Origin of the sequence: Winogradskyella aurantia, assembly GCF_002266855.1 — a bacterium.
Taxonomy (GTDB): domain Bacteria; phylum Bacteroidota; class Bacteroidia; order Flavobacteriales; family Flavobacteriaceae; genus Winogradskyella; species Winogradskyella aurantia.
Window position 1 is genome coordinate 1 of sequence record NZ_NGJN01000007.1, and the last position, 192,952, is coordinate 192,952.

General features: G+C 37.6%; 160 protein-coding genes, 2 tRNA genes and 1 pseudogene. 59 read left to right on the top strand and 104 right to left on the bottom strand.

Features of this window, described 5'->3' with window-relative positions; all coding sequences use genetic code 11:
- Positions 1–306 precede the first annotated feature (306 nt).
- The 5 genes from CA834_RS12350 to CA834_RS12370 form a co-directional block, all read right to left on the bottom strand.
- Positions 307–2,265 (bottom strand): putative porin, encoded by a 1,959-nt coding sequence (locus CA834_RS12350; protein WP_094969031.1) that lies wholly within the window; start codon positions 2,263–2,265, stop codon positions 307–309.
- Positions 2,266–2,375: 110 nt separating this feature from the next.
- Positions 2,376–4,337 (bottom strand): S8 family serine peptidase, encoded by a 1,962-nt coding sequence (locus tag CA834_RS12355; protein ID WP_094969032.1) that lies wholly within the window; start codon positions 4,335–4,337, stop codon positions 2,376–2,378.
- Between the two features lie 85 nt (positions 4,338–4,422).
- Positions 4,423–5,193 (bottom strand): hypothetical protein, encoded by a 771-nt coding sequence (locus CA834_RS12360; protein WP_094969033.1) that lies wholly within the window; start codon positions 5,191–5,193, stop codon positions 4,423–4,425.
- Positions 5,194–5,205: 12 nt separating this feature from the next.
- Positions 5,206–6,696 (bottom strand): RagB/SusD family nutrient uptake outer membrane protein, encoded by a 1,491-nt coding sequence (locus tag CA834_RS12365; RefSeq protein ID WP_094969034.1) that lies wholly within the window; start codon positions 6,694–6,696, stop codon positions 5,206–5,208.
- Between the two features lie 17 nt (positions 6,697–6,713).
- Entirely contained in the window at positions 6,714–9,788 is a 3,075-nt protein-coding gene (locus CA834_RS12370; protein ID WP_094969035.1) for a SusC/RagA family TonB-linked outer membrane protein, read from the bottom strand.
- A 217-nt stretch (positions 9,789–10,005) separates the two neighbouring features.
- Between CA834_RS12370 and CA834_RS12375 the strand changes: the two genes are divergently transcribed.
- The 5 genes from CA834_RS12375 to CA834_RS12395 all read left to right on the top strand — a co-directional run bounded on the left by CA834_RS12375 (position 10,006) and on the right by CA834_RS12395 (position 16,321).
- Entirely contained in the window at positions 10,006–10,602 is a 597-nt protein-coding gene (locus tag CA834_RS12375) for a ribonuclease HII (RefSeq protein ID WP_094969036.1), read from the top strand.
- Between the two features lie 32 nt (positions 10,603–10,634).
- Positions 10,635–13,010, top strand: a complete 2,376-nt coding sequence (locus tag CA834_RS12380) for a ribonuclease HII (protein WP_094969037.1) — start codon at positions 10,635–10,637, stop codon at positions 13,008–13,010.
- A 94-nt stretch (positions 13,011–13,104) separates the two neighbouring features.
- On the top strand, positions 13,105–14,649 hold the full coding sequence (locus CA834_RS12385) for an OmpA family protein (protein WP_094969038.1): 1,545 nt from the start codon (positions 13,105–13,107) through the stop codon (positions 14,647–14,649).
- 154 nt (positions 14,650–14,803) lie between these two features.
- Positions 14,804–15,853 (top strand): nucleoid-associated protein, encoded by a 1,050-nt coding sequence (locus tag CA834_RS12390; RefSeq protein WP_094969039.1) that lies wholly within the window; start codon positions 14,804–14,806, stop codon positions 15,851–15,853.
- A gap of 207 nt (positions 15,854–16,060) precedes the next feature.
- Positions 16,061–16,321, top strand: coding sequence for a heavy-metal-associated domain-containing protein (locus CA834_RS12395; protein ID WP_094969177.1), 261 nt, complete (start codon positions 16,061–16,063; stop codon positions 16,319–16,321).
- Here the strand turns inward: CA834_RS12395 and lipB are convergent.
- Positions 16,307–17,035 carry a lipoyl(octanoyl) transferase LipB gene (lipB, locus tag CA834_RS12400; protein WP_094969040.1) on the bottom strand — a complete coding sequence of 243 codons (729 nt, stop codon included), beginning with the start codon at positions 17,033–17,035 and terminating at the stop codon, positions 16,307–16,309. The genes CA834_RS12395 and lipB overlap by 15 nt on opposite strands.
- Before the next feature lie 17 nt (positions 17,036–17,052).
- Positions 17,053–17,211, bottom strand: a complete 159-nt coding sequence (locus CA834_RS12405; RefSeq protein WP_094969041.1) for a YqaE/Pmp3 family membrane protein — start codon at positions 17,209–17,211, stop codon at positions 17,053–17,055.
- A gap of 96 nt (positions 17,212–17,307) precedes the next feature.
- Here CA834_RS12405 and CA834_RS12410 point away from each other — a divergent pair, with 96 nt between their 5' ends.
- Positions 17,308–18,360, top strand: coding sequence for a response regulator transcription factor (locus CA834_RS12410; RefSeq protein WP_240507597.1), 1,053 nt, complete (start codon positions 17,308–17,310; stop codon positions 18,358–18,360).
- Positions 18,361–18,470: 110 nt separating this feature from the next.
- Positions 18,471–19,361 (top strand): thioredoxin family protein, encoded by an 891-nt coding sequence (locus tag CA834_RS12415; RefSeq protein WP_094969042.1) that lies wholly within the window; start codon positions 18,471–18,473, stop codon positions 19,359–19,361.
- Between the two features lie 91 nt (positions 19,362–19,452).
- Here the strand turns inward: CA834_RS12415 and CA834_RS12420 are convergent, their stop codons facing one another.
- Positions 19,453–20,340 (bottom strand): hypothetical protein, encoded by an 888-nt coding sequence (locus CA834_RS12420; protein WP_094969043.1) that lies wholly within the window; start codon positions 20,338–20,340, stop codon positions 19,453–19,455.
- Between the two features lie 244 nt (positions 20,341–20,584).
- Here CA834_RS12420 and lysS point away from each other — a divergent pair, with 244 nt between their 5' ends.
- The 4 genes from lysS to CA834_RS12440 all read left to right on the top strand — a co-directional run bounded on the left by lysS (position 20,585) and on the right by CA834_RS12440 (position 26,520).
- Complete coding sequence (lysS, locus tag CA834_RS12425; protein WP_094969044.1) at positions 20,585–22,276, top strand: lysine--tRNA ligase; 1,692 nt, start codon at positions 20,585–20,587, stop codon at positions 22,274–22,276.
- A 156-nt stretch (positions 22,277–22,432) separates the two neighbouring features.
- Positions 22,433–23,410 carry a hypothetical protein gene (locus CA834_RS12430; RefSeq protein WP_240507598.1) on the top strand — a complete coding sequence of 326 codons (978 nt, stop codon included), beginning with the start codon at positions 22,433–22,435 and terminating at the stop codon, positions 23,408–23,410.
- Between the two features lie 202 nt (positions 23,411–23,612).
- Positions 23,613–26,000: a zinc-dependent metalloprotease gene (locus CA834_RS12435; RefSeq protein ID WP_094969180.1), complete on the top strand. Its 2,388-nt coding sequence runs from the start codon at positions 23,613–23,615 to the stop codon at positions 25,998–26,000.
- 139 nt (positions 26,001–26,139) lie between these two features.
- Complete coding sequence (locus CA834_RS12440; RefSeq protein ID WP_094969045.1) at positions 26,140–26,520, top strand: hypothetical protein; 381 nt, start codon at positions 26,140–26,142, stop codon at positions 26,518–26,520.
- A gap of 63 nt (positions 26,521–26,583) precedes the next feature.
- On the opposite strand, the gene CA834_RS12445 is transcribed toward CA834_RS12440, so the two are convergent.
- Together CA834_RS12445 and CA834_RS12450 are read right to left on the bottom strand one after the other, a co-directional pair.
- Complete coding sequence (locus tag CA834_RS12445) at positions 26,584–27,288, bottom strand: alpha/beta hydrolase (RefSeq protein ID WP_240507599.1); 705 nt, start codon at positions 27,286–27,288, stop codon at positions 26,584–26,586.
- Between the two features lie 79 nt (positions 27,289–27,367).
- A complete protein-coding gene (locus CA834_RS12450; RefSeq protein ID WP_094969047.1) occupies positions 27,368–28,246 on the bottom strand; it encodes an alpha/beta hydrolase in 879 nt (292 codons plus the stop codon).
- A gap of 345 nt (positions 28,247–28,591) precedes the next feature.
- Between CA834_RS12450 and CA834_RS12455 the strand changes: the two genes are divergently transcribed.
- A complete protein-coding gene (locus CA834_RS12455; RefSeq protein ID WP_133085502.1) occupies positions 28,592–28,921 on the top strand; it encodes a hypothetical protein in 330 nt (109 codons plus the stop codon).
- Positions 28,922–28,969: 48 nt separating this feature from the next.
- On the opposite strand, the gene hemL is transcribed toward CA834_RS12455, so the two are convergent.
- Genes hemL through CA834_RS12470 form a run of 3 tightly spaced genes read right to left on the bottom strand, consistent with a single transcriptional unit; the run spans position 28,970 to position 31,969 of the window.
- A complete protein-coding gene (hemL, locus tag CA834_RS12460) occupies positions 28,970–30,256 on the bottom strand; it encodes a glutamate-1-semialdehyde 2,1-aminomutase (protein ID WP_094969049.1) in 1,287 nt (428 codons plus the stop codon).
- 1 nt (position 30,257) lies between these two features.
- Positions 30,258–31,061, bottom strand: coding sequence for a glucosaminidase domain-containing protein (locus tag CA834_RS12465; protein ID WP_094969050.1), 804 nt, complete (start codon positions 31,059–31,061; stop codon positions 30,258–30,260).
- Positions 31,058–31,969 (bottom strand): 1-aminocyclopropane-1-carboxylate deaminase/D-cysteine desulfhydrase, encoded by a 912-nt coding sequence (locus tag CA834_RS12470; protein WP_094969051.1) that lies wholly within the window; start codon positions 31,967–31,969, stop codon positions 31,058–31,060. The genes CA834_RS12465 and CA834_RS12470 overlap by 4 nt, the downstream gene beginning before the upstream one ends.
- A 224-nt stretch (positions 31,970–32,193) precedes the next feature.
- Between CA834_RS12470 and CA834_RS12475 the strand changes: the two genes are divergently transcribed.
- Complete coding sequence (locus tag CA834_RS12475) at positions 32,194–35,481, top strand: T9SS type A sorting domain-containing protein (protein WP_094969052.1); 3,288 nt, start codon at positions 32,194–32,196, stop codon at positions 35,479–35,481.
- Here the strand turns inward: CA834_RS12475 and CA834_RS12480 are convergent.
- The gene (locus CA834_RS12480) at positions 35,474–35,803 is read right to left on the bottom strand and encodes a hypothetical protein (RefSeq protein WP_094969053.1); all 330 of its coding nucleotides are present in this window, start codon (positions 35,801–35,803) and stop codon (positions 35,474–35,476) included. The two genes, CA834_RS12475 and CA834_RS12480, sit on opposite strands and share 8 nt — an antisense overlap.
- A 49-nt stretch (positions 35,804–35,852) precedes the next feature.
- Between CA834_RS12480 and CA834_RS12485 the strand changes: the two genes are divergently transcribed.
- From CA834_RS12485 to CA834_RS12505, 5 genes are all read left to right on the top strand, one after another.
- Entirely contained in the window at positions 35,853–36,038 is a 186-nt protein-coding gene (locus tag CA834_RS12485; RefSeq protein WP_094969054.1) for a DUF5522 domain-containing protein, read from the top strand.
- A complete protein-coding gene (locus tag CA834_RS12490; RefSeq protein ID WP_094969055.1) occupies positions 36,038–38,038 on the top strand; it encodes a urocanate hydratase in 2,001 nt (666 codons plus the stop codon). The genes CA834_RS12485 and CA834_RS12490 overlap by 1 nt, the downstream gene beginning before the upstream one ends.
- Positions 38,039–38,049: 11 nt before the next feature.
- Complete coding sequence (locus tag CA834_RS12495; protein ID WP_094969056.1) at positions 38,050–38,685, top strand: DUF4136 domain-containing protein; 636 nt, start codon at positions 38,050–38,052, stop codon at positions 38,683–38,685.
- Positions 38,686–38,795: 110 nt separating this feature from the next.
- Complete coding sequence (locus CA834_RS12500; RefSeq protein ID WP_094969057.1) at positions 38,796–40,472, top strand: SulP family inorganic anion transporter; 1,677 nt, start codon at positions 38,796–38,798, stop codon at positions 40,470–40,472.
- 140 nt (positions 40,473–40,612) lie between these two features.
- Positions 40,613–40,804 (top strand): cold-shock protein, encoded by a 192-nt coding sequence (locus CA834_RS12505; protein WP_094969058.1) that lies wholly within the window; start codon positions 40,613–40,615, stop codon positions 40,802–40,804.
- Positions 40,805–40,889: 85 nt separating this feature from the next.
- Here CA834_RS12505 and CA834_RS12510 read toward each other — a convergent pair whose 3' ends face one another.
- The 3 genes from CA834_RS12510 to CA834_RS12520 all read right to left on the bottom strand — a co-directional run bounded on the left by CA834_RS12510 (position 40,890) and on the right by CA834_RS12520 (position 45,569).
- On the bottom strand, positions 40,890–42,965 hold the full coding sequence (locus tag CA834_RS12510; RefSeq protein ID WP_094969059.1) for an alpha-ketoacid dehydrogenase subunit alpha/beta: 2,076 nt from the start codon (positions 42,963–42,965) through the stop codon (positions 40,890–40,892).
- Between the two features lie 201 nt (positions 42,966–43,166).
- A complete protein-coding gene (locus tag CA834_RS12515) occupies positions 43,167–44,234 on the bottom strand; it encodes a branched-chain amino acid aminotransferase (protein ID WP_094969060.1) in 1,068 nt (355 codons plus the stop codon).
- Positions 44,235–44,279: 45 nt separating this feature from the next.
- Positions 44,280–45,569 (bottom strand): dihydrolipoamide acetyltransferase family protein, encoded by a 1,290-nt coding sequence (locus CA834_RS12520; protein ID WP_094969061.1) that lies wholly within the window; start codon positions 45,567–45,569, stop codon positions 44,280–44,282.
- Between the two features lie 189 nt (positions 45,570–45,758).
- On the opposite strand from CA834_RS12520, the gene CA834_RS12525 reads away from it, so the two are divergent.
- A complete protein-coding gene (locus CA834_RS12525; protein WP_094969181.1) occupies positions 45,759–46,232 on the top strand; it encodes an Lrp/AsnC family transcriptional regulator in 474 nt (157 codons plus the stop codon).
- Between the two features lie 22 nt (positions 46,233–46,254).
- Here the strand turns inward: CA834_RS12525 and CA834_RS12530 are convergent, their stop codons facing one another.
- From CA834_RS12530 to CA834_RS12600, 16 genes and pseudogenes are all read right to left on the bottom strand, one after another.
- Entirely contained in the window at positions 46,255–46,851 is a 597-nt protein-coding gene (locus tag CA834_RS12530) for an acyltransferase (protein WP_094969062.1), read from the bottom strand.
- Between the two features lie 2 nt (positions 46,852–46,853).
- Complete coding sequence (locus CA834_RS12535) at positions 46,854–47,612, bottom strand: enoyl-CoA hydratase/isomerase family protein (protein ID WP_094969063.1); 759 nt, start codon at positions 47,610–47,612, stop codon at positions 46,854–46,856.
- 3 nt (positions 47,613–47,615) lie between these two features.
- The gene (paaZ, locus tag CA834_RS12540) at positions 47,616–50,153 is read right to left on the bottom strand and encodes a phenylacetic acid degradation bifunctional protein PaaZ (protein WP_094969064.1); all 2,538 of its coding nucleotides are present in this window, start codon (positions 50,151–50,153) and stop codon (positions 47,616–47,618) included.
- A gap of 150 nt (positions 50,154–50,303) precedes the next feature.
- Positions 50,304–51,518, bottom strand: coding sequence for a 3-oxoadipyl-CoA thiolase (gene pcaF, locus CA834_RS12545; protein ID WP_094969065.1), 1,215 nt, complete (start codon positions 51,516–51,518; stop codon positions 50,304–50,306).
- Positions 51,515–51,922: a PaaI family thioesterase gene (locus CA834_RS12550; RefSeq protein WP_094969066.1), complete on the bottom strand. Its 408-nt coding sequence runs from the start codon at positions 51,920–51,922 to the stop codon at positions 51,515–51,517. Before CA834_RS12550 ends, pcaF begins: the two co-directional genes overlap by 4 nt.
- On the bottom strand, positions 51,923–53,095 hold the full coding sequence (locus CA834_RS12555; RefSeq protein WP_094969067.1) for a 3-hydroxyacyl-CoA dehydrogenase NAD-binding domain-containing protein: 1,173 nt from the start codon (positions 53,093–53,095) through the stop codon (positions 51,923–51,925).
- 126 nt (positions 53,096–53,221) lie between these two features.
- Positions 53,222–54,112, bottom strand: a complete 891-nt coding sequence (locus CA834_RS12560; protein WP_240507606.1) for a pyridoxal-phosphate dependent enzyme — start codon at positions 54,110–54,112, stop codon at positions 53,222–53,224.
- Between the two features lie 117 nt (positions 54,113–54,229).
- Positions 54,230–54,556 (bottom strand): annotated as a pseudogene (locus CA834_RS14765) (endonuclease domain-containing protein); the annotation flags it as partial.
- Between the two features lie 155 nt (positions 54,557–54,711).
- Positions 54,712–55,494: an enoyl-CoA hydratase-related protein gene (locus CA834_RS12565; RefSeq protein ID WP_094969068.1), complete on the bottom strand. Its 783-nt coding sequence runs from the start codon at positions 55,492–55,494 to the stop codon at positions 54,712–54,714.
- Between the two features lies 1 nt (position 55,495).
- Positions 55,496–55,852, bottom strand: a complete 357-nt coding sequence (locus CA834_RS12570; RefSeq protein WP_094969069.1) for a VOC family protein — start codon at positions 55,850–55,852, stop codon at positions 55,496–55,498.
- A gap of 55 nt (positions 55,853–55,907) precedes the next feature.
- Complete coding sequence (gene paaD / locus CA834_RS12575; RefSeq protein WP_094969070.1) at positions 55,908–56,411, bottom strand: 1,2-phenylacetyl-CoA epoxidase subunit PaaD; 504 nt, start codon at positions 56,409–56,411, stop codon at positions 55,908–55,910.
- Position 56,412: 1 nt separating this feature from the next.
- Positions 56,413–57,168 carry a 1,2-phenylacetyl-CoA epoxidase subunit PaaC gene (gene paaC, locus CA834_RS12580; protein WP_094969071.1) on the bottom strand — a complete coding sequence of 252 codons (756 nt, stop codon included), beginning with the start codon at positions 57,166–57,168 and terminating at the stop codon, positions 56,413–56,415.
- Entirely contained in the window at positions 57,168–57,452 is a 285-nt protein-coding gene (gene paaB / locus CA834_RS12585) for a 1,2-phenylacetyl-CoA epoxidase subunit PaaB (RefSeq protein WP_094969072.1), read from the bottom strand. Before paaB ends, paaC begins: the two co-directional genes overlap by 1 nt.
- Positions 57,452–58,408, bottom strand: coding sequence for a 1,2-phenylacetyl-CoA epoxidase subunit PaaA (gene paaA, locus CA834_RS12590; protein ID WP_094969073.1), 957 nt, complete (start codon positions 58,406–58,408; stop codon positions 57,452–57,454). The genes paaB and paaA overlap by 1 nt, the downstream gene beginning before the upstream one ends.
- 62 nt (positions 58,409–58,470) lie before the next feature.
- Positions 58,471–59,544 carry a 2Fe-2S iron-sulfur cluster-binding protein gene (locus CA834_RS12595; RefSeq protein ID WP_094969074.1) on the bottom strand — a complete coding sequence of 358 codons (1,074 nt, stop codon included), beginning with the start codon at positions 59,542–59,544 and terminating at the stop codon, positions 58,471–58,473.
- Positions 59,545–59,664: 120 nt separating this feature from the next.
- Positions 59,665–60,240, bottom strand: a complete 576-nt coding sequence (locus tag CA834_RS12600) for a TetR/AcrR family transcriptional regulator (RefSeq protein WP_094969075.1) — start codon at positions 60,238–60,240, stop codon at positions 59,665–59,667.
- A 101-nt stretch (positions 60,241–60,341) separates the two neighbouring features.
- Here CA834_RS12600 and CA834_RS12605 point away from each other — a divergent pair, with 101 nt between their 5' ends.
- Positions 60,342–60,647 carry a rhodanese-like domain-containing protein gene (locus CA834_RS12605; RefSeq protein ID WP_094969076.1) on the top strand — a complete coding sequence of 102 codons (306 nt, stop codon included), beginning with the start codon at positions 60,342–60,344 and terminating at the stop codon, positions 60,645–60,647.
- Here CA834_RS12605 and CA834_RS12610 read toward each other — a convergent pair.
- From CA834_RS12610 to gldB, 3 genes are all read right to left on the bottom strand, one after another.
- On the bottom strand, positions 60,642–61,256 hold the full coding sequence (locus CA834_RS12610) for a DUF4230 domain-containing protein (RefSeq protein ID WP_094969183.1): 615 nt from the start codon (positions 61,254–61,256) through the stop codon (positions 60,642–60,644). The genes CA834_RS12605 and CA834_RS12610 overlap by 6 nt on opposite strands.
- Positions 61,257–61,390: 134 nt before the next feature.
- Positions 61,391–61,726: a gliding motility protein GldC gene (gene gldC / locus CA834_RS12615; protein WP_094969077.1), complete on the bottom strand. Its 336-nt coding sequence runs from the start codon at positions 61,724–61,726 to the stop codon at positions 61,391–61,393.
- A complete protein-coding gene (gene gldB / locus CA834_RS12620; RefSeq protein WP_165764802.1) occupies positions 61,726–62,691 on the bottom strand; it encodes a gliding motility lipoprotein GldB in 966 nt (321 codons plus the stop codon). Before gldB ends, gldC begins: the two co-directional genes overlap by 1 nt.
- Before the next feature lie 82 nt (positions 62,692–62,773).
- On the opposite strand from gldB, the gene nadE reads away from it, so the two are divergent.
- Together nadE and CA834_RS12630 are read left to right on the top strand one after the other, a co-directional pair.
- Positions 62,774–63,562 carry an NAD(+) synthase gene (nadE, locus tag CA834_RS12625; RefSeq protein WP_094969078.1) on the top strand — a complete coding sequence of 263 codons (789 nt, stop codon included), beginning with the start codon at positions 62,774–62,776 and terminating at the stop codon, positions 63,560–63,562.
- Between the two features lie 133 nt (positions 63,563–63,695).
- Complete coding sequence (locus tag CA834_RS12630) at positions 63,696–64,325, top strand: response regulator transcription factor (RefSeq protein WP_094969079.1); 630 nt, start codon at positions 63,696–63,698, stop codon at positions 64,323–64,325.
- Here the strand turns inward: CA834_RS12630 and dnaG are convergent.
- From dnaG to CA834_RS12655, 5 genes are all read right to left on the bottom strand, one after another.
- Positions 64,318–66,297 (bottom strand): DNA primase, encoded by a 1,980-nt coding sequence (dnaG, locus tag CA834_RS12635; RefSeq protein WP_094969080.1) that lies wholly within the window; start codon positions 66,295–66,297, stop codon positions 64,318–64,320. The two genes, CA834_RS12630 and dnaG, sit on opposite strands and share 8 nt — an antisense overlap.
- Positions 66,298–66,414: 117 nt before the next feature.
- On the bottom strand, positions 66,415–67,518 hold the full coding sequence (locus tag CA834_RS12640; protein ID WP_094969081.1) for a hypothetical protein: 1,104 nt from the start codon (positions 67,516–67,518) through the stop codon (positions 66,415–66,417).
- 84 nt (positions 67,519–67,602) lie between these two features.
- Entirely contained in the window at positions 67,603–68,385 is a 783-nt protein-coding gene (locus CA834_RS12645) for a hypothetical protein (RefSeq protein WP_094969082.1), read from the bottom strand.
- Entirely contained in the window at positions 68,372–68,935 is a 564-nt protein-coding gene (locus tag CA834_RS12650; protein WP_094969083.1) for an RNA polymerase sigma factor, read from the bottom strand. Before CA834_RS12650 ends, CA834_RS12645 begins: the two co-directional genes overlap by 14 nt.
- A 118-nt stretch (positions 68,936–69,053) precedes the next feature.
- A complete protein-coding gene (locus tag CA834_RS12655) occupies positions 69,054–70,031 on the bottom strand; it encodes a polyprenyl synthetase family protein (protein WP_094969084.1) in 978 nt (325 codons plus the stop codon).
- Between the two features lie 184 nt (positions 70,032–70,215).
- On the opposite strand from CA834_RS12655, the gene CA834_RS12660 reads away from it, so the two are divergent.
- A complete protein-coding gene (locus CA834_RS12660) occupies positions 70,216–71,145 on the top strand; it encodes a T9SS type A sorting domain-containing protein (RefSeq protein WP_094969085.1) in 930 nt (309 codons plus the stop codon).
- Positions 71,146–71,181: 36 nt separating this feature from the next.
- Here CA834_RS12660 and rlmN read toward each other — a convergent pair whose 3' ends face one another.
- The 6 genes from rlmN to rsgA form a co-directional block, all read right to left on the bottom strand.
- A complete protein-coding gene (gene rlmN / locus CA834_RS12665) occupies positions 71,182–72,222 on the bottom strand; it encodes a 23S rRNA (adenine(2503)-C(2))-methyltransferase RlmN (RefSeq protein ID WP_094969086.1) in 1,041 nt (346 codons plus the stop codon).
- An 88-nt stretch (positions 72,223–72,310) separates the two neighbouring features.
- On the bottom strand, positions 72,311–73,360 hold the full coding sequence (gene queA, locus CA834_RS12670; RefSeq protein WP_094969087.1) for a tRNA preQ1(34) S-adenosylmethionine ribosyltransferase-isomerase QueA: 1,050 nt from the start codon (positions 73,358–73,360) through the stop codon (positions 72,311–72,313).
- A gap of 92 nt (positions 73,361–73,452) precedes the next feature.
- Positions 73,453–74,685, bottom strand: coding sequence for a 3-phosphoshikimate 1-carboxyvinyltransferase (locus tag CA834_RS12675; RefSeq protein WP_094969088.1), 1,233 nt, complete (start codon positions 74,683–74,685; stop codon positions 73,453–73,455).
- Positions 74,686–74,716: 31 nt separating this feature from the next.
- Positions 74,717–75,043, bottom strand: a complete 327-nt coding sequence (locus CA834_RS12680) for a nucleotide pyrophosphohydrolase (RefSeq protein ID WP_094969089.1) — start codon at positions 75,041–75,043, stop codon at positions 74,717–74,719.
- 1 nt (position 75,044) lies between these two features.
- Positions 75,045–75,497, bottom strand: coding sequence for a D-aminoacyl-tRNA deacylase (gene dtd, locus CA834_RS12685; RefSeq protein ID WP_094969090.1), 453 nt, complete (start codon positions 75,495–75,497; stop codon positions 75,045–75,047).
- Positions 75,494–76,444, bottom strand: coding sequence for a ribosome small subunit-dependent GTPase A (gene rsgA / locus CA834_RS12690; protein ID WP_094969091.1), 951 nt, complete (start codon positions 76,442–76,444; stop codon positions 75,494–75,496). The genes dtd and rsgA overlap by 4 nt, the downstream gene beginning before the upstream one ends.
- An 81-nt stretch (positions 76,445–76,525) precedes the next feature.
- Between rsgA and CA834_RS12695 the strand changes: the two genes are divergently transcribed.
- A complete protein-coding gene (locus CA834_RS12695) occupies positions 76,526–77,011 on the top strand; it encodes a hypothetical protein (RefSeq protein ID WP_094969092.1) in 486 nt (161 codons plus the stop codon).
- Between the two features lie 37 nt (positions 77,012–77,048).
- Here CA834_RS12695 and CA834_RS12700 read toward each other — a convergent pair whose 3' ends face one another.
- The 4 genes from CA834_RS12700 to CA834_RS12715 are packed head-to-tail and all read right to left on the bottom strand — an operon-like array spanning position 77,049 to position 80,984.
- Complete coding sequence (locus CA834_RS12700; RefSeq protein ID WP_094969093.1) at positions 77,049–78,131, bottom strand: bifunctional 3-deoxy-7-phosphoheptulonate synthase/chorismate mutase type II; 1,083 nt, start codon at positions 78,129–78,131, stop codon at positions 77,049–77,051.
- Positions 78,132–78,160: 29 nt separating this feature from the next.
- Complete coding sequence (locus CA834_RS12705; protein ID WP_094969094.1) at positions 78,161–79,012, bottom strand: prephenate dehydrogenase; 852 nt, start codon at positions 79,010–79,012, stop codon at positions 78,161–78,163.
- A gap of 5 nt (positions 79,013–79,017) precedes the next feature.
- Positions 79,018–80,160, bottom strand: coding sequence for a pyridoxal phosphate-dependent aminotransferase (locus tag CA834_RS12710; RefSeq protein WP_094969095.1), 1,143 nt, complete (start codon positions 80,158–80,160; stop codon positions 79,018–79,020).
- Positions 80,157–80,984, bottom strand: a complete 828-nt coding sequence (locus CA834_RS12715) for a prephenate dehydratase (RefSeq protein WP_094969096.1) — start codon at positions 80,982–80,984, stop codon at positions 80,157–80,159. The genes CA834_RS12710 and CA834_RS12715 overlap by 4 nt, the downstream gene beginning before the upstream one ends.
- A 238-nt stretch (positions 80,985–81,222) precedes the next feature.
- Here CA834_RS12715 and gldA point away from each other — a divergent pair, with 238 nt between their 5' ends.
- Positions 81,223–82,116, top strand: a complete 894-nt coding sequence (gene gldA / locus CA834_RS12720) for a gliding motility-associated ABC transporter ATP-binding subunit GldA (protein WP_094969097.1) — start codon at positions 81,223–81,225, stop codon at positions 82,114–82,116.
- Here the strand turns inward: gldA and CA834_RS12725 are convergent.
- Positions 82,109–82,825, bottom strand: coding sequence for a head GIN domain-containing protein (locus CA834_RS12725; RefSeq protein ID WP_094969098.1), 717 nt, complete (start codon positions 82,823–82,825; stop codon positions 82,109–82,111). The genes gldA and CA834_RS12725 overlap by 8 nt on opposite strands.
- Positions 82,826–82,878: 53 nt before the next feature.
- Positions 82,879–83,976: an acyloxyacyl hydrolase gene (locus tag CA834_RS12730; protein ID WP_094969099.1), complete on the bottom strand. Its 1,098-nt coding sequence runs from the start codon at positions 83,974–83,976 to the stop codon at positions 82,879–82,881.
- 270 nt (positions 83,977–84,246) lie between these two features.
- Between CA834_RS12730 and metK the strand changes: the two genes are divergently transcribed.
- Complete coding sequence (gene metK / locus CA834_RS12735) at positions 84,247–85,500, top strand: methionine adenosyltransferase (RefSeq protein WP_094969100.1); 1,254 nt, start codon at positions 84,247–84,249, stop codon at positions 85,498–85,500.
- A gap of 41 nt (positions 85,501–85,541) precedes the next feature.
- Here metK and CA834_RS12740 read toward each other — a convergent pair whose 3' ends face one another.
- The 5 genes from CA834_RS12740 to CA834_RS12760 form a co-directional block, all read right to left on the bottom strand.
- Positions 85,542–87,044, bottom strand: a complete 1,503-nt coding sequence (locus tag CA834_RS12740; RefSeq protein ID WP_394346597.1) for a M20/M25/M40 family metallo-hydrolase — start codon at positions 87,042–87,044, stop codon at positions 85,542–85,544.
- A 149-nt stretch (positions 87,045–87,193) separates the two neighbouring features.
- Positions 87,194–89,893, bottom strand: a complete 2,700-nt coding sequence (locus CA834_RS12745) for a TonB-dependent receptor (RefSeq protein WP_094969102.1) — start codon at positions 89,891–89,893, stop codon at positions 87,194–87,196.
- A gap of 52 nt (positions 89,894–89,945) precedes the next feature.
- A complete protein-coding gene (locus CA834_RS12750) occupies positions 89,946–90,803 on the bottom strand; it encodes a GLPGLI family protein (protein ID WP_094969103.1) in 858 nt (285 codons plus the stop codon).
- Positions 90,804–90,977: 174 nt separating this feature from the next.
- Positions 90,978–91,823 (bottom strand): GLPGLI family protein, encoded by an 846-nt coding sequence (locus CA834_RS12755; RefSeq protein ID WP_094969104.1) that lies wholly within the window; start codon positions 91,821–91,823, stop codon positions 90,978–90,980.
- A gap of 10 nt (positions 91,824–91,833) precedes the next feature.
- Positions 91,834–92,214, bottom strand: a complete 381-nt coding sequence (locus CA834_RS12760; RefSeq protein WP_094969105.1) for a hypothetical protein — start codon at positions 92,212–92,214, stop codon at positions 91,834–91,836.
- A gap of 127 nt (positions 92,215–92,341) precedes the next feature.
- Between CA834_RS12760 and CA834_RS12765 the strand changes: the two genes are divergently transcribed.
- From CA834_RS12765 to CA834_RS12780, 4 genes are all read left to right on the top strand, one after another.
- A complete protein-coding gene (locus tag CA834_RS12765) occupies positions 92,342–93,889 on the top strand; it encodes a sensor histidine kinase (protein WP_094969106.1) in 1,548 nt (515 codons plus the stop codon).
- Positions 93,882–94,565, top strand: coding sequence for a response regulator transcription factor (locus CA834_RS12770; protein WP_094969107.1), 684 nt, complete (start codon positions 93,882–93,884; stop codon positions 94,563–94,565). Before CA834_RS12765 ends, CA834_RS12770 begins: the two co-directional genes overlap by 8 nt.
- Positions 94,566–94,634: 69 nt before the next feature.
- Positions 94,635–95,417: a hypothetical protein gene (locus tag CA834_RS12775; RefSeq protein ID WP_094969108.1), complete on the top strand. Its 783-nt coding sequence runs from the start codon at positions 94,635–94,637 to the stop codon at positions 95,415–95,417.
- A gap of 3 nt (positions 95,418–95,420) precedes the next feature.
- Positions 95,421–96,035, top strand: coding sequence for a deoxynucleoside kinase (locus CA834_RS12780; RefSeq protein WP_094969109.1), 615 nt, complete (start codon positions 95,421–95,423; stop codon positions 96,033–96,035).
- Here the strand turns inward: CA834_RS12780 and CA834_RS12785 are convergent.
- The 5 genes from CA834_RS12785 to CA834_RS12805 all read right to left on the bottom strand — a co-directional run bounded on the left by CA834_RS12785 (position 96,032) and on the right by CA834_RS12805 (position 103,934).
- Positions 96,032–97,030, bottom strand: coding sequence for an App1 family protein (locus CA834_RS12785; protein ID WP_094969110.1), 999 nt, complete (start codon positions 97,028–97,030; stop codon positions 96,032–96,034). The genes CA834_RS12780 and CA834_RS12785 overlap by 4 nt on opposite strands.
- A 74-nt stretch (positions 97,031–97,104) precedes the next feature.
- Positions 97,105–99,504 carry a sodium-translocating pyrophosphatase gene (locus tag CA834_RS12790; protein WP_094969111.1) on the bottom strand — a complete coding sequence of 800 codons (2,400 nt, stop codon included), beginning with the start codon at positions 99,502–99,504 and terminating at the stop codon, positions 97,105–97,107.
- Between the two features lie 121 nt (positions 99,505–99,625).
- Positions 99,626–100,153, bottom strand: coding sequence for an inorganic diphosphatase (locus CA834_RS12795; RefSeq protein WP_094969112.1), 528 nt, complete (start codon positions 100,151–100,153; stop codon positions 99,626–99,628).
- A 200-nt stretch (positions 100,154–100,353) separates the two neighbouring features.
- Entirely contained in the window at positions 100,354–102,864 is a 2,511-nt protein-coding gene (locus tag CA834_RS12800; protein ID WP_094969113.1) for a DUF5686 and carboxypeptidase-like regulatory domain-containing protein, read from the bottom strand.
- A gap of 92 nt (positions 102,865–102,956) precedes the next feature.
- Positions 102,957–103,934, bottom strand: coding sequence for a pyruvate dehydrogenase complex E1 component subunit beta (locus tag CA834_RS12805; protein ID WP_094969114.1), 978 nt, complete (start codon positions 103,932–103,934; stop codon positions 102,957–102,959).
- Positions 103,935–104,246: 312 nt separating this feature from the next.
- Between CA834_RS12805 and CA834_RS12810 the strand changes: the two genes are divergently transcribed.
- From CA834_RS12810 to CA834_RS12830, 5 genes are all read left to right on the top strand, one after another.
- Entirely contained in the window at positions 104,247–104,993 is a 747-nt protein-coding gene (locus CA834_RS12810) for an electron transfer flavoprotein subunit beta/FixA family protein (protein ID WP_094969115.1), read from the top strand.
- 98 nt (positions 104,994–105,091) lie between these two features.
- The gene (locus CA834_RS12815; RefSeq protein ID WP_094969116.1) at positions 105,092–106,054 is read left to right on the top strand and encodes an electron transfer flavoprotein subunit alpha/FixB family protein; all 963 of its coding nucleotides are present in this window, start codon (positions 105,092–105,094) and stop codon (positions 106,052–106,054) included.
- A gap of 150 nt (positions 106,055–106,204) precedes the next feature.
- On the top strand, positions 106,205–106,819 hold the full coding sequence (locus CA834_RS12820) for a bifunctional nuclease family protein (RefSeq protein ID WP_094969117.1): 615 nt from the start codon (positions 106,205–106,207) through the stop codon (positions 106,817–106,819).
- 15 nt (positions 106,820–106,834) lie between these two features.
- A complete protein-coding gene (locus CA834_RS12825) occupies positions 106,835–108,532 on the top strand; it encodes a nucleoside transporter C-terminal domain-containing protein (RefSeq protein WP_094969118.1) in 1,698 nt (565 codons plus the stop codon).
- Between the two features lie 232 nt (positions 108,533–108,764).
- On the top strand, positions 108,765–109,589 hold the full coding sequence (locus CA834_RS12830) for a thymidylate synthase (protein ID WP_094969119.1): 825 nt from the start codon (positions 108,765–108,767) through the stop codon (positions 109,587–109,589).
- A 52-nt stretch (positions 109,590–109,641) separates the two neighbouring features.
- Here CA834_RS12830 and CA834_RS12835 read toward each other — a convergent pair whose 3' ends face one another.
- Complete coding sequence (locus tag CA834_RS12835) at positions 109,642–109,944, bottom strand: isoamylase early set domain-containing protein (RefSeq protein ID WP_094969120.1); 303 nt, start codon at positions 109,942–109,944, stop codon at positions 109,642–109,644.
- Between the two features lie 285 nt (positions 109,945–110,229).
- Between CA834_RS12835 and CA834_RS12840 the strand changes: the two genes are divergently transcribed.
- The 5 genes from CA834_RS12840 to lspA all read left to right on the top strand — a co-directional run bounded on the left by CA834_RS12840 (position 110,230) and on the right by lspA (position 117,359).
- A complete protein-coding gene (locus CA834_RS12840; RefSeq protein WP_094969121.1) occupies positions 110,230–111,162 on the top strand; it encodes a dihydrofolate reductase in 933 nt (310 codons plus the stop codon).
- 169 nt (positions 111,163–111,331) lie between these two features.
- Positions 111,332–112,216: an ABC transporter ATP-binding protein gene (locus CA834_RS12845; protein WP_094969185.1), complete on the top strand. Its 885-nt coding sequence runs from the start codon at positions 111,332–111,334 to the stop codon at positions 112,214–112,216.
- 21 nt (positions 112,217–112,237) lie between these two features.
- Positions 112,238–115,816, top strand: a complete 3,579-nt coding sequence (locus CA834_RS12850; protein ID WP_094969122.1) for a M1 family aminopeptidase — start codon at positions 112,238–112,240, stop codon at positions 115,814–115,816.
- A gap of 128 nt (positions 115,817–115,944) precedes the next feature.
- On the top strand, positions 115,945–116,838 hold the full coding sequence (gene fabD, locus CA834_RS12855) for an ACP S-malonyltransferase (protein WP_094969123.1): 894 nt from the start codon (positions 115,945–115,947) through the stop codon (positions 116,836–116,838).
- Positions 116,839–116,849: 11 nt separating this feature from the next.
- A complete protein-coding gene (gene lspA, locus CA834_RS12860) occupies positions 116,850–117,359 on the top strand; it encodes a signal peptidase II (RefSeq protein WP_094969186.1) in 510 nt (169 codons plus the stop codon).
- On the opposite strand, the gene CA834_RS12865 is transcribed toward lspA, so the two are convergent.
- The 3 genes from CA834_RS12865 to CA834_RS12875 form a co-directional block, all read right to left on the bottom strand.
- Positions 117,356–117,547 (bottom strand): hypothetical protein, encoded by a 192-nt coding sequence (locus tag CA834_RS12865; RefSeq protein ID WP_094969124.1) that lies wholly within the window; start codon positions 117,545–117,547, stop codon positions 117,356–117,358. The genes lspA and CA834_RS12865 overlap by 4 nt on opposite strands.
- 126 nt (positions 117,548–117,673) lie before the next feature.
- Positions 117,674–118,696: a UDP-glucose 4-epimerase GalE gene (gene galE / locus CA834_RS12870; protein WP_094969125.1), complete on the bottom strand. Its 1,023-nt coding sequence runs from the start codon at positions 118,694–118,696 to the stop codon at positions 117,674–117,676.
- Positions 118,697–119,851, bottom strand: a complete 1,155-nt coding sequence (locus tag CA834_RS12875; RefSeq protein ID WP_094969126.1) for a DegT/DnrJ/EryC1/StrS family aminotransferase — start codon at positions 119,849–119,851, stop codon at positions 118,697–118,699. It lies immediately after the preceding gene.
- Between the two features lie 119 nt (positions 119,852–119,970).
- Here CA834_RS12875 and CA834_RS12880 point away from each other — a divergent pair, with 119 nt between their 5' ends.
- Positions 119,971–121,209 (top strand): 3-deoxy-D-manno-octulosonic acid transferase, encoded by a 1,239-nt coding sequence (locus CA834_RS12880; protein WP_094969127.1) that lies wholly within the window; start codon positions 119,971–119,973, stop codon positions 121,207–121,209.
- Positions 121,210–121,299: 90 nt separating this feature from the next.
- Positions 121,300–121,680, top strand: coding sequence for a hypothetical protein (locus CA834_RS12885; RefSeq protein WP_206186879.1), 381 nt, complete (start codon positions 121,300–121,302; stop codon positions 121,678–121,680).
- A gap of 52 nt (positions 121,681–121,732) precedes the next feature.
- On the opposite strand, the gene CA834_RS12890 is transcribed toward CA834_RS12885, so the two are convergent.
- From CA834_RS12890 to mutS, 24 genes are all read right to left on the bottom strand, one after another.
- Entirely contained in the window at positions 121,733–122,734 is a 1,002-nt protein-coding gene (locus CA834_RS12890; RefSeq protein ID WP_094969128.1) for a LacI family DNA-binding transcriptional regulator, read from the bottom strand.
- A gap of 75 nt (positions 122,735–122,809) precedes the next feature.
- On the bottom strand, positions 122,810–124,237 hold the full coding sequence (locus tag CA834_RS12895) for a T9SS type A sorting domain-containing protein (RefSeq protein ID WP_094969129.1): 1,428 nt from the start codon (positions 124,235–124,237) through the stop codon (positions 122,810–122,812).
- Positions 124,238–124,367: 130 nt separating this feature from the next.
- On the bottom strand, positions 124,368–125,285 hold the full coding sequence (locus CA834_RS12900; protein WP_094969130.1) for a glycoside hydrolase family 17 protein: 918 nt from the start codon (positions 125,283–125,285) through the stop codon (positions 124,368–124,370).
- Positions 125,286–125,454: 169 nt separating this feature from the next.
- A complete protein-coding gene (locus tag CA834_RS12905; protein WP_094969131.1) occupies positions 125,455–126,885 on the bottom strand; it encodes an MFS transporter in 1,431 nt (476 codons plus the stop codon).
- Positions 126,886–126,896: 11 nt separating this feature from the next.
- Positions 126,897–128,345: a glycoside hydrolase family 30 protein gene (locus CA834_RS12910; protein WP_394346598.1), complete on the bottom strand. Its 1,449-nt coding sequence runs from the start codon at positions 128,343–128,345 to the stop codon at positions 126,897–126,899.
- 56 nt (positions 128,346–128,401) lie between these two features.
- Positions 128,402–129,700: a glycosyl hydrolase family 17 protein gene (locus CA834_RS12915; protein ID WP_094969133.1), complete on the bottom strand. Its 1,299-nt coding sequence runs from the start codon at positions 129,698–129,700 to the stop codon at positions 128,402–128,404.
- 11 nt (positions 129,701–129,711) lie between these two features.
- Entirely contained in the window at positions 129,712–130,893 is a 1,182-nt protein-coding gene (locus tag CA834_RS12920; RefSeq protein WP_094969134.1) for a glycoside hydrolase family 17 protein, read from the bottom strand.
- A gap of 95 nt (positions 130,894–130,988) precedes the next feature.
- Positions 130,989–134,438 (bottom strand): hypothetical protein, encoded by a 3,450-nt coding sequence (locus tag CA834_RS12925; protein ID WP_206186880.1) that lies wholly within the window; start codon positions 134,436–134,438, stop codon positions 130,989–130,991.
- A gap of 118 nt (positions 134,439–134,556) precedes the next feature.
- Positions 134,557–136,833 (bottom strand): PKD domain-containing protein, encoded by a 2,277-nt coding sequence (locus tag CA834_RS14795; RefSeq protein WP_094969136.1) that lies wholly within the window; start codon positions 136,831–136,833, stop codon positions 134,557–134,559.
- A 77-nt stretch (positions 136,834–136,910) separates the two neighbouring features.
- Complete coding sequence (locus CA834_RS12935) at positions 136,911–137,753, bottom strand: glycoside hydrolase family 16 protein (RefSeq protein WP_240507608.1); 843 nt, start codon at positions 137,751–137,753, stop codon at positions 136,911–136,913.
- Positions 137,754–137,772: 19 nt separating this feature from the next.
- On the bottom strand, positions 137,773–139,197 hold the full coding sequence (locus tag CA834_RS12940; protein ID WP_094969187.1) for a carbohydrate-binding protein: 1,425 nt from the start codon (positions 139,195–139,197) through the stop codon (positions 137,773–137,775).
- 7 nt (positions 139,198–139,204) lie between these two features.
- A complete protein-coding gene (locus tag CA834_RS12945; RefSeq protein WP_094969138.1) occupies positions 139,205–142,378 on the bottom strand; it encodes a glycoside hydrolase 5 family protein in 3,174 nt (1,057 codons plus the stop codon).
- Between the two features lie 92 nt (positions 142,379–142,470).
- Complete coding sequence (locus tag CA834_RS12950; protein WP_094969139.1) at positions 142,471–143,406, bottom strand: glucan endo-1,3-beta-D-glucosidase; 936 nt, start codon at positions 143,404–143,406, stop codon at positions 142,471–142,473.
- A gap of 12 nt (positions 143,407–143,418) precedes the next feature.
- Positions 143,419–145,509: a PKD domain-containing protein gene (locus CA834_RS12955; protein WP_094969140.1), complete on the bottom strand. Its 2,091-nt coding sequence runs from the start codon at positions 145,507–145,509 to the stop codon at positions 143,419–143,421.
- Between the two features lie 10 nt (positions 145,510–145,519).
- Positions 145,520–146,983 carry a RagB/SusD family nutrient uptake outer membrane protein gene (locus CA834_RS12960; protein WP_094969141.1) on the bottom strand — a complete coding sequence of 488 codons (1,464 nt, stop codon included), beginning with the start codon at positions 146,981–146,983 and terminating at the stop codon, positions 145,520–145,522.
- Positions 146,984–146,990: 7 nt separating this feature from the next.
- A complete protein-coding gene (locus CA834_RS12965) occupies positions 146,991–150,023 on the bottom strand; it encodes a SusC/RagA family TonB-linked outer membrane protein (RefSeq protein WP_094969142.1) in 3,033 nt (1,010 codons plus the stop codon).
- A 237-nt stretch (positions 150,024–150,260) separates the two neighbouring features.
- Positions 150,261–153,065: a triple tyrosine motif-containing protein gene (locus CA834_RS12970; RefSeq protein WP_094969143.1), complete on the bottom strand. Its 2,805-nt coding sequence runs from the start codon at positions 153,063–153,065 to the stop codon at positions 150,261–150,263.
- Between the two features lie 284 nt (positions 153,066–153,349).
- The gene (locus CA834_RS12975) at positions 153,350–156,154 is read right to left on the bottom strand and encodes an alpha/beta hydrolase family protein (protein ID WP_094969144.1); all 2,805 of its coding nucleotides are present in this window, start codon (positions 156,152–156,154) and stop codon (positions 153,350–153,352) included.
- A 14-nt stretch (positions 156,155–156,168) separates the two neighbouring features.
- On the bottom strand, positions 156,169–159,459 hold the full coding sequence (locus tag CA834_RS12980; RefSeq protein ID WP_094969145.1) for a glycosyl hydrolase: 3,291 nt from the start codon (positions 159,457–159,459) through the stop codon (positions 156,169–156,171).
- 24 nt (positions 159,460–159,483) lie between these two features.
- Positions 159,484–161,364 carry a CocE/NonD family hydrolase gene (locus tag CA834_RS12985; protein WP_094969146.1) on the bottom strand — a complete coding sequence of 627 codons (1,881 nt, stop codon included), beginning with the start codon at positions 161,362–161,364 and terminating at the stop codon, positions 159,484–159,486.
- A gap of 268 nt (positions 161,365–161,632) precedes the next feature.
- On the bottom strand, positions 161,633–162,148 hold the full coding sequence (locus CA834_RS12990; protein WP_094969147.1) for a hypothetical protein: 516 nt from the start codon (positions 162,146–162,148) through the stop codon (positions 161,633–161,635).
- A 472-nt stretch (positions 162,149–162,620) separates the two neighbouring features.
- A tRNA-Leu gene (locus CA834_RS12995) sits at positions 162,621–162,705 on the bottom strand.
- A 41-nt stretch (positions 162,706–162,746) separates the two neighbouring features.
- A tRNA-Gly gene (locus CA834_RS13000) sits at positions 162,747–162,818 on the bottom strand.
- Between the two features lie 97 nt (positions 162,819–162,915).
- The gene (gene mutS / locus CA834_RS13005) at positions 162,916–165,528 is read right to left on the bottom strand and encodes a DNA mismatch repair protein MutS (RefSeq protein WP_094969148.1); all 2,613 of its coding nucleotides are present in this window, start codon (positions 165,526–165,528) and stop codon (positions 162,916–162,918) included.
- 111 nt (positions 165,529–165,639) lie between these two features.
- Here mutS and CA834_RS13010 point away from each other — a divergent pair, with 111 nt between their 5' ends.
- Genes CA834_RS13010 through CA834_RS13020 form a run of 3 tightly spaced genes read left to right on the top strand, consistent with a single transcriptional unit; the run spans position 165,640 to position 167,294 of the window.
- Positions 165,640–166,179 carry an RNA methyltransferase gene (locus CA834_RS13010; RefSeq protein WP_094969149.1) on the top strand — a complete coding sequence of 180 codons (540 nt, stop codon included), beginning with the start codon at positions 165,640–165,642 and terminating at the stop codon, positions 166,177–166,179.
- Positions 166,176–166,625: a hypothetical protein gene (locus CA834_RS13015; protein ID WP_094969150.1), complete on the top strand. Its 450-nt coding sequence runs from the start codon at positions 166,176–166,178 to the stop codon at positions 166,623–166,625. Before CA834_RS13010 ends, CA834_RS13015 begins: the two co-directional genes overlap by 4 nt.
- Positions 166,626–166,628: 3 nt before the next feature.
- A complete protein-coding gene (locus CA834_RS13020; protein WP_240507601.1) occupies positions 166,629–167,294 on the top strand; it encodes a class I SAM-dependent methyltransferase in 666 nt (221 codons plus the stop codon).
- Between the two features lie 280 nt (positions 167,295–167,574).
- On the opposite strand, the gene CA834_RS13025 is transcribed toward CA834_RS13020, so the two are convergent.
- Both CA834_RS13025 and folK read right to left on the bottom strand, forming a co-directional pair.
- The gene (locus CA834_RS13025; RefSeq protein ID WP_133085503.1) at positions 167,575–168,006 is read right to left on the bottom strand and encodes a hypothetical protein; all 432 of its coding nucleotides are present in this window, start codon (positions 168,004–168,006) and stop codon (positions 167,575–167,577) included.
- 70 nt (positions 168,007–168,076) lie between these two features.
- Positions 168,077–169,204: a 2-amino-4-hydroxy-6-hydroxymethyldihydropteridine diphosphokinase gene (folK, locus tag CA834_RS13030; RefSeq protein ID WP_094969152.1), complete on the bottom strand. Its 1,128-nt coding sequence runs from the start codon at positions 169,202–169,204 to the stop codon at positions 168,077–168,079.
- 69 nt (positions 169,205–169,273) lie between these two features.
- Here folK and CA834_RS13035 point away from each other — a divergent pair, with 69 nt between their 5' ends.
- The 4 genes from CA834_RS13035 (at position 169,274) to rpsU (ending at position 173,992) form a co-directional block, all read left to right on the top strand.
- Positions 169,274–169,978 carry a queuosine precursor transporter gene (locus tag CA834_RS13035; RefSeq protein WP_094969153.1) on the top strand — a complete coding sequence of 235 codons (705 nt, stop codon included), beginning with the start codon at positions 169,274–169,276 and terminating at the stop codon, positions 169,976–169,978.
- Between the two features lie 109 nt (positions 169,979–170,087).
- Entirely contained in the window at positions 170,088–172,748 is a 2,661-nt protein-coding gene (locus CA834_RS13040) for an AsmA family protein (protein ID WP_094969154.1), read from the top strand.
- A gap of 111 nt (positions 172,749–172,859) precedes the next feature.
- Complete coding sequence (locus tag CA834_RS13045) at positions 172,860–173,723, top strand: sigma-70 family RNA polymerase sigma factor (RefSeq protein ID WP_094969155.1); 864 nt, start codon at positions 172,860–172,862, stop codon at positions 173,721–173,723.
- Positions 173,724–173,797: 74 nt separating this feature from the next.
- Positions 173,798–173,992, top strand: a complete 195-nt coding sequence (rpsU, locus tag CA834_RS13050; protein ID WP_094969156.1) for a 30S ribosomal protein S21 — start codon at positions 173,798–173,800, stop codon at positions 173,990–173,992.
- Positions 173,993–174,061: 69 nt separating this feature from the next.
- Here the strand turns inward: rpsU and CA834_RS13055 are convergent, their stop codons facing one another.
- On the bottom strand, positions 174,062–174,313 hold the full coding sequence (locus CA834_RS13055; protein WP_094969157.1) for a hypothetical protein: 252 nt from the start codon (positions 174,311–174,313) through the stop codon (positions 174,062–174,064).
- Between the two features lie 70 nt (positions 174,314–174,383).
- On the bottom strand, positions 174,384–175,178 hold the full coding sequence (locus tag CA834_RS13060; RefSeq protein WP_094969158.1) for a DUF2797 domain-containing protein: 795 nt from the start codon (positions 175,176–175,178) through the stop codon (positions 174,384–174,386).
- 53 nt (positions 175,179–175,231) lie between these two features.
- Between CA834_RS13060 and CA834_RS13065 the strand changes: the two genes are divergently transcribed.
- Positions 175,232–176,749 carry a GH3 auxin-responsive promoter family protein gene (locus CA834_RS13065; protein WP_094969159.1) on the top strand — a complete coding sequence of 506 codons (1,518 nt, stop codon included), beginning with the start codon at positions 175,232–175,234 and terminating at the stop codon, positions 176,747–176,749.
- Positions 176,750–177,067: 318 nt separating this feature from the next.
- On the opposite strand, the gene clpX is transcribed toward CA834_RS13065, so the two are convergent.
- From clpX to CA834_RS13095, 6 genes are all read right to left on the bottom strand, one after another.
- Entirely contained in the window at positions 177,068–178,297 is a 1,230-nt protein-coding gene (gene clpX / locus CA834_RS13070; protein WP_094969160.1) for an ATP-dependent Clp protease ATP-binding subunit ClpX, read from the bottom strand.
- Positions 178,298–178,338: 41 nt separating this feature from the next.
- Entirely contained in the window at positions 178,339–179,013 is a 675-nt protein-coding gene (gene clpP, locus CA834_RS13075; protein WP_094969161.1) for an ATP-dependent Clp endopeptidase proteolytic subunit ClpP, read from the bottom strand.
- A gap of 85 nt (positions 179,014–179,098) precedes the next feature.
- Positions 179,099–180,421, bottom strand: coding sequence for a trigger factor (gene tig, locus CA834_RS13080; RefSeq protein ID WP_094969162.1), 1,323 nt, complete (start codon positions 180,419–180,421; stop codon positions 179,099–179,101).
- 77 nt (positions 180,422–180,498) lie between these two features.
- The gene (locus tag CA834_RS13085; protein ID WP_094969163.1) at positions 180,499–180,846 is read right to left on the bottom strand and encodes a phage holin family protein; all 348 of its coding nucleotides are present in this window, start codon (positions 180,844–180,846) and stop codon (positions 180,499–180,501) included.
- 40 nt (positions 180,847–180,886) lie between these two features.
- A complete protein-coding gene (locus CA834_RS13090) occupies positions 180,887–181,651 on the bottom strand; it encodes an alpha/beta fold hydrolase (RefSeq protein ID WP_094969164.1) in 765 nt (254 codons plus the stop codon).
- Positions 181,648–182,361 carry a pyridoxine 5'-phosphate synthase gene (locus CA834_RS13095; RefSeq protein ID WP_094969165.1) on the bottom strand — a complete coding sequence of 238 codons (714 nt, stop codon included), beginning with the start codon at positions 182,359–182,361 and terminating at the stop codon, positions 181,648–181,650. The genes CA834_RS13090 and CA834_RS13095 overlap by 4 nt, the downstream gene beginning before the upstream one ends.
- 91 nt (positions 182,362–182,452) lie before the next feature.
- Here CA834_RS13095 and CA834_RS13100 point away from each other — a divergent pair, with 91 nt between their 5' ends.
- From CA834_RS13100 to CA834_RS13140, 9 genes are all read left to right on the top strand, one after another.
- Positions 182,453–183,109 (top strand): CBS domain-containing protein, encoded by a 657-nt coding sequence (locus tag CA834_RS13100; protein ID WP_094969166.1) that lies wholly within the window; start codon positions 182,453–182,455, stop codon positions 183,107–183,109.
- 2 nt (positions 183,110–183,111) lie between these two features.
- Positions 183,112–183,990, top strand: a complete 879-nt coding sequence (locus tag CA834_RS13105) for an NAD kinase (protein ID WP_094969167.1) — start codon at positions 183,112–183,114, stop codon at positions 183,988–183,990.
- Positions 183,991–184,089: 99 nt separating this feature from the next.
- Complete coding sequence (gene porG, locus CA834_RS13110) at positions 184,090–184,779, top strand: type IX secretion system protein PorG (RefSeq protein ID WP_094969168.1); 690 nt, start codon at positions 184,090–184,092, stop codon at positions 184,777–184,779.
- A 1-nt stretch (position 184,780) separates the two neighbouring features.
- The gene (locus CA834_RS13115) at positions 184,781–185,521 is read left to right on the top strand and encodes an isoprenyl transferase (RefSeq protein ID WP_094969169.1); all 741 of its coding nucleotides are present in this window, start codon (positions 184,781–184,783) and stop codon (positions 185,519–185,521) included.
- Positions 185,493–188,063, top strand: a complete 2,571-nt coding sequence (locus CA834_RS13120) for a BamA/OMP85 family outer membrane protein (RefSeq protein WP_094969170.1) — start codon at positions 185,493–185,495, stop codon at positions 188,061–188,063. The genes CA834_RS13115 and CA834_RS13120 overlap by 29 nt, the downstream gene beginning before the upstream one ends.
- Before the next feature lie 148 nt (positions 188,064–188,211).
- Positions 188,212–189,378 carry an OmpH family outer membrane protein gene (locus CA834_RS13125; RefSeq protein ID WP_240507602.1) on the top strand — a complete coding sequence of 389 codons (1,167 nt, stop codon included), beginning with the start codon at positions 188,212–188,214 and terminating at the stop codon, positions 189,376–189,378.
- Between the two features lie 29 nt (positions 189,379–189,407).
- Positions 189,408–189,908 (top strand): OmpH family outer membrane protein, encoded by a 501-nt coding sequence (locus tag CA834_RS13130; protein WP_094969172.1) that lies wholly within the window; start codon positions 189,408–189,410, stop codon positions 189,906–189,908.
- A gap of 63 nt (positions 189,909–189,971) precedes the next feature.
- Positions 189,972–190,751: a glutamate racemase gene (gene murI / locus CA834_RS13135; RefSeq protein WP_094969173.1), complete on the top strand. Its 780-nt coding sequence runs from the start codon at positions 189,972–189,974 to the stop codon at positions 190,749–190,751.
- Positions 190,752–190,784: 33 nt separating this feature from the next.
- A complete protein-coding gene (locus CA834_RS13140; protein ID WP_094969174.1) occupies positions 190,785–191,132 on the top strand; it encodes a GTPase in 348 nt (115 codons plus the stop codon).
- On the opposite strand, the gene CA834_RS13145 is transcribed toward CA834_RS13140, so the two are convergent.
- The 3 genes from CA834_RS13145 to CA834_RS13155 all read right to left on the bottom strand — a co-directional run.
- The gene (locus CA834_RS13145) at positions 191,122–191,637 is read right to left on the bottom strand and encodes a gamma carbonic anhydrase family protein (RefSeq protein ID WP_094969175.1); all 516 of its coding nucleotides are present in this window, start codon (positions 191,635–191,637) and stop codon (positions 191,122–191,124) included. The two genes, CA834_RS13140 and CA834_RS13145, sit on opposite strands and share 11 nt — an antisense overlap.
- Before the next feature lie 171 nt (positions 191,638–191,808).
- A complete protein-coding gene (locus CA834_RS13150; protein ID WP_094969176.1) occupies positions 191,809–192,822 on the bottom strand; it encodes a PorP/SprF family type IX secretion system membrane protein in 1,014 nt (337 codons plus the stop codon).
- 6 nt (positions 192,823–192,828) lie between these two features.
- On the bottom strand, positions 192,829–192,952 hold a 124-nt coding region (locus CA834_RS13155; RefSeq protein ID WP_133085504.1), incomplete at its 5' end, for a T9SS type B sorting domain-containing protein.

Here is a 192,952-nt window from a genome sequence, read left to right on the forward strand (position 1 = left end):
CAATATGTTAATGAACTTTTATATTGCTTGCCAAACTCGTTTCCTCGTTAAGCGGGTGCAAATATAAAACCCTTTTTTTATTCCCGCAACATCTTCCAAACTATTTTTTGAAATATTTTATACCTCCCAAAAAATCGCCCCCAAATCAACCCTCAAACGGGGCGCAAATATATAACCTTTTATATGGTACACCATAAAAAATGACTTAATATTTTAATGAAATTTTAAACCTTCTGAACCTCAAATAAATAGACTTAACTACTAGTATAAGCCAACTTCAAATAGTCTACATTTTAGCCCATGTAGCTATAAAAAGAAGTCCCAGACCAAACCAAAACGAATTGTGAAATCCCTGTAGGGTTGATTTGGAGCAGAAAAATAATCGTAACCCGTAAGTGAGGAATTAAAATGTTCGGCGATTAAAAAGATACGGGTTTGTCTAATCTTTGCGTTGATGAAAAAATCCATTCTAGGAAATCCTCCCAGCTCTGTCTGGTTTTGTGTATAAAATTCTGCCAGTAAAGGATCATAACCATTCATGTTGTATTTAGTAAAATAATTAAAGACAACTCCTGTTTGAAATATCATCGCATTCTTAAAAAACTTATCCTTAAAGTAAAGGGTATTTCTTGTTATGAGTTCGGGAACATTTAAAACATCTTCATCCCCGATTACATTTTGGTACATTATAGCATTATCCAATCCAAATTTTCCAACGCGAATATCCTTTCTTATTTTGAATCTTAAATATTGTAATGTGTTTTGATATTGACGTGGCTTAATTATTCTATTGAGGTCATTGACACCTTCAAGATTAAAATAGGTGTAATTATCAATATTGGAAATGTCAAAATCAATATGAGCATACTTGCTCGACTCTAGGTTAAAAGCAATTTGCTGGGTATTTACATTTTCAAATTGGTCAAAATTATACCAATTATAATTAATGTAATCACTTTGGTATAGTAGGTAATTATAATTTGGACGTCTAGAGTTAATACTAAGGCTCCCTTTTAATCTTATGTCCTTATTTAACTTATAACTTACTTCACCCTTTAAAAAATTACCTGCAAAGTCATCGGACAGGTTAATGCCTGCATTCCCTGTTATATTAAATCCATTATAGGTTTTGGAGTATCCAGCATTTATCCCAAGAAAATTTGATTTAATCCTATTTGGAATCGACTGCCCCATAAGTAAAACCACAGTATCATATCCATAATTGACATCAGTGTAGTCTATTCCAAATTGTAAACTTCCAAGGATGTTATTAAAGTAGGATGCCTTTAATCCCGTCTGAAAATTTTCTAAGGTAGCCCTGTCATTAATTAATCCTGTGAAGGCGTCTCCAAAAAAAGTTGTAGACGGCGTCGTCTGGGTATATTCAAAATATTTATCTTCAAAAGCTATGGTATGGGCTATAGACAAACTATTTTTTGGTATAGAGTCGTTAGGTGTTATAAGTTGGTAAGTTTGATCTAAGAAAAAGCGCTTACCCACTAGTATACTTTCTGCATTTTCAAAATTAGGGTCAAACACGGCTCTATCGATAAACTCTTCATTCCCTGACGTAAAATTTATAATATCCTTATCCTGCAAGCCACCATTTTCCTGGTTTAGCAGATCTTGCCAAACGATATGTCCATTAGCACGATATCTACCATTTTTTGATTTGTAATTGGAGGTCAATCTAAGATTACCTGTACTGGTTAGTGCATGACGATAATTTCCTATAGACCGAAGCCCCTTGTAAGCAATAGAAAAGTTAAATTGTTTAGATAGGTTTACCGTAAAAAAAGCATCTAACAACTGGCCCTGTTGAAAAACAGTTTTATAAGTTAGTCTGGTCCATGGGGTTGGCACCTCATAATATGAAATATCCTTGTTCTCTAAATAGTTAAAATGCCTAGCTCTGGCACCAAACAACGGGATGCCGTAAGACTCTGCACTATCAAAAGAAAGTGTATTATAGGTTTGACCTATGTTAGCAAATGAAATTAAATTAAAATTATCGTCTTGTAAATAATTGAATTTATAAAGTTTTTTGACAGATAAAGTCGTATCAACAAAGGAAGAGTCTCCTTGTTTATTAAAAATAAGATAATCACTAATAAGTGCAACTTTGTTATTTACATATTTTTTACCTTTCTCTTTAGCCTTATTTGCCTCTTCATTTCCGTTACTAATATTGACCATTGGTTTTGATTGCGCGAAGGAGACAACACCCAGACCAAACATTAAAACCAAGTAAAAATATCTCAACATTTTTTTTCTACACAAACTTATATAACCACTTTAAAGGTACATTATTATAAAATAAAAGGTCGTCCTGGTAGATTTTTCCGGAACGACCTGCTAAAATTATATAATTAATTTTATTCTATAATCACTTTTTTACTTTCTGTTTTATTCCCCTGGGTTAGGTTTAATATATATAGTCCACTATCTAAGTTGGCCACATCTAGCTGTTCAGTAATTAATGTTGTCATTGGACTTACTTGTTTTTCCAATACTTTTCTCCCATCAATATTGAATAAGACCATTTTTATATCTTCAGAATCATTGGACTTAAAGTTTATATTAAGTACGGAGTCTGCTGGATTGGGCCATAGGGCAAAATTATCAAAGACAGCTTCATTAGCACTTAATGATACAGCGCTACCTGTTACAACTAACGAAAAGTCCTGAGCTCTTGGTGAAAACGGATCATCTCCCTGCAATTGTCCTTTATGTGTCACTGTAAGCGTGTAAGTTCCAGCTGTTGGTGTATCAATATCGATACGCTCTATGTTATCAACAAAATTATCACCCCGTATAGCGGAAAAACCACTGGCAGCACTAAAATCGAGCTTCCAAGGCAAAAAGGTTGTACCGTCCTTCGTTATTCTAATATCCAGATCATTTATTAGACGAGGGGTAGGGTCATTAAGTGCCGCATCACCTGACACAGGTACACCTGGCAAATCTGTCCAGCAAATTGTAGCACTAACATTGGCACGATCATCTGCATTAAAGGTTAAGGTGTAGGTTCCTCCATCATTTAAAGTCAATTCCTCAACAACGGCGGTACCATTAGCATCTCTAGTTAGAGTATTTGCTGCATCGCGCGCATTCAAAAAGCCCCAACCATAGATTGGATCTGGACCAACAAAGATAGGATCATCTGATGCTGTATGACATACCAAAGCCTTCATAGTGGCGGAGTTTGCGAAATCTCCATTAAGTTGATTAAAATACTGTTGTAATAATACTATAGTCCCAGTAACATGGGGAGCGGCCATTGACGTCCCAGAGATACTCCCGTAGGCATCATTTGGAAAAGTAGAAAAAACACTTGTTCCATCACCAGCAATATCAGGTTTTATTCTAAGGTCATCTGTTGGTCCTTGACTACTACTACTACTAATTGGGAAACTCACTTGGCTTGTAAATACGTCTACGGAACTGTTGGCATTCGCTACCACTAAATTATTCTTTGCAGTCTTATCTGTGGTTAGTTTATCGTATCCACCAAAAAGTCCACCAACATATTGGGTATTACCAGAATTACCGGCAGAGGCTACCATTAAATACTTGGGGTTAACTCTGGCGATATCGTCAATTTCTCTAGCTGAATCGCCATAAGCACCCATTATCCAAGTCGGTAAGATTCCATTTCCTTGAGCCACTGACACACCATAGGAGTGATTTGATAAAATTAAGGGGGCGCTAGGGTTAGTTGCTTCAATTACCATTTCTGGTGTATCGTTATTAAAATTGTATGTACGCAAAGCCACGTTGGTTGCCATTCCCTTGGCGTTTGCATTTACCCCTCTTGCCGCTATTGTTCCTGAAACGTGTGTACCATGCGAACTAATGGCTGTACTACCATCCGTATTTAAAAATTCAATGTTAGATACCCTAGCTTGGCTACCTGACGCATCTTGAAATTCTGTATGCGTTGTTTGGATAGGACCACCATCCCAAACGCCAACGGCAATACCTGTTCCATCGAGGTCTAAACCTAAAGTCCCTCCAACTTGCAATTCATTAGTATATGATGCCCTAGCTGAATCGAGATTATCTAAAGTTGTGTATATTGGATTGTTTTCTATAACATCCGTAAGAATATACATTTTATCATCATACACAAACCGTTCCTCAGCTTGCGGGTTCTGTTGTAAATAGTTGCCTATGCGAACCGTTTTAAGAGAGTCCGCTGTTTTTACCCTTTGGTATAAGTCTTTTTGAGCCTGACTCATTTTAGTCAATTGGTCTTGCGTCATAAGCCCCTGTGCTACCACACTATTCAAAGAAAGGAGCAGCGCAAGACAAAATAGAATTGTAATTTTTTTCATAGCATTAATTTTACTGCAATTTAATACATAAAAAAAAAACCACCAAATAAGGTGGTTTTTTCATTTCATAAATTGATACTCTGTTTTACTGACCTAGAGAGAAAGGTACAAATAATTCGCCTCCAGTAAATTCAGAACCAACCGAGGCCAATTCTGTATCACCGTCACAATCATTAGCCGTTACAGTAGCAGAACCATTGCCATAGGCACAACAGAAACCGTCTCCAAAACTATCTAAAAGTCTTAAAAGGTAATTTCCATCAGGAAGACAAAGTGTAGTGCTAAAACCATCTGCACCTGCATAATTTCCAAAGCCTGTATCTCCAGTTATAAAAGCGCCAGTATCTTCGTCGTACAACTGCCAAGCAAATTCTTGTGGGTAGCTGTCAAAAACAAAATCTAAAGTAGCTTCATTTAAAGTACATGCCGATGAAAAGGCTATAGTCGTCGTTCCACGAGTATTAAGCGTACCATCTTGTGGAATAACTAAATCTAATACAACAACACGTGATTCACCAACTGGGATAGCAGCAAAATCAACTGTTATATCAATACTCCCTACAAAATCACCTGCTGATATTACCGCTGAAGTCCCTCCTAAGGTATACTCAGAAGCCAAAGCTGTAGTTAACTCATCATTAACCGATACTTGAACTGTACGTTCTTGGTTGCTAGCAATTGTTGCTTCAACATTAATTGGCACAGTTGGATTACAAACACCAACGGTTTGTGATGTACGAGCAAAGGAATAAGCTGTTGGCTGACCGCCTCTGTACTCTATTAAATCCTCCTCACAACCAACCACGGCAAATAATGAGAATAGCAGTATAAATAATTTTAATTTATTTTCTTTCATAATAATGATTTTTTAGTATCCAGGATTTTGCTGTGCTGCAATTCCAGGGTTAGCATTAATTTCTACAACAGGTATAGGTAAAGTAAACCTGTAGTCACTTGCAGGAAGAGTACATGCCCCACTTTGCAATGTACATGCAATTGGGTCTCTATCTACTCCTCTATTACCATCAACACCAGAACGCTTTAAATCTTTGTAACGATGTCCTTCATATACAAGTTCTATTTTACGTTCATCCAAAATAGCACCGATGGCTTCTTGCTGTGAACCGTAAGCTGGTAATGGTTGTGCAGTACCAAAACGTGCATCTCGCAATTGTTTGATTAAAGTAGCCGCACCAGTAAGGTTACCCTGTCTTGCTCTAGCTTCAGCTGCTATTAACAGCATTTCAGATGCTCTGAACACCTTCAAGTCATTCATTAATGGACGACCCTCTGAACCTGGATATTTTTGTATTACCAATATATCATTGTTTATTGGGTCTGGATCGTTTGGATAGTCAGGACTAATAATTGATGTTGGTGCTACATTTACATCGTAACGTACATCAGCTGGATCTAAAGCGTCAAATACTGAACGATCCATCTCAAAATAAGGAGACCCCGCTAAAGTTGCAGTTACGAAAGCAAAAACAGAGCCTGCCCAGCCTCCACCGGTATTAACAGAACCGGTATTTACCTGACCGTCATAGGAATCATTTAACGTCCGCTCTAATTTTAATATTACCTCAGTATTGTCAATATCTAACCACATATTTTGGTATTGCGTAGTATTGGCCAGACCATAGGTACCTAGTAATTGTGTCGCCAAAGACTCAGCTTGTGGGTTGTTGCCACGAGTCAAAGCCATTCTTGCTCTTAACGCGTTTATAGCGTCAGTTGACACAAATCTCGGATCTGACTGAACAGTACTTAGGTTTAAGGCTGCTGATACATCGCTGTTTATATAGTCCCAAAGTGCACCTGTAGTATCTCTACTCGGCTGAATATCTGTTGGAGCCACAAAATCTATAACTGGTACCGCTAGTGTACTATCGTCTTGTGGGTCTGGACTGAAATATAGTAACATTTCAAAGTTAGCATACGCTCTAATAAAGTGCAGTTGAGCCAAGATGTTGTTGTAACGGTCTTGATCCTCTGAGCCATCTACTAGATTAGCCGCTTCAAGTACAAGCGTAGCCCTATTATTTACTCTAAAGTTTCTTACCCAAAAATCAAATGCAGAAGCGCTTGCAGCGTTCATTACAAAATCATATAAAGCAAATCCCTGACCACCGGAATCAAATCCTACGGCCACTTCATCACAGAAATTTGCAGCAAGTGAAATTTCAGGTGTAAGGTCCCATTGGTTGTAAACCGCTAAGAGACCAAGTTCAAGATCATCAACCGTTTGGAACGCAGCGTCTGCGGTCAAACGACCAGGTTGATCGATATTATAAGCGTCCTCACAGGAAAACATCACTGCGATTAACGCTAATAGATAAACATATTTAATTTTATTCATAGTTGTATATTTTTTTTTTAAAATCCTAGTTCTACACCGAATGAAAAGGTTTTTGGTGTTGGATAACCTCTTAGGGTTGTTCCACCAGCATTAGTAATACTTCTAGTTTCTGGATCGTACCCGCGCCACTCTGTAAATGTAATAGCATTCTCAGCGTTTACAAATACGGACACGTTAGTAAACCCAGTTCCATCAAGAACGCTTTTCGGAAATCTATATCCGAAGGATGCGAAACGCAATCTTAAGAAATCAGCACTTCTCATAAAGCGATCAGAAGCAAATGAGTTTCTATTGGCCGCCGTCGGTGATGGTTGATCTGTAATATCACCTGGTTGACTCCACGCTCTTAAAATATCTCTAGACAAATTAAACTGACCAACATCATCAGGATTAACCAAACTTGCGTAATCATTATCTATTCTATCTACTCCGGTTGCAAACGCCCACTGATTTGTTAAGAAAAATCCTTTAAATTCTAAATCCAATTGGAAAGTTCCTGTCCATTCTGGAATTGCGTTTTTACCTAACCAAACTCTGTCTTCACCTACACTTGGTTGTTCGGTTACATTACCATCAGCCGTTAAATACAACAGTTCACCGTTGGCAGGATTAACCCCTACATAGCGTAATCCGTAATATTCATATAATTGACCTCCATTTCTACCTAAACCAGCAGAAAACTCACCTCCAGAGATAATTTCACCTTCGGCGTTTGGCAAGTCTTGAAGTTCAGTTTCGTTATAGTTACCTAAGAAACCAACGGTCATCAAGAATCCATTCTCTGTTTTGGGCGTGAACACATCATAGAATACTGAATAATCTATACCTCGGTTAAATAAGGTCCCTGTATTAATATCTAAAGACGTTATACCAGCTGTTGCCGATACAGGACCCTCCTGATAAAGGTCAGATGTTTCTTTTACATACCAATCAAAATTACCACGTAACCTATCATTCCATAGACCAAAGTCAATACCAATGTTGGTCTGTGTTATTGTTTCCCATCTTAAGTCAGAAACTCCAATTTGTGCGAGTGCTAAGGAGTTAGCGTTTCCGTAACCACCAGTTGATGTAAAGAAATCTTCAGTATTATCTAGACCACCAAACAATGTCCCCGTAATAAACTGGTTACCTGTTTCACCGTAAGATGCTCTTAACTTTAAATTATTGAATATCGAACCTTGCATAAAGGCTTCGTTAGATATATTCCAACGACCAGATACAGACCAGAAAGTACCCCACTGGTTCTCATCCCTAAAACGACTTGAAGCATCACGTCTTAACGACGCACTAAAACCGTATCGGGTATCAAAATCATAATCGACTGTTCCAAAGACAGAAAATAAACCCGCATTTAAGATTTCGGCATCAGCCTCATCGTTAAATAAACCTCCGGCTTGCTGAACCAAACCGCTACCATCTCCTGGCGAGAATGTACTTGGGTTCAATCCGTTAGCGAAATATCCAAATTGTCTAAAGTGTGCTTTGAAATACTCTGTGTACACGGCTGCACCAACCGTATGCTTTCCAAATGCCTTAGAAGCATTAAGAGAAGTAATTTGGTTGTAGGTAAATGCTCGTGTAGATCGTTGCTCCTGGAAACCTGAAGTAGGATTTTCAGCACCACCAAACAATAAAGCATTAAATGACGTAGGGCCTTCAGCTCTTGTTAGGATGTTATTGTTATAATCACCACCCATGGTTACGTTAGCCGACAACCAATCTGTTATTTCATAACCCATGTTTAAACCACCTACTATTTTCACCTCTTCTTCAAACCTCGTATATGTTCTCAACCTATCTAGCAAAAACAGTGGTGTGTTTGTAAAGGACAACGGTGATAATAAGTCTCCACCAGTTGTATAATCAGCAGCTGTTACGTAAGGCACAGATTCAAATGCACCAATGATAAAGTTTCTGTTAATACCACTAGTACCAATAGCATTTGGCTCATTTGATTTAGAATAGTTTACAGACAAATTAGTGTTATAGGTAAACTTACCATTACTAGACTTACCACTCAAGTTATTACGAACGTTGAAACGCTGCAAATCACTATCTTGTAATATACCCTGTGTGTCATTATAACCGAAAGATGTAAACTGAGAGAAGTTCTTACTACCACTTGATAATTGAATCGTATGGTTTTGGGTAACCCCTGTTCTAAAGAAAAACTCTGACCAATCAAAATTTGGAGCCTCAGCAATCTGAGCGTCCGTCATAGGAGAGCCGTTACCTGGGTTGAAAACACTAGTACTGTTACCAGCACCAGCACCTTGACCTCTAAATCTTTCATATCTCAACAACTCTTGGGAAGACATAACGTTGTAATCATTGTCCTGAAGCGTACTGTAGGCAAGAAATCCATTGTAATTTACTTGAAGGTCTTGCTCAAAGTTTCCACGCTTTGTTGTTAAGACGATTACACCATTAGCACCCCTGTTACCATAGATAGCTGTTGCTCCCGCATCTTTAAGAACTTCTACCGATGCGATTTCCTGTGGGTTAATGGACCTAAAGTTGTCTTGGTCTACCGGTACACCATCAATAACAAATAATGGCTCTGTATCACCGTTGATGGAACCAATACCTCTAATTTGAATAGTGGAGTTAGCACCAGGCTGACCAGTATTTGTTGTAATGTTAACACCAGCAACCTGACCGTTCAACGTTTGAACAACACTAGGGTTTGGTCTGTTCTTAATTGACTTTTCAGACAATTTGACACTTGACACGTTAGATTTTTCTCGTGTTTGGGTAATTCTACCAATAACCACAACTTCTTCAAGAGCATTATCCTCTTTCAATGAGACGTTGTACGTATTAGAAGTACCCACGGTGACTTCTTGAGTTTGCATACCTACGTATGAAACCACTAAAATATCACCTTGATTAACCTTGATGGAAAATTTACCATCAAAATCTGTTTGTTGACCATTGGAGGTCCCTTTTACAATCACGTTTGCACCCGGTAAAGGCAAACCGTCTGAAGCAGTAGTCACTGTTCCTGTAACGGTTTTTTCTTGTGCAAAAGAAAATTGCATCACAAACGCCATAAATAGCGTTAATAACCATGTTAATTTTAATTTCATAAAACAATTATTTGAGTTAGTCTAGTTGCAAACATCTTAATTTAATATTAAATAAACAAGTGTTTTTGCCAAAAATATGTTAAGGTTTGTACCATTTAACCAATGGTTACGACTTTATCTTAAAGCCTTGAAAATGCTAACCCATTCATTAGATGCATAAATGGTAAAATGGTTGCGTGAAAAATCTTATTTTGGTAAAACATTTTAATTTTAGGTTTTGAAAAAACAATTCTCAGATTTTTATTTGGAGTGTGGTACAGATGAAGCCGGGCGAGGTTGCCTGGCAGGTCCTGTTACAGCTGCCGCTGTAATACTGCCTATGGACTTTAAAAGCGATTTGCTGAACGACTCAAAGCTTCTTTCAAAAAATAAAAGGGATTTCTTGAAAACTATTATTGAAGCAGAGGCAGTTTCCTTTGGAGTGTCCAATGTTTTTGAAACGGAGATTGATTCCATAAATATCCTCAACGCATCCATCAAAGCTATGCAAGTTTCCATTTCCAAAATGGCAACGACACCTGAATTTATTATCGTAGACGGAAATAAATTCAAACCTTATAAAGATATACCCCATAAAACCATAGTTAAAGGAGATCGCAAGTATTTGAACATTGCAGCCGCCTCTGTTTTGGCTAAAACCTATCGCGATGCATACATGGAAAAAATACATGACGAATATCCGATGTACAATTGGAAACAAAACAAAGGCTATCCTACAAAAGAGCACAGAAGAGCCATTGCCAAATTTGGTGCTACCAAATATCATAGACAAACCTTTAGATTATTGCCAGAGCAATACAAATTGGATTTATAACTTTCTATATTTGTAAGCAGATATCACCCTCAATGAAACGACATTATATTTTAATTTTTTTATTTGCTGTGGTGCAAGCCTGCACTAACACCTACAACGATTATACGCAGGCCCAAGATCTTATTCCCTCAAATTCTGTTGCCGTATATAAAATAGATGAGCTCAAGGATTTTTTAAATGGTGGCGCAGATAATGAAATATTAAACCTACTTTTTAAGGAAGATATTACGGATGCGAAAGCCTTGATAAAACATCTTAATACAACTGCTCCTATTTACATAGCGCTTTCCAAAGAAAAAGACAGTTCATACAATTATCTCATCATTACGGAGAACAAACCTGAATTATTAGTCTTGGACTCTTTAGTCCAACGGTCATCAGAACCTATTGGCAAAGGGGATATTATTAAAACCGTAATGGATTCAACACGTCAATTTTACAAATCGACGAAACGGTTCTTTGTTGCTTCTAACAATATAGATGTCTTAAACAACCTAAACCCTAGCCCAGAAAACGAAAAACTTAAAAGGGTCATGGCGACCACCAGCGATGATCTCGTTTTATCATTAGGTTTTGAAAACGGCTTAGAGAATTATTCAAAACTTTTTTTATCTGACTTGGACTCCCGAAGTAATTCTGACAATTACAGCGCCTTGGATATTCAATATCTCGATGAAGGTATAATATATAATGGTGTAGTAACGGGCAATGATTCTATCTCATCTTTTATTGATTGCTTTAAGGGTACGGTGCCACAAAAAATCCACGCTCTGGAAATAGCACCCTCAACAACCTCCTCTTTAACTAGCTTAACATTTGATGACTATTCCATTTTTGAGACCAATAGAAAAAAGCTGCTTAACGATTCTACGGAGACGAAGACAGATTCCTTCCTTGATTACACCAACGAAATTGCACTCACGGAAAATGCCGTTTTTATCTATAGTCTTGACCCAAATTTAATTATAGAATCCATCAACGAAAAGGAAATTGTTGACACCTTTAGAGAAATCGATATGTTTAGTTTTCCTCAAACCAACTATTTTACTAATAAGTTTCAACCTTATACAAAAAGTATCGATGTTTCGTTTTTTGCGGCTTACAAGAATTTCGTAGTGTTCACAGAATCTACAGACCATCTTAAAACCATACTATCAAGTGCGCTTAACAATAATACATTAGCAAATTTAGACGCCTTTAAGAACATTAGCCAAAACCTAAGTGATGAAGCCTCCTTGTTTGTTTTTAAAAACACAGAGGCCTTATCACAGATTTTACATGCTGAACTAAAGGGTTACAAAGCCAACGTAGTTCAGTTAAGCTATGAAGATAATTTTGCGTATCTGAATGGCGTTATTAAAAAATATAAAAAGAGAGCCAAAAGCAATACGGTAACTGAAGCCTTCTCTACTGACATAGGTGCGCCCATAATGTCTCTGCCACAAACCGTTAAAAATCATATCACCAAGGGGCATGACATTGCTGTACAAGATATTGAGAATAACCTTTATTTAATTTCGAGTTCGGGTAAGGTTCTTTGGAAGAAAAAATTACAAGGAAGCATAATTGGTACCATAGAGCAAATAGACATGTATAAAAATGGCCGTCTTCAATTAGCGTTTGCCACTGAAAAAAGAGTATACGTGCTAGATCGCAATGGAAAGGATGTGGATCCGTTCCCAATTAAATTTAATGATAAAATTACCCAACCCCTATCTGTATTTGATTATGATAGTACTAAAAATTACAGGTTATTGGTGACACAGGATGATGATCTGTTGATGTACGATGCCAAAGGAAATAGGGTCAAAGGATTTGATTATACAGGGAATAAGAACACGATTACGTCCCAACCAAAACACTTTAGAATAGGCGCTAAGGATTACATCGCCTTCAAATCTGGTAAAACCCTAAGAATTCTTAACAGACAAGGAAACACGAGAATAAGGGTAGACAAAAGCATTAATTTTTCAGATAATGAGGTGTTCCTTTACCAAAGCAAATTCACTTCATCAAATACCTTGGGGCAACTTGTGCAAGTAGACACCAAAGGAAGGGTAAGCACTACAGATCTCAGCTTACCTCCAGAGCATAAGCTAGAAACTACGAGTAAAACCTTGGTGTCAATGACTGAAAACACACTAAATATCAAATCAAGAACTATTGACTTGGATTACGGTGAGTACACTACCCCCAAAATATTTTATTTGAACGATAAAATCTATGTAACGACCACAGACTTACAAGCAAAAAAGGTCTATTTATTTGACAGCCAGGCCGAATCTATTCCAGGTTTTCCTGTCTACGGAACATCGGCTGCAGAACTTCAAAAACTAGACAGAGATGGAGGGTTAGAGCTAATTACCCAAAGTGATGCTAAACATGTTATGGTTTACAAAGTAAATTAAATAGCTATCCATTTTGGCATTTTCTTTTGATTGTCAAAAGTTATTGTTAATTTTATAGAGCTATTAATATAGAGCTATTAATCAAATACTTACAATGAAACCATATCTTTTTCACAAGCGAGAAACCGTATTACTTACTCTATTTTTTAGCCTTTTAATTATCCCGAGACTAGAGGCACAAACCAAGAAACTAAAACGCCCAAGAGGCAAGGTTGGCATCTCTAGTGTAGATAATTTTGTACAAGAGTCGTTTGACCTGTATGACAAAGTCTATAAATACGATGGTTATGCTGCCGCTGGCAAATCCTTAGATGATGAAGATATTGATGTGCTAGAGGACGGCATTGAAGACGTAACGCGACTTACCGAAAGCACACCTGATATTCTGAACGATTTAGATGGGGCAGGAATGATTAAGCAAGGTAAAGCAACCCTACAAATCAATCGTGCGAAAAAAGCACTGGAATACAGTGTCACAACAGCCAAAGCACTGCTATTAGGAGAACGCGAGTCTCAATCTGAAGAGTCTCCAGATGAGGAAGGAGAATTAGATAAGGATTCCGAAGGGGACACCAACGATGACCAAGATCAAGGTGAAAATGAAAAAGGTGATATTTCTGATAACATGGAAGTATATAGCAAATTTGATTTTGTGCCTGGAGACGAGCTTATTTTCTTTGATGACTTTTCACAAGATTTTATTGGGGATTTTCCAAGTAAGTGGAACACCAATGGTTCAGGAGAAGTAGTGAGACTCAGTAAGGTTGAGGGTAATTGGTTTGAACCCAAACCCGGTTATGACATTTACTATATACCGGATGTAAAAAGCCTCCCTGAAGATTATACCATTGAGTTTGATATACTCTCATCAGGTTTGTCCCGCGAGACCAAATCCACTGCAGCCCTACAAATCATACTGAGTGATGCCGATAATTTTGATGAGGGCGAAGACAACTTTGTATACATTACGCTACCCTTTGGCCAGTACTCACCTTTCGATATTCGCACCTACAACTATTTTGATAATGAAAACACCATTAAGTCACGAATTAAAGCCGATATAAGAAATGAAGTTAAAAACCAACCACATGTCGCTATTTCCGTTACCAAACAGCGGTTTAGACTGTGGATAAATCAAGAAAAATATATCGATATCCCACGGTTTATAGAAAAGCCAGAGACGCTTAACTATATTAAAATAAACGTTAATAACCTTAAAATTGGTGAGGAACGTATTTTTATCAAAAATCTAAAGGTAGCGAAGGGTGGTGTAGATTTAAGACGACAACTACTTTCTGAAGGTAAGGTTTCCACCAACGGTATTTTATTTGATTCTGGCTCTGCCAATATACAACCGCAGTCTTTGGGCATAGTACGACAAATCTCCCAAGTTTTAATGCAAGACAACAGCATAAGATTGAATATTATTGGCCATACGGATTCCGATGGTACGGATGAGGCCAATTTGGAGCTATCAAAAGCCCGCGCTGCTGCTGTAAAAGAGGCTTTGGTCAACATTTTTGATATTTCGCCAGATAGACTGACTACGGACGGTAAAGGGGAATCCCAACCTGTTGGTGACAACAGCACGGCGGACGGCAAAGCACAAAACCGACGTGTGGAATTTATAAAGATATAACGATAACCCTATCACAAGACCCTGAATCTGAAAACACCAAATTTATTTTGGTGTTTTCTTTAGTTTAAAGCCTTACCTTTTGTAGTATTGCAAAATATAAGTTTTCTTTTATCCAAAACACCCCTAAAGTCTCCTTAAGGGAACCATTATAAACATGATAAAACGACAAAAAGCATCCCTAAAAAAATGTATTATCCATAAGGTTGGCAACAAGTTTAATGCTACCAAAAACGCCTTTTCAAACGCTACGGTCGATTTTGATGAAGCCACCTATAACCTCATGCTCCCTTATCTTTTAAAGCCTTTCGTAAGTGTTGCTGAGAGCTATCGTTTTCATCACCATAGCGATGTTGGCCTTAATGAAATCAATACCTACAGCGAACAACTCTTTAAAGATGAGGCAGACTTTGTAGAGGTTTCTAAACATATGGTCACCCACCTTTTTGAACAAAGCAATTCGGCACAAATTAAGACTGGTGATGTCCTAGTCTGCCATTTTGAGAACATTCAATACGAGGACTATTTCACCGACGCCATAGGCATCTATAAAATTGAAAATAAAACGGCGTTTTTTCAAACCTATTTAGAAGGGAATAACTACGATATCTTGGTACAAAAAGGTATCCAAGCAAAAAAGGTAGACAAAGGCTGTTTGATCCTGAATACATCGGATATGGAAGGTAAAATTGTGTTTAGTGTAGATAATAATACTTACGACACACAATACTGGATAAAGAGCTTCTTAAACATCAAATATCCAGACGATAGCAACCAACATACTAAGAATTGCATTGAACTTTGCAGAGCGTTTTCTAAAGACATTTTACAACCCAATTTTGGTGGCCAAGGGCAGAGTAATTTCTTAGCGAAAACCGTTGATTTTTTCAAGGAAAATGAAATTGTAAATATTGAAACTTTTAAAGAAGAAGTCTTCGATGAAGAAGATCAAATTCAACTCTTTGAGGATTACAAAAAAAGTTACGAATCAGAACACAAGGTTCTTATCAGAAATCAATTTGATGTTTCAGAAATTGCTCTTAAAAAACAAAAGCAAAAAATAAAGACCGAGATAAAGTTAGATACCAATATTCAGATAAAACTTGATGTAGACGCACCGGATGCCTCCGCAGAATATCTTGAACGTGGATATGATGCTGAAAAGAAGATGCATTTTTATAAGGTGTTTTTTAATGCAGAATCCTAAGATTAGATTGGTATTAACCATAGGGACTTATCTGATATAAAATTTGATCGGATTTGATAAAAAACGCTTCATTTGAAGGTTGAATATCCTGAACCCTTTGAGATTGAACACTCTCCATATACTGATGAAAATCACTTTCTATTTTACTTTTTAACCGTACCTTTAAGGTGTAAGAAGTACGTATTTATAAACTATAAAGTCAAAATCATGAGCCTAATATCAGAAAATGTTATTCCTGGAAAATATGGAAAGGTTTTTGGAACAGATGCCATAGAAAAAACTGATTTGGAACGGATTGAAAAGCTACTATATAGCATCGATGGCATTAAAAAAGTAATTATAAATTTTGATATCTATCCAAGAGAAATAACGGTACATACATCAAAATTAGTGCGTATTGAAGACATTGAAAACAAAATAAAGACCACCGGGAATCACCTTATCCCAAAGGGTCTATTTGAGCTTTGATATCTTTTTACTTCGTTGGTATATTTGAGCCTCGAACAGGTCTTCAAAGTGCTTTAAGATCTTTGTTTTTACTTCAGATTCATCTACACTTTCTCGATCCAGCTCTGTATTTAAAGAGGTTACTCCCTTACCCCTTATACCACATGGAATTATATTGTCAAAATAGCCCAAATCGGCATTGACATTTAAGGCAAAACCATGCATGGTAACCCAGCGGCTTGCCCTTACACCCATGGCGCAAATCTTTCGTGCAAAAGGTGTCCCGACATCTAACCAAACCCCTGTTTCCCCTGGACTGCGCTCTGTTTCTAAGCCATATTCTGCCAAGGTTAAAATGATGACCTCTTCTAAAAACCGAAGGTACTTATGAATGTCCGTAAAAAAGTTGTCTAAATCTAAAATAGGATAGCCCACAATTTGCCCAGGACCGTGATAGGTAATGTCACCGCCCCTATTAATTTTGTAAAAGGTGGCACCTTTTGCCGTCAATTGATCTTCAGACAATAACAAATTAGCCAAATCTCCGCTTTTACCTAAGGTGTAGACGTGCGGATGTTCAACAAATAAAAAATGGTTATTGGTTTCTAAACCAGCATTCTCGCGCCTATTCTTTATTTTGGTATCTAAAATCGCCTTGAATAATTGCTCTTGGTAATCCCAGGTTTCCTTAAAATCCTTAGTCCCTAAATCTTCTAGTTGAACAGTTTTATTCATAGGGCAAAGATAAGGATTTATCGCTCAGGATTATTGAGAATAACCAATGCGGCGATAACTCCCGGAACCCAGCCACAGAGCCATAATAAAAAGGTTATAACAAAAGAACCGCAACCTTTATCGATAACGGCTAAAGGTGGGCAGAAAATAGAAAGTATAACGCGCCAGATACTCATTGATTTGTTTTTTGATTTGATGTAATTGTTGGACGTTGAAGTATTAAATTTGTTACAAGCTTTTTATTCAAAACTAAAATTACTTAGATTCGTATCATGCGATTGAAATTCGTCATACTGATTTTAGTAGTAACCAGTCTTTGCCATGCGCAGTATTCCTTTTCGGGATATATTAATACTGAGGAATGGCAGAATGAAGTTTATCTATCCATCGTTGAAGATTACAGGAAATTGTCCGGTGTCTATTCCGAACAAATCATCTCCAAAACTCTCGCTGATGAAACCGGCTTTTTTGAGTTTAAAGGCAATATTCTAGACGAAAAAAATCGTATTTATCGCATCCATGTCGACAAATGCTCAGAACTGCAACAGGATGTCAATCATTTTAATGGTCATTGCAGCGATAGTGAGGCTTTATTATTTATCGCTAAGAATACGGATACCTTAAAACTTCCTTTTTCATTCGGTAATCAAGTGTTTTGTGCCATAGAGTCTAACAATCCCAAAGCTAACGTTTTCTTAAAAATTGATTCCTTGAAGCAGGATATGCGTTTCTCATATGGTGAATTTAGAAGCGAAGCTAATCGCAAACTCAATAATAAAAAATGGTTTAAAGCATTGCAATCTTATGGCAAAGCGCTATCAGAACCTTTGGCAGAGCTTTATGTCTATGCCTATTTATCAGACAGAGGCAATGATTTTCATAGCTATTACGCACAGGACTTAAAATCCAATCCCTATTATGATAATTTAAAAGATAGACTTAAGGCCATCTATCCTAATGCTAGCTATACAAAGCAATACATAAACGAACTAGAGGCAGACCGTTATATGTTAGGTGACTCCAAAAGTTCAGGAACCAGAATGCGCTTCTATGTACTTTTGCTGCTTGTGGTATCCGTCCTTTTTAATATCTGGCTACTTTATCGTAACTGGAAGCTCAAAACCACTACAACAAAGGATTTAAAATCAAAATTGTCGAAACAAGAATGGGTGGTTTTGGAGCATTTGCTTCAGAACAAATCCAACAAAGCCATTGCCGAAGCGCTTTTTTTAAGTGTAAGTACCGTTAAAACACACATCCATAATATTTTCAAGAAGTTGAATGCACAATCTCGTGAAGATGTTAAATCCTTGTTTAATAGATAGTTGAAAAATTCAACCTAGGTACTAGTACCTAATTCCACCCTCCCAATTTTAGAATTCAATCCTATTACCCTGATGTTTGTTTTCATATTAATCACTCAAAACCAATTATTATGAAAACAAATGTAAGTAGTACAGTATTCGCGCTGATTATCAGCTTTTTTTCACAAGCACAAAGTCTGAATACCCAACTAAGGGATACTGAACAACAGCCCCATTTATTAGGAGAAATAAACAAATCTGATTTGGAAAATGGCAGTTACGGTATTTGGTTCTTAAAGAATTACAAGGCCTATAAACCTGACTCTAAAATTATTGAAACCCTTAAAAGTGATTTAAAAGGTTACACCCTTAAATTGTTTATGGGCACCTGGTGTGGTGACAGCAAACGCGAAGTTCCTATACTTTATAAAGTTCTAGATCAGGCAGAATTTCCGCAAGACCAACTCATTGCAATCGCACTAAGCAATGCAGCTAATATGTATAAACAAAGTCCTCAACACGAAGAGGCAGGTCTTAATATCCATCGTGTGCCGACACTCATTATATATCAAAATGGCAAGGAAATTAACCGTATTGTAGAGGAGCCCGTCGAAAGTTTTGAAAAAGACCTACTTAACATTATTCAAGGCAAAAAATATGTTTCAAATTATAACATTGTCACGGTGGTCAACGACATCCTGAAGTACAACGGCGTTAAAGGATTAAAGCGAAAAGAAAAAACGCTTTTGAAAGATTTCTACGGCAAGGTAAGCAGTATATACGCGCTCAATACCTATGGTCGTATCCTTTACACCACAAAAAGAACGGAAGACGCTTTGGCCGTTTTTGAATTAAACACCAAATTCTTCCCAGAAGAAGCCAGAACCTATATGACTTATGCCAATACATTAAAATCCAATGGCTATGAAAAACAAGCTATTAAAGTCTTAAAAAGTGCCATTGCACGGCATCCCGAAAACCAAACTCTCGTTCAAAATCTGAAAATGATACGATCCAATTAAACCTGTGTGCACTCAGTATCAAGAATATTAAAAAAACCAATGCCCGAAAGATAAAAAATCAACGGGCATTGTAATTACTTTCCTTTTGTACCTATTCGCAAAGGGCTTCCAAGGCGTCTTCTATATCGCCAGGTGTACTCATGATTTTCATAAAGGTGCCCATGGTTAAATCTGGCCAATGTAATGCAATTCTGTATTTACCGTGTAGCATGGAAGCTTGTTTGCCTTGTAAAATAATCTCATAAGGCAGTGCTGCCACATGGGCCTCTCCAATTTTAGGAAGAAAATAAGCTTCACCCTCATCCTTACTGTTTAAACCCACACCAAACACAGCCACTTTTTCGTTGGGATAAACCAATTTATAGACGAATTGTGTTTGGCCTTTTTTTGCCATCAAATTATTTTGAATAGTAGCTAAGCCAGTTTCAAAAGAATCAAATTCCTTTAGCTCTGCAGGATCCGTGAAATAAGGCATCATAATTTTATAATGGTAATTTTTAAGCTTATCCGCTTTAACTGTACCTCCAAAAGGCATAAATTCATTTCCTAAAGGTGCAAAGGTTGTTTTTAATTTTTGGGAAAACTTGGAAAATGTACTTTTATACTTGTCGTAATTATCCATTAGATAAGCACGTAAAATATAATCTGGATTGGTATAAGACATTATAACTTCTCCATCTTTCTGTTCTAGTCCGACTTTAAATATTGCTGCCAATGCACCTCGATCCTCAACCTTAATCACCGTTGATTTTAAATCGTTATCAGTAAAAGCAATTACTTTTAGGGCTGATTTACCTGATGGATTATAAGACCCTAAAACCTGTAAACCATTATCTTTCAGCACACGCTCCACGCTATTGGAGACGCTTTCTATGGACTCTGATGACTTCCCAATTTTAATGTATGGCGATAAGTCTTGTCCAAAACCACAAAACTGAACGATTAGAAGGGCCAGTGCACTCAATACATACTTTTTCATTGTCTTTTAATTTAGTGGGTTATTTATAACCTTTTATTATGAAGAATTGATGTCATCTTAAAAACATATAAAGGAACCCTTTTTATGTCAATAAAAAAATGATTTATATCAGGCCCAACGGTATTGAACACCTTGTCTTAGGGCTAAATTTTAGCTAAAAGCATCCGAAAATCACAAAATATTCGAAAAGGATTCCATCTATCTTTTTAAATAGATTAATTTTGCCCTTTTAAAATTAAGCCGCATGCAGCTTTCAGAACAAGAAATAGTAAGACGTGAAAAGTTAGAGAAGTTACGCACCCTAGGGATTAACCCCTATCCTGCTGATTTATACCCTGTTAACCATACAACCGCTCAGATTAAATCCAACTATGAAGACGGTAAAAAAGTGGTTATCGCAGGACGCTTGATGTCTCGACGTATTCAAGGTAATGCGAGCTTTGCTGAATTACAAGATAGCGTAGGTCGTGTTCAGGTCTATTTTAATCGCGATGAAATCTGTTCTGGAGAAGATAAAACCAAATACAACACCGTCTATAAAAAACTATTGGATATAGGTGATTTTATAGGAATTGAAGGTGAATTGTTTACCACGAAAGTGGGAGAGAAAACCGTGATGGTAAAGGATTTTACTTTGCTAAGCAAAGCCTTGAGACCACTTCCCTTGCCAAAACAAGATGCGGATGGTAATGTCTATGACGAATTTAATGACCCCGAATTACGATACCGCCAGCGTTACGCTGATTTAGCTGTGAACCCTCATGTAAAAGAGGTCTTTGTAAAGCGTACCAAGCTATTTAATGCCATGCGTGAGTTTTTTAATAAGGCTGGTTATTTTGAGGTCGAAACGCCAATTTTACAACCTATCCCAGGTGGGGCTGCAGCACGGCCATTTGTAACCCATCACAATACATTAGATATGCCGCTCTACATGCGTATAGCAAATGAGCTGTATTTAAAACGTCTTATTGTTGGTGGATTTGAAGGGGTTTATGAGTTTTCAAAAAACTTCAGAAATGAAGGTATGGACCGCACCCATAATCCTGAATTTACAGCTATGGAAATCTATGTGGCCTACAAGGATTACAACTGGATGATGGATTTCTGCGAAAGGCTATTGGAGTACTGTGCATTAGCAGTAAATGGAACCACAAAAGCAACTTTTGGTGAACACAAAATAGATTTCAAAGCACCGTATAAACGCATAACCATGCGGGATTCTATATTGGAATTTACTGGTTTTGATATCTACGGAAAATCTGAGGATGACATTAGGACTGCAGCCAAAGAAATGGGTGTGGACGTTGATGATACCATGGGTAAAGGCAAGCTCATCGATGAAATTTTTGGGGAAAAATGTGAAGGGCACTACATCCAACCGACCTTTATTACAGATTACCCTAAAGAAATGAGTCCGCTGTGCAAGGAGCACCGTGAAAATCCTGAGCTGACCGAGCGCTTTGAACTGATGGTTTGTGGTAAGGAAATAGCCAATGCCTATTCTGAGCTTAACGACCCTATTGACCAGCGCGAACGTTTTGAACATCAGTTAAAACTAGCTCAAAAAGGAGACGACGAGGCCACTGAATTTATAGATTTTGACTTTTTAAGGGCTTTGGAATACGGCATGCCACCAACCTCTGGAATGGGTATTGGTATGGACAGATTAGTGATGTTCCTAACCAATAACCAAAGTATACAAGAGGTTCTGTTCTTTCCACAGATGAAACCAGAGAAGAAAATGCCTGCGATGACCGAAGAGGAAAAAGCGGTCTTTAATATTCTGAAATCGGACTCACCGATAGATTTAAGTACATTAAAGTCAGAATCTGGTTTAAGTAACAAAAAATGGGATAAGACCATTAAGGCGCTCACAAAACATGGGTTGGCCAAAGTCAATAAGACTGAAAAAGGTTTATTTGTTGAGGTGCTTTAAATAGCTATAACTCCCATAAGATACTTCACAAGAAATTATCAAAAAGTAATTCCTTTTTTTCCGTTGAATCTAGGTAGCCTAGGACCTATTGGTTGTCATTATAAAGTTTTTTAGTATTTTGCTTTCACTAAATCAATTAATTTACATGTTGAGGTAATGAAGCGTTTTACACTTTTACTGGTCATAGGCCTTATAGTTTCTTGTAGCAAGGATGATTCCGTAAGTCCTGTTCCTGAAGAACCTATTGTTGCGGAATTCAGAACAAAACTCTCAGAGTTAAACTTGTATACTGGCGCTATGAAGGATTTAAACATTTCCTCTAAAGCCTTCAAATACCAATTGAACACTCCCCTCTTTACGGACTACGCACAAAAGGAACGCCTTATCGCCTTACCAGAAGGAGGACGAATGCGCTTTAATGGCGAGGGACTGCCTATTTTTCCTGATAACACGCTTATTGCTAAAACATTTTATTATAATATAGATAACCGTGACGTGTCATTGGGACGACAAATAATCGAAACTCGGATTCTTATTAAAAGCAATGGTGAATGGACGACTGGAAATTATAAATGGAACGAAGAGCAAACAGATGCCCTCTTAGATCTCAATGGAAGTACAGTCCCTGTGACTTGGATTAATGACGATGGCATTAGTAATTCCATTAATTACGTTATTCCTTCGGATGCGGACTGTTTTACCTGCCATAAGTCTTATGATAATATAACGCCAATAGGTCCTAAACTAAGAAGTCTCAACTTTGAAATAGAAGGTGCTAATCAAATACAACGACTTTTGGATAATGACCAACTTTTTGGTCTTGATAATCCTAACAATGTTAATACTATCGTCAATTGGGAAGATACCTCTCAATCACTAGAATCGAGAGCTAGAGCTTATTTTGACGTAAATTGTGCCCATTGTCATATCCCTGGAGGATTTTGCGAGGATCAATCCATTCTGAATCTAGATCACAGTGTCAATTTAAGCAACTCCTTCATCACCGAAAGAAAAGCCAGTATCCTCAGCAGAGTAAGCTCTTATAATCCAGGATTTAGTATGCCTTTAATCGGTACAACCATAGTTCACGATGAGGGATTGGAGCTTATTGAATCTTATCTCAACACCCTTTAATACTTCCGTTAAATAAATACTAAAGTAATTCCAAGACAAAAAGTTTTCTTCTGAAATTATTACTTTCAGCAAAAAATTTTTAAATCCGACTAACGTGAAATACTCTAACTTTAAACTACTTTTTGTAGTCTTCGCATTATTGGCGTTTTCTTGTTCAACAACAAAAAAGGCCAGTAAATCCAAAAAATCCGATGCAGCGGCAATGTCCAAGGCATCCGGTAAAAAACCAGGAAAAGATGATATTCAACCTTACGCAAAGGTCATCACCAAAGATGCAAAAACAGATGAAGGTCTTTTTGCTGTGCACAATCTTGACGATAAATACTTTTATGAAATACCAGATTCGCTTTTTGAGCGTGAAATGCTCATGGTAACTCGAATTTCTAAGACTGCTGCAGGACTTGGTTTTGGTGGTGGAAAACTGAGTGAACAAGTCCTTCGTTGGCAAAAGAAAGATAAAAAGGTTTTATTAAGAATGGTATCTCATCAGGTAGTTGCCGCGGATTCATTACCAGTTCATGAAGCTGTTGTAAATTCTAACTTTGAGCCAGTCATAGCAACGTTTCCTATCAAAGCTTTTGGAAAAGACTCCACAAGCACCGTTATTGATGTAACAGATTTATTTTCTAAGGATGTAAAACCTCTTGGTTTTCCTCAGCGAAGAAGACAGCAGTACAGAATTACCCGATTGGACCCTCAACTGTCCTATATTGAAAGTCTAAAGTCCTATCCCACAAACATTGAGTCCCGTACTGTAAAGACTTATGCTGCTGGCCAGCCACCATCGAATTCTAATACTGGTGCTATTTCTTTAGAAATCAATAATTCAATGATTTTATTGCCTAAAGTGCCGATGCAACGGCGAATTTTTGATCAGCGTGTAGGTTGGTTTACTAGTGGCACGACGGACTATGGTTTACCGGATCAAAAAAGCAAAACCATTACCTATTTAGACCGGTGGAGATTAGAAGTTAAAGATGAAGATATTGAAAAGTTTAAAAGAGGTGAGCTCGTTGTACCTAAAAAACAAATCGTATACTATATTGATAGGGCTACTCCTGAACAATGGAGACCTTATATTAAACAAGGTATAGAAGATTGGCAGGTAGCTTTTGAAGCCGCTGGTTTTAAGGAGGCTATTATCGCGAAAGACCCTCCAACTCCTGAGGAAGACCCCGAGTGGTCACCAGAAGACGCACGTTATTCTGTAGTACGTTATTTAGCCTCTCCAATACCTAACGCCAATGGACCCCACGTAAGTGACCCACGGTCTGGTGAGATTTTAGAAAGTGATATCAACTGGTATCACAACGTAATGACCTTATTAAGAAACTGGTTCTTTGTGCAAACTGCTGCCATCAATCCTGATGCTAGAGGTGTTGCTTTTAAAGACGAAGTGATGGGACGCTTAATTCGTTTTGTGTCTGCTCATGAAGTGGGCCATACCTTGGGCTTACCTCATAATATGGGTAGTAGCGTAGCCTATCCTGTTGAAAAACTTAGAGACCCTGAATTCACTAAAAAATACGGAACTGCACCATCCATTATGGATTATGCGCGTTTCAATTATGTGGCGCAACCAGGGGACGAAGGCGTTGCTTTAATGCCAAATATTGGTCCTTATGATAAATACGCAATAAACTGGGGTTATAGACCTATTCTTGAAGCAAAAACTGCAGCGGATGAAAAGAAAACCTTAGACAGTTGGATATTAGAGAAAGCTGGCGATCCGATGTACCGCTTTGGAAGACAGCAAAGAGGTGTTATTGATCCAAGTTCTCAAACAGAAGATTTAGGAGACGATGCTGTCCTAGCTAGTGAGTACGGTATTAAAAACCTTAAGCGAATTCTTCCAAATTTAATGGAATGGACCGCTGAGGATGGTAAAAATTATGATGATCTTGAAACTATGTATGGCCAAGTCCTAGGACAATTTAACCGTTACATGGGTCACGTGGCTTCTAATATTGGCGGCGTATATGAATACTATAAAACCTACGATCAAGAAGGTGCCGTATATACGCATGTTGATGCAGACCATCAGAAGAAAGCCATGCAGTTCATTCAAGACCAGTTGTTCACGACTCCAGAGTGGATGCTAGATAATGACATCTTCAATAAGTTTGAAAGTGCCGGACATATCGAACGTGTTAGAAGTATACAAACACGTACCTTAAATAACATGATGGACTTTGGACGCATGCAGCGCCTGTTGGAAAATGAATCTATTAATGGTGATGAAGCCTATGGCTTATATGATATGATGAAAGATTTACGTAAAGGCTTATTTAGCGAATTGCGAAATGGGCAAAAAATAGATATCTATAGACGTAATCTACAACGCGCCTATATTGAGCGTATGGAGTACATTATGAAAAATGAGCAACCTGAAATACCAGCGCAATTTAGACGATTTTTTAGCGGCACATCCGTTAATGTAAGCCAATCTGACATTAGAGCTGTTGTAAGAGCAGAATTAAAAACATTGAGAAGTCAATTGAGAAATGCTAGAGGGGCAGATGATATGAGTAGAATCCATATTGCCGATGCATATGAACGCGTAGATGATATACTCGATCCCAATAATTAATAAGATGTAATTATATAAGAAAGGCTCCACTAATTGGGGCCTTTTTTATTTTTAATCCGCAGGCAAAAAGAATTCAGAAAAATCAAATAGCTCATATACTATTAAATTATATATCTTTATAACTTAAAATTTAAAAATCATGAAAAAACTGTTTCTTTTGATGGCCATTGGCTTGACCTTCAGCCTAAATGCACAGGATTTAAAGTCACTTTCCAAGGCTAAGGAAGGTGTTACAAAATCCGTAGATCAAAGCTCTTTTGTAGAAAAATTTGCAGGAGACCAAGTAAAAAAATTAACTGAGAAATTCAACTTGTCCGAAGCACAACAAACACAAGTTAGTGACTTGGTAGTTTCTCAATTAAAGACTGAAAAATTTCAGAAATTAATTGGGAGTTTCTCTCCAGCTCAACTCATGGGGTCGGGAGCACAAGATAAAATTTCCTCTAATTTAATGGAAAGTGATGAATTTAAAGCTGGCATGAACAAGGTGCTAAACGAAGAACAAAAAAAGAAGAACTAATACTTAAAGTTTTTTAGTTTACAGCGATATTAAAAAGGGCAGCAAATTGATTTGCTGCCCTTTTTAGTTTAAAATTTTGTCTATTTGGGCATTATAAGCATCAAAGTGCATCAAATTGTTGTGACCACCTCCAATTAGGGAAATAAAGGTGATCTTATCTGAAGACGCTGTTTCCTTAAGTTTTAAACCCGACGCATACGGCACCACCTTATCGTCGGTGCCATGAAAAATATATATGGGGCAGTTTACGGATTGAATGAATTCGTAAGTTGGAAATTTATATCTGAGTAATTTGGACACAGGAAACATAGGAAAACGCTGTTTAGCAACATCCTCAATACTGTAATAGGGTGTCTCTAAAATCAATGTCCTGGGCTTGTTTTTGTGCGCTACAAATGATGCTATTCCAGTACCTAGGGAGCGTCCATATAAAATAACTGCCTCTTCAGGGTAGTGTTGTAAGAGGTAATTATAGCAATACTGAGCATCATCATAGAAGGCATTCTCGCTGAGTTTCCCCTTACTTTTCCCATAAGTTCTGTAATCCATGACCAAAACATCGTAGTTTTTTTCTACGAAATATTCCGTGATTTTACCCCATCGGCTTAGATCGCCAGCATTACCATGAAAATAAAGAATAACGCCTTTTGGTTGGTCTACCTTAAAATGTATGGCATTGATAGTGGCATCGGCTTCAGGGTGAAGAAAGACCTCTTTAAAGGGATAATTGAACTCAAACTGATGGTCTGTTTGTAGTTCTGTTGGCAAAAACAACAATTTTTCTTGAAATAAATATAAGGAGGCTCCAATCATAACATATATACCAAAGAGGATGGCAAAGACGTACTTAAGCTTGTTTCTTAGACTTTTTTGAACTGTGTTTAACATTAATGCTTGTAGTTTCTAAATCTATGGGTTTGGGCTCATTATTCAATATATCATCCAACATTTTATGGTAGGCTTCAAAATTGTTTAGGTTTTTATGACCACCACCAATTACCGTGTGCATCTTAGTGCGCTCTCCGTTTATTTGAGCCAATTTCACACTAGACTTATAGGGAATCAATTTATCATGAGTCCCGTGGATAATGTGTATAGGACATTCCACGTATTTTAACCATTTATAGGTAGGCAAGGGATACTTTAGTAGTAGCGATAAGGGCATAAAAGGGGCATAGCGGGCCGTAACCTTTGTAAGACTGTAATAGGGCGCATCTAAGATTAGCATTTTAGGGTTGTTCATGGAAGCTAACTTGGTGGCAAAACCAGAGCCCAAAGAACGGCCATAAAGAATAATACGGTCTTCCGTTGTTAGCTCCTTAAGTTTGTTGTAGACTAATTGTAAATCGCGCTTAATGGCTTTTTGAGAGCGTTTCCCGGTACTCTTGCCAAACCCACGATAATCTACCATTAAAACATTATAGCCATGTCTGGTGAAATCAACGGCAAACTTCCCCCAACCTTTAATACTTTTTGAATTTCCCTTGAGATAGAGAACTACACCTCTACTTTCACCTTTTGGAAAAAAGCGCAGGCCATTAATGACAGCGCCATCCCGAGTTTTAAGGTTGTATTCCTTTATATCCTGGTTCTCATAATTGAATTGATAATCCGATGGCAACTTTTCAGGCTTAAAAAGCATATAATCCTGTAAGTAATATAAGACGATACTAATCGCCATATAAATAGCCAGAATTAAAAGTAATGTTGAAAGCCAGTAAGGCATAGGGTCTGTGCAAAGTTTCTAACAAGATAGAAAAAATTAAGCGTATTTTTTTCTATCGTGATTATTTGTCATCCAACCGGCCAAGCTTGTAGGTGTTATTTGATGCATCAAGAGATTAAGAATACCCCCCTTATTTAAGTCATTATTGTTTTGGCCAAGACGCTAATTTTGACATAATCTGTTTTATATATCCTAGGTGTATTTATGGCAAAAAACTAGCCTGCAGTTAGAACATCATACTGTAGAATCCAAAAATCATCATTAAAATCAAACCTCTGAACACCTTTTTCAACGTTTTCTAAAATAAATTACTATTTTAGTCCTGAATTTATTAAATGAAATGAAATGAAAAAACTTATAACATTTTGCGTCTTCACGATTGCAATGGTTTTAGGAACAGCAACCATAGAAGCCCAAACCAAGAAAGTAGATATAAATGCCGTTGCCGCTGAACAGACAGAGGCGCTAAGGCAAAAAATAAAATTTAACGATGAGCAACGCGATGAAGTCTACAAGGTCTTTCAGAGATATACGGAACGTAAGGTAAAAATAAAGGCTAATCCTGAAAATTCTGATCAAGCCTTGGCCAAACTAAATTACTATCGCGATTTCCGATTAAAGGAAATTTTTACGGAAGAGCAATACAGTGCCTATTTGGCGCTTAAAAATCAATAGATACCTAAAAATCAATAGAGAACCCCACCAAAAGCGGGGTTTTTTCGTTTATAATTCCTTAGCAACTTGCTCTACGGCAGCGATGGTCTCGTTCAAGTCTTGATAGCTTAGGGCGTCCGTAATAAACCAAGATTCAAAAGCACTGGGTGCAATGTAAATGCCCTTGTTCAGCATCCCGTGGAAGAAGGTTTTAAAGGTATCGTTATTTCCCTTGGCAGCCGATTTAAAATCCACCACCTTATCTTTACAAAAATGGACGGAAATCATCGACCCTATGCGGTTTATAGTGTAGTCTATATTATTTCTATCCAACACATCAGCCATACCGACGTGCAGGTATTTTGTTTTTTCTTCCAATCTGTTCATTAAGCCTTTGTCCGCATTAATCGCTTTAAGCATGGCAAGTCCTGCGGCCATGGCCAAGGGATTACCGCTTAAGGTCCCTGCCTGATACACGGGTCCGGTTGGTGCCAAATAATCCATAATTTCACTTCTAGCCGCAAACGCACCTACCGGCAACCCACCGCCAATAACCTTCCCGAAACAAACCATATCGGCATAAACACCCTTGAGCTCTTGAACGCCACCTTTGGCCAATCTAAATCCGGTCATGACCTCATCAAAAATCAGAAGAATATCATTGGTGTCGCAAAGGTGCCTTAGGGCTTCAAGAAATCCTTCCTTTGGCGGGATACAGCCCATATTACCGGCCACAGGCTCTATGATAATGGCAGCTATTTCGTTGGGATTAGCAGTAATGAGTTTTTCAACACTCCCTAGGTCGTTGTAGGTGGCCAATAAGGTGTCTTTGGCGGTCCCCTGTGTAACTCCAGGACTATTGGGCGTACCAAATGTTACCGCCCCACTTCCGGCTTCGATCAAAAATGCATCACTATGGCCGTGATAACATCCAGCAAACTTGACAATCTTTTCTTTTTTTGTGAATCCACGCGCAAGTCGTATAGCACTCATGCAGGCTTCCGTACCAGAATTGACAAATCGTATTTTATCGATATTAGGCACCATGGACACGGCTAGTTCGGCGATCTTATTTTCAAGCTCCGTGGGCATTCCAAAGGAGGTTCCTGCCTTGGCCCTTTCAATAACGGCATCTACAACAGGTGGAAAAGCGTGGCCCAATAGCATTGGGCCCCATGAATTAATATAATCTATATAGCGATTACCGTCCTCGTCATACACATAGGCCCCTTTCGCCGATTTAGCAAAAATCGGTGTGCCGCCAACGGCCTTAAAGGCCCTAACAGGAGAATTCACACCACCTGGAATCACAGTCTGTGCTTCTTTAAACAAAGCACTGCTTCTTTTGTACATCATATTATTTTGGAATCATAAGCTCTTGACCAGCAGCAAGATCATTGGATATCATATTATTAAGTTCCTTAATGGCCTCTACCGAGGTGTTGTAACGTTTGGCCAAACTGTAGAGGGTATCACCCTTTTCTACGATATAGCGCTGAACACCACTATTAACTACCACTCTCTTAGGAGAGGTTTTACCTAAGACCTCCTGGTCATATCTATAAAGTTCATAACGTTCAATAAGGCTTATCAATTTTTGCGGATAGCGCCTATCTGTGGCGTAACCGGCAGCTTTCAACCCTCTGGCCCAACCCTTGTAATCATCCTGTCTTAGTTCAAAAAGGGAAGCATAGCGTCGGCGCCCAGTTAAAAACTCTGAGTGGTCTCTATAGGAAGATTCGGCTTTTTTATACTTTCTAAAACATTCTTGGGACCGGTCATCATCGTGGTATATTTTTGAACCATTCCAACCGTGACATTTTATCCCGAAATGATTGTTAGCCTCAACCGCCAATCGGCCACGACCGGAACCAGACTCTAAAATACCTTGCGCTAAAATTATACTGGCTGGTATTTTAGCGGTGCGCATCTGGTTTTTGGCAATACTAGAATATTGCTGGATATAAGCGTCAGTGGAGGTAGGAGGATTTTCAGGTGTGCTAGTTACAGGCTCTGCAGACGGCTCTTCTGTCCTTCTGTCCTCCACCGTTTCAACCTTGGTACTTTCGTTTTTCTTTTTTGTGACTATCCCTTTTTTTGGTCCGCAACCATAAAGAAGGACCATTAAGACAAGTGCTGTATATACTATTCGTAGGTTCATACCTCTATTAATGGCAAATTTTTTCGTTTTAGTTTTACATTCATGCCGGCTAACCCCTGCAAACCACCTGTATGGATAGCTAGTATTTTCGAGTTTTGCGGAAAATACCCCTTTTCGATTAAATCAAAGAGACCATACATCATTTTACCTGTATATATGGGGTCTAAGGGAATGTTACAGGTGTTTTTAAACCTATTAATAAACGCAATTAATTCAGGATTTATTTTAGCATAGCCCCCAAAATGATAGTCAGACATCAGCTCCCAATTATCTTGGGTAGCAAATTTACGAATATCTTTACGTAAAAAATCACCTTTTAACGCTGGAAATCCTATAATCCGTTGATGGGGTTTAGACGCATTGATTAGACCAGCAATGGTGCCACCTGTGCCAACACAGCAACAAATAACATCGAATTGCTCATCGTCCTTAGTTAAAATCTCCTCACAGCCTTGCACGGCGAGTGCATTTGTACCGCCTTCCGGGATGAGATAAAAATCGCCAAATAAATCGTTTAGTCTGTTGTGAAAGTCAGGGCTCATCTTATGTCGGTATTGCACACGAGATATAAAATGCAAATCCATACCACAGGCCCTTGCAAACTTTAAGGTGGGGTTGGATTCTATTTGAGTGTCCAACTCTGCACCGCGTATAACCCCAATTGTATTTAAGCCATAAATGTTGCCCGCATAGGCCGTTGCGGCTATGTGGTTTGAAAAAGCACCCCCAAAGGTTAACAATGTGGTTTTTTTTAATCGCTTTGCCTCACTAATATTATACTTGAGCTTGCGGTATTTATTACCGGAAATAAAGGGATGTATAAGATCTTCACGCTTTAAAAACAATGAGACATTACTATTTTTAATAGCTATTGGGGAATTTATAATAGGTGTTCTTAAGACATCCATATGGCAAAAGTATCAAGAAAATTGTACATCTGCGGGATTGCAAATTCTAATCTCAACATGGTTTTGTCTTAAAATTACACTTTAACGATGTTTTTTAACGTTTTATCGATAAAAAAATTTTTTATTATCGTTTTTTTTCTTACGTTTGTTCCTGTATAATTCGTTATGCACCCCAATCTATAACTAATTTAAATGTGTTTGATCCATTTAATACCAGACCTACTATGAAAAATTATACCAAGTTTTTCAAAAACTTTATCGAAATATTCGCATTGGTTTTACCAAATCATCTAAGTAAACTACTTGTTTTTTTCACTTTATTACTAAGCGCTAATGTAGTTTCTGCCCAATTACCACAATTTTATAATTTTGAATCGGGTGGGCAAGGCTGGACGAGTAATGGAAATGATTCAGGATTTATCGCAAGTCCCTGGTCATGCAACGGTAACCGGGCAATTTATTCTAAAGATGACGACATAAACAGAAATAGAATGACGTCACCTGCAATAAACCTCACCCCTTATACTAGCATTACTATCTCATTTTGTCACAAGAGCTTTTCTCTTGATAACAATGAAGGGTTTATTTTAGAATTCTTTGATGGCGGGTCTTGGATAACTGTCCGTTCGTATCAAAAAAATACAGACTTCTTTGGAAATGGAGCAGGTACGTCAACAAATTTTTCGGAAACACTATCCAATACAGTATTTACATTTGCTGCAAATTCGAGATTTCGATTTTCTGGTACAGCTAATGAAAATGGTGAATGGAATATGTTTGATAATATAGACATTACTGAAAACTGCTCCCCATCCACGGGAAATGGCACGACTACCTTGGCCTGCCCGTCTATTGATGCAGGAGGTATTGGTCAATCAGGTGGAGATGTAACTATTAGTTGCTCGGTAGCTAGTACAAATCTAGAAGCCAATTATTTACAACTCGGTGAAACCACAGACTATTTAGTAGAGTCTATTCCATACGCCCCACCTTTTCAATTTGGGTGTTTGTCCAATCCTGTCAGTGTGAATCAAGATGATGTATGGTCACCAGTAGTCAATTTACCATTTGATTTTTGTTTTTATGGGAATACCTACAATTCCTGTGTCATAGGCTCCAATGGTGTTATATCCTTTGATACGAGTCTGGCCAATGGGCCTTCAGGTTGGCGGATTCTTAGAAATGTTCCTGATGTATTTAATGCCACTGATTATCAAGGTCCGCCTAGTGCTCCGAGACGGGATTTCTTTTTTGGTCCCTCCATTTATGGGGTGCATCATGATGTAGACCCTAGTGTCGGCGGTGAGATTGGCTATCAACTCATTACATTAAATACGGGGTGCCGTGCTTTGGTGGCCGCTTGGAATAATGTACCCATGTATTCCAACAATTCGTTATTATACACAGGAATGATTGTGTTTTATGAAGATACCAACGTCATTGAGGTCTATATCAAAGAGAAACAGGTAGATGGTATTTGGAATGAAGGTAACGGAACAATAGCCATACAGGAAAATAGTAGCAATGGACTAGCAGCACCTGGGAGAAACTCGGCCTCTCCAAATTGGACAGCTACTGATGAGGCCTGGCGTTTTACACCCAATGGGGCTTCTATTACGGAATTAAAATGGTATGAAAATGCCATTGCCCCAGCCAATGAAATTATTGACCCCGACGATGATGGGGTCATTACCGTAACACCTTTAGAAACCACAACCTACTTTGCCGAGGTGACCTACACCCTTTGTAACGGCACCACTATTGTTGAGTCCGATGCTACTACGGTGACCGTTACCGGTAAGAAAACCTGGAACGGTTCCCAAAGTACGGCTTGGGAAAACCCCAACAATTGGACACCTGTTGGCATTCCAGTATCTACAAATTGTATTACTATTCCTAACACTGGTAATGACCCCATTATGGCGAGTACCACAGATGGCAATGGCCTTACATTAGACATTGAAGATGGCGCCTCATTAACCCAATTATCAAACTCAAGCTTAACGATTGGCGAGGGCATAACCATTGAACCTAATGGAGACCTCGAAATCAGGGATGACGCTAGCCTCATCCAAATTACCGATGTCGCCACCAACCAAAATGTGGGTACGGCCCGAGTGCAACGCGAAGTCACCGGCGTGGACTATTTTGATTACGTCTATTGGTCGTCTCCCGTAGATGCCTTTAATGTCGAAGATATTTCGCCAGGCACGCCACCTTTTGGATTATATGAATGGAGTCCTACCACAATCAATGGTACCCCAGGAAGTCATGGAGATTGGATAAGCACCTCTGGTAATATGACCTTAGGAAAGGGCTACATTGTTAGAGGCCTCTTAGGAGGACCACTACCTAATACAGTGGAGTTTCAAGGGGTATTGAACAATGGTCAAATCGCTGTACCGATTTCGCATGGGGGTTACTCTGGGCCTGATTATGGCGGTATAGGAAATACGGCCACCGAAGACGACGATAACTGGAACCTTTTGGGCAACCCTTATCCATCCTCCATTTCATTAACTGATTTTACCGCGGCTAATCCGGATATTGACGGTACCCTCTATTTTTGGAGACATCTAACCGCAGCCAATACTGCTGTAGTGGACCCTTTCTTTGAAGACTATGTCTATAATTATTCTGCTAGTGACTACCTCACGGCTAATAGCTCGGGGTCAACACCACCTGGTTTCAGTGGCTTTATTGCTTCCGGACAAGGCTTCTTTGCCCTGATGCTAGATTCAGCGCCTACGAGTAGCAATGCCATCTTTAGCAATACCATGCGCGGCACCTATGATAATAGTTCGTTTTTCAGACAAGGGACAAGTTCAAATACCACGAAACACAGAATTTGGTTAGACTTTGTCAACGAGCAAAACAACACCGCCAACTCTGTTCTAGTCGGTTATATTGATGGCGCTACGGATGGTATAGACAGATTATACGATGGTTATTCAATAAATAAATCCAGTCAACAATTTTATTCGTGGTTTGCAGATGAGAAATTGGCCATTAACGGTAAAGCACTTCCGTTTAATGACAGTGATTTTATAAATCTTGGATATCAAGCCCCAACACAGGGTCGCTTTTCCATAACCATAAATGCATTGGACGGTTTATTTGAATCCACAACGCAACGCATTTATTTGGAAGACAAGGAGCTCAATATGATTCACGATTTGAGGATTAGCCCGTACACGTTTTCAACCGATGAAGGCATCTTTGATAATAGGTTTGTTCTGCGATTCTCCAATGCCGCATTAAGCACTCCAGATGAAGAACTGGCTGATCGCGTCACTATTAAAAAGATACGAACGACCATCACGGTAGAATCGATTCAAAGTGCGATTACGTCGTTTGAACTAATCGATATCCAAGGCCGCGTAATCCATAAAAATTTAAATATCAATACCATGACATTTAATTTTGATACCCAAAATTTGAGTAGCGGTACTTATATTGTCAAGGTATCACTGGATAACGGTGGTGTGCAAATGAAAAAATTAATTATTTAAATATATAATTTAAGACATTCCAAAAGGGCCTTGTTTTTAAGTAAGCAAGGTCTTTTTCATGGGCATAGGCCTCGCGTTCAAAAGATAAGTGCCTGTAAGCAGCCTCCCAATTTCTATAGCTATGCAGGCGGTATATAAATTCGGCCACATACAGCACATAAAATGGTATTATTAGTAACTCCAGTTGTTGTTTGAGATGAATACTTTCATGGTTAATTAAAACCTTGTCGTCTCTCAATTTCCTATCTTTAATAAGAATTATCGGAAAGATTGTGATGGCGTTATACCCTTTGGGCACAAGGTATTTTGAAACATGTATCATACGATGGATTGAGCAAAAATCAATCCAAATTACATTATCTTTGTAATGAATGAAAAAGATTATACCCATAGAAGACGGTGATTACTACTTAACTCCAGAAGGATATCGTTGTTTTACGGAGCAATATCTATTAAAACGCGGGTATTGTTGTGAAAGTGGCTGTAGGCACTGCCCTTATGGATTTAACAGCGCAACATCATCAAGGGTAGATAAAAATAAAACAAAAGGTAGATAATGGAGCTAACAAGACAATCATTCAAGGCAGAAATTCTGGAAGGTATACCTGACATCCTTCCAGATGTAAAACCCTATGACGGGTCTATAAATCACGCTCCTAAGCGCAAATCTATTTTAACTGCCGAAGAGACGAAATTAGCCCTTAAGAACGCCTTGCGTTATTTTGATGAGATACATCATAAAACCCTATTGCCAGAATTTAAGCACGAACTAGACACCTATGGTCGTATCTACATGTATCGGTTCAGACCCAGTTATAAAATGTACGCCAGGCCAATTTCTGAATATCCAGCAAAGACCAAACAAGCCGCGGCCATTATGCTAATGATTCAAAATAATTTAGACCACGCGGTGGCACAACACCCCCATGAACTCATCACATATGGCGGAAATGGTGCTGTTTTTCAGAATTGGGCCCAATACAGATTAACCATGAAGTACTTGGCAGAGATGACTGATGAACAAACCTTAGTCATGTACTCAGGTCATCCCATGGGACTATTCCCATCCCACAAGGATGCACCAAGGGCCGTAGTTACCAATGGCATGATGATTCCAAATTATTCCCAACCGGACGATTGGGAAAAATTCAATGCGCTTGGTGTGACGCAGTATGGGCAAATGACAGCTGGGAGCTATATGTATATCGGTCCACAAGGTATCGTTCACGGTACCACCATTACGGTACTCAATGGATTTAGAAGAATCGGAAAGTCCCCGAAAGGCCATTTGTTTGTGACCTCAGGTTTGGGAGGAATGTCCGGTGCTCAACCCAAAGCTGGGAGTATTGCTGGCTGTATTACGGTTTGCGCCGAAGTCAACCCTAAAATCACACAAATTCGATTAGACCAAGGTTGGATAGACGAAAAAATCACGGACATAAATACACTTGTGCAGCGTGTCAGAAAAGCAAAGAAGGATCAAGAAACAGTGTCTTTAGCCTATCTCGGTAATGTTGTAGATGTTTGGGAAACCTTCGATAGAGAGCATATACATATAGACCTTGGTAGCGACCAAACCTCCTTACACAATCCATGGGCGGGCGGTTACTATCCTGTGAGCTTATCCTTTGAGGAAGCCAATACTATGATGGCTGAACATCCAGATGTTTTTAAGACACATGTGCAGAAAAGTTTGCGACGACAAGCTAAAGCCATCAACGCGCATACTGCCAGAGGCACCTATTTTTTCGATTATGGCAATGCGTTTTTATTGGAAGCGTCTAGAGCCGGTGCAGATGTTATGGCCGATAACGGTATTGATTTTAAGTATCCTAGTTACGTTCAGGATATTATGGGCCCTATGTGTTTCGATTATGGTTTCGGACCTTTTAGATGGGTCTGTGCGTCGAGTAAACCAGAAGACTTAGTAAAAACCGATGCCATTGCCTGTGAGGTGTTGAAAGGCCTGATGCAGGGCGCTCCGGAAGAGATACAACAACAAATGGCGGATAATATACAATGGATAAAAAGTGCACAAGAGAACCATCTTGTCGTTGGATCACAAGCCAGAATTTTATATGCCGATGCAGAAGGCCGTATAAAAATAGCCCAAGCCTTTAACAATGCCATTGCATCCGGTGAGATTGGAGAGGTCATCTTAGGAAGAGACCACCACGATGTTTCGGGAACGGATTCTCCGTACAGGGAGACGAGCAATATTTATGACGGATCTCGTTTTACGGCTGATATGGCCATTCAAAATGTCATTGGCGATAGCTTTAGAGGCGCCACTTGGGTGAGCATTCACAACGGCGGTGGCGTTGGTTGGGGAGAGGTTATAAATGGTGGATTCGGCATGATTCTTGATGGTAGTAAAGAGGCATCAAAACGATTACAGCAAATGCTTTTTTGGGATGTTAATAATGGTATCTCGAGACGCAGTTGGGCACGCAATGAAGGTGCTATTTTTGCCATTAAACGGGCTATGGCCTCCGAACCTAATTTAAAGGTAACTTTGCCTAACCCTATTGACCCTGAGTTGTTGGAAAACATTTAAAAAAACTTGATATGAAAAATTTAAAAGCGTTATTCGAAGTTTCTCCCAAAATAAACTTCAGCACAAAGCGATTGGCCAACCTCCTCCCTATAATGGTGATGGCCTTCCTTTTATCCTCCTGCAGCAGTGTTAGAGTTGCCGTGGATTATGAAAGAGGCACTGACTTTAATAAGTACAAAAGTTTTGCATTTTATAAACCTGGAATAGATCAAGCAGAGATTAGTGATATTGATAAGCGGCGTATCCTAAGGGCCATTGAATCAGAACTCCTTGCAAAGGGCATGACCAAATCCGAAAACCCTGATATGCTGGTTAGCATATTCACCAAATCCAACCAACGCGTAGATGTTTATAACAACGCTTGGGGCGGCTGGGGCTGGGGCGGCTGGGGCTGGGGCCCAGGATGGGGCTGGGGCCCAGGTTGGGGCTGGGGTCCTGGATGGGGCGGCGGCTTCGGTGGAAATCAAGTATCGACCTCAGTTGAAGGCATGCTTTTTATTGATTTTATAGATGCTGAAAAGAAAGAATTGATTTGGCAAGGCTCAGGTACCGGTTACCTCGTGACTCAAAATGTTGAAAAAAAAGAAGCGCGTATGAAGGAATTTGTAGCTAAAACCTTAGAACAGTTCCCTCCACAGAAAAAATAATTAACAACACGTATAAACCAAAAGCACTGAAGACTATTTCAGTGCTTTTTTTATGGATTATTGGTTTATAATAAAACCTTTATCTTTGCCGACTTTCAACCAAAGCGTATATGATACTCGGCCAAACCACACGAAAAAATTTTACACAAAACCCGAAGAATGATATCCTTTCGGGACTCACCGTAGCCCTGGCACTCGTGCCAGAAGCGGTAGCTTTTGCTTTCGTGGCTGGTGTTGACCCCCTTATAGGCCTTTACGGTGCCTTTATGATGGGTATTGTGACGGCTCTTTTTGGAGGCAGGCCAGGTATGATATCTGGCGCTACAGGTGCCATGGCCGTTGTTATGGTTCACCTCATCCAAAAAGGAAACGAGGTTGGCTTAGCCTTAGATAGCCCTATAGAAAACCTAGGCTTACAGTGGCTCTTTATTACCCTTTTATTTGTAGGTATAATTCAAATTTCAGCTGGTGTTTTTAAGCTTGGTAAATTTGTTAGGCTCATACCCCATCCCGTAATGATGGGTTTTGTGAATGGTTTGGCCATCGTTATTTTTTTATCACAATTGGGTTTATTTCCAAATGCCGTACCTAAGGATATTTCAATCCTTCATAACACCTCAGCATGGTTTTCTTCCCTTTTCTCCAACAGTATATTTTGGAAAATGATGGCCTTTATCGGGCTAACCATGGGGATTATGTATGGTCTACCTAAACTCACAAAAAAGATTCCAGCTGCTTTAATAGCTATCGTTGTAGTAGCCTGTATAACCATATTTGGAGGCATAGAGGTTAGTACCGTAGGGTCCTTTATTAAAGAAGGTGGTGGCGAAGGCTTACAGGGAGGTTTACCGACGTTTCAAGACCAGATATTTGGTCTATTTGGAACATTAAGCGGGCATTGGGACTTGCTATTATCCACGGCATTTATTCTTGCCGCCGTTGGACTCATTGAATCCTTAATGACCCTTAATCTTGTTGACGAAATTACAGAGACCCGAGGCAATGGCAATAGGGAGTGCATTGCTCAAGGTGGTGCAAATATGCTAAATGGCTTATTTGGTGGTATGGGCGGTTGTGCCATGATTGGCCAGTCTATAATAAATGTAGATTCTGGTGGTCGCGGTCGCCTATCTGGCGCAGTGGCAGCCATAGCGCTACTCTGTTTCGTTTTGTTTGGCGCACCCTTAATTGAACAGATTCCGATTGCCGCTTTAGTGGGTGTTATGTTTATGGTTGTCATTGGGACATTCGCCTGGAGTAGTTTTAGAATCATTAGAAAAATACCTTTTTCCGACGCTATTGTTTTAATTGCAGTATCAGCCATAACAGTATGGAAAGACCTGGCCATAGCTGTTATTGCCGGTGTTATTATATCGGCATTGGTTTTCGCTTGGAAAAATGCAACCATGATTAGAGCACGCAAACGCATACAACCTGACGGGACGAAAACTTATGAAATATGGGGACCTTTATTCTTTGGCTCCGTACAAAATTTCAATGCTAAATTCGACCCCAAGAATGATCCTGAGCATGTTGAGATAGACTTTATAGAATCAAGGGTCAGTGACCATTCTGCATTAGAGGCTATTTTCAATTTAGTAAATAAATATAAAGCTGAAGGTAAATCTATTAAGTTGAAACATTTAAGTGAAGACTGCAAAATATTACTTCGTAAAGGGAGTCCAATATTTGATAGCGTCATTATCGAAGCTATCGATGATCCACGTTATCATTTGGCGGCTGATCCGGAAAAATTCACAAAACCACTGTCAGAATACAATATATAGTGTTCTTAATTTTTGGCTTATAGCTTAAGGGTTAGATACTTAGTGAAGTAATTGAAATCTTTTTCAAAATAGAGTGATTAAATTAATTGAAAACCAATTAATTAGACTACTTTTGCCACTTAATTTAATACAATATTATTATGAGTACTGGTACAGTAAAATTTTTTAATGACTCTAAAGGTTTTGGATTCATAACTGAAGAAGGAAACAACAAAGAGCATTTTGTACACATTTCTGGATTAATTGATGAGATTAGAGAAGGTGATGAAGTAGAATTTAATTTAACAGAAGGAAAAAAAGGATTAAACGCGGTAGACGTAAAAGTAATATAATTATAGTACTTCAATCTTTTTAAAGAAAGCCCATCAAAACGATGGGCTTTTTTATTGGTTTACATTAGGCATTAACAACACCTATTTAATAATCTAAAATACGTTTAATCTTTTCCATTACCTTTTCGGTTGAAGGAATCATAGTCTGTTCTAAGGTTGAATTTAATGGAATTGCTGGCATGTTCTCGCTTCCGATAGTCATTACTGGCGCATCCAAATATTGAAAACACTCCTCCTGAATCTTACCTGCTAGGGCCCTTGCGAAACTATTATTAGATGGTTCTTCGGTAACCACCAGACACTTCCCTGTTTTTTTTACTGAATTTATCACAGTGTCTTCATCTAAAGGATACAAGGTACGTAAATCAACAATTTCTATTTGGTCTCTCATATCTAATTCACCAGACGCATTGTAAGCCCAATGTACGCCCATACCGTAAGTGACAATAGTTAAGGTTTCAACATTTTCTTGCTTCCATATTTCTTGAAGTACCCAGGCCTTACCGAACGGCAATATATAATCTTCACTAGGTTCAACCGAAGTCGCCGTCAGCGTTCCTGGCACCTTTGACCAATACAAGCCTTTGTGTTCTAAAATAACCACAGGGTTAGGGTCATAATATGCGGCCTTCATTAAGCCTTTTAAATCGGCACCATTGCTAGGGTAAGCAATTTTAATTCCTCTAATATTGGTAATGACACTTTCTACAGATGAGGAATGGTAAGGGCCACCACTGCCATAAGCTCCTATAGGCACTCTTAAAATCATACTTACTGGCCATTTGCCATTGGACAAATAGCAGCTGCGACTCACTTCGGTAAATAATTGATTTAAACCGGGCCATATATAGTCTGCAAATTGCACCTCAACAATAGGTTTTAAGCCCACCGCAGACATTCCAACGGTACTCCCAACGATAAACGCTTCCTGAATGGGTGTATTGAAAACTCTGTCGTCCCCAAATTTCTGGGCTAATGTGGCGGCCTCCCTAAACACACCGCCAAGGCGTCCACCAACATCCTGACCGTAAAGCAAACACTCGTTGTGTTTCTTCATTAATTCTTCAACGGCAAATAATGCACAATCTACCATAACCACTTTGTCAGCACCTTCAGGTTCTCGCGTGCCTTGTTCTTCTGTGATAGGGGTTGGTGCAAAATCGTGAGTAAATAAATCTTCAGGTTTTGGGTCTTCTGCTTGTAGAGCCTTCTCAAAATCGGATGTGACCTTTTCCTTAGCTGACGCTTCAATGTTATTTATTTGCTTTTCTGAAAATCCGTTGTCTACCAATTGTTGCCTTAACACGGGATATGGATCTCTTGACTTCGCTTCATCCAAATCATCACGATACCATTCCATTCGAACTCCGGAGGTATGGTGATTCAGCAGAGGTACTTTAGCGTGAACTAAGAATGGACGGCGCTCTTCACGAATTGTTTTAATGATTTTCTCTAAAGCTTGGTAACTCTCAATAAAATTTGCACCATCGATAGAAATAGCTTCTAATCCCTTAAAACCCTTGGCATATTCATATGCATTTTGAGCTCTGGTTTCTGCCGCATTTGCTGAAATATCCCAACCGTTGTCTTGAACCAAATATAGGATTGGCATTTGCTTTAAGGCTGCCATTTGAAACGCCTCGGCAATTTCACCTTCTGTCACGGAGGCGTCACCAAGACTACAAACCGTAATAGGTTTTAAATGAGATTTTTTGGCTGCACTCAGGATGACATTTGGGTTAGTTAAACCTTGCTTCTCTATATATTGCATTCCCATAGCCGTTCCTGTCGCTGGTATAGCTTGCATACCAGTTGCAGAGGATTGATGGGGGATTTTTGGTTTATCGTCATCTTTCAAGCTTGGATGCGAATAATAAGTCCTTCCACCTGAAAAAGGATCGTCTTTTTTTGCCAACAACTGAAGCATTAAGTCATAAGGAGCCATACCTATTGCCAAAAGCATAGCATCATCCCTATAATAGGGAAAAGCATAATCCTGTGGCAGAAGCTGTAACCCTAAAGCCACTTGTATAGCCTCATGACCACGAGATGTCGCATGGACATACTTAGATACTTGCTTAAAATTGGCTTCGTACAATTCGGCCATAGCCTTGGCTGTGCAAAGCTTTAAAAATCCTTTTTTGAGTATGTCTTTATTCATATCTGTTATTACTGTAAAGACGGGAATCTATTTTAAATATACTTTTTTTAAAACCCCTAACGTCCCCTTGCGAGGTTTGAATAGTGTTTGTGTTAGAGATTTCCAATAATTCCAAATCATTATTTAAAAATCATGATTATTGCTCAGTTGAACGGTCTGTTTGAACTACTACAAAGCCGTATTAGAAAAGCACAGATGATACTACACCAATTCCCTTTCAACCTTAGTCATCCAGCCAAATTTATCTTTAAGCTTACCTATTTTAATGGCGTTTAAGGTGTCATTTACTTTTACGGCCACAGGACTTTCATCCGAGACGTGAATCGTTTCATTTTCAAGCCCAATTTCCTTGATGTAGGCAATACCCACGGCTGTACCCGTTCCAAAAGCCTCTTCTAGAGACCCATTATGCGAGGCTTCTCTTATCTCGTCGATAGTGATTTTACGCTCCGTAACCTCGTATCCCATATCACGTAACAATTCGATTACGCTTGCTCTTGTTATACCGTGCAGCACTGAACCGTCTAGTTCTGGCGTTATAAATGCACCATTGACCTTGAAAAAGATATTCATAGTCCCTACTTCCTGAATGTATTTATGTTCAGCAGCGTCCAACCATAACACTTGGTCATAACCTTTAGCTTTCGCCAATTCGGTAGGACGAATGGCCGCAGCATAATTCCCCGCTGCTTTTGCCTCACCGGTTCCACCTTCTGCAGCACGGATAAACCGCTTCTCGGCCCAAAGTTTTATATGCTTACTGAAAAACGGACCGGCTGGTGAAGCCATAATGATGAACTTATATTTTGTTGCAGCACGCATTCCTATAAAAGCTTCGTCGGCATACATAAAAGGACGAAGATATAAGGCGCTGCCTTGTTGTGGCGGAATCCAATTGCGCTCTATGGCTACTAATTCTTTTAACCCTTCAATAAATAACTCTTCTGGCACTTTTGGCATACCCATGCGTTCAGCACTTTTATTGAAACGTGAGGCATTTTTTTCTGGTCTAAATAATAGTGGTGTACCTTCTGGATTCTTGTAGGCTTTCATACCTTCAAAAATAGCCTGTCCATAATGCAGTGCCATCGCTGCAGGGTGGGTTGGTATAAGCCTTAAGGGCTCTATCCTAGGATTTAACCATGCACCATTCTCGTAATCGCAAATAAACATATGGTCTGTAAAAGTGGTACCTAAAGGAATGTTATCAAAGTCTAGAGCGTCTATTTTAGACTTCTCAGTTTTAGTAATTGAAATAGTATAACTCATAATATGAAGTTTATGAGATCCTGAAACAAGTTCAGGATGCCAAGTTTATATTTTTCTATTCACGTCAAATTGCTCAAAATAGTCTGCCACTCGTCGCACAAAACTTCCGCCCAAAAAGCCATCAACCACACGATGGTCAAAGGATAGAGACAAGTACATCATACTTCTAATGGCAATCTCATCACCATTTTCAGTCTCAATAACTTCTGGTCGTTTTTTAATAATGCCCAGCGCCAATATAGCCACTTCGGGCTGATTGATTATGGGAGTTCCCATAACGCTTCCAAAAGTTCCAACATTAGAGATGGTGAATGTGCTCCCACTAATATCATCTGCCTTCAGATTATTTTCTCTAGCCCTAATTGCCAATTCATTAACCGTTTTTGCTAAATCCAACAGGTCCTTATTATCTGCATTATGAACCACTGGCACAATTAAATTTCCACTCGGTAAGGCAGTAGCCATGCCAATATTAATATCCTCCTTGACAATAATGTTTTTACCATCCACAGACGCATTAATATTTGGAAAATCCTTGATAGCTTTAGCAACAGCTTCGATAAATAAGGGCGTAAAGGTTAGTTTTTCACCATATTTTTCCTGAAATGCTTTTTTATTCGCATTGCGCCAGTTCACCATGTGGGTTAAATCAGCTTCAACATAAGCTGTAACATGTGGTGAGGTATGCTTGGAGTACACCATATGGTCCGCAATCATTTGACGCATGCGATCCATTTCGATAATCTTCCCTTTGCCTTTATCAAAACTTAATTGCGGAATTCGATAGGCGGTCGAATCTTGCGGTGCGACCGATTGTGCAAATTTGTATGGCCTGCCGTCTTCTATATAGTTAAATACATCACTCTTTCTTAATCGCCCCTCATTTCCTGTTGCGGGAATGCGTGCTAACTCCTCATAACTTATATGGTGTTCTTTTGCTATGGAAAGGATAAGTGGCGAGAAAAAGGTATTAGACTTTGATACACTAAAGGTCTGTGTCTTCTGATTGGCAACTGGCTGGGCAGGGTGCTTTGGCTGCGCCCTTTTTTTGGTCTTCTTTTCAGGTTTTTGTTGGTTTTGCTGCGATGGCTTTGACCCTTTAGCAGTGGATTTACCATCGCTTTCTATAAGGGCAATAGTATCACCAATTTTTATAACGTCATTTGGCTCAAATAAAATATCCCTTATTGTTCCAGAGACGTTAGAAGGCACTTCAGAGTCCACCTTATCTGTGGCAACCTCTAGAAGCATTTCGTCTTCCTCAATGCTGTCACCAACATTTTTAAACCATGTTATTATAGCTGCTTCAGTAATACTCTCGCCCAATTTGGGCATTTTAAACTCGATTATGGCCAATGTAAATGTAAGTTTAATTTAAGGATTAAAGGTAACGAATATCTAATTTTGGTTTTGTTAAAATCTTATAAAAGATATATAAACAAAAAATTTTACTTTAAAATTTACTTTTTTTAATTTTTTATTCTTTTTATGTTTGAATATCAATCATCAAAAAAATATTTTTCTATGGCTCTTATTCTTGATAAAATTGATACCCAGATTTTAGCTATCCTACAAAAGGATAGCAGTCGGACCACAAAAAGTATTGCTAATGAACTGGGCATGACTACCTCACCTATTTTTGAACGCATCAAAAAACTCGAAAAGGAAGGTTATATAAAAAAGTATGTCGCACTACTCAATCATAAAAAAATAGGCTTAAAGCAAGTTGTTTTTATGGGCATTACACTTCAGGGACATACGAGAAGTTACCTTGAAAAATTTGTAAGTCAAATCAATAGTTTTCCTGAAGTCATTGAGTGTCACAGAGTAAGTGGCAACTTCGACTATCTTTTAAAATTAGTGGTTGAGGATATTGAAGCTTATGAACACTTCATTATAACGAAGTTAACGCTACTCCCCTATTTAGGCAATGTACAAAGTTTAATTACACTCTCAACAGGTAAAGAAACCAATGAGATTGATTTGAGTAGGGTTTAGTTGTTGGCTGTTGACTAGAATATTATTTTTTGAACGTTTCACGAAGTGTTTTATAAATATCATCTTGAACTTTCATATTTTCAGGCACTTCTCGAAGTGGCTCAACTTCCCTTAACGTCTCATGACATTCTTGAGGTAATCGCTGATATAATTGCGTCCCTTTAGTTTTCCATTCTATCATTTCGTCACTGACCTGCTTTACCACTTTTGCAGGATTTCCAACGACCAAACTACGCTCCGGGATTTTAGTATCGGCTTTTACAAATGTCATGGCACCTATAATGGACTCATCGCCAATTTCAGCATCATCCATAATCACTGCGTTCATTCCAATCAAACAATTTCTACCTAAATTTGCTCCGTGTATAATGGCCCCATGACCCACATGCGCACTTTCCTTAAGGGTTATTGACTTTCCTGGAAACATATGCACCGTACAATTTTCTTGCACATTAACACCATCCTCTAAAATAATTTGTCCCCAATCGCCGCGTATAGCGGCTCCAGGACCAATGTAGCAGTCTCTTCCAATAATAACATTGCCAGTAACCGCAGCTAATGGATGCACAAAACTTGTTTTGTGAACAACAGGTGTGTAGCCTTTGAAACTGTATACCATTCTTATTTAAATCCTTTAAGTTTTTCCTTTGTAAACTCTGAAAGCACTAATCTTCCACTTGTCTGTGCACGTTTCGATAAAAGCTCATCCCATTCCTCAGTACCTTTCCAGAATACTTTTTTCATTTCAAGCATGGCTTCCGGATTATAGGTACACAAATGTTCGGCAGTTGTCTTAACAGCTTCATCCAAATCTTCGGTAGTTTCAAAGACATTTGTAAAAAGTCCTTTATTCTTGGCCCATTCTGCAGAATAGAATGAATTGGCATCTATGGCAATTTGCGACATTGCACTTAAGCCCATTTTGCGCTCAATGGCTGGCCCAACTACAAAAGGCCCGATACCAATATTTAACTCACTTAATTTAATAGAAGCGAATTTTGTGGCCATACAATAGTCTGTTGAAGCGGCCAAGCCCACACCCCCTCCAACTGTCTTTCCTTGGATTCGTCCAATGATAAACTTTGGACATTTACGCATGGCATTGATTACATTAGCAAATCCAGAAAAGAAGACTTTCCCAGTTGCTTCATCATTGATATTAATCAGTTCATTAAAACTAGCTCCTGCACAGAAGGTTCTATCTCCGCCACTTTTTAGAACAATGACTTTTATATCATCATTTTCTCCAGCTTCGGTAATGGTTTGAGCCAACTTTGAAAGCAATTCTCCTGGTAAGGAATTGTGCGCAGGATGAAAAAATTCAATATAACCTACTTCGTTTTCAATAGTTTGTTTTACGTATGGTTGTTTTTCTGACATAACTTATATTAATCCAAATTGTTCAAAATGGTGATTCAGGTGCTTGCGTTCCAACAAGTACCACTCGTATCTGTTTAATTCTCCAAACACCATATTACTTAACGTAGCGTCTGGATGTTCTTTAAAATACTCTATATACTTCTCGCGCTGTGCCTTAAATTTGTCAATTGCTGAGGCTAAATCTTCATGCTTCAAAGCATCAAGTGTATCTTTTTCCAGTAATGGAAACTGACTGTTCTTTGGAAATTTATCGTAGTTCCAAAGGCTATTTTTGACCTTCTCTAGAATTTTTTCAGGTGTCGAAATTTCAAAATCTTGTATTTCACCTGATGCAATTTTATAAGTGTATTCCAAATGCTCTATCATATGTTGAGGCGTCATAATGCCCCATTTTGGTTTGGTGTCTTCTTTCAATTTTGACAAACACTCTTCTATTTTCTCATTTGTCATCTCAACGAAGGTTTCTTGTTTCTTTTGAACCATAGTCAGAATTGTAGCAACAGCAACTAACGGACTATCTTTTTCGTTTTTTTGACTTTCAGGTCTACTTTCAAAATTAGCATCAAATACTTCTACATGCCATTTAACTATACCACTAGGATGCTCTGCTGATGCAACGTCACGGTCAACTTTTTCCTTACAGGTTAATCGTACATATATAGTATCATTATGATACAATGGTCTTAAAAATCGGATACTATCTAAACCATAATTTGCTGCAACAGGCCCCTTATTTGGATAAACAAAAAGTCCTGCAGCTGCTGAAATAATGAAATAACCATGCGCTGTTCGTTTCTCAAAAATACTACCGTCTAAAGAGGTAATATCAGTGTGGGCATAAAAATGATCCCATGTGAGATTGGCAAAGTTGAGAATATCAGTATCTGTTAGTGTGCGCTTGTGAGTCTTGAGAGACATTCCTGGTTGTATGTCTTCCCAATGGTACTTAAAGGGATGCTGTTCTGCCTCTTTATATTTTGCGTTTTGTTGGTAAATCCCAGTGATTTCCGTGATCGTTGTTGGCGACCCCTGTATGGCCGTACGTTGTAGGTAATGTTTAATACCGCGCATACCTCCCATTTCCTCGCCACCACCAGCGCGTCCTGGACCGCCATGAACCAAATACGGCAATGGCGAACCATGACCAGTACTTTCTTTAGCCGATTCACGATTAAGCACCAGAATCCGTCCGTGATGACTAGCCGCATTGACCACGTATTCTTTTGCAATACTGTCATCGAAGGTTGCGATTGATGATACCAAAGACCCTTTCCCCATTTGCGCAAGGGTAATGGCCTCATCTAATGTTTTATAGGGCATGATGGTACTTACTGGACCAAAAGCTTCACGCTCATGAATGATTGTATTCTGGAATGGATGGTCTGCACGCAACAAAATCGGGCTAATAAAAGCACCCTTGTTTGCATCAGCTCCAATAGTCTCAATTTTATCCAAGTCGCCATAAACGATTTGTGCCTCTTTAGCCAAATCATTCACAGAATCTCGAACAGCCTGAACTTGCTGTCGACTCACCAAGGACCCCATGCGCACTTCTTTAAGTCTTGGGTCGCCAATAGTGACTTTGTCCAATGCTTTACCTAAAGCGATTTGAACATCTTCAACCAGATTTTCGGGCACTACAATTCTTCTAATCGCTGTACATTTTTGTCCAGCTTTAACCGTCATTTCCTTTCTAACTTCTTTGATAAACAAATCGAATTCTGGCGTTCCAGGGACTGCATCTCCACCCAATATAGAAGCATTTAATGAATCTGCTTCCATGGTGAATGGCACGGACTCCTGTATCAATCTTGGATGTGCTTTTAATAGACGACCTGTACTTGCCGAACCCGTAAACGTAACCACGTCTTGTGATTCCACCGTATCCAGTATTGTTTTTACCGTTCCGTTTATGATTTGCAACGCACCTTCGGGTAAAATACCTGAATTTACAATTTCTCTGGCAACGGCTTCAGCTAAATAGGATGATGACGGTGCCGGCAATACCACTGCTGGAACACCCGCCATCCAATTAACCGCACATTTTTCCAACATGCCCCAAACCGGGAAATTAAACGCATTGATATGCACTGCTACTCCTTTTTTAGGTACCATGATATGATGTGCCATAAAACGTCCGCCACGAGATAAATCAATAGGGTCACCTTCCACATGGTAAGGTTGGTTTGGGAATAGTTTTCTGAGCGACGCATTAGCGAACAGGTTTCCAAAACCTCCCTCGATATCAATCCAGCTATCTACTTTGGTTGCACCTGTTCTATAGCTTAGCTCATAAAAAGCATCCTTCCTTTTTGTGAGATATAATGCTAGACTTTTAAGCATATTGCCTCGCTCTTGAAAGGTCATTTTACGAAGTTTTTCGCTACCTTTAGTCCTTCCGTAATTAAGAATTTCAGGAATATCCAATCCTTCAATGGCCACACTAGTGAATGCCTCGCCTGTGACGGCATCTAAGATTGGTGTTCCGTCTTCTTTTCCTGTTGTCCAGTTTCCTTGGACGTAGTGTTGTATTTTATTCATCGATAAATTCGTTTACCTTTCCCAACAAAATGAGAATCTGATTTATTTAAAAACACCCCTAATAAGCTACGCTCGATATTTTCGATATAAACTTTCGTTTGTATCTCAATAATCCTCAAGGGGACAATCTAGGGCATTATACTCTCTCCCCTATAATTTCGTATTTTCTATAATCGCAGCATAACCTTGACCAACGCCAATACACATGGTAATTAATCCATATCTCTTCTTCTGTTCCTGTAATTCCAAGGCTGCGGAATAGGCTATTCTTGCTCCTGTAACTCCTAATGGATGACCAATTGCTATGGAACCTCCATTTGGATTCAGTCTTGAATCGTCATCTGCCAATCCCCAAGCTCTTGTACATGCCAATGCCTGGGCTGCAAAGGCTTCGTTTAACTCAATGATATCCATATCGTCCATGGTTAAGCCTGCTTTTTCTAAGGCTTTGTTAGACGCTTGAACTGGACCTATTCCCATTAGTCGCGGTTCTACACCAACTACAGCTGAACTTACTATTCTTGCTAATGGTTTTAGATTGTATTTTTTTACGGCATCTTCTGAGGCGATAATGGTTGCCGCAGCACCATCATTCAATCCTGAAGAATTTCCTGCTGTAACACTTCCACCTTCTTTTTTAAAAGCGGGTCTTAATTTTCCTAGAACTTCTAACGATGTATTTGGTTTTACAAATTCATCCTTTGAAAATAAAATAGGGTCTTTTTTACGTTGTGGAATTTCAACCGTTATAATTTCCTTAGCCAGTCTGCCATTTTCTTGTGCTTTCGTAGCTTTCATTTGGCTCCAGTAGGCGAACTTGTCTTGGTCTTCTCTTGAAATACCATACTTTTCTACTAGATTTTCAGCTGTATTTCCCATTCCATCGGTTCCGTACATCTCATGCATTTTTGGATTGATAAAGCGCCATCCAAAACTCGAGTCGTACATTTTAGAGTCGTTACCGAATGCGCTTGATGGTTTTGCAATAACATAAGGTCCTCTCGTCATATTTTCAACACCTCCTGAAATAAACACATCCCCATCACCTGCTTTTATTGCTCTGTTTGCATGAATAATTGCTGATAAACCAGAACTACACAAACGGTTAACTGTTTCTCCTGGAACTGTAAATGGTAATCCGGCCAAAAGTGATGACATACGTGCTACATTGCGATTGTCTTCACCTGCTTGATTAGCACAACCCATAATGACATCATCATAGGCTTCTTTTGGGATGCTTGGATTACGCTTTACAACTTCTGAAATAACTAATGCTCCTAAATCGTCTGTACGCACCGCAGATAGAGTTCCTTTGTAATTTCCTATTGGCGTTCTAATACCGTCTATTATATATGCTTCTTTCATTCTTCCCAATCTTTTTGAGTTCTGTAAACCACTCCTTTAAAAAGTGCAATTAATTCGTCACCTCGTTTTACTTCGATGACATTAAACCCTAATTTGTTATTAACTTTTTCAATGACAGATTCTGCTACTAAATAATCTCCTTCATCTAATGCTTCGATATGATTTATACTCGTTTCAATAGACACTGCATATTTGCCATGTGTATTGGCCGCAAAACCAAAAGCCGTATCAGCTAATGAATAACTTATACCACCATGCGCTTTATTCATGCTATTAAGCATGTCCTTTCTGATAGTCATTCCTAATTTGCAACGTCCTATTTCACAATCTAAAATCTCAATCCCTAACCATTGGCTAAAGGCATCTTGAGATAACATTTTATATGGAATTTCTTCGCCTTTCAATTAAAAGAATGTTTTATGTTCTCTATTCATTTTGCGCAATAACGGACTGCATCGGTATCTATCTTCATGGTATTCGTCATACAATTCATCTAATTTTGAAACGCACCAATCTATACCTTTCTCATCTGCCCAAGCTAATAATCCTTTTGGATAATTAACCCCCTTGGTCATAGCGTTGTCTATATCTTCAGCTGAAGCGATATTTAAAAATAATGCATCCGCTGCTTCATTAATGAGCATTACTAAAACTCTTTCAAATATGTTTTGTTTTAAAGACTCTTCGACTGCGCTCAGGGCAACATTATCATTTTCAATTTTCTTTCCATTGTTATCATAGTCATAATATCCAATTCCTGATTTTCTTCCCAAATAACCTGCTTCAGCAAAGCGCTTTTGCGTAAATGATGGTTTATATCTAGGGTCGAAATAAAATTCTTTAAATACAGTTTCTGTAACCGTATAATTCACGTCATTCCCTATAAAATCCATTAATTCAAAAGGTCCCATTCTAAATCCACCAATAGTTTTTAAACTCGAATCGATGGTTGCAAAATCCGCAATTCCTTCTTCATAAATCCTAAGTGCTTCCCCATAAAAAGGACGTGCCACCCTGTTAACAATAAAACCAGGTGTGTCTTTAGCAACAGCCACTACTTTTTGCCAACTTGTTATAGTATCTATAGTTTTTTCAAGAACTTCATATGAGGTTTGAATAGCCGGAATGACTTCAACCAACTTCATCAATGGTGCGGGATTGAAAAAATGAATTCCTACACAGCGTTTTGGCTTTTTTAAAGATGACGCTATAGATGCAATAGACAGACTAGAGGTGTTGGATGCTATTATACAGTCTTCAGACACATAAATTTCCAGTTCCGAAAACACCTTTTGTTTAATTTCTAGGTTTTCGATGATGGCCTCAATCGTTAAATCTGAATCTGACAAATCCTTTAGATTATCGACGTATGAAATATTATCTTGAATTCTGATTTTCTCAGCAGAGTCGATTCTTCCCTTTTCAATTAATCGTGACAAAATCTTTTCAAGAGCAGCCTTGGCATTATCTAAAGCCGCTCGATTAGTATCGTATAATTTGACCTTACAACCAGTGGTGGCAGCAACTTGCGCGATACCACTTCCCATGGTTCCTGAACCTATTATTCCTACGTTCATCTTTATGCCCACGAAAGTGGGTAACTTTTTAATTAAACTTCTTTTTAAATTTTACTTTGTTCTCGACTGCGCTCGAACTGACGGTAAAATTTTGATGACATCCTGAATAAAGTTCAGGATGACAAATCATCCAAATGGAAGGTTTGTTACATCTACATTTCCGCCGGATAAAATAATTCCAACGTTCTTAGTTGCAAATTCTTCTTTATTCTTCAATACGGCTGCAAAAGGCACCGCACACGACGGTTCTATAATAATTTTCATGCGCTCCCAAATGAGCTTCATGGCATTTATAATTTCATCTTCTTCGACACGGATAATTTTTTTGACATGTCGTTGAATGATTGGAAAATTTCGATCGCCCAAATACGTCCTTAATCCGTCTGCTATTGTATTTGTGTTTAGATTCTTTTCAATTTTACCAGATAAAAGGGAACGATAGGCATCGTCCACTTCAAAAGGCTCACCTCCAATTACCTTACAGCCATTACCAAAATAATGAGCTGCCAAAGCCGTTCCGGCAATAAGTCCGCCACCACCCACTGGTGCTAAAATTACATCTAATTCTGGATAATCTTCAAGCAACTCCATCGCAGCCGTGCTATTGCCATAAATGACCTCATCTTGATTGGATGGGTGTAAAAAAGACGCTCCTTTTTCTTCTTTAATTTTAATGGCTGTCTCCTCTCTTGCTTCTGGCGTTGATTCACATTCAATAATTTCTCCTTGATAAGTTTTTACACCATCTTTTTTAACTTGAGGTGCGTTTTCCGGCATTACGATATAGGCCCTAACATTTAATTTTTGAGCAGCCAATGCAACGGCTTGGGCAAAGTTACCCGAAGAATGTGTGACTACACCGCGTTGTCGTTCCTCTTCTGAAAGGGATAAAATAGCATTTGCTGCACCTCGCATTTTAAAAGCCCCCATCTTTTGAAAGTTCTCACATTTAAAAAACAAATGGCAACCTGCTTTCTCATTTAACAATTCTGAGGTGAGCACAGGTGTTCTGTGAATAAAAGGTTTTATTTTATTGTGAACTTCAGTGAGGGTTTGTTTTAAATCATCTTGATTGTCCCCTTGAGGGGACTTTAGGGGTGTTTTTAACGCATTTACTTTTTCTTCAAGCGACTTATAAACACTGAACATATTGTTCTTTACATCAGCATCACTAAATCTAATAAATTTAACTCCTCGTTCTTCTAGTTTGTTCTGTCTATTTACATCCTCAAAATATCTATAATCGTGAGAATTTCCATCAATCTCAATGGCAAGCTGAATTTCATGGCAGTAAAAATCAACGATGTAATCTAGCATCGGTACTTGTCTGTGAAATTCAACTCCAAGCGCTTTATTCTTAATATTTTTCCATAATAGAACTTCGGCTAATGTGCTGTTTTTTCTTAGCTGTTTTGCAAACTCTTTTAGTCTTGGATTATATGGAATTATTTTGTTTTTCACTTTTTTACACCCCTAAAGTCCCCTCAAGGGGACAATTCTAATTTGGAACTCTATAATTAAATTTTAAACATGCCCAATTAATTAAATCTGTTTAATTAAACTTGAATCAACACCCCTAAAGTCCCCTCAAGGGGACAATCGTTAGTAATAATCTTTTAGTTTCCTTTAAAATTTGGCTTACGCTTTTCTATAAATGCGGCAACACCTTCTGCATAATCATTACTGCTTGCTGCTTCTATTTGTAATTTAGATTCTAAAGCTAATTGGTCTTCTAAAGTATTGGTCATTGACTTATTGAATAGCTCTTTAATAAGACCTAAAGCTTTAGTTGGCATATTGGCTAGTTTAATTGCCAGTTTATTAACATCTTCTTCAAAATTATCTAGGGGAATCAATTTATAAATCATTCCCATTTTTTCGGCTTCCTCAGCTGAAATTTTATCCCCTAACATCGCTAAAGCTTGTGCTTTTTGAAAACCAATTATTCGTGGCAAAAAGAAAGTTCCAGCACTATCAGGCACGAGCCCTATGAGGCTGAAAGCTTGAATAAAACTGACCTTTTCATGAGCAACAACGATATCACAGGCCAATGCAATATTTGCCCCAGCACCAGCAGCTACTCCATTAATTGCTCCTATGATTGGTTTATGGATTGCTCGAAGTCTGGTAATTATGGGGTTATAATGTTCTTCAAGTATTTTTTTAAATCCAGGGTTTAATTCTGGGTTCGTCACTTCTTTTAAATCTTGACCAGCACAGAATGCTTTTCCATTTCCTGTTAAAACAATAGCTCTAACGTCATCGTTAGCTTCACAATCATCAAGGATTCTCTGAAGGCTTAATGCCATTTCGCGATTAAAACTATTAAATACCTCTGGTCTGTTTAGGGTTATGGTTGCGACTTTATTGTCAATTTTTAATTCAATTGAATTACTCATATCATTCTGGCAATTTAAAATATGGATTATAGATGAGTCCAATAATATTGCCCCAAGGATCCTTGACTGAGCAAACCATTAACTCGCCACCAACATTCATTGGTTTTTCATGTTCAGTGGCTCCTAACTCTAATAAACGGTTATATTCTTCTTTGATATTTTCAACACCCCAATACGACAGAACACTGTCACCTTTTATTGAAGCTTCTGGTTGCAAACCTAATTCATAACCTTGAATATTAAAACCTACATAAAAGGATTCATCAAAATAAGGTTCGGTTTTAAATGCTTTAGTATACCACTCTTTAGCCTTGGCTAAATCATCTACTTTATATGCCGTTGTTCTTAATCCTAACATTATTTTAGTTTCTATCGATGAAATCCTGAAGTAAGCTCAGGTTGATAATTACTTACTATTTCAAACATTTAAAATAATCAAAAGGTTCTTGGCAATCATCACACTGAAATTGTGCTTTGCAAGCTGTTGACCCAAATTGGCTGACCATTCTTGTATTATGGGATCCACACTGCGGGCATTTCACCAGTCGTTTTCCATGTAACAAAACCCCTTTATCTGCTTCAGCCCCTAAGGGTGCAGCAATACCATAATCTTCAAGTGCCTTTCGTCCTTTAGCTGTTATCCAATCCGTGGTCCACGCCGGAGAAAGTATAAGCTCCACTTCAGAGGTGTATCCCTGCTCGTCTAAAGCTTTCTTAATATCATCCCCTATAACATCCATTGCCGGACAACCGCTATATGTGGGTGTTATTTTAACGTGAACATGGTCGTCTTTTAAGGTTGCCGAACGAACTACGCCCATTTCTAAAATAGAAAGTACCGGAATTTCTGGGTCCGATACTTTTTCTAGAATTGGAAACAACACCTCATCTATATGTACGCCTTGCTCTACTGTCATATCACCAAGTCATATTAGGATATGTACGCTGCATATACTGCATATCGCTTAAGATATAACCCATGTGCTCCGTATGAATACCTTTTTTACCACCTTCTTGAAACCATTTTGATTCAGGGATGTCGAGTTTAGCCAAATCTAGAATCGCACTCACACGTTCATAATAAGAGGTCTTTAACTCTTTTACGTCAACACCGATACCTTGAGCTATCATTGCCTCATCTGATGCTGTCGTATGAAATAATTCATCCGTATATCGCCACAAATCATTTATAGCATCTTGCATACGTGTTTTGCTTTCATCGGTCCCATCCCCTAATCGTTTGACCCAATCGGATGAAAAACGTTGATGATAACTTACTTCCTTAATAGATTTATGAGCAATGGCGGAAAGATTAACGTCCTTACTGTGTTGCAATTTTTCTAACAATAAATAGTGATACACATCGAATAAAAATTGTTTCCCAATGGTATGGGCAAAATCAATATTTGGTTGTTCTACCAACAACACATTAACATATTGCCGCTCTGTTCTTAAAAAAGCGATAGTATCTTCTGTGGCATCTTCACCTTTTAACTTGGCCGCGTATTGAAAATAACTCCTTGTTTGTCCCAATAAATCTAGAGAAATATTGGTGCAAGCAATATCTGTTTCTAAACTTGGGCCATGACCGCATAACTCTCCAAGTCGCTGACCTAAAATAAGTGTATTATCAGCAATACCTAATATATAATTGTATAAGTCCTTATTCTTCATTACATGTGCTTTATTTCGTCAGGAATATCATAAAATGTTGGATGGCGATACACTTTATCTTGTGCAGGCTCAAACAATTCGCCATTATGTTCTGGATTAGAGGCTGTAATATATTTTGACTCCACGACCCAAATACTGACACCCTCATTGCGCCTAGTATACACATCCCTGGCATTTTCTAATGCCATTTCAGCATCCGCGGCGTGCAAACTTCCGAAATGCCGGTGTTCTAATCCATTTTTACTTCTTACGAAGATTTCCCAAAGTGGCCAATTCTTACTCATTAGATGGCTTGTTTAGATTTATACTCCTTTTGTTTTTCTGCATATGCTATGGCCGCATCCCTCACCCAGGCTCCATTTTCCCAAGCAGATACTCTGGCATTCATCCGTTCTTTATTCATTGGTCCATGGCCTTTTACCACCTGCCAGAACTCATCCCAGTCTATTTCTCCAAAATCATAGGACTGACGTTCTTCATTCCATTTTAAATCTGGGTCTGGAATCGTTAGCCCTATTAATTCTGCCTGCGGAACAGTTTGGTCAATAAATTGTTGGCGTAACTCATCATTGGTCTTGCGCTTTAACTTCCATTTCATGGATTGAGCTGTATGAACTGATTCTGCATCTGTTGGACCGAACATCATTAATGATGGCCACCACCAGCGATTTAAAGCATCTTGAGCCATGTCTTTCTGTTCAGGCGTTCCTTTAGCCAAAGTCATCATAATCTCATAGCCCTGTCTTTGGTGAAAACTTTCTTCCTTACACACACGCACCATAGCCCTTGCATAAGGCCCATAAGATGTATTACATAATGGCACTTGGTTTATAATAGCAGCACCATCTACCAACCAGCCAATGGCACCCATATCTGCCCAAGTAATTGTAGGGTAATTGAAAATACTTGAATACTTGGCTTTACCGGTATGAAGCTGTTCGTATAATTCCTCTCTTGAAATACCAAGGGTTTCACAGGCGCTATATAAATAAAGTCCATGACCGGCTTCATCCTGCACCTTTGCCAATAAGGCCACCTTGCGACGCAAAGAAGGTGCTCTGGTTATCCAATTCCCTTCTGGTAACATTCCCACAATCTCTGAATGGGCATGTTGTGAAATCTGCCTTATATGGGTTTGACGGTATTTTTCCGGCATCCAATCTTTAGGCTCGATTTTTTCATCCCTAAGAATTCTGTCTTCAAATTGTTTCTCTAGACTCTTAATTTTTTCTTCACTCATAGTTTTTGGCTTTTAGCTATTTACGTTTAGCTTATAACACTTTATTTTCCTTTTTCAATTTTTTAAACATCAAAATCAACCACTACTTTTTCGGTGGTTGGCACGGCTTGGCAACTCAATACTAAATTTTGGGCCACCTCATCTGCTTCCAAGGCGTAATTAACTTTCATCTCTACATCACCTTCTACTATCCTACACTTGCATGTGCTACACACACCACCCTTACAGGCGAAAGGCAAGTCAGCGCCAGCATTAAGTGCAGCATCAAGGATATTATCATAATCCTTTGTCATGGTGAATAAAAACTCCTTACCTCCATCTATCACGGTTACTTCAACACCTTCAACATTCTGTTTTGCCAAACGCTCTTGACGCTTTATATCTTCTTCAGATAATCCCGACACGAACAATTCGAAATGAATAAGCTCTTTTGGTAAACCAGCTTCAATTAAATAATCACTTACGTATTTTACCATTTGTTCGGGACCACACAAAAACACCTCATTCGTGTCTGGAATATCAATAAAGGTTTTGGTTAAAACTTTCATTTTTTCGTCATCAAACCTTCCATTGAACAAGTCTATATCCCTTTTTTCTTTGGTTAGGAAATAATATATTTCCAAACGCCCAAAATAAGTGTTTCTCAGTTGTTCTAGCTCTTCTTTAAAGATAATAGATTTTGCCGTTTTATTGACATAAAAGAGCTTACAAGTTGATTTGGGCTCTGCCGCCAAGTGTGTTTTTATCATGGATAATACGGGTGTAATTCCACTACCAGCGGCAAAAAACAAGTAATTTTTTTCAGCATCAGGCCGCACATCAACACCAAAGGTTCCACTTGGTGGCATGATATCGAGCATTTCCCCCTTTTTAAGGTCTTTATTGACATAGGTTGAAAACTTTCCTCCTGGAATTTGCTTCACGGCAACACACCATTTATTTTCCAATGGACTTGAACACAACGAATAGGAACGCCTTAGGTCTTCGCCATTAATCATTTGCCTTAAGGTTAAATGCTGACCTTGATGAAACCCAAAATCAGATTTTAATTCTTCTGGGATAGCAAAGGTCAACACAGACGTATCATCCGTTTCCTTGTAAATATCCTGCAATTGTACTTTGTGAAACTCGGCCATTAAAATTTCTGAAATTTAATCTCGTCCTTTTGTTTTAGTTTGATATCACCTTCAAAACATCATCCTTGTTAAACTAACACTTGTTAGTTTAGAGAACAAATTTACAAAAATAATTCTTAACTAAGTGTTAATTCCTTCAATGAGAATCTTAGTTAAGCTGGCTGAAAGTTCATCCTCGCTGAGACGGTCTTTTTTCGGAATCCATAAATACAGGGTCCTTAATGTTGAAAGCATTGAGAATAAAATCACCTCTATATCAACATTTTTTATCTCCTTGTTTTCAATACCGCGCTCAATAATATGTCTAAAATTAGCTTCGTAGTCATTTCGCAGTTGCAAGTAATATTCCAGCTTATCTTCTAGGTGCATCCAATCAGAATTTAAGGCAGCGAGTCCGTCTGGATTGTGACAGGCAATCCTAACGTGTAATTGAATTAATGCCTTGAGCTGCTCGGTACTTGATGCTTTTTGATTTTGAATTGAGGCCATTCCTAAAGTGAACTCCTCAGCTATTGTCAAAATAACATCTTGTAAAATAGCTTGCTTGGACTCAATATGATTGTATAAACTTGCAGCTTTTATACCCATAGTTTTAGCTAAATCGCGCATGGTTACGGCGCTATAGCCTTTTTGTTTAAATAGTTTGGCCGCAATCCTTATTATTTCTTCCTTACGGGTTTCAGTTTTTGTACTCATCCATAACGAAAATAACAAGATTTTTATTAACTACGCGTTCTGTAACATTTGATACTTTAACTTTCTATGGATTCATAGAAATTTGCTTAAAAAATAAATTTATGGGAATATTAGATGTCATCTTTGGCAACTCTACAAATCAGCTTTTGGAATACCTCAATAAAGGTGCTGCTATATTAGATGTTAGAACCGATGCCGAATATTACAGCAACCACATTGACAATGCCATTCATATACCTCTACAAGAACTGGAATACCGTGTTGATGAGGTAAAGAAATTGAAGAAGCCCGTTGTAGTATATTGTGCGAGTGGTATGCGTTCTGCTAATGCTTCAAGATTTTTAGTAGCCAATGGCATTGATGCCATTAATGGCGGCGGAATAGCCAAAGTAAGGTCTGTGCTATAACACTATACGTTCTAGATCGTCTTTATCTTTAATCACGGTGGCATTATATTTTAGCGTCCATCCTAGTGATTTTGTAAGGATAAAGAATTTGGACAGCTCACTGATAAGTCTATTTTCAGCATTGGATTTCAAGCTGGAGTTTTCTAACTTCTTTAATAGAGATGATTTAATAGTTTCTTTAATGCTATTATAATCATCTGCTTCAAAAGGGTTAAAAAAATCGGATTGGATGTCGTAATACTCCAAATCGGGAGCAATCGAAATTTCCTGCTCTGGTATTACCAAAATTTCAAGCGTCTTATTAACGTCATCGATTTTATATTCTAGTTGTTTTAGGTCGTAAGCAACGGTAACCTTAGCGTTAACAACCACCAAAGCTTTCTTATCTGCAGTTACATAATTCCCAAAAATTTCCCTTGAGTTTTTATAATTAAAAACTTCCGTAAAGTGACCTTCAGAGACTACAAGCTTACTCACGTTTTTGACCTGTTCTTGAATTAAGCTCGAGCTCTCCTTAAGCATTGAAGCTTGTTCTTTTTTATCATCGCAATACTTAAACGTAAATAAGATGATTAAAGTGATGAGTACACCAAATACTATTTTTCGCATATCCGAATATAACAAAAAAAACATCAGCTCACTTCTGTTTTAAAAGTCTAGCCAATGTTTTGGTTTGTGATTAATAGCAGTACAAAAATAAATAAGCCGTAGAGGCTTATCATTAAGTAAATATTAAACTACGGTTACTTTTTGAGTTCTAGTTTGTCTGCAAAATAATCACAAAAATCTTTCATGGTCGCCGTCATTTTCTCATCTTGTGTAGCGCGCATAAATGTATCACTCATGGTGACTAAGGTTTGATGAAAAAATAATTTCATTTCATCCACAGGCATATCCTTAGTCCATAAATCTATTTTTAAGGTTTCCTGGGCTTTGCTATCCCATACTGAAAGCATCACGGCCTTTGCTTCCTCGTTAGTTATACCACCATCTTCAGCAGACCAATGGAGTTTCTCCGGAACTCTGTTTTCATCGAGTTCCACAATCAATTCAATTTTTGATGTTATGGTATTAGCCATTATTTTTTAGGTTTAAATTTTGATTTAATAAAAATTTCCTCTGGTTCTGTTGCCAAAATCTTGAACAGATCTTCACCAGTTCGTTCGGCATAAGCTTTTACAATCTGCCAACCTATGTATTGACCTAGACGCCCTGGGGATTCATTGTCCAATTCGAGATAAAATTTAGAAAAAGGCGCATCTGCTATGAATCTATTCACGAGTTTTCCATCGGTGCTGTACAACAATTCGCGCTCAACAAAGTAACTCCAAATTGGATCCTCGTTGGCTTCCGCCCATTTTAATTGATCAGCCGTATAACCTATTTTTTCAAAATCTGTTTTAAACGGAATCATTACATCCTTAAAGTAGAGTAATTTACCCTGATAAATCATTTCATCCAGAAATCTCTTTCTTTGAATTTGAGAAATATATTTTTTCGCATAACCTTCAGCAACATCAAGGACTATATTTTTTGGTTCCATATTAGCCGTAATATACTTTGGAATGTTTTGGTAAAATCTGTGGTCTTGCCCTAAATAGTTGTCTAGTGCTATTAAAATAATGGTATCGGTAACGATAGTTTTGTCCCTGTAAGCGACATCGTTTGTTAAAGTGACAACTCTAGGCACAGCAAATGTTTTATCGTAAAACTTTAGGTGTTGAAATAATTGATTGAGCTCGGCTTTCGTTTTCGCAAAATTACTATACTCCTTACTCACCTCAGCAAGCAACTCATTTTGAAGCGAATCTGTTATTCGCTTTACCCATATGGAATCCGCAATATGCTTGGAAAATAAAAAGGGATAATCCATTTTGAGTTTTGGCAGGTCCTTTGGTGACGCGTTTTGGAATGCGCTATCAAAACGCTCTACCCCAAAGTTTACGTTAACTTTAGAAATTTCTTCTTCAATTTTGGAATCCTCATCACAAGACCAGCAAAACAGGCTAATGGCTAGCGCCAACATTATTCTCAAAGACGACATACAAAACATTTTTAATCCTAACACTATTCCGTTATTTTTGTTGTGCAAAGGTACACTTCTTTGCCTAAAATTTAAACACATTATGCAAACGGAAAAGGTTGTTGACCACATTGTTAAATGGTTAAAGGATTATGCTATTAATGCAAAGGTAAAAGGTTTTGTCATTGGAATTTCTGGCGGAATTGATTCTGCGGTTACCTCGACGCTGTGTGCAAAAACCGGATTAGAGGTTTTATGTCTTGAAATGCCTATTCATCAATCAGAAAATCAGGTCTCCAGGGCACTAAACCATATAGAATGGCTGCAATCCAAATATCCACTAGTAAGGATGACTAAAGTTAATCTTACCCCTGTTTTTGACGGTTTGGTTGAAGTCCTACCAAAAGTTGAAAATGAAGAAAGTCGCTTTATGTCCTTAGCCAATACACGCGCGCGACTACGAATGACATCGCTGTATTATTTTGCCGCATTGGAGAAACTTCTTGTCGCTGGGACCGGCAATAAAGTAGAGGACTTTGGTGTTGGCTTTTATACCAAGTACGGTGACGGTGGGGTAGATCTGAGCCCCATTGCCGATTTATTAAAATCTGAAGTCTATGAAGTTGCCAAATATTTAGGTATCAATCAGGAAATTATCGTAGCACCACCAACCGATGGTCTTTGGGGAGACGATCGTACAGATGAAGATCAAATAGGAGCGTCTTATCCTGAATTGGAATGGGCCATGAAAATGAAAGATGAGGGCAAAACTGCAGACGATTTTACAGATAGGGAACGTGAGGTGTTTAACATCTTTATGAAGTTCCATAAGTCAAACAAACATAAGATGATTCCTATTCCAATTTGCGAAATTCCCAATAATTTTAAATAGTTGTTGTTTTTTATGAAAAAATAAAGCCAAACTGTTAAATTTTTAATTATTTTTGTTTAACGCGTTTCCTAAACTCGCTATACTTAACTTCAGTTATTCGATTTTTAACCCTAACTAAACAAAATCAAATATCATGATAAAATTATTGATTGTCGATAGTCATCCTATTGTAAGGACCGGACTAGAGCTCTATTTTAATAACAAGCCTGACATCAACGTTGTTGGAAGCCTAGGAAGCGGCATTGAGATATTTGATTTTATTCGTCGCAACCCCGTAGATGTTATTATCTCTGAGATAGATTTACCTGAACTCAACGGTATAACAGCACTTCGTGCAATAAAAAAAGAAAACAAAAATATAAAAGTCCTTATGTTCAGCCACCAACCAGAGGAAATCTATGCCATAAGTACTATAAAGGCTGGCGCTTCAGGTTACCTCAACAAAAAGGCCAGTGTTGAGGATATTGAAGCTGCCGTGCGAAAAATTTATAACGGCGAGACGTCCTTAAGTGAAAAAATGGACAAGCATCTCAGGTATGAAGACACGCGTAAGAGCAGAAGCAGACTTTTTAAAAAGCTGTCCACACGGGAGGTTGAAGTTTTAAAATTACTTTCAATAGGACGCAAGAATAAGGAAATTGCAGAGGAGTTAGATATTAATGAGAAAACCGTCAGCACCTACAAGGCGCGCTTATTTAAAAAGCTTAATGTGACTAATATTGTTGACCTGATACATCAGGCAAAACACCATAACCTTACTTAACCGCTTGACCACCAACAACCTTACCTAATTTACGCGACAGCAACATTTTAAGACCGAGATAGTCTTTGACGTCTTCAATTATAGTCTTAGAATTAGCATCCTCCTTAAGTGTCTCCTCTTTGTATTCGGCAACTTTTTTATCAATAAGGTGACATCTTAAGCTTAAGATTGTCTGACTTACCAATTGCGCGATGGTATCCTCTTTTCCTTTGGGAATGATATTATTGCGATGCCAGTCGTGAAGATTATACTTCTCATCCTCCATTAGAATGCTCGTTACCGTACTCGCTAAATTTTGATCGAGCTGATTGATAAAATCCTTAGTGGAAAACTGCTCATCTTGGTGTAATCTATCTATAATGTTATAATAAAGTGTCTTGAAACCTTCATTGGTAAATTGCATTTCGTCTTCCTGAAGATCTAAATAAATCTTTTCAAATACCTTTGCTGCTTGTTTTACCGGTTCTAAAATTAAGTCGCCCGAAACCTCATCTTCTTTTAAGATTAAATCTTCAAATTCTTCTTCCCTATTACCGTAAAGCATTAAAATTTGAATGATTTTCTGTTCTAGCTCAAATTGAATATCTATTTTAGGTCTGGCTACTTCTTCATTCCTGACCACCTCAAAGGCCCTTTGGTCCTTTTTGTATTTTTTATTGGCGTCTTGATACTCCTTTTTGTTAATTTGGGCAAGGGTACTAAACAGAACATTCTCGCTAATATCCATAATCTGGGCACACTCCTGAATATAGATTTCGCGCTTAATAGGGTCAGGTATTTTAGCAATACTATTAACAATCTCCCTTATGGTTTCTGCTTTTTTTATAGGGTCATTCTGAGCTTCCCTAACCAATAAAGATGCCTTAAATTGAATGAAATCCTTTGTGTTTTCCTGGAGATAAACGGTCAGCTCCTCAAGGGTGTTTTCCCTTGCAAAACTATCTGGGTCCTCTCCGTCAGGAAACGTACAAACCTTAACGTTCATACCCTGTTCCAAAATCAAATCAACACCCCTTAAAGACGCTCTTATACCGGCTGCATCGCTATCAAAAAGCACGGTAATATTATTGGTTAATCTATTGATCAATCGGATTTGTTCTGGCGTGAGGGCCGTACCAGAAGAGGAGACTACGTTTTTAACCCCTGTTTGGTAAAATTGAATCACATCCGTGTAACCTTCCACTAAATAACAATTATCTTCTTTAGCAATATTTTGCTTGGCAAAATATAAGCCGTATAACACCTTACTCTTGTGATAGATGTCGCTCTCAGGAGAATTTAAATACTTGGCCGCTTTTTTATCGCTGGTTAAAATACGGCCGCCGAAACCGAGCACCCTACCACTCATGCTATGAATGGGAAACATAACGCGGCCTTTAAACCTATCAAAGTGCTTTTGCTCCTTTACAATAGTAAGACCCGTTTTTTCTAAAAATTCAAGCTTATATGCTTTGCCCAAGGCGTCATCTGTAAAGGCTTGCCATTCATCGAGAGAGTAGCCCAATTGGAATTTTTTTATGGTCTCTTCGGTAAACCCGCGCTCTTTGAAATAACTTAGACCAATGGCCCTACCTTTATCAGTAGTGTGCAATATTCTTTGAAAGTAGGTATTAGCATATTCACTAACCAAATAGAGACTCTCGCGTGCGTCAGCTTGCGCCTTTTCCTCATCCGTTCGCTGAGTCTCTTCTATTTCAATATTATACTTTTTTGCGAGGTATTTAATGGCCTCAGGGTAGGTAAAATGCTCGTGTTCCATTAAAAACGTAACGGCATTACCTCCTTTACCTGAAGAGAAATCCTTCCATATCTGCTTTACGGGAGACACCATAAAGCTTGGTGTACGCTCTTCACTAAACGGACTTAGACCCTTGTAGTTACTTCCCGATTTTTTAAGCTGAACAAAATCACCTATAACCTCTTCTACGCGAGCGGTTTCAAATACTTGTGCTATGGTGTTTTGTGAAATCAAATTTTGGGTTTTTAGCAGAGGTGTAAAATTAAGATAAAATTACATTAGTAGAAACGATAAATGAAAAAGCCTTGTCCGAAAAACAGACAAGGCTCCTAACACTCAAAATTAATTGATTTAGTCTATATCAAACCGTACACCAAATGAAATATTATTCTGATCGACTGCTTGGTTCTTAAATAGCGGGTTAAGATCATATTTTACATAAAGCGCTACATCATCAATACCGACATACCCACTTAATCCATAAATAAATTCACTTACTTCATAACCACCACGCTGTTTATTTTTTATTCGATTTCCATCATCTTTATATTTCAATTTTTGCATATTCCACACATTCAATCCTGCATAACCTCCTAAGCCAATTTTAAATTGATTTCTCGTAGAATATCTGAAATAGTTATCGCGCTCTATTTTTTTTGATGGTCCAAATTCAAAGTGTAAAGGAATCACAATATTTGTAGCTCTAAATTTGGCCTTATCCAATTCCTGAGGAAATTCCTGAAGTAAAATTTCATCATCTACATTGACAAAATAATTGTTATCCTTAATATCAAGCTTATTCCATTGAATGGAAAGACCATACTTTACTCTCAAAAAATTTGAGTTATTTAAAAGTCGTGTTTTCCATGAAAAACCCCATTCTATAAATCCTGAGCCACCCAATTTATAAGGTGAGTCATCAAGGTTTTGGCCATCAATAAGTGTATTATTAAACCCGATAGCAAAGACATTTTCTTCTACTGTCCTTCTATCATATTTTCTAGGTTTATCATACTCCTTTTCGCCAATATAAATAAAACTGTCATTGGTTTCCTCATCGCCTCCAATTCTTACAATCAATTGGGTACCATCTTCTTTACCCTCATAGTAGATTCCATTGCGCTCCACCAGCGCAATTTTGTTATCTACAATTGCTAATCTATTTTCTATGTTCTCTGCTCTTTTTTTTGCGGCATCTTTCTTTAATTGCTCTGCTTCTGCTGCCGTAATCTTACCGTTATCCAAACGTTTATTGATCAACTCAATATCTGACTTCAGCAATTCGCGTTCTTCTTTTTCAATGTCTTTTTTTAATTCCTCAAGTTTACTTATTTCTTTTTGCTTTTTAGACTCAGTGGCATCCATAATGGAGTCTTTCTTTATCTCCTGAGCGTTAATAGTGCTTAAGGCTAAGCATAAAACAAAAGGGACTAGTACTCTAGTAATTGTATTCATAACTGTTCGTTTTTTGATGATTTATAATTATTTTAATTTGATTCTGAACGAAAATGTTTTTTAGATTTATAAGACCAGGACGATTTAGTGATTACGATGCACAACTGCCGTTTTAATAGTTTCATAACCATCTTTAAGCGCTTCAAATACTTTAGTCCTAAAGGATTCACCCATTTCATCTTCTACACTTATTAATAAGGAAGTCGCATCTACCGTTCTTGAAGCATCCTTTAAAAATTTACCTTTTAACAGTTCTTTATTTGCCATTTTTAAAAGTGAATCTACTTCCCTATCCGTAACTGGCTTAGTTTCTGATCTAAAATTCTTTAACGTTGCAGCCACGCTTTCTCTTAACTCATCTTCGCCAATAACATTTTGCATATCTTGTTTGGGCTTTTGGCCTTTTCGAGTAGTTAACTTATCATCTAGTGAACTTCTATTTCCGGCAATCTTTGTCTGACTTTTTGATTGATTTTGCACTGTCTTTTTATAGTCTGTTAAGGGTGCTTTAGTCGTTGTTGATTCATTATTTTTATTGTTAGACGTTTCATCCGTAGCAACTACAGCATTCGTTTTTACCTCATCAACTATGATATCGGTGGGTTTTTTTGGCGTAGTTTCAACCTCTTCTTCAACCAGGGTTGGTATGATGGCTTCATTCTCTTCATTATTGAAAAACTGAATGGTAACTGCCATTAAAATAACCAAACCAGCAGCAACACCTAACCACCAATAGAATGGTTTTTTGCTCCTTCCTTCTTCGGTACCTAAACGTTCAGCCAACTTAGACCAACTTCCTTCTGATGGTGATAAAGTACGCTTTTCTAGCTTTTCCTTTAACTGTTCTTCAAATTTAATTGGTGCCATAGTTGCTCTTATTTAATTCTTTAATATTTTTCTGAAGCATCTGTCTCGCTTTAAACAATTGTGATTTAGATGTCCCTTCTGATATATTGAGTAATTCTGCAATTTCGCTATGCTTATACCCTTCAATCGCATACATTACAAACACCATTCTATAACCTTCTGGCAAACTATCTATGAGTTGTTGTATTTCTGCAACTTCAATATTAGACTTAATATTATTAGAATAATCCCGTTCAATATATTCGTCCTCAGCAGCAAATTCAATAGTCTTTTTCTGTCTTAAATACGAAATAGCTTCTCTCACCATAATGCGTCTTACCCAGCCTTCAAAACTTCCTTCATTTTTAAAGGTCTTTAGATATTTAAACACCTTAAAAAACCCATTGAGCATTACCTCCTCTGCTTGATGCACATCTTTAATGTAATACCTACACACACTTAACATTTTAGGCGAATGCAATTCGTACAACACATGTTGTGCTTCACGATTGTTTTTCGCGGCTCTTTGTATCAGTTGTGTTTCGTTCTTATGAAGTTGAATAACTTTCATTCTACGTTTTACAGTTGTGCTTCTATTTGTATAGACGCATTAAATCATCAAATGGTTGTCTGGGTAATTAATTTTTTACTAAAAAAAATGCAATGGCCTAAAAAATAGACTCTTATAACTACTTTTTCCGGTCAATTACATAGTCGACCATGAGCATAAGTGAAGATTTGTATGATGAATCGGGGTAAACAGACAACAAGGCCATAGCTTCTTTTTGGAAGAATTTCATTTTTTCAACCGCATACTCAAGGCCACCGTGTGCCTTTACAAAAGCAATAACCTCCTTGACCCGTTTTTTATCCTTGTTATGATTCTTCACGGAATTAATGAGCCAAGCCTTTTCTTTTTTAGAACAGGTATTTAAGACATAAATAAGCGGTAAAGTCATTTTTTGTTCTTTGATATCAATACCAGTGGGTTTTCCAATAGCCTCTTTACCATAATCGAATAAATCATCTTTGATTTGAAAGGCCATCCCAATGAACTCACCAAATTTTCTCATAGTATCTACTTCGTTAGAATTTGGTTTTACGGATGCTGCTCCCAAACTGCAACAAGCGGCAATGAGTGTGGCTGTTTTTTGTCTTATAATATCATAATAAATATCTTCTGTGATATCAAGTTGCCTAGCTTTCTCAATTTGAAGCAACTCGCCTTCGCTCATTTCCCGGACAGCTACGGAAATTATTTTCAACAAGTCAAAATCGTTGTTATCTATTGACATTAAAAGCCCTTTTGACAACAAATAATCCCCAATCAATACAGCAATCTTATTTTTCCAAAGTGCATTTATGGAGAAAAAGCCACGACGCCTATTACTATCATCTACAACATCATCATGCACCAAGGTAGCTGTATGGATCAACTCTATCACAGATGCTCCTCTATAGGTGCGTTCGCTGATTTCGCCATTGTTCACCATTTTGGCTACCAAAAACACAAACATAGGACGCATTTGCTTTCCTTTTCGGTTGACTATGTAATGCGTAATGCGATTAAGAAGTGCTACCTTACTGGCCATAGCGAGCTGAAACTTCTGTTCAAAGAGTTCCATTTCATAAGCTATGGGCTGTTTTATTTGTTCGGTGATTTTCATTTTAGAGTTCCAAATCCTGATATTTCATGAATTTACGAGCTAATAAACGATATAGAACTGCGAAATTACGAATAATGCCTTTTACAATTGTTAATTTGCGAAAATTATAAGGTTCACGTAAACTAATCAAAATAAATTGTAACTTTAGTAATACTATTTTTCACATATTTTAAATATCGAGCTTATGAAAAAAATTACATTAGTTTTTATTTTTTTATTTACCCTTTTATTGTGCTCCGCCCAGCAAACGATTTCCTTTGAGGCATCGGAGGGTTACAGCCTTGGAGATATAAATACTCAAAATGGTTGGGTAACTACGGGTACTGGACCTGGAACTTTTATAACCAACCAGGTTGTCTCTGATGAATTGGCAACTGACGGTTCCTTCGCTCTAAAAATTGTTCAAGAGACTGCTTTTCCAGGTCAAGCAAATGCCATTGTTGGGGCCTTTTATGATTATAGTGTTCCAGTAGCTCAGGATGGTTCCACCTTTTCTGCAGACATAAATATCACCCAACAAGATGCCAATAGTTCAAATTTTTTGTTCGGACTTGTTAATTCAACTGCGGGATCATTTATTGCTTGGTTTGAATTTGATTTCCAGGGTAATATTTTTGTCTTAGTGGATGACGGCCTAGGTACTGTTGTAAGAAATGACACAGGAGTTAGTTGGGCCATTGATACTTGGTACAATGTTCGAATGGAAATAAATGGTTCAACTATTAACTTTTTTTTAGACGACACACAAATAAGTACTGGTACCGTAATTTTAGCGGATGACGTGGAGCAAGTTAGATTTTCTCATGATAATTTTGGCGGGTCTGCGTATATAGATAATTTTAGAACAAATGATGAAAATTTATCGGTTGATGCTTTTGAACAAAATTCTTTTTCATTTTATTACGAAAAATCAACGAAATCCTTGAATCTAGAGTCCTCAATAGCCCCAATGAAGAATATTGAGATTTATTCTATTATAGGAAATCGTGTCATGAACATGTCTCTATCAACTCGTTTTGAATCTATTGACTTAACTTCCTTGTCAGATGGTATTTATTTAGCAAGAATAAGTACAAATGATTATTCGAAAACTATTAAATTTTTGAAGAATTAATTTATATTGATAAAAAAGCGGCTATTTGCCGCTTTTTTAAGTCTTATTGGCCAATTGGCCGCAAGCTGCGTCAATATCCTTTCCTCTACTTCGTCTAACGGTTACTGTAATATTATTGGCTTCTAGGACCTTAACATACATATCTATAGCTTCGGAATCGGCTTGTTGAAATTCGCCGTCGTCTATAGGGTTATACTCAATGAGGTTGACCTTGCTAGGTGCAAACCTACAGAAATCCACCAAGGCGTCGACGTGTTTTTTATCATCATTAATACCTTGCCACACTACATATTCATAGGTAATCCTGTTTTTAGTTTTGGCATACCAGTATTCTAAGGCTTCTCTCAAATCCTTTAAGGGAAAGGTTGCATTAAATGGCATAATAGATGTTCTCACCTCATCAATGGCAGAGTGAAGAGAAACGGCAAGTTTAAACTTCACCTTATCGTCAGCTAATTTTTTTATCATTTTGGGCACACCTGAGGTAGAGACGACGATTCGTTTTGGCGACATCCCCAAGCCTTCTGGAGATGTAATTTTATCTATAGCTTTAAGAACGTTATTGTAATTCATAAGAGGCTCTCCCATGCCCATAAAGACAATATTGCTCAATGGTCTGTTATAGTACAATCTACTTTCATTATCAATAGCTACGACTTGGTCATATATTTCATCTGGATTTAGGTTTCGCATTCGTTTTAATCTGGCTGTTGCACAAAACCTACAATCTAAGCTACATCCAACCTGTGAAGAGACACAGGCTGTAGTGCGATTTGCTGTGGGGATTAATACAGATTCTACTACTAAATCATCATGGAGTCTAACGGCATTTTTTATCGTGCCATCACCACTGCGCTGCATTTGGTCTACCTTAATGTGGTTGATTACAAAATTAGCCTCAAGCATTTGACGTGTTTCTAGGGAAATATTGGTCATGTCATCAAAGCTATAAGCAGCTTTTTGCCATAGCCATTCATAGACCTGATTTCCTCTAAACGCCTTATCTCCCTTTTCTACGAAAAAAGCCCTTAATTGCTCCTTCGTTAATGCCCGTATATCTTTCTTTTTAACATCCATAAAAGACAAAGGTAGTTATTATGCCGTCCTTAAAACAGAAAAGCCTCCTTGTTTAGGGAGGCTTTATAATTATAATCAATCTTTTTACTTATATAATCAACATAGCATCCCCATAGGAGTAAAATCTATATTTCTCCTTAACAGCGACTTCATAGGCATGCTTTACAAACTCATGACCTGCAAAAGCAGAGATCATCATTAGCAAAGTTGATTTTGGTGTATGAAAATTGGTGATCATACTATTTGCTATACTAAACTCGTAAGGCGGAAAAATAAACTTATTGGTCCAGCCATCATAGGGATTCAATCTGCCATTAGAAGATACTGAACTTTCTATGGTTCGCATGGATGTGGTACCTACAGCACAAACACGCTTTTTATTTTCGATACCTTTATTAACAATGGCCGCTGCACGTTCATCTATAACAATTTCTTCACTGTCCATTTTGTGTTTTGACAAATCCTCAACTTCGACCGGATTAAATGTGCCAAGACCAACATGAAGGGTTACCTCTGCCATTTCAACACCCTTAATTTCTAAACGCTTTAATAAATGCTTTGAAAAGTGAAGTCCAGCTGTGGGGGCTGCCACGGCACCTTCATTTTTGGCAAAAATGGTTTGATAGCGGTCTTCATCCTCTGGCTCCACATCGCGTTTTATATATTTGGGCAATGGGGTCTCTCCAAGTTCAGTTAGTTTTCTTCTAAAATCGTTATAAGAACCATCGTACAAAAAACGCAGGGTTCTACCTCTAGATGTGGTATTGTCAATGACTTCAGCCACCAAAGTTTCGTCCTCGCCAAAATATAATTTGTTACCTATTCTTATTTTTCGAGCTGGGTCAACCAAGACATCCCATAGTCTCTGGTCTTGGTTCAACTCACGGAGTAAAAATACCTCTATCCTAGCACCCGTTTTTTCCTTATTTCCAAATAAACGTGCTGGAAAAACCTTAGTATTATTGAGAATCATCACATCACCTTCATCAAAATAGTCTATAACATCCTTAAAAAGTTTGTGCTCTATGGTTTGTTTTTCCCTATTCAAGACCATTAACCTAGACTCATCTCTATGTTCTGCTGGATGCTCTGCTAATAATTCTGGTGGAAGGTTAAAATTAAAGTGTGATAATTTCATAAATGGATTTTTTTTGCAAGGTGCAAATATACAATCTCAATAGGGGGGTTGTCAAGGAAAGCGGTAATTATTTTAAAATTAAGTCTAAAAGGCTATACGGAAGTTATGTGAAAGCCAATTGATCTAAGGTCTTCCCAAAAATTTGGATAGGACTTGGTTACCACGTAAGCATTTTGAAATGATATCGGAACCAGTAATCCTAAAGGTGCAAAAGCCATAGCCATTCTATGATCGCTATAGGTTGCTATAGACACATTACTATTAATAGTAACTGAAGGTTCCAATTTCAGGGATTCCTCAGTAATAGCAATATTCGCTCCTAATTTTTGCAATTCGGTTTGTAAAGCTTCAAGTCTATCTGTTTCTTTAATTTTAAGTGTATGAAGACCATTTAATTGACATGCTACACCTAATCCAAAAGCTGTTACAGCTATAGTCTGAGCTATATCTGGTGCATCGCTAAGGTCTAATCGAATGTTTGATCTCGTATCTTGAGCCAGAGTTTTTTTTATTTTAATAGTCGTCCCTTTAAATTCCGTCTCAACACCAAAACCTTGGTAAATTGAAGCTAGCTTAGAATCTCCTTGTAATGATTCTTTTTTATAGGTGGACAAAGTTATCTCTGTTCCTACTTTACTCAAAGCGATAATACTATAGAAATAGGAAGCCGATGACCAATCTGATTCTACCTCAAAACTACAGGACGTAACCGGCATACTTTTAGGTTTTATTTGAATACGGTTCTCTTTAAAGTAAGCTTGAACGCCTAACTGCTTAAGAAGACTGAGCGTCATGTGTATATAGGGAACGGATGTTACTTTTCCTGTTAATGATAAGTCTAAACCTTGTGGCAGGCTAGACCCTATCAATAACAGGGCAGAAATATACTGACTACTAACATTTGCTGTTAGCGATACTTTACTTTTGGTTAATGTCTTTCCTTTTATCCTTAAGGGCGGGAACCCTTCATTTTCCATATATGCAATATCCGCTCCAAGTTCACGCAGCGCATCCACTAAAATCTTTATCGGACGTTCGCGCATACGTGAAGACCCTGTCAAAACAACTTCCCTATTCTCTTGAATTGCAAAATAAGCAGTAAGAAAACGCATTGCAGTGCCCGCATGATGGATATCTATAATATCCGAAGTAGAGGTCAAGGCTTTACCCATCAATTGAGTATCATCTGAATTTGATAGATTTTGTAAACTAACATTTGGATATAAAGCTTGTAAAAGCAATAAGCGATTAGACTCACTCTTAGATCCAGTTATTTGAATATGTTGGTGATTTAGTAATTTTGACTTTTGGATACTAATGTCCATAAATGAAACGGTCTAGACTTAAGACGTAAAGCTACTTTAATTTCTCGTTATTATGGTGCCTATCATGATCTCGATTTGCTTTTTTATCCAACTTTTTATCAAAAGCCGCTTCTAAATCTATTCCTGTTTGGTTGGCCAAACAGAGCACCACAAACACAACATCTGCCAATTCCTCCCCCAAATCCTTGTCCTTGTCACTGTCCTTTTCACTTTGTTCACCATAGCGACGTGCTATTATTCTGGCCACCTCACCAACTTCTTCGGTGAGTTGGGCCATATTCGTTAGTTCATTAAAATAGCGAACTCCGTGATCCTTGATCCAATTGTCTACTGCTTGCTGTGCATTTCTAATATTCATACTACTCTTTGTTTTTTGAGTCTATAATTATGGTAACAGGACCATCATTAACCAATTGTACCTTCATATCTGCACCAAATATACCAGTCTGGACTGGTTTACCCAGATATGTCTCTAGAGTTTGGTTAAATTTCTGATATAATGGAATGGCAATTTCTGGTTTTGCAGCCTTTATATAACTAGGTCTATTCCCTTTTTTTGTACTCGCATGGAGGGTAAATTGACTTACAACAATAATATCCCCATCAACCTCCAAAATAGATTTATTCATAATACCTTCTTCGTCTGGAAAAATCCTAAGATTGACAATTTTTTTACACAACCAATCAATATCCTCCCAGGTATCGTCATCAATTATACCGAGTAAGACCAAAAGACCATTTTCCATAGAGGCCACCTGCTTATTATCAATCTTCACTGATGATTGAGAAGCCCTTTGTATCACTACCCTCATTCCATATCCCAATTATCGGTTCTGTAGTTCTCGTCTTCGCCCTCTAGGATCTGAAGGTAACTTCTATATCTGGAAAATGATACTTTGTCATTCTCAAGCGCGTCTTTTACGGCACATTTAGGCTCCTTAACATGGAGGCAATTATTGAACTTACAATGTTCCTTTAATTTGAAGAATTCAGGAAAATAATCCCCCACTTCTTCCTTTTCCATGTCTACAACACCAAAACCCTTAATACCCGGAGTATCTATGATTTTAGCATCAAAGCTCAAATCGAACATTTCCGCAAAGGTAGTGGTATGCTGTCCTTGCATATGCTGTTCAGAAATCTCTCTTGTTTTTAAATCTAAGCTAGGCTCAATAGCATTAATCAATGTTGACTTGCCAACCCCTGAATGGCCTGCGAACATATTTACTTTCCCTTCCATTAACAGCTTTACCTTATCAATATTTTTGCCTGTCTTAGCAGAGATACCAATGCAGTTATAGCCTATTTCTCGGTAAATACTCGCTAGATATTTTACTTCAAGAATGGCTTCATCATCGTAGGTATCTATCTTGTTAAAAAGCAGAATCGTTTTGATGGAATAAGCCTCTGCCGTGACTAAAAAACGATCTATAAAACTGGTTAATGTTGGTGGGTTATTTATGGTGACCAACAAAAAAACCTGGTCAATATTAGCAGCTATAATGTGGGTTTGTTTTGATAGATTAACCGACCGTCTAATTATATAATTTTTGCGTTCTTCAATACGCTTTATAACCCCTGTTTCGGTGTTGTTCTTGGTTTCTAAATCAAACTCCACCACATCCCCAACAGCTATAGGGTTGGTACTCTTGATGCCTTCTAATCTAAAGCGACCCTTGATCCTACATTCATAAAATTTTCCGTTCAAGGTTTTTACGTTGTACCAACTACCTGTAGATTTATAAACCGTTCCTATCATCAACTAATTTTGATATAACAAAGAAACAACATTTAACAAAAAAATCACTAATTTGAGAGTATATAACAAAAATCATATACTATGAAAAAATCCACTTTACTCATTGCTGTTATAATCACAGGCTTTATCTCTTATTCATTTATAAAGTCAGACCAACCCTCAACAGGAGTAGAATACCGAGTTGTCACAAGCGTGGAATCCATTGTACCCAATGGCCTAGGACGTTCTCGATTAATTTCATCTAATGTCGGCAGGGATTACGACGACTACACCTCTGAACGCTCCAGTGATAAAAACGAGGATAGCAGAAACAAATCTAAACGCAGTGATATACGCGTTAAGGATTTTGAAGAAACCAAGTTGCTTAACTTCTATAATATTGGTGGTATTCGTTTTCAAAATATCGTTGCCAATGACGCCGTAATTACCTCTAAGCTCATTGCTATGGCAGACAAGGGCTGGGAACTTGCTTTTGTAAGCAGCAGTTCTGAAAGTGATGCCGGGAAAGACGACGGCCAAGGTATTTTTGTAACGCGTTATATTTTTAAACGCCCCAAACAGCAGTAAAAAAAGGCTCGCATTTTGCGAGCCTTTTTCGTCTTATCTAGTGATTTATAATGTCCTCTTGGTGGTTTATAGATTCTTGGTGAATAGCCTTGAACATTCTCAGGATAAATTCTTCGCTTAAGTTTTTCTCCTCTCCCTCTAAAATCATTTTACCCAAGATTTCATTCCAACGCTTAGATTGAAGAACGGCGACATTATGGTCCTTTTTTAATTGACCGATGTCATCTGCAACTTTCATCCGTTTTCCCAATATTTCAATCAATTGATGATCAATAACATCAATTTTGGTCCTTAAGGTATTTATCTTGTTGGTAAAGGCAGCGTCATCGCCAGACTCCTTTCTAATCCTTAAGTCTTCTGTGTATTTTATTAATTCCTTTGGTGTTATTTGCTGTGCCGCATCACTCCAAGCATTATCTGGATCGTGATGTGTTTCAATCATGAGACCATCATAATTTAAATCCAAAGCCGTCTGACTTAAGTCAAAAATAATATCTCGCCTACCAGCTATGTGCGAAGGGTCTAAAATTAATGGTAAGTCAGGAAAGCGGTTTTGTAGGTCTACAGCAATCTGCCATTCTGGATTATTTCTATACCTTGTTTTTTCATATGTTGAAAACCCTCTATGAATGACCCCAAGATTCTCGATATCTGCCTTGTAAAAACGCTCTACTGCCCCCAACCAAAGTGATAAATCTGGATTTACGGGATTTTTAATGAGTACTGGTTTATTTGTACCCCTTAAAGCATCTGCAATATCTTGAACGATGAATGGGCTTACGGTAGTTCTGGCGCCGATCCAAAAAATATCTACATCATGCTCTAGCGCAAGCTCTACATGGTGGGGGTTTGCGACCTCAGTGGTTATCATTAAACCTGTTTCTTGTTTTGCCTTTTGCAACCACTTCAAGCCCAAGGCACCAACACCTTCAAAATTTCCAGGTCGTGTTCTTGGCTTCCATATACCTGCCCTAAAAACCGTGGCATCACTTTCTTTTAACTGATGCGCTATATTTAATACTTGTTCTTCCGTTTCTGCACTACACGGTCCTGCAATAACCAAGGGATGGTCTAAACCCATGGCATCTAACCAGTGTCTCAATTGTTTTTTGTTTTCCATAATGCTAATTAATCTCTTTTTCTAAATTTTTATTGTATTCCTTTAAGTATGTGTTTTATATAATTTGTGGATTCCATCTCATGGTAAACCGCACTAAAATCTTCATTTTCTATTAAATCCTTAAAATGCTTCAAATTGTTTATATATTCTTCCAAAGTCTCTACCACATTGGTCTTGTTCTGTTTAAAAATTGGTGTCCACATGGCAGGTGAACTTTTTGCCAATCGCACCGTACTTTCAAAACCACTGCCAGCCATGTCGAAGATGTCACGTTCGTTTTTTTCCTTTTCAATAACGGTTTTACCCAACATAAAAGCACTAATATGGGACAAATGCGATACGTAGGCTATATGCTTGTCGTGGGCCTTGGGATTCATATACCTTATACGCATTCCTAGGTCAGAAAACAATTTGAGCGCTCTTTCCTGAAGTTTAAAGGCTGTTTCTTCAACCTCACAAATGATATTGGTTTTGTGCTCATAGAGGTTATGGATAGCGGCATTTGGCCCAGAAAATTCTGTTCCAGCAATTGGATGGGCCGCTAAATAATTTCTACGCTTTGGATGATTTTTTACCCTAAGACAAATATCTTCCTTAGTGGAGCCTGCGTCAAACACCACGGTATCATCGGAAATCTTATCCAAGACATTGGGCAATACCTCTAAAGTGGCATCTACCGGAATAGCAATTATAACCATATCCGCCTTTTTAAGAGCTTCAAAAGTTTCTTTAACATCGATGACCCCTAATTTCAAGGCTTCATCCAAGTGTGCTTCATTAGAATCAATTCCACTGATTATAACCGATGGATAATTTTTTTTGATACCCAAAGCGAAACTTCCGCCAATTAATCCAACACCTATTATAAAAACATTCTTCATCTTTCCTAAATTCTTTCTAAAGCTTCAGCAATAGCATCTTCGGAAGCACAGAGTGAAAACCTAACGTAACCTTCGCCATTACTGCCAAAAACTGTTCCTGGTGCTATAAAAATGGAGTACTCTTTTAAAACTAAATCCGTAAATTCCTCTGATTTTAAATGTGGTGGCAGCTTTGCCCATACAAATAATCCAGAGGTATCCTTATCGAATGTACAGTTGAGCCCCTCTGCCAATTTCCAAATCATTTTTCTTCTTTGTTGATAAACGTTATTTAAACTTACATACCAAAGGTCAGAAGATTTTAGGGCTTCAATAGCGCCTTTCTGAATACCGTAAAACATACCAGAATCGATATTGCTCTTCACTTTTAAGACAGCACTGACATAGTCGTAACTCCCAACAAGCATCCCAACGCGCCAACCTGCCATATTAAAGGTTTTACTCAATGAGTTTAGCTCTAGGCAAACACGCTTTGCATCTCGGTAGCGCATAATGCTTATTGGCTTGTCATTTAGCACAAAACTGTATGGGTTATCGTTGACAATGAGAATATCATGCCGCTTACCAAAGGCAATAACCTCGTCGTAGAATTTATTGCTCGCATTAGCGCCAGTTGGCATATGGGGATAACTAACCCACATAATTTTTATCTTGCTGAGATCCATGCGTTCCAAAGCAATAAAGTCTGGCAACCAATGGTTTTCTTCCTTTAAATCGTAATAGACAGGAGTAGCCTCTAACAATTTTGTTACTGCAGCATAGGTTGGATATCCTGGATTTGGAACCAGAGCCTCATCTCCTGGATTAAGAAAAGCCATGGAAATATGCATAATACCCTCCTTACTTCCTAATAATGGTAATACCTCTGTCTGGGAGCTTAAATTAACCTTATACCGTTTTTTATAAAAGTTTGAAATTTCCTCTCTCAACTCAGGCAAGCCCTGGTAGCTTTGATATTTATTGGCGCCTTCATCTATTAAACTATCCTGAAGTAACATGGTTGCCTTAAATGGCGGCTCTAAATCAGGGCTTCCAATCCCCAAATTTATAATAGGCTTTCCTTGAGCCTTTAAAAGTGCCACTTCCCTTAATTTCTTTGAAAAATAATATTCCTCAACGTGTTTTAGCCTATTAGCCACTTCAATCATAGTCTCGCATTTTTATATTCACCTAACACTTTAAAATTTTCTGCCATAATTTCCATTAAGGATTTGGCCTTGCTGTAATCTTTGTAATCTTTGAAAGTCACGTCCACAAAAAAGGCATATTTCCATGGTGTGTCCATAATTGGCAAGGATTGAATCTTTGTTAAATTTAGTTTACAATCGCTCAAGACATTAAGTATTGTGGCTAAACTTCCGCGTTTATGGTCCAAAACAAATTTAAGAGATGCCTTGTCCATCCGGGTAAAATCGTTGTTTTCTGTCTCTCTTTTAACTATTACGAAGCGTGTTTCGTTATGTTTTATGGTTTGAATACTTTCTGCCAAGACTGAGAGTTTATATAGCTCAGCAGCCTTCTTACTCGCGATAGCGGCGATATGCTTCACGTTTTTTTCGGCAATTTGCTTAGCAACCTCCGCTGTATCCCTGGCCTCAACCAATTTAATATGCGGTAGGTCCTTTAAAAACATCTTACACTGCAATAAAGCCATAGGGTGGGAATGAACCTCAGATATATCTGCAATAGATTGACCAGGTAGTGCCATTAAATGATGTTGGATATCCAAATAATATTCCCCTACTATGTTTAAGTTATTATTATCTATGAGTGCGTAATTTGGAATTATCGAACCTGCTATTGAATTCTCTATAGCCATAACAATCTCATCAGAACTACCCTCTAATAGACTTTCTATAACACCATCAAAAGACATACACTCCTCGACTGCTGCACTGTCATTGAAATAGTGCTGTACAACTTCATGGTGAAACGAACCCTTTATCCCTTGTATCGCTATTGGTTTGGTCATAATAAAAAAGTCTCGATTATATCGAGACTTTATAGATTTTTATTTTAATAAAACATATTAAGCCTCGTTTCCTTTAGAATAAAAGAAATAAAACCAGTTATAATATGTTTTTGTTGTATTCATCATTACAATTAGACAGCTAAAGTAACTATTATTATGTAAATACAAAACCCATTAAATCAAATTTTATATTTCATCATATTGTAAATGATTATTTTTACCAAAAACTTAGCTAAGCATGTCTATTGAAGTAGAAAATATTACAAAACGTTACAAAAACCAAGTGGCCCTTAGTGACGTTTCGTTTAAAATAAAAAAGGCTGAAATCGTGGGCTTTCTTGGACCAAATGGTGCTGGAAAATCTACAATGATGAAGATATTAACAACCTATCTTGAAGCTACTGATGGCAAGGCCAAAGTTAACGGTTTTGACGTGAGTGCATCAAAGAAAGAAGTTCAAAAGAGCGTGGGTTACCTTCCTGAGCATAATCCATTATATCTCGATTTATATGTAAAAGAATACCTAGCCTTTAATGCCGAGGTTTATAAAGTCCCTAAGTCTAGAATTGATGAGGTCGTTCAATTGACAGGGTTAACTTCCGAGGCCCATAAGAAAATTGGCCTACTTTCTAAAGGTTATAGGCAACGTGTTGGTTTGGCCAATGCCTTATTGCACAACCCAGATGTTCTCATTTTGGATGAACCAACAACAGGCCTAGACCCAAATCAATTGGTTGATATTAGGCATCTCATTAAAAGTATTGGTAAGGAAAAAACAGTGTTCCTGTCTACACACATTATGCAGGAGGTCGAAGCAATGTGTGATCGCGTAATCATTATTGATAAGGGTAAGGTAGTTGCGGATAAGTATTTAAAGGATTTGCGGGAAGGAAACGCACAAATAGTAGTGGTTGAATTTGATTATCGGGTGGAAGACACGTTTTTGCTTAAACTTCCAAAAGTTTCTTCAGTTGTCAATACGCGTGATTTCATATACGAAATCACCTTTTCAACTGACCAGGATATGCGTTCTCATGTATTCGATTTTGCCCATGACAATGCACTTAAAATACTCCAACTTAACCAAAAGAATACTAGTCTGGAAAGTTTATTCAGAGACCTTACTAGTTAAAAATTAATTGCCCAGTGTAAAACTCCTGCACATCCACATTAGGTGGCTCGTTAAGTACTATGACGTCGCCTGTCCCTCTTAATTCACCAGTAATAGATTGCTGTGGATTTACAATCATATCATTACTGGCACGATGGAAAATATTGATATGCTGCGCCACGAGATTGGCACCTTCAAATCTACTTGCTCCCGAAAAGAAACCGATATCTAAATTTTCTACATGACCATCTATAAAAAATAGGGATATACCATTTGATAGGATATTGACATTTTCAGAATTAACATGCACTCTAAAGTCACCAACACTAAAATCTGTTTCTTCTATAAAATCCTCTGAAATCAACGTAAGTGTATTATAATTCAATGGCCCATCAGATCTTACTGTGAATTGCGTTGATGACCTTACCTCTGTGAGATTAGGCGCTTCGATATAAATTTTAGTAATACCGTAACCCCTTACTAAATTACATGTATTATTATCAGTCAATACCAAACGGTCCCCAATAACCTCCACATCTATATCATTTAACAAGTTCTCACCCGTCTCAACGGTAACCTTAATACTCGGCGATTCCTTAATAATTAGCTCAATATCCCTGTTAACAAGTATACGTTCAAACGGCGCTACGCTAAATTCTTCCTGTACAATATTTCCAGCTGTCTGAAAACAATTAATAGCATCTTCACTGTCACAAGTAGTGAGGGTCATCGCTATAACACTTATTTTGATGACAAATAACATTCTATGTTTCAAATCTAATTTCACAATCTAATTCCAATTCCTAATTCAACAGCTTCTGCCTTAGCGCCATGAGATTTTAGGGTTATTGCAGCAAATATTTTTTCACCAAAATATCGTTTTAACCCAACCCTAAAATACGTTCTTCCTTCAAAATCGAATGGATAATATATATAATAACCCAATTGAGTTACAAGAGATATTTTATTCATAAAAAGTTCGTGACCTATAAAAACCCCTACACGCTTCCAATCTTCATTTCCGCTGACATTTTCCGCTGGAAAAGCAATAGATTTGTAATAAATAAATTCCTTTAAAAAATTAGAGAAAAAGGCGTCTATCCCAAATTGTAAAGCACTTGTGTGACTTAACCGTTTATCTGCATAAGCTGACAAAATATAAAATGGAAACTGTCCGCTTCCAATGACATCGCTCTCATTAATCCCTGTTCTAAACGCAATATTATATCTTATCGGTTCCGTAAATTTCTCGTCAGATAAATTTTTAGTATACGCTGTAATTTTATCTTCTAGATTATAATTAAGTCCAACATTAATTGCCACTGTATTCACACTTGTGTTTGGCGCTTTTACGTTGGCATTGGAATAATGGATGAGTGAAATTCCAGCTTGAAATCCAAGGCGCTTAAAAATATGTTCCCTTTTATAATTAAGCATTAAATACGTAGAACTTAAGAGGTCTGAACCAAAAGCGACGTTCTTTGGGTTGTCAATTTTATCATATGGGTTTGTGGTATAGGCAAGACCTTGACTTATCCTAATCATTAAGCTCCGTTTAAGGAAATAAAAATTATAATGTGCATACAATCCATACATTTCGCCAAGTCTATCGTCCTTTAAATCCTGATATATAAAAGAAGCCCCAAAATCGGGGTAATTAAAGCGCTGCTGCCAAGCTTCGTCTCCGAATGTTTTTTTATTCCAGCTCAAAATAAGGCCTTCGGGGTAACCGCTAATTAAGTGCAGTATACTACTGTTGTGTAAAGCAATAGTCCCTGTAAAATAGTTGAGGTCAAAATAGGAAGCCGCTTTATCTTTCTCTTGGGTGTGAAGTGTTAATCCAAAAGCAAGAAAGACACAAAAAAGCCAGGGATACTTCATTTCAGTTTTATTGGTGGCAAAAATAAAACAATAAACAAATTAGAAGGCTTAAAAATGATTAATTAGTCCAGTTATACGCAGAATAATATCTGTTATCACCTATTGTTTCTTTTAAATTTTTTACTTTTGCTGCAATTAGTAAAAGAGGAAAAATTTGATCTGATTGCAACCTCTAAAAAAAATGCTAAAGCAGTATCAACACTACTTCTCTAGCAATCTGCAATCTTCAAATTTTACCTTATAATTAATTATGACTTAAAATTTTGATTTATGCCCTATTTATTTACTTCAGAAAGTGTTTCTGAAGGTCACCCCGATAAAGTTGCAGACCAAATTAGCGATGCCTTAATTGATAATTTTTTGGCCTTTGACCCTGATGCTAAAGTCGCATGTGAGACTTTAGTAACCACCGGACAAGTAGTACTGGCCGGCGAGGTGAAATCTAACACCTATCTAGATGTACAAAAAATTGCAAGAGACACTATCAATAAGATTGGCTATACTAAGGGCGAATATATGTTCGATGGCAACTCTTGCGGTGTCTTTTCTGCGATACACGAACAGTCTGAAGACATCAATCGGGGTGTTGACCGTGCCACTAAAGATGAGCAAGGTGCTGGCGACCAAGGTATGATGTTTGGTTATGCAACCCGTGAAACCAATAATTACATGCCTCTGGCATTAGATATATCGCACCTTATCTTAAAAGAATTAGCTGCGTTAAGACACGAAAACAAGGATATTACCTATTTACGGCCAGATTCTAAAAGCCAAGTTACTATTGAGTACAGTGATGACAATACACCTCAACGTATTTATTCTATAGTCATTTCAACCCAACATGATGAATTTGGTGAAGAACAGGCCATGTTGGAGAAAATTCGAGCTGACATAAAATCCATTCTTATCCCACGGGTTATTGAAAAAGTACCTGATCATATTAAACCTTTATTCAACGATGCTATTATTTACCACATAAACCCTACGGGTAAATTTGTTATTGGCGGTCCTCATGGAGATACTGGATTAACGGGACGAAAAATCATAGTAGATACTTATGGAGGCAAAGGCGCACACGGCGGTGGTGCCTTTTCTGGTAAAGACCCAAGTAAGGTAGATCGAAGTGCAGCTTATGCCACGCGCCATATCGCCAAGAATTTGGTTGCCGCAGGATTGTGTGATGAAGTATTGGTACAAGTCTCTTATGCCATTGGTGTTGTAGAGCCTATGGGTATTTTTATTGACACTTATGGAACATGTCCCTTCAATTTAACCGATGGGGAAATTGCACAAAAGGTAACTGACCTATTTGATATGCGACCAGCGGCCATAGAGAAACGCCTTAAACTACGTCAGCCCATGTATAGCGAAACAGCAGCCTATGGCCATATGGGGCGTACTAACGAAATTGTCACAAAAACATTCCAACAACCAGATGGTGAAACCATAACCCTAGATGTAGAGTTATTCACTTGGGAAAAACTAGATTATGTAGACAAGGTTAAGACAGCCTTTGGTCTTTAAATCTGTATAACAAAAGCCTTTCGTTTGAAAGGCTTTTTTTATTAATTCTTCATACCATCTCGCTGCGGAGATCTTGGTGAAGGCCAACTTCGTTGTTCTCCTGTCCTTGGATTTATTGGGAGCACTATTTTCTGTCTAGAACTTTTCTCTGGATCTTCGGACGCCATGTAAGCTAGAATTGCCGTAAGAATGGCATTACTTCGCACATCATCAAAAACAATTTTGTCATAGGTATCTCTATTGGTATGCCAAGTGTAATTCCAATAAGACCAATTAAGCGCACTTAAATTAAAAGCTGGTGCTCCCATTGCTAAAAAAGAGGCATAATCAGAACCGCCACCTCCCGGCATACCAGGAAAATCAGTTTCAATATGTTTTTTGATATCTTCCGGAACAGGATACAACCATCGTGAAATGTAGTCGTATGAATTAAGAAAGCCTCCACCGGAAATACGCACCACACGTCCAGTACCATTGTCTTGATTGAATAAGGCCTGCAACCCGTCCACCACCTCAGGATGATCTTCAACAAAGGCTCTGGAGCCATTTAATCCTTGCTCTTCACTCCCCCATAGACCTACAAGGATGGTGCGCTTAGGATTTGGGTAGAATTTTTTCAATAATCGCATAGCTTCAAGCATAACAAGGGACCCTGTACCATTGTCGGTTGCTCCGGTCGCCCCATCCCAAGAATCAAAATGTGCCGATAACACAATATATTCATTGGGCTTTTCAGTTCCTTTTAGTTCTGCAATAGTATTAAATGTTGGTACTCTTCCCAGTTCTTTGGATTCAGCAACAATTTTAACAACTGGTTTATCACCATATTCTGCGAGGCGGTATAGCATCGTATAGTCTTCTAGCTCTACATCTACAGTGGGAATGGCCTTTGTTCGCGCACTAAAAATTTTATTAACCCCAAAACCACGCGACCAATTACAAGAAATGATACCTACAGCTCCGGCCTCTTCCAATGCTCCAATTATAGACCTTGAATTATAGCCTGTATTTCTTATGTTTTGACGCCATTCTTCCGTTTGTTTTTCACGTTCACTTTTCATTTTCTCAAAGGACTCTTCAGTGGCAAACTCCTCCCAATTGTAGTCTGGACGTCCTGTTGGTTGTTTCATAGAAACCATTACCAATTTACCTTTAACACTTGGTAACCACTTTTGGAAATCCATGGAATCGATAATCTTATTTGGTAAGGTAATGACCTCCGCCTTTACACCCTTTGACCCAGTACTTGGATTCCATGCTAGCTGCATACCTTGTAAGGTCTGTACTCTGGGCTCGAGCATATCAATATGGGTAATGCCGCGTTCCCAACCGCGCCATTCACCCCACTTCTCATTCCTAACATCAACATCCCAAGACTTGAAGGTGCTCACCGCCCAATCATGAGCTTTTTTCATTTGAGGTGTTCCTACCAGCCGTGGACCGATGACATCTAACATTTCATGAGCTAATCGCTCTAATTGGGAGTTTTCGTTAGCTTCTTTTACCATAGCATCGATAAGCGCTGTTGTATCTTGAGAAGACATAACAGTAAATGATAATAAAGCTGATGAGAGTAGAATAATTCGAATAAACTTCATTTGATCTTATGTTTTAAAAGCTCTAAAATACAATTTAATCCATAAAAAAGCCCTCCATAATAGGAAGGCTTATCATCTTAATATTTTATAGATTATTATAAGGTATACACCACTCTAAAACTTAAAAATCGAGGTTGAATAAACGTTTCCTGTAAGCTAAAGGATATATTCCCGGCATTGGTATTGATTCTAGATTGGGTGTTTAAAAGGTTCGTAGCGCTTATCTCATACTCCCATTTAGATGCTCTTTCTTTTCTGTATGACAAGGTCGCATTCCAGATATCAAAAGTATTAACGTTAGTTCCGTCATCAACACTATTATAGGTGTAATCTGTTCTGAAAGTCACAGATTTCCAGATATAGGCGTCGAAATCTATTGATGGGGCATTCGTATAGATTTGATTTCTTCTAGTCCCCTGATCCACATCTTGAATGCTGTATTGCCATCTTAGATTAACATTAGGTGCCTCTCTGAAATTAGTGCGGATTCCAGGCCTGTAGGATTGCGTATAATTTTCGTTGGTTGAACGATTCCCTCCAATAATCTGATTGAATTTTGAATAGTTAAAATTGGCTTGAAATTCTGCTCTTATCTTTCCAAAGGTACGCTGATATCTACCGAAGGCCGTAAACGTTTCGTCTGCAAATGGCGAGTTAAACACTGTAGAATTTCGCACCACACTTTCAAAATCAACTATATTCCTTATTTGGTCTTCTCGCTTACTATAGGTTAAAAAGGCTATTATATTGGTGAAATTGAACAAATTAAAATTGGTATATCTTAAATTGACATTTTGGGATAAGCCATTTTCTAAGGTAGGCTCACCAACAAAAAGGCTATTGAAGTTGTTTAACACTAAGCCTTGGGCCAAATTAGCCACATCCGTAAACTGGTTTTGCATATTGTAGGTCAACCTTAAATTCTCACTGTTTTTTATGTCCCAACGGATTTCTACATCAGGCAGAATTCTGTAGAAGTCTTCCCCAAACTCTTGTCCATTCTGAAAGTTATTATTACCATAAGCATGGAAGGACACCGCTGGTTGAAATGTAAATGCACCTACTTTTGCCGTGTAACGCACACCTGCGTACAAATCGCTAAAACTGTACCTAACGTCGTTAGTTGCGCTTAAGTCATCAAGAGGCGTAGGGTCAAATGTGCTATTATCGTCAAGAAATTGAAATATACGTGAATCGAAATCTTGTCGACTAAATATCGTTCCTAAAAATAAATTAAGATTACTCTTTTTATTTAACACCTTGTAATAATCCAGCTTACCATCAAATTGATTTGTTTTTATTCTTCGGTCTTGGACTAAGTCAAAATTAGCTTGATTTAAATCTAACCCTATTACTTCGGCTGTATTTTGATAGGTGTCTTTTTCATCTATTATCGCATTATAAAACGGATCTTCATCCTGGAACAAATGCTGTGCCTCAAAGGCAAAAATATTAGTTTCGTTGAGGGTTAGGTAATAATTAAGATTTTGGTTAATGCTGAACGGATCATTCTCATCAAACTGTGACGTTCCTCCCAACACAGAAGACACAAAACGCTGACGTTGTTCCTCCTTCGTATAGCGACCTAATATATCGTAATCCAATTGGTTATTAACGTTTGGTATGTAACGCGTGCTAAACTTCACTAAACCATTATCAGTTCCCTGCCTAGCATCCTGGGTTGTATTCTCATCAGGGATACCTAGGTCCGGATCTGTATATTGAACAGAACTTCGCTCTCTTACATCAACGCGGTTGGTATTGTAAATCACAAAACCGCTAAAGTCTAAACTTTCCTTTGGAGAGTAGCTAAAATTACCTGCCATTAACTTGGACTCAATACGTTCTACCCTATTTCTATTTGTATTTAGAAAATTACCTACGTTGGTTCCTAAATTAAGATTGGTACCGCTACCCGTACTTGGGGCTCTAAAACCTCCACCAAAATTTCTCAAATCACGACCATTCAAGGCAGGTTCGCCAATGTTATTTAAATCACCTATAAAATTTAGGCTGTATTTTGGATTGTAATAAAACAATTTTGGCTGTGCAACGTATAATGCTTCATCCGTTGAAGCGCCTCCGCCCACTTTAACTTCACCAAACCAAAAGTTGGTCTTCCCTTCTTTTAGTTTAATGTTAATAGCTACATTGTCTTGATTATTTCTTACACCACTCAATTGGCGTTGCTCAGAATAGTTCTTTAACACTTGTATTTTATCCACTACATTTGAAGGGATGTTTTTTGTCGCAATGCGGGTATCGCCATCAAAAAAATCTTTTCCATCAACCATTACCTTTTGTACACGTTGCCCTTCAACCTCTATACCTCCGTCTTCCGTGACTTCTACTCCTGGCAACTTCTCTAAAACGTCTTCTAATTTACGCTCCGTACCATTTTTAAAGGAGTCTGCATTATATATCAAGGTATCACCTTTAATTTGAACCGGCATTTCATAAGTCAATTCTACAGCATCTAGGGCATCATCAATTTTCATTATGAAGTCTCTCTTGATGTCTTCTTCCTTGGTGACTATCTCCTCCTGAATGGATTTAAAACCAATGGCCGTAATCTGTAACTTGAATTTTGAGTTTTTGGCTAAGGATAATTTATAATACCCCTTAGAGTCGGTTATACTGTAGGATTCTAACCCCCCACTTTCAGGCACTATGGCAATGACATTGGTTAACTCCAAAGGTTGGCCTATACTATCTTTTACCACACCGGACATTGTGATTTGAGCAAAAGAAAGGCTAGTAACGCACATGAGCGCCACAAGTACATAATATTTCATAGTGTATGCTTAGATAAAGTTTGAAGTAAAATATATGAGACAACTAGTTTAGCTAGCTACGTCTTCTCCTGCCACGACTATCTCTGAACTCTTGCATTTTAGAGATAATAGTTTTTTTGTATTCCTTTTTTGTGATTTCTTTCCCTTTAGAAGGTGGTTCAATTTTAACTTTTTCCGCTGGATTTAAAGTAATTTTTGAACAAAGCATCGTTGTATTGCCTGCACTAACTTCTAAAATAAGACCTGGCAAGCCCCAATATTCAAGTGGTCCATGACTAACAGGTATTTGCGGGGTATACCAAGCTTCTACCATAGTCATTGGGATTTCTTCTTTGGGCTCTTCACCAATAGCCCTTAACGAATCTGCTATTTTCTTTTCCCTTTCCTGATTTCGTAGTTCATTCCAATCAAATGTATACCACGTCAATTCCTCAGTAGGAATAATCGCCGTAGCCTTAAAACACATATAATTTCCAATTTGCCTTGATTCCTTTCCCATAGTCCACTGGATGTCTTGCAACTTGTCCTTAACTAAAAACTGTTTCCCATAAAACTCTTGGTCTTGAATCTGCGTATTGGTCTTTACATTTTTGTAGCTCTCTCCTGCAGCAAAATTCTTTCCCCATGAATTTGTGGCTCCCGACATTGCATCTAGTTGTTCGTCCTCATAAAATAATGACTCCTCTTTGTTGAAAGTAAGTATATATGTCTTTTCTAACTGACTTTTCAACCTTTCTTTCATTTGCTTTTTTTGAGCTTCACTGAATCGTGCGCCCCAACGGCCCAAATCCATTTTAGTTTTTGAAAAATAAACAGCTTGCCCCTGAAATTCTTGCACAGGTGGTTGGTGTATAGAAAAAACCGATAAGGTTAGAACTAAAATACTTATTTTGAGTAGCATTGGTTTCATAGAAAGTATATTTTAGTTTGATTAGTGTCTAACAAAAGTATTTAAAGTTTAAACGAAATATCTTGGTTTATCAAAACATTAACACTATTGCCTTTAGTCAAACTACTATATCATTGCTAAGACATTGAACAACTTCGAAAGTTTAAGTTCACTTAGTTAAATAAATCTTAAAGTTTATCCACCTATCCTAATCTGAATAGACTCGCCATCTCTTCCTCTACCCTTGAAACTTTCGATTAACTCCTCGCGCTTTTTTTCTTGAATCACATCAAAGTCTTCTTGATTAATTTCTTTACCCTTTTTTGGTGCTCTTATGTCAATAGGATTTTGAGGGTTTAAGATAATCTTACTACAAATAACGGTTTGGCTACCATCATTGACCTCTAAAATTAGACCGGGCAGACCCTGATACTTTTGTGGTCCATGATTCACTGGAATTTCAGGAGTATACCATGCCGTGATGATTTGGGTCTCCTTGGTGGTTTTATCTTCAGATAAATCCTTATCCCCGTTAATAGAAATTCCTGATTTCACAACCTCAATTTCCCTGGTTAGAGTTGCCTTGTAGCAAGTATATTGACCAATATATTTCGTGTCTTTTTTAAGCTCCCAATCTAACTTAGGCAGGCTATCCTGTATTAAAAATATTTTACCCATCAAATCAGTTTGGTTAACAAATCTACCTTCCTTGGTATTTTTCCATAGTATATCTTGAGAACCTCCTCCCAGGGTCTGGACCATCATACCACTGCCCACACTTGGCTGTGGTGTACTTAACGACAACTCCTCCTTGTAAACTGATTGTTCTTTGTCAAAATTAAGTACGAAAGTTTTTTGAAATTGCTTTTTAAGCATCTCTTGCATTTGTTTCTGCATTTCGCCAGACATTTTAGTACTATCTAATTTGATATTCACCTTACGCTGAGTCCTGTAGATAGCTTCGCCTTGAAAATCTTGAGCGTTAACAGCAGTAAATCCTGCTGCTAACACTAAGATCAATATTCTAATAACTGTTGTCATTTGATTGATTTTAATTATTTATTTTATAATACTTCTTATAGTGCTTAATAGCGACCTTTTTAATGGTCTCAACACGTTTAAGGAACGCCTCTTCATCGTTGGATGAGCCCTCAATTTTATAAGACATATGAGATTTTTTTCCGTTTGACATTGGCTCACCATTACACACCAATTCAAAAGACACTGTTTTATCTTTACTTGTAAGATCAAACATATTTTTAATATCAGCTATGTTAAAGGTCGATTCCAATTCCTCCAAAGAATCTACTGTGATCACGACACCTAAACGCTCTACTTTTTCTTTTGTAATTTCCATATCCTCAATGGATTCAGACTGGCTGAACCCCAAGGCACCAACAAATAATAAAAAAGGTAAAATTAAATTTTTCATAATTTCTAATGATTTAATGATTAATACACCACAAATATGAGCACACGGATTGGCTTTTTAGGTTAACTAGTGTTAACGTGTGTTAATCGATTAGTATTACCTTAGCTTTTACTCATACATTTGATATATGAATGATAAACGTTATAATTGGATTTTGTACGCAATAGCCGTGGTAATAGTTACCACTATTGCTATTCAGATATATTGGAATTACAAAAACTATGAAACCAACAAACAACAACTCATTAATGATGTACAGCTAAGTTTAGACAAGGCGGTTGATGACTATTATGCGAATCTCGCCAAAAAAACAACCATGGGATTTTCATTTAAAGGCATTAACACAGATAGCCTTTTTTCGGAAGGTGGTGCTTTCTCGAATGTTTTAAAAGATATTGACAAGAAAAACGGCCAATTTAAAAATTTAGACTCCGTTGATGTCAGTATGCTAGATGGCGTCACAGTGGTACGAGGACTTGAGGTAGATTCAATGATGACGAAATATCGTAAAGAGCACAGTCCTATTTCAGTGGACTCTCTTAAGTCTCAAGTTAAGGCTTTAAGAAATGTGAAAGATTCACTGAACCTTTCTAATATTCAAATGCTTACCTCTAAAATCGTTATTTCCATAAAAAATGACTCCTTGGATTTAACCGCTATTGATAGTTTACTCAAGGCCGAATTAAAACGCAAGAACATAGAATTGGAAAGTAAACTTTCGTACTTTCAGTCTAATGATACTGAAGAATATAAAGGATCAGGAAGACGAATAGACACGCTTGTAAAAGATCATAATCACCCATCCAAAAATTTAACCTTAAGCACTAATTCAAAATCTACATTCTTACCCAAGGATAGTAGTTTAAAATTGGATTTTTCCGATGAGACTTTATTGATTTTAAAACGAGGTGTTGGTGGCATATTAATATCCTCACTTTTAGTATTAGCCATAATTAGTAGCTTGTTTTATCTCTTAAAAATCATAAAACACCAAAAGGAATTGGCTGAAGTCAAGAACGACCTAATCAGTAATATCACTCACGAATTTAAAACACCAATTGCTACAATTGGCGTAGCTCTAGAGAGCATTAATAATTTCAATGGTATTAATGACAAGGAAAAAACGAAAAAATATATTAACATGTCATCAGAGCAACTAGAAAAGCTCAATATTATGGTAGAAAAACTTCTTGAAACCGCAACTTTAGATAGTGATAAACTAGAGCTTAATAAAGAAGCCACTGATGTCGCATTCCTAGTTCAGGACATTGTAGGTAAATTTCAAGAACAAACTAAAGAAAAGGTATTTCGCCTTAACCTCAAGGTTGATGCACTTCTAGCCCAAGTAGATGTATTTCATTTTGAAAACGCAATCAATAACATTCTGGATAATGCTATTAAATACGGAGGTTCTAAGATTTTTGTCGATTTAATCCCTAAAGATTCACATTTTGAGATTCATATCTCAGATAATGGAAGTTCCCTATCTGAAGCTAATAAAAGACATATTTTTGAGAAATTCTACCGTGTCCCAAAAGGTAACACTCATGATGTGAAAGGATTTGGGATTGGCTTATTCTACACCAAAACCATTGTAGAAAAGCATGGTGGAACCATAGATGTTGAGCTAAACAATGCCTTAACGACTTTTAAAATTACAATTCCTAATGCCTGACAAGATCAAACTATTATTAGCCGAAGATGAGGCCGCTTTAGGCCAGATCATAAAAGAAAGCCTAGAAACTCGAGATTTTGATGTCACCTTATGCGAAAATGGTGAAAAGGCCTTTGAAAGATATCAATCTGAAACACCAGAAATTTTAGTACTGGATGTGATGATGCCCAAAAAAGATGGGTTTACATTAGCCAAGGAAATTCGAGCTATTGATGATACCATTCCTATAATTTTTCTAACCGCAAAATCCCAAACCGCAGATGTTGTTGAAGGTTTTTCAATTGGTGGCAATGATTATTTGAAAAAGCCCTTTAGTATGGAAGAACTTATTGTACGCATACACAATTTGTTGAATAGAGCAAAAACTCAGAAAACCACTGAAGTAATTACGCTAGGCGACTTTATTTTTGATTTTCCCAAACAGCAATTAAAGTATAAGGAAAACCCTGAAACACGGCTTACCCATAGAGAAGCCCACTTATTATTTCACTTGATCAAAAATAAGAACAAGGTCTTGGACCGTTCTCTTATTCTCAACAAACTCTGGGGAACCGATGATTTCTTCTCTGCAAGAAGTATGGATGTGTTTATTACCAAACTGAGGAAAAAGCTCAAGCGCGATGAACGAATTAAAATCATCAATGTTCGCGGCTATGGTTATAAGTTAACAATTTAGTTTTATTACACTAAATCATTACGTTGTGAGGTTATAGAATGGTGCAATTTTTGTATTTTACCTTCCCATATGCAAAAGCTATTCTACTTTATACTGCTTGCGAGCTTTATTGGCTTTGGACAAAACACTTTTAAGGCAACCTATAAGGATTCTTTAGCAATTGAAGCTAAAGACATATTCGGTATAGACCCTTTCGGAACACTCTACTACACTACAGACGATAATACTTTTTACAAAAAGACCAAAGATACTATTGTAACTTACACCAATTTTCAACTCAGCGAGATTACAACCGCCAATGCCTTTAATCCACTAAAAATTAATCTGTTCTATCGAGATTTTAATACTGTCATTGTTCTAGACAATAGACTCGCCGAAATCTTTAAAGTAGATTTCAATACCATTATACCTTACAAGAATATCACCTATGTCTCCACAGGATTTGATAATACACTCTGGATTTTTAATCAAGATCTACAGCAATTGGAATTGTATGATTTTAAGACTAATAAAATAAGGCTAAAAACGGTTCCTGTTCAGTCTGACATTCTAGATTTAAAAAGCGATTACAATTATTGCTATATGCTTACTGAAAACTATCTCTACATCTACAATTATTTTGGCAGTCTCATTGAAAAAATTAAAAACGAAGGATTTGAGCACATGGCCTTTAGCAAAGCCCATGTGGTTCTGAATAAAGGTAACCAACTGTATATTTTACCCAAAAACACAACTCAAATTCTGCCCATAGAACACCCAAATTTGTTAATAAATCAGTTTTTGGTAACAAACGAAACCTTGTATATTTACAACGACGGAAGTCTTCGTCGCTATCAACTAAAACAAGAATAGATTATGCATATTGCTGTAGCAGGAAACATTGGTGCTGGCAAAACAACACTGACTAAATTATTGGCAAAACACTACAAATGGGAAGCACAGCTAGAGGATGTAGTGGACAATCCATATTTAGACGATTTTTACAACCAAATGGAGCGCTGGAGTTTTAATCTGCAAGTCTACTTCTTAAACAGCAGGTTTCGACAGATAAAACAAATCCGCAACAGCGGAAAGGACATCATTCAAGACCGCACCATATACGAAGATGCTCATATCTTTGCCCCCAATCTTCACGCCATGGGTCTTATGACCAATCGCGATTTTGAAAATTATTCTTCGCTCTTTGAATTGATGGAATCCTTTGTTAAAGGACCAGATTTATTGATTTACCTCCGAAGTACTATTCCTAATTTAGTATCCCAGATTCATAAACGCGGTCGTGATTACGAAAACTCTATAAGTATAGACTACCTCAGCCGCTTGAATGAACGCTACGAAGCATGGATTCACGGCTATAACAAAGGAAATTTATTGATAGTAAGTGTTGACGAACTAGACTTTGTCTCTAATCCAGAGGATTTAGGTGGTATAATCAATAAAATTGATGCTGAAATTCATGGCCTGTTTTAAACGATAAAACTGTGTTCTCTAGCATGATTTAAGGCATGCTCGCCCTCTTCAACTATCAATACGGGGACCTCCTTGTACGTTGCGAACAGTGAGGAAATACGCTTCATCTTTTTTTTGTGTTCAACAGCCCTTAAATAAATAGCCTTGATTCTATCTGGAAATTCCTTTACAACATCCAAATAGATATAGGCATCCTTTTCGCCACAATCACCGATTAAAATAAAACTTAAATTCGGGTAGGTCTTGAGAATATTATATATCTCATGATATTTATGAGCGAGTTCAGTTTTTGGTGTTCTATCAAATGGTGTTCTAAAATCGCGTAACAGAATTGGCCCTTTAGGGAATTTATTACGCTTTAAAAAAACATCTAGATAACGATAGAGGTTCCAAGGACTATTACTGACATAAAAAATAGGATTAGCCTCATGTTCTGTTTTGCCATTGTGTAACAAGCTGTAAAACTCCGAAGCCCCTTCCAAGGCCTTTCGCTTATGTGGTGTTTTAAAAAACGTATTTACCACAACACGCCATTTTAAAGGTGAAGCCACTCCTGTGTGAAGTATAGTATCATCAATATCACTTATAACTCCAAAAGATGCCTTATCATTAGGAATAAGCATCTCTCCATCAAACAGATTATTAGACTTAATCTGACGCTTTATATTTTCTACATCATAAGAAATGCTGTAATTCAACCATCCCTCCTTATCTGCAAAGCTTTCTACATTTGAGGTAGATTCATCGATTAAATAATAGCCTTCAGCATCTGTTTTAGAGTCTATCCTTATATTAGCAACCGTAATTTTTATGGCCGTTTTGCGTATTTCATCCGTTTCAAAACGTTTCCAGGAATTTAGAATAATGTCAAACCAACCTTTCTTATCCAGATCAATATCTTCATCTTCAAGTGCTCGTCCCTTTAAATAAAGGTGCGTTTTAGTGCCATAGGTCAAAAATGGAATTATCTGTAAAGGGTCCTTTTTAAATATCATATACACCTGACAATAGGTATAAAAATAAAAAAACCACGCCAATTGGCGTGGTTTCGATTGTATTAATATAACGATTACCTCTTTTTAATATCCACTTTTTCAATCACCTTTACATTGTCACCTGATTGTTTCTTAATACCTGTTTCAAAGGCTTCTAGTTGTTTATAAACTTCAGATTCCGTACCCTCAAACATAATAATTTCTGATACTTTCTCACCATCTTTAATAACTGTATATTGTACAGTAGCACTTGCCATGTCAGTAGATTCAACGGCCATTTCAACGGAAACTTCTTCCTCATTTATAGCCATACCTGTTTCAGAAGAATGCCCTCCTAAGATCGGGGCAATTACAAGACCAACCAAACAAGTTAACTTAATTAAGATATTCATTGATGGCCCAGAAGTATCTTTAAATGGATCACCGACGGTATCACCAGTTACAGCTGCTTTGTGAGCATCCGAACCTTTATAAGTCATTTCACCATTAATTTCTACACCCGCTTCAAAAGATTTTTTAGCATTATCCCATGCGCCACCGGCATTATTTTGGAAAATAGCCCACATAACACCACTGACACAAACACCAGCCATATAGCCCCCTAATGGTTCAGCACCAAATACCAATCCTATAATCACAGGTGTAATAATAGTAATTAGCCCAGGTAATATCATTTCCTTCAAAGCGGCTTGCGTTGAAATATCGACACATTTTGCATATTCCGGTGTTCCAGTTCCTTCCATAATACCTGGAATTTCCCTGAATTGACGACGCACTTCTTGTACCATTTCCATAGCAGCTTTTCCTACCGACTGCATTGCCAGAGCTGAGAAAACAACGGGAATCATTCCACCTACGAACAACATAGCTAAAACATCGGCTCTAAAGATATTAATACCGTCGATCCCTGTAAAGGTTACATAAGCAGCGAAAAGTGCTAAGGCTGTTAATGCTGCCGAGGCAATGGCAAAACCTTTACCAACAGCAGCAGTAGTATTACCCACTGAATCTAAAATATCGGTACGTTCACGAACATGTGGTTCTAACTCACTCATTTCGGCTACACCTCCTGCATTATCAGCAATAGGACCAAAAGCATCAATCGCCAATTGCATTGCTGTAGTTGCCATCATTGCCGAAGCCGCCAATGCCACGCCGTAAAATCCAGCTAAAGTGTAAGACCCATAGATAGCAGCCGCAAATAAAAGAACTGATAAAAATGTTGATTTCATACCTACAGCAAGACCTGCAATAATATTAGTCGCTGCACCGGTAGAACTGTTTTTCACAATCCCTAAGACGGGTTTCCTTCCGAGAGAGGTATAATGCGCGGTTACCATAGAAATCAGTGCACCCACAGCCAAACCAATCATAGCCGCATAAAATACATGACGCGATGGAATCTCTTTAATACCTTCTCCAAAGAAACTCATTTCCATAGTCATTGGCAACATCCAGCGGATTAAGAACCAAGACGCAACAGCTGTAAGTCCTATAGCTACCCAGTTACCAATATCTAAAGCTCTTTGCACTTGAGCTTCCTTGGCATCATTATTTGAGATTCGCACTAATAACGTTCCTATTATAGAGGCTAAAATACCAACTCCAGCTATAACCAACGGTAATAGTATAGGGCCCATATTATTAAAGGCATCAGTAAATTGAGTCGTGACTGACATGTCCTTAATTATATAGTTTCCTAAAACCATAGCTGCCAGCACAGTTGCCACATAAGACCCAAAAAGGTCAGCACCCATACCTGCAACATCCCCTACATTATCACCAACGTTGTCCGCAATGGTTGCTGGGTTTCTAGGGTCGTCTTCTGGAATACCAGCTTCTACCTTTCCTACTAAATCCGCACCAACATCTGCCGCTTTGGTATAAATTCCTCCACCAACTCTAGCAAATAAAGCGATAGACTCTGCACCAAGTGAAAAGCCAGCTAATGTTTCCAAAACAATCGTCATATCACTGTAAAAGTCTCCACCATCCGTCATAAATTGACCTAAAAAGATAAAAAACAAGAGACTCAAGCCTAAAACTGCTAAACCAGCTACACCAAGTCCCATTACTGTACCTCCACCGAAAGAAACCTTAAGAGCTTGTGGTAAGCTTGTTTTTGCCGCTTCTGCAGTACGTGTGTTGGCTTCAGTTGCAATACGCATACCAACATTACCAGCTAAGGCCGAAAATACAGCCCCTGTGATAAAGGCTGGTATAATTAATATACTTGTTGTATCTACATACTGTGCAATTCCAAAAAGTGCAACAGACGCTATAACAACGAAGATTAATAGTAATCGGTATTCTGCGCCAAGAAATGCCAAAGCACCTTCTTTGATTGCTTTAGATATGCCCTGCATTTTCTCACTACCAGCGGCTTGTTTTTTTACCCATGACATTTTAATAAACATAAAAAGCAACCCTAAAATTGCAAATGCCATTGGAATAAAAATTACGTTAGATTCCATATTTTATTATTTAGTTTGATTTGTTATTTAGCTCGGCAAAAGTAGTAAAATGAATGTTAATAGAAAAACCCTTTTAAAGCATATCTAAAAGGGCTAAATGAAGCTAGATTTAAGCTGTGATTTATATTGTGAAATTACCCTTTATTTTGTGGTCACTGTTTTGATAACGCTTGATACAATCCTGAACTATCCCGCGTGCTTCAAGTGCATTTCCCCAACCACCAACATCAACTTTTTTCTTTTCTAGATCTTTATAGACCTGGAAAAAGTGGGTAATCTCATCTAAGCGATGGGGGTTTAAATCTGAAATATCTTCCTTTAGGCTCCAAATGGGATCTGAAATCGGTACACAAACAATCTTCTCATCTGGCCCTTTCTCATCTGCCATATGAAATACGCCTATTGGCTTTACTTCCATAACGCACATTGGGAATGTTGGCTCATGTCCTAGCACCAAAACATCAAGGGGGTCACCATCTAAAGCTAATGTCTCGGGCACAAAACCATAGTCACCCGGATACATCATAGATGAAAACAACATTCTATCGAAACGGATTTTTTTTAATTCGAAATCGTACTCATATTTGTTTCTACTTCCTTTTGGTATTTCTATTAATACGTCAAATGTTAAATCCTTTGAAATTGCCATGCCTATTATTTTATGGGCTTCAAAGATAAAAATTGGATAGTCTTACTCCTAAATAATTTTACATATAGTTTTAATTAAAACTACTTAATTTAAGATGGAAAGCCAACCTTCGCCTAGCCTTTTAAGCCCAAGGCTCATTGTCATTTGGTCAAATATTTTTTCTGGACTGATATCCAACACCTAAATGACTTGTCTGTACATTAAAAAAAGAATCCAAAACTTCCTGTAACCCCAAATTTTCTGGCTCCAGGATTATCGAGGTAATTACCTCTAAAGTTAAAATCTAACCGTAACACCTTAAATATATTGGCGATTCCAAAACTGTATTCATAATAAACCCGAGAATCTGGCGCTATTAACGGAAATTCCAAAAGGTTTCCTGTTGTGTTTAAAGCTATGTTATCATCAGATAATTCTCCCCAAACAACTCTAAGACCAAAAATGGCCCTCAGATTATACTTTTTTAAAAACGGTATTCGAGAAAATATCCTTCCATTAAAATTATGCTCTAAGTGCAATGAAGTATAGGTATCGGTAACAAACTCATAAAAATCGAGCTGAGGAAACGTATTGTAAATAGAAAAATAAGTTTGGTTACCTGGGACAACACTCAATAGTGCGAGAGGCACTTCTCCAAAGGTCTTACCTAATTCAACGGAACTTGTTAGCCTACCAAAGCCTCCAACCTGCCACGGTTGTATGTAAGAAAATTGCAGTTTGGTATAATCAAAATCACTATTAAACCAATTACGGTCACCTCTTGTTACCTGAGCAAATAATCTGGCAAAATTATCGTTCTTCTCCTTGCGCTCCACACCATAACCCGTCATTTGTCTTAAAGGAAAATACCCTAACGAAAATCGGCTTTCAAATTGAAACACCTCCGAAGACACCCCTGTAGGGGAATTGGGGTCGTTGTAATCTAAACTAAATGTTGGCGAGGCACTACTTATTCTTCTGAAACTCCCATCCCAACGAACCTCAAGATTTCGAAATGGCTCTACAGAAACGCCAAAGTTGGTGAGATTAATGTTAGATAATTTATCATTTGCTCCTGCCGTAAATACAGCATTGGACGCTAAACTTCTGCCTAAGACATCCGTTGAACTGGTTAGGCTTGCCCCAATCTGTTCAATATCTCGTCGGTGTCCTCCAAATATTGTAAATCTACTGCGCTTATCTAAGAGCCATTTACCTGAAATACCGTACTTAAATTTGTTGTCCTTAAACCCATAAGCCAAAAAACCCTCTAGGCGCCATAGGTCATTGGGTCCAAAATAGGTACGGCCTCCTGTCCTAATGCGCAGACCTTCAACATCATTGTATCCTAAGGTGGAAAAGATGGGGCCATAATCAAAATTAATACTAGGAAATTCAATATAGCCCGAAGCTAAAATACTACCCAAATTGTAAAGACGCTTAAACTTCTTAACCGTCTTTAGGGTATCTAACATTTTGTAAATCCCTTTTTCATCCTTATTAAGTACCTCAAGTCTATTTTCCTGCCAAAATTCATCCTCCCTATTGTACACATCCTTATCGTAATCGTAAACTACCTTGTCATAGAATTTAGATGCTTTGGGCTGATTAAAATTGTAATTATCATACAGGGTGGTCCGCTTACCATAGACCCCACGCGATGTCTCTTTTTTATTCAAGGCAAAATCCGAAAGGAAATAATCGCGCTTTATAAGAAATACAGAATCATTTAGCACTTCAAATTCCTGTTCTATGTAGATTTCCTTAACCCAATTGATATTGGCACTTTTTGAAGCCTGTAAATTAATTTCCTTGACGGCATATGTGGAATCATTCACCCAAAAATCCCCTTTAAAGGTCAGTTCATTTTTACGCCTAGGGTAATAAATAATATTATAACACCATTTATCACCTATAAAAGCACTATCTGACAATACGTAATTATAGGTTTGAATTCCTGTTCGACCTAAAGGACTCACAAAGCTTTTATCAAAAAACTTCAAATAATTATCGTAAATATTGTACTCCGAATATAAATCGTCTATAAAGTCAATGATAATTTGATTATTGCTGAATCCAGAGTTTTTATTTCCAACCAAATCTTCACGTTCTTTTTTAAGGAGGTTATCCCCAGAAATATGCTTAACCGACTCATTTAAGAAAATAGGCAAATACGTTTTACCCGTAACGTTGGAGGTATCTACTTTTTCAAAGACAAACTCCATGCCCTTAAATAACTTACTTTTTATCAGTGCGCTGTCAATAGTATTTAAATCAAATTCTACTTTTTCGTATTGGTCATACTCGTATTGTTCAAATTGGTTGAGACCATTTTGGCGTTTTCGTTCCCAAATTTTTTTAAGAATAGCAATAGCAGGGTTTTCAGAAGCTTTCTTCGATTGCTTTCCGGTAACGATAACGACTTCATCTAGCGATGAAGCTTCTTCTTTAAGAATGAATTTCAAATCAAAATTAACACTTTTGATTAGAGGGGTTTCTATAGTTTCAAAACCAATAAAAGAAATGATAAGCGTATCCCACCGTTCATCGGATTCTAAATAAAACCGACCATTCTCATTTGTTGTGGTACCCTCAGTTGAACCCTTAAAAAGCACATTGGCATAAGCTATAGGTTCATTGTTTTCATCATAGACATTACCACTGACCTTAGTTTGCGCTATAGATGAAAAAACACTTAGGGTAAGAAAAAATAAGAGTAGTTTTAACTTCATATTTAAAGCATAAACTTCATCAACAACCACGAAAAACGAGCGTTTATTGGGTTACTGATGAAGTTTATTGAACGCAGGAATCTGCGAATTATTTACTTATACATCACTTTTTTCACCGCTTTTACCACATCATTGCTATTGGGCAACCATTCTTCTAATAGGACAGGTGAATATGGCGCTGGTGTATCAGCCGTATTTATTTTCACCACTGGGGCGTCTAAATAATCAAAGACTTCCGATTGCACTAAATAAGTGATTTCAGTCGCAACATTTCCAAAAGGCCAAGCCTCTTCGAGCACAACTAATCTATTGGTTTTCTTAACGGACTCTAGAATCGCTTTTCTATCCATTGGGCGGACGGTACGTAAATCTATAATTTCACAAGAGATCCCCTCTTTTTGTAATACATCGGCAGCTTTATAAGCTTCCTTAATAATCTTTCCAAAGGATACAATGGTTACATCAGTACCCTCACGCTTTATATCAGCAACACCAATCGGTATGGTATATTCTCCTTCAGGAACTTCACCTTTATCACCATACATTTGCTCACTTTCCATAAAAATGACCGGGTCATCATCCCTGATAGCCGATTTTAACAAGCCTTTAGCATCATATGGGTTTGAAGGAACAATAACCTTAAGGCCAGGTGTGTTGGCAAACCAACTTTCAAAAGCTTGGGAGTGGGTTGCTCCCAATTGACCAGCAGAAGCTGTTGGCCCTCTAAATACAATCGGGCATTTAAATTGGCCCCCAGACATTTGTCTAATTTTAGCCGCGTTATTTATGATTTGGTCAATTCCTACAAGAGAAAAGTTGAACGTCATATATTCCACAATTGGTCGGTTCCCTGTCATCGTGGACCCTATTGCAATTCCAGCAAAGCCAAGTTCAGCAATAGGTGTATCAACAACGCGTTTTGGTCCAAATTCATCCAACATACCTTTTGACGCTTTATACGCACCATTATATTCGGCTACTTCCTCACCGATTAGATAAACACTCTCATCCCTGCGCATCTCTTCGCTCATTGCCTCGCAAACAGCTTCCCTAAATTGAATTGTCTTCATATCTTAATTTTAATCGCCCAGCAAAAATAGTAATAATTGAGAATAAAATAACATTAAATCAACGGATAAAGTATCTCCATTTTTTATCATTTTGATAGCGTTGCCTGTGGGAATTAGCGGGAGTAAACAACCCGTGTAATTTAGATTTGAATCAGTAAAAAAATAGATAGTCGATAAGAAGGTAGTTCTTAAGTTGATTTATTCTGAATTTTAACAATTATGCCTAAACTTTTATCAAAATTTTATTATGCACGCATAGTAAAATTGATTTTTTATATTTATCTTCGTGCTCGCAAATAAAAACAACGTTATATGAAAATATTAGTATGTATAAGTCATGTTCCTGATACAACATCGAAAATTAACTTCACAGATAATGACAGTAAATTTGATACTAATGGTGTACAATATGTCATTAATCCCAACGACGAATTTGGCCTGACTCGTGCCATGTGGTTTAAGGAAAAGCAAGGTGCTAGCGTTGATGTTGTTAACGTTGGAGGTGCTGAGACGGAACCAACGCTGAGAAAAGCTTTAGCTATTGGTGCAGATGCTGCTATTAGGGTAAATACCGAAGCAACAGATGGCTATGCAGTAGCGAAGCAACTCGCCAAAGTTGTAAAGGACGGAGGTTATGATTTAGTAATTGCCGGTAGAGAGTCAATTGACTACAATGGCGGTATGGTACCAGGAATGTTAGCATCAATGACAGGAGCCAATTTCGTCACGAATTGTATCGCCTTAGACATAGAAGGCACTAATGCCAAGGCCGTGCGTGAAATTGACGGAGGAAAAGAAACTGTGAGCACTTCTTTGCCTTTAGTTATTGGAGGCCAAAAAGGGTTGGTTGAAGAAAGCGATTTAAGAATCCCTAACATGCGTGGTATTATGATGGCGCGTAAAAAACCGTTAACAGTATTAGAGCCTGTTGACGCAAAAGCTGAGACTAAAGCCGTCAGTTTTGAAAAGCCTGCTCCAAAAGGCGCTGTGAAGCTTGTTGATGCAGATAATATAGACGAATTGGTGAATTTACTTCACAATGAAGCTAAAGTGATTTAGTAAATCTGAGAGATTCCATACTCATTTTGGAATCTGAGAAGATTAAAACAAATATTAATAAGTGCCTGAGTAAAGTCAGGAAAAATTTATAAGAAATTATGTCCGTTTTAGTATATACAGAATCAGAAAAAGGAAAATTTAAAAAAGCAGCATTTGAGGTAGTTTCCTATGCCAAAGCAATCGCAGACAAAATGGGCAGTGATGTCACTGCAATAGCCATTAATGCAAATGCCCCTGAAAGCTTAGGAAATTATGGCGCTTCTAAAGTACTTAATGTTTCAGATAGTAGTTTAGATGTGTTCAACGCCAAAAAATATGCGGCCGCCATAGAAACTGCTGCTAAAAAAGAAAATGCCTCCGTTGTTGTTATCGGTTCAAGTGCAGATAGCAGATATCTTGCTCCTCTTCTAGCCGTTGGCCTTGAAGCAGGTTATGTATCTAATGTAGTTGACACACCGTCAAATCTATCGCCTTTTACAGTGAAACGCACAGCTTTCACCAACAAAGCCTTTGCAAACACGGAAATACATACAGATATCAAAATTGTAGGACTGTCGAACAACTCCTTTGGTTTAGTTGAAACAGGTGGGTCGGCTACTGTCGAGGATTTTTCACCAGCCATTCCAGATAGCGGTGTTAGAGTTGAATCTGTCGATAAAGCTACAGATAAGGTCACGATTGCAGATGCAGAAGTTGTTGTCTCTGGTGGTAGAGGGTTAAAAGGTCCTGAAAATTGGGGCTTAATTGAAGATTTAGCAGAAGTTCTTGGTGCAGCTACAGCTTGTTCTAAACCTGTATCAGATTTAGGTTGGAGACCTCACAGCGAGCATGTTGGTCAAACAGGAAAGCCAGTGGCTTCAAATCTTTACATTGCCATAGGTATTTCTGGAGCTATTCAACATTTAGCTGGGATTAATTCTTCTAAAGTAAAAGTTGTAATCAACACTGATCCCGAAGCCCCTTTCTTTAAAGCGGCAGATTACGGTATTGTTGGCGATGCGTTTGAGGTGGTTCCAAAATTGACAGAAAAACTGCGCACTTTTAAAGCTCAAAACGCATAATTTTATTACCTTGTAGTAGAAAGAACTGTTTAAATTTAGATTTTCTCCTGACTTTTAACCTTTTATCGAAAGTATTGGGAAAAATATCCAAATCTGCCCCAAGCAGTTGGTAATGTCCAAATTTAAACAGTTCTTTGTGTTTGAAATTTTATGAGCCTAGTTAAATTAAATATCAAGGGTATTTCTTATAGCCAAACCCAAAATGGCGCATACGCTCTAATCCTAAATGAGGTGGATGGTGATCGCAAATTACCGATAGTTATCGGTGCCTTTGAAGCACAATCCATAGCCATAGCTCTGGAAAAGGAAATTCGCCCTCCAAGACCCTTAACGCACGATTTATTTAAGAATTTTGCCGATCGATTTGATATAGTTGTAAAGCAAGTAATCATTCACAAGCTGGTAGATGGTGTATTTTATTCAAGCTTAATTTGCGAACGAGATAAAATCGAAGAAATCATTGATGCAAGAACAAGTGACGCCATTGCCTTAGCGCTTCGTTTTCAAGCTCCAATATTTACATACAAAAATATATTAGATAAGGCCGGCATCTATCTTAAGGTAAATCCAAGAAAAGATGAAAATGAACAAGACAGTATCCTTGTTGATGACCTGATAGCTGAAGAGATAGAATCCAAAACTATGGAACAGGAAAGCTATAAGGAAAAGACCTTAGAGGAGCTCAATAGTCTATTGGAGGAGGCTGTGAATAGCGAAGACTATGAAAAAGCAGCAAAAATTAGGGATGAAATTTCTAAGCGTTAATTAACACTTACCTTTATGATTCACATATTCAGGGTCCTAATCACTGTCTTATTTGGAATTTCTACAATAGTAGCACAGGATCTTGAAAAAACTTGGCAGTTTGAAAATATTGAAGATACCAAGGGACAAACACTCTTAAACCTATCCAAAACTGACACCCTAAGCTTAACAAATGGTTCATTTCATTATTCACTAAAAGCGAAGAATAATTTAAAGGCTCGCGGTGATTATCTCTATCAAAATAATCTTTTAGTTTTTTATTACAGCCAACCTACGGACACCATAAGACATTACAGGATAACAGAATTGACAGATTCAACGTTAGTTTTCAAGGAAAACGGTGTTGCCTATAGATTCAAACCTTTTCAGAAGGTTATTCAAGTTGACAATACTATCATTCCTAGCCAAGGCTTTTCAATACAAAGTTTAATGCGGGGTGCTATTGGGATGTTGGTTTTATTACTGTTAGCCCTCATTTTAAGTAAAAACAGAAAAGCCATTAACTGGAGAACGGTTGGTTTTGGTCTTTTAGCCCAGTTGATACTGGCCATAAGTGTCTTAAAAATCCCATTTGTTCAGGCGAGTTTTGAATGGATTGGAAAACGGTTTATAGATATTTTGGACTTTACTATGGCTGGCACAAAATTTCTTTTTGCAGCATTTAGCACCAACGAGATAGACGATGCGCTCACCACGTTTGCCGTTTCCATTTTACCCACTATAATTTTCTTTTCAGCGCTCACCTCAGTACTTTTTTATCTTGGTATTATACAAAAAGTCGTAAAAGGGATGGCCTGGCTTTTAACCAAACTGCTGAAAATATCTGGCGCAGAGAGTTTAAGCGTGGCGGGTAACATTTTCTTAGGGCAAACGGAATCTCCATTGATGATTAAAGCCTATTTGGAAAAAATGACGAAGTCAGAAATCCTACTGGTAATGATTGGTGGTATGGCTACCGTTGCTGGTGGCGTATTGGCTGCCTACATAGGCTTTTTAGGTGGGGCAGATGAGGCCTTAAGGGTTTTTTATGCCAAGCATTTACTTACGGCTTCTGTAATGGCGGCTCCTGGCGCTATTGTTATTTCAAAAATATTATATCCACAACAACAACCCATTGACGAAAATGTTGAAGTAAGTAAAGACGTCATTGGCTCAAATATTTTAGATGCGATAGCCAATGGTACAACCGAAGGATTAAAATTAGCGGTAAATGTAGGAGCGATGCTCCTTGTCTTCTTGGCTTTTATCGCTATGATAAATGGCATCCTTGGTTGGGTAGGTGATGTCACGACAATCAATACATGGATTGCTGCACATACCGCCTATGACAGATTTTCCCTAGAGCTTGTATTGGGTTACCTTTTTGCCCCTTTAATGTGGTTAATTGGTGTAGCCCAAGAAGACATGACCTTAATGGGGCAACTCATTGGTATTAAATTAGCAGCCAGCGAATTTGTTGGTTACATTCAATTATCAGAGTTGAAAAATATAGCGAGCCCGATTCACTTAAAATATCAAAAATCCATAATTATGGCCACTTATATGCTTTGTGGTTTTGCTAATTTCGCATCCATCGGAATTCAAATCGGTGGTATTGGTTCTCTCGCTCCTGGACAGCGAAAGACCTTATCAGAGTTTGGTCTTCGTGCTTTAATAGGAGGAACTCTTGCCTCACTGTTGTCCGCAACTATTGCAGGTATGATTATTGGATAACCCAATCGCTGGGCTAACAGCGCTCTTATTAAACATAGTTAATAACTTTCTAGCATATCAAGCTCTATCAAATATCAAATCTTGTCGCTTTTTTTTATTTTCGCTGTATTGATGTGATAGGATAATAGCCAATACTTTTTTAAGTTCGATTTAATAATTCTCCTATTTATTTATTCAATAAATTAAAGTTCAATCAATGAGGGTGTGATTCCCTTTTTTGCTGAAAATACATATGAAACAATACCACGATTTAGTAAAGCACGTATTAGAACACGGTAACGAAAAAGGCGATAGAACAGGAACTGGAACAAAAAGTGTTTTTGGCTATCAAATGCGGTTTGATTTGAGTGAAGGATTTCCCATGGTCACTACTAAAAAACTACATCTCAAATCTATTATTCACGAACTGTTGTGGTTTTTACATGGAGATACGAATATAAAATACCTAACTGATAATGGTGTTCGCATTTGGAATGAGTGGGCGGATGACCACGGCGACTTAGGACCCGTATATGGTCATCAGTGGCGCAATTGGAATAGCGAAGATATCGACCAAATTAAACAAGTCATCGACACCTTAAAGTCCAATCCTAATAGTCGAAGAATGTTAGTTTCAGCTTGGAACCCTTCGGTATTACCAGACACTTCGAAATCCTTTTCTGAGAACGTGGCCAATGGTAAAGCAGCTCTACCACCATGTCATGCTTTCTTTCAATTTTATGTGGCCGATGGAAAATTATCCTGTCAGTTGTATCAACGCAGTGCGGATATATTTTTGGGCGTCCCTTTTAATATTGCAAGTTATGCCTTATTGACCTTGATGATGGCACAGGTCTGCGGCTACCAACCAGGGGAATTCATCCATACGTTTGGAGATGCCCATATCTATAGCAATCACCTAGAACAATTAGATCTTCAATTGTCGAGAGATATTAGACCTTTACCAAAAATGATTTTAAATCCAGAGGTAAAGGATATTTTCGATTTTACTTTTGAAGACTTCACGCTAGTAGATTACAATCCGCATCCACATATAAAAGGTGCTGTAGCGGTATAAAAAAAGCCTTCATAAATTGAAGGCCTTTGTAGATTAATAGCTTTAATGTTTTCTATAAATTTAGAATACAGTTTTCCGCAGCTGCATAGTCGTTCCATGCATAAGAATCTGCCTGCTCGTCGTTGGCATAAGTCTTGCCATCAACTAAATATCTAAACTCATAAGAATTGTCTTTTTCTAAATCAACAGTCCCTTTAAAGTTTCCGTTCTTTAATTTTTTTAGTTGTACTGCTTTCTTGGTATTCCATTCGTTAAAGCTTCCAACCACCGCTACTTTTTTAGCCTCCTCAGCCGGTACTGTAAATGTTACTTTACAAACTGGCTTGCTTTTTAAGTATTGTTTTGTAATTGCCATAATAATCGATTTAATTATGGGACAAAATTATACAAGAAATAAATAATAACTCTACTTTAATTCTTTTAAAAACAAAGAATTATCATTTTGGTAAAATAGACTTAGCTTTTTGATAAACTTCGTAATATTTAAGTCTAAAAATTACTAGATTATCAGGCTTATTTTTAAAGCTTTTCTTCTGATTTTCAGCGATATCGTTTTCGGAATTTAGATAGTCGTTTACATATTTAGGCACGATAACGTTTTAGTTAAAAAAAAGTATCTTTATACCATAATTATTGGTTTATGTTTGGTAAAAAGAAACGTGTCTCACATATAGATAAAGAGCAACTAGAGCTCATTAAATATGCACAAAAACGCATTAAACAAAAAAAGCGCTTGTATGTGCATTTTGTACTCTTTCTAATTGGTGCTATTTTTTTAATTATTGCGAACACCGTGCTTGGTATTGGTAAAGATTTTACGATTGCGGGCATCAATTGGTTTGTATATGCTATCTTAATCTGGTTGTTTCTCTTTATATACCATTTCATCAATGTTTTCATAACCAATAAATTTATGGGAAAGGACTGGGAAAAAGTACAACTCGATAAATTGGTGGGGCAACAGCAACAGCGTATAGATGAATTAAAGGCCAATTTCTTAAAGGAAGAATCTAAAATTGCTCAATCACAGGCTATAAGTGAGAAAAAAGCGGATATGGACTTAATTGAAAAAAAAAAGTCTAAAGGCTTAACCATTATAGTCGCTGTGGGCGAAAATAATGCGATTGGAAAAGATAATGACCTTATATGGCATCTAAGTGACGATCTAAAGCGATTCAAGAAACTCACAAGTGGACATTATATTATCATGGGACGCAAAACCTTTGAAAGCTTTCCAAAACCACTTCCTAACAGAACTCATATTGTCATTACCAGACAGAGCGACTACCAAGTACCAGATGGTGTGTTGATTGTAAATTCATTAGCTGATGCTATTGACGCTGCCAGACATGACAAACAGCCCTACATCATAGGCGGAGGCGAAATCTACAAACAAGCTATGCCATTGGCCGATAAGCTTGAAATAACCAGGGTACACGCTTCTTTTGAAGATGCAGATACTTTTTTTCCGGAGATAAATGAAGAGGAATGGGAAGAAGTTGAACATATTACCCACCAGGCTGATGACCATCACAAACATTCATTTTCCTTCATTACTTATGTAAGAAAGTAATATCATTTTTTAAGCATAGAATTCCAAAAGAACTTACCCACGTGAGGCAACCTTTTTTCTTGTTTTGGCGTCTATGTAAATAGATGCAATATTTGCAAGGAATTTCAAATACTTGTAACACAATTCATATTTGCTCGTCTTACTTGAAACTAAATTTAAAACCAATCCAATGGGTATATTAAAAATCAATAATCTATCTAAAACCTACTCCAATGGGGTTAAAGCCTTAGACAACGTAACTCTAGAACTTGAAAATGGCATGTTTGGTCTGCTTGGCCCAAATGGCGCTGGAAAATCCACCTTGATGCGAACCTTGGCTACACTGCAAGAGGCCGACTCTGGTACTGCTACCTTAGATGATATTGATATTTTAAATCAACCCGCAGAACTCAGAAAGGTCTTAGGGTATTTACCTCAGGAATTTGGGGTGTATCCACGTATCACGGCAGAACAATTACTGTCGCATTTAGCTATACTCAAAGGCATTAGTAATTCTTCTGAACGCAAGGAACTTGTTAATTATTTACTCAACAAGGTAAATTTATATGACAAGCGCAACAAATCCGTTAAAGGGTTTTCTGGCGGTATGAAGCAAAGGGTTGGTATTGCCCAAGCTCTTATTGGTAACCCGAAATTAATTATTGTTGACGAACCTACTGCGGGATTAGACCCGGGTGAGCGTAATCGATTTTACAATCTCTTGGCTGATGTTGGCAAGGACGTTATTGTAATTCTTTCTACTCATATTGTAGATGATGTTAGGGAATTATGTACAAAAATGGCCATAATGAATTTTGGCCAAATCGTTTACCATGGCTCTCCGTCAGATGCTATTGAAGAGCTGAACTCAAAAGTATACCAGAAAATGGTAGATCGTAGTGAATTAGAACAATATGCGAGTGATTATAAGATCATTTCAAATAAAATGGTTGGCGGACAACCTTTAATACATGTTTATAGTGACGAGCACCCACAGAATGGCTTTAAACAGGTGACACCCAATTTAGAGGATGTCTTCTTTTCTAAAATAAATACCAACAGTGTCCTTGTTTAATCATTTCTAATCGTTCTTATCATGTTTAAAACATTCTTTTTATCAGAATTAAAATATACACTTAAACAACCCATGGTGTATATTTTCATGTTTGTGCTAGGGTTAATGGAGTTTTTTGCTACGGTTAGCGACAATGTCATCATTGGTGGCGCTATTGGTAATGTGTATCGAAATTCACCCTATACCTTGACGATTCACATTAGCATCTTCTGTATTTTCAGCCTTATCATGGCAGTTGCTTTTTTCAATAATGCCGCCTTGCGCGACTTTAACAATGAATTCAACGAAATCCTTTTTACAACACCGCTAAGCAAACCAGGCTATTTCTTTGGTCGCTTTTTTGGCGCTCTTGTAGTAGCCACTTTACCTCTAGTTGGGGTTTTTATAGGTATGCTCATTGGCACTTGGATGAATTCTATTTTTGAATGGATCGATCCTTCCCGCTTTGGCCCATTTTACTTTGAAACCTTTTTAAACAACTACTTGCTATTCATCTTACCAAATATGTTTTTGGCTGGAGCCGTCATTTATGCTATGGCCAATAAATGGCGAAGTACCATTATATCCTTTGTGGGTGGTCTTTTAATTATTGTTGCCTATATCGTTTCTGGCTCCTTAATCTCGGATATTGACAATGAAACTGTGGGTGCTTTAACTGATATATTCGGCATCAACACCTATTCTATAGAAACCAAATACTTTACACCTGCTGAGAAGAATACGATTAGTCCAGGTTTTGATGGTCTGTTATTTCAAAATAGATTGATATGGTCAGCCTTTGGATTAATTGTTTTACTCATTTCCTATTTCAGCTTTTCCTTTAAACAAAAAAATAAAACAATCAAAAAACAAAAAGCGCAGAAAGACTCGAAAATAGGAACATTCAGCTTACCTCAGCTCCATCCGAGTTTTAACTCTAATACCAACTGGCAACAGTTTAAGAGCTTTTTTTACACCAATTTTTTGAGTATTGTTAAAAGTGTTACGTTTAAGATATTGTTCTTATTTTGTATAATCATTCTTGTTGCAGAATTGAGCGGTGGTTTTGAATACTTTGGATTGCAATCCTATCCCTTGACCTATAAACTTATCGATTCCATTACGGGCAATACCATTCTCTTTACAGTCATTATTCTCATCTTCTTTAGTGGTGAATTAATCTGGCGTGACCGCGATTACAACATTAATGAGGTCATTGATGCCACACCACATATTTCTTTTATTTCCCTAGCGGCTAAAACCTTATCTCTTGTATGTATCACAACCATATTAAACCTCTTTTTTATACTTATAGGCGTATTGTATCAGCTTCTCCATGGATTCACCAGAATTGAGCTTGACGTTTACTTACTCGATTTCTTTTACGGCAATCTCCCTCTCTATATTATTTATGGTGGAATTATGATAACTATTCAAGTCTTATCTAAAAATAAATACATAGGGTACTTCATCTCTGTACTGGTTCTATTTGTTTGGGAAATCATTTTAAGTATTCTAGATATCAGCACCAACATGTTAGACATTGGTAGTAGTCCATCCCTATTCTATTCAGACATGAATAGCTTCGGACCTGGTGTAAAAAGTGCACTTTGGTTTAATTTCTATTGGATTTTAGTAGCGTTAATTGGGCTCATGTTAGCTGGTGCTTTATGGAACAGAGGTGTACATCGGTCGTTTATGAGCAGAGTCAAAAAAGCCAAACAAGAAGTGCCTAAAAGCTATAAGGCTGTATTGATAGTAACTACATTCATATGGTTGGGTGTAGCTGCATTTGTGTATTACAATACACAAATCTTAAATCCTTACAAATCTAGTGATACCTTAGAACAACTTGCTGCAGATTACGAAAAAACCTACGGAAAATACAAGGATATTATCTCTCCAAAAGTTACAGATGCTAAATATTTTATTGATATTTTTCCAGAAGACCGAAATATTCACGTCAAAGCGGATATTGCATTAACCAATGAATCCAATGTCCCTATTGATTCCTTACACTTTTATTTCAGCGAAGATTGGGAGACGGAATTGAAAATTCCCAATGCTAAACCTGTTTTTACCGATGGCACTTACCTCTTGACTATCTATGAGTTAGACCCACCCTTGCAACCCGGCGAAACAACAAGAATTAAATTAGACAATAAATACATCACCAAAGGGTTCAGCAATGGTACTGGTAACACAAGTGTTGTGAATAACGGTACGTTTATTAATAATGGATTTATTCTACCGACGATGGGCTACAACGAAAATTTTGAACTATCTGATAAGAACACCCGCAAAAAATATGGACTAGAACCAAAAGAACGTACTCCTGAATTATCTGGTGACATCTCTGAATTGCATTATAGAAACTATATCAATAATGGCCAATCGGACTTCATTAATGTAGAGACGGTAATTTCAACAAGTGATGACCAGATAGCCATTGCGCCAGGCTCACTTCAAAATAAATGGGAAGATAATGGTAGACGCTATTACAAATACAAAACGGATACACCCTCTTTAGATTTTTATTCCTTTATGTCCGCTGATTATGAAATAGCTACACGGCAATGGAACGGTATAAATATTGAAGTATATTACGATAAAAAGCATCCACAAAATATAGAAATGATGCTCGATGCCGTAGAACGCTCGCTTAAATACTATACTGAGAATTTTGGACCTTATTACCACAAGCAATGTAGAATTATTGAGTTCCCTAGGTACGGTTCGTTTGCTCAAGCCTTTCCAGGCACAATGCCTTATTCTGAAGCCATAGGTTTTGTTATTAATTTGGAAGATGAAACCGAAAATAATATTGTGGATGCTGTTATTGCGCACGAGATGGGACATCAATGGTGGGCACATCAGCTTATTGGTGTAAATATGCAAGGTAGTACCATGTTAAGTGAAAGCTTTTCTGAATATTCCTCACTTATGACCATGAAGAGTATTACAGACAACCCAATGAAAATGCGTGAATTCCTAAAATATAATCACGATCGCTACCTACGAGGTCGCAGTGGTGAACGCTTAAAGGAATTACCACTTTATAAGGTAGAAAACCAGGGCTATATTCATTATGGTAAAGGAAGCGTAATTCTCTATGCATTACAAGACTATATTGGTGAGGACAAAGTGAATACTGCTATGAAATCTTTCTTAGAAGAATATCGTTACAAAAAACCACCATATCCTACATCTCTGGATTTCTTAAGACATTTAGAACCTCATGTACCTGATTCGTTGAACTATTTAATTGACGATTGGTTTAAGGAAATCACCCTTTACGACAATCGCTTAAAAGAAGCCAAGTACAAAGAGTTGTCTAATGGCAAATATGAGGTTACCTTAGAGATAGAAAGTTCTAAAATCAAATCCGATAGTTTAGGTAACGAAACCAAGGTAGCCATTAACGATTGGATTGATGTTGGATTTTTCCTAGACGACGAAGAAGAAGAACTCTATAAAGAACAGCGTCTCAAGTTTAACAATGAAACCATGTCTATAACCTTAGAACTAGACAAACTCCCAGTAAAAGCTGCCGTAGACCCGAGACATGTACTAATTGACCGTGTTTATAGTGATAACATAAAAAGTTTAAGTTTAGAATAATTTAATCATACTTTTTAGAAAACGGCTCTTCTCAATAAATTTTGAAGAGCCGTTCTCGTTTCAGTTAAAAACGTAACACAAGAGATTGTTATTTTAATTACTATTTTTGCAGCATATAATTAGATGAAATGAAGGCATATATTTTTCCTGGCCAAGGTGCCCAGTTCCCGGGAATGGGGTTAGATTTATATGAAAAATCCGATTTGGCCAAAGAGCTCTTTGAAAAGGCCAATGATATTTTAGGGTTTTCTATTACAGATATTATGTTTGAGGGTTCAGCGGAAGACCTAAAACAAACTAAAGTTACTCAACCAGCTATCTTTTTACATTCGGTTATACTAGCCAAAACTTTGGGTCATAACTTTAAGGCAGATATGGTCGCGGGTCATTCACTCGGTGAATTTTCAGCCCTAGTTGCGACGAGCGGACTTAACTTTGAGGACGGTTTAAAGTTAGTATCCCAACGCGCTCTGGCCATGCAAAAAGCATGCGAACTACAACCAAGCACTATGGCCGCTGTTTTAGGATTAGATGATGATATTGTTGAAAAAGTTTGCGCTATGACCGAAGGAGTTGTAGTTGCCGCTAATTATAATTGCCCTGGACAACTGGTTATCTCTGGAGAAATTGACGCTGTTAACAAAGCTTGTGAAACCCTGAAGGAAGAAGGCGCAAGACGGGCTTTGGTCTTACCTGTAGGTGGTGCATTTCATTCACCTTTAATGGAACCTGCCAAAGAAGAGTTGGCAAATGCTATTGAAAACACCTCATTCAATGCACCAAGCTGTCCTATCTATCAGAATGTTACAGCTTCAGCAGTTACAGACGAAAATGAGATTAAAGCCAATTTAATTTCGCAATTAACGGCACCCGTAAGATGGACACAGTCTGTGCAGCAAATGGTTGAAGATGGTGCAACACATTTCATTGAAGTTGGCCCTGGAAAAGTTCTGCAAGGCCTTGTTAAAAAGATATATAGAGAGGCAGAGGTATCTTCTGCTGTATTTGAACTTAATGCCTAAAATTGCTCCAATTGAATAGAAATTTATTTATTGTCCTGCTTATCGTTGTCAACATAGCCGTTGATCAAATCTCAAAAGTACTAGTTCGTGCCAATTTTGAATATGGTGAAATTAAATCTTTAATTGGGGATAAATTCATTATGCAATATGTTGAAAACAAGGGTGCTTTTTTAGGTATGGGAAGCGATATGAACGATTCCCTTAAACTTATATTTCTACTTATCCTGCCTGTTGTGGTTCTTGGGTATGTAGTTTACTATATTATCACGAACAAAGATTTAGACCGTACTAGCCTTATCGCTTTTAGTTGTATCGCTGGTGGTGGCATTGCAAACGTGTTTGACCGGATAACCAGAGGTGAGGTTACCGACTTCTTTTTTATAAACCTTGGTGGAGTCTTTAAAACAGGCATATTCAACTTTGCAGACCTTTCTGTAACCACAGGTATGGTCCTACTACTTTTAGCTGGACTATTTAATAACAGAAAGAAAAAGTCTAATGAAGCCTCAATGCCTTCTTAACGGGCAATTTGGCAATCTTTACAATCCTTAACTTCACCATAATACGTTTCACGATACTTATGGAGGGTCTTAACAGGAATAGTCAGGAAATGTTTTTTGATATAGGTAACATTTGTATATAATTTACCCATTTTTGGAGAAAATCGCTTTTCAGTGCGTGTTTGCCTTTTAATCTGTATCAATTTCATTGTAATTCCGTTTGCATTAACTACAAAAGAACAAAGATGCACATTAAATGACAAGTATGGAGTGTTAAATTATTGTTAATCAAAAATATAATCCACAGATTATCAACGTGAAAGACTCTTGTTTGGTTAAATTTTATTCCTAATACGTTGCTCCCACTTCCAAGCCGAGGACATAGCATCATCTAGTGATAATTCTGTTTTCCACCCTAGAATTTTTTCCGCTTTTGAAGTCTCGGCATAGGCCGCAGTAATATCGCCTTCGCGCCTTTCAACAATTTTATAATTAAGTTTTTCTCCAGTAACCTTTTCAAAGGATTGTATGGCCTCAAGTACAGAGCTTCCTTTTCCTGTACCTAAATTAAAGATTTCAAAATTTGATTGGTTCTTGTTTTCAATCAGCCGTTGAAGGGCAACAACATGAGCTTTTGCCAAATCCACGACATGTATATAATCTCTTATACAGGTTCCATCTGGTGTTGGGTAATCACCACCAAAAACAGATAGCTGCTCTCGGAGACCTATCGCCGTTTGTGTAATATATGGTACTAAGTTCTGTGGAATGCCTATGGGCAGCTCGCCAATTCGGGCACTATGATGTGCACCTATAGGATTAAAATACCGAAGGGCTACACATTTTAAATTAGAATTCACCTTACAAGTATCTCCAATAATCTCTTCGCCTATTTGCTTAGTGTTTCCATATGGTGACTCCGCAGGTTTAACTGGAGCATCTTCGGTAATGGGTAATTTATCGGCTTGACCGTAAACCGTACAAGACGAACTAAAAATAAAGTTCTTTTGGTTTAACCCCTCCAGTTCTTGCAAGATGTATACCAAGGTATTTATATTATTTTCATAATACATCAAGGGGTTTTGTACACTTTCCCCAACAGCTTTACTCGCCGCAAAATGAATGATGCCCGCTATATCTGGATGTTTTTTAAAAACACCCCGTACATCTTGTTTATGCTTTAAATCTAACTTTTCAAAATGAGGTCGCTTTCCGGTTATAGCTTGAATCCCATCTAAAACTTCTATCGATGAGTTACTGAGGTTATCAATAATAAGGACGTCGTACCCTTCATTTTGTAATTCTACAGCCGTGTGAGAGCCGATATAACCTAAACCTCCTGTTACTAATATTTTCATTTAAGAATTAATAAAGTTAAGAACTGTAGTGGTAATATATGCTATTTGTTCATCATCCAACTCTGTGTGCATGGGCAATGATATCACTGAATCAATGAGGGCATTGGTCACCTTAAAATCGTCTTCGTTGTACCGACTGTCTTTATAAGCCTTTTGTTTGTGCAATGGAATGGGGTAATAAACACCACATGGAATTCCTTTTTCATTTAAATGGTCTACCAAGGCATCTCTATCGACATCATTTAAATTTAACGTGTATTGGTGAAACACGTGGCAGTCACAAGTATCACAAATCCCATCGCATTGTGATAAGCCACTAGGTGTAGTAATTTTAGGGTGATTCTTAAAAGCCTCATTGTATTTTCGCGCTGCATCTCGTCTTGCATTATTATAGCTATCCAAGTGGGGGAGCTTAGCGTCCAATACAGCTGCTTGTATAGCATCAAGTCTAGAATTTACACCCACCACATCATGGTGGTAACGCTTGTACATCCCATGATTTACAATACCTCTAATAGTGTGTGCCAAATCATCATCATTAGTAAAAATAGCACCTCCATCACCATAACAGCCAAGGTTTTTGGATGGAAAAAATGAAGTAGAGGCCACGTGACCAATAACTCCGGTCTTAGTCTTTGAGCCATCTTTATGGGTATAATTAGCGCCTATCCCCTGTGCATTATCCTCAATGACATATAAGTTATGTGCTTTTGCCAATTCCATTATTTCGTCCATATTGGCTGCCAAGCCAAAAAGATGAACGGGCACAATGGCCTTTGTTTTTGGAGTAATGGCTTTTTTGACCGCATCCACGTCTATATTAAATGTAATTGGGTCTACGTCTACTAAAACAGGTGTTAATTTTAGAAGTGCGATTACCTCTACAGTAGCAGCAAATGTAAAATCCGCGGTAATGACCTCATCACCTTGCTCTAAGCCAAGTCCCATCATCGCAATCTGCAATGCGTCTGTACCGTTAGCACAAGGAATAACATGTTTTACATCTAGATAATCTTCAAGATTTTTTTGAAACTGATGAACCTTAGGCCCATTTATAAAGGCTGCATTGTCTACCACCTCTTGAATTGAAGGGTCAACAATGTCTTTTATTTTAGAATATTGACCTTGTAGGTCAACCATTTGAATTTTTTTCATTCTGAAGATTATATTATTAGTAAATCGTTCCGGTTAGGTCCTAAGCGAAAATACAAAATTGTAACGGCTATGCCAATGCAATTAATTGAAAGAAATGTATTTTAGCATAAATCAAAAGTTTGAGACTATTCTATTCCATAGGAATTTATTTGGCCAGCTCTATTATAAAGGTTTTAGCGCTATTTAACCGTAAATTAAAAATTGGAGTAGTAGGACGTAAACAAACCTTCATAAGACTTGCAGATTCCGTAAAACCCTCTGATAAGGTATTTTGGTTTCATTGCGCCTCCTTGGGAGAATATGAGCAAGGCCTACCAGTGTTTAAAGCCCTAAAGACAAAATATCCCAATTACAAAATAGTCCTCTCCTTTTTCTCCCCTTCTGGATATGAAGTAAGAAAAAATACTGATTTGGCAGATACGGTTGTATATCTGCCGTTAGACACAAAAGCTAATGCCAACCGCTTTTTAGACCTGGTTCATCCAGATTATATCATATTTGTGAAGTACGAAATTTGGCCAAATTTTCTTCTTGAAATGAAAAAAAGACGGCTTAAGGCTATTTTGATATCGGCAGTATTTAGAGAGAACCAAAGTTTCTTTAAATGGTATGGCTCTTTAATGCGGGCTGCACTCACTGCTTTTGACCATATTTTTGTGCAGGATGAAAATTCGAAAACCTTACTTCAACAAATTAATTACCATAAAACTACCATTTCGGGCGATACACGTTTTGATCGCGTGCTAAGTCAGCTCAACCAAGATAATGCCGTAAGGTTTATCGAAAATTTTATTGATGGGAAAACCTGCATTGTGTTTGGCAGTACTTGGCCTAAAGATGACGCACTTTTTATGAACTTCATTAATCGTAATAACGATGAGAATTTAAAATTCATAATTGCGCCCCATGACCTAAAGGCGAACTATATTACCGCGATTAAATCACAATTAAATGATAGTACTATCAGTTACTCTGATAGGCATGAGGATGAAAAACTAGCAAAAGCTAAAGTATTTATTTTAGATACTATTGGCTATTTGAATAAGGTTTATAGCTATGCCCAAATTGCATATGTTGGCGGTGCCGCAGGAACTACAGGTCTACATAATGTTCTAGAACCTGCAGTATTTGGCATTCCTGTCATAATAGGCAAAAACTACGATAAATTTCCAGAGGCTAAATCACTTGTTAAACTCGGTGGGATTACATCAGTAGCTAGTGCAGTTGAGTTTGAGTTTGCCATCTCTGAATTACTTTCAAATAAGCCAAAACTCAGGAAACAAGGGGCTATCAATAGCGATTTTATTGCAAAAAATAGGGGCGCCGTAGTCCAAATCGTTGATTATATCCGTATATAACACAGCTGAAAATCTAGAAATACTGAAAATTTAAAATTTTCATTGAGTTAGTATTTTCATATTTTAACAATTAACACTAAAACTATTAGAATGAAAAGAATTGTATTAAGTTTAGCAATGATAGCTGTACTAGGATTATCATTTACATCTTGTAGAGAAACAAAAGAAAAAACCGAAGACGCTGTTGAGGAAGCTACAAACGCTGCAGAAGAAGCCACTGAAGATGCTGCTGACGCCGTAGAAGATGCTACCAAGGACGCTGCAGAAGCGGCAGAAGACGCTGTGGATAGCGCCACCGACGCGGCTAATGACGCTGTAGACAGCGTTAAAGAAGGTGCTGAGGATATGGCTAATGATGTTAAAGATGCCGCGAATGACGCTGTAGATAAGGCAACAGAAGCTGGCCAGAAAGCAATGGAAGATGCTAAAAAAGCTGGTAATGATGCTGTTGACCAAATGAAAGAAAACTAAGAACTCTAGTTTCTTTGAAGATAAAGCCTGGTGTAAGCCGGGCTTTTTTTATTTAGTTTACTGTTGATTCTTCCAACTTTAATTCACTTGGAATAACTAAAGTCATAAATTGGTGGTCTTCACTTTTAAAGCTATCCAAAAGAGTTTTCATGGATTGTTGCCCAATATCAAATGCCTTTTGGTGTATAATGGAGATTCTAGGACTAGAAAGCATTGGTGTTTTATCATAGCCGAACCCAATCACAGACAAATCTTCCGGTACTAAACGCCCTAACTTCTTGGCCATATTTATAGCAACAATACCTGTGATATGATCTATTGAAATTACGGCATCAATTTTTGGATGATCATTTAAATATCTAAAGACCTCTTCTTCTACATTTTCAACATTTCCCAACTTCAGGACATTACTTTGCAAGCCATGCTCTTCAATAACTTTATTGTAGCCTTTAATTCGCAGTTTGCCAACGCTTAACTCCTCTATATTGCTTATCAATAGAATATTAGATCTCTCCTCTTTTTCAATAAGAAACTTTGTAGCTTCGTACACGGATTGAAAATCATTAACAATAACCTTATCACACTCTATATCCTGTATAACACGGTCAAATAACAAGATTGGGATTCTATTTTCCAATACTCTTGCAAAATGCTTAAACTCAGACCGTACTTGACTTTCGCGGGCCACAGCGATAATGAATCCATCGACACTCCCGTTAGACAACAATTCTAGACTACGCTTTTCCTTAGAAAGCAGCTCATCTGAAAGACAGACTAGTATATCATAATCATGTTTTGTAGCGGCTGTTTCAATGCCATGTAATACCTCAGCAAAAAAAGGATTAGTAACCGTAGGCAAAATAACGCCAATAGTTTTAGTTTTATTGGTTTTAAGTTGTTGGGCTATTCTGTTGGGTTTGTAATTGAGTTTAGCCGCTAACTCATTAACGCGTTTCTTTGTCTGCTCACTGATTTCATGACTGTCATTTAAGGCCTTTGATACCGTTGATACGGAGATGTTTAATAACTTGGCTAATTCCTTGAGGGTGGTCATATCAATTTAATTTATATCAAAAAAAAGGGCGTATTAAAAATACACCCTTTTATAAACTTATGCTAAAATGCGGTTTTAGTTTTTAACTAATTTAACCGTTCTAGTGCCATTGGCAGAAGTTAACTTTGCCAAGTAGATTCCATCTCTTAAATCTGAGGCGTTAATTTCAACCTCACTTGAGTTCGGTGCAATTCTAATGACTTCTTTTCCTAGAATATCAAACACTACAACCGTACTTAAATTCTGATCATTAGACGTTTTAATTACCCATCTGTCTGATGTTGGATTCGGAGCCACGCTGAAATCAGTCAACTCGAAACTATCAGCACTTAGGGTGTTTGTAGTACTAAAGAAAATATTATCGAAGAATACTTCTCCATTACCATCAAATTTCCATTGGAATATGTCATTCAAATCATAATTTGCATTAGCCGGCATAAAGTCTAAGAAATGCTGTAATGGAATAAAGACGCTTTGCCATGAATTTGTCACAATAGCTGCGTCAGGCGTTGCTCCGCCAAATCTAAATCTTGGCTCTGTTGGATCACCGCCACCTATTCCAGCAGTTGCATCAATCAAGAAGAAATTGAATTCAGTAGTAGTGGTAGCATAGTAGTTCAAATGAACGAACTGGTATCCCCCAGCAACTAAATCTACCGGATCCCATTGTGCCCCATAGAAAAAGAATCCTGAACCATCAATACGTCCAGCATTATTACCGTTCCCCTCAATGTCAACTTCTGTAATGGTAGCACCACCAGAAAATGCATTAAAATTAAAATTTGTTACTGTAGACCCAGGAAGACCACTATACACGTATAAATCTGTTCCTGTTGACCCAATCTCAGGAGCATCTGTCGTTGGACCTGCTGGAGGAGGACATGCTGGACAATCAGGTCCACCGCAGTCTACACCAGTTTCTTGACCATTTTGGATTCCATCATCACATGTTGATGTTGCAGCATCGACTATGATTGAAACATTGTCGATATTTGCAGAAACACTACAACCAGCATCACCACCACAAACTGCTTCGATGAGAACTGAGACACCGTTACTTACATCAGTACCAGGAGCAATAGTATAGGTACCACTAAATGTTGTCCAAGTGCCAGATAATGATGGGGCAGGATTGAATACATGAGTAAATGAGGCGCCGCCGGCACCCTCACCAAATAACAATACATTAAACACGCCTCCAGGGGGTACAACCGTCCCTATATGGTCAAAGGAAACTGTTATATCGTCTCCTGCAGCCACACTACCAGCACCAATGGCTTCTTGTTTAAAAGCGGGATTACTTGGACCACCAGTTTCTAGCTTACCAGACCATGTACCACCATTAGCAATAGTATTGTCAATTGACACAGTGCCACCATTTTGAAACAATAGCCATCCGGTGTCATCTCCTGTTTCAAAATCGCCATTTATTGCTATTTCTGTTTGAGAAAAAGACACTAAGGTCATCGCAAACATAAAAATCGATAAAGTAATTTTTTTCATAAATTGTTGTTTTTAATTAATATTTGGCTCAATATACAGATTTTATCATAGAACTAGCAGCTCTACACCACTACACCACCTATACATTAGCGGTGTTTACGTTAAAATTTAAGTTTCTATGAATCGTTTTCTAGTATTTTAACTTTTCATCCTTATCCCAAATCCCCCAATAGGCACCCACATCACCTTCATCACCAACTTTCCAGGATTCATCAAAAGAAGAGAAGTAAAAACAATCAATATCTGCCTTTTGACACCAAAGTTGGGTATTGATAAAGTACTTCAAAAAGTTTTCATCAGACGGTTGAGCCGCTCCTAAATTTTCACCTTTACTTGGCCATCCTGTTTCAGAAATAATCACTTTTTTTCCTTTCGCTGCTTGTAATACCTGACCATACATTTGTTGCATATGTGCCAAGGCATAATCTATATGACAGCTTTCCCAAAAAGGGTAACAATTAGTAAGTATCACATCACAGAGCTCCGTTAAATCAGGATGCACAGAAAACTCATAATACGCGTCTACATAACTTACTGGAATCTCAGCAGGTATAGCAGCTCTAACTTCACGAATATGTTCTTTTAATTCTTCTAAAGGGATGTCATTTCTATACAATACTTCGTTTCCTACTGCAGCGATATCGACTAGTCCTTTATTCGCCAAATCTATCAACGCATCAAGTTCTTGTCTATTTTTTTCTCTGTCATCTCCAATCCAAGCACCTACTAGGGTCTTAATTCCCAATTCTTTTGCCACTTTTGGCACAAACTCATTACCTTCAATACACGAAAAAGAGCGAATCCACTTGGTGTGTGGTTTTAATATTTTCATTCGTCTCATGACCTGAGCCTCTGTGATATTATCACCGGGTTGCTGACCATCTTCATACATACTAAAGCAAAGACCAGACATGCCCCCTTTAACTATTTTACGAAAAAGCTTTACGAGCTCATTTCTTGATAGTCCTTTGGTATGATTATGTTCATCCAGAGAAGCTAAGAATTTTTTATACTCCTCGGTTAATAAATTTTCCTTTCTGTAAGACATAGCTAACTAAATTTTAAATGTTTGCAATTTTAAACATATAGGTGCCTATTTGCAACTGTTTCCTTAATTCTTATCGAATAATTGAATGTTAAATAATACAATTTTATAACTTAACTCGTTTTTAAAGCTGATTACCGAAATTAATTAGCTTGTCCTCCGATTTTGCACTTTATAATTCACCTCTTCTCGCAACAAGTTCTGCTTTTATTTCTCGAGCTCTTTCTTCACTTAAACTGTATTTCCACATCACCAACATAGCTATGCCTGCCGTTAGTACAGGTATAACAATATCTGCAATTCGCAAATTAGTCATGGTCTCTGCAGTTTGTGTTGGCGCATCTGAAATAAAACCTACTAGTTTTAAGACAAAGCCTTGCAGAACAAGAGCTAATGCCTGACCCATTTTTACCATCCACCAGTAAATGGCTCCGAAGGTGCCTTCCTTTCGCGGCATACCGTTTTCTAACTCATCAAGATCGCATACGTCGGCTGTCATACTCATCATAAGCGTAAATAGACCTCCAAGTCCGAATGCCATAAACGGTATAGGCATAAACATTAGCCATGGATTACCAGGATCAAAACCCCACCATTTTAAAATATAGCCTATAATTGAAATGGCCGTTGAAATAAGAAAGGCATTCCTTTTACCGTATTTATCTGCTATTTTTGATATAATTGGAATAACCGCAAAAGCTGTTACTACAGCTGTTATAGTGGAAAACCAGGCCGGCCAGTTGCCCGCAGCGGCAAAATCGCCGTTAAACATATAATAAACAATAATAAAGAAACTGAAAGATGCTACTAATTGAAAGCCATTAAAGACTAAAAATGTTGCACCGCACAACTTCATAAAAGGCCTGCTCTTAGAGACTTCAACAATTCCTTTAAATAGATCCTTTAAATTAGCACCTAATGACTTTAAGGTGATTTCCTTTCTGTTTTCCATATTGGCGGCATCCATTCCTCTACAAAAGATAGCGGGTAGCACCCCTAGGATAAGACATACAGCTCCTACCATTATTGAAAGTTGCCTCACCCCAATGGCTTGTGTAGCAAATAAGTCTTCATCTGCAATAAGTACCCAAAACCACGGCACAATCATCCATGCGATTTGTCCTATGGTCTGCGAAAACGCCATTAATCGAGTTCTTTCATTATAGTCTGAGGTCATTTCGTAACCTAAACCAACTAATGGTGTAGCAAACATGGTATTCCCTACTAGGAATATCATAGAGAAAATAAGAAAGTACCAAAAATTATAATTCTGGGAGTTATCTGCATCTAATTGCCATAACAGGGCGAATAGTACACCGCTTAATATAGCTCCTACAAAAATATAAGGTCTCCGACGTCCCCATTTCGACTTGGTGTTATCTGATATAAAACCCATTATAGGGTCGGTAATCGCATCGAAAATTCTTGGCAGTCCACCTAGCAAACCTGCTAAAACTGGGTCCATACCAAAGGCTGTAAGAAGGAAGAACATGAATATCCCTAGGGCTCCTGGCAATAAATTAAGAACTAGGTGTCCTGCTCCAAATGCTGCCTTCTGGCCTAAAGGGACCTTATCTTTTGCAGCGGTTTTAATCTTTGACATAATTTTAGTTTTTAATTAGTAGGTATGATTATCGTTTGAATAGCTTGGCCATTTATAGTAATACTTACTGACTCATTTTTTAGATTTAAGTTGAAATTTTTAGGTGCAACACCCTCATTAAAAAGCACTACTGCTATAGACCCATCTGGATTTTTAGCAGCCGCAACCATAAGGTCTTTATCCGCGTTTTCAACACCAATAACTTCTGCGCCTGGCCTTATGAATTTGCTGAAATGCGCCATGGTGAAGTATAAAGGAGTAAAATAAACTTCATCTGAATCAGGGTCTACGATAACAGGAGCTATACACCAATTTTTAAACCAATTTGGACCTCCTTGTTTATCTAAAACCATGTTCCAATCTACCCAACCGTCTACCCAATTATTTAAACATCCAATGATATCTCTTGCATAACGATTAACAGGTGCATATTTTGGGTGTAAGTGCTTATCTTTTTCAGGTGCCCAATCCCAACCCCAATCTGTGGCCTCTTTTTTCCAGTACCAGGCATCATCTTGCCAAACAGGAACTTCAGCATCAACACATGCCTCTGACTGAATCAATAGTTTGTTAGGCGCTTTGTTGTGAGCATACTGCAATTCTTCTGGGAAATAATCAAATGTACTGGCATACCAATGAATGGCCGTTCCATCAAAGTATTTTGATGTGGCTTCATTTTTGAATTGGGAATCTACCCATTCTTTTAAATGTTCTCTATTTTGGTCATAGCCTAAAATTTTTAAATCACCTTTCCCGTCCGCTTCCAACTTAGGGCCTAAATGGCTCATAACAAAGTTGGTCATTTCATCTGGCGAGAAATGCATACTTTCCCAATTATTACCATTTCCAAGAGGTTCATTTTCTACAGTGAAACCCCAAATATCTATACCTTCAGCTTTATAGGCATCCACATATTTTGAGAAAAATAATGCCCAAGTATCGTAATATTCTGGTAGTAATTTGCCTCCTACGTAGTTATTATTGTCTTTCATCCATGGTGGTGCCGTCCATGGGGAACCAAATATTTTAAAGCCTTCTTTTGAGGCTGCCATAGCATCCTTGATAAAAGGTATTAAATCATCTTTATCCTCTTGGATGGTAAAATGTTCTAATTCTTTATCGCCCTCAACCGGTGCATAAGAATATTGACCTAATGAAAAATCACAAGAATTCATATGTGTGCGTGTTAAGGAATACGCAGCACCAGATTCTCCAAAATAAGCTTCAATTATTTTCGCTCTGTTTTCCTCACCCATCTTATTTAATAAGTACGCTGACGCTTCTGTAAACGCACCACCAAATCCTGTTATAGTTTGATATTTCTTTGCTGGATTTAAGATGATTGTTGATGCTTTCTTTGAATCTTTAAATTCTGTTACGCGTGTTAACTTATTACCACTTGCAGAAGTTTCATAAACCTCTACATTTAAACGATCTTGTTTTTGAGTACAACCCATCATTATAAAGACTAAAAAAAAAGACAAAACATATTGAATAACCTTCATTTGCTTAATATTTAATCTTCTTGCTCTGTTAAAATTTCATTCTCTGTTGGTGGCACCAATACATCTTTCATAAGTGCTTCCTTTTCACCATTGTAAGTTTTTGTAATGGGGTTTCCATTTCTGGATAATCCGTCAAAAATACCTTTATCAACCATATCCCAAAGGGCATATTTAGCCTTTCCTTCAACAGTAAATAATCCAAAGTGCTTTTCTGAATTCCCTGAATTATCTCCTCCTTTCCAAGGTTCATCAAAACCTTCAAAATAGAAACAAGACAATCCTGCCGCATTGGTCCAATCGCGCATTTGTTTGTAGTAAAGTGCTTCTTTATACTCATCGCATGCCTTAGACCCTTCAGGTCCATATTGCCCTGTTGATAAACTTGCCCAGCCTGTTTCCCCAATGTGTATTGGTTTATTTACGCCCAGACTTTCCATGTACTTTTTAACACTTTCGTATTGACCTATAGCATATTCTTTTGCTCTTAGCATAGAGGCATCTATTTTCTCTATATCCGTCATGTCTTCTTTAGCAAAAGGTTTTTCCCAAAATTCTGGTTGGTAATGTGTGTCATGCATTGGATAGGTATGCATGGATATGAAGTCTACAGCTTCTATTAATTTATTTAAATCTTCTACATGGTATTCCTCGCCACCACCTCCCCAAGAGGCGAAATTATCGGAACTCGTAATCCATAAATCTTGAGGCAACTTTGCTTCTTTTTTTAAATCTTGCAGGTAATTCACCCACTTTAAGATGATACCTGGTTGCACGTAATAACTAGTGGCCCATTTAACCATAGCCTCATTTCCAACAGCAATTATTTTTATGACATCTGGATACTTATTAGTAAGTGCCACAGCTCTTTCAATTTCTAAGGCATTCTCTTCGCTCTCTTCGTTATGATTGGGCTCACCGTTTTCCCAGTTAAACGCATTTTTGCAGTCTATCCATACCCCTAACATCACATACATTTCAAAATTGGGATCGTCCTTCTTTAAATCACTAATCACCTTTACTAAATTGGAAGCCTGTGGTTTGGTCAATTTATAGGTGCGAATAATTTTGACGCCCATTGCAGCTAACAATTTCATGTCGTCTTTAAGTTCGTCTAATGTTGGCTCAATACTATGATCGGCATATCTATACCCTCCATAGGACATTGCTAAATATTCTGGATTCCCCAAAATATCTTTTGCAGTCAATTGCTTGCTCTCCATTATTTCATTTTTAGCTTTTGAATTTTGATTACATGACAACATGAAAATTGAAATAATAGCTGTAAAAAAAATAGTTGTCTTCAATGTCATAATCTTTAACTTTAATGTTTAATAGGCGGAACTAATACATGTGGCATTAGCTCCTCTTTATTACCGTTATACGTTTTTGTTATAGGATTTCCATCTCGCGTTAAACCTTCGAAAACACCTTGGTCCACAAAATCCCATATAGGATATTTAGCCTTTCCTTCAACAGTGAATAATCCAAAATGATTTTCTGAACCTAGAGGATTATGAACATCTTTCCATGGCTCATTAAAGGCTTCGAAATAAAAACAAGAAATCCCTGCTCCATTAGTCCAAGTGCGCATAAGTCTGTAAAATAAACCTTGCTTATATTCATCTGTGGCCTTTGAGCCCTTTGTGCCATATAAATCGTTAGACAAACTTGCCCAGCCTGTCTCTCCGATATGAATAGGCTTATTAGCACCTACACTTTCCATGTACTTTTTTACGCCCTTATACTGGTCTTGCGAAAACTTAAGTGCTCGTTCCATCGCCATCTCTATTTTGGCTGCGTTAGGAACCCCTTCATGTTCTTTTGGAACACTCCAAAATTCAGGATTATAGTAAGAATTGTGATAAGGATAGGTATGCATGGAAATATAATCTACGGCATGTATTAGCTTTTCCAAATCCTCCGTATGATAATGAGTATCCCCACCACCCCAAGACGAAAAATCGTCGGAGCTCGTAATCCATAAATCCTTAGACAGTTTTTTCGACTTTTTTAAGTCTTGTAAATAATTGACCCATTTTAATATTACGACTGGCCGCACATAATAGCTTTTTGCCCACTCTACCATGGCCTCGTTCCCAACGGCTATGACCTTCACTATATCCGGGTAAGTGTTGGCTAAATTTACAGCTCTTTTTATTTCTGCCTCGTTATCAGGACTCTCTGAGTCATGGTCTGGCAATTTATCGGTCCAAGCATTAAGACAATCAATCCAAGCACCTAGCATCACGTACATTTCGAAATCTGGGTCTTCATGTTTAAGCTCTGTAATGGCCTTCAAAACATTGGAAGCGTGCGGTAATTGTACGTTGTACGTTCTTAAAAATTTAATACCCATGGCGTACAACAGCCGTAAGTCATCTTTAATCTCTTGGATAGTAGGTTGAATGTCTCTCGACTTTTTGCGATAGCCTCCATACGATATGGCTAGGTAGTCTGGATTACCTAATATATCTTTTGCCGTTACCTTCTTATTTGTCTGCATTTGTTTTTAAGTTCGGGTTTTTAGTTACAATCACTTGTTTAACCCTAAATATTACTGTGATAATACTTGTTTTAATCTAATAAGCGGACTCACTTTTATTTTAAAAGGTCCTTAGTTATCCTAACATTTATTTTCTCAACTGAACCTAATCTTTCAAAAATCTCATAGCTTAAATCCTCAGTTAAATAAAGGCCATCAGTTGTTGTGGTATCCCCATTTGAATGGGTCATCTCAATTTCGTTTTTTGTGCTCATTTGATATACTATAGGAACCTGGCAATAGGTAAATCCTAGAGATTCCTTTTCCATTTGAATACGTTTTGTAGTATTTAATACATCAATATATTCAAAACTGGTCTTTTCAGTAAAAAACTCTTCTTTTCGTAATAAGCATGGATTAAAGAACAGTTTTCCCTGTTCTACAACTATTCCTAATTCCCCAAAACGACTTAAAATATCTTCTTTTACTTGACCTGTCATACCCGGTTGTTGCGCGCCCTTGCCAAACGGCGTGTGGGAATAAGGATCTGTTGGGAAGGCACCGTATAGTTTAGGCGATTTATGAACACCTATACCTTCATTTATTTCATAATAATGCTCTAACAATTTACCGACTACAACTTCGCTTGCGTCTTCTTTAATAGCTGTGAGACAACATTCTAATACCGCCAACTGCAGTTTAGACACCATATGCCAATATATAGAACCCAAACCTTCATACCCGTAAAACGTTCCAGAGCGACCTGTGAAGGCCTTATGGTTGAATACCTTTTCAAAAATCTTTAGTATGTTTTGGCTTTCCTCCTGTACAAGCTTCGAGTATTTGGAGTCCTGTAAGTCGTTAAGCGCTGCTTTTACATCTCCAGCATTTTTAAAATTACCATTAAAATGATAATCGTTGTTGATATCTTTTACTATAATCCGTGAATTACCATCTGCAACCAAGTTTTTTAACAGAACCGAACTCACGACGTCTTCAGCTGGAATATTATTTCTTTCCATGAAGCCTTTAAGCTCCTTATTAGGATAAAGGATATAACTGTATTGATCTTTTCTAAAGAGCTCACTTTGTTTTAATGCATCTAGAACTTCGAGATTTTCCTCAGGCCGCAAATATCCAGAACTTAATACCGCCACTTGGCCCTCAAGCATTTCATCCAAGTAAGAGATAGATACTGTATTATCATCTTCAACCGTCATTAGATTATAGGCATGATACATACCATCGCCTCTTTTGTTTGCATTAATAGAATGTTCTAAATGCTGTAAAGCTGATGCTACAAATTCCTTGATATCATTTAAATCTACTGGGGATTTCTCTCCAGAAAAGGCAGAATGATATATAGCCGTTCTGTAATTACTACCGGCAGAGCCTAAAGCATCCATTATTTCCTTTCTCTGTTGATCACTTATAGGACCTGTAAGTAAATTTAAATTGGTCTCTAATGCCGTCTTTACAGCGTTGAAAAATACAATCAATTCATTAGATAGATAGACTTTTTGTGTATTTGATTCTTGAAAAACCCCTTCAAAAAACTTTAAAAAACGTCTCAGGTAGTAAAGGGTTACCATAGAGACCCCATTTCCAACCAGGGCGTTATTGGCGTCATTCCATTCTGGACGCTGTGTATTCATCCAAATACCACCTTCTGGGATAAAGTTAGAAAGTTTCGCAAGGGTAGTAACTAAAATTTTCTCTATAAAATTAGATCTAACAATACTTCCATCGGCATATTGTAACAATGCACCATCAGCTCCCAGTTTCTTCCTTTTAGACCTAATAGTTGAATCAGATTTTTCGTCAAATTCTATGGTATCCTTAGGGTTTTTAAGCAAGTCCTCATACGCTTTTATTCTATAAGGAACATTAGCATAAACGAAAATATCCTTACTAAATAAACCTTCCAACTTACCAGGTTGGTGATTTTCAATAAACTCTAAAAATTTTAGTAGATAAATAATTTGATGGTCACCCCAATACCCAATGTAAGACCACGGATCGTCTGGCTCAATGATTTCCCAATCAAACCCGTCTTTGGTTACTCTGTAAGGATTATAACCATCAAACGTAGTGGCATTCAGGAATTTAAGAATCATATTCTCAATATACTCAGGATAAGAATGCACTAATGCCTCCCAATTCTGAAAGATATCCCTCCAGTTTCCTTCGTAATCCAAAATTTTAGTACCATCTACCTCACTTCTCGTATTTATAGAGAATTTGTTCCACGGTCGACTAGGATCCCCATGTCGGCGGCTAAACTTTAGAGGCATGTATTCAAGAATCAAACGGCAGAAATCTTGGTCTTTACTGGCATTAGCTATGTTCTTGAGTTCTTGAAGCTCAATTTTTTCCGGTAAGTCATTTAATATACTGGCATTTAACTCTGCAACGGATTTGTTGGCCGTTAATAGATATTTTTTTAAATCCCACTTTTCTATGGTATAGCCGTCATCGAAAATACCACCACGCATTATATTGAAAAGCGTATTTGAGAAGTGTCTTGTATCTCTCAAGTTATCAGAGGTCTTCTGTAAACCATCTGACGCCGCCACCAATTTAATGAGCTTCTCGGTACCTAGCTTAACATTATCGTTTATCTTGTCTGGTAATGCCCTATCTTCATTAATAGCCTTAGAAATTTCAGCTATGTCCGAATGGTTTTGGTTTACATTAGACACAATTATCCATTCCTTTTGGGATTGACTTTTTAATGTTATTTGAGAATTTACAAAATAAGCACCTTTTTCAGCCTTAATGTCGGTTTCTTGTTGAATTTCTTTAAACTGTCTGAATCTATCAAGTTGGAGTGAGGATAACAGGTATTTAGGACTGTCCATACCCAACGACCAAGCTATATTAGCCTTTAAAGCTTCGCTGGGCTCGGCCTTGTCCACAATTATGGCACTTAAAGCGAAAATACCAAGTCCTGACTCTTTAACTAATTCCGTTCTTTTATACGCATCTACCAAGTTGCTACTAGCATTTTGTAGCGCACTGCTTACGCCATAGGGCAGTACGTTTTGAATACCGTCTAACAGATTTATCGTTACCTGCTCATTTCCGTTATTAATAAGCTGGGACTTTTTCACAAAGCCATATAAATTACTAGAACACCATTGGTATCTAAATATAAGACCTAGGTCAAGATTCTCTTCTTCAAAAATTATAGAGTTCCCATAAATACTCTTATATAAATTTCTCTGTACCCTAAAGTCGTCCTGAAACCTAATAGAGAAAGGTTCCCAAATCATACGTTTGCCATTCTTTTCAACCTGAAAAATTGATTTAGCACCTGTAATTTCAGCGGATTCTGTAATCTTATCATCCGAATAATAAGGAAATAAAGCAAACTCCGAATTCTTTCTACCAGCAGTTAAACCACCATTGCTAGAAATAAACATCCAATGGTTGGAATCACTAACAATGCTCATGAAAAATGGGCGCATCTTATCGCTATTAGAAATCCTAAAATAGGATTCACCATCGATTGAAACCTGCCCTAATGCTATGGATTTATCTTGACTTTTATTATTGTTTTCCAATGTCTTTATATCATTAATAATTAATTCAAATAGTTTGGACTACTATCCAAACTATTTTGAAGGTTTAAAAAGGTCAAGAATACAAATTCTTGACCTTTTATTTCAGCTTAAATTATTATTATTCTATTCTTATATCGTCAAAATAGTAGGTCTCCGTTGTAGGTGTAACTTCAATATCTCCAATATTTGACGGGTTATCTGGTTTTATAACGAATTGATTAACACCTGTATTACTCGGCGGAATTCCTGTGAAGACTATGGTTACTTCTGTCCAAGTATTAGCATCTGTAATTGTGGCATATTGTGGACCAGGATTTCCAGAAGTTGGATCTTGTGGGTCACTATTTATTTCAAATCGCATCACCGTATTAGGCTTGGATGAATATACCTTTACCTTAAAAGTACCGTTGGCGTTAAAATTATTAGGGAATGCATTTTGGAATCCAGCAAATCTGACAGCTCCAGCCGATTTAACAACTTTTAATGAAAAATCTGAAGTGTTGATTCCACCTATTGATGGATTAGCCGCTAGCTCCGTAGTTATACCACTATCCGGGAAAGTACTTATGAACGACTCGCAACCTTCAAAATCTACTGGGAATGACGTTGCTGCAACTGCATCTCCTGTGCATCCGCCGCCGCCGCCGCCACCGTCAGTGAACAAACTTAAGTCATCTATGTAATAGGTTTCTTCAGTTGAGCTTCCTAGTTCAAAAAAGATAACTAATTTATCATAAAGACCAGAATCTCCTGGAGCAAAATTAAAGGTAAGTTCCTCCCATTGCATTGCACTACCCGCTGATGTGGTAGCAAAAACCTCTTTAAATGTACCTGCATTGTTTTGATCTTCTAATTTGAGCAATACTTCCGTACTTCCTACTGGTGACCATACTTTCATCTTAAAGCCAGCATTAGTATTAAAATCCAGAGTTGCGTCTAAAAGAATCTGATTGTTGGCAAACGCAGCCGCACTAGTTCTATCAATTTGCCCGACTTTACATGAGGTATTTACCGCATTATCAAAGTCTGGGTTATCTATCCAAGCAAAACCAGCCCCATCTGAAACAATACTAGATGTAGGATCATTCTGAAATGTTAGATTAAAGTCTGCTGCATTTAAGGATTGTCCGGTTTCCGGTGTACATGGATCACCGACATTTACAAATACTTGTTCGATATCGTCTACATAGAATACGCCTGCAGTATTACCTGGACCATCTACAAATAAAACCATGTCATTAAAACTTGCCGCAGAGTTAAGGGTGAAGGTTAATTCTTCCCACCCTGTTCCGCCATGCATCTGTGTATCTTCTACATCTACATCCGTTCCATCTTCAAACTTTAACAAGACAGGTAACGCAGCATTAGAAAATAATTTAAGTCTTACACCTTTATCAGCAGCAAAATCAATCGGCGTATCTAAGTTAAAAAATGCATTTTCAAATTGGTTCCCAACATTAGTGATCTGACCCACGTTAGTCGCTTGGTCGTTAATACCTGATTGTTCTGGATTTTCCACTATAGTAAAGGATACATCGCCTCCAATTTTTGCCGTATAATCTATGCTCTCGCAGTCAAAATCAATGGGGAGGCCTAAATCCGTAAGTGTACAAGGCACATCATTAGAATTAAGTTGTTCTATATCATCTAAATAGAATGTGCCAGCTGTAGTTCCTGGTCCGTCTACAAACATGGTAAACCTTGAAAAGCTCTCTGCCGAATCGAACGTAAAATAAATATCTTCCCATCCTGTACCGCCATGACTAGCTGCAATTTCTGCATCAGCTCCAGTACCTTCTTCTAGTTTTACAAGTACATCTATAGGTTGCGTTGACCAGAATTTCATAGTAATGGATTTGTCTGTGGTTAAATCTAAATCTTCACCTAAGTCAAAGAAAAAGCCCTCAAATGCCGCACCACTATTTGTAACGGCTCCCACATTCGATACCACATCGTTAGCACCTGAAGGGTCAGGATTTTCAACAACCTCAAAAGAAGCACCGTTAAAAGTAGTCGCATCATATGCCACTAAGGGATTATCAAATGAGATTGGAATTTGAATTTCTTCTGGTATCTGAATGGTAATGACATCCTCAAAGGTATCTGATGCTCCTGCCGAATTAGACGCCGTTAATACCACAGTGTATACCCCAGTAGGATAAACCTTAACCGGATTGATTTCAGTAGAGGTAGTTCCATCACCAAAATCCCAAGCAAATGTATCCGCATTACTTGAGGCATTTAAAAATGTTACCACACCCGAATCTTGATTAATCGTTTGGGTAAATAGCGCTTCCAGTTGTGGCAGTACCACATCATCATCTTCACATCCCCAAAACGCAAATGCCACAAACAAAATGCCTATAGCTTTAATTCCTTTAATTATATTTTTCATCTGATTTGTTTTATTCTCAATTATAAACCCAAGCCATCGTGGAAGGGAATTTATTGATCTAGTTTAGTATGTATTATTTATTCAGTGTAAACCCTTACGTAATCCACCAACATAGTTTGTGGAAAAACGGTGTCTGCATTTGGTGGTCCGGGCAAATTACCCCCAACGGCAATATTTAAGATAATATAAAATGGTCGATCATTAAATACCCACTGGCCCTCACCGTCTGTTTCATCAGCAACATCCTCAGGTGTTAACTGATTGTACAATACATCGTCAATATAAAAGTTAATATAATTTGGGCCCCATTCTATACCATAGATATGAAAGCCTGTGTCCACCCTATCATTTTGTAAATCATATAACTTGGATATTGACTCAGCACCTGAATATCCAGGCCCATGGATAGTGCCAAAAATCTCTGTTGGTTTATCTCCAGTATTTTCCATGATATCTATCTCGCCGACTTGTGGCCAGATTTCCCCATCACTGTCATCGCCTAACAACCAAAATGCGGGCCACATACCCTGTCCATAAGGCAAACGCATGCGCGCTTCAAAACGCCCATAACGTTGGTCAAATTTTCCTTTGGTCTGCAGCCTAGCGGATGTATATTGTGAACCGTTAAAGGCTTCTTGACGAGCAGTAATTAGCAAAAATCCGTTTTCAGTTGTAACGTTTTCGGTCCTGTCCGTATAGAACTGTAACTCGTTATTACCCCAGCCTGGAATACCTTGCTCAGCACCATTACCAATGTCAAAATTCCAGATGGATGTATCTATTTGACCATCGACATCGAAGTTATCCTCAAGCACCAAATTATCAAAATTGGTAACCGTTTGTGTTTCATCTGTATTGCAGCCCATTATAAAAAGACTCACAACCAGTAAAAGTTTTACATAGTTATTTTTTAAAATCATTTTCATTTTTCATTTTTTTTTATTCTTGATAAAAGTATATGTTATCGACAAAAATATTAGAAATTGTTGTATCGGAAATAAAGAACAGCAATCCTAACTGCGACCGATCTGCTAAACCGGCAAAGTCTGATAATGGAATATCAAAGCCGACCCATTCTTGTGATTCTAATTCAGTACCGTTTATGGTGAACACTCCGGAAGATTCATTGTTCCCCACAGAATTAAGAAGTTGTAAACGGAGAAAATCTCCAGGATTAATGGCTTCCTGCACATTGATATCCACATGTAAATGGGTCATTGCAGTAGCATTGACTGACGGTACATTATTAAAAAATCCTATACCAACAAAATTCAAATCCGTATAACTAATAACTGATTCGTTTGGTCCTACGGGTGTTGCACCACCTTGTGTTGTTTGACCATCTGGTGTGAAAAATCCATTATAATAGTCTACTGGGATATTTGAATAGGCATCACTAAAAACTGAAATGACACTAGATTCCGGTCTTGTTGGTGTTGGCGCTGACTCAAATGCTCCTGCAGATGTAATTTCCAACGAGCCTTCCGCTAAGACACCATTAAGTTGTGCTGTAATGGTTGTTGTACCTTCGCCAATAATTTCAATTAATCCGGATTCATTGACAAACGCAACACTGGTATCTGATGAAGAAAAGTCAAAATAACGGGGCGAAGGCGCAACTGTAACATCTCCTCCCGTAGCTGTGTTAAATTTAGCGCCTAAACCTGTTACTTGTCTTACAGATCCTGTAAAGCCTTGTTCAACTAAATCTTCCCCACCAAATATCGACGGCCTTAATTGTGCAATAGTCCCTAAGTTCTCGAATCTTATTTCATCCATCCAAAAGACAAAACCTGCACCATTGGTGCTCCCAGGATCGGCTGAAAAAATAAACATTCCACGCTCTTGGGTAAGTTTAGAAGCATCTGGTATCGGTACAATATATTTTCTCCAATTCGTTGAAAGTTGAATATTACTTCGCACCGTAGTATATTTATCTTCCACAAAATCGCTTCCAAAACCAACGCCTGTAATTGTTGCAGTAGTAGATCCTTTAGCCCAAAAGGTCAAAGCATCGTAACCTGTTAAATTTCTCCCTTCGCCCCTATCTAGAAAAATACCGCCTACAAACCCACCATTGGGATCATTTGTAGCCGGGACATCTATTCGTATTGAAGATGAACCTTCATAAGCCTCACTGTTATCCGTATCGAAAGCCTCCGTATTTGCACCTATTGCAGGGTCAAATGAAATAAAAAATTCATCCGTTAGGCCTATTGGATTGTCCGTAAAAATATCAGGTTGCGTTGGGAATGTTGCAAAGGTTGCTTCATCAGACAAATCTCTTTCACAGCCTGCTACAGCAATAAACAAAACAATAGCAACTGCGGCTTGGTTTAAAAGTCTATAATTTCTATTTCTCATAATATTTTTATTTTCCAATATTAATATTGACATATGTTCTTATTTCCCATTCAGAGCCATCCGGAAATCCTACAGGACTAATTAAAGGCGGTTCATTAAAACTGCCAGGCCTTACAGCTAATGGTGAATATCTATTTGAAAACTCATTTAATGAGCGCCAAGTTCCTCTTAATCCAATAGTTGTATTAGGTAGAATAAACCAATCTGGTTTACCGAAGGACGTTGAAATATCTAACATTAATTGTAGTGGGAATGTCAAGTTAAAATCTCTATGATAATCAAAGGGTCCCCAATCGTTTACCTTAACATGTGTCTCTAATTTCATCTTTTTGTATATGGCCCTAATATCGCCTCCAAAACGCGTGATGGTTCTATCACTATCACCGTTGGCCTGACCATTTCCGTAGTAGAAATTACCAATTAAACCTAAATCAGGTGATAATTTAGACACCATTCTTGAATGTATCTCCCATAAGTCTTGAGCTGGCGCTGAATTAGCAAACGCAAAAAATTCACGCGTGTCTAAGAAACCGATAGCAGCATCCATTGTAGTTGGCAAGTATCTGTAAACAAATCCCAAATTCATGGCGAACTTTGCATCTTCTGACCGGTCATTATCCCACTGATACATCCAAGTCCCTGGTGTAGGATCGTAAGTAAATAAAATCTCACCTGCGGTGGTCTCTCGATTACCTCGTACTGCAAATGGGTCATCAATAAAGTTTCTTAAGCGCCCTGGTGCATTAACGTCATTTGGTATTGGATCTACCAATGGCTTTTGCCATAAAAAATTAGGTGCTATCTGAAAATTATCAAAGGAATAGGTAAAACCCGTTAAAAAATTAGTTTGGTTACCACTTCCAGAATCTTTTAATCGCCAACCCGTAAAGGTTTGAGTGGCATCAAAACCTCCTGTAGCTACTAAGCCCATGTAAGCACCTTGTGCATACCAATTAAACTTACCACCTTCGTATGTGATTTTTGCCTTACCGCCCCAATTATCTTCAGTTCCAATCTTATCAACATACACAATACCATCTCTAACATCTTGATAGGAACTGCCATTTAATGGAGCTCCACCCCACATACCACCTACAGCTATATCGAACTTCCCAAGCTCTCTTTCCACAACCAGAGAGGCGCGTTCTGTGGGCCAAGCTGGAATTATACCACTTCTTACTTGGTTTTGATCTAGAAGACGGCGACCATTTTCATCAAATTGCAATTCGGTCTGAACATCACGATGGTAAATACCAGCTACCTCATAGTGTCCAATTTTTCGTTGATACTTAAATAACATAGTCGGGTTGGCTCCCCACCATAATTGAGGTCCGAAGGCTGCTTTTAATCCTTCTAAATCACCCTTTCCATCAAGTTCAGCACCAAAAATTTCACCACCATAGATATCTAAGTTAGGTCCGTAATTGGCCTCCGGATAGAATCCGAATAAATCACCTTCGTATTGCCAGTGGTAATGTCCCGTACGGTAAAAGCCTCTTAAATCAAAATCCTTGGCATTCCATTCAAATTCACCTTGGTATATATTGAGTCTATTAATGTCTGGCAATGTAACGTCACCATTATCTGTTGGCACGGTAATCACTCTCGCCCTGTTTTCATAAAAAATTTCATCAATAGGATTAAGTGCCACCTTACCGATAAAATTAAAAACCACTTCGGCCCTTAAATTGGCAGCAGGACTTGCCTCAACGCCAACGAAGTACGATTGCATATGATCAAAGCCTAATTGATTTGGAAAGGTCGTGGAATTAGGATCCGGATTGTCAGGGGTTGTTATTAAAGTTCCCCCTGTATTGAATGTAGTGAATTTTGCTTGTAATTGACTAATTCCAATTTTTGTTGTACCCCCTCCTTCAAGTGCAGCTCTGTCTCCCCTAGCACGGAGCACAGCATCCATAATATTTATGTTCTTAAAGTAATTTTCGATGAAGTCTACACTGACATCTTCGTCATAAGGATTGAGTTGGTGTGCCTCTTTTAAGGCATAATAAGACGCTCTTGGATATAATTCATACAACCCACGCTCATTAGTCGGTCCTTTAGCACAAATACCAAACCACTCCTCATTCATATTATTCTGGCCTGGAGCAAGATCCCATGAATAACCGCCATTGGTCCAAGAGGCGTTATTATCGTGTCTGTCCGCGTTTTCTCTATCGTCAAAACCGTATTTCCACCAGCCATCACTAAATTGAAAAGTAAAACCCCCGATAGAATTACCTGCCTTACCTAAACCAGCAGCATTTTGATAAATTTCTTTCCAATTACCTAAGTTATAATAGGCTTGCATTTTTTGATCTTCCCTATTCTCTTTGGCGTTATAGGCATCTGAACCGAACTCTGTAAATACCAAAGCCATATCTAATTTTTCCTTTACTACATCAAACATGTCCGTAAAGGAAACACCACGATAAGTGTTGGTACCATAAATATCTATATCTGGACACTCCTCTGCAACAATATCTATAAATAACACATCACCATTACACAGGGCCACAGGGTGTGAAGGATCAATGGCCTTCATTGCTTTAGCCGCCTCATTCATTAAGCGGTACATTGGTCGGCCTCGCGATTCTCCAATAAACTTTTTCTGTTCGTCATCATCGGGAAAATCTTCCGTCTCAGCACCTTGCCAAAACAAACCGTAGTTATTTTCGTTACCTAACAAATAGAAAAGAAGCCCTGGGGTATCTTTATACTCTTCAGCCAATTTAGTCACTTCTGACATCAAAAACTCCTGCGTTACCTCATCATCATAAATAGTCACAGGTGTCCAAACACCATCTAAGGTAAGACCATATCTACCAAACGAATGGTTTAGCATAGTATATATACCATAGTTTTCATAGATATACTGAATCCATCTTGCTGGCACACCAGTGTATTGGCGAATCACGTTAACGCCCATATTTTTCAATAAGGACATTTCTGTATCGAGACCAGCTTTAATGATATCATCTGATTTTTCCCAGAATTGCGCATCTACCGTATTTGTACCTATGGGTATGTAATCCCAGTTCATACCGTTTATCATAAAGTCTTTACCATTGACTACTAACCTCTTACCACTTTCGTCCTCTTGGACAACCACTTTAGTAGACTGAGCATGAGCTAGACAAATACTGAAAATAAAGCATAGCGCCGTTAGGTGTTTTTTCATAATAGTTTTATTTAGTGCTTTAAATATAAGAATTGGTAATATAAAAGACAAAATCTTTATTTTACCAATTCTTTTGTTTGTTACATTTTAACTTATTCGTCGGCTATTAGGATGAAACCCCAGTCGAATTCTCCATTACCATCGGTTGTTCTAACAACCATTTCATTGATAGATCGACTTTCTATAATATAGGTGTGGTCACCTCCTGTATAATATCCTAAAAATCCAATTCCGGTTAGGTTCAAGGTTTCTACACCTCCTGGACCAGTAATAAACCAACTCTCACTATAATCAGAATATGGATAATTCTCAATATCTGCTCCATTTGACGTACCACTTCCTGGACCGTTCAATTCATCGATTAAAACTTCTCTACCGAATACCGTACCTTCTGGATTAACATCAGGGTCATCATTGGTGTTATCTGTAATGTGTGTGAATGTGCCATCTACGTTAAAAATATAACGATCATCATACATTCCCACGCCTTCTTTATCAAATGCCGGCGCTTGGAAAAACTCATTAAAACCACCTCCTACAGGTCCTAAGCCAAAATGATTATTAACTTCAGCTTTTATGCGCCATGTTCTTTGGCTATCGTTGGTTAGCATCGTAATGAGTTCTGCTGGAACTTCAAAAGTTGACAATACGTCTAATTGAATGGTCTGGCTAGAAGATGCTCCACCTGTGCCATAGGCAATTACCGTGGCATTGTAGGTGTTTAACCCGAGCGTAGAAAATACTAATGTCGCTTTTCCATTAACCGCTGTAGTCCTAATATTATTCACCTCATATACAAAGGACAAGGCGTTATCTGCTGTTGCCGTAAATTTAACAAATCCACTCCCTAAACCAGGAGCATCGACTTCATCCAATACGCCATCACCATCAATATCATCTAAATAAGTTAGTTGAAGATCTATATTGGTCGGTGCAACCACGGGACCAAATTCTTGGTCTTCTTCCTGACAGGCTTGAATAAACAAGCATAAAACCGCAACTATTGTAATTTTTATATAGTTTTTCATCAGATTTTGATTTTATATTTTTTGAAGAACATATTGCCAAAAGACCGTTGCGTTGATAAAAATATCAACCACCATTCTTGTATTATTGTCCGTCAATTCTACGTTATACGTTATATTTTGAGGTGCATCCGCAGGATTGGATATTTCCGCCCCATTAATCACCTTAGGCAATCCAATATAAGCCCCAACACCATCTAAAGTAAGCGTCCCTGCATTAGCATCATATGCGTAGGTAGCAGGGTTTGAACCATCGTGAGGTGGCACAGGAGGACCACATGCCTCAGACCCACCTTGCCAACCTTCTATCCAACTTTCAGCGCCTAAATCATTTGTAAATGATCCGTCAGCATTGAAAATGTAAAGGTCGTCAAAATAACAAGCCCTTGTTGTTGCACAGCCATCGCTTGAATTGCAGGCAAAGTAAACGGCAGAACCTTCTCCGACAAAAAATCCTTCATTAGGCGACATCACCCAAGTTCCTTCCACTGGAGATGGTTCAGAAACCCGTTCTAAAACATACTGCCAAAATACGGTTGCATTGATAAAGATTTCAACGACCATTCTGTTATTATTGTCCGTCAAGGTAACATTGTAGGTTATACTTTGAGGTGCATCGGCAGGATTGGATATTTCCGCCCCATTAATCACCTTAGGCAATCCAATATAGGCTCCAACACCATTTAACGTTACCTGACTGTTTTCAGGGTCGTACGTATAGGTGGCAGGGTTTGAACCATCATGAGGTGGAACAGGAGTGCCACAAGCCTCAGAACCACCTTGCCAGCCTTCTATCCAACTTTCAGCACCTAAATCATTTATAAATGACCCGTCAGCGCCAAACACATAAAGATCGTCAAAATAGCAAGCTCTTGTCGTTGAGCAACCATCACTTGAGTTACAGGCAAAGTAAACGGCACTACCTTCACCAACGAAAAATCCTTCGTCTGCAGACATACGCCAAGTCCCTGCCATTGGTGGTGGACCTGTTGGAGGTCTGTAAAAATAGAGGTTATCTACAAAAATGGTTCCCTCACCTGAAGGTACACCGTCAAATTTAAACTGAATGATTTGTGTTAAATCTACTAATGGATTAGCGTCCGTAAAAAATGATAGTGGAATATCGAAAGATGTCCACTCACCGGGATTAAGATCTAAATCAAAAGCCGCTTCATTTGGACCAGGACTTATTGGAGATATTTTAGCATCAATATCATTAGGTGTCCAAACATCTACGTGCAAGGTTTCCATTTGTGACACATCCGTTGGTACAGCCAATTGAATTCCCTGGTAAGATAGATTGGTATACTGAAGCATTAAATCGCCATCTAGGTCAAAAATATCTGCCGAGTAACCCTCATTTGGCTGGCCCCAAAATGGAGTAAAGTCATTGTTCTCATCGTAGGGATATGCTTCGCTAAAAATGCCAATGACATCCCCCTCTGATCGAGCTGGTGGGATTGGCGCTGAAGCTATGGGGGCCAAAATTTCAGTAACCTCAAAATCTTCAAAAACAACTTCAGTTGTCTCTATGGCAGCACTAAACGCCGTAACGGTTATTGTATAAAGGCCCGGTGCGTCATATTCGTAAACAATTTCCTCCCCGATATTGGCTCCTACAACATCGCCATCGCCATCTTCCTCACCAAAATCCACTTCATAATTTATACCGAACTCTGCTGTGGCATTCACTCGGACCGTATTAGATACCGAACCATCATTAACAACAGTCACCTCCAAATTTTGAGGCGGTATAAAAGACACATCCAAGGTTTGTTCTACCTCGGTTTGTTTTCCGTTAACACCAGTGGCTATGGTTCTAACTGTGTAAACACCCTCCTCATAAATAGTTTGTATAACCTCACCAGGACTTACTCTTTCTGGCTGTGTGGTACTACCGGTGAAGTAAATATCAAAGAAGGAAGCACCTGTCCCTGTCGGAATCATACTTACCGACCCTGAATTATCTGCAGTAGAAATAAATAACACTGACACGTCTGAGGGCGCTGGTGCATCGTTTATAAAATCAATATCGCGCTCATCTTCAGAGCAAGCTGCCAACAATGTTAAAACTGACAAGCAAATTATGTAACCAAATTTTTTCATAACTAAATTTTTAATATCCTGGATTTTGTTCCCACTGATTTCCAGCTAATTCTATTTCTATAAGCGGTATTGGAAATACCTCGTGTTTTCCTGATTGGAATCCGTCTATTTCAGAAGCCGCTCTTTCTGTGCGAACCAGGTCAAAGAAACGATGACCTTCACCTACAAGTTCTACGCGTCGCTCTTGCTGAATAGCATTTCTAAGGCCAATTCCTCCAACCGAAAGATTATTGTCCGAGTTACCAAAAGCACGTTCACGGACTAGATTAAGATAAATCAATGCTTGTGAATCATTACCTACTTCTGCGCTAGCGAGAGCTTCTGCTGCCATTAACAGCACGTCAGCATAGCGTATAGACCTGTAGTTGTTTGGGTTGGTTAAATTAGCATCACCGATATTGGCATCCCCTTGTCTGGCAATATATTTCCGGTTGTAGTAACCTGTATGTTTATAACCAATATCGTAAGTCGCACCTGTTTCCTCAGCCAAAGCTTCAATATCCAATATCGCTGTTTCAAGTCTGTTGTCTCCTTCTTCAAAAGCATCTACCACGTCTTGTGTTGGGACGTTAAAACTAAAACCAGAATCAAAGAATGGCCCGTTATAATTTCTAATTCCATTAAAGCCAACGGCTATATTTCCTTCGCTACATTGTAAGCATCCAAAACCAGCACCCTCTTCATCCGTATATTGTACTTCGAAGACAGATTCTATATTATTTTCATTGTCATTTTCAAACATAGTACTGTAATCGTCTAATAGGTCATAAACTCCTGAGTCAATAACTTCTTGAAGTGCACCGGCCGCCTCAGTGAATTTCTCTTGATAGAGATATACTTTGCCGAGCAAGGCTTGTGCGGCTCCTTTAGTCACTCTACCTACTTGTGATTGTTGAAGTGGCAGATTATCGGCTGCCCAAATTAAATCTTCCTCCATTAACGCATAAACGTCTTCCTTTGGAGCTTTTGGTATATCACGCTCGTCACCAAACTCAACGACGCGGTCTCTAATTAAGGGGACGTCACCAAAAAACTTAACTAACTCAAAATAATAATACGCTCTCAAAAAACGCGTTTGAGCTATAACGTTGGCCCGACCTTCAAATTCAAAGTTATTCTCATTTTGCATTATGAAATTTGTCCGGTTAACACCAGCGTACATCCACCCCCAAATATCTCTCAATTGCTGATTCATAGGTGTGTGCATCATCTCATCGATTTCTTGTATCCCTATAACATCTGTGGCACTTTCTCCTCCAGATAAGGTATTATCAGAAGCTATTTCACCTAGCATCACATTAATGTATGTCGTTTGCAAGAGGTCATAGGCTCCTATTAGAGCATTCTGATAATCTTCCTCAGAATTAAAGAAGTCCGCAGAGTTGGTAAATTGTGGATCAACATCCACGAAATCATCACTACATGAGGCAATGAATAGTACGGCTAAGATTAAATATAAATGTCTTGTCTTCATCGTTGTCTTAAAATTTTAAATTCATACCTAATAAAAATTGACGTGGATTAGGGTAGGCCCCTCCATCTATTCCGGCTCCAATAGGTGCTCCAGAAGAGATTACTGGGTCATATCCTTGATATTTAGTTAAGGTAAATAAGTTTTGAACGGCCGCATAAAATCTCAGCTTACTTATTTTGGACCCTTCTAATGCCCTGTCAGATAGGCTATAGCCTAAAGTAATATTTTGCATTCTTAAGAATGAACCGTCTTCTACATAAAAATCTGAAAATAAAATATTGGAATTGGCTCCAGTTGTTACTCTTGGGAAGGAATTGCTTGTCCCCTCTCCTCTCCAACGATCTAAGAAATACGTAGTTCTGTTGGTTAATGGGTTATTACGCTCGTAATTCCTTACAATTTCATTACCGATAGTCGCAAACGCGTAGGCCACAAAATCGAAGTTCTTATATTCAAATGACAGATTCAAACCCAGTGTAAAATCAGGTATTGGATTTCCAATATTCGTTCGATCATCGTCATCAATAATTCCGTCGTTGTTTATATCTACAAAAATTAAATCACCTGGTCTAACGTTGTCATTAATTGTCGGTAAACTTTCAACTTGTGCTTCATTTTGAAAAATACCCGCGGTTTTAAAACCTCTAAAATAGCCTAAGGGGAATCCACTTTCCATTCTTGCTGGCGGATCTTGACCAATTCCAAAAGAACCGGCTTCCAAAAATTCCACACCATCACTTACAGAAATAACTTCATTTTGAATTGTAGTAAGGTTGAAACGTGCTGATATATTGAAGTCGTCACCATATGTATCCTTGTAGCCGAGTGCAAACTCAAAACCTTTATTTTCTACAATTCCAGCATTTACAAGGGGTGCCGATGCACCTGGCGCACTTGGACCTAATAAACCACTCACTTGTGGTGACACCAGTAAATCCTCAGTTCGTCGAATATAGTAGTCCATTGTAACATCAAACTTGTTATCTCCGAACCTAGTATCTAGTCCAATATCGAACGTTTTTTGCTGTTCCCAACGTATTTCTGGATTTGCAATCCGTCCTGTAGCTTGTCCAAAAGCTCTTGTACCATCAAAAACATAAGTCGCTTCGCCATCGAGAGTACTGACGAAAGCAAAGCCGGGAATTCTGTCATTTCCTAAAATCCCGTAAGAGGCCCTTAATTTCAAAAAGTCGAAAAATGAACTATCTTCTAAGAAAGACTCATCAGAAGCTACCCAACCTCCAGAGAAAGATGGAAAATAACCAAACTTATTCTCTGGACCAAAAGCAGAGGACCCATCACGCCTAACTACCGCACTAAATAAATATTTTCCTTTGTAATCGTACTGAACTCTTGCAAAATATGAAAGCAACCGTGAGTCAAAAAAGGGATCTTCGCCAAGTTGCTGATTGACATTTTCTACGTCTGACGCATTTGCTATACTGGCATTGGCAATGGAATTCCCCGGAATATCAAATCCGGTAAATCCTGTAAAAATACCGTAGGTTTTAAATACCGATGTTCCTAACAAAACACTAAGTTTATGAGTATCATTAAAGGTCCTGTCATATTTTAAAGTAGCATCAAAAGTATAGTCTCTGAAAATATTGGCATTTTCGGTAACCTGGTTCCTAAACACATTAAACACCTTTCCACTTCCATAAAATTGCTCTGGCGTAAATACTTTAACATCCTCCTCAGAATAATTAAATTGATAATTTACCTGAGCCGTAAAATGCTCTAGGAAATTATAAGATAGCCCCGCGACACCACTAATTCTATCCACCAGCTGGCGGTTATATGTGTTATCAATTTGCTGCAGAGGATTTACCACCTCATTACCTAGACCTTCCGATATGGAATAACTTCCACCTGGTGTCCTTACGGGTAAGGTTGGAGCATTGTTTAAAGCGTTAAACAATACAGATCCTATACCACCCTCATTTAATCTATTTCTATTGGTATGATTCCAAATTATACCGGCATTAAGTTTTAAATTATCTAAAAAGTCAACACTATAATTAAGACTTTGGTTAAGACGTGAGAAATTGGCTCTATTCCCCCCGACGATACCGTCTTGTGAAAAAATCGACCCACCATAAGCAAAAGTTTGTTTCTCACTTCCTCCTCTAATACTGATTGCAGTGCTATAAATAGGAGCCCTTTGAAATACCTCATCTTGCCAATCCGTTCCTTGTCCTAAACCATTTACGTTTGGAAAGGGTAGAGGATCGCCATTGGCTGCGAATGCTTCATTCGCTAATAGCGCATATTCTGTCGCATTTAACGTGGGTAATTCACGCGTTGTTTCTTGAACGCCACCCCATGCATTTATTTCCACCGTAGTAGGCATATTTTTACGGCCAGACTTTGTTTTTATTAATATTACACCATTGGCTGCCCGAACACCATAGATTCCTGCAGTAGCATCTTTTAAAATGTTAATACTTTCGATATCATTAGGATTCAATACACTTAAATCCTCTATAACGTTTCCATCAACTAGAATTAACGGCCTATTATCTCCATTAGTTGAAATACCACGAATGTTAATGGTAAGTGGTGCTCCTGGAGCACCAGATGTTGATGTAATATTGACACCTGGTACCTGTCCCTGAAGGGCCTGCTCTACCCGTGTCGGTTTTAACTCTTCAATCGTTTCACTTGAGACGACTGACACCGCTCCCGTAATCTCCTTTTTTGTTTGGGTACCGTAACCAATCACGACCACCTCATTTAATGCTTCGGCGTCCTCCGCTAACATTATGCTCAGCGGAGCATCATTAATGATTTTAATTTCCTGTGTCTGGAATCCAATGTAAGAGACAACTAAAATTGAATTTAAACTCACGTCGTCAATTTTAAAATTCCCATCAAAATCTGTGGATGCACCTTTAGTAGTGTTCTTTACGACCACATTAACTCCTGGTAGTGGGAGACCCGTAGAAGCTTCGGTAACCGTTCCGGTTACATTTACATTTTGCGCCGAAACTGCAAATGCAAAAACCGTCGCAAAAAGTATCAATATTTTTATTTTCATCGGTTAATTAATTAGTCTATGCAACTTAACACAAAATATTAGGGAATTCACAAAAAAAGGCTATACAATAAATATACAATTTAAAAAATAAGGTCTATTATTACGACAATCGCAGTCAAAATCAAGTTCATACGGCTTTTCAATTTATTTATATTTACTTAACATCAGCTTAACATTTTTAACAAATACTCTTAATGTATGGTTAATGTATAGGTCTTATTTGTTTTTGTATAGTGCCTACAGCTCAATGATATAGTCAGAAAGGCTTTGATCATGGTCCAACCCCATCTTTTTACGCAATCGATATCGTTTAACCTCTACACTTTTATGGGAGATGTTTAATAAGGGTGCTATTTCTTTAGAAGTTAGGTTTAATCTCAAATATGCACAGAGTCTTAGGTCGTTTGGAGTAATTGACGGGTGTAACGCTTTTACGCGTTTCATAAAATCTTTATCCACATTATTGAATGCTTCTTCAAACAATTTCCAGTCACTCGTATTGTTAAGGTTAGTATTGATGAGTTTTACAACTTCCTTTATCTGTTCCTTAGATTTACTCTTTATAAGTTCTGTTTTTATATTATTCAAAAGTTCATTTCGCTTCACTAAATTCATGGTGGCCATACCAAGTTCCCTGTTCTTATTTTCAATATCTAATTGTAGATTTTTATTTTTAAACTGCATTAATTGCCTCTGATTCTCTAATTGTTCGAGTTCTAATTCCCGTTCCTTTTTTGTGAGTAGTAATTGCTTCTGTCTTTTATAGTAACGTCTATTAAAATAGTGGACTAAAAAGCCCATGGATAATCCACAGATTACGTAAAGTAATATGGCTATTGGTTTTAAATACCATGGTTTGGCAATCGTAAAAGTATAGGACAGTACATTATCCGTTAATACACCGCTGGTCATTGCCCTCGCTTCAAACCTATACATTCCATGTGGTAAATTTTCAAATGACACCGAGGACCTCGAGCTCCAATCACTCCAAGTGTCATAAATACCTTCGAGTCGGTGCTGGTAAAGGGTCTTTATAAAATTGTCATATACAGGAACGCTATAACTAAATTCTAAGGCGTTGTTTGTATTGGATAATTCCGTTGACCCCGATGTTTTTAGCGGTATAGGTCCTTCCACTATGGAACTCGCGGTTACACTATTAATCAAAATATGATGCTTTTCTTCTTCTAACTTATTGAGATTCAGTATAAAATAACCGCTTGTTGTTCCAATGATATAATTGTTATTTTCTAGATGCAATAGGTTTTCATATCCCGCCTTGTTTTTTCGAAGTTCAAAAGGCACTGCAATGGTATTTATATTAGGATCAGTTGATAACCTTCCTGGTTCCACATAAATCATCCTGTTTTTCGCAAAAGCCCAGAGTCTATTATTCTCCTTTTCATATATTAATTTTCCTGAGAGATAATTTTCTCTTGCAACGTATCTCGTTAGAAGTGTATCTTTTATAAATTCGTCTTTTGAATTATTATATTCGAAGACACCGTCTTCATAACAATATAATATGGAGTCATCATATTTGACCATGCTTGATTTTATACTGTAGGGTATTGCTAACTTGTTGTAATCGATTACACTTTGATAAAGACTATCTATGGCAATCTTGTATACCCCTTTATGCTCATGACTTACTAAAAGTTTGTAGGGGCTGATAAATTCAAGATACCTTGAAGAAATGTCGAAACCTTCTATTTTATTTCTTAACTGCCATCGATTGTTAATTTTTTCTAGTATATAAAGCCCCCTATAATTTCCCTGAATCATTAGATCCGGCTGGCCTTCAATTGTCTTTAAGGTCCATGTTCCTTTTATATCTGAAATTAAATCTGATTTTGCGCCATTAATAATGAAGGTACCTTTATCATGGCCACAAAACAAGGTACTGTCAATTACCTCTAAATCCCAAACCTGGCCTTCCGTTCCTTGAATGAATTTAAACTGGTCATTTAAGGTTAAGCTTTTATAAAATAGTCCTTGATTAGTACCCAGATACAAATACTCTCCAAATTTTTCTGATGCATAGACTGTTCCTAAAACCCCCTGTTTATCAGAATATACAGTATAGGGCGAATTTATATTTATTACATTGATACCATTATCTAAACCAAGCCACACATTTCCCGAAACGTCCTGAAACATGGCCAAAACAGTGTTGTTGCTTATGCCTCTTGATTGATTAATTTCTAGAACAACATTTCCTTGTCGATTCAGCTGAATAACACCATTAGATATTGTTCCTAGCATAAAACTTCCGTCCTTTAACCGTATGGCGCTGTATATACTTCTATCTTTCAATAGTTTATCAGCAGGTATTTGCCATTTTTCAATCTTGTTGTCGTTAAAATTAAAGATGCTTTTATCCTTAGTCAGTAACAATAAGCCCCTATTGTCCTTAAATATGTTTATGACTTCACTATTTGCAAATTCTTCTGAGGGAATTACTAGGACTTCCTTTCCATTTTCAATTTTATAAATTCCTTTGTCAACCGTATGAAAATAAATTGTTTCATCAACCTTGAACATCTTATTAATTCTCAAATCAGATTCAATTATCTTATAGGTATTGTCCTCAATATTAAAAATATAAATACGCTCAAACGACTGGAACAATATATACCCTTGAGTTTCAATTATGCTCCAAAACTCTTCGTCTTCTTTTACCTCTACTTTATTTTTAACAACTAATGAAACATATTCTAGCGTGTTAAATTGGTTAGGCAACCAATATCCAAAATCCATATAGCCTCCAGAATATATTTTATCTCCTACAACTTTAACCGATCTTAGAATGGCCCCATTGGGAGAATCATATAATTTCCAACCCGCGCCATTAAATTCTAAAAGCCCTTGGTTATTGGCTGCGTATATAAATTTATTTTCTGATTGGGTGATGGACCAATTTTGGTCCTCTGCATTGTAATCCTGCGGGGTAAAAACTTGAATAGGCGGAATTTCTTGTCCAAAAACAACATACGTTAAGAGGATAAGGCTCAGGCTAATCGCTATTTTAAATACTCTCATTCTTAATTTATACCTATATGGTTAGTAATGATATACTTTAATATTAACACAAGGAAATTGTATTAATGTTAAGTCACTAATATAAGTAATAAATGGATTTGTACTTAATTCTGTTGTGGTAATTAAATTCTCTGTATAGTAGAATTACAAAACGAAAAAGCCATGCTACAACTAAATCTAGCCATTGTATTTGTGCCATTTTTAGCTACTTCATACTATATTAAGACACCGTTTTAAGTCATTAAAATGATAACAACTTATATGGCCTTGTAAAATATGATTTATTAGTCTTCAACCGGTTCCATTAATTCATACCCTTGATTGATTCCCTTTTCTATAGCTGGGACTCCACGTTCCATCCATATAGGCTTAGGGTCTCCCTTAAGATAGTAATCAAAAAACTGTGCCATCCTGATATTAAAATCGATTCTATTTTGCCATTTCAATGGCCAGTGTGGTTCGTCGTTGTAATTTAAAAACCACGCTGGTTTACCTAATCTACGAAGTGATACAAAGAATTCGATTCCCTGATACCATGGGACATGGCCATCAGCATCATTATGCATAATCAATAATGGCGTATTTATCTTATCGATGTTGAAAATCGGTGAATTTTCAATATAACGTTGTGGGTATTCCCAGGGTGTACCCCCTATTCTACTTTGGGTATGTTCGTATTGGAATTGGCGGCTCAGGCCTGTCCACCAGCGTATGCCACCATAAGCACTTATCATATTGGGTACAGGAGCACCTGATTCAACAGCTTTAAAAATATTTGTCTTGGTCACTAAATAAGCAATTTGATAACCTCCCCAACTATGTCCCTGAGCACCAATATTATCTTTGTCTACAAAGCCTTTATCAATTAAAGCGGTTATACCAGGAATCACGCAGTTAAATGCACTTTCACCAGGATAGCCATCTCTGTAATATACATCTGGGTTAAAAATCAAATATCCACGGCTAGCATAAAAACTGTAATTAATGGTGCTTCGGCCATAAGATGGTGGACGATGGCGATACAACCCATCTGAACTCTTTTCATAGAAGTTCACAATCATAGGATACTTCTTGTTCGGGTTAAAGTCTTCAGGTTTTATAAGTAACCCTTTAAGAGGTTTACCGTCAAGTGATACCCATTCCACCATTTCGGCAGTTCCCCAGTTATAATTTGATTGTTGTGGATTCGCTTCCGATATTTTATTTGGAGATTTGAATGATAAATCTGAGCTCCAAAGGTTGGGAAACTCGGTAAATGATTCTCTAGTAAACAACAACCGTTGCTTTTTATCCTCTTGGGCTAGTAAGGGCCGTCCATATGCGTAGGGGCCTTCTATCAATTGTTTTCCTACTTTTCTCTTAGGATTGTAACTATAAAAGCCGTCGTATTTAGTCTCTTCATTGAAGGTGCTCAATAGCCAGTTATCAGAATTAGAAATTGAACGTTCCTCATTATTTAATTTTAAGTATCTGTAACGTAGCTTCTCATTTCTACCATTGGTGAGTTTTTCAGAAGCCCCTGTATCTGGATTGAAAGACCAAATATCATAACGATCGTAGATTAAAAATGCCTTATCACCCTCAGTCCAGCCTGCAGAACCATAGCTGTAAGGATCGTCGGGATAATCATGGAGTTCGTTATAAAACTGGCGGTCCTTGGTCAAAGCTTTATATTTAAGTGTTTCCAAATTATAGGTAAACCAAGTACTGTCTTTCCGGCTATAACCGTAAAGGTATTTACCTTCAGGACTGAGGGATGAACCGCCATATACCTTGTCACCTAAAGCTGTGCGTTTACCTGTTTTGAGGTCAACCTTTTGCAAATCCATAGGCAATTGTGCCGTCCATTGACTTTGAAGTTGGTAGGGCGTACTGTTACCAATGACAGCATAAGTACTGTTGCCTTCATTACCATAACGTGCCAAATCATATTCAGGATTGGCGATTTGAACAAATTGATTGGATTTAAAATCATATAAAGATAGATAGGCTTTCTTTTGATCCTCCTTAACACCCATTTCCTGAACCGTATAAAGCCTAGGTTCATCATAGGTCCAGACCTCAACATTAACAATTTCTTCTTCCAATAAAGTAGTATCCTGTACAATGGGTGTGGTTCTAACTCCAAAGAACAAGCGTTCTTCACTTTTTGAAAACCGAAGGGATTCATCGCTTGATACTAACATTTTGGAAGGGTTTTCTTCTGACGCCACAATCTGCTCAGCTGCATTATCTCCTTGGTTCCAGGCATAAAGACTAGGTTTTTTAATTAGGCTTTTAGTGGAATCGGCATCGACCACAAAACCCACACGTTTACCAGACTCTGAAATGGCCAATTGTGGATATTTGGTCTTCTCATGGCTTTCAAATAAAAAAGTACTGTTGGCCGCATTTACATCATAATAATAAACCCCACCTTTGGTTATACTGTCCTCTCCAGAAGTGGCATAAGTTAAATACCTTCCTTTCTTTGCCATAGCATATTTATGAACATATTTTAAGGTATCCTCCACCCCTTTCTCCAAATCTCTAATTACTAAATGAAACCCGTTGTCTTTAGAAACCTTCTTAACCTTATTTTTGGTCTTTAAAGTATCCTTTTCTTTACTTTTGATACTATCCTTTGGTGTTTCAACGGGTTCCAACATATAAGCCACAATTCCAGACCATTTTTCTGGAAATTTGTAAGATTTCACATTGGGAATCTTCGTTATACGATTGTTTCTGATGTTGTATATTACTAAGGTGTCTTTCGGAAGATTTTCCTTTTTTACTTTACGACGTTTCATTTCTGTAATGCTGTCTGTCCAGGCATTGACAGCAAAACCAACATATTTGGAATCGTAAGTAAATTCACCACCTTTACTGCGCTCATAACTTAGCAGTTCATTTCCTTTTACGGTTTTAATCTTAATAGTTTGGTCTTTCTCGCCTTTTTCAAGAGCATAAAGTACGTGGTCACCAGAATTAGAAATAGCATTATTTCTAATGCGATTCCACAAGGCTTTATCCTCTTGTTGTAACACTTTCTTTTGTGCCTTTACAGCAGCAGTGCAGCATAAAATAAATAGAATTAACAAGGGTCTCATAAAAGAAAAAGAATTTAGTTTTTGTTTTCGTATCCTCTACCAGGTGTATAAGGTGCACCAGAATTGATGAGTTGTTGTTCCAAGGCTTTAAGATTTTCATTAAAAATTCGTTCCATCTTAGCTTTTATCTCTATGACTTGTTTTTCAGCAATGGCATAGCTATCTCGATGCGTTTGTGTTGGTGTTGCGGTAGAATACTTCTGTTCATACCCTATAGTTCCCAAGCGGTCAGCCGGTGAGGGTGGTTGATCTAAGTCCAAACGGTTTTTTACGGGGTCACCATACATAGCAATTTGCACTTCATCTAACTGTTTTTCAATAGTCACTACTTCACTAGACAATGGTCCTAGGGGCTGTTCAGATCTTTTAATTGCGGCTTTGATGTAGTTTAACCTCATTCGAGATTCTGACAACAGCTTCTCCGCAATTCCGAAGTTAGCTTGAAGTTTGGCCAACGCTTTCTGGAAGGCTACTTTTTCAGCCCTATTTTCAGCTGGCATCTCTACATTTTCCAAGGCCTTAACCTCAAAATTAACAGAATCTGTTAAGGTCTTTAATTGACCATCTTTTAACAAGGCCATTTCTACGGAATACGTTCCAGGCGCTACCAGAGTTCCTTCATCTCGTCCGCCAAAAGGATTATAAAAAGAAGGTGTGCTTAAATCTATGGGGTCCTGAAGTGTATATCGTAAATCCCAATGAAAACGCTGTAGCCCTTTCTTGACTGGTTTAAATTCCTTTTTAACCACAGTACCACGATCGTCCTTAATGGTAAAAATTAGTTCTTCCTCTTTTTCATTAACCTCTGCTTTTAATTCCTCATAGTTAGGATAAGGTGTGTCTGAACCGGCCTTTATTAATTCCTGTTCCTTTTTTTGGCGTTGACTTTTCAATGATTCATAATCTGAATTATAATAGTAAGTTATCATGGCCTCAGGGCCAAGATTGGGTGCGGTATAAAAATTATCACCTTGAAAAGACTTCCCAGGTAATCCCAAGGGACTACTTTGCTCCCACATCAATGCCGTCCTAATCGGAAATAGTTTAGCGTCCTCCGTAGGCTCAGCGTTTTCAATGCTTCTTAAAACTGAGTAATCATCCATAACATAGAACCCTCGGCCAAACGTTCCTAAAACCAAATCACCTTCACGTTCTTGAATGGCTATATCACGCACAGCAATAGTTGGTAGGCCAGCCTTTAGTTGTTTCCAATGCTGACCCTGATCTGGTGAAAAGAAAGCTCCAAATTCTGTCCCTACAAATAGCAGGTCTTTGTCCACATGATCCTCTTCAATAGCATAAACACTTCCGCGCTCAGGAAGATTGGATTGAATCGCCTTCCAATTTTCGCCCTTGTTGCTTGATTTAAATATATAAGGTTTAAAGTCACCGTATTTGTGATGGTTGAAAGCCACATAAATCACATTTTCGTCGTGTTTTGACAAGAATACACTATTCACATAAGACTGATTTGGCGCCCCCGAAATACCTGAAATTTTACGCCAGCTTTCACCTCCATCTTTAGAGATATGAATCAATCCGTCATCTGTTCCAGCAGCTAAGAGATTTTTATTTAAAGGTGATTCTGAAAAAGCAACCACACTACCATAAGGGGATGTGGAACCATTTTTCATAACCGCATCTATACTGACTACACGATCGTAGACTTTTAAGGTATTTCTATCAATCTGCTGGGACAGGTCTTCACTAATTACCTCCCAACTATTTCCGTAATCATCAGACCTAAATACTTTATTGGCAGCGAAATATAAGCGCCCAGGTACATGTTGGCTAACTACTAGAGGCGCATCCCAATTAAAACGATACGCATCTTCCCCTTTTCTGGCCTTTGGCTGAATCCCTACTTTCTCACCACTCTTCTTATCATAGCGCACTAGAAACCCATATTGTGATTGTGCATATACAATGTTAGGATTATTTGGATCTATCTGCGATTCAAACCCATCACCGCCATTGGTAATGAACCATTCTGAATTTCTTATGCCATGTTCGGTCAATACTCTTGAGGGCCCACCCAAACTAAAGTTGTCTTGCGTGCCACCATAAATGTTGTAAAAAGGATAGTCATTATCCACTGCCACTTTGTAAAACTGAGTCACCGGTAAGTTTTTCTTAAAATCCCAAGTCTTGGCAGCATCAAAAGTTTCATAAATGCCGCCATCACATCCAACAATCCAATGCTCATTGTTATTTGGATTGATCCACATACAGTGATTATCAACATGCTTTGTGTTTTCACCAACCAATTCAAAACTTTTGCCTCCATTATGTGTTACTGCCATCCAAGTATCCATGGAATAAACCGTGTTTTCATCTACCGGGTCCGCAATAATTTCCTGGTAGTAATTCCCACTTGTGACATGTGAACTTCGTTTTTCCCAGCTAGCCCCGCGGTTTGTAGATGCAAAAAAGCCCCCTTTGCCGTTCGCAGCCTCTACGATAGCATATATAATTTCAGGATTAGCTGGTGAAATGGCTAAACCAATACGCCCCAACTCTTCATTCGGTAAACCGTTCTGTATTTTTTCCCAAGTAATACCGCCGTCTACACTTTTGTGTAATCCAGACCCTGGTCCACCTCCGACATAAGTATACACATGACGTCTGCGTTGTAAGGTAGAGGCATAGAGCACATTAGGATCTCTTGGGTCCATAACCACATCATTTACCCCTGTATGTTCATTCACCTCTAACACGGCCTTCCATGTTTCTCCGCCATCTTCGGTTTTATAAAGTCCGCGTTCCCCGCCTTTTCCCCATAAAGGTCCGATTGCCGCCACATAAACGATATTGGAATTTTCTGGGTGTACAATAACCTTTCCGATATGCTCAGAGGTCTTTAAACCCATATTCTTCCATGTTTTACCACCATCTATAGACTTGTAAACCCCGTCACCATAAGCTACGGATCGCTGGTTGTTATTCTCGCCAGAGCCTACCCAAATGACGTTATTATTGTTAGGATCTAGGGCAACACATCCTATAGAATAGGAACCTTGTCCATCAAAAATTGGTTCGTAAGTCACTCCGGCATTAACAGTTTTCCACACACCACCAGCTGAGGTAGCAACATAGTATTCAAATGGGTTGCTAGGGTTTACGGCGAAGTCAGAAATCCGTCCTGATGTTAATGCAGGACCGACATTACGCCATTTTAAACCTGAAAGGTCCATAGATTCTAATGGTGTTTTTTCTTCCGATTTTTGTTTAGACTTTTTTTGGGCGGTACTGACTAAGCTGAAACTTAGTGCCATACTGAGCACTAGTATTAACGATATTCTCATAATTAAAAATGACTATTAATGGTATTAATCTTGTTTTATGGGGAGTTTTATGTGCGAAGGGTATTGTTTTGAGTGGTGAATAGAATTATGGGCTACAACGCCTTCTGATTCGTCATAGTTGTTTCCGCCAGTATTGAGGTTTCTTGCAAATCTTGGAAAGTTACTACTCGAAATCTCAATACGTAGGCGATGTCCTTTCTTAAAGTAATTACTTGTAGCCATTGGCGTTAAATCAATTTTATAAATCTCACCCTTCTTCATAAACACTTCGTTATCGTAACCATTTCGATATCGCGCACGTTGAATGGTTTCATCTAAATTGTAAGCTGTTCCATCAGGATATACATCAATGAGCTTAATTGTGAAATCCGTATCCTTCACATCAGAAGACACGTAGAGCGTGCTTTCAATAAATCCGGTTACTTCCACACCTTCTTTTAGTTCATCAGAGGTATATACCAAAATATCATTTCTAGTCTCCATAACCTGTTGGTCGAAAGCCCCACCTTGCACGGCATTTCCAGTACAACAAACGTTTCCACCGTAAGAAGTTACAGGATTCATTGGGTCATAGGTAAAAGAGTCCGGGTTATCTTTACGAGGCATCTTAGTGCTTAAAACGCCATCACCATATAGGCTATTGGCCATCCCACCACTATTTAAGTAATAGGTCACCTGTCGCGTATCTTCTGGTGGCCATTGTTCGGAGGATTGCCAAGTGTTACTACCCATTGTGTAGTATTGAACTCTTGGGGTATTCTCATTAAAGTTTGTGTTTTCACCCTTTAACCACCAATCAAACCAATCATAAATTTGCTCCTCATAGTTGAGTCTGGCATCCCCAACATTGCGTTCTCCAACCATAGTATTTTCTGTGGCTCTGGTGTAGCGACAATGCAATACAGGCGCAATAACCATATATTGATTATCTCTTACCTCTGCATCTTCAGCATTGTTTCTGACGTGGTTGAATAGTGCTAGATTAGGACTTATAGATACATCATACCAAGATGCAAACCAAAAACTAGGAACCCCAAATCCCATATCGTCATGATAAAGTCCACCATTATACCATTCAGTATCATTGGGTTTACGACGTACCATTTTATCAAATATTTCTCGCTTACCGTTTATATTTTGCAAAATATCCTGAATTGGCAGGTGCTTTAATGCCTCGGCCATGTCTACACGAGGATTTTCAGGGGCTAAATCATAAAATCTTGATATTCTTATTAGATCTTCCTGCGTGGCTCCAGCTGGAATTCGCGGTTTGAATTTATCGTGTTCCACACCGTATAACCATGAAAAGAAAAGCATCTGTTCTACGCCTCCACGGTACCAGTTTCCTTGCTCATAAAAATTTCCCACACGACCTACGCCGGCACCATAAGCCTGAGGCACCATGGCAGCATGTGAAGGATGGTCTAAAGCGGCCACTGCCATCTGCCACTCAGCTGTAGATGAACAACCAATAGTCCCAATTTTTCCATTAGACCAAGACTGATTACTCATCCAAGAAAAAGCATCGTAACCATCGGTTAGTGGAACGCCAAGTATGTCCCACTCCCCTTCAGAAAAATAACGCCCACGCTCATTTTGAACTACATAGGCATAACCTCTTTTTACGGCTTCGTAAGCTTGTTGGACGGTTCTAGTGCGTTGCTCGCCATCTCCCCAAGAATTAAAGTTGTACGGCGTTCTAGAAAAAATAATAGGAACTTTTTCTTCTGTTTTGGGGCGATATATATCTGTGGCAAGTCGTACCCCATCGCGCATAGGCATCATAATTTTTTGGTCAATAACAGCAATTTCTTCAAGCTTTTCCAGGATATCATTCTGAGCCTGAAATTGGTAGAAGAATATTGAGATAAACCAAACGACGCTTAACCTAGTAATAAATTTCATAAAAAAGTAATTGATTAAATGAGAAAGACACAAGATAATCAAAAATTACTTCTCTAATTCTGGTTTTTTTTGTTTTAATTATAAGCCAGGTTTCAATAGAAGAACCCGCGGATAGATTGTATTTAAGTAATAAATGATTTCAAATAAAAGTACTATGCATCTATCTTAAATTTAAAAAACAGCCTAGAAGGTTCAATGACTGTTTTTATCTAAAAGATTTACTGGAAAATAGGCTGTGAAAATCAGCACATTAGTGAATTTTAAGCTTCTAGTCACATATGGGCAAATTATCTACATCTATATTTTGTATTTCATAAGTTTCAATCGATGTTTCTACCAATTGACCACTCGCATAAACGTTAGATTCTATTTCCAAAATATCTCCCTCAATTTGAAAAGTAACTATACTGTAGATATCCAAATCGGTTAATGTGATTCTTATCTCAAAAATATCTTCTAAATTTTCAGTAACTTCAACTGTAATCTCAGTAGGCGGCAATTCATCTAAGTCATCAAATAAATCTAGTTCATTTATGTTAACTAAATAATAGTCATAACAATCTCCTGCAGAAAAAGATTCCCATAGCTCTGCTGGAGTCGTCTCATTATTTAAAATCCTGACATATTCAATGTAATCATCACCAGTCCATTGCCAAACTGTTCCCTCGTATTTTTCTAAAAAGGTTTGTGTTATAATATTATTACCACCATCGTCATCACTTGAACACGATGCTAAAATCACAAGACCTATTAAAAGTGCATAAAGTATCTTTATTTTTTTCATCACTAAAGGTTTTAAATTTGAATAATATTAGTTCAAATAGAATTATCATAAAATGACCGAGGTCATTATATTTTATAGTAGTAATGGGGAAATTCAATGAAACACACATTCATATGTTTTGATTTAACATTTACCCTTAAAATGATTGGAACTGGCTCTGGAACTTATATTATCAAATAGACTTGAAATATAAGGATGCTATGAAATTTTAGTAGTGTGCACCATTAAACATCTCAAAAAATGTGTACACTTAGAGAAAACAAAAAAGAGCAATCATTTGATTTACAAATAATTACTCTTTTTTAAGTACTGAAGGCGGGACTTGCCTTAGGCGAGTCCTGTATCAACATTGTGAGAAAAGCCAAACTTATACTTAAGTTACTTTTTTCGTTTTCATAATAGGCCCAAAACAATTGTTTCGATCCATTTGAAAACGAAAAAAGCCGAAACTTTCGTTTCGGCTTTTCATCTGTACTGAAGGCGGGACTTGAACCCGCACGGCCATAATGGCCATTGGATTTTAAGTCCAACGTGTCTACCAATTCCACCACTTCAGCATCTCAGCTATAAATTATAACTGAATTGGTATATCTTTTAGAGCGAAAGACGGGATTTGAACCCGCGACCCTCACCTTGGCAAGGTGATGCTCTACCCCTGAGCTACTTTCGCGTAGTCCTATATAATGGACAAATCGCTACAAAAGCGGATGCAAATTTAAACTATTTCTTATAAATCCAAAGACTTTTTTAAAATAAATAGGGCGGAATTAAGCCTGTTTTTTCTTCACTAACATGCGCTTAATTTCATTCAATTTCATCAACGCCTCAACAGGTGTTAACGTATTGATATCTAAATGTAAAATTTCATCCTTAATCTCTTGAAGCAAAGGATCGTCTAAATTGAAGAAACTCAATTGCACATCGTCTTTTAAGGTTTTTACCTTATCTAGTAATTCATCACTTGAATGCGACTTCTCAAGCTTTAGCAATATTTTATTAGCGCGATGAATCACTTGTTGTGGCATACCCGCCATTTTCGCAACATGAATTCCAAAACTGTGTTCGCTACCGCCTTCAACCAATTTACGCACAAATAGCACCTTGTTCTTTAATTCTTTTACGGAAACATTGAAGTTTTTAATCCTATCAAATGATTCTGTCATTTCATTGAGTTCATGATAATGTGTGGCAAACAGAGTTTTAGGTTTTGCAGGGTGCTCGTGCAGATATTCACTAATTGCCCAGGCAATAGAAATGCCGTCGTAAGTGCTGGTTCCTCGTCCTATTTCATCTAACAAGACCAAGCTTCGTTCAGAAATGTTATTGAGAATAGATGCTGTTTCATTCATCTCAACCATAAAAGTAGACTCACCCATGGAGATATTATCACTAGCTCCAACGCGAGTAAAGATTTTATCCACTAAACCAATCCGTGCTTCTCTTGCTGGCACAAAACTACCAATCTGCGCTAATAATACTATCAATGCGGTCTGTCTTAAAATTGCAGATTTTCCCGACATGTTAGGACCGGTAATCATAATGATTTGTTGTGACTCCCTATCGAGGAAGATGTCATTAGCAATATAGGGTTCACCAATTGGCAATTGCTTTTCTATGACAGGATGACGACCATCTTTAATCTCTAAATCAAAACTATCGTCTATTAGTGGGTAGTTATATTTATTAGATTTTGCCAAACTTGCAAACCCGCAGAGACAGTCCAATTGCCCTATCAATTTTGCATTTTGTTGCACTTTTATAATAAATTGGTGCATCCATAACACCAATTCTGAAAACAGCTGTTGCTCAATCGCCAGGATACGTTCTTCCGCACCAAGTATTTTAGCTTCGTACTCTTTAAGTTCTTCAGTGATATAACGCTCTGCATTGACAAGAGTTTGTTTTCTTGTCCACTCTGCCGGAACTTTATCCTTGTGCGTATTTCTCACCTCAATATAATAACCAAATACATTATTTGAAGCAATTTTGAGAGAAGGTATGCCTGTGCGCTCACTCTCACGCTTAAGCATGGTGTCTAAATAAGTTTTTCCAGATTGCGATAAACCCCTAAGTTCATCTAACTCCTGAGAAAACCCTTCAGCAATTGTGTGCCCTTTGAGTACATTAACCGGCGCTTCCTCGTTTAGGGTTTGCTTAATTTTTTCTCTTAGTAAATCGCAATTATTAAGATTTTCGCCTAAAACTTTCAAGGCGTCATTACTACAAGACTGAGCAGCTGACTTGATTGGCACAATAGCTTCCAATGAATTTTTGAGCTGAATGACTTCTCTTGGACTAACCTTGGTCGTAGCAATTTTAGATATTAACCGTTCAATATCACCAATATGCTTTATTTGACCTTGAATTTTTTGAAGCATGAGTTCATTCTCCAATAAAAACCTTACCACTTCATGGCGCTGTTTTATTCTATCTGCATGTTTTAAAGGTAGGGCAAGCCAGCGTTTTAATGTCCGACCACCCATAGCGGAAATCGTCTTGTCAATAACATTTATAAGTGTAACCGCATTAGTATTGGTGGATTGGTAGAGCTCTAAATTCCGAATGGTGAATTTATCCATCCATACATAATCGTCTGCCGGAATTCTTGAAACCGTTGAGATATGCTCCAATTTGTTATGACGTGTTTCACTTAAATAATGAAGTACCACACCAGAGGCGATAATGCCTTCGTATAAATCTTCAATACCAAACCCTTTTAAAGTTTTTGTATTAAAATGTTTTGTTAGGGTTTCATAGGCATAATCTGCTTGAAATACCCAATCTTCTAAATAAAACTTATGAAAGTTGTCACCAAAGATGTCGGTAAATTCCTTTCTAGCTTTCTTCGAAATTAAAACCTCACTTGGATTAAAATTCTGAAGCAACTTGTCTATATATTCAGCATCCCCTTGAGAGGTTAAAAATTCTCCCGTAGAAATATCTAAAAAAGAAACCCCTATGTTACGCTTATCAAAATACACGGCTGCTAAAAAATTATTGGATTTAGAATGCAGAATATCATCGTTGAAAGCTACTCCAGGCGTTACTAGTTCGGTAACCCCTCGTTTTACAATCTTTTTGGTTTGTTTTGGATCTTCCAATTGATCACAAATAGCTACCCGCTCACCAGCTCTGACCAGTTTAGGCAAGTAGGTATTTAGTGAATGATGTGGAAAACCCGCAAGCTCTGTTTCGCTTTCACTGCCAGCTCCCCGCTTTGTTAAAATAATATCTAAAATCTTAGAGGCCTTAACCGCGTCGCTACCAAAGGTTTCATAAAAATCACCAACCCTAAACAATAACAATGCATCAGGATACTTTGCCTTTATGGCATTGTACTGCTTCATTAGTGGTGTTTCTTTTTTTGAGGTTTTTGCCAACTCTTTTTGTGTATTTTTGCTATTATGCTAAGATTGCTAATGTAGCTAATTAGCCTTGTTTTATAAAGTCAATAGAATAGAAGTTATCTACAAAAACCTCAAGATTTCAACATGCGAAAATTAAAAAATAGCGAGTTAAAACGCTTGGATATTTCAGAATTTAAGCAAGTAAGGAAATCTCCTTTAATTATTGTTTTAGACAATATTAGAAGCCTCAACAATATAGGTTCGGTATTTAGGACAAGTGATGCGTTTTTAATTGAAAAAATTTATCTCTGTGGGATAACTGCCCAACCACCTCATAATGATATTCGTAAAACAGCTCTTGGAAGCACCGAGACTGTAGATTGGGAATACTTTGAAAACACATTAGATGCTCTTAATTATTTGAAATCTAAAGACGTGAAAATTTGCTCGATTGAGCAAGCCGAAAACGCAACAATGCTGAATGATTTTACACCTCAACCTAATACTAAATATGCTTTTGTTTTTGGAAATGAGGTAAAAGGTGTGTCTCAAAAGGTAGTTGACACGAGTGATTTTGTTATTGAAATCCCTCAATATGGCACAAAGCATTCCTTAAATATTTCGGTCAGCGCTGGTGTCGTAATTTGGGATGTGTTTTCAAAAATTAATAGTTTAAAATCATGAAAATAACCTATAAAAAAACCTTATCAATATCATTACTGATTATTGGAATAGTCGTTATCTTATTTTCTACTGGATCTTCAGTTTTAACCTATAATGTAATTGGAATTCCTGCGGGAAATCTTATAGTTTGGATTGGTTTTATTTCGCTTCAATTAGGTGCTTACGCCTTAAAAAAAGGTTTTAAAGCAAGCAGCTCCTTAATCGGAAAATTGATGCGTTACCTCATGCTATTCTTAATTGGAGTTTCTTTTTTATGGTTTGGTATTGCATACTTAATTTCAGGTAATTTAGCCTTCAATTTCAACTCCAATGCCAGTGGATATTTTGGAAGTCCAAAGGCCTCAATTCTATATTGGAATATCATTTACACTTTAGTAATTGCACCAATCGCCCTTTTGATTTTATATTCCCTTTTACGTTATTTTGAGCACTTAAAAGAACGTTGACAAATGTCGTATTCTAAAAAGTTAAAAACACCCTGGTCCACCAAAGATGTTATGAATCAGATTTACGATAAACATCTTTGGGGCGGCATTGAGTTTGATTTTTATTCTGGTGAAGGTTCTCATAATTTAAAAATTACAAGTCCTTATATAGATGCGGTTAGAGATTTTTTAAAATCACAAAATAATTCATTAACAGTTTGTGATTTAGGTTGTGGTGATTTTAATATTGGTAAACATTTTGTAGAGTACACCTATAAGTATACAGGCATTGATATTGTTGAAAGTCTGATAGAACGAAACAAGGCAATATTTAAAGCAGATAATTTAGAGTTTCATTGTTTAGATATTTCAAAAGACAAGCTACCAAAAGCTGATTGCGTTATCTTGAGACAAGTGCTGCAACATTTGTCTAATCCAGAAATCAAGAACGTGGTAAATAAGCTTACCAATTACAAATACATTATATTAACCGAGCATTTGCCCCTTGGTGATTTTGAGCCAAATAAAGACAAAATTGCCAGTCAAGGTATACGCTTAAAACAAAATAGTGGTGTTGATATTTTAGCATCACCGTTTAATTTAGAAATTATAGAAGAAGTGATGCTTCTCAATATTGTTCTAGAGTCCAATAGAGATTGTATTGCAACGAGCATATACAAATGCTTTTAAACACAGTTCTCTAATTATTTTTCTGGTTTAATGCCACAGCTAAAGGTTCGTGACACAATATGATGTGAAATTCACTTTAGAGGTACAGCCATAACTGAAGTTGAGCAATAACCCATAAAATTGATGGTTAATAATGAGGAGTTATCCCTGATATGCTAAGCAAGTTAAAAATGACTAAAACTCAAATAATTTTGATTGATGTCCCGCAATCGCTGTATGCATAAAAAATAGTCGCTTAAGCAAATTACCTAAGCGACCATTAATTAGTAATATCCTTTTATTATAGTTTCACTGTTAGCCCAAGGCCACCTGTTGCGCCTTGCGTATTTCCTCCTCCAAATTCTAAATAAATCCCCCATTTGTCATTCCAGAACCATCGACCACCAACATGTAGCCCTATATCTAAATCATTGTCGTCATTTCCATCTCCATTATAAAATGCATAACCAGCACCCGCTCCGCCATACACATCCCATGCATCATCGGTTAAGTCAAATAAATTATCGAAATAGTAATTAGCTTTTACCCCTAATGTTAACCAATCGAGATCTAAGTTTGTTCCTGCAAAAGGCGCAATGGTAATATCATCACTTACCGGAATTTCATAGTTAGCACCGATAATACCAAAATTTAATTCGGTTCTTGCCTGACTATACATGCTGGTTGTAGCAAACATCAGCACAAATAGAAGTAATAAAGTGATTTTTTTCATAATGGATTATTTTAAACGTTGTTCAATTTACTTAACAAGTATCTAAATTAGAGAATTTCCATAACAATACCTAACTATTTATTTCACTTAGCAACCACAAATAATCTTCACGCTTCTTTACAAAATCACGATCTGAAATATCAATGATTTTGACATTCAATTCGGTTTGGTTTCTTAAAAAACTGAGGTAACCCGAATTGATCTTTTCAAGATATTCATCTTGAATCTCCTTCTCATACTTGCGACCACGTTTTTTAATGTTTTCTTGAAGACGCTCAGTATTCTGGTAGAGATACACATACAAATCAGGTCGTGCAATATCTTTATATACTTGATAAAACAGTTTACGATACAGTCTAAACTCATCTTCAGGTAATGTTACCTTTGAAAAGATTAAGGATTTATGAACATCATAGTCACTAACCAAAAAATCTTTAAACAAATCTAATTGTGATAAATCGTCACTTATTTGCTGGTATCTATCAGCAAGAAAAGACATTTCTAAGGTAAAAGCATAGCGTTCTGGTTCCTTATAGAACTTTGGTAAAAAAGGATTATCAGCAAACCGTTCTAAAACAAGTTTGGCATTGAAATCATTTGAAATTCTAGTTGCCAAACTGGTTTTACCTGCACCGATATTACCCTCTATAGCAACATAGTTGTGCTGTGTAAATGTGTAACGCTTTTTCGGATTCTTCAACCAAATTCTCGCGGGCTCAATAATGGACGGGTCTTCGCATTCCGCAAGTAATTGCCCAATTGATTTTTTAAGTTTTGGATGTGCCAATTCTCCCTCTAGATCGTTTAAGGGTCTTAAAACAAACTTGCGCTTATGCAGCTCCGGATGAGGAACGACTACATTTTTTTCGCTTATGACCTCATCCTCAATGAGTAAAATATCCAAGTCTATTTCACGCGATTCATAACCCGATTTTGTTTTTGCAGAACGCCCCAATTGTTTTTCGATCTCTTGTAAGGCTTTTAACAGTTTCTTGGGCGATAAATGCGTTTCAACTTTAATACAAGCGTTATAGAAATTTTCACCATCAAAACCTAGCGCAGGAGTTTCATAGATCTTTGATATTTTTTTTACCGCGCCTATAGTTTCAAAAATAGCGTCAATGGCAGACTGCAAAAAATATACCTTATCGCCTTTATTACTTCCTAGCCCTATATAAACGGTCTTGTTTGGTACCATAAAAAACAAAATAACTAAAAGAAATATTAATAGGTTATCTTTGCGCAAACAACTTATTGACAAATTTTAATGCCACTTAAAGACAAGCTTTTAGCCCAACGGATTTACCTCTTATTGGGCGCACTTTTTATAACCTCACTGGTTGTTTCAAATCTAATTTTTCAAAAGTTTTTTTATTGGTATCCCTTTAACTTAGAAGTTTTTGATACGCAGTTATTTGAAATATCAGTAGGTATTTTACCGTACCCAATTACCTTTTTGATTACTGACCTTATCAGTGAAATCTATGGGAAAAAGAGAGCTAATGAAGTGGTCATAGCCGGCATTTTCGCTTCATTTTTTTCCATGTTGATTATCTATACCGCAAACGCTGTACCCGCTACACCATGGTCACCCGTTCAGGACGATATGTTTACCAGAGTTTTCGGAAGCACTGCCATTGCCGTATTTGCTAGCATGATGGCATATCTTTTAGCTCAGTTTGTAGATATTCATATTTATCACTTCTGGAAGAATCTTACAAAAGGCAAATACCTCTGGTTGCGAAATAATTTTTCTACATTTTCATCTCAATTTGTGGACACTGCTGCGGTACTAATTCTACTGTGCAGCTTTGGAAAAATTGAATGGGAACAGTTCATGGGGCTGCTTATTGCAGGCTTCTTATTTAAGGTAATGATAGCGGTCTTCGATACGCCGTTTTTATATCTTGGCGTTTTTCTGTTCAGAAAACGTTTTAAGCTCAAGGTAAATGAAGAAATTGATCTTACCTAAGAGTTAACACACCTTTAAAATCTTGCTAAAGTTAGCTATAATCACAACTATTCTGGTCAATTTTGCGTATACTATATAGATATAACATTAAACGCGAATAGCAACCATAATGAAGAAGTTTTTCAAAATTTTAGCCCTATTGTTATTTATTTTCATCGCTATTCTTATAGCGGTTCCCTTTGTGCTAGAATCTAAAATAGATACAATAGTTCAAAGTTATGCAGACAAAAACTTGGACGCTGATTTAAGTTTTGACAATATTAGTCTAAGTCTCATTAGTAGTTTCCCCAGTGCAGAAATACATGTGGAAAATCTAAAAATTACAAATCGTGCTCCATTTAAGAATGAAACTTTAGCAACAGTAAAAGATCTCTCCTTTGCAATGCCAATTGGTGAGTTGTTTAAAGGCAAGGAAAATCCACTCATAGTAAATGAGATTGTTGCAAAAGAGCTACTCCTAACCCTAAAGACGAATACGAATGGTACAGACAATTATGACATTATAAAGGAAAATGGAAGTTCATCCAAACCTGAAACCACAAATTCTGAATCCTTTAGTTTTGATATTCAAAATTACGAAGTAAACAATAGCGTCTTAACTTATATCGACGAAGAAAGCAATACTACATTTCATATCACGGAATTAAACCACAGTGGTAAGGGCATCTTCTCACAAGATCTTTCCCAACTAGAAACCAATACAGAAGCTAGGATCAGCCTTTCTATTGATAGCACTGCCTATTTAAGCAACACAAGACTTAAACTGGCTGCCTTAATTGACCTGAATTTAGAGGACGACATCTATACATTTAAGGACAACAAAGGATTTATTAATGCCTTGCCCCTCGAGTTGGAAGGCTTTGTGAAACTCGTCGAAGATGGTCAAGAATTAGACCTTAAATTCAGAAATCCTGAATCGTCCTTCAAGGATTTTCTTGCCGTAATGCCTGAGGAATACACAAAAAATATTGAAAACGTCTCAACTACTGGGAATTTTACCTTAAATGGCGCGATTAAAGGACTTCTTTCCGAAGAAACCATACCTACATTCGATATTAGTATGCAGTCGGATAACGCTTCGTTTAAATATCCCGATCTTCCCAAACAGGTAGATAATATAGAACTTCAAGCGCATATTAAGAATACCACAGGAAATACGAAAGATACCTATGTGGACATCAATACCTTAAATTTTAAAATTGATGAAGATGTTTTTAAATCTGAGGCCCATATCAAAAACCTTACAGAAAACATAACTGTTGATGCTTTTTTAGACGGTGTTTTAAACCTCGCTAATATTTCTAAAGCTTATCCCGTTTCCCTAAAGAATCAACTTAGCGGGATTTTAAAAGGACAACTCAACACCTCCTTTGATATGGAAGCTATAGAGACTAACAACTTTCAGCGCATTAAAAGCAATGGTAACATTTCTATGCAAAATTTAGTGTTTTCTTTATCAGACTTTGAGAATCCTATTCAAATCAACACTGCAGAATTAAGTTTTAAACCTGGCACTGTTACTCTGAAAGGTTTAGAGGCCGTAACCGGAGAAAGTGATTTTTCAGCAGTTGGAAAAATAAATAACTTATTGGGTTTCCTCTTGAGCGACAAAAATCTTCAAGGTAACTTTAGTATTAACTCTAATATTTTTTCTGTTGCTGACCTCCTGGTTAAGAATGAAACCCCTACCAATGGAAGTGAAAAAAAATCTTCTTCTAGTGCAGCCTTTAAGATTCCAGGGTTTTTGGATTGTACTATAGCCGCAAAGGCCAATACCGTTATTTATGATAATTTGCAATTGAAAAATGTAAAGGGCCAACTACTAATAAAAGATGAAAAGGCCAACCTTAGCAATATGACTACCGATATTTTTAATGGCCAAATTGCTGTATCTGGAAATGTATCAACACAAGGTGTTCAACCAGATTTTGACTTAAAATTGGGCATGAAAAATTTAGATATTTCACAATCATTTAGTGATTTAAAAATACTAAAGGCCATGGCACCCATAGCTAAGGTACTTGAAGGAAAGCTCAATTCGACCATTGATATTAGTGGCCTGTTAGATTCTAGTTTTTCACCGGATTTAGCGACGATTTCCGGTAACACATTGGCGGAAATCCATACTACAAGCATTAATACCAATGAGAGCGCCATATTAACTAGCCTAGACAACAATCTCAATTTTATAGACTTAACAGATTTAAATTTAAATGATGTTAAAGCTAGTCTCAGTTTTGAAAATGGCCAAGTAATGGTGAAGCCTTTTACCATTAACTATAAAGATATACCGATTGAGATTTCAGGCACCCATAGTTTTTCGAGTGCTATAAACTATAGAGCTGTTTTGCAGGTACCTGCCAAATATTTAGGCAGTGACGTAAATCGTTTAATTGGTCAAATTAACGATTCAGAGGTGAATAAGGTTTCGATACCAATTACAGCAGCTATTAAAGGCACCTTCAAGCAACCAAAAATCTCTACAGATTTATCTAGTGGTGTCAGTAATCTCACGAAACAGCTCATAGCTATACAAACACAAAAATTAACCAATCAGGGTAAAGACAAATTAAATGATTTATTAGGTGGTGTATTAGGAAATTCGAAAGCAGATAGCCCTAACCCAAATAACACAGAAACAGATAGTTCCAAAAGCACATCTGTAAAAGGTGATATTGAGAAAAACGTAAAGTCAGTACTAGGTGATATTATCAGTGGAAAAACGAAACCTAAAAAGAAAAAAGAACTTGATTCCACAAAAAATAAATAAATCTTAGCCGATTAGAGGTAATTTTTGCCAAATTTTGTTAATTATTGCCTAATTTCTTGCTTTTCTTAATTATTAAGTTAAGTTACGGGTTCACTAATTTTAAAATTATACATGAGGCAATTAAAAATCACCAAGCAGGTTACCAACAGAGAAGACAAATCCTTAGATAAATATCTACAAGATATAAGTAAGATTCCGTTGATAACTGCAGATGAAGAAGTTGAATTAGCACAGAGGATAAAGAAAGGTGACCAAGAAGCCCTAGAGAAATTAACTACAGCAAATTTAAGGTTTGTGGTTTCCGTAGCTAAGCAGTACCAAAATCAAGGCTTAAAATTACCTGATTTAATAAATGAAGGTAACGCTGGTTTGGTTAAAGCAGCTAAACGTTTTGATGAAACCCGAGGTTTCAAATTTATTTCCTATGCCGTGTGGTGGATTAGACAATCCATTTTACAGGCCTTGGCAGAACAATCAAGAATTGTAAGGCTACCTTTAAATAAAATCGGAACAATAAATAAAATTAACAAAACGTATTCACATCTGGAACAAATTTACCAACGGCCGCCAAATGCTGAGGAAATAGCTAGGGAGCTTGATATTAGCATACGGGAAGTAAAGCAATCCATGAAAAATTCTGGACGTCACTTATCCATGGATGCTCCTTTGAAGGACGGAGAAACATTCAGCCTATACGATGTGGTCAGCGAAAAAGATTCTCCGAGACCGGATAAAGACTTAATGCACGATTCTCTTCAAATTGAGATTCAGCGCGCTTTAGAAACCCTTACACAAAAGGAAAGTGATGTTATTCGCTTGAATTTTGGAATAGGCAATCAACCACCGATGTCATTGGAAGAAATTGGAAGTATTTACGATTTAACAAGGGAACGAGTGCGTCAAATTAGAGAGAAAGGTATTAGACGCTTAAGACATGCCAGTAAAAGTAAAATATTAAAAACCTATTTAGGATAATTAATTTTTTATTTTCAAATAGTTAGGCTATATTTGCGACCCATTTACGGAAATAGACAAAGACATTACGCCATATGATTAAAATAGAAATTAAAGAAGGAGAAAATATAGAACGTGCTCTTAAACGTTACAAGCGTAAGCACAGGAACGTGCAGATTATGCAAAACTTAAGAGAATCTCGTTATTTTACAAAGCCTTCTGTTAAGCGAAGAAGAGAGATTCAAAAGGCGCAATATATTCAGAACTTGCGTGATCAAGAAGATATATAAATGTAATTTAATATATAACAAAAAGAGCAACTTAAATAGTTGCTCTTTTTTTTTGCAAAAGGATTTGCTCTACCTGAATTTTTCTTTCTCAATTAAAACCTCGAATGGCTCAACAGGTCTGTCTTCATAAAAATTCTCAAAGGTTTTGTCTGTTGTGTAGTCATCGGTCAATACTTTATATACCATTACTACCAATAAAATTTGGCCTAGTACGGTTAAATAGAATATCCAATTAAATGGAAAATCCATTGCGCACATTATGGTAATCGTAATTAGCAACAGCGTTGTAATTGCTATATATGGGAATGGAGATGATTTCATTTTTACTTATTTTGTTTAAAAATAATTAAATATGATTAAACAAAATAATATTTAACGCAATCCTAACAGGTTAGTATGGGGTCATCTCAACAACGAGTCCTTCATTGCTTCTAACGTTAAAAACACTATCATCATCAAAAATGAGATATTGCCCTTTTATGCCAACTAGTTTACCAGTATAAACTAAGTCCTTATTTAAATTTAGACTTTTGGGTTTCTGAGGGTATTTTTCAACTGGAAAATGCAAGTGTGTCTCAGACATATTATCAATAAAATACGTTTTGACCTCATCGGGTATATAGGCTTTAAGCTCCGAACGCCAAGCTAAAAGGTCTTCATCTTTAATGTTATTTTTCAACATATTCCTCCAATTCGTTTTATCGGACACATGTTCTTTCAACGCCACTTCAGTAATTCCGGCTAAATAGCGGTTCGGTACTTCCACAATCTCAATGGCCTCGTGCGCGCCTTGATCTATCCATCGTGTTGGTACTTGGCTTTTACGGGTAACACCGACCTTAACGTTACTCGAGTTAGCCAAATAAACAATATGGGGCTGTAGCTGTACCTTTTTTTCATAGTCTAAATCCCTATCCTCTTTCCCTAAATGCGCCATACTCAACTCTGGCCTCATAATCCAGTCGCCAGCTAATGGCTTTTCAAAAAAACAGGTTTTACAAAACCCTTGTCTAAAAATAGGTCGGTCTAAACCACAGCTCAAACATTGTTCTCCAACCTTTTTAATATCAATGGTTTTGTTCAATAATTGATTAACGTGGATAAAGTCACTTTCAAATACCAAATAATACTGGATAGGATCTAGAAACTCTGTCTGCATTTTAGTGAGAACACCTTTATAAACCATGAAAGAAATTTAGTATTTTTAGCATTAATTAGTATCGTAAAGATAACCAATACATGCCAATTCCAATTGTTAATTCTATTGCTTCATGGTTTTTAAAAAAGCGGTTTCACCAGATTGAACTATTTTTAAAATACCCAAATGAAGTACAAAATGAATTGCTGTTCAGCCTGCTCAAATTATCTAAGGATACCGAGATTGGAAAGCAGTATGACTTTGCTTCTATTAAAACCTATCAAGACTTCAATGACCGTGTTCCGATAGTAGACTACGAAACCATTCAACCTTTAGTGGAGCGCTCGCGTAATGGCGAGCAAAATATTTTTTGGCCACGACCCATAAAGTGGTTTGCGAAATCTAGCGGTACCACCAATGCAAAGAGCAAATTTATTCCAGTAAGCAATGAGTCGCTCGAAGACTGCCACTACGCGGCAAGCAAGGATTTACTCTGTATGTACTTAAATAATAATGAAGACGCACTGCTCTTTACTGGAAAAAGTTTACGCCTAGGCGGAAGCAAGGAGTTACACAGAGAAAATGGAACCATATTTGGTGACTTAAGCGCCATTTTAATTGACAACATGCCATTTTGGGCCGAGTTTAGTAGCACACCCAGTAACAAGGTATCCTTAATGAGTGAATGGGAAACAAAAATGCAAGCCATTGTTGATGAAACCATAAACGAAAATGTGACTAGCCTAGCTGGTGTGCCCTCTTGGATGCTTGTTTTATTGAATAACGTTCTAGACAAAACAGGAAAGGACAATCTATTTGAGGTATGGCCTAATCTTGAAGTATACTTCCACGGTGGTGTGAGTTTTAATCCTTATATAGAGCAATACAGAGCCATTTTGCCCTCAAAAAAATTCAAATATTACGAAATCTACAATGCATCCGAAGGCTTCTTTGCTATTCAGGACCAAAATTATTCGGGCGATTTACTTCTGATGCTAGATTATGGCATTTTCTATGAATTTATTCCAATGGATAGTTATGGTACTGAGACACAAAAAGCAATTCCATTAAGCGACGTAAAACTTAACACCAATTATGCCCTTGTCATAACCACTAACGCTGGCTTATGGCGCTATAAAATAGGGGACACCATTAGATTTGTTAGTCTAAACCCGCACAGAATTAAAGTTACGGGGCGCACAAAACATCATATCAATGCTTTTGGTGAGGAACTCATCATAGAAAATGCAGAAGATGCCTTAAAAAAAGTCTGTAAACGCACCGCAGCAGAAATTGTTGATTATACGGCGGCTCCTATTTTTATGAACGGAAAGGAAAAGGGTGCTCACGAATGGATTATTGAATTTAAAACACCTCCAAAAAATATCGATTATTTTAGTGAGCTTTTTGACAATGCCCTAAAATCGCTCAATTCCGACTATGAAGCTAAGCGCTACAATAACATGACGCTTAATAAACCTAAAATCCATATAGCTAGGACTCATCTCTTTTACGATTGGCTTAAAGAAAATAATAAGCTCGGGGGACAGCATAAGGTGCCAAGATTATCCAATTCACGAGAGTATGTTGAGGAATTATTGCGTTTAAATGAGCTTTAAACTGGCCTCCAGTATTTATTCTAAAATTTATTTAGGCTATTGCGAGCCGTTTCATGTAGTAAAAAGAACTTGGTTTTTATCGAAAATAAATGCACGTTCAAAACACATATCGAAATAACCTTCAGTTTAGCCAGTATTTATGAAAATAAAGGCTCATATAACTATTTGCGTCTATATTCGTAATAAATACAACCGCATTTAATGACTTAACCTAAATTTCAATTAATGCAATATTAAATTATTCAATCCTTAATTATATAGAATAACCACAACTCCTAGAAGTTGTGGTTTTTTTAATGAACAAACCTAATCTACAGATTACGACACTGCCTTTAGCTTTTTTAAGGTAGATTTAGATAATCTGTCTTCGGCGTAGGCTTTGGTAACATGTAATTTGGTCTCCCCAGAACCAGGGTAATTAAACATAGCTTCTGTTAAGATTTCCTCACAAAGGGAGCGCAGTCCGCGAGCACCTAATTTATACTCAATAGCTTTTTCAACAATATAGTCTAGAGCACCTTCAGTAATCGTAAATTCCACATCATCCATGGCAAACAATTTTTTGTATTGCTTTATGATGGCATTTTTCGGTTCTGTTAAGATTGCCCTTAAGGTACTGGCATCTAATGGGTCCATATGCGTTAATACAGGCAAGCGACCTATAATCTCTGGTATTAAGCCAAAATCCTTTAAATCTTTTGGGATAATATATTGCAAGATATTATCATCTTCTATTGTTGCAGCTTTTATAGAGCTATAACCAATAGCTTGCATATTCAAACGCTTGGTAATAACACGTTCAATCCCGTCAAAGGCGCCACCAGCAATAAAAAGAATATGTTCAGTATTAACCTCAATGAATTTTTGATCTGGATGTTTGCGACCTCCTTTTGGTGGAACGTTAACAACTGTTCCCTCTAATAGTTTTAATAGCGCTTGTTGCACACCTTCACCAGAAACATCTCTGGTAATGGACGGATTATCACTTTTTCTAGCAATCTTATCAATCTCATCTATAAAAACAATGCCGCGCTGAGCTTTCTCCAAATTATAATCTGCGGCTTGGAGTAGCCTGGTCAATATACTTTCCACATCCTCACCAACATAACCAGCTTCGGTTAATACCGTTGCGTCAACAATGGCCAAAGGTACGTTAAGCATCTTGGCAATAGTCTTTGCCATTAAGGTTTTACCCGTTCCCGTCTGCCCTACCATAATGATATTACTCTTTTGGATTTCAATATCATCATCAGAGGGTGGTTGCAATAAACGCTTGTAATGATTATAAACCGCAACAGACATTACCCGCTTGGTGTATTCTTGTCCAATGATATATTCGTCTAAAAACGCTTTTATCTCTTTGGGCTTACGCAGCATTAATTCTGCACTTAGTTCAGAATTACCACTTTGTTTTGACTCTTCTATAACAATCCCATGAGCCTGCTCAATACAGCGGTCGCATATATGGGCATCTAATCCTGCAATTAGTAAATTGGTTTCTGGCTTTTTTCTACCACAAAATGAACATTCTAATTCTTCCTTTGCCATAATAAATCTCGTTTGAAGGTATTAGTCGCAATAATGATTAATTACTTGCGCTCCAAAACCTCATCAATCATTCCATAATCCAGAGCCTCATTAGATCTCATCCAATAATCCCTGTCAGAGTCCTTTTCAACTTGGTCATAAGATTGCCCAGAATGGTTGGCTATAATATTGTATAATTCTTCCTTTACCTTAATGGTTTCTCGTACTGCAATTTCCATATCTGAAACCTGACCCTGTGTACCACTCATTGGCTGGTGAATCATTACTCTAGAGTGTTTTAAAGCTGAACGCTTACCCTTTTCTCCAGCGCATAAAAGCACAGCAGCCATAGATGCAGCTATTCCAGTACAAATAGTTGCTACATCCGGTTTTACAAACTGCATGGTATCATAAATACCTAATCCGGCGTAAACGCTACCTCCTGGAGAATTGATATAAATCTGAATATCCTTAGCGGCATCTACACTCTGTAAAAATAATAACTGTGCTTGTATAATATTAGCTACTTGGTCATTTACACCAGTACCCAAAAATATAATCCGATCCATCATCAAACGCGAAAACACGTCCATTGCAACTGCATTCATCTGTCTTTCCTCAATAATATTTGGTGTAAGATTTGTTGGATACATACTCGTAATGACCTTGTCAAAATACAAGGAATTCATTCCTTGGTCCTTAGTGGCAAACTTTTCAAATTCTTTTCCGTAATTCATATGTTTTAAATAAATTCTTCGTTAAAAAAAAAGCGTAAAACGACTTCGTTTTACGCCTTAAAGATACTAATTTATTCAGAAACGATTAGCTGTAAAACTCTTTTACAAAATCGTCATAGGTTATTTTCTTAGTCTTCAAATTGGCTTCCGCTTTGTAAAGCTCCAATAATTTTTGGCTCATTAACTGCTCAGAAAGGCGTTTTACTTCATCTTTATTAGATAAAATTCGAGCAGCTATATCTTCTAGCTCCTTTTCGCTTGGGTTCATTTGACCGAACTGCGCCATTTGACCCTTAATCATTTCTATGGCATAGGCCTTTAAATCGTCAAACTGTACTTGAAGATTGTGCTCTTGGATTAACTTACCCTCTATTAATTGGTAACGTATACTTTTTTCAGATTTTTCAAACTCTTCTTTAGCCTGATCTTGGCTCATCGGTTCCTCCCCTGCCGTCTGCATCCATTTTTGTAAAAATTCAGCAGGTAGGTCAAACTTAGTGTCTTCAACTAAATACTCTGTAACATCATTCAGCAACTTCTGGTCACTTTGTTGTGTGAATTGTTTCTCAGAATCGGTTTTGATACGTTCTTTTAATTCGGTCACTGAGGTAACATTGCCCTTTCCAAAAAGTTTGTCGAACAAGTCTTGATCTAAATCGGCTAATTCACGTTTGTTAATTTCAGAAACTTCAAAATTAACCTCTATATCTAAACCATGAGCATCTTCATGATTCACTTTTAAAAACGCCATTAAGTCATGGTCATCCTTGAAAAGCCCTTTAGTATTTAGGGTAATAATATCGCCAACTTTAGCACCGATGAATTTCTTGCTATTTGTCTTACCTTTAAATTTATCCAAGGTAATGGTAGCGACATTCTCAATGTTCTTGTCCTCATTACTAAACTTGCCTGTTATTTCCGAATCCTCACTCACTTCATCCTGTGAAATAAGTTTACCGTATTGTTTCTGAATATGTTCAACCTGGTTGTTGATCATTTTATCATCCGCCACAATATTGTAATGCGTTATAGCTTTTTTACCTTTTAATTTCACGTCAAACTCAGGCGCTAATCCCAATTCAAATTCAAATGAAAACGCATCGGCATCCCAATCTAGGTCGTCTTGAGGTTTTGGTAAAGGGTTTCCTAAAACATCTAATTTTTCCTCTACCAGATATTTTCCAATCGCATCTTGCAATAGTTTGTTAACCTCATCAACAAGAACGGCTTTACCGTATTGCTTTTTTACTAAATTCATTGGTACATGGCCTTTTCTAAAGCCAGGTATGTTTGCCGACTTGCGGTAATCGGTTAATATTTTTTCTACCTTATCGCTATAATCGTCTTTTGTAATCTCGACTTTAACAACGGCATTTAGTGCATCGCTATTTTCTCTTGTAATATTCATGCTATATGTTACTAAAATTGGGCTGCAAAAATACGATATTTTTTGCAACCCAACAACATTTTGAACCATTGAAATGCCTAAGCCTCCTTCTCTTTAAATAAAGATTGCAAAATGGATTGAAGTATGGATAATAGAACACTGAAAATAAGTGCCCACCAAAAACTTGTTACGCTGAATCCATCTATTAATTTATCGGCTAGCAAGATAATGAGCGCATTGATCACAAAAAGGAAAAGTCCAAGGGTTACTATAGTAACAGGAAGAGTGAAAATGACTAATATAGGCTTTACAAAAAGATTGAGAATTGAGAGTACAACAGCCACAATAATGGCACCAAGGTAGCCATCAACAGTTACACCACTTAAAATATAAGATAGAATTAAAACGGCTAGGGCATTGATTAAAAGTCGAATGATGAGATTCATATTGATAGGTTTTTTTAGTTACTCATTTTATAATTAACCCTCAAGATACAAAATTCATAACTGCTTCATAAAAGGCCTCCGGGTTTTCTGCATGTAACCAATGACCAGCATTAGGAATAGTAATTAGTTTAGAATTTGGGAAATGTTTTTTTATTATGGCCTCGTCCAACTGCCCAATATATTCAGATTTGTCACCTCGCAGAAAAAGAGACGCTTTATCAAAATGTGCGTGAGATGGCAAACCCTCACCTACCTCAGCAACAGTTTCTCTTAACGCCTCAAGATTCATTCGCAATCCTAATTTTCCTTTCTCAACCCAATATAAGTTTTTAAGTAAAAACATACGCGTACCGTCATCGGGGACAAATCTACTAAGCGCTTCATCAGCCTCCCCACGTGAGCTAATCTCAGAAAAACCTAAACTGTCCAAGCCTTCTAAGATAGTCTCATGGTGCACAGGATAATATCTCGGTGAAATATCTGCAACAATCAACTTTTCAACCTTATGAGGATATTTAGACGCGAATACCATAGCAGTTTTACCGCCCATGCTGTGCCCGAGTAAAATTATATCGTTTAACCCATACTTATCACAATAACGTTTTAAGTCATCTGCCATAGCATCATAGTTAAATTCATCTGAATGAAAACTCCTGCCATGGTTGCGTTGGTCAACCAGATGTACCTCAAAGTTGGCCTCAGCAAATTGCCTACCAAGAGTTTTCCAATTATCGCCCATACCTAAAAACCCATGAAGAATAAGAAAAGGCTGACCTTTGCCAAGTCTGTTAGCGTGTAATATCATCTTAATTTATGTAAATACATTTGCACCACATTCTCTATACCTAAATAGAGACTTTCCGCCACTAAAGCGTGCCCTATTGAAACTTCTAGCAATCCCGTGATATTCTCTTTAAAGAATTGGATATTGTCGAGTGATAGATCGTGGCCGGCATTAATCCCTAATTGTAAGGTGTTGGCTAGCCCAGCACATTCCATATAAGGCTCAATACCATTCTTATTTCCTATTTTATATTGGTGCGCATAGGCTTCGGTGTAAAGTTCAATTCTATCAGTACCCGTTTCTTTTGCTCCTTCAATTTGATGTAAATCAGGATCGACAAATATGGATGTTCTAATGCCGTTATTTTTGAACTCCTTAATAACCTCTTGCAAAAAACTCTTGTGTTTAATAGTATCCCAACCTGCATTAGACGTGATAGCGTCTTCTGCATCAGGAACCAATGTCACTTGGGTCGGTTTAGTGTCTAGAACAAGATCAATAAACTTTGGGATGGGGTTACCCTCAATATTGAATTCTGTAGTTATGATTGGTTTTAAATCATAGGCATCTTGATAACGAATATGGCGTTCATCTGGCCTAGGATGGATAGTTATACCTTGTGCTCCAAAACGTTGTACATCCATAGCAAACTGGACAACATTAGGCACGTCACCTCCCCTACTATTTCTCAGAGTTGCAATCTTATTAATATTAACACTTAATTTCGTCATTTCCTCTAGTTTTACGTCACAAAAATACGAAGTACAACAAGCACTTTCTCCTTAATTTTAGTTAATTTGCAAGATATTATAACCCGTACGTATGCAGTTACAAGATTATGTAATAAACGATATTAAACCTCTTCAGGTTTCAGATAAAATGAGCGATTTGCAGATGCTTTTTAACCAGTTGACCTATTCACATATCCCTATACAGCGCGATGGTGTTTACATTGGTTGCATCCCCGAAACTGACGCGCATTGTTTTGAAGGCACTAAAACCATAAATGAGTGCAGCTACACCGCGGAAGGTTTTTTTGTACGAGACACCACAAATTGGTTGGATGTGCTTGAGGCATTTGCTCAAAATGACTCTAACATTATGCCCATTTTGGATAAAAATAATAAGTACATCGGGTACTATGAGCTGAATGATATCATGCATTTATTTAATGAGACACCTTTCTTTTCTGAACCTGGAGGTGTGCTTGTGTTGGAAAAAGGCATACATGACTATTCATTTAGTGAAATTAGCCAAATTGTAGAATCTAATGACGGTAAGCTTTTAGGTGCTTTTATTTCTGAAATGGACGGGGATCTAACGCGTATCACCTTAAAAATAGGAAGTTCAAGTCTTAATGAAATTATTCAAACTTTTAGGAGATACAGTTATAACATCATTTCCGGGCACGAGGAAGACTCCTATATAGAGAGTTTAAAGGAACGGTCACAGTATTTAGATAAATATTTAAACATGTAATGATGAAGATAGCCATATATGGGCAAAATTACACCAAGGAAACATCTCAGGACGTCTTTTCAAGTTTGGTTGGTGAGCTTCAAAATTACGATATGGACATTCATGTTGAAGCTGGCTTTTTACAGCAGCAGCATCTCCCCGAATCAAAACGAAATGCTATAAATTCCTTCGACAAACTCGATTCAACTTTTGATTTACTGGTGAGCATCGGCGGGGATGGCACTATTCTCAGGGCTATAACCTATGTTGGGGACTTAGGCATCCCTATTGTGGGAATAAATACAGGCCGATTGGGTTTCTTGGCTACTATTCAAACCAATGAAATCTCTAATGCTTTTGAACAAATCGTAAAAAAGGAATTTAAAATTTCTAAAAGAACGCTATTGTGTGTTACAACCCAACCTGCACATAGCGATATTTCCGAAATTAACTTTGCACTGAACGAAATAGCCATAAGCAGAAAAAATACCACTTCCATGATTACAGTTGAAACACATCTTAACGATGAGTATTTAACTTCCTATTGGGCTGATGGCTTAATTCTGTCAACACCAACGGGTTCTACAGGATACTCCTTAAGTTGTGGTGGCCCTGTAATTGCTCCTGAGGCTGAAAATTTTGTTTTAACCCCTATTGCTCCTCACAATCTAAGTGCAAGACCATTGGTTATACCTGATAGCACTGTGATTTCCTTTAAAGTGGATGGAAGGGAGGACAAATTTTTAATGTCTTTAGATTCTAGAATTGTAACCCTTCCAAATACTACAAAAGTTACGGTGAGAAAGGCAGATTTTGCCATTAAAATGGTTGAACTCCTCGACGAGACATTTTTAGACACCCTCCGTAAAAAATTGCTTTGGGGTGAAGATCGCCGCAATTAAACAATAAATACCCTTAAAATCTGTTTATCACTAAGACAATTTGTGCCAAATTACTGAACACAAGTGAGAATTGTTATATTTGCAAACTTTGAAAATTATATGAGGTATTTACTGCTATTCGTAGTTAACATTTTTATGAGCCAAATCGCTGTGAGTCAAATCTATGAAGTTGGTGTTTTTGCTGGTGGAAGTAATTTTATTGGAGATGTTGGTGCTACAAATTATATCTCACCAAATCAAGCAGCTATTGGCGGAATTTTCAAATGGAACAGAAGCCCAAGACATTCGTTTAGGGCATCTGTGATTTTTTCTAATTTGGAGGGCAAGGATAACAAATCAGATGATCCGAGGCGCTTAGAACGCGACTACAGTTTTGAAACAAGTCTATTAGAAATTTCATTAGGTATGGAATTTACTTTTTTCGATTTCAACCTCCACGAAACGGGACCAAAAGGCACGCCTTACCTCTATTCTGGCATCTCACTTGCTAATCACGATAACTATTATTTTACTCAAAACGGTGTTTATACCTCTGAAAACACAAATAGTTGGGCCATTGGAATACCCATGGTATTAGGCTATAAAACCAGTATCTCCACTCATTTTGTTTTAGCAGCCGAAATTGGAGCTAGGTATACTTTTTCTGATGAGTTAGATGGCAGTGTTCCAGATAATGAAGGAAGAGCGTCTTTGAGTTTTGGTAATACAAACAGCAATGATTGGTATGTGTTTTCTGGAATTACACTAACTTACACCTTTGGAAGAATGCCTTGCTATTGCGGATTTTGATATGAGCTTAAAGGATCAAATACAAAAAGACAGATTGCCCAACCATATTGCCATTATTATGGACGGCAATGGGCGCTGGGCAAAACAGAAGGGACTTGTCCGGGTAATAGGTCATGAAAATGGCACGAAGGCGGTTCGAGAGACTGTAGAGGCTAGCGCGGAACTCGGAATTAAAAATCTAACCCTTTATGCCTTTTCAACTGAAAATTGGAATAGGCCGAAAATAGAAGTGCAGACGTTAATGAGACTTTTGGTTAAATCCTTAAAAAAGGAAATTAAAACCTTACAAGACAACAACATTAAACTTTCGGCCATAGGTTGTCTAGATGATTTACCAAAAAAAGCGTCTCAAGAGCTTTCCGATGTCATGGAAAAAACAAAAAACAATAAGAATATGACATTGACATTGGCACTAAGCTATGGGTCCCGTGAAGAAATTGTTAATGTTATAAAGGAATTATCAGTTAAAGTTAAAAATAATATAATTTCACCCGAAAGTATTGATGAATCCATTATAAATAAGCATCTTTACACGCAAAATTTACCAGACGTTGACCTACTGATTCGCACGAGTGGTGAGCAGCGGATAAGTAATTTTTTGCTATGGCAAATTGCCTATGCAGAATTATATTTTACTGATATTCTATGGCCCGATTTTAAAAAGGAAAATCTCTATGAAGCACTCATAAATTATCAAAACAGAGAACGACGATTTGGAAAAACGAGCGAACAACTTACCTAAGAAAGCAATATTGAATTCCCTTATAAAAACGTTTTGCACTGTTGTGTTTCTTTGCACTGTTAGTGTTAGTGCTCAAGTAGAAGGTGGTAAGACCTATTTGATCAAGGATATTACGGTTACCGGTAATACTAATTTTAGTCCACAGACTATTATTGCCTATTCTAAACTAAGAAAAGACGAAGAGATTCAAATACGTGGCGAAAAGATTGCTAATGCAGTTAAAACACTTTGGAAGTCTAACCTCTTTAGCAGTATAGATATATACCTTACAAACATTGAAGGTAACACAGCCAACTTGGAGATAAAACTTATTGATTTACCAGAACTCAAGGAGTTAACCATCACAGGTATTAGGAAGGGAAAAAAGGATGAAATTATAGAAGAGAACGATTTAGTTCCTGGACAAAAGGTTACAGAAAATCTTATCGCCACTACACGAAATTATCTTACCAATAAATACCAAAAGAAAGGGTTTTTAAACACAAAAGTTAATATTGTTACTTCACAAGTCATTGACTCCATTGAAAAAGAGCGCGTTGACATGTTAATCAAAATCGACAAGGGAGAGAAGGTAAAAATTAAAAAAATCATCTTTGATGGTAATGAAAAAATAAGTGATAAGAAACTCCGGAAAGCCATGAAGAATACGAAGAAGAAAAATCCTATTCGTATTTTTAAACGATCTAAATATATCGAGGAAGATTTTAGAACAGACTTAGTGAGTGTTGTAGATAAGTACAAGGAAAATGGCTATCGTGATGCTCGTATCATTTCAGACTCTATCATATACAACAATGATAAAACAATTAGTCTCAACATTCAAATTGAGGAGGGAGAAAAATATACTTTTGGTAAGATTGATTTTGTTGGCAATACCGTATATCCTGACAAATACTTGGCTGGCATCTTAGGGATAAAAGAAGGAGACACATACAATGGTGTTGAACTGCGTGAGCGCATTGCTAACACAGAAAACCCAGACGCAAATGATTTAACCAATGCATATCAGAATTACGGTTATATGTTCTCTACTATAAATCCCGTAGAAGTTAGTGCAGAGGGTAATGTTATTGATATGGAAATTCGCATATCAGAAGGTAAACCAGCCTATTTCGATAATGTCACGGTTACGGGTAATGATGTTACCAACGATCATGTGATTTATAGGGAAATAAGAACAAGACCTGGAGAATTATATAGAAAAGCAGATATCATTAGAACCATTCGAGAATTAGGCCAGTTAGGCTTTTTCGATGCTCAACAACTGGTTCCTGATATCAAAAACCCCAATCCTGTTGACGGTACACTCGACATAGATTACAAAGTTGTTGAACAAGGGTCAAGTCAAATTCAACTTCAAGGTGGCTATGGGGGTGGTGGTTTTATAGGCACGCTGGGTCTTTCTTTTAATAATTTTGCAATAAAGGATATTTTTAATAAAGATGCTTATAAGCCTGTACCTCGTGGTGATGGACAGAGTCTAGCCCTCAGATTACAAGCAAGTCAATTTTTCCAAACTTATAGTTTTTCATTTAGTGAGCCATGGTTGGGTGGTAAAAAGCCATTTCAGTTGTCTACGTCATTATCACATTCAAGACAGTTTTTGTTCAACCCCCAAACCCGAAGAGCCGATAAATCACGACGGTTTAACATTACTGGCTTAACTGTCGGTGTTTCTACACGATTAACCAAGCCAGACGATTACTTTATTCTTTCTCAAGCCTTAAGCTATCAGCATTACGACTTGCAAAACTACAATACAGGATTGTTTACCTTCGGAGATGGTACCTCCAATAATTTATCTTACACCATAGGACTGAGTAGAAATAATCTTTACACAGACCCTATTTACCCAACAGGAGGTTCCAGTTTTTCAGCTTCAGTAAAGTTTAGCTTTCCTTATTCCTTAGTTAATGGCGTAGATTATAAGGCTCTTAGAGAGGAAAGAGATCAATTAGACCCGAACGATCCAGATGATTTTGCCCGCATTGGTGAAATAGACCAAGAGCGTTTTGGATGGTTAGAATTCTACAAAATTAAGTTTAAAGTTGATTGGTATACCGAACTGAGCAAAAACCTGGTATTAAGACCTAGTGCAGAATTTGGTTTTCTAGGGGCCTATAATCTAGATAGGGGAATTATTCCTTTTGAGCGCTTCTTTTTGGGAGGTGATGGTTTAGGAAATTTTGCATTAGATGGCAGGGAAATCATTCAATTAAGAGGTTACCCTAACCAATCTTTGTCTTCTCAAGATGGTGGTTCAATTTACAACAAGTTTTCGTTGGAACTTAGATACCCTATTACATTAGGCGCTCAAGCTAAAATTTATGCATTATCCTTTATGGAAGCAGGAGCCTCTGTTAATAGCTTTAAGGAATTCGACCCTTTCAACCTTAATAGGTCCGCCGGACTCGGGGTTAGGATTTTTATGCCTGCATTTGGTCTATTAGGAATAGATTTTGGGTATGGCTTCGACCCATTACCAGGTCTAACCCAACCTAACGGATGGGAAACCCATTTCATAATTGGCCAACAGTTTTAAGTTTGGCACGATATTTTCTAATAGTTTATAAAGGATTTCAATATGGTGTTAAAATTTTTAAGAATATATTTCGTTTATTTGAAGTAACCTAATGCTTAATACAAGCTTCGATTTATTGCAGGAAACTGTTTTAAAAAATTAAACACAAATGATGAAATTCAAAGTTCTTTTATTAATCATATTTTTAAGTCTAATAGGCCTTGTAGCACATGCCCAACGTGGCGTGAGAATTGGCTATATAGATACCGAGTATATTTTACAAAACGTTCCGGAATATCAAGAAGCCTCAGCCCAGTTAGACAAAAAAGCTTTGCAATGGAAATCAGACATCGAAAAAAAACTATCTGTTATTGAACAAAAAAAGAAAGAACTAGATAATGAAAGTGTTCTTCTAACAAAAGAGCTTTACGAAGAGCGTTATGAGGAAATTACCTTCGAAGAAGCTGAGATAATTGATCTTCAACAGAAGCGTTTTGGTCCAAATGGGGATTTAATGATTCAAAAAAGGCAACTCATTGAACCTATACAAGATCAAATATTTGCAGCAGTTCAGGAGATAGCCACAACCAAAAAATTTGATTTTATATTTGATAAATCTGCTGACGTAGTGATGTTATATTCGGCTGAGCGTTATGACATAAGTGAACAAGTATTACGGACCATAACGAGATCATCTAGACGAAAACAGGTTAACTCAAAAGAAGAGCGCAAAGCCCTTGAAGAAGAAGAAGTTGTGCCGATCGTTAGCCAAGAAAAAGATGAAAGGCAAAAAGCACTAGATGATCGTAAGGCACAACGTGAAGCAGAACTTGCCGCAAGACGAGCGGAAAGAGAAAAAGCCATTGAGGACAGGCGCAGACAACAAGAAGAGTTGAGGGAAGCTAAAAGGCGAGAAGCTGAAGAACGGCGTCAAAGAATGCTTGACGAACGAAACGGTAAAAGCAGCGCTACCCAAGCAGATGGTGCTAAAGAAGCTACAGAGGACTCTGAACAGGTTATGTCACCAATCCCAGCTAAGAAAACAGTTAACGACACTTTAGCCAATGACAAGAAAACGATGAAAGCCGAAAATAAAAACCCTAAAGAAGACGTAAAAAAAGATTCAAGCAACGTGAGTAAACCAAAAACTGAAGCAGAAATTTTAGAAGAAAAACGAGAGCAAAAAGTTAAGGAAAGAGAAGCAAGAAGAAAAGCACTTGAAGAGCGGAAACAAAAAATAATTGAACAAAGGAGAAAAGCTCGCGAGGAACGTGAGGAACAAATTAGAAAGAATGACTCTATAGCAAAAGCTAAAAAGGAAGAAGAAAATAATTAATATTTATAACACAAAACAACTTAAAAACAATGAAACATTTAAAATCGTTATTATTTGCTACAGCCCTATTTATTGGAGCAACAAGTTTCACCTCTGCACAGAGTAAAATTGCCCATATAGATAAACAAGAGCTTATCAAAGCTATGCCTGAGTACACTTCTGCACAAGCAGAAATCGAAAAATTAGGCAAAACCTATGAGACAACCATACAAACGTCCATAAAGGAACTGGAAAACAAACTAAAACAATACGATGCTGAAGCCTCTAGTCAGACACAAGAGGAGAATCAAAAGCGTATGCAAGAGGTAGAAGGCATGAAGCAAAGCCTAGGGCAGTACCAACAGCAGGCACAAAAAGATCTTCAAGAAAAAGAGTTTAATTTATTAAAGCCAATTGTTGAAAAAGCTGATAATGCCATCCAGGCTGTAGCTAAACAGCAAGGTTTTCAATACGTATTAGACTCAGCCATGTTAATTATGGCCGAAGGTAAAGACCTTATGATAGATGTAAAAGCCTATTTAAAAATTTAAGCATCAAAAATATATTTGTTTTAAAGTCGCTTACTTGATAAGCGACTTTTTATTTTTGTATCTATGAGTACTAAACCTATAGGCATGTTTGATTCAGGTGTTGGGGGCACTTCCATTTTAATGGAGCTTCATACCCTTATGCCAAATGAAAATTACATTTACCTTGCCGATAGCAAAAATGCGCCCTATGGCAATAAGACAAAAGAAGAAATACTTCAGTTGAGTGTCAAGAATTCCAAACTTCTTATAGAAAAGGGTTGTAAAATTATTGTTGTTGCCTGCAATACCGCTACTACTAATGCCATTTCACACTTAAGGAGTAATTACAATGTCCCATTTATAGGGATTGAGCCCGCTATAAAGCCTGCTGCATTACACTCTAAAACCAAGGCTGTGGGAATACTCGCCACTAAAGGAACCCTAAGCAGTGATTTATTCCACAATACATCATCCTTATTTACCAGTGGAATAAAAGTAATTGAACAAGTAGGTGAAGGCATAGTACCACTGATCGAAGCCGGAAAATTGTATTCTCCTGAAATGGAAGAGCTACTTAAAAGCTATTTGGAGCCTATGTTAAGTCAAGACATAGATTACTTAGTACTAGGGTGTACACATTATCCTTATCTAATACCTATACTCAATTCCATACTACCACGAGAAGTAAAAATTATTGATTCGGGTTTAGCCGTAGCAAGGCAGACACAAACGGTTTTAAAAACCCGAAGCCTGATTAACAAAAGCCAACAGAAAGCCAGTGTTAAGCTATTCACAAATGGTAATCTAGATGTTCTAAAGTCCATTTTAGCTGACAAGTTCGAAACATCTTACTTAGATTTCTAGTAAGGTTTTGCACTGATTTACATCTAAACTATAATGAAATTGATTTTTATTTATAATGCTGATTCAGGAGTATTAAATTCGGTCTTTGATACTGCTCATAAACTTTTAAGTCCTCAAACCTATGCGTGTAGTTTATGTGCATTAACCTATGGTCCCTTTGGCGAGAAAAATATCTGGAAAAACTTTAGAAAGCATCAAAAAACCGAAATGATATTTTATCATAAGGATGAATTTGAAGCCCAGTTCCCAAACGGGAACATTAACTACCCTGCAATACTAAAATTAAATAATAATTTACTCTCCACAGTCTTAGATTACAAGGCTATAAGCAAGATGTCAACAGTAGAAGAATTAATTAAAGAATTAAAGTCTATTCTTTAAACCAACCCGAATATTTCACGTAGTTATTGGCGATTCGATCAATCTCCCCAGAAATCAATTCTTGGCTGATATCCTTAACTTTTTTTGCCGGAATACCGGCATAAATACTCCCAGATTCAATATGTGTGTTCTGAGTAACAACCGCCCCTGCAGCAATTATACTGTTACTTTCCACAACGCATCCATCCATGATAATACTTCCCATACCAACTAGGACGTTATCGTTGATTGTACAACCATGAACAATGGCATTATGTGCAATAGAAACATTATTCCCTATTGTTGTTGGTGACTTTTGATAGGTACAGTGTATAACTGCTCCATCTTGAACATTTACCTTATTTCCCATCTTTATGAAGTGCACATCCCCTCTTATAACAGCATTAAACCAAATACTGCATTCGTTGCCCATAATAACTTCACCTACAATAGTCGCATTATCTGCTATGAAACAATCTTCTGGAATTTGAGGGCTAATCCCTCGTACTGCTTTAATTAATGGCATGACTCAATATAAAATGATACTAATTATTGTGTTTTTAAGACATAAATCAAATCTTATATGATGTAAAATACTTCGCCTAACGATGTCAAAAACCAATATCAGCGAGACATCAAAGGTGACAACTTTCTAAGAAAACCTTAGCAAAACATCGTAAAGGATAGCAATTTAATTCTAGTTTACAGCTGGACAATTACATTCGTATTTTTCCCGTCTACAATTAAAGTTATAACCTAGGGTAATCTGATGAAATCCACCTTGGTTAAAATTAATTGTATTTGCCTGATACGAGTATGTATAAGCGAACATAAATTGATTATAATCGACTCCAATAAAAGGGGTGAAATACTGTAGTTTTTGGCTACTAATACCAGAGCCATCCAAAAACTCGGCACCATCTATGCTTCGCCTATATGAAAGTCCTCCCCATATTTTACCAAAATCCATTTCCCTGTACACCTTCGCATTAATATCTATTGAAGATTCTTCCGTTGCTTCCCTGTACATGTACATAATTGAAGGCTCATAACTCCATGGACTTCCAAATTTGCTAAACACATATCCAGTAGACAAGAGATAGGTCCTTAAATTATCAAATTCAAATCCTTGATCATTAAAATTAATACCTTCATTTTTAAGGATATTTTTTGCTGTAAAATGCACGTAAAAATCAATGAATTGATATGAAAATCCAAAATCTATATTAAAATTGGTAGCACTTTGTTCAATCCCCGCTATTAAAGCATCAAAATCCCCAGGTCCCAGAAATGTCGTTTCGTCTAATTTATATTGAAGAAATCCAGCACTCAAACCAAAGGACAACATATTCAAGTCAATCTCATTTCTAGAAAACATCAAGTGATAAGCAAAAGTCGCATAACCCCCTTGTGTGGAATGGAATCCATTTTCATCGTTAAATAATATACCACCAAGTGCCACTGGTGAATCTCCTAACCTACCATTTACACTTAATGTTTGCAGGCTCGGTGCATTATCAACACCAAACCATTGCTGTCTAGCTGTTAATCTAACTTTTGCACAATTTGCAACCCCAGCCATAGAAGGATGGATTAGGTAATAATTGTCCAACAAATAATCTGAATAAATTGGAACGCCTTCTTGTGCAAAACTAAAATCTGCACAAAAGGATATAATAAAGATTAGTAGGCAATACTTTTTTAATTTCATCATAAATTATCGTTTCAAGGTAAAATGGGCCCTAAATTCCTTTCGCGCTCCCGTGAGCGGCTCGTTGTAGGTCAGGGTGAACCAGTAATCGCTGCTCGGCATCATGCTCCCGTTGAAGGTTCCGTCCCAG

What these genes read in the sequence shown, in the direction of transcription:
- CA834_RS13145 (WP_094969175.1), bottom strand. Translation starts at nt 191,637, where the DNA reads ATGCCATTAATTAAAGCAGTACGAGGGATTAGCCCTCAAATTCCAGAA.
- CA834_RS12835 (WP_094969120.1), bottom strand. Translation starts at nt 109,944, where the DNA reads ATGGCAATTACAAAACAATACTTAAAAAGCAAGCCAGTTTGTAAAGTA.
- CA834_RS12600 (WP_094969075.1), bottom strand. Translation starts at nt 60,240, where the DNA reads ATGAGTACAAAAACTGAAACCCGTAAGGAAGAAATAATAAGGATTGCG.
- clpX (WP_094969160.1), bottom strand. Translation starts at nt 178,297, where the DNA reads ATGGCAAAGGAAGAATTAGAATGTTCATTTTGTGGTAGAAAAAAGCCA.
- CA834_RS12780 (WP_094969109.1), top strand. Translation starts at nt 95,421, where the DNA reads ATGCATATTGCTGTAGCAGGAAACATTGGTGCTGGCAAAACAACACTG.
- CA834_RS13095 (WP_094969165.1), bottom strand. Translation starts at nt 182,361, where the DNA reads ATGACGAAATTAAGTGTTAATATTAATAAGATTGCAACTCTGAGAAAT.
- CA834_RS12765 (WP_094969106.1), top strand. Translation starts at nt 92,342, where the DNA reads ATGAATGATAAACGTTATAATTGGATTTTGTACGCAATAGCCGTGGTA.
- CA834_RS12680 (WP_094969089.1), bottom strand. Translation starts at nt 75,043, where the DNA reads ATGAATATTAGAAATGCACAGCAAGCAGTAGACAATTGGATCAAGGAT.
- CA834_RS12960 (WP_094969141.1), bottom strand. Translation starts at nt 146,983, where the DNA reads ATGAAGACAAGACATTTATATTTAATCTTAGCCGTACTATTCATTGCC.
- dtd (WP_094969090.1), bottom strand. Translation starts at nt 75,497, where the DNA reads ATGAGGGTAGTGATACAAAGGGCTTCTCAATCATCAGTGAAGATTGAT.
- CA834_RS12405 (WP_094969041.1), bottom strand. Translation starts at nt 17,211, where the DNA reads ATGAGTATCTGGCGCGTTATACTTTCTATTTTCTGCCCACCTTTAGCC.
- CA834_RS12430 (WP_240507598.1), top strand. Translation starts at nt 22,433, where the DNA reads ATGAAGCGTTTTACACTTTTACTGGTCATAGGCCTTATAGTTTCTTGT.
- CA834_RS12530 (WP_094969062.1), bottom strand. Translation starts at nt 46,851, where the DNA reads ATGGTATACAGTTTCAAAGGCTACACACCTGTTGTTCACAAAACAAGT.
- CA834_RS12395 (WP_094969177.1), top strand. Translation starts at nt 16,061, where the DNA reads ATGAGCCTAATATCAGAAAATGTTATTCCTGGAAAATATGGAAAGGTT.
- CA834_RS12810 (WP_094969115.1), top strand. Translation starts at nt 104,247, where the DNA reads ATGAAAATATTAGTATGTATAAGTCATGTTCCTGATACAACATCGAAA.
- CA834_RS12495 (WP_094969056.1), top strand. Translation starts at nt 38,050, where the DNA reads ATGAAAAATTTAAAAGCGTTATTCGAAGTTTCTCCCAAAATAAACTTC.
- CA834_RS12480 (WP_094969053.1), bottom strand. Translation starts at nt 35,803, where the DNA reads ATGATACATGTTTCAAAATACCTTGTGCCCAAAGGGTATAACGCCATC.
- CA834_RS12555 (WP_094969067.1), bottom strand. Translation starts at nt 53,095, where the DNA reads ATGAACGTAGGAATAATAGGTTCAGGAACCATGGGAAGTGGTATCGCG.
- CA834_RS13035 (WP_094969153.1), top strand. Translation starts at nt 169,274, where the DNA reads ATGCCACTTAAAGACAAGCTTTTAGCCCAACGGATTTACCTCTTATTG.
- CA834_RS12755 (WP_094969104.1), bottom strand. Translation starts at nt 91,823, where the DNA reads ATGACAACAGTTATTAGAATATTGATCTTAGTGTTAGCAGCAGGATTT.
- CA834_RS12595 (WP_094969074.1), bottom strand. Translation starts at nt 59,544, where the DNA reads ATGGCCGAGTTTCACAAAGTACAATTGCAGGATATTTACAAGGAAACG.
- CA834_RS12975 (WP_094969144.1), bottom strand. Translation starts at nt 156,154, where the DNA reads ATGAGACCCTTGTTAATTCTATTTATTTTATGCTGCACTGCTGCTGTA.
- CA834_RS13060 (WP_094969158.1), bottom strand. Translation starts at nt 175,178, where the DNA reads ATGGTTTATAAAGGTGTTCTCACTAAAATGCAGACAGAGTTTCTAGAT.
- CA834_RS12965 (WP_094969142.1), bottom strand. Translation starts at nt 150,023, where the DNA reads ATGAAAATAAAAATATTGATACTTTTTGCGACGGTTTTTGCATTTGCA.
- paaZ (WP_094969064.1), bottom strand. Translation starts at nt 50,153, where the DNA reads ATGAATAAAATACAACACTACGTCCAAGGAAACTGGACAACAGGAAAA.
- CA834_RS12905 (WP_094969131.1), bottom strand. Translation starts at nt 126,885, where the DNA reads ATGTCAAAGATTAAAACCGCTGCAAAAGATAAGGTCCCTTTAGGCCAG.
- galE (WP_094969125.1), bottom strand. Translation starts at nt 118,696, where the DNA reads ATGAAAATATTAGTAACAGGAGGTTTAGGTTATATCGGCTCTCACACG.
- fabD (WP_094969123.1), top strand. Translation starts at nt 115,945, where the DNA reads ATGAAGGCATATATTTTTCCTGGCCAAGGTGCCCAGTTCCCGGGAATG.
- CA834_RS12350 (WP_094969031.1), bottom strand. Translation starts at nt 2,265, where the DNA reads ATGTTGAGATATTTTTACTTGGTTTTAATGTTTGGTCTGGGTGTTGTC.
- CA834_RS12485 (WP_094969054.1), top strand. Translation starts at nt 35,853, where the DNA reads ATGAAAAAGATTATACCCATAGAAGACGGTGATTACTACTTAACTCCA.
- pcaF (WP_094969065.1), bottom strand. Translation starts at nt 51,518, where the DNA reads ATGAAAGAAGCATATATAATAGACGGTATTAGAACGCCAATAGGAAAT.
- CA834_RS13115 (WP_094969169.1), top strand. Translation starts at nt 184,781, where the DNA reads ATGAGCTTAAAGGATCAAATACAAAAAGACAGATTGCCCAACCATATT.
- CA834_RS12370 (WP_094969035.1), bottom strand. Translation starts at nt 9,788, where the DNA reads ATGAAATTAAAATTAACATGGTTATTAACGCTATTTATGGCGTTTGTG.
- CA834_RS12845 (WP_094969185.1), top strand. Translation starts at nt 111,332, where the DNA reads ATGGGTATATTAAAAATCAATAATCTATCTAAAACCTACTCCAATGGG.
- CA834_RS12490 (WP_094969055.1), top strand. Translation starts at nt 36,038, where the DNA reads ATGGAGCTAACAAGACAATCATTCAAGGCAGAAATTCTGGAAGGTATA.
- CA834_RS12730 (WP_094969099.1), bottom strand. Translation starts at nt 83,976, where the DNA reads ATGAAGTATCCCTGGCTTTTTTGTGTCTTTCTTGCTTTTGGATTAACA.
- CA834_RS12500 (WP_094969057.1), top strand. Translation starts at nt 38,796, where the DNA reads ATGATACTCGGCCAAACCACACGAAAAAATTTTACACAAAACCCGAAG.
- CA834_RS12740 (WP_394346597.1), bottom strand. Translation starts at nt 87,044, where the DNA reads ATGTCTTCTCAAGATACAACAGCGCTTATCGATGCTATGGTAAAAGAA.
- CA834_RS12715 (WP_094969096.1), bottom strand. Translation starts at nt 80,984, where the DNA reads ATGACCAAACCAATAGCGATACAAGGGATAAAGGGTTCGTTTCACCAT.
- CA834_RS12815 (WP_094969116.1), top strand. Translation starts at nt 105,092, where the DNA reads ATGTCCGTTTTAGTATATACAGAATCAGAAAAAGGAAAATTTAAAAAA.
- CA834_RS12830 (WP_094969119.1), top strand. Translation starts at nt 108,765, where the DNA reads ATGAAACAATACCACGATTTAGTAAAGCACGTATTAGAACACGGTAAC.
- CA834_RS12365 (WP_094969034.1), bottom strand. Translation starts at nt 6,696, where the DNA reads ATGAATAAAATTAAATATGTTTATCTATTAGCGTTAATCGCAGTGATG.
- CA834_RS12770 (WP_094969107.1), top strand. Translation starts at nt 93,882, where the DNA reads ATGCCTGACAAGATCAAACTATTATTAGCCGAAGATGAGGCCGCTTTA.
- paaC (WP_094969071.1), bottom strand. Translation starts at nt 57,168, where the DNA reads ATGAAGAATAAGGACTTATACAATTATATATTAGGTATTGCTGATAAT.
- rlmN (WP_094969086.1), bottom strand. Translation starts at nt 72,222, where the DNA reads ATGGATGTTAAAAAGAAAGATATACGGGCATTAACGAAGGAGCAATTA.
- CA834_RS12605 (WP_094969076.1), top strand. Translation starts at nt 60,342, where the DNA reads ATGGGAATATTAGATGTCATCTTTGGCAACTCTACAAATCAGCTTTTG.
- CA834_RS12890 (WP_094969128.1), bottom strand. Translation starts at nt 122,734, where the DNA reads ATGACCACCCTCAAGGAATTAGCCAAGTTATTAAACATCTCCGTATCA.
- CA834_RS12970 (WP_094969143.1), bottom strand. Translation starts at nt 153,065, where the DNA reads ATGAGAGTATTTAAAATAGCGATTAGCCTGAGCCTTATCCTCTTAACG.
- CA834_RS12360 (WP_094969033.1), bottom strand. Translation starts at nt 5,193, where the DNA reads ATGAAAGAAAATAAATTAAAATTATTTATACTGCTATTCTCATTATTT.
- CA834_RS13025 (WP_133085503.1), bottom strand. Translation starts at nt 168,006, where the DNA reads ATGAAAAAAATCACTTTATTACTTCTATTTGTGCTGATGTTTGCTACA.
- metK (WP_094969100.1), top strand. Translation starts at nt 84,247, where the DNA reads ATGCCCTATTTATTTACTTCAGAAAGTGTTTCTGAAGGTCACCCCGAT.
- CA834_RS13085 (WP_094969163.1), bottom strand. Translation starts at nt 180,846, where the DNA reads ATGAATCTCATCATTCGACTTTTAATCAATGCCCTAGCCGTTTTAATT.
- CA834_RS12420 (WP_094969043.1), bottom strand. Translation starts at nt 20,340, where the DNA reads ATGAAAAAGTATGTATTGAGTGCACTGGCCCTTCTAATCGTTCAGTTT.
- CA834_RS12875 (WP_094969126.1), bottom strand. Translation starts at nt 119,851, where the DNA reads ATGAAAAAAATTCAAATGGTTGACCTACAAGGTCAATATTCTAAAATA.
- CA834_RS12950 (WP_094969139.1), bottom strand. Translation starts at nt 143,406, where the DNA reads ATGAAAAACTATATAAAAATTACAATAGTTGCGGTTTTATGCTTGTTT.
- CA834_RS12705 (WP_094969094.1), bottom strand. Translation starts at nt 79,012, where the DNA reads ATGAAGAATGTTTTTATAATAGGTGTTGGATTAATTGGCGGAAGTTTC.
- CA834_RS12535 (WP_094969063.1), bottom strand. Translation starts at nt 47,612, where the DNA reads ATGTCAGAAAAACAACCATACGTAAAACAAACTATTGAAAACGAAGTA.
- CA834_RS12900 (WP_094969130.1), bottom strand. Translation starts at nt 125,285, where the DNA reads ATGTCTTACAGAAAGGAAAATTTATTAACCGAGGAGTATAAAAAATTC.
- CA834_RS12515 (WP_094969060.1), bottom strand. Translation starts at nt 44,234, where the DNA reads ATGAGTTATACTATTTCAATTACTAAAACTGAGAAGTCTAAAATAGAC.
- CA834_RS12700 (WP_094969093.1), bottom strand. Translation starts at nt 78,131, where the DNA reads ATGGAAAACAAAAAACAATTGAGACACTGGTTAGATGCCATGGGTTTA.
- CA834_RS13090 (WP_094969164.1), bottom strand. Translation starts at nt 181,651, where the DNA reads ATGATATTACACGCTAACAGACTTGGCAAAGGTCAGCCTTTTCTTATT.
- CA834_RS13055 (WP_094969157.1), bottom strand. Translation starts at nt 174,313, where the DNA reads ATGAAATCATCTCCATTCCCATATATAGCAATTACAACGCTGTTGCTA.
- CA834_RS12750 (WP_094969103.1), bottom strand. Translation starts at nt 90,803, where the DNA reads ATGAAACCAATGCTACTCAAAATAAGTATTTTAGTTCTAACCTTATCG.
- CA834_RS12710 (WP_094969095.1), bottom strand. Translation starts at nt 80,160, where the DNA reads ATGATTGAAGTGGCTAATAGGCTAAAACACGTTGAGGAATATTATTTT.
- CA834_RS12915 (WP_094969133.1), bottom strand. Translation starts at nt 129,700, where the DNA reads ATGACATTGAAGACAACTATTTTTTTTACAGCTATTATTTCAATTTTC.
- CA834_RS12795 (WP_094969112.1), bottom strand. Translation starts at nt 100,153, where the DNA reads ATGGCAATTTCAAAGGATTTAACATTTGACGTATTAATAGAAATACCA.
- gldC (WP_094969077.1), bottom strand. Translation starts at nt 61,726, where the DNA reads ATGGCTAATACCATAACATCAAAAATTGAATTGATTGTGGAACTCGAT.
- CA834_RS12565 (WP_094969068.1), bottom strand. Translation starts at nt 55,494, where the DNA reads ATGAGTAATTCAATTGAATTAAAAATTGACAATAAAGTCGCAACCATA.
- CA834_RS12725 (WP_094969098.1), bottom strand. Translation starts at nt 82,825, where the DNA reads ATGACCCTCACTACTTGTGACAGTGAAGATGCTATTAATTGTTTTCAG.
- CA834_RS12940 (WP_094969187.1), bottom strand. Translation starts at nt 139,197, where the DNA reads ATGAGAAATAGAAATTATAGACTTTTAAACCAAGCCGCAGTTGCTATT.
- CA834_RS12655 (WP_094969084.1), bottom strand. Translation starts at nt 70,031, where the DNA reads ATGAAAATCACCGAACAAATAAAACAGCCCATAGCTTATGAAATGGAA.
- CA834_RS12355 (WP_094969032.1), bottom strand. Translation starts at nt 4,337, where the DNA reads ATGAAAAAAATTACAATTCTATTTTGTCTTGCGCTGCTCCTTTCTTTG.
- lysS (WP_094969044.1), top strand. Translation starts at nt 20,585, where the DNA reads ATGCAGCTTTCAGAACAAGAAATAGTAAGACGTGAAAAGTTAGAGAAG.
- CA834_RS12895 (WP_094969129.1), bottom strand. Translation starts at nt 124,237, where the DNA reads ATGAAAAAAATTACTTTATCGATTTTTATGTTTGCGATGACCTTAGTG.
- CA834_RS13150 (WP_094969176.1), bottom strand. Translation starts at nt 192,822, where the DNA reads ATGAAATTAAAAAAGTATTGCCTACTAATCTTTATTATATCCTTTTGT.
- CA834_RS12820 (WP_094969117.1), top strand. Translation starts at nt 106,205, where the DNA reads ATGAGCCTAGTTAAATTAAATATCAAGGGTATTTCTTATAGCCAAACC.
- CA834_RS12800 (WP_094969113.1), bottom strand. Translation starts at nt 102,864, where the DNA reads ATGAAGTTAAAACTACTCTTATTTTTTCTTACCCTAAGTGTTTTTTCA.
- CA834_RS12525 (WP_094969181.1), top strand. Translation starts at nt 45,759, where the DNA reads ATGGCTCTTATTCTTGATAAAATTGATACCCAGATTTTAGCTATCCTA.
- CA834_RS13020 (WP_240507601.1), top strand. Translation starts at nt 166,629, where the DNA reads ATGTCGTATTCTAAAAAGTTAAAAACACCCTGGTCCACCAAAGATGTT.
- CA834_RS12570 (WP_094969069.1), bottom strand. Translation starts at nt 55,852, where the DNA reads ATGTTAGGATTAAGAACAACGGCATATAAAGTAGATGATTTAGCCAAG.
- CA834_RS12475 (WP_094969052.1), top strand. Translation starts at nt 32,194, where the DNA reads ATGAAAAATTATACCAAGTTTTTCAAAAACTTTATCGAAATATTCGCA.
- hemL (WP_094969049.1), bottom strand. Translation starts at nt 30,256, where the DNA reads ATGATGTACAAAAGAAGCAGTGCTTTGTTTAAAGAAGCACAGACTGTG.
- CA834_RS12415 (WP_094969042.1), top strand. Translation starts at nt 18,471, where the DNA reads ATGAAAACAAATGTAAGTAGTACAGTATTCGCGCTGATTATCAGCTTT.
- CA834_RS12455 (WP_133085502.1), top strand. Translation starts at nt 28,592, where the DNA reads ATGAAAAAACTTATAACATTTTGCGTCTTCACGATTGCAATGGTTTTA.
- CA834_RS12935 (WP_240507608.1), bottom strand. Translation starts at nt 137,753, where the DNA reads ATGATTTTAAAAAATAACTATGTAAAACTTTTACTGGTTGTGAGTCTT.
- CA834_RS13040 (WP_094969154.1), top strand. Translation starts at nt 170,088, where the DNA reads ATGAAGAAGTTTTTCAAAATTTTAGCCCTATTGTTATTTATTTTCATC.
- CA834_RS12760 (WP_094969105.1), bottom strand. Translation starts at nt 92,214, where the DNA reads ATGAAAAATTTAATTTTACCTTTTTTATTATTTGTTGGTGCCTTGGGG.
- CA834_RS12450 (WP_094969047.1), bottom strand. Translation starts at nt 28,246, where the DNA reads ATGCCTTACTGGCTTTCAACATTACTTTTAATTCTGGCTATTTATATG.
- CA834_RS12850 (WP_094969122.1), top strand. Translation starts at nt 112,238, where the DNA reads ATGTTTAAAACATTCTTTTTATCAGAATTAAAATATACACTTAAACAA.
- CA834_RS12645 (WP_094969082.1), bottom strand. Translation starts at nt 68,385, where the DNA reads ATGGCACCAATTAAATTTGAAGAACAGTTAAAGGAAAAGCTAGAAAAG.
- CA834_RS12695 (WP_094969092.1), top strand. Translation starts at nt 76,526, where the DNA reads ATGAAAAAATCCACTTTACTCATTGCTGTTATAATCACAGGCTTTATC.
- CA834_RS13065 (WP_094969159.1), top strand. Translation starts at nt 175,232, where the DNA reads ATGCCAATTCCAATTGTTAATTCTATTGCTTCATGGTTTTTAAAAAAG.
- CA834_RS12390 (WP_094969039.1), top strand. Translation starts at nt 14,804, where the DNA reads ATGATAAAACGACAAAAAGCATCCCTAAAAAAATGTATTATCCATAAG.
- CA834_RS12505 (WP_094969058.1), top strand. Translation starts at nt 40,613, where the DNA reads ATGAGTACTGGTACAGTAAAATTTTTTAATGACTCTAAAGGTTTTGGA.
- CA834_RS12745 (WP_094969102.1), bottom strand. Translation starts at nt 89,893, where the DNA reads ATGAAATATTATGTACTTGTGGCGCTCATGTGCGTTACTAGCCTTTCT.
- CA834_RS13015 (WP_094969150.1), top strand. Translation starts at nt 166,176, where the DNA reads ATGAAAATAACCTATAAAAAAACCTTATCAATATCATTACTGATTATT.
- CA834_RS12775 (WP_094969108.1), top strand. Translation starts at nt 94,635, where the DNA reads ATGCAAAAGCTATTCTACTTTATACTGCTTGCGAGCTTTATTGGCTTT.
- CA834_RS12410 (WP_240507597.1), top strand. Translation starts at nt 17,308, where the DNA reads ATGCGATTGAAATTCGTCATACTGATTTTAGTAGTAACCAGTCTTTGC.
- CA834_RS12510 (WP_094969059.1), bottom strand. Translation starts at nt 42,965, where the DNA reads ATGAATAAAGACATACTCAAAAAAGGATTTTTAAAGCTTTGCACAGCC.
- gldA (WP_094969097.1), top strand. Translation starts at nt 81,223, where the DNA reads ATGTCTATTGAAGTAGAAAATATTACAAAACGTTACAAAAACCAAGTG.
- CA834_RS13125 (WP_240507602.1), top strand. Translation starts at nt 188,212, where the DNA reads ATGATGAAATTCAAAGTTCTTTTATTAATCATATTTTTAAGTCTAATA.
- porG (WP_094969168.1), top strand. Translation starts at nt 184,090, where the DNA reads ATGAGGTATTTACTGCTATTCGTAGTTAACATTTTTATGAGCCAAATC.
- murI (WP_094969173.1), top strand. Translation starts at nt 189,972, where the DNA reads ATGAGTACTAAACCTATAGGCATGTTTGATTCAGGTGTTGGGGGCACT.
- CA834_RS12380 (WP_094969037.1), top strand. Translation starts at nt 10,635, where the DNA reads ATGAAACGACATTATATTTTAATTTTTTTATTTGCTGTGGTGCAAGCC.
- rpsU (WP_094969156.1), top strand. Translation starts at nt 173,798, where the DNA reads ATGATTAAAATAGAAATTAAAGAAGGAGAAAATATAGAACGTGCTCTT.
- CA834_RS13130 (WP_094969172.1), top strand. Translation starts at nt 189,408, where the DNA reads ATGAAACATTTAAAATCGTTATTATTTGCTACAGCCCTATTTATTGGA.
- CA834_RS12805 (WP_094969114.1), bottom strand. Translation starts at nt 103,934, where the DNA reads ATGAAGACAATTCAATTTAGGGAAGCTGTTTGCGAGGCAATGAGCGAA.
- CA834_RS13010 (WP_094969149.1), top strand. Translation starts at nt 165,640, where the DNA reads ATGCGAAAATTAAAAAATAGCGAGTTAAAACGCTTGGATATTTCAGAA.
- CA834_RS12650 (WP_094969083.1), bottom strand. Translation starts at nt 68,935, where the DNA reads ATGAAAGTTATTCAACTTCATAAGAACGAAACACAACTGATACAAAGA.
- paaD (WP_094969070.1), bottom strand. Translation starts at nt 56,411, where the DNA reads ATGACAGTAGAGCAAGGCGTACATATAGATGAGGTGTTGTTTCCAATT.
- CA834_RS13045 (WP_094969155.1), top strand. Translation starts at nt 172,860, where the DNA reads ATGAGGCAATTAAAAATCACCAAGCAGGTTACCAACAGAGAAGACAAA.
- CA834_RS12640 (WP_094969081.1), bottom strand. Translation starts at nt 67,518, where the DNA reads ATGAATACAATTACTAGAGTACTAGTCCCTTTTGTTTTATGCTTAGCC.
- nadE (WP_094969078.1), top strand. Translation starts at nt 62,774, where the DNA reads ATGCAAACGGAAAAGGTTGTTGACCACATTGTTAAATGGTTAAAGGAT.
- folK (WP_094969152.1), bottom strand. Translation starts at nt 169,204, where the DNA reads ATGGTACCAAACAAGACCGTTTATATAGGGCTAGGAAGTAATAAAGGC.
- CA834_RS12610 (WP_094969183.1), bottom strand. Translation starts at nt 61,256, where the DNA reads ATGCGAAAAATAGTATTTGGTGTACTCATCACTTTAATCATCTTATTT.
- paaA (WP_094969073.1), bottom strand. Translation starts at nt 58,408, where the DNA reads ATGAGTGAAGAAAAAATTAAGAGTCTAGAGAAACAATTTGAAGACAGA.
- CA834_RS13140 (WP_094969174.1), top strand. Translation starts at nt 190,785, where the DNA reads ATGAAATTGATTTTTATTTATAATGCTGATTCAGGAGTATTAAATTCG.
- CA834_RS12385 (WP_094969038.1), top strand. Translation starts at nt 13,105, where the DNA reads ATGAAACCATATCTTTTTCACAAGCGAGAAACCGTATTACTTACTCTA.
- CA834_RS12840 (WP_094969121.1), top strand. Translation starts at nt 110,230, where the DNA reads ATGTTTGGTAAAAAGAAACGTGTCTCACATATAGATAAAGAGCAACTA.
- tig (WP_094969162.1), bottom strand. Translation starts at nt 180,421, where the DNA reads ATGAATATTACAAGAGAAAATAGCGATGCACTAAATGCCGTTGTTAAA.
- CA834_RS12885 (WP_206186879.1), top strand. Translation starts at nt 121,300, where the DNA reads ATGAAAAGAATTGTATTAAGTTTAGCAATGATAGCTGTACTAGGATTA.
- CA834_RS13100 (WP_094969166.1), top strand. Translation starts at nt 182,453, where the DNA reads ATGCAGTTACAAGATTATGTAATAAACGATATTAAACCTCTTCAGGTT.
- CA834_RS12985 (WP_094969146.1), bottom strand. Translation starts at nt 161,364, where the DNA reads ATGAAATTTATTACTAGGTTAAGCGTCGTTTGGTTTATCTCAATATTC.
- CA834_RS12520 (WP_094969061.1), bottom strand. Translation starts at nt 45,569, where the DNA reads ATGCCCAAATTGGGCGAGAGTATTACTGAAGCAGCTATAATAACATGG.
- CA834_RS12785 (WP_094969110.1), bottom strand. Translation starts at nt 97,030, where the DNA reads ATGATATTTAAAAAGGACCCTTTACAGATAATTCCATTTTTGACCTAT.
- CA834_RS12440 (WP_094969045.1), top strand. Translation starts at nt 26,140, where the DNA reads ATGAAAAAACTGTTTCTTTTGATGGCCATTGGCTTGACCTTCAGCCTA.
- CA834_RS13105 (WP_094969167.1), top strand. Translation starts at nt 183,112, where the DNA reads ATGAAGATAGCCATATATGGGCAAAATTACACCAAGGAAACATCTCAG.
- paaB (WP_094969072.1), bottom strand. Translation starts at nt 57,452, where the DNA reads ATGAGTAAGAATTGGCCACTTTGGGAAATCTTCGTAAGAAGTAAAAAT.
- CA834_RS14795 (WP_094969136.1), bottom strand. Translation starts at nt 136,833, where the DNA reads ATGAAAAATATAATTAAAGGAATTAAAGCTATAGGCATTTTGTTTGTG.
- CA834_RS12910 (WP_394346598.1), bottom strand. Translation starts at nt 128,345, where the DNA reads ATGATGGGTTGTACTCAAAAACAAGATCGTTTAAATGTAGAGGTTTAT.
- CA834_RS12470 (WP_094969051.1), bottom strand. Translation starts at nt 31,969, where the DNA reads ATGGATGTCTTAAGAACACCTATTATAAATTCCCCAATAGCTATTAAA.
- CA834_RS12675 (WP_094969088.1), bottom strand. Translation starts at nt 74,685, where the DNA reads ATGGACATTAGTATCCAAAAGTCAAAATTACTAAATCACCAACATATT.
- CA834_RS12990 (WP_094969147.1), bottom strand. Translation starts at nt 162,148, where the DNA reads ATGAAAAAAATAAAGATACTTTATGCACTTTTAATAGGTCTTGTGATT.
- CA834_RS12435 (WP_094969180.1), top strand. Translation starts at nt 23,613, where the DNA reads ATGTCCAAGGCATCCGGTAAAAAACCAGGAAAAGATGATATTCAACCT.
- CA834_RS12825 (WP_094969118.1), top strand. Translation starts at nt 106,835, where the DNA reads ATGATTCACATATTCAGGGTCCTAATCACTGTCTTATTTGGAATTTCT.
- CA834_RS12790 (WP_094969111.1), bottom strand. Translation starts at nt 99,504, where the DNA reads ATGGAATCTAACGTAATTTTTATTCCAATGGCATTTGCAATTTTAGGG.
- gldB (WP_165764802.1), bottom strand. Translation starts at nt 62,691, where the DNA reads ATGTCGTCTTTGAGAATAATGTTGGCGCTAGCCATTAGCCTGTTTTGC.
- CA834_RS12630 (WP_094969079.1), top strand. Translation starts at nt 63,696, where the DNA reads ATGATAAAATTATTGATTGTCGATAGTCATCCTATTGTAAGGACCGGA.
- CA834_RS12980 (WP_094969145.1), bottom strand. Translation starts at nt 159,459, where the DNA reads ATGAGAATATCGTTAATACTAGTGCTCAGTATGGCACTAAGTTTCAGC.
- CA834_RS12955 (WP_094969140.1), bottom strand. Translation starts at nt 145,509, where the DNA reads ATGAAAAAATTTGGTTACATAATTTGCTTGTCAGTTTTAACATTGTTG.
- CA834_RS12865 (WP_094969124.1), bottom strand. Translation starts at nt 117,547, where the DNA reads ATGAAATTGATACAGATTAAAAGGCAAACACGCACTGAAAAGCGATTT.
- queA (WP_094969087.1), bottom strand. Translation starts at nt 73,360, where the DNA reads ATGAAATTATCACACTTTAATTTTAACCTTCCACCAGAATTATTAGCA.
- rsgA (WP_094969091.1), bottom strand. Translation starts at nt 76,444, where the DNA reads ATGATAGGAACGGTTTATAAATCTACAGGTAGTTGGTACAACGTAAAA.
- CA834_RS12920 (WP_094969134.1), bottom strand. Translation starts at nt 130,893, where the DNA reads ATGCAGACAAATAAGAAGGTAACGGCAAAAGATATATTAGGTAATCCA.
- CA834_RS12660 (WP_094969085.1), top strand. Translation starts at nt 70,216, where the DNA reads ATGAAAAAAATTACATTAGTTTTTATTTTTTTATTTACCCTTTTATTG.
- CA834_RS12465 (WP_094969050.1), bottom strand. Translation starts at nt 31,061, where the DNA reads ATGAACCTACGAATAGTATATACAGCACTTGTCTTAATGGTCCTTCTT.
- clpP (WP_094969161.1), bottom strand. Translation starts at nt 179,013, where the DNA reads ATGAATTACGGAAAAGAATTTGAAAAGTTTGCCACTAAGGACCAAGGA.
- CA834_RS12945 (WP_094969138.1), bottom strand. Translation starts at nt 142,378, where the DNA reads ATGAAAAAACACCTAACGGCGCTATGCTTTATTTTCAGTATTTGTCTA.
- lipB (WP_094969040.1), bottom strand. Translation starts at nt 17,035, where the DNA reads ATGAATAAAACTGTTCAACTAGAAGATTTAGGGACTAAGGATTTTAAG.